Below are 221815 nucleotides of genomic sequence, written 5' to 3'. Positions count from 1 at the left end.
AGATAGGGCACCTGCCGCAGGAAGGCGAGCGGTTCCGGGGCCTCGCCGGCGAGCGCCGCCTCGAGGCCCGAGAGATCGCGGTGGATCAGCCGCACCTGGCGCAGGCGCCGCGCCGAAAGTCGCAGGCGCACGCTGGCAAGATGCACCAGATCGACCAGCACCACCGTGTCAAAGCTTTTGGCAAGGGCCGCGACGGGAACGTCGCGCAGCAGGCCGGAGCCGAGCACGACCGCCGTGCGCCGCTGCCGCATGGCCTTCACCGTGTCCAGCACATGCGCCTGGCTCATCTCTTCATGCGGCGCCCAGGCCTTTTCGCAGCGCCTCGCGCGGGCAAGCAGGCTGACCGAGGCGGCGATATGTCGGCGGAAGGGGCTGGGCGTCAGCGGCAGGCTTGCGGCGTAATCGAGGGCTTCGAGGATCAACGGTAAATCTCGCGGCGATGGCCGATCTCGACAACGAGCACGATCAGTTTCCTGTCCTTGATTTCGCAGATGATACGGTCGTCGCCCACCTTGTCGCGCCAAAGATGTTCAAACTGCTGTCCCTGCATGGATAAAGCATAGCACTATGGATGATGCCTTGCCACCCTTGCCCCCCGCTTCAAGGCTTGCCGCCTGTGGCTTCATCCTCTAAGAAACCGCTCAAAATTCCGGCCTTTTCCGGTGCCGGCGGCAAGGAAGATCATCATGAGCGACAAGAAGCAGAAACAGCAGAAACTGAAGGCCCGCCTGCCGCGCGGCTTTGTCGATCGCACCGCCGCCGATATCCATGCCACCAACGAAATGGTCGCAAAGATCCGCGAGGTCTACGAGCGCTACGGTTTCGACCCGATCGAGACGCCGCTGTTCGAATATACCGATGCGCTCGGAAAATTCCTGCCCGACAGCGACCGCCCCAACGAGGGCGTCTTCTCGCTGCAGGATGACGACGAGCAGTGGATGAGCCTGCGCTACGATCTCACCGCGCCGCTGGCCCGCCACGTGGCCGAAAATTTCAACGAGATCCAGCTGCCCTACCGCACCTATCGCGCCGGCTATGTGTTCCGCAACGAAAAGCCGGGCCCGGGCCGTTTCCGCCAGTTCATGCAGTTCGATGCGGATTCTGTCGGCGCGCCGGGCGTTCAGGCCGATGCGGAAATGTGCATGATGATGGCCGATACGCTGGAAGCGCTCGGTATCAAGCGCGGCGACTATGTGATCCGGGTGAACAACCGCAAGGTTCTCGATGGCGTGATGGAAGCCATCGGATTGGGCGGCGAGGAGAATGCGGCGCGACGTCTTAATGTTTTGCGGGCGATTGATAAGCTCGACAAGTTTGGGCCGGAAGGCGTGCGTCTGTTGCTGGGAGAGGGCCGTAAGGATGAGAGTGGTGACTTCACCAAGGGTGCGGGGCTAGAGCCAGTCCAAATTGACCGTTTCATGTTGCTTGCCAACCTCGATCTTGGCGATACGACCCGAAACATTGCGATGTTGCTGGGAGCGGTCGTTGGATCAGATCGCGGACATCAAGGAGTGACTGAGCTAGAGGAAATCTACAATCTGGTTAGCGCTGCGGGTTATGATGAAACACGTATCCGTATTGATCCCTCGTGCGTCCGCGGCCTCGAATATTACACCGGCCCCGTCTTTGAAGCCGAGCTCACCTTCGATGTCACCAACGAAAAGGGAGAAAAGGTCGTGTTCGGCTCGGTCGGCGGCGGCGGACGCTATGATGGGCTCGTGTCCCGCTTCATGGGCCAGCCGGTGCCGGCCACCGGTTTCTCCATCGGCGTCTCGCGCCTGATGACGGCGCTCAAAAACCTCGGCAAGCTCGGGCAGGACGAGATCCTCGCGCCGGTTCTCGTCACCGTCATGGATGGCGATGTGGAGGCCATGGGGCGTTACCAGCGTTTTGCGCAGGCGCTGCGCAATGCCGGCATCCGCGCCGAAATGTATCAGGGCAACTGGAAGAAATTCGGCAACCAGCTGAAATATGCCGATCGTCGCGGCTCTCCCATCGCCATCATCCAGGGTGGTGACGAGCGGGCGCAGGGCGTTGTGCAGATCAAGGACCTGATCGAGGGCAAACGCCTTTCCGGCGAGATATCAGACAATGCCGAATGGCGCGAGGCCCGCGTGGCGCAGATCGTGGTGCCGGAGGCGGAACTGGTGGAAAAGGTCAGGGAGATCCTGGCCGCGCAGGCGGAAGATCGCCGCCGGGCGAAGGGTGTTTGATGTTGGCGTCTGTGGTTTTCCCCTTCCCCAACCCTCCCCACACGGGGGAGGGAGCCGGTCGGCGCGTGCCGTTTTCCCACCTGTTCAGTTTGCGCGTTCAGACTGTTCGTTCTGACCGGTGCGCTAGATTGGTAACGAGCGCTTGCTTCAGGTCTTCTCCCCCCTTGCGGTGGGGTCCGAAGAACGGGGCGAGACGAGTGGCTCGACCCCAAAGGCCGGCAGGCCAGAGAGGGTATTTCACCCGAGGCCTTACCCCATGCCGCTGATCGACATGCCCGATTTCGCTCCGGCGATCCTCGAGGAATTCGCGGGCCGCAACACCAGCCGCGTCGATACCCCGGTGATCCAGCCGGCCGAACCCTTTCTCGACATGGCGGGTGAGGATCTGCGCCGGCGGATCTTTCTGACCGAGAACGAGCGGGGCGAAAGCCTGTGCCTCAGGCCGGAATTCACCATTCCCGTCTGCCTGCGCCACATCGAAACCGTCACCGGCACGCCGAAACGCTATGCCTATCTCGGCGAAGTGTTCCGCCAGCGCCGCGAGGGCGCCAATGAATTCTATCAGGCGGGGCTGGAAGATCTCGGCGATACGGATGCCGCAACAGCCGATGCCCGTATCGTCGCCGATGCGCTGGCCTGCCTGCACAGGGTTCTGCCGGGCAGGGCCTTTGCCGTCACCATCGGCGATCAGGCGGTGTTCGAGGCGGTGGTGGCAGCGCTTGGCCTGCCCTCCGGCTGGCAGCGGCGCCTCGTGCGCGCGTTTGGCCAGACGGATGTGCTGGAAGCGATCATCGCCCGTCTGGCGAAGCCGGAACCGGTTGCCGGCCTTTCGCCGGAGGTGGAGGGCCTGCTGGAGGTGGGCGACGATGCAGCACTTGCCCGCCATCTGCATGACGAGATGGAGCGCACCGGCTATCTCACCAATGCCAGCCGCGCCCCGGAAGAGATCGTCCGGCGTCTGAAGGAAAAGCGGCTGCTGGCCGGCGCGTCGCTCGATGCCGCCAAGCTCGATGCGCTGAAGGAGTTTCTCTCGATCAATGTCTCGCTGCGCTATGCGCCGGGTGTGCTGGCCGATTTCGCCCGCTCCGCCGGCCTGCCGCTCGATGCGGCAATCGCCGGTTTTGACGCGCGCGTGGCGGCGCTCAGTGCAGCCGGCGCCTCGCTCGCCGATATCACCTGGCGCGCCGCCTTCGGCCGTCCGCTCGATTACTATACCGGCCTCGTCTTCGAGGTCACCGTGCGCGGCGAGCATGACGTGCTGGTCGGCGGCGGTCGCTATGACCGCATGCTGACGCTGCTCGGCGCCAAGGAGCATATCCCGGCCGTCGGCTTTTCCATGTGGCTCGACCGCATTCAGAAGGCGAAGGAGGGCGCGGCGATCAGAAAAGCGGAAGCCGGTTTTCGGACGGAATCGCCGCGCAAAAGCGGAGAACTGCGATGACCATTACCATCGGGCTTCCCTCCAAGGGCCGCATGAAGGAGGATGCCTCCGCCATCTTCGAGCGGGCCGGTATGAAGATCGTCGCCGTCGGCAATGACCGCTCCTATCGCGGCCGCGTCGAAGGGTTTGACGACGTGGAGATCGCCTTCCTCTCGGCCTCGGAAATCTCGCGCGAGATCGGCAACGGCACCGTGGATTTCGGCGTGACCGGCGAGGATCTGATCCGCGAAGGTCTGTCGGAGGCCGACCGGCGGGTGGAGATTGCCGCCCGTCTCGGCTTCGGCCATGCCGATGTGGTGGTGGCCGTGCCCGATATCTGGCTCGACGTGGAAACCATGGCCGATCTCGGCGATGTCGCTGCCGAATTCCGCGCCCGCCACGGACGGCGGCTGGCGATCGCGACAAAGTACTGGCGGCTCACCCAGCAGCATTTTTCCGGCAGCCACGGCATCCAGCTCTATCGCATCGTGGAAAGTCTCGGCGCCACCGAGGGTGCCCCGGCCGCCGGTCAGGCGGATATCATCGTCGATATCACCTCCACGGGCTCCACGCTGAAGGCCAATCATCTGAAGGTCCTCTCGGACGGGGTGATCCTGCGCTCCGAAGCCTGCCTCGTCAGGGCGCGCAAGCCGGAGCATGAGGGCAATGCGACGGTGGCGAAGATTGTGGAGGCGGTGCGCGGGGTGGTGTGACGGGCCGTTGTGCCTTTTGCACGCGAGCCCCCCTCATCCGCCCTTCGGGCACCTTCTCCCCAAGGGGAGAAGGGAGGGTTGCGAGCGCCTTGCGCCAGCTTACAACTCGGACATCTGCGGATAGAATGAACCGTAAAACGTCGCGGTTGGCTTATGCGTTAACGAAGGGCGTCGACGGTGCAGCTTATCCCTTCTCCCCTCGGGGAGAAGGTGCCCGAAGGGCGGATGAGGGGGCCACGGTGCCACGCCACAAAGATCCAGTCTCGACAACACAAAACCCGCCGGATCGCTCCGGCGGGTTTTGTGCATATGCCCGAGGATGGGCGTGATTTCAGGCCAGAGCCGGGGCAGCGCCGCGGCGGGCGTCCAGCGAGTAGGCGCCGGCGCCGACGGTGGCGAGCAGGATATAGGCGCCGGCCAGCGTGAAGTTCTTCATCATCATGATGCCGTTCAGCGTGTTGATCCAGCCAAGCGCTGCATCCGGCCAGCCCGGAACGGCAACCGTGCCGGAATGGAAGACGGCGCCGGTGAACACGCAGAAGGCGGCCAGGGCCCAGCCGACGATGCGCACCTGGAAGCCGACGAGAACGGCAAGGCCGGTGACGAGTTCGAACAGGCCGGCGAGATAGGCAAGCGCGGTTGCGGCCGGCAGGCCGGCGCCGGTGATCATGCCGGCGGTGGCGGCAGGGTCCGTCAGCTTGCCGAAGCCGGACAGGATGAAGATGAAGGAGAGAAGAACGCGGGCGATCAGCAGGATCGCATTGTTGGTGGTCGACATGGTGTGGTCTCCAGAGGATGTGCCGTGGCGGCGGTGTCTGTCTGGCAAAATATATGCGCCAGATTGTCGCGCCGCGAAAGATGAACGGATGAAGACGAATTGTTCGGTATTTGTGAACGAACGGCAAGCGCGAATTCAAGACTTGACCTCAAGAGCGCTTGAGGTCGGAGCATGGTGGAAACATCGAGGATACGAGAATGGTGAAGGTCGTCACCGACAGGGATCTGCAGGATCTTTCGCTGACCACAATCGCGATCGAGGCTGTGGAACGGGCGTTTCGCGAGAAAGCCGCCGGCATGCTGGTGTCGCCGCCGCGGCATTGCGTTGCGATGGGCGATGCAGGCGATCTGGTCTTCACGGTGGGCGGCGTCACAGGCGGGGCCCAGCCGGTCGCCGGCTTCCGGGCCTATACGACGTTCAACGGCGAACGGGACGAGCAGGTCGTCGTCCTCTGGAATCCCTCCACTGGAGCGCTCATCGGCCTTGTCACCGGCGCGCGACTGGGAGCGCTACGAACCGGCGCGATCGGCGGCGTTGCGATCCGCCACATGGCACGAGACGATGCTCGCATCGTCGGCGTCATCGGCAGCGGTGAGCAGGCGAAAACACAGCTGGAAGCGGCGGCCGCCGTCCGGCCGATTCGGCACGCCCTTATCTACAGCCGTAACGAAGCAAACAGGATCCGGTTTGCCGATGAGATGGGGCGGCGTCTCGGCATATCCGTCCGTCCGGTCGAGACCGCCCGGCAGGCGGTGACGGAGAGTGACATCGTGATCTGCGCCACATCCAGCACCCTGCCTGTTCTGGAGGCGTCGTGGCTGAAGCCGGGCACGCATGTGAACACGGTCGGCCCGAAATTCGTCGGTGCCCATGAAATCGCGGTTGGGGTTGCCGCTGCTGCCCGGACGATTGCGACCGATTCACCGGAGCAGATGCTGGCCTATGCCAGGCCCTTCTTCCTGACCGATACGCCGGACATGCGGCGGATCAGGGATCTCTCCCTCCTGGTTGCGGAAAACAGGCCGGTCAGGCGGCAAGAGGATATCACGCTGTTCTGCTCCACAGGTCTGGCAGGCACGGAGGTTCTGGTGGCGGAAGCGATCCTCCAACGGTGCGCATCCGGCATTGAAATTGAGCGGTGAATATTTCTATCCTGCCCGGCGGTGGCCAGAATGGGAAGAACGACGTGACGGCTGGAACGATAGGCTTTGCAGCAGGGCTGCTGCTGGATGAGGCGCGATCGAACTGGAGCGGCGACGGCCCGCGTCCCGTTCGCTGGTCCGCCTGGTATCCCGCTGCGGCCGGCAGCCTCGCCCGGGAAATCGTGATCCCGCCCCGCCGTCCCCTCTATTCTCTTGGTCTACTGGCGCCCGAGGCGCCTGTTGCTGCGTCTGCGGAGCGCTATCCGGTGGTGCTGATCTCGCATGGCACCGGCGGTTCGGCCTCCGGTCTCGGCTGGCTGGCCGCCGCGCTTGCCGAACAGGGCTTTGTGGTGATCGGGGCCGATCATCATGGCAATACGGGCGTGGAAGCCTATCGTGCCGAAGGCTTTCTGTGTTGGTGGGAACGGGCACGGGACCTCACGGTGCTTCTGGACCGGCTGAGCGAGGAGGGGGCATTGGCCGGCCGGCTGGATCTTGAAAACGTTTCGGCCGCAGGCTTTTCACTCGGCGGCTATACCGCGCTGGCCCTGGCCGGCGCCATCACCGAGGTTGAGCGGATGATGGCGTTCGTGGCGGCGCATCCCGAAACCGGCGGGCCGCAGGAAATGCCGGATCTGGCCGCGCAGATCGAACCGCTCCTCTCTTCCAGCGCCGTCTTTCGGGCCTCCTGGGAAAGACAGTCTCACGACTACCGCGACGAACGGATACGGGCCGTCGTCACCATGGCAGCGGCGCCGCCGGTGCGCGGCTTCACGGAGACAAGCCTGCGCGCCCTTCACCTGCCGGTCACGCTCCTTTGCGGCGAGGCGGATCGCGAAGCGCCCTACGATCTCTGCTCGGCCTGGCTGAACGAGCGCCTGCCCAGCAGCCGGCTCATCAGCCTTGGCAAGGACGTCGGCCATTACACGCTTTTGCCGGTGGGGACCGAGACGGCCGCGCGTTCCGGCAGCCCTTACTGGTCGGATATGCCGGGCGTCGTGAGGGCAGAGGTTCATGCAAACGCCGTGGACCTGACGCTGGCGGCCATTCGGGCACCATCAGCCTGATCGCCGATCGGGCAACAAAAAAGGGCGACCCGAGGGCCGCCCTTCGTAACGCGATGCCGGAAGGCTGGACTTAGAAGTCCATGCCACCCATGCCGCCCATGCCGCCAGCCGGCATGGCCGGAGCGTCCTTCTTCGGCAGTTCGGCGATCATGGCTTCCGTCGTGATCAGCAGCGAAGCAACCGAAGCAGCGTTCTGCAGAGCGGTGCGAACAACCTTGACCGGGTCAACGATACCCATGGCGATCATGTCGCCATACTCGGAGGTCTGAGCGTTGTAGCCGAAGTTGTCGTCGTTCTTTTCGAGGATCTTGCCAACAACGATCGAAGCTTCGTCACCGGCGTTGTCTGCGATCTGGCGAACCAGCGACTGCAGGGCGCGGCGAACGATGTTGATGCCGGCTTCCTGGTCGTCGTTTGCGCCCTTGACCGAGATCTTCGTGGAGGAACGCAGCAGAGCGGTACCACCGCCCGGTACGATGCCTTCCTGAACGGCCGCGCGGGTTGCGTTCAGAGCGTCGTCGATGCGGTCCTTGCGCTCCTTCACTTCGACTTCCGTTGCACCGCCGACGCGGATCACGGCAACGCCGCCAGCGAGCTTGGCAAGACGTTCCTGCAGCTTTTCGCGGTCGTAGTCGGAGGTGGTTTCTTCGATCTGGGCCTTGATCTGGGCAACGCGGCCTTCGATGTCAGCCTTCTGGCCGTTGCCATCGACGATCGTGGTGTTTTCCTTGGAGATCGAAACCTTCTTGGCGCGGCCGAGCATGTCGAGCGTGACGTTCTCGAGCTTGATGCCGAGATCTTCGGAGATCACGGTACCGCCGGTCAGGATGGCGATGTCTTCCAGCATGGCCTTGCGGCGATCGCCGAAGCCCGGAGCCTTGACGGCAGCAATCTTCAGGCCGCCACGCAGCTTGTTGACGACGAGCGTTGCAAGAGCTTCGCCTTCGACGTCTTCAGCGATGATGACGAGCGGCTTGCCGGTCTGGACGACGGCTTCGAGAACCGGCAGCATGGCCTGAAGGTTCGACAGCTTCTTCTCGTGCAGGAGAATGAAGGCGTCTTCCAGGTCAGCAACCATCTTTTCCGGGTTGGTGACGAAGTAGGGCGACAGGTAACCGCGGTCGAACTGCATGCCTTCGACGACTTCGAGTTCGGTCTCGGCGGTCTTGGCTTCTTCAACCGTGATGACGCCTTCGTTGCCGACCTTCTGCATGGCTTCCGCGATGTCGCGGCCAACCTGCGTGTCGCCGTTTGCGGAGATCGTGCCGACCTGGGCAACTTCTTCCGAGGTGTTGATCTTCTTGGCCTTGGCCTGGAGATCCTTCACGACTTCGGCAACGGCGAGATCGATGCCGCGCTTCAGGTCCATCGGGTTCATGCCGGCAGCAACGGCCTTCTGGCCTTCGCGAACGATGGCCTGGGCCAGAACGGTTGCGGTGGTGGTGCCGTCGCCTGCGATGTCGTTGGTCTTCGAAGCAACTTCGCGGACCATCTGGGCGCCCATGTTCTCGAACTTGTCTTCCAGTTCGATTTCCTTGGCAACCGATACGCCGTCCTTGGTGATGCGCGGAGCGCCGAAGGACTTGTCGATGACGACGTTACGACCCTTCGGGCCGAGCGTTACCTTGACGGCATCAGCGAGAATGTCGACGCCACGCAGCATCTTTTCGCGCGCGGTGCGGCCGAATTTGACTTCTTTAGCAGCCATGTGAAAACTCCCTTGGGCTTATCAAGCCCGCTGTCGTTCAATCTTGAGGTGGAGAGGCCTTCGGCCGAAAATCAGCCGATGATGCCCATGATGTCGGCTTCCTTCATGATGAGAAGGTCAACGCCGTCGAGCTTGACTTCCGTGCCGGACCACTTGCCGAACAGAACGCGGTCGCCGACCTTCACGTCGAGCGCAACCAGCTCGCCGTTTTCCTTGCGGGCGCCCGGACCAACAGCGATGACTTCGCCTTCTGCCGGCTTTTCCTTGGCGGTGTCGGGAATGATGATGCCGCCCTTGGTCTTTTCTTCAGACTCGACGCGACGAACGACAACGCGGTCGTGCAGCGGGCGGAAATTGGTGCTTGCCATTGTCTAATCCCTCGATCAAATGACATAGGCGGGTTCAAAGTTTCCCGCGATGATGTTGTTAGCACTCCCATCTGGTGAGTGCCAGCGCCGTTGAGATAAGATTGGAGCCTGTATGAGTCAAGAACGGGGCCCAGAAATTTTATCCTGCGGCGGAACCTTTTCCCTTGTGGTTCTTTCCCCGTGCGGCTGCCTGAGCGCATGAATGAACCTGCTCCGTCGTTCGGCGCGCTGACGCTGGCCTTTGCGCGTATCGGTTGCCTCTCGTTTGGCGGGCCGGCGGCGCAGATCGCCATGATGCATCGCGTCTGCGTCGAGGAAAAAGGCTGGATCCGCGAGGACCGCTATCTGCATGCGCTGAACTACTGCATGCTGCTGCCCGGCCCGGAGGCGCAGCAGCTCGCCACCTATATCGGCTGGCTGACGCATGGGGTGCGCGGCGGGATCGTTGCCGGCCTCCTGTTCGTGCTGCCGGGGCTTGCCGTCATCATCGGCCTTTCCACCGCCTATGCGCTCTATCAGGACGCCGGCTGGCTGTCCGGCCTGTTCTTCGGCCTGAAGGCCGCGGTGCTGACCATCGTGCTGGAGGCGGTGCTCAGGCTTTCCCGCCGCACGCTGAAGACCCGGTTCCTCCGGCTCCTGTCGGTTCTCGCCTTCCTGGCGCTCTTCGTGCTGGCCCTGCCGTTTCCGCTGGTGGTGGTGGTGGCCGGGCTTGCGGGCTATCTGCGCGCACGGAGGCTGCCGGCAGAACCTGCCGCTGCCGACCCGGTGGAGACCCGGCGCCCCCGGCCGCCGCTGGGCACGGCCCTGCTGCAGCTCGGTTTCTGGGTCCTCGTCTGGCAGTTGCCCTTCCTCGTCCTGTCGCCGGTGGCGGGCGCGGAAAGCCTGGCCGCCCTGTTTGCCTTCTTCTCGAAGATGGCGCTCGTCACCTTCGGCGGCGCCTATGCGGTGCTCGCCTATGTGGCGCAGGTGGCGGTCGAGAATTATGGCTGGCTGCGCCCCGGCGAGATGCTGGACGGACTGGCGCTGGCGGAAACCACGCCGGGGCCGCTGGTGCTGGTGCTTTCCTATGTCGGCTATCTCGTCGGTTTTCGCACGGTGCCGGGGCTCGAGCCGGTGATCGGCGGCATTCTCGGCGCGCTTCTGGTGGCCTGGGCCACCTTCGTGCCGAGCTTCATCTGGATCTTCGCCGGTGCGCCCTACATCGAGCGGCTGCGCGGCAAACCGCAGATTTCCGCAGCGCTGTCTGCCATCACCGCTGCCGTCGTCGGGGTCATTGCCAATCTGGCGCTGTGGTTCGGCCTGCATGTGCTGTTTGCCGATGTGCACCGTCTGCCGCTGTTTCCCGGATGGACGGGCGAGGGGGCGCCCGGCCTCTGGTGGCCGCGGCTGGCCTCGCTCGATCCGGCGGCGCTCATCCTCTTCCTCGTCTCGGCCATCCTGCTTCTGCGGCTGAAGATCGGCATGGTCAAGGTGCTCGGCCTCTGCGCGGCGGCCGGTCTCTTGTGGCGGCTGGCGGGGTTCTGACGGCGAGGCCGTGCCACGTGGCTGCAGCCGCAGTGTTCACAAGGAAACTCCTTGCCATCGGCCCCCAGCTTTGCCATGTCAGCGCATATCTTTTTCAAGGCACCGGATGACCATGGCAGACCGCATTCAGAATCTCAGCGCGATCACGGCGGGCTATCAGCTCGTGCTTTCGGATGTGTGGGGCGTGCTGCACAATGGCGTCGACGCCTTCCCGGCTGCCTGCGTGGCGCTGGCCGATGCGCGCAAGGCCGGCGTTACCGTGGTGCTGATCACCAATTCGCCGCGCCCCGCGCCGGGCGTCATCGACCAGCTGCGTGTGCTCGGCGTGCCGGATGAGGCCTATGACCGCATCGTCACCTCCGGCGACGTGACCCGCCGGCTGATCGCCGAGGGCCCGAACAGGGTGTTCCTGCTTGGCCCCGAACGCGACATGCCGCTGCTCGAGGGGCTGGACGTCACCGTCACCGGCGAGGAGTCGGCAGAGGCGATCGTCTGCACGGGCTTCTTCGATGACGAAAAGGAAGTGCCGGAAGATTATCACGACATGCTGAGCCGCTTTGTCGCCAGGGGCGCGCCGCTGATCTGCGCCAATCCGGATCTGGTGGTCGAGCGCGGCCATCGCATCATCCCCTGCGCCGGCGCCGTTGCCGCCTATTACGAACAGCTCGGCGGCTCAACCCGCATCGCCGGCAAGCCGCACCGGCCGATCTACGAGGCGGCGCTGGCCGCCGCGCGCGAGGTTCGCGGCGAGATCGACATGGCCAGGGTGATTGCCGTTGGCGACGGCATGCCGACCGATGTGAAGGGGGCGCTGAGCTACGGCCTCGACCTTCTCTACATTTCCGGTGGCATCCACGCGGCCGAATATACGGTGAACGGCAAGACCGACGAGGCGATCCTCAATGCCTATCTCAAGCGCGAGGGGGCGACGCCGAAGTGGTGGATGCCAAGGCTCGCCTGACGGAAGACCGCGCCATGACCGTATTTCACCGCAACGAGAAGAAAGAGCCGCTGCCGGCCGAATTGCACGGCGGTGTGGTGGCGATCGGCAATTTCGACGGCGTGCATCGCGGCCACAGCAGCGTGCTGGAACGGGCGCTGGCGCTCGCCGAACAGCGCGGCGTTCCGGCCCTGGTGCTGACCTTCGAGCCGCATCCGCGCACCGTCTTCCGGCCGGACCAGCCGGTGTTCCGCCTCACGCCTGCGCCGTTGAAGGCCCGCCTGCTGGCAGCCATGGGCTTCCGCTCGGTGATCGAATACCCCTTCGACCGCGATTTCTCGCAGCGCACCGCCGAGGATTTCGTGCAGACCGTGCTGGCCGGCTGGCTGAAGGCCAGCGCCGTCGTCACGGGCTTCGATTTCCATTTCGGCCGTGGCCGCGAGGGTGGTCCGGCCTTCCTGATGGAGGCCGGTCGCCGCTACGGCTTCGACGTGTCGCTCGTCGATGCCTTCCGCGACGAGGGCGCCGAGGTGATTTCCTCCAGCCGCATCCGCACCCTTCTCGGCGAAGGCAATGTGGTGGAGGCGGCCGGCCTGCTCGGCTATCGCTACACGGTGGAGGCCGAGGTGATCGACGGCGAGAAGCTGGGGCGCACGCTCGGCTATCCCACCGCCAACATGCGCCTTGCTGCGGAAACGGAACTGAGATCCGGCATCTATGCCGTGCGCTTCCGCCGGCCCGACGGTTCGCTGCATGACGGCGTGGCAAGCTATGGCCGCCGCCCGACGGTGACGGACAATGGCGCGCCGCTGCTCGAAACCTTCCTGTTCGATTTTTCCGGCAGCCTTTATGGCGAGGTCTCGTCGGTGTCCTTCTTCGGCTATCTGCGCCCGGAACTGAAGTTCAACGGGCTGGACCCGCTGGTGGCGCAGATGAAGCAGGACGAGGCGGAGGCAAGGGCGCTGCTGCAGGGCGTCCAGCCGCTCGGGGCTCTGGACGCCCGGATCGCCTTCTGAGAAGAGGCCTCGTCAGGCCCGCGCCCGCATCGCGTGACGGGGCTGCTGCCGTGCCAGCGCTGCCGGCGGCAGGGCATCGGCGGTAAAGGCGCCGAGTTCGATCACGCGGCCGGTCTCGGCCATGCAGATCTCGGTGATCGGGTGTTCGCATTCGCCGGCGGCAAAGTGCAGTGCTGCCTCGCGGGTGCGGAAAAGCCCGCCGACACGATCCTGACGGTCGTGCACCACCCACCAGCCGTGATGATCGCGGCCGATGGTGAAGCGGGGCAGGGATGCGATGCGGGATCGTTGGTGATCCTCGGCTTTCTGGGCGGAACCCATCATAGTCTCCTTGTTCGACAGGGTCAGAGCCGGCAGCGCAGGCCGCCTTGCGTGGCAAGGGCGGCTGCCTGCAGGAAGGGAAGGTCGGTCGAAAGGCCGACGAGCGAGAGAGCGGTGCGCAGCGCCGCCAGATTCTGCGCTTCCACCGGCACCAGCGGCAGGCGCACTTCCGGCGAGGTGCCGAACACATAGGCAAGCGCCTGCTTCAACGTCGAGACCGGATGATCGCGGTCCATGGCATCGAGCAGCGGCTGCAGGCGCGTCTGCAATGCATGCGCGGCCTTGAGATTGCCGCCTGCGGCCGCATGATGCAGCGAGGCAGCCAAACGCGGTGCGACATTGGCGACCCAGGAGATGCAGCCGGCCGAGCCGAGAAAGCCCGTGACATCGCCTTGTCCGTCGCCGCAGTAGAGGCGGGTGCGCAGGCGCGTGTCATCGGAGAGGCCGAAGAGGGCAGCGTGATCGCGCGAGCCGTCGATGATGCCGGACACGTTCGGCAGGCCGGCCAGGCGCCCAACAAGTTCCGGTGTCAGCGCAAGCATGGTGGTGGCGGGGCGGCTCAGCAGAAGCACCGGCAGGCCGGCACCGGCGGTGATCTGCATCAAATGCCGCACCACGCCCTCTGCGCAGGGCTTGTTGTAATAGGGCAGGACCAGAACGGCTCCATCGACGCCGGCCTGGCGGGCCTCATCGATCAGCGTTATCGCCCTGTCGGTGGAGTTGGTGACGATGCCGGCAAGCACAGGCACGCGACCATGCGCCACCTCGATGGCCGTGGCCATGACGGTGGCCCGCTCGGCAGGCGTCAGGCAATGGGATTCGCTCGCCTCGCCGCAGACGACGAGGCCCTCGATCCCGGCCTGGATCTGCCATTCGATCAGCAGCGACAGGCCGGTATGGTCCAGCGCGCCGTCCCGGAACGGGGTGACGAGATCGACGAAGGTTCCCTGAAACGGGGAAAGAGGCATGATGGCGGCTCCCGTCACACCTGCGGCTCGGCCATCAGCCGGCTGAGCAGGCGCCCGAAACGCTGGCGCCCAAAACGTTGGCGCCAGGGGAGCGTTGCGGCAGCAGGCGCGTTCGCTGCGGGGGGTGTCGCCTGCGGGGCCGAGGTCTCGCGGCTTGCCGCGCGGATGATGGAAAAGAGTTCGTGCGCCTGGATATCCTGCGCGCAGAAGAGGCTGAGCCTGTACATGGGTAGATCCCTCATGCTGTTGCAGGCTCAAAGCTAGGCCTGCCGGCATCAGGTTTCGATTTGGAAATCATCCGGCCCGCATCAAGATTTCCTCAAGATGGCGCGGCCGCCGCTGGCTGGCGCCGGAGGCTCCGTTGACGCTTCCTTCGGCCTGCCGGACGCGTGTGCCGTGCGAATAGCTGTGGAAGGCCGGACGTTTACCCTTTGTTGACCATTTCGCCCCTTGCGGCGGGACAACAGGAGTGGCGTCATTGCAGAAACCGCCGAATCCGGCGGATCTATTTGAAAAAGCGTATCGCGCCGATGCTGGATCTGCTGACGGTCGTCACCTACAATGCGGTGGTCAATTTTGCCGTGGTGGTGGTCGCCACCATTGCGTGGATACGGTCCCCTCGCCAGAAGGACATGATCTACTGGGTGCTTGCCGCCTGGTTCATGGTGCTGGGCGCGATCTGCACCAGCATGACCGAAGCGCTGCCCCACAACATCCTCGCCTATCTCGGCGGCTCGATCTATGTCGCGCTGACCGGCTTCATGCGGCTGGGCTTCAAGGAATTCTACGGACAACCCTACCGGATCGGCGAGGCCTTCGTTGTCTCCGTGTTCGTCTGTATCGGCTTTGGCCTGGCGGAACTGACGGCTGATCCCACCTCCATGCGCATCATGCTGATCTATGTGGGGTCGGCGGCCAATCTGGCGCTCGGCGCCGCGGTGCTGTGGCGGGGGAAACCCGGCGAGTGGCTGCCCTCCGGCCGGCTGGCCTCCGCCATCTATGCGGTCTATGCGCTTGCCAACCTGATGACGGCGCCGCTTGCCATTCTCTATCCGGTGCAGTTCATCGACCGGCTGCCGGTGTCGGACTGGATGGCCTATACCAGCATGCTGCTTCTGATCTTCAACCTGCTGTCCTTCATGATGGCCATGGTGCTGAAGCTGGAACGCAGCGGCGAGATGCAGCGCAGGCTGGCCGAGCGCGACACGCTGACGGGGCTTCTCAACCGTCGGGTCTTTCTGGAGCAGGCGGCGCAGCTTGCCAGCCGGGGTGCAACCGCCATCGCGGTGCTCGATCTCGACCACTTCAAGCGTATCAACGACACCTATGGCCACCGCGCCGGCGATGATGCGCTGGTGCAGTTTTCCGAATGCCTGCGCAAGATCCTGCCTGCCCAGGCGATCTTCGGGCGGCTGGGGGGCGAGGAGTTCGGCATCTGCCTGCCCGGCCACGACCATGCGTCGGCGCTTGGCGTCATCCAGGCGCTGCTTTCCTTCCTCTCGACGGAGGAGATCCGCTCCGGCGACAACCGGTTCCGGCTGACCTTCTCCTGCGGGGTCACCGTGATGGATGATCCGGCCCGCAGCCTGGATGCGTGGATGGCCGATGCCGACAGCGGCCTTTATGCGGCAAAGGAGGAGGGGCGCAACCGTGTGGTGGCGCATCGCGGCAGGCCCCTGCCGCCGGAGCCCGGCCGTGGCGCGCCGCTTGCCTTTGCCTGAGCGGTCGTGCCGCGCATTTCCGCCTGATCTTGCCCCTTCCTTTTGCCGGCAAAAACCCTTAAACAACCCGGCACTATGACGATCGTTTCCGTGGCCCGCATTCATCGAATTATCGGCCCGGCCTTCCACGCAGCGTAATCGCGCGGGAAGGTCCGGGTTTTCGGTGCTTGGGCGTCGTTTCGTCCGGGCACGTTTCTTCCGCCACGTCGAATTTCATCCGCGCGACCCATTTTGCCGTCGCCTCCCTGAATGGCTGATCCATGACCGATACCAAGACCGATTATTCCTCGACCCTCTACCTGCCGCAGACCGAGTTTCCGATGCGCGCCGGCCTTCCCCAGAAGGAGCCGGACATGGCAAGCAAGTGGAAGGAGATGGGGCTCTACAAGAAGCTGCGCGCGTCTGCCGCCGGCCGCGAAAAATTCGTGCTGCATGACGGCCCCCCTTACGCCAACGGCAACATCCATATCGGCCATGCGCTGAACAAGGTGCTGAAGGATGTCATCACCCGCTCGTTCCAGATGCGCGGGTTTGACTCGAACTATGTTCCGGGCTGGGATTGCCACGGTCTTCCGATCGAATGGAAGATCGAGGAAGCCTACCGCGCCAAGGGCAAGGACAAGAACGAGGTTCCGATCAACGAATTCCGAAAGGAATGCCGCGAATTCGCGCAAGGCTGGATCAACATCCAGTCGGAGGAATTCCGCCGTCTCGGCATCGAGGGCGATTTCGACCATCCCTACACCACCATGGCCTTCCATTCGGAAGCCCGCATCGCCGGCGAACTCTTGAAGCTTGCGATGAGCGGCCAGCTCTATCGCGGCTCCAAGCCGATCATGTGGTCGGTGGTGGAGCGCACCGCGCTGGCGGAAGCCGAGGTGGAGTATCACGAGGTCGAGAGTGACACGATCTGGGTGAAGTTTCCGGTAAAGTTCATGGTGCGTGATGGCCAGCAAGCGAGCGATCTGCTCGATGCCGCCGTCGTCATCTGGACGACCACGCCTTGGACCATCCCCGGCAACCGCGCCATCTCCTACTCGTCGAAGATTGAATACGGTCTGTACGAGGTAACCGCTGCTACCAACGATTTCGGTCCGCGACCGGGCGAGAAGCTGATCTTTGCCAAGCGTCTTGCGGAGGAATGCGCGACAAAGGCAAAGGTGACGCTGCAGTTGGTGCGAGAAGTCAGCGGTGCTGAACTTGAGGGCGTCAATTGTAGACATCCATTGAATGGATTTGCCGGCGGTTATGGCTTTACGGTTCCGATGCTCGACGGCGATCATGTTTCTGAAGACGCCGGCACGGGCTTTGTGCACACGGCCCCCGGTCATGGTCGCGAAGACTTTGACATCTGGATGGAAAAAGCGCGCTTCAAAGGCGTGGATACCAAGATTCCCTTCACGGTCGATGACGCCGGCTTCTACACGGAAGATGCTCCCGGTTTCGGCCCATCCGCCGAGGGCGGCGCTGCCCGCGTGCTGGATGACAACGGCAAGAAGGGCGATGCCAACAAGCGGGTGATCGAGGCGCTGATCGCGGCGAACAACCTGTTTGCCCGTGGCCGCATCAAGCACGAGTACCCGCATTCCTGGCGCTCCAAGAAGCCGGTGATCTTCCGCAACACGCCGCAATGGTTCGTCTACATGGACAAGGACCTTGCCGATGGCACCACGCTGCGCAGCCGCGCGCTTGCCGCCATCGACCAGACCCGCTTTGTCCCCGCCGGCGGCCAGAATCGTCTGCGCGCCATGATCGAGCAGCGTCCGGACTGGGTTCTTTCTCGTCAAAGAGCATGGGGCGTGCCGATCTGCGTCTTCGCCGATGCCGAAGGCAATGTCCTGAAGGACGAAAAGGTCAATGCCCGCATCCTCGAAGCCTTCGAGGCGGAAGGGGCGGATGCCTGGTTTGCCGAAGGTGCCAAGGAGCGCTTCCTCGGCAATGAGCATGACGGCGACAAGTGGCAGATGGTCACCGACATCCTCGACGTCTGGTTCGACTCAGGCAGCACGCACACGTTTACGCTGGAAGACCGCCCGGACCTGAAGTGGCCGGCGGATGTCTATCTGGAAGGGTCCGACCAGCATCGCGGCTGGTTCCATTCCTCGCTTCTGGAAAGCTGCGCCACGCGCGGCCGCGCGCCCTATAACGCCGTCGTCACCCATGGTTTCACCATGGCCGAAGACGGCCGCAAGATGTCGAAATCGCTCGGCAACCAGGTTTTCCCGCAGGACGTCATGAAGGAATCGGGCGCCGATATCCTGCGCCTGTGGGTCATGTCGACCGACTATGCGGAAGACCAGCGCCTCGGCAAGACGATCATCCAGACCAATATCGATGCCTATCGCAAGATCCGCAACACGATCCGCTGGATGCTCGGCACGCTCGCCCATGACCACGGCGACGAGATTGCCTATGCCGATCTGCCGGAACTCGAAAAGCTGATGCTGCATCGCCTCTCCGAACTCGATCAGCTCGTGCGCAAGGGCTATGACGAGTTCGATTTCAAGCGCATCGTCCGGGCACTTTCCGACTTCGCCAATGTGGAACTGTCGGCCTTCTACTTCGACATCCGCAAGGACACGCTCTATTGCGAAGCGCCCTCCAGCCTGAAGCGTCGCGCGGCACTCCACGTCATCCGCAAGCTCTTCGATTGCCTGGTGCTGTGGTTCGCCCCGATGATGCCCTTCACCACGGAAGAGGCCTGGCTGTCGCGCGATCCCTCGGCGGAATCGGTGCATCTCGAACAGTTCCCGGTGATCCCGGCCGACTGGGCGAACGAGGCCGTGGCCGAAAAGTGGAAGAGCGTGCGCGCTGTCCGTCGTGTCGTCACCGGCGCGCTGGAAGTGGAGCGCAAGGAAAAGCGCATCGGCGCCTCGCTGGAAGCCGCCCCCGTCGTGCACGTCGCTGATCCCGCGCTGCTCGCCGCGCTGGACGGGCTGGACTTTGCCGAAATCTGCATCACCTCGGATATTGCCGTGGTGGCGGGCGAGGGGCCGGCAGACGCCTTCCGTCTCGAGGATGGCACCAAGGTGGCGGTCGAGCCGAAGCTTGCGGAGGGCACGCGCTGCGCCCGTTCCTGGCGCATCACGAAGGATGTCGGTTCCGATCCCGACTATCCGGATGTCTCGGCGCGTGATGCAAAGGCCCTGCGCGAACTTGCCGCGCTCAAGTAACAAACCGTGCCGGATGATTGCGCTTTGACGCGTCATCCGGTAAGTCTGCCTGAAATTGGCCGGAATTCTCGGTCATTGCGATCCGATGTAATCTCGCAGGCGTCGAGGACGGGCGCGGCTGGAAGGGTTTGAATGAAAACGATGCAGGTCATTTGCGCGCGTGCAGGCATTCTCGCCGTTGCCGTGACGAGCCTGGGGCTGTCGGGCTGCGTGTCCAGCCCCACCTACGGCACGAGCAAGACGGCCGCCGAACAGCTGGCCGACGACCTCGGTGAGTCGGTTTCGCTCGGCCTTGACAAGGAAGAGAAGAAGACCGCCTACAATCCGCGCCCGCCGCTCGTGGTCAACAAGAAGATCGAGCAGGGGCTGCCCGCGCCGCAGGCCTCGCTTGCCAGCCGTGACAACAATCCGCAGTGGCTGGAATCGCCGGAAGAAACGCGTGCCCGCCTTCGCGAAGAGGCAGAAGCCAACAAGAACAATCCCAACTATCGCTCGCCGCTTCTGGCCGGCAACGGCACCGCAGGCACGCTGACGGAAAGCCAGAAGTGGGAAGCCTTCCGCAAGGCCAAGGCCAATGCCAACGATCCCGGCATTTCCGGCCAGCGTCGCACGCTGACCGACCCGCCGCCGGAATATCGCATGGCCGACAATGCCAACCTGACCGATCTCGGCGAGCCCGAGGCCCAGAAGGAACGCGAGCGCAAGAAGGCCGCCGAGGCTGCCAGCAAGACTTCGTCCTGGTGGAAGGTGTTCGAATAAGCCGGACGCCGCGTCGAGCGGTCGCCGTGCTTGATTTCAGCGCGGCTCCTCCCGCTTCCCCTTGAAGAAATCGACCAGCAGTTCGGCTGCCGTCGTTTCGCTGAGGCCGGAATAGACATCCGGCGCATGGTGGCAGGTCGGCTGGTCGTAGAAGCGCACGCCGCTCTCCACCGCGCCACCCTTGGGATCGCGCGCGCCATAGTAGAGCCTTCGGATGCGGGCAAAGGAAATGGCCGCCGCGCACATGGTGCAGGGCTCCAGCGTCACGTAGAGATCGGCGCCCGGCAGGCGCTCCTGGCCCAGCGCCTCGCAGGCCATGCGGATCGCGGCCATTTCGGCATGGGCGGTCACGTCGCAGGTTGCGCGGGTGATGTTGCCGGCCCGTCCGATGATGTGCCCGTCGAGAACGACAACGGCACCGATCGGCACTTCGTCGCGTTCCGCTGCCTTGCGGGCCTCCGCCAGTGCCTCGTCCATGAAGCGATTTGTCCCGCTCATACGGCGATTTCCTCTTAACCAGGGCAACACGAACTGGTAGGAACGGTCCCAACCCTTGCGTCGTGCCAGCCGTTTTCCGCGGTGCGACCAGACGAAAATTCAGTCAACACGCACATGGTCGGGACATATCCGTCCGACACTCTGCTTCAGGCAAACAACAAATGAGCTTCAAAGACAAGCCGAAGCGCGAGGGAGGCAAGCCCTTCGATCGCGACAGGAAAGATACCGCCAAGCCGAAAAAGACCTTCGATCTCGGTCCAAGGCCGGCCCGCAAGGCCGCAGCGCCGGCCGCCGAGGCGACCGATGCCACCGCCGGCAAGCCGGAGCGCATCTCCAAGATTCTCGCCCGTGCCGGTGTCGCCTCGCGCCGCGACGTGGAGCGGATGATCATGGACGGCCGCGTGCGTCTCAATGGCCAGGTTCTCGATACGCCCGTGGTCAATGCCACGCTTTCCGATCGCATCGAGGTGGATGGCGAGCCGATCCGCGGCATCGAGCGGACGCGCCTCTGGCTCTACCACAAGCCGGCCGGCCTGGTGACGACCAATTCCGATCCGGAAGGCCGCCCGACCGTGTTCGACAACCTGCCGGAGGATCTGCCGCGCGTGATGTCGATCGGCCGCCTCGATATCAATACCGAGGGCCTGCTGCTGCTGACCAATGACGGCGGCCTGTCGCGTGTGCTCGAACTGCCGACCACCGGCTGGCTGCGCCGTTACCGCGTGCGCGCCCATGGCGAGGTGACGCAGGACGCGCTCGACAAGCTCAAGGAAGGCATTGCCGTCGATGGCGTGCTCTACGGTGCGATCGACGCGACGCTCGACCGTCAGCAGGGCCACAATGTCTGGATTACCATGGGCCTGCGCGAAGGCAAGAACCGCGAGATCAAGAACGTGCTCGGCGCGCTCGGCCTCGATGTCAACCGCCTGATCCGTGTCTCCTACGGTCCGTTCCAGCTCGGCGACCTGCCGGAAGGCCATGTGGTGGAGGTGCGCGGCCGCATGCTGCGCGACCAGCTCGGCCCGCGCCTGATCGAGGAATCCAAGGCGAATTTCGAGGCGCCGGTCTACAGCAACCCGGTGGCCGACGACGAGAAGCCGCAGCCGAAGGGCCCTTCTGCCGGTCGCGACGACAAGCCCTGGGGCGCCGAGGAGCGCCGTGAGGGACGTGGTGATCGCGATGGTGACCGTTTTGGCGGCAAGCCGTCGCCAAAGGGCAAGGGTCCCGCCAAGGGCAAGGATTTTGACAAGCGCGGCGGCAAGTTCGGTGGCGACGGTTTCGGCGAGGACAAGCCGAAGAAGCGCCTGCCGCTCGGCACTGCCCGTACCGCCAATGTCTGGATGGCGCCCGGTGCGCGTCCGACGGCCGATGGCGGCGCCAAGAAATCGGCGCGAGCCGAGGCCGAGCGCCTGTTCAGCAAGGGCGGTGAGGCCCCACGCCGTGCCTCCAGCGTCAATGTGAACCGCGTCGAAGGCGACAGCGACTGGATCCGCGCCGAGGCGCCCGCGCGCCGTCCGCGCGACGAGGATGAAGGCGGCTTCGGTCGTCGTGATCGTGGCGACCGTGCTGACCGTGGCGATCGGCCGGAGCGGGGCGAGCGTCGTGATCGCGGGGATCGTCCGGATCGTGGCCCACGCCCGGATCGGGCGGAGCGCAGCGACCGTTTCGAGCGCGGGGAGCGCAGCAGTGATCGCAGCGAGCGCAGCTTTTCGGACCGCCCGCGGGGCGACCGCAAGCCGCGCGAGGACGGCGATCGTCCGCGCTCCAAGCCCTATGGTTCCGGGTCCGGTCCCGGTCGCTCGGCACGTGAAAACGCAGAACGTGCTTTCAGCCGGCCGGAAGGCGGGCGTCCCGAGGGGCGTCGCGCCGAGGTGGAACGCGGTGGCTTCGGCAGCAAGCCGGCCGGTGGCAAGCCGTTCGGCGGCAAACCCTCCGGCGGCAAGCCGGGCGCAAAGCCCTTCGGTTCCAAGCCGTCGTTTGGTGGCAAGCCCGGAGGCGGCAAGCCGTCCTTCGGAGGTAAGCCGGGCGGTGGCAAGCCGGGTGGCGGCAAGCCGGCGGGGCGTCCGGCGGGCGGTCGCGGGCCGGGGTCCGGTCCCAAGGGCGGTTCGCGTTCGAGAACACCGAGAGGGTAAGCGCCGTGCGGATCGTCGGTGGTGAGTTTCGGGGCCGGTCTCTGGCCACGCCCAAATCCAGCGCGATCCGGCCGACCATCGACCGGACGCGCGAAAGCCTGTTCAACATCATCGGCCATGTCTATCCCGAAGCGATCGAGGGCACCCGCGTCGTCGATCTCTTCGCCGGCACCGGCGCGGTGGGGCTGGAAGCCCTGTCGCGCGGCTGTCGCAGCGCGCTGTTCGTGGAAAACAGCGTCGAGGGCCGCGGCCTGTTGTGGGAAAACATCGAAAGCCTGGGCCTGCACGGCCGCGCGCGCATCCTGCGCCGGGATGCGACCCGGCTTGGGCCGGCCGGTACGATGGAACCCTGCCATTTTCTCTTTGCCGATCCGCCCTATGGTCAGGGGCTTGGAGAAGCAGCGCTGCTTTGTGCGCATCAGGGAGGCTGGCTGATGCCCGAGGCGCTGGTGGTGCTGGAAGAGCGGGCGGATGTGACGCTGGCCGTCGATCCCGTCTTCCAGCCGCTGGAGCAACGCATGTTTGGCGATACCCGGATCGACTTCTTCCGCTACCGGCCCGCCTGAGGACCAGGACCATGAGCACCCGGCTGTCGCTGCCCGTCGAGATGAAGCGCCCGCTCGGAACCAAGCCAAGGGTCGGGCTGGCGCTCGGCGGCGGCGGTGCCCGCGGCATCGCCCATATCGCCGTCATCGAGGCGCTGGACGAGATGGGCGTGAAGCCCGTGGCCATTGCCGGCTCCTCCATCGGCGCCATCTTCGGCGCCGGCATGGCCGCCGGCATGAGCGGCGCCGAGATCCGCGACTACACGCTGGAAACGCTCGGCAATCGCGGCACGGTGCTGGGTCGCCTGTGGTCGCTCGGGCCTGACAGCATGCGCGACATGGTGGGCGGCTTTCGCCTGGGCCATTTCAACCTGGAACGCATCCTCGCCGGCTTCCTGCCGCCGCAGGTACCCGACACATTCGAGGCGCTGCCGATCCCGCTGAAGATCGCGGTCACCGATTATTACGGCCAGGCGGAGGTGATCGTGGAGGAGGGTGATCTGCGCACCGCCATCGCCGCCTCGGCCGCCATTCCCGGCCTCTTCATGGCCGTGCGCATCAATGGCCGCATCATGGTGGATGGCGGCATCTTCAACCCGGTCCCTTATGAGCACGTGGCCGATGCCGCCGACATCGTGATCGGCGTTGATGTGGTCGGCGGGCCGGAGGGCGATGGCACGCATCCGCCGAACCGGCTGGACAGCATGTTCGGCGCCAGCCAGCTGATGATGCAGGCCTGCATCGCGCTGAAGCTCAGGCTGCATCCGCCGCACCTCTTCCTGCGTCCGCCGGTCAACCGGTTCGGCGTCATGGATTTCCTCAAGGTGCGCGAAATCCTCGATGAAAGCGAAGGCATCAAGGACGAAGTCAAGCGCGGGCTGGAAAGCCTGTTCGAAGCGGCTGCAACGCCGCTCTGACGCCGTTCCGGTCGCGCCCTGCGACCGGTGATCGAGACTGCGCGATGACGCTCCCTCGGTCACCCGCGCCCCACATCAGATGGTGTCGGCCTCTTCCTCGGCCTCCGTGGCGTCCCGCACCGGCGTGCGCTTCGGCTTTGTCAGAGGCTCCGGGCGAACCGGGCGGGTGTGCAGCATGTGCAGCCCCGCCGTGATGCCCTTGGCGGCCTGGATCTGCAGGCGCTCCTCGTCGCGGCGGCGGATATCGTCGCCGATCTCGGCTGCCTCGGCTTCGGACTTGTCGAGCCCCTCCAGCATCTTGCGGCCGAACAGAAGACCGGATTCCAGCGTTTCGCGCAGTTCGTATTCCACCTCGCGGGCCCTCAGCGACAGCGAATGGATGCGGTCATAGGAGCGGACGAACAGGCGTGTTTCGGGGAACTCGGCGCGGATCAGGTCCACCACCTTGTCGGTGATCTCCTGCCTGTGGGTGCAGACGGCGACGATCTTGGCGCGTTCGATGCCGGCAGCGACCAGCACCTCTCGGCGCGTGCCATCCCCGAAATAGATGCGGAAGCCGAAGGTGGCGGCCTGTCGGATGCGATCCGGCGAATCGTCGATCACGGTCACGTCGCTGCCGCCGGCGAGCAGGATCTGCGCGGCGATCTGGCCGAAGCGGGAAAAGCCGACCATCAGCACGTCCGCGCCCGCTCCCTCGAAATCCTCGGCGATCTCCTCGCGCGTCTCGCGTACCATCAGACGCCGCGACAGCGCCGTGCCGAGTGGCGTCAGCGCCATCGACAGCGTGACGCTGGCAATCAGCAGCGAGGCGGTGGCCGGCGTCAGCAGGCTGGCGGATACGGCGGTGGTGAACAGCACGAAACCGAATTCGCCGCCCTGCGGCAGGAGGGCTGCGATGCTGACGGCATCGTCGTGGTTCGATCCCCATAGCCGCGACAGGGCGTAGAGGATGACTGCCTTGACGACCATGAAGAGCGGCACGCCGACGAGGATCAGAACGAGGTTGTCGAGAATGGCGTCGAGCTGCAGCGACAGGCCGACGGCGATGAAGAACATGGCGAGCAGCAGGCCACGGAACGGCTCGATATCCGCTTCCAGCTCGTGGCGGTAGGAGGATTCCGCCAGCATCACGCCGGCGAGAAAGGCGCCCATGGCCATGGAGAGACCGGCAAGCTGCATCAGGATTGCCGCGCCCAGCACCACGAGCAGGGCGGCTGCCAGCATCACCTCACGCGCGCCGGTGCGGGCGATCACCTGGAACATCGGCGTCAGCAGATAGCGGCCGGCGAGAATCAGCAGGCAGATGGCAACCGCCGCCTTGGCGAAATCGATGAAGAAGGTGTTGGCATGTGGTTCCGATCCGGCGCCGAGCAGTGTCACCAGTGCAAGAAGCGGCACGATGGCGAGATCCTGGAACAGCAGGATGGAGAAGGCGCGCCGGCCATAGAGCGTGTTGGATTCGCCATTATCGGCCAGGATCTGCAGCGCAAAGGCGGTGGACGAGAGCGCCAGGCCGAAACCGGCAATCACGCTGCCTTGCCAGCTGGCGATGCCGGTCAGCCATGCCAGCCCGGTCAGCGCCAGGCCTGACAGCACCACCTGGGCGGTGCCGAGCACGAAGATGTCGCCGCGCATCTGCCACAGGCGCGACGGTTTCAGCTCCAGACCGATGATGAAGAGCAGGAAGACGACCCCCAGCTCCGAGACATGCAGCACTTCCTGCGGATCATTGATCATCCGCAGCACCGGACCGAGCACGATGCCGGCCGCGAGATAGCCCAGCACTGTGCCGAGACCGAGTTTCTTGAACAAAGGTGCAGCCAGGACGGTGCCGGCCAGCAGCAGAAGCGTTTCGTTCAACATCGGGTCGGTGGTTGCCATGCGGCCTCTCGGATTCTGCATCGCGGCAAGAATCACCTTGCCGCTCTTGATGCTTTCTTTCGTCCACAATACATGGTCTGGCAACGAAAGGCTCATCCCATGTCGTCTGAAATGCCCTCCGCAATTGATTCCAGTGCCCTGCTGTCCCGCGCGGCCGAACTTATCGATCTGGCCAGGAAGGCAGGCGCCGATCAGGCGGATGCCGTCGTGGTGCGCTCCCGCTCCCGCTCCGTCAGCGTCCGCCTCGGCAAGGTGGAAAATACGGAGGCCTCCGAAAGCGATGATTTCTCTTTGCGCGTCTTCGTCGGGCGGCGTGTGGCGAGCGTTTCGGCCAATCCGGGCTTCGACCTGAAACAGCTTGCCGAGCGGGCGGTCGCCATGGCCAAGGTCTCGCCGGAAGATCCCTATGCCTGCCTCGCGGACGAGGCCAGGCTCGCCGCCTCCTATCCGGATCTCGATCTCTACGATCCGACCGAGGTGTCGACGGAGGCGCTGACAGAGGCGGCGCTGGCCGCCGAACAGGCAGCGCTGTCGGTGGCGGGCGTCACCAATTCCTCCGGCGCCGGCGCCTCCGCCGGTTCGGGCGGCCTCGTTCTCGTCACCTCGCACGGCTTTTCCGGCAGCTATATCGCCAGCCGCTTCGGCCGCTCCGTCAGCGTGATTGCCGGCGAGGGCACGAAGATGGAGCGCGATTACGATTATGACAGCCGCCTCTATGTCGCCGATCTCGATCCGGCAGAGCTGATCGGCCGCCGTGCCGGCGAACGTACCGTCCGGCGCATCAATCCCCGTCAGGTGGACACCGGCAGCAATGTCACCGTCGTCTTCGATCCGCGCATTGCGCGCGGCTTCGTCGGGCATATTGCCGGCGCGATCAACGGCGCATCGGTCGCCCGCAAGACGAGCTTCCTGCGCGACCGGATGGGCCAGCAGGTGCTGAAGGCCGGCCTCAACATCACCGACGATCCGCTGATCGTGCGCGGCTCTTCCTCGCGCCCCTTCGATGGCGAGGGCGTGACCGGCGAGCGGATGGTGATGATCGAGGACGGTGTGCTGAAGCACTGGTTCCTGTCCACCTCCACCGGCCGCGAACTCGGCCTTGAGACCAACGGGCGCGGCGTGCGGGGCGGCACCTCCGTGTCGCCCGCCTCCACCAATCTGGCGCTCGAGCCCGGCGATATTGCGCCGGAGGACCTGATCCGCGGCATCGGCAACGGCTTCTACGTCACCGAACTGATCGGCCAGGGCGTCAACATGATCACCGGCGAATACAGCCGCGGTGCGACCGGCTTCTGGATCGAGAACGGCGAGCTGACCTTCCCCGTTTCGGAAGTCACGATTGCCTCCAATCTCAAGGACATGTTCATGCGCATGACGCCGGCAAACGACATCGACCGCAAGTACGGCGTTGCCGCACCGACGATTGCCATCGAGGGCATGACGCTGGCAGGGCGCTGAGGTGACGGACACGACCGCGAGCGACTGGACCGAGGACCTCGACCTGATCCGCCGCGCCGCGCGCGAGGCGGGCGACGTGGCGCTCGGTTATTTCGGCCGCTCGCCCGAAGTCTGGTGGAAGAACGAGGGCCGCTCGCCGGTCAGCGCCGCCGATTTCGCCGCCAACGACCGGCTGGAAACGCTGCTGAGGACCGCACGCCCCGCCTATGGCTGGCTGTCGGAGGAAACCGACGATGATCCCGCGCGGCTTGCCTGCGAGACGCTGTTCGTCATCGATCCGATCGACGGCACGCGCGCCTTCATCAATGGTGAGGCAACCTGGTGCGTCAGCGTCGCAGTCGTGCATCTGGGGCGTCCGGTGGCTGGCGTTCTCTATGCGCCGGCCCTTGGCGAGGAATTCGTCGCGGTGGCGGACGGAGCGGCGCTGAAGAACGGCGTGGCGATCCGCACCTCGGAGCCGCGTGCGCAGGAGCCGCGCCGCATCGCCGCGCCCGAGGAGATGCTGCGCCGGTTCGAGCCGGGCTTGCGCAGCACGCTGCAGCGCATCCGCCACGTCCCCTCGCTGGCCTACCGGCTGGCCATGGTGGCGGATGGTCGCATTGACGGCACGGTGGTCATGCGCAACAGCCACGACTGGGATCTCGCCGCCGCCGATCTGATCCTCGAACGGGCCGGCGGACGCCTGGTCGGGCTCGACCGGCTGCCGCTTGCCTACAACCGGGATGCAGTGACCCACGGCGTGCTCTGTGCCGGTGCCGAACATCTGCTGGAAAGCCTTGTCCACGGCCTTGCATCGGGTTGACCTTTGGTGCGGAATGCCGCAGGAGAAGGGGGCGGGGGAGTTGATAAAAAGAGGCATAGAATGACCGTGCAGGGCGACAAGAAACAGCTTCTTCATCTCGTTTTCGGCGGTGAGCTGGAAAGTCTTCAGGGCCTGGATTTCAAGGATCTGAACGCGCTCGATATCGTCGGCATCTTCCCCGATTACGCCAGTGCTCTGGAAGCGTGGAAGAGCAAGGCGCAGATGACGGTCGACAACGCACACATGCGTTATTTCATCGTCCACATGCACCGGCTGCTCGACCCCGACAGCAAGGCCTGAGCGCCGCACGGGCGTCGGCCCTGACGCGGACGTGGCGCGTTTTTGACGCAATTGCGACGCATACACCAATGCAATTTCGGGCTGTGAACGGGACGATGCGGATGAGGGGTGATCGAGGGCGATGGCAGTGAGCAACGGCTTGGCGCGCATGGCCCTGTTCGGATACCGCATGGCCGGTATCTGTGCCTATCCGCTGGCGTCCCCCTACCTTGCCTATCGCACGCTGAAGGGCAAGGAAGAGCGGCAGCGGCGGCTGGAACGCTTCGGCTATCCCAGCGTGCCGCGCCCGCATGGGCCGCTCATCTGGGTGCATGCGGCAAGTGTTGGCGAAACGCTGGCGGTCATTCCGCTGATCCGCGAGCTGCGTCGCCGCGAAATCCATGTTCTGCTCACCACCGGCACCGTAACGTCCGCCGCCCTCAGCCGCACCCGGCTGGGCGACGAAGTGATCCACCAGTATGTGCCGCTCGACGTAAAGTTTCCGATCAAGCGCTTCATCGCCTACTGGCGTCCGGATGCGGCGATCACCGCAGAATCCGAGATCTGGCCCACCACCATGGCCGAACTCTCCCGCCGAAACATCCCGCAGATCCGCGTCAATGCCCGCATTTCCGACCGCTCCTACGAGCGCTGGAGCAATCGCAGCAAGATCGCCGAACTGCTGTTCGGGCGCCTTGCGCTGGTCGTGGCGCGCTCCGATCTCGATGCCGAGCGCTTCCGTGATCTGGGCGCCTGGCCGGTGGTGATCTCCGGCAATCTGAAGGGCGATACCGATCCGCCGCCAGTGGATGAGGCGGTCCTTGCCGGCTACCAGTCGCAGGTCGGAGACCGGAAGACCTGGGCGGCGATCTGCACGTTCGAGGGCGAGGAAGAGGCGGCCGCCTTCGTGCATCGCGCCATCAAGCCGCGCAACCAGCAGCTCACCATCATCGTGCCACGCCATCCCGAACGGGGCGATGCGATCGAGGCCATGCTGCGCGAGAAGGGGCTGACGGTCGCCCGGCGCTCCCGCAACGATGTCATCACCCCCGAAACCGATATCTTCCTCGGCGACAGCATCGGCGAAATGGGGCTTTACCTGCGCCTCACCGAGATTTCCTTCGTCGGCCGCTCGCTGACGGCGGAAGGCGGGCAGAACCCGCTCGAATCGGCCATGCTCGGCTGCGCGGTGCTTTCCGGCCCCAACGTTCAGAATTTCCGCGAAACCTATCAGCAGGTCATCCGCAAGGGGGGTGCCCGCATGGTGCGCGACACCGAAATGCTCGCCAAGGCCGTGCATTACCTGATGACCAACGAGGTGGCCCGCCGCAAGATGATCGATTGCGGCCACGAGGCCGTGCAGGACATGCGCGGCGCTCTTTCCACCACGATCAAGGCGCTGGAACCCTATCTCAACCCGTTGACGGTGGCCGCCCGCTTGCGTCCGGCCGGCGGAGGCGCATGACCACAGACATTTCCGAGATCGCCGGCATCCTGTTCGACAAGGACGGCACGCTTCTGAGTTATGACGAGAGCTGGGGCCCGGTGAACCGCGAGGCGGCCCGCATCGCGGCGGCCGGCGGTGGCATCGCGCTGGAGGAGCGTCTGCTGCGCGCCGCCGGCATGGATCCGGTGAGCGGACGCACGGCGGCTGACAGCCTGTTTGCCGCCGGCACGGCGGCGCAGATCGCGGCCGGCTTCGTGGCGGCCGGTTCGCCACTTGCCGTCGGCCCGCTGACGCAGGCGCTGGACGATCTTTTCGTGCGGGGTGCGCAGCATTCCGTACCGGTGACGGATCTGGCCGCCTTGTTCGCCCGGCTGAAGGCGCGCGGCTTTCGGCTCGGCGTCGCTTCCAGCGACAACGAACGCTCGATCCGCGAAACGGCGGAGCGGCTGGGCTTTCTCGATCATCTCGATTTCATCGCCGGCTATGACAGCGGCCATGGCTGCAAGCCGGAGCCCGGCATGGTGCTCGGCTTCTGTCGCGCTGTCGGCCTTCTGCCCTCGCAGGTCGCCATGGTCGGCGACAACAATCACGATCTGCACATGGCAGCGGCTGCCGGCTGCGGCCTGAAGGTGGCCGTGCTCACCGGAACGGGATCGGTTGCAACGCTTCAGGCGGCGGCCGATTGCGTGCTGGACGACATCACCGGGCTGGAAACGCTGCTGCCCGCCGGTCTCCCGCCGGCCTGATCCACGCCCGTCTGACGCCCGGGCTGCGGGTTGTCTTGTGGATTGCATGTATCATCGGTCGCCGAAAGAGAAGGAGGACGAGCCATGGTTTCGAAAGCGCCCTCCTTCTGGTGGCAAAGATCCGGCTGGCAGGCCTTCGGGCTCTGGCCGCTGTCGCGTCTCTACGGCCACATTGCGGGGCGCCGCATGGCGCGCAAGGTGCGGCCTTCGGTGTCCGTGCCGGTCTTCTGCGTCGGCAATTTCACCGTGGGCGGGGCGGGCAAGACCCCGACGGCGATTGCCATTGCCCGCGCGGCCAGGGCACGCGGCCTGACGCCCGGTTTCCTCAGCCGCGGTTATGGCGGACATCTTCGCCAGACGGTGCTGGTCGATCCGGCCCGGCATGGCGCCGATGCCGTGGGTGACGAACCGCTGCTGCTCGCTCGCGAGGCGATGACGGTGGTTTCCCGTCGCCGGCTGGATGGGGCGAAGCGGCTGGTGGCGGAAGGCTGCGATCTCATCATCATGGATGACGGCTTCCAGAGCGCCCAGCTGGTGCTCGATTTCGCCCTTGTGGTGATCGATGCCCGCCGCGGCATCGGCAACGGCCATCTGGTGCCGGCCGGACCCGTCCGCGCGCCGCTGTCCGAACAACTGCGGCAGATGTCCGCGCTGCTGAAGGTCGGCGAGGGGGAGGGGGCCGATCCGGTCGTGCGCCTTGCCGCACGCGCGGCCAAGCCGTTGCGCGTCGCAAGCCTTGTGCCACGCCCGGATGCGGCGATTGCCGGACAGCGCGTTCTGGCCTTTGCCGGCATTGCCGATCCCGCAAAATTCTACCGCACGGTGGCCGCGATCGGCGGCACGGTGGCCGCCCAACGCTCCTTCCCGGATCACCATCCCTTCACGGAGGCGGAGCTTCTCGACCTGATCGGCGTGGCGGAGCGCGACAGCCTCGTTCCCGTGACCACCACCAAGGATGCCGCACGGCTTGCCGGCCGCAAGGGAGCGGCCGAACGCCTGCTGGCGCTTGCCCGCGTGGTGGAGGTGGACATGGTGTTCGACGATCCGCACGCCCCCGGGCTTATGATCGAGGAGGCGATCGCCCATTGCCGCCGACGGTTGCTGGAAAACGGCAAGGGGTAGCCTTGGGCCGCGATGCGACGGCGTATGTCAGCCGCGCGACTGGTTGGGGAGAATGCCGGCGCGCTTGTCGGCTTCCAGCGAGGCCGCGCAATCCACATAGGCTTCCTGCCGCGCCACGCTCCAGTAGCGCAGTTCGTCGACGGGGATCGCCACGCCGGTGATGGCGCAGGGGACATGGGAGCCGGCCGTCAGGATCTGGTAGTCGCCATCGAGGTAACGGATCTTGGCCTCGCGGTTTCCACCCCCTTCGAATCGGTTCATCATACGTCTCCTGCGAAAAATCATGGTCCTCATCTACAGCATCGGGCCTGAAACCGCATCCTGCAAATCGCACCGGATCGCTCGGGCTGGCGATGCGGGGCGAGGCTTGCCGCAGGGGTCAGCTGCGACCGAACAGTCGCTCGATATCGCTCAGCTTCAGCTCGATATAGGTCGGCCGGCCGTGGTTGCACTGGCCGGAACCGGGGGTCGCTTCCATCTCGCGCAGCAGCGCGTTCATCTCCTCGGGACGCAGCCGGCGGCCGGAGCGCACGGAACCGTGGCAGGCCATGGTGGCGGCCACATGCTCCAGCCGGCTCTTGAGCCCGCTTGCGGTGTTCCACTCGCCGATCTCGTCGGCAAGATCGCGGATCATCGCGGTCGCATCCACCTCGCCGAGCAGGGCCGGCGTTTCGCGCACGGCAACGGCACCCGGGCCAAATCGTTCGATCACCAGACCCAGCCGCTCCAGATCGGCCGCATGCATGGTCAGACGGTCGCAATCCTCTTCCGGCAGGTCGATGATTTCGGGGATCAGCAGCACCTGCGAGGGCAGCCGCTCCGCTTCCAGCGCCTTGCGCATGGCCTCGAACACCAGCCGCTCATGGGCGGCATGCTGATCGACGATGACGAGCCCGTCCTCGGTCTGGGCGACGATATAATTGGCATGAAGCTGCGCGCGGGCAGCCCCCAGGCGGTGGCGAAGCGCGGGCTCCGGTATGGCCGTGTCGACCGTGGCCTGTGCCGGAACCGGCATCGCGTCGGCTCGTGCGCTCGGCGTCATCAGCGCATCGAAGGCGGACTGGCGCTGTTCGGCAAAGCCGTTCGCCTGCGGCATGGCCATGGGCCGGTAGGGCGAGGTCTCCGCCGTCCAGCCGACATTGGCCGGGCGCGGCGGCATGGACCCGCTGCCGAAGCTGCGGATCGGACCGGAGCCGGCATCCGATCCTGACGGGACGCCGCCGCCAGGGCCGAAGCCGGGGCGAAAGGCGCGCATCAGGCCGCTGGCGCCGGTGGTGGCAGCCCGGTCGCCTTCCCGCGCGAGTGCCTCGCGCAGTGCGCCGACGATCAGCCCGCGCACCAGGCCGGGATCGCGGAAACGCACATCCGCCTTGGCCGGATGCACGTTGACATCGACCAGCGCCGGATCGAGCGTGATCGACAGCACCGCGACCGGATAGCGCCCGGCCGGAATGGTTTCCGCATAGGCGCCGCGAATGGCCGAGAGGATCAGCTTGTCCTGCACCGGCCGACCGTTGACGAAGGCATATTGATGGGTGGAATTGCCGCGGTTGAAGGTCGGCACGCCGGCAAAGCCGGACAGCGTGACGTCCTCGCGCTCGGCGCGGATCTCGATGGCGTTGTCGCGGAACTCCGCGCCGAGCACCTGCGCCATGCGCGCCAGGGGATCGCCGGGGGCGGCGGGAAATTCGAGCGTCGACCGGTCGCTGCCCGACAGCACGAAGCGCACCTGCGGAAAGGCAATTGCCATGCGCTTGACCACCTCGGTGATCGCGCCGGCCTCGGCCCGCTCGCTTTTCAGAAATTTCAGCCGGGCCGGTGTCGCAAAGAAAATATCGCGCACCTCCACCACCGTGCCCTGATTGGCCGCTGCCGGCCGTGCCGGGGTCAGGCGTCCGCCGGTGAGCGAGATCTCCACGCCCGTCTCGGAGCCTGCCGTCCGGCTGGTGATCGACAGCTTGGCGACCGAACCGATCGAGGGCAGGGCCTCGCCGCGAAAGCCGAGCGTGCGGATATCGTCCAGCGTCTCTGAAATCTTCGAGGTGCAGTGGCGGCGCACGGCGAGATCCAGATCGACGGCATCCATGCCGCAGCCATTGTCGGTGATGCGGATCAGGCTCTTGCCGCCGCCGGCGGTGGCGATCTCGATGCGGGTCGCGCCGGCATCGATGGCGTTTTCGATCAGTTCCTTGGCGGCACTGGCGGGGCGTTCGATCACCTCGCCGGCGGCAATCTGGTTGATCAGCGTTTCGGGCAACTGTTTGACGGGCATGCCCCATTGTCGGGGATTCGACGCGACAAGAAAAGGCCCCGTGTCGAATTGTGGAAAAGGTTGCGCCGCCCTCTGCGTCGCAACCCGATCATTGAGCGTTAAGAGCAACTTAACGTGAAGCCGATATTGCTTCACAACGAGATGGCAAACGGCAGATTCGCACGCTTCGGCGACGGACAGGCCGGCCGAACAGGTGGTGCGCCCTGCGGTGGCCGCAAACAGGAAGCAAGAGGATGCAAGTGGTACGGATCGACAGTCGGCCCCCGGCAGCGGGTGCCTCCCGCGAGACAGGAAGCGCCTTGCGATGACGCAGACGGGCGCGCATCCGGACGGGCTGGCGCAGGCGGCCCTGCTTGACCTTCTGACGGAGGCGATGTCCGGTGCCGTGCTCATCTACGACCGGAACGACACGATCGTCTTTGCCAGTACGCAGCTGCGCGCCTTTCTGCCTGCCCTGCCGCTGATGCCGTCTCCCGGCACGCGACTCAAGGATTTCCTGTCTCTCGTCTACGATCATGGCGGCTACTTCCCCGATGTCACCGGGCGTCTGCGTCATCCGCCGATGGGACGCGAGGAGTGGATCACCACCGAGATTGCCAGTCTCTGGCGCGAGCGTTCCGAAACCGTGGAACGCCAGGCGCTTGATCGGTGGATGAGCCTCAGCAAGCGACGCATGCCCTCCGGCTACGGCCTCTGTCTGTTCCGCGATGTCTCCGAGCACAAGAAACGCGAGGACCAGTGGCGGTCCGATCTCGAGCGGGTACAGATCACAGAGGACATTCTCGACAACCTGCCCTTCCCGATCCTGGTGATGGATCGCAATTTCACCTATGTCGCAGTCAACAAGGCGACCTGCTCATTCTACAATCTCGCCGCGGACGAGATTCTCGGGCGCAAGAATGATGACATCCATCCGCCGGAGCTGGCAGCCCGCATCGATCGGGCCAGCCGGCAGGTCCTGGAGACCGGCATCCCTTTCTCGATCAGCGAGCAGGTGATCCGCCCCGACGGCAGCCGCACCGCCGTGCTGACCCGCAAGCTGCGGGCGGGCAAGCCCGGCCGCTATTTCGTGGTCACCGCCATGGAAGATATTTCAGAGGTTCTCTCGACCGGAGAGCAACCCGAATGGGTGTTCAACGGGTTGGAGGGCGTCGACTTCGTGCATTCCGACATGCGCCTCAAACGTTCCGAGCAGCCGGCGGCGGTGCCGGCGGAACGAACGGGGCGCCGCCGCGTGCTGCTCGTGACCGATGACGGCAAGGTGGAGGCGGACGGCGTGTCGCTTCTGCTGCGCGCCGGCTTCGATGCGACCGCGGCCCGCGACCTCAGGGAACTGCGCGGCATCCTCGACATCGCCCGCGAGCGGCAGGTGGACATCGATCTCGTGGTGGTTGATTCGGCCATGGATATCGAATGCCTGGAAGAGGCGGAGGCCTCCGGCATCGATGTCCTGGTTCTGGAAGCCTTCCAGGTGGAGCGCGAGCTTCTGGTGGCTGTGCAGCGGCGTCTGGCGCGTCCGCGTCCCGCGCCTGCGGCCCGCAAGGCCGCCGAGGACGACTGGCAGATCTCATCGGTTGCCGCAATCGACGTCCTGGTGGCGGAGGACAATCAGGTCAACCAGATCGTCTTCTCGCAGATCCTCGAAGGCTTCGGCTATCGCTATGCCATTGCCTGCGATGGCGAGGAGGCGGTGCGCCTGTGGCGGGATCTCAAGCCGCGAATCGTGCTGATGGATATCACCCTGCCGATGCTGAACGGCTTCGAGGCTGCATCGCGGATCCGCGAGCTTGAAAGCGGAGGCGAGCGCACACCGATCATCGGCGTGCTGACGCCGGCCGTCGAGGGAGACCGCGACGCCTGCTGGGCTGCCGGCATGGATGACGTGGTGCTGAAGCCGCTGAGTCCCGATGCGCTGGACGAGAAGTTCCGTCGCTTCATGGGCGCCGGCGACCGCGAGACACGCCGGCGTGGCGAAGGGCGCTGAGACTGCACGCGTTTGTGATCAGCGCTATGCATTTGTTAATCTTTTGGCAGCATTCTGCGCGAAAACCCGACATGCGTGGAGCGCGTAATGAAATCGGCCGGCCGTTCGTTGCCGCAGGTCAGCCAGAACGAATTGCAGGCCATGGCCTATCGCGATCCGCTGACTGGTCTTGGCAACCGCTACCGGCTGCGCGACAAGGTGCGGCTGATCGCTGCCGAACGCGCCGATGATCCCGCCCCCTTTACCGTCGGCATCGTCAACCTCGATGGCTTCAAGCCGATCAATGACCTGTTCGGTTCGCAGGCCGGCGATGACATTCTCTGCCAGGTGGCGCATCGCCTGAAGGCCTGCATTCCCGATGGCGCCACCGTGACACGCCACGACGGCGACGAGTTCGCCTTCCTGCTGCCGCTCGTCTTCGAAAAGACCAGCGCAGAACGTCTCGGCCAGATGATCAAGGAGGTGCTGTCTGCGCCTTACGATCTGGGAGACCGCAATGTGCGGCTGTCGGCTTCCTTCGGCTTTGCCGTCTATCCCTTTGCCGGGGAGGAGTTCGAGGAACTGATGAAGAGCGCCGAAACCGCGCTCTATCGCTCCAAGCGTCGCGGACGCGGCCAGATCACTGTCTATTCCCGCGAGATTGCCCAGGAAATGAAACGCTCCACCCAGCTGGAGCAGGCGCTGCGCAATGCCATCATTGCCGATTCGGTCGAGGTGCATTTTCAGCCGATCGTGCGCATCCGCGATGCTTCGGTGGTCGGTTTCGAGGCGCTGGCACGCTGGAATGATCCCGATCTCGGCTTCGTGTCGCCGGCCGTCTTCGTGCCGCTTGCCGAGGAACGCGGCTTCATCGATGCCCTGTCGGATACGCTGCTGCGCAAGGCGGCGGAGGCAGCACTCTCCTGGCCGCGCGAACTCTTTCTGTCCTTCAATCTTTCTTCGGCGCAACTGATGGACCCGGGCACCGCCGGAACGATTCTGGCAACGCTTGGCCGCGTCGGGCTTGATCCCGCCCGGCTCGAGCTGGAGATCACCGAAACCGCCGTCATGACCTCGGCCGATACCGCCGAGCGCATCATTGCGGAGCTGCGCCAGTCGGGTGTGCGTATTTCGCTCGATGATTTCGGCACCGGCCAGTCAAGCCTCGGGCGGCTTCGCGATTTTACCTTCGACAAGGTAAAGATCGACCGTGCCTTCATTTCCCGCATCACCACCGATCGCGCCTCCGAACATATCGTCAAGGCGATCATCGCCATGTGCGATGGCCTCGATCTGCAGGTGGTCGCCGAAGGCATCGAGGAATGGGCGGATGCGGAAAAGCTGAAGACGCTCGGCTGCGCCATGGGGCAGGGATATTACTATGGCCGCCCGGTGGATGCCGCCGCGACGCTGCGCTACCTCCAGACCCATCACCGCGATTTCCTGCCGACCCAGGAAACCGCCTGACACCTTTCACGATTCACCAAACGACGAAGGGCGGCGCCGCAGCGCCGCCCTTGTCCGTATGTGCCCTGGTCAGGCGGAGCGTGGCACGCTCCAGACCACCGATGCGGATTAGGGCTTCGGGGTCGTCGACGGGGTTGTGGCGCCGCCGGCCGGGGCCGTGGTGGTGGCTGCACCACCGGTCGAAGACGTGGTGGTGTTGTCGGTCTGCTGCTGGTCCAGCGTCTTGAATTCCGGCGCGGCCTTCAGCGATTCAGCCGTTTCCATGGTCGTCAGGCGGACCTTGTTGTTGTTGTCTGCGTCGCGGCTGATGTTGATCTTGCTCATCGGCACGGCGACGTTCTTTTCGCCGATGCCAAGGAAGCCGCCGACGCCGACCACGGCTGCGACGATGCCGCCGTTTTCTTCCAGGATCAGGTCGTTGACGTTCCCGATGCTCTTGTCTTCACCGTTGTAGATGCTCTGGCCGATATAGTCGTTGGCGCTCACCTGCGTTTCCGTCTGCTGGGTCAGGTAATCCTGCGCGGCGGCGCTGGTGGATGCAGCGCCCATCGTGCCTGCTGCGGACGAACCGGTTGCCGGAGCCACAGCGCCATTGCCGGTCGCCGGCATGGTGGTATCGGTCTGGGCGTTCGGAGCGGCAGGCGTTGCCGAGGGAGCCGTCGTCTGGGCCAAGGCCGGTGCAACGGCGGTGGAAGCCATCAGGATGGCTGCTGCTGCCATGGTACCAAGGGTCTTTTTCATAACGAACCTACCTTTGTTCAATCCGGGTTGCTCCGACGCGCAGGGTGGAGGATCGCGTCGGTTCGACAGGGAAATGCCTGTCCGCGAGGATGGTTCCGAGGTGGGCTGCCAAAAAAATAGGCGAAAACGCCGGAACGTTTTCGCCTGTCGAAGGTTAGGGGCAACCCGCCGCATGCGCGGATTTCCCCCGTAAAAACAATGTCAGAGACGATAGGCGGGTTCGAAGCGCCCGTTCACCATGATGCCGAGATCGAAGAGGAAGCCGGCCTTGGTGTCGGAGGCCCGTTCGTCTGCGCTGGCACCCTCATACGCTGTTGTCACCGCCATGCGGTCTGCGGATTTGCCGAAGAAGGCCGGGCAGGAGGCGCGCGATGTCGGGACGCTGTAGCGGGCCACATGACGTCCGTCCGGTGCATACCGGTCCACAGCCCCGGCACCCCAGCGGGCGTTCCAGAGATAACCGTCCGCATCGCAGACGGATCCATCCGGACCGCCATCGGCGCCGGCAGGCACGAAGACGGTTGCCTCGCCGACCGGCAGCCCGGTTTCGGCATCGAGCGGCAGCCGCATGATGTTGCCGATGCGGGTGTCGGTGTAATAGCCCGTCGCACCGTCTGGGGAGAAGCAGATCGAATTCGGAATGCTGATGCCGGTGACGATGCGGGTCACCGCGCCCTTTGCCACGTGATAGATCGAGCCCGCGCCATTCTGGGCCTTCAGCCCCATGGTGCCGATCCACAGCGCACCGGAGGCATGCACGCGCCCGTCATTGGAGCGGTTGCCCATATGCGCCGGCTCGAGTTCCACATAGGGAGTAAAGCCACCGCTGGCGATGTCGCGGATCATCAGGCCCTGTTCTGTCGCGATCAACTGGCGATCCGCATCAATGCGGGCCAGCACACTGGCCTTGAAGGGCAGGGGATGAACGCGCCTTGCACTGCTTGCAAGGTTCAGTTCGTGCAGTTCCTTGCCGAGAATGTTGAACCACCACAGCGTATCGGTCGCCGCATCATAGGTCGGGCCTTCGCCGAGTTCGCAGGCATGGTCGGAGAGGATGGTTCCGGCGAAGTCGTGGATCTCGCTCATCGCACCGCCTCCAGCGCCCGGTCATAGGCCTCGATCGTCACCCTGGCGCGACGGATCACCTCGTTGGCGCTCATGCCCGCCTTGTAGAGGCTGGAGCCGAGACCGAAGGCGGTGATGCCACCCTTCACATAGTCTTCAAAGTTCGTGTCGGACACGCCACCGACCGCGGCAATCACCAGTTCCTTCGGCAGCACGGCGCGGATCGCGTTGATGCCGGAAGGGCCAAGCACGCTGGCGGGGAAGAATTTCAGGCCCGTTGCGCCGGCGCGTGCGGCAGACAGCGCTTCCGTCGCCGTAAAGCAGCCCGGCAGCGTCACCATGCCGCGCGCCGCAGCGGCCTCGATGACGGCTGGCTCCACATTGGGGCTCACCATCAGCCTGCCGCCGGCGGCATCGAGTGCGTCGACATCCTCGACGGTCAGCACGGTGCCGGCGCCGATCAGGCAGTCCGCCGGCGCCAGCCGCACGGCGGTTTCGATCGACCGGAACGGATCGGGCGAGTTCAGCGGAATCTCGATGGCGGTGAAGCCGGTTTCGATCAGGCCGCCGACGATGGCTTCAGTCTCTTCCGGCTTGATGCCGCGGAGAATGGCGACCAGCGGCCGCTGCATGGGGGGAAAGGGAATGCGGGTCATGCGGGCATCCTTGCATGGCTGAGGAAAAGCGATTGGGCGGCGGCGGCAAGGCCCTGCCGCACGGCAAGATCGGCGTCGATCGTCTCGAAGGCAAGGCCAAGGGCTGCAAGGGCGCCTTCGTAGAGGCCCTGCAGCCGGCCGGAGGCAACGAGCCGCACCAGATCCGGGCGCCGGCCGGCCGCATGGATGCCGCCGGCGATTTCCGCCCCGATCAGCGTGCCGGAGAGGCGGGCGGCAGCGCCGGTGGCATCAAGCCCGTGCAGCAGCTGGCCGGAGCGGGCGGTGAAGATCAGGCTGGTCAGCAGCGCCGGCTCGGCCGCGGCCTTGACGACGGCGGCCTGGAAGGCCGGGTGGCTGGCGTCGAAGGCTTCCGCACCCGCCACCGCATGCTTCAGGATTGAATGCTTGGTGATTACGTCGAAGACTTCGCCGGTCATGAAGGAGGCGAAGCTGGTCACGCGGCTGTCTTCCACATTCACCCATTTCGAATGGGTGCCGGGCATGCAGACCAGCGCCTTGCCGGTGGAGGAGGGGCCGAGCGCGCCGAGCAGCTGGGTTTCCTCGCCGCGCATCACATCCGGTGCGGTTTCGGCGCGCTGGGCAATGCCGGGCAGAATGCGGATGTCGCGCGTTTCGCCGGGCACGCGGACGGCGCCGTCGAGAACGGCGGCAAGCGGTGCCGGGGCATCGACATAGCCGGCCTCCACCCAGCCCTGGCGGGCGCCGGCCATGCCGCAGATGATGACCGGCAGATCGGCACCGGCGGACACGGCGGCAAGATGGGCCTCAAGGACCTGGGAAAAGCCCGTTTCGGCGGCGGTGGTCATGCCTTCGCCGCTGCGCCGTTCGGCCAGCACGCGATGTTCGCCATCCATGAGCCAGAGCCGGAAGCTGGTCGTGCCCCAGTCGACGGCGATATAGGCGGCCTCAGCCATCAGAGTGTTCCTCCATCTACGGTGATCCATTGGGCGCTCATGCCGGCCGATGCCGACGAGGCCAGAAACAGGCAGGGTCCGACCATGTCGGCGGCGGTCAGGCTGCGCTTGACGCACTGGCGGTCGATCATCGCGGCAATCCCTTCATCCGTCAGCCAGAGCGCCTTCTGCCGCTCGGTGACGATCATGCCCGGCAACAGCGCGTTGACGCGGATGCCGTCCGGGCCGAGCCGTCCGGCAAGGCTCTTCGTCAATCCCAGAATGCCGGCCTTGGCGGTGGTATAGCTCGGCAGACCACCCATGTTCAGCAGGAAGGAGATCGAGGACAGGTTGACGATCGCGCCGCGCCCGTCCGCCATCAGATGCGGGGCGGCCGCCTGGGCACAGAAGAACATCTGCTTCAAATTGATCGCCTGGTTGCGGTCCCAGTACTCCTCCGTGACCTCCAGAAATTCATGACGGTCGTCGAGGGCGGCATTGTTGACGAGAACGCCGATGCCGCCGAGCCGCTCGGCCGCCGCCGCGACTGCGGACCGGATCTGCGAGACATCGGAAAGATCGGCCTCGATGAACTCCACCGGATGGCGCGTCTGTCCGGAGAGGGTGGCAACCAGCGCAAGGCTCGGCTCGCGCGCGATGTCGAGAAAGGCGACGCGTGCGCCCTGGCGGGCGAAGGCTTCCGTGAAGGCGGCGCCAATACCCGATCCCCCGCCGGTGACCAGCACCGGGCGATCCTCCAGGTCGGCAAAGCGGAAGGCCGGCTGCGATGCTGCGACAGTGTCCATGATGATCCTCGATGTTCCATTATGTGGAACTGAGTTTGACTATATGGAATAAAGATTATAATCAGGAGGGACTGTCAAGCACCCATGCCGTGATGGCGAGGCTGCAGGAGGGAATGTTTGGTGACCCAGCATCAGGACACGGAGACTGGATCGGAACCGGACGGGCCGGACACGGGCACGCTCGGCAAGGCGATCGCCGTGCTTGACCTGATTGCCCGCGCAGAGGTGGCGCCGCGCTTCACCGATCTTCTGACGCTGAGCGGCCAGCCGCGCGGCAGCCTGCACCGCCAGCTCAGGCATCTTGCCATGGAAGGTCTGGTCGAACTCGGGCCGGATGGCGGCTATACGCCGGGCCTTCGCCTGCTGCAATTTGCCTCGCGCGCCTGGTCGCGCCACTCCTTCCGCCAGGTGGCCGAGCCGCACCTGAAACATCTGCATGAGCGGACCGGCGAGACCGTACATCTCGGCCTGCTGCGCGAGGACGAGATCATCTATCTCGACAAGATCGAAAGCCGGCAGGCGGTGCGCATGCATTCGCAGGTCGGCAATGCCGCGCCGGTCTATTGCACGGGCGTCGGCAAGGTGGCGCTCTCCTGCCTGCCGGACGAGCGTCTCGCGCAGATCGCGTCGCGGCTTCGCTTCCAGACCTTCACACCGGCCACGCTGGCGGATGCCGGCGCGCTGCTGTCGCAGGTCGAGGCGATCCGTGCCCGCGGCTATGCCTTCGATCTCGAGGAGCACCAGCCGGGCATCCGGTGCGTGGCCGCCGCCATTGCCGTTCCCGAGGCAAATATCCTCGGCGGCATCTCGGTGACGGCTCCTGCCTTCCGTGCCGACATGGATCAGCTGGAGGCCTGGGCGGACGATGTCTGTGCCGCGGCGCGCGCTATTGTTCAGGATGCTTTGCAGCGACTTGGGCCTCGTCGCTGAGCGCTGTTTTAGCATGCACTTTTCTTTGCCCGATACGGAATTGAGTGTTTGTCAAATCTCTCGGATCGTGGCATGATTCTGTCGTGATGATTGCGGCCATGATGGCACCACGCAAGACCGGTCTGATTGCTGCCGGTGCGCTGTCACTCGGAGGTTTGGCCTTGAGCCGGCTTTCGAGGCCTTCTAACCAAGATTGTCATGAACAATGGATAAGACCGAGAGCTTTGACGCCACCTATTCCGTGGCCGCCCTTGTGGCAGAACTGAAATCCCTCAAGACGCAGTTCGACATCTTCCGCTTCATGCGCCGGGTCACCGAGAGCAATGGCTGCCGCGCCTTCATGGTCTGCGAGCTGCCATCGATGACAACGCTGGAGCTGTCCGGCAATACGATCATCACCAACTGGCCTTCGGAACTGCTCGCGCATTTCGATCAGGCCGGGCTTCTGCAGTCGAGCCCCATCCTGCAGCGCCTGCGTGCGTCGACGCTGCCCTTTACCTATTCGATGGCCGATATCGCCCGTCAACGCGGCGACACCGTGTCCTTCGATCTCTTCCAGCGCTTCGGGCTGACGAGCGGCGTCTATTTTCCGGTGCATGATTCGTCCGGAAAGCGTGGCTGCGTCTCCTTCTGCGGCGATGGGGTGATGTTCACCGTGCAGCAGATGGTGGAACTCATGTATCTCTCGGTGCATGTCTACCAGGGGCTGGCGGAAATCCGCGACATCGACGTGCGCGTCAGCGACCAACTCAGCGAGCGGGAGATCGACTGCCTCAACTGGACCGCCGCCGGCAAGACGAGCGCGGAGATTGCCGACATCCTCGAACTCTCCGAGCATACGGTCAATCACTACCTGAACCGCGCCACCAAGAAGCTCGATGCGGTCAATCGCAGCCAGGCGGTTGCCAAGGCCCTGCGGGCCGGCCTGATCAAGTGACGGGCAGTTTTTCCGCCTTGATTTCGGGCGGCGCTCAAGAATTCATCAGAAGCGTGGCGGAAGGCCGGTGTTGAACCGGCAATTGTGCCAGTTTATCGGAATTTCGGGATCTGGCACGCATCCTGCATCTTCCGTCGCAGGTCCAGAGGGGACTTGAAAAGCGTCCCAAGAGACGCACCCAAGAAAAAGCCGTCGTCCGGGCATTGCGCGTCGTCAGATCGCCGCATGTCCCGGACGACGGCTTAATACTTGTTGCTCCACCCCGGACGCACCACCTATAAGTCCGAGCCGGCACGACCGCGGGGCCGCCCTTGCGGGCCGGCGCGCGACACGAGAGGCCCGTGCCAACGACAGGGCCTCGGCAACAATTCTGGGAGTTCCCGATGGCTGATGTGACGAAGGACATGGTGATCCAGGCGCTGCGCCGGGTGCGCGGGCCGGATCTGGAGGGCGATATCGTTTCGCTCAACATGGTGTCCGATGTCTTCATCGCGGATGGGAAGGTCTATTTCTCCATCACCGTGCCTGCCGAACGGGCGCGCGAGCTGGAGCCGCTGCGGATTGCAGCCGAAAAGACGGTGACGTCTATCGAGGGCGTGCGCAGCGTGCTGGTGACGCTGACGGCCGATCGCAAGGCCGGTGCGGCCCCCGCCCGTCCTCAGCCGCAGGCTGGCGCTCATGATCATGGCGCCCATGCGGGCCATTCGCATGCGCCGCAGGCACGGGCGCCCGGTCAGCCCTCAGCGCCGGCGCGTCCGCAAAAGGCCGGCGTTCCCGGCGTTGGCGCCATCATCGCGGTGGCCTCGGGCAAGGGCGGCGTGGGAAAATCCACCACCGCGGTCAATCTGGCACTGGCCATGATGGCGAACGGCCTGAAGGTCGGCCTGCTGGATGCCGATATCTATGGCCCCTCGGTGCCGCGTCTTCTGAAGATTTCCGGACGTCCGCAGCAGATCGAAAACCGCATCATCGTCCCCATGGAGAATTATGGCCTGAAGGCCATGTCCATGGGCTTCCTGGTGGAAGAGGAGGCCGCGATGATCTGGCGCGGCCCGATGGTACAGTCGGCCATCCTGCAGATGCTGCGCGAAGTGGCCTGGGGCGATCTCGACGTTCTCGTGGTCGACATGCCGCCCGGCACCGGCGATGCGCAGCTGACCATGGCCCAGCAGGTGCCGCTCGCCGGCGCGGTGATCGTGTCCACGCCGCAGGACCTGGCTCTCATCGATGCACGCAAGGGCATTGCCATGTTCCGCAAGGTGGAGGTTCCGCTGCTCGGCATCGTCGAGAACATGAGCTATTTCCTGGCGCCCGATACCGGCAAGCGCTACGACATCTTCGGCCATGGCGGCGCAAAAGCGGAGGCCGCGCGCATTGACGTTCCGTTCCTCGGCGAGGTGCCGCTCACCATGGATATCCGCGAGCGATCCGATGCCGGAACGCCGGTGGTGGTCTCGGATCCCGATGGCGCATCTGCCGCGATCTACAGGGATATCGCCAGCCGCGTGTGGCAGCAGCTTACAGGCCGCACGCCGCGCACGGCGCCTGCAATCGTCTTCGAATGACCGTCATCGGGACTTCGTGTCTCTTGCATTAATCTTTCGGTGGTCTTATACGCGCGTCTCGCTTGGGACGAGGGAACTGCAGATTGGCCCCTTACGTTCAATTGTGCCGGTAAATCCGGGCGCCGGCACGGAGACGTCGCATTGATCAATGCCTATGGTTCCAATGGCTCCCCATCGGTGCTGACCGCTGTCCAGCCCGTTGGCTCACTGTCTGAGGACATCGTCTGGATCGATCTCTTTGAGCCCACGCGCGAGGAAGACAGCTATGTGGAGCAGTTGCTCGACATCTCGGTTCCCACACGCGACGAGTTGAAGGACATCGAACCGTCCAGTCGTCTCTACACGGAAAAGAACGGCCTTTTCATGACCGGCTCCGTGGTCTGGAAAGCCGACAGCGAAGAACCGGAACTGACGGATGTCGCCTTCATCCTGGCCGGTGGCCGCCTGCTGACGGTCCGGTATGCCGAACCGCGTTCCTTCCGGCTGTTCACCGCAGCCCTTGGCCGCACTGCGCAAGCGCATCATACGGGCGCTTCCCTGCTGGCGCATCTGATCGAAACGATCGTCGATCGCACGGCCGAGATCCTGGAAGGTGCCGTCACCCGTGTCGATCGCCTGTCGATCGATATCTTTCGCGACCGCGAGAAGCGGCGGCCGCCGAAGTTTCTCGAGGGAAAGCTTGCCGACATCGCCGGCTGTCACCGGCTGGTCGGCAAGGTGCGCGACAGCCTCGGCTCGCTGTCACGCGTGCTGTCCTTCCTGATGAACGCACCGGCCATTGCGGCCGAAAGCGAACTGCACAGCCTCTGCGGCACGGTGGCCCGCGACGTGGCGACCCTGTCCGAACATGCCGCCTTCGTCGCCGGCAACATTGCCTTCCTGCTCGATGCTTCGCTCGGTCTCATCAATGTCGAGCAGAACGCCATCATCAAGATCTTCTCCATTGCCTCGGTCGTGTTCCTGCCGCCGACGCTGGTGGCGTCGGTCTACGGCATGAATTTTCGCATGATGCCGGAACTTGACTGGACCTTTGGCTATCCCTGGGCTCTTCTTGCCATGCTGGTCTCGGCCCTGGTCCCGTTCTACTTCTTCCGCTGGAAAGGCTGGCTCTAGGCCAGAAAACCGGATGTCACACGCAGCTGACGAACATTTGACTGAGGACAAGAGCCTGAAGAAGTTCCTGGCGGTCGCGCTGGGATCCGTCGGCGTTGTCTATGGCGATATCGGCACCAGTCCGCTCTACGCCTTCCGCGAAGCGCTGCGGCCCGTTTCCTATGACGGTGTCACGCAGGCCGAAGTGATCGGCATCATCTCGCTGATGATCTGGACGCTGACGATCATCGTCACCCTGAAATACGTGCTCTTCCTGCTGAGGGCCGACAACCACGGCGAGGGCGGGACGCTGTCGCTGCTGGCCATGCTGATGAAGACGGCCGGCAGCAACAGGGCCGTGCTGATGATGCTCGGCCTGATCGGCGCCGCTCTCTTCATGGGGGATGCGATGATCACGCCGGCGCTCTCCGTCCTGTCGGCCGTCGAAGGCGTGAAGCTCATCACGCCCGCGCTCGACGAGGCGGTGGTGCCGATTTCGATCGTCATCCTGATTGCCCTCTTTGCCATCCAGTCGCATGGAACGGGGCTTGTCGCGCGCTTCTTCGGTCCGATCACCGCCATCTGGTTCCTGGTGATGGGCGCAGGTGGCATTGCCCATATCACCGATGATCTCAGCATCCTGTGGGCGCTCAACCCGCTGCATGCCGTCACCTTCCTCATCCAGGAACGTTTCGTCGGCTTCGTGGTGCTCGGCGCCGTCTTCCTGACGGTCACCGGCGCGGAAGCGCTCTATGCGGATCTCGGCCATTTCGGGCGTCGTCCGATCCAGTGGGCCTGGTTCGCGCTTGTCTTCCCGGCGTTGACGCTGAACTATCTCGGCCAGGGCGCGCTGATCCTGAAGCAGCCGGAAGCGATGTCCAATCCCTTCTACCTGATGTTTCCGAGCTGGGCGCTGATCCCGGTCGTGCTTCTGGCAACGGCGGCCACCATCATCGCCAGCCAGGCCGTCATTACCGGCGCCTTCTCGCTGGTGCGTCAGGCGATCCATCTCGGCTATCTGCCGCGCATGGAAATCCTCTTCACCTCGGAAACCAATACCGGGCAGATCTTCCTGCCGGGCGTCAACATGGTGCTGTTGATCGGCGTGCTGGCGCTGGTGCTGGGCTTCGAAAGCTCGGATGCGCTGGCCACCGCCTACGGTATCTCGGTCACCGGCGCCATGGTGGTCACCACCCTGATGGCCTTCGAATTCGTGCGTGCCCGCTGGCACTGGCCGCGCTGGGTGGCGGCACTTGCGCTGGCACCGCTTCTGCTGCTCGAGATGGTTTTCCTCGGCGCCAATCTGCTGAAGATCCACGACGGCGGCTATGTGCCGGTGCTGATGGCTTCTGCCTTTACCGTGATCATGTGGACCTGGCGTCGGGGTACCGACATCCTGGCCGACAAGATGAAGCGCACCGACGTGCCGCTGGCGATCTTTGCCGAATCCATCGAGCGCTCGATCGAGAAGAAGAGCCAGAACGCCCCGGTCAGCGTGCCGGGCACGGCGATCTTCCTCACCAGCGATCCGGAATCGGCGCCGGCAGCGCTGATGCACAATCTCAAGCACAACCATGTGCTGCACGAGAAGAACGTCATCCTGACGATCCGCACGGTCAACAAGCCGCGCGTCTCGCAGGAGCATTGCTTCCATGTGGAGAAGATGTCGGATCGCTTCGTGCTGGTCGAGCTGCGCTTCGGCTTCATGCAGTCGCAAAACGTGTCGCAGGCGCTCGCCTACTTGCGCAAATGCGGCTTCAAGTTCGACATCATGGCCACCTCCTTCTATCTGGGACGGCGCAAGCTGGTGCCGGATGCGGAATCGGGCATGCCCATGTGGCAGGACCGGCTGTTCATCGCGCTCGCCAATGCCGCCTCCGATCCGTCCGACTATTTCCATCTGCCGGCCAACCGTGTGGTGGAACTCGGCTCGCACGTCATCATCTGACGCATTTCGGGGCAGGTTCATCCCTCCTCGGGGCCGTAGCGCCGGCCCCGACCCCGGGAAAACCAGGGCGTTAACCCTCCATTTAGGTTAATATTAGATCCTTCGCGCATTCGAAAGATTGTGCGTTGGAGTTGCGGTGTGCGTCAGAAGCGTTCGAGAAGGAGGGGGGCCTCCCTGATGGACCGGTGGGCCTCGCCCATCGTCTTCGGCCTTGCCGCCTGGCTGATCGTACCCTCCATTCCGGCGCAGGCGGATCTGTCCGGCCTCTTGTCCGGCGATGTCCATCCCGGCAGCCAGTGGCGCATGGTGCTGACGGATTCGCCCGCCGGCTCGCTGCATGTCGCGGAGCTTGCCTTTCCCAAAAGCGAGGCGCGGATGGTCGAAGGGGCCGGCATGCTAATGCCGGACGGTCGCCGCATCGCCTTCACCGCGCCCGGCGAAAAATCCGGCCTCGTGCCGGATGAGGAGCGCGTCACCCGTGGCGCCAAGCGCGGCCGGGTGATTGCGGTGGAGCGCATGCAGCCGCCGAAGGATTTTACTGCCGGTTCCATTCTCCAGCGCAGCAGTTCGCTGCTCGCTCCGCCGGCCCAGGCGGCCGAGCGCGTCGCTTTCGCGCCCGCCGATCCGGTGCCGGCCATGGTCGAGATGGCCTCCTTCGAATTCTACCGGCCGAAACCCCGGCAGCTCGATCTCGGTCTCTCGCCGATGGTGGCCAGTCTCGTCACCAATCCGGGAGGCGACATCCTGGCGAGCGCCTATGCGCCTTCGATCGCCCGAAAGCCCGGCCGTTCCCCCTTCGATGCGCTGCTGGGCAAGCCGGCCGACGAAGGGCGCTTCGTGCCGGAGATCGGCCCGCATGACCATGCCTGGGCCGCAACTGCCCTGCCGGCCACTGTCTTTGCGCCGGAAGAGCAGCAGTGCCTGGCGTCGGGCATCTATTTCGAGGCACGCGGGGAATCGGTGAAGGGGCAGGCGGCGGTGGCGCAGGTCATCCTCAACCGCGTGCGCAATCCCGCCTATCCCCACACGATCTGCGGCGTCGTCTACCAGAACAAGGACTGGCGCAACCGCTGTCAGTTCTCCTTTGCCTGCGACGACATCCGTGACCGCGTCCGCTCCCGCGAGCACTGGGCAACCGCGCGCGAGGTGGCGATCGCCGTGACGGCCGGCAAGATCTGGCTGCCGGAAGTCGGCTCCGCCACTCACTATCACGCCGTCTATGTGCGGCCCTCCTGGGCCAGAAGCATGGAAAAGGTCGGCCGCATCGGGCTTCACGTTTTCTACCGCACCCATGGCGGCGGCTGGAGCTGAAATGTGTGATTCCGTCAACAACGGATCGCGACTTGATCCGGTTGTGACTTAAACGATTGAAAATTCGCGGTTAATTTGTTCTGGATGAGCGTCTTTTGACGCCTTGACTATGGGTGCGCGCAAAACTATGGTGCGCGCGACTTCGAAACGGGCCGGAAGGCGCTATTTCCCGGGCTTCGAGAGAGGCTTTGATCTTTCGGTCAGGGCAGGCAAGGCCAGGGGGATGCATGACCGGGGACCGCGACGACAGTCTGGAGCAGCGCCGCAAGGATCTTTCCGCCAAACTGGCAGAGAGGGCAAAAGGCGAGGCAGTGGGGAAGGCCAGGGAAAGCCGGTCCGAGGAAAGCCGTAAAGGCATGGCGCTCGGGCTGAAGATTTCATCGGAATTCATCGCTGCCATCGCCGTTGGGGCCGTGCTCGGCTATGTGGTCGACCGTTTTGCCGGGACGACGCCGTGGGGGATGATCATTCTTCTTCTTCTCGGTTTCTGTGCCGGAGTGCTGAACGTCATGCGGAGCCTGGGCGTGGTTGCCCAGCCGGGGCCTCTTCGGCCGGGTGACCGCAAGGACGATCGGTAAAACGACGTGATGAGTTAATCTGCCGATTGTGGCGGGTGCAAGGAAGAAAGAAGGTAGAGCGGTGTCTAACGATCCGACCCATCAGTTCCAGATCTCGAAGATCGTGCCGATTGAGATCGGTGGCATGGACTTCTCGTTCACCAATGCCTCGCTGTTCATGGTGGCCACGGTGGCCTGCGCCGCCGGCTTCCTGTATTTCTCGACGTCCAGCCGTGGCCTCGTTCCGTCGCGCGCCCAGTCGGTTGCGGAAATGTCCTACGAGTTCATTGCCTCCATGCTGCGTGAAGGGGCGGGCAGCCACGGGATGAAATTCTTCCCGATGGTGTTCTCGCTGTTCATGTTCGTGCTGACGGCAAACCTGCTCGGCATGTTCCCTTACTTCTTCACCGTGACCAGCCAGATCATCGTCACCTTCGCGCTGGCGCTGTTCGTCATCGGCACGGTTCTCGTCTATGGCTTCTACAAGCATGGCCTGCATTTCCTGAACGTGTTCGTTCCGAGCGGCGTTCCGGGCGTGCTTCTGCCGCTCGTGGTGGCCATTGAAATCATCAGTTTCCTGTCCCGTCCGATTTCGCTGTCGGTTCGTCTTTTCGCCAACATGCTGGCGGGACACATCACGCTCAAGGTGTTCTCCGGCTTCGTCGTGTCGCTCGGAGCCCTTGGCGCAATCGGAATCGGTGGCGCGATCCTGCCCCTGATCATGACGGTCGCTCTGACCGGTCTCGAATTCCTCGTAGCCTTCCTGCAGGCCTACGTCTTTGCGGTGCTGACATGCATGTACCTCAACGACGCGGTCCATCCGGGCGGCCACTGAGGAGCGACATTGGCGTATTGAAGCGTCAGTCATCCGCCGCAACAACCCATTCGAAGGAGCATTCACATGGAAGCGGAAGCAGCAAAGTTCATCGGTGCAGGTCTGGCTTGCTTTGGCATGGCCGGCACGGCTCTCGGCCTCGGCAACATCTTCGGCAACTACCTCTCCGGCGCTCTGCGCAACCCGTCTGCCGCTGACAGCCAGTTCGGCCGTCTGGTATTCGGCTTCGCCGTTACGGAAGCTCTGGGCATCTTCTCGCTGCTCGTAGCTCTCCTCCTGCTGTTCGCCGTCTGATAGCCGGCAAACCGTATGGGATCACGGCCGCGCGGTTCAACGGCGCGCCGTGATCTTCTCTATTGAATACCCCTGGAGGTGATGATGTTCGTGACACCGGCATTCGCGCAGGACGGCGCGCCGGCCAATGGCGAAACCCATGGAGCAGCTGGCAACGTGCACACGGAAACCGGCGTGGCCCATGGCGAACATGGTACCGGCGTATTTCCGCCGTTTGACCAGTCGACCTACCCGTCGCAGCTTCTGTGGCTGGTCATCACCTTCGGGTTCTTCTATCTGGTCATGCAGAAGGTGATCGTGCCCCGCGTCGGCGGCATTCTCGAACACCGCCATGACCGGATTGCCCAGGATCTCGATGAGGCCTCGCGCCTGAAGGCGGAAGCAGATGCCGCCGTCGAGACCTATGAAAAGGAACTCGCGGCTGCCCGCGCCAAGGCCGGCAGCATTGCCGATCAGGCCCGTGACGCCGCCAAGGCGAAGGCTGCTGCCGATCGTGCATCGATCGAAGCCGAGCTGTCCGCCAAGCTGTCGGCTGCGGAAGCCCGCATCGCCGACATCAAGGCCCGTGCCTTTGCAGAGGTCGGCTCGATTGCCGAGGAGACTGCAGCGGCCATCGTCGATCAGCTGATCGGCGCCAAGGCAACCCCGGAAGACGTCAAGGCTGCAGTTGCTGCCGCCAAGGTGGAGGCGTGATCGACCATGGCATTTGATGCAACATTTTTCGCCTTTGTCGGCCTCGTTCTCTTCCTCGTCCTGATCGCCTATCTCAAGGTGCCGGGCATGATCGGCCAGGCCCTCGACAAGCGCGCCGACAACATTCGTGACGAGCTGGAGCAGGCGAAGCGTCTGCGCGAGGAAGCCCAGGCGCTGCTCGCCGAATATCAGCGCAAGCGCAAGGAAGCGGAAGCGGAAGCCGCCCACATTCTGGCTGTCGCCGAGCGTGAAGCCGCAGCGCTGACCGAGGAAGCACGGCAGAAGACGGAAGAGTTCGTCGCCCGCCGCAATGCACTCTCCGAACAGAAGATCCGCCAGGCCGAGGCAGACGCCATCGGCGCCGTGCGCTCCGCCGCAGTCGATCTGGCCGTGGCTGCCGCCCAGAAGGTGATTGCCGCCAAGGCCGATGCCTCGGTTCAGCAGTCGCTGTTTGCGCAGTCGGTTGGTCAGGTGAAGTCGCGCCTGAACTGAGATCGGTCCGGGCGCCATCCCGATGTGATTTGAAAAGCCGGGCCTGGGGTCCGGCTTTTTCGTTTGCAGCATTTTCGGGGAACCGCACCATCCTCCTCGACCTGCTGCCGGTTCCCTTGGCTTTGGTCCTGTCGTCGCCGTCCGCAGCTTTCATGTATGTTTTGCTGCAGATGATCGCATGTCGCCGGTTCCGGTCTGTGGGGCTTGCAAGCATTCTGACGGCAACATGGATCAGTGGACGGCAGTCTTGATCGCGGCACGAGGCGCGCGATCAAGACTGCCGCGGCTGGCTGCGACACAAATGGACCAGGACGCGCGGGCAGTCAGCGTCAGGCACACGTTGTCCCGTGGATGGTCAAAGGTTTGAGCAGGGGCGAGCGCGCTCAATCCCGGCGCAGCGGGCGAAAACTCATGCGGTGCAGCGGGCAGGGGCCGTCGCTCAGGATGGCGGCGCGGTGCCGGGCTGTTCCATAGCCGGCATGGCCGGCAAAGCCATAGGCGGGGTAGACGGCATGCGCGCGCTCCATCATGCGGTCCCGCATCACCTTCGCAATGATGGAAGCCGCCGCAATCGACAGCGAGCGGGAATCGCCCTTGATCACCGCGCGGCCCGGACAACAGATGCCCGGCGGCACATCGCGGCCATCGGCCAGAACCATCGCCGGCGCCACCGGAAGCGACAGGATAGCGCGGCGCATGGCGTCGAGGCTCGCCCGCAAGATGTTTTTTTCGTCGATATGCCGCGGGCCGGACGAGGCGATCGCCACATGGGCGGTTGCCATGATCTCGTCATACAGCCGTTCCCGCACTTTCAGCGACAATTGCTTGGAATCGTTGAGACCTAAGGGAATGTGATCGGGGTCGAGAATGACGGCGGCCGCCACGACAGGACCGGCAAGCGGCCCCCGACCTGCCTCGTCCGTGCCGGCAACCGGCCAGTGACCGGCTCGCCGGGCGGCAAGCTCCAGGCTGAAATCGGGAGCGAGAGGGACCTCGTCGAAAAGGCGGGGAGAGTCGGGTGGCGTGCTCAGTGACATGCGGCGGAAACTGGCACGCGCACCCGACCCCCTGCAAGCCCCGGCCAAGCGTATCATGCGGCAACGCTTACGACCGCCCTAGGGGAAGGCGGGCCGGGGTGTTCCGGCACGGATGAGGCGGTGGACCGTGCCGAAGACCTTTGGTCTCATTCATTCCAGAGCCGTTCGGTGACAGCGGGATGACACGAAAGGCTCCATTCTCTGTTGTCGCGCAGTCCGAACCCAAACCGCTGACGCACCTTTATCTGTGTGTTCCAGGCCTGGCCGCCGTCTCGGTCACTTCAGAGCATGGGCAGCCGGGATGAGAACGCCACGTTGTCTGGGATTTCCCCCTCCGAGGCTGGGGGGAGACGGCATGATCCGCCACCACCTTATGTCCCTCCGGCGCGATGCCCTGCTTGCCCGCTGCCTGCGCCCAACACGAGGCGCGAATGCCTCCATCAGAGCAGCGACAGCTGCACGCCGCCGCCCGCCGGCGGCACGAACAGGTCGTCGCGCAGTGGCATGCCGCGGCGGCCGAGGCCGAGGCGCTTGGTGGCCAGTTCAAAGCGCCGCGAGATCTGCCAGGCATAGGGACCGGCACCCTTCATGCGCTTGCCGAACTCGGCGTCGTAATCCTTGCCGCCGCGCATGGAGCGCACCAGCGACATCACATGGCGATAGCGGTCCGGATAATGGCGCAACAGCCAGTCGCGGAAGAGGGGGCTTACCTCCAGCGGCAGGCGCAGCAGCACGTAGCTTGCTTCCGTCGCGCCCGCAGCCCTGGCGGCGTCAAGGATGCGTTCGATCTCGTGGTCGTTCAGCGCCGGGATGACGGGGGCCACCAGAACGCTGGTCGGGATACCGGCCTCGGTCAGCTGCCGGATCGCTTCCAGCCGCCGTGTCGGCGTTGCCGCGCGCGGCTCCATGCTGCGGGCCAGCTTGCGGTCCAGAGTCGTCACCGAAATACCTACCTTGGCGAGCCCCTTGGCCGCCATCGCCGAGAGAATATCGATGTCGCGCGTCACCAGCGCCGATTTCGTCACGATCATCACCGGATGGCCGGCCTTGGCGAGAACCTCCAGCATCTGCCGCATCACTCGCCATTCGCGCTCGATCGGCTGGTAGGGGTCGGTATTGGTGCCGATGGCGATCGTCCGGACCTTGTAGTCCTGCCGGCTGAGTTCCCGCTCCAGCAGTCTCGGCGCATCCGGCTTGGCAAACAGTTTTGCCTCGAAGTCCAGGCCCGCCGAAAGGCCCATATAGCTGTGAGTGGGGCGTGCAAAGCAATAGATGCAGCCATGCTCGCAGCCGCGATAGGGGGTCACCGAGCGGTCGAAGGGAATGTCGGGAGATTCGTTGCGCGTGATGATTGTCCGCGGCTTTTCCACCTGCACCTCGGTGCGGAAGGGCTCCAGCTCCTCCAGCGTCTGCCAGCCGTCGTCAAAGACCTCGCGCCGTTCGCTCTCGAAACGACCGCTGGGGTTCAGCCCCGCGCCGCGCCCGCGCCGCCGGTCGATGTCGATCCTGAGCCCCGAGGATTGCACCAGGGCATCGGCAATATCCGCCGTGTGGGCAGGCGCAAGGGCGTCCTGCCGCAAATGGGACAGCTCGTTCATGGGAAACTCCTGCGGCCGATCCAGCGATCACCGTGGCTCTATTGGTAGGGCAGAAAAGAGAACATTGCAAGAACAAATTCGGCATGACGGCTTTGTGGCAATTCCTGCTGCGATGCGATAAAGCAGGAGACATGCTGAGTGTGCTGATGGAATGCAAAGATCAGGAAACCGAGCTGGCGCAGACCCTGTCCGTGCTGGTCGCGGGTGCCGTGGAAGGTCTCGTCAGCGATGTCAGCGTGCTCGATCGCGGCTCGCAGGATGCCTCGTCAAGGGTCGCGGATGCCGCCGGCTGCCGTTTCCATGTGGACTGGCGGCTTGACGACGTGTTGCGTGCTACCCGCGGCGAATGGCTGCTGCTGATCGAGCCCGGCGCCCGCCCGCAGATCGGCTGGATCGACGAGGTGGCCGAACACATGGCGATGAACCGTCAGGCGGCCCGCTTTTCGCCGTCCCGCAATCACCGCCGTTCGCTGGTGGCGCGGCTTGTCACGCGGCCGGCGCCGCTGGAGCACGGCCTTGTCGTGCAGAAGGCGGAAGCCCTGGCGCGAACGCGCGCCGGCATGGGGCTTGCCGATCTTGCGAGAAGTCAGACGCGCGCCTTTCGGCTGGTGAGCGAAATGGTGCCGGCCTGGGCGGCCCGCAGTTGAGGCTGTTCAGCCCTTGCCACCGCGCCGCAGGTGTTCGTCCAGCCGCGGCATGATCTCCACGAAATTGCAGGGCATGTGCCGGTAGTCGAGCTGGGCTTTCAGAATGCCGTCCCAGGCATCCTTGCAGGCGCCGGGCGATCCCGGCAGCACGAAGATGAAGGTGGCGTTGGCAACACCGCCCGTCGCGCGCGACTGGATCGTCGAGGTGCCGATCTTGTCGTAGGAGATGCGGTGGAACACCTCGGAAAAGCCGTCCATCCGCTTCTCGAACAGCGGCTCCAGTGCTTCGGGCGTCACGTCGCGGCCGGTAAAGCCGGTTCCGCCTGTCGTGATCACCACGTCGATCCCGTCCGCCAGCGTCCAGTTGCGCACGGTCTCGAAAATGGCCTCGCGATCATCCGGCACGATGGCGCGCGTCACCAGCCGGTGGCCGGCCTCGGCAATGCGCGCCACCAGCGTATCGCCGGAGCGGTCGTCGGCGAGGGTCCGTGTGTCCGACACCGTCAGCACGGCAATGCCGACCGGAATGAAGGGGCGGCTTTCATCGAGACGGTTCATCACTCACTCTCCGCAAACGGTGCTCGTTGGCTGAACATACCAGAGCGGATGCTGTTCCGTCAGCCTGCGGGCGGCACGCTCCGCCTCGGCGGGTGCCGCATAGAGGCCGAAGCAGGTGGCGCCGGAGCCGGACATCCGCACCAGTGACGCTCCGCTGGCCGCAAGCGCGCCGGACACCGTGACGATTTCATCGACCAAGGCGCGGGCCGGCGGCTCGAGATCGTTGCGCTGGCTGGCGAGGAAAGCCGTCCAGTCGGCCTGCCGATCGACGGGCAGCGGCGGCATCGGATCGTTGTCGCGCCGCTCCAGACGGCGAAAGATCTCCGGCGTCGAGACCGAGACCAGCGGATTGACCAGCACCAGCGCGAGACTCGGGAGAGCCGGAACGGGGGTCAGCTCCTCGCCGATGCCGCGCGCCAGAGCGGGCCGGCTGGCAAGACACATCGGCACATCGGCCCCCAGCGACAGCGCCAGTGCCTTCATGGCGTCGTCCGGCAGGCGGATATTCCAGAGGCGGCAAAGACCGCGCAGGGTTGCCGCCGCATCCGCCGATCCGCCGCCGATGCCGGAGGCGATGGGCAGCGCCTTGTCGAGCGTGATCTCCACCGGCGGCGTCGCGTGGCCGGTGGACCGAACGGCTGTGCGCAAAAGGTCGCGCGCGCGAATAACGAGATTGTCCTCTCCCGCGCCGAGCAGCGCGCCGAACCGGCCCGTCACGCGAAAGCTGTCCTCAGAAGCCGGGCTCAGATGCAGTCCGTCGCCGTCGGTGGCAAAGGTCACCAGGCTGTCGAGCAGATGATAGCCATCCGCCCGGCGGCCGGTGACGTGCAGCGCCAGATTGATCTTGGCCGGCGCCGTTTCGCGGATGCTGCCTGTCATTGCCTCAGGATGTCACTCTGGTCGAAGGGTCTCAGTTGGCAGGGCCCGGCAGTTCCAGCACCTGGCCCGGGAACAGCCGGTCCGGGTTGCGACGAAGCGCCGGATTGGCCCGGATCAACTCGCGGAACCGGTCGCCGTCGCCGAGCTGCTCCACCGCAATCTTCCACAGCGTGTCGCCGTCATTGACCGTGTAGTTGGAGGGCTTTGCGTCGCTTGTCGCATCCTGCTGCGCGGCAACGGCAGGTGCGGTCGCCGCAGGCGAGGCCATGGCGGTCTTCACCGGCGGCGGGCCGGCATCGGCAAGACCCTCGCGGATCTTCTGCTCGATCTTCGGAATTTCCGTCAGCTCCGGCTTCATGGTCAGCGCGCGCTGCCACTGGTATTTTGCCTCGAGCTTGCGGCCCACGCGCCAGTAGGCATCGCCCAGATGGTCGTTGATCGCGGCATCGCCGGCGCGCAGTTCCACGGCTCGCTCCAGCTCTTCCACCGCCTCGTCGTAGCGGCCGAGACGATAATAGGCCCAGCCGAGCGAATCGACGATGTAGCCGTCATCGGGACGCAGCTCGACGGCCTTGCGGATCATCTCCAGGCCCTCGTCGAGATTGCGGTTCATGTCGACCCAGGAATAGCCGAGATAGTTGAGAACCGAGGGCTGGTCCGGATTGAGCTCCAGCGCCTTGCGGAAATTCGGTTCCGCCTTGTCCCATTCCTTCAACCGTTCATAGGCAATGCCGCGCTGGAAGAAGATCGACCAGTCGGACTGGCGCGGCACGGGGCCGACCACGTCGACGGCGCGGTCGTAGTTGCGCGCCATTTCCGCATAGTCCTTGGCATCGGAGAGAACGCTGCCATAGGCGATGTAGCTGCGAAGGTCGGTCGGGTCGGAGGCGATCAGGGACTGCAGGTGCTGGCGCGCCCCGGCCACATCGCCGGACTGGGCCAGCGTCAGGCCAAGCTGCAGCTCGGAAATGCGGCGCATGGGAGAGCCTTCCGGCACCCGGCCGTACAGCTCGATTGCCTGCTTCGGCTGCTCCAGCTTCTCGGCAATGCCGCCAAGCAGGATCAGCGTGTCGGCGCTCTTCGGATCGAGTGCATGCGACATTTGTAGATAGAGCGAGACCATTTCCTCCGCGCCCTGGCGGTTCAGCGCGCTGCCGACGGAAAACAGCACGCTGGCAGCGCCTTCCACGGCATTGGTCACCTGCTGCTCGGGCTTCTCGCCCTTTTCGATGCTCTGGCGCAGCGCCTTCAGCGGCGCGTAGTTGGTCACCAGCCGCTCGGCCACGGAAATGGCATCGAGCGCCTGCTGCTTGCGGCCATCGGCGGCTTCCATCCGGGCGAGCGCCATCACGGCGCGCATGAAGGTATCCGGCGTGGTGGCCACACCTTCCTCGCTGGTGATCGCCGCCTTCAGATAGGTCCGGGCGGTGGCATCGTCGCCGGACATCAGCGCCATGCTGCCGATCTGGTAATCGGTGAACACCTTGAACCAGTCCGGCCCCTTGAGACCCTTGACGAGGCTGATGGCGTCCTTGCCCTTGCCGGCGCCAACCTTGGCCCAGGCGGATATCAGCGCCTGCGTCAGCCGGTCGAGATCGTTCAGGCCCTTGTAGGCCAGCACCTTCTCGGCTTCCGGATAATCGCCCTTGCGGATGGCATCGAGGCCGCGCACGATCTTGGTGATGCGCTCCACCGAGGTGTCTTCCTTCAGCGCATCCACCTGCTTCAGGCTCTCGTCGAATTCGCCGTTCATCAGGAGCGAGATCATCAGCCGTTCGCGGATGTCGAGATTGGCCGGGTCGAAATCGAGCGCCTTGCGGTAAAGCGCGATGGCTGTTGCGTAGTCATGGTCGACATCGGCCGTGCGGGCAGCCAGGAAGGCGCCTGAAAAACTGTTCACGCGGCTGGCGTCGAAGGCGGGCTCTTCGGTTACCGGATCATTGGCGGGTGCGGCGACGGGCTGGGTGACGGCAGGTTGCTGCGTCTGGTCCTGTGCTCCGGCCAGATGAGGCGTTGCCGTCGCCAGCAGAAGCACGGCGCCGAAGGCCGCGCTGGAAAGCAGACGATGGGCGAGTTTCTGCCGCATGAAGGTGCCTCTCATGAAAAGCTGTCGGCAGCACTGTGGCTGCCATGGGAATCCTCGGCCGATGATTCACCACAGAATGGCTTTTTTAGAGCAGCTCCGCAAGAATCTCGCCGTTGCCGCGGGGGATCAAAAGCCCCCCGCAATGCTCAGTTTACGCGCTCGATGCAGAAGTCGATCACTTCCATCAGCGCGGCCTTGTGGGCCGATTCCGGCAACGGCGACAGCGCATCGCGCGCGATCGTGCCGTAATGCTTGGCCCGCGCAATGGTGTCGCCGAGGCCATTGTACTTGCCGATCAGGGTCAGGGCGCGCGCCAGGTTCTCGTCGGTGCTCTCGCCCTGTTCGATCGCCGTTTTCCAGAAGGCGCGTTCGTCGGCCGTGCCGCGACGATAGGAGAGGATGACCGGCAGCGTGATCTTGCCTTCGCGGAAATCGTCGCCGACATTCTTGCCGAGATCGGCAGCCTTGCCACCGTAATCCAGCACGTCATCGACCAGCTGGAAGGCGAGGCCGAGGTTCATGCCATAGGATTTCAGCGCGCCGCGGGTGGCCTTGTCGGTGGCCGCGATGATCGGCCCCACTTCCGCTGCGGCGGCAAACAGGGCTGCCGTCTTGGCGCGGATGACGGCCAGATAGTCATCCTCCGTCGTTTCCATGTTCTTGGCGACCGAGAGCTGCAGCACCTCGCCTTCGGCAATCACGGCGGCTGCGGAGGCAAGCACGTCAAGCGCGTCCAGCGACCCGACATCGACCATCATCTTGAAGGCCTGGCCGAGCAGGAAGTCGCCCACCAGAACGCTGGCCTGGTTGCCCCAGATCATGCGGGCGGTGGACTTGCCGCGGCGCATGTCGCTTTCGTCCACCACATCGTCATGCAGCAGCGTTGCGGTGTGCATGAATTCCACGCTGGTCGCCAGCCGGATATGGCCCTCGCCCTCGTAGCCGAACATCTGGGCTGCCGCCAGCGTCAGCATCGGGCGAAGCCTTTTGCCCCCCGACGAGATCAGGTGATTGGCGACCTCCGGGATCATCTGCACATCAGATCCGGCCTTCGACAGGATCAGCTGGTTGACCCGATCCATGTCCGCCTTCGTCAGATCGACCAGCGGCTTGACGGATGCCTGCTTGTTTTTGCCCTCTTCGAGCGGAATAACGACGCCCAATGAAATGGCCTCCTGTTCAAAATTTGTGCCGGACAATAGAAAGGGGCGCATGGCCCGGCAAGGGGCAAACGGAATTATGACCTAGATTTGAGGGGGTTTGCCCCATGAAAGAACTGATCCGCGCCAATGACGCGGTCCTGCTCTCCTACGCGGCGAGCCTGCTGAAGGATGCCGGCATTCCCTGCCTGGTGGCCGATCAGTCCATGAGCATACTCGAAGGTTCGCTCGGCCTCCTGCCGCGCCGCCTTCTGGTGGAGACGGAGAGGGAGCCGGCGGCACGTCGGCTGCTCTTCGATGCCGGGCTCGGCGCCGAGCTGAGGGATGGCGATGACTGACACGCTGGACGCCTTCCATCGTGGCCGCTTCCACCTGCTGCAGCCGAAGAATGGCGGCCACCGGGCCGGCATGGATGCCATGATGCTCGCAGCACTGGTGGCGGACGAGCGGCCGGTGCGGGTGGCCGACCTCGGCGCCGGCGCGGGTGCGGCCGGTCTTGGCGTGGCCGCGCGGCTGCCCCGTGCCGAGGTGACGCTGGTGGAGCGCTCGCCGCTGATGGCCGACTATGCGCGCCGCACCCTGCAGCTTGCCGAAAACGCGTTCCTCGCGGACCGCGTGCAGGTGGTGGAGGCGGATGTGACGCTGAAGGGCAGGGTGCGCGTCGCGGCCGGCCTGCCCGACGATCATTTCCACCACGTCATCATGAACCCGCCCTTCAATGACGGGCGCGACCGGCGCACGCCGGATGCGCTGAAGGCGGAAGCGCATGCGATGACGGAAGACCTGTTCGAGGGCTGGGTGCGCACCGCTGGTGCGATCATGGTGCCGGGCGGGCAATTGTCGCTGATCGCGCGGCCGGAATCGGTCGGCGAGATCCTTGCCGCCTGCGGCCGGCGTTTTGGCGGGCTGGAACTGACGGCGATCCATCCGCGCCCTGGCGAGGATGCGATCCGCCTGCTCGTCACCGCGATCAAGGGCTCGCGCGCCCGGCTGAAATGGCGTGCGCCGCTCGTCATGCATGCGCAGGAAGGCCACGCCTTCACGGACTTCGTGGATGACCTGAACAACGGCCGAACGGCCTATCCGCGCCGCTGACCGGTCGATTTCCGGGCTTTCAGCCGCCGGCGCCCGAAAGCACATCGGCCACCAGCTTCACGTTCAGCCCGGTGATCAGCACGGCAATCGAAAGTGCTGCGAGCGTGACCCAGCGGGGGGCGGCAAGCGCGCCCATCTTGTCGCGGCTGGCGGTGAAGAAGACCAGCGGAAAGATCGCGAAGGGCAATTGCAGGCTCAGCACCACCTGGCTGAGGATCAGCAGCTCGGCGGTGCCCTTCTCGCCATACCAGAGCGCCACGAGAGCGGCGGGCACGATGGCAAGCGCCCGCGTCGCCAGTCGCCTGACCCAGGGTCTGACCTTCAGCCTGACGAAGCCTTCCATGACGATCTGGCCGGCCAGCGTCGCGGTGGTGGTGGAATTCAGGCCGCTGCACAACAGCGCCACGCCGAACAGCACCGGCGCCAGCGCGCTGCCGAGAAGGGGGGCGAGCAATGTGTGCGCATCGCCGAGTTCGGCCACATCGGTTTTGCCATGTGCATGGAAGGCGGCAGCGGCGAGGATCAGGATTGCCGCATTGACCAGCAGCGCGAAGGAGAGCGCCACGGTCGAATCCAGCGTGCTGTAGCGCAGCGCCTCGCGCTTGCCGGCCGTATCCTCAGGCAGCTGACGCGTCTGCAGGATGCCGGAATGCAGATAGAGATTGTGGGGCATCACGGTGGCGCCGATGATGCCGATGGCGATGTAGAGCATCTCCGGATTCTGCACGATGCCGCCGGAGGGCAGGAAACCCAGTCCTACGCCGGCCCAGTCCGGTTGCGCCAGAAACAGCTGGATGCCGAAACAGGTGCCGATGATTGCCGTCAGCGCGATCACGAAGGCTTCGATCCAGCGGAAGCCGAGCTTCTGCAGCATCAGGACCAGGAAAACGTCGAGCGCGGTGATCAGCACGCCGGCTTCCAGCGGAATGCCGAACACGAGCTGGATGCCGATGGCCGTGCCGATCACCTCGGCAATGTCGGTCGCGACGATGGCGATCTCCGCCAGCAGCCAGAGCGCGATGGTGACGGGGCGCGGATAGCTGTCGCGGCAGGCGCGGGCAAGGTCGCGGCCGGTGGCGATTGCCAGCCGTGCGGCCAGCGCCTGCAGCAGCATGGCCATCAGGCTGGAGGTGAGCACCACGAAGAGCAGCGTATAGCCGAATTGCGAGCCGCCGGCGAGCGAGGTCGCCCAGTTGCCGGGGTCCATGTAGCCGACCGCCACCAGATAGCCGGGGCCGATGAAGGAGAGCGCCTTGCGCCAGCCCGGCCCGTGCCGCCGCACCCGGATCGAGCCATGCACATCCGACAGCGCCGGTTCGCCCGCGTCTTCGCGCCAGCCTCTGCCGCCTGCCGCCTGATCCATGTCCGCCTCCGAATTCTGTCTCATGGTCAGACAATCATTAATGCAACTCATTCGCAATAGCATTTTCTCGCAATTCGTTCGGCAAGCGTGAGCTTCTTCGTACCAAGGTTGCTCCGGGCGGTTCGGGTTGCCGCTGACGCGGAATTTATGACGGCGGCCATTGCGCCCGCCGTTCCATTGCATACATCTCCGCAAACAGGTTGATGCAGGAGACGACATGGCAGGGTTCTGGACGCGGTGGATACCGAAGCGGCTGCGCAAGGAAGGTGTCACCATTCCCGTGGTTCGACTGCATGGCACGATCATGGCCGGCGGTAGCCAGTTTCGTCCGGCACTCAACCTTGCCAATGTGGCGGGGTCCCTCGAACGGGCCTTCTCGCGCAAGGATGCGCCGGTCGTGGCGATCTCCATCAATTCTCCGGGCGGTTCGCCCGTCCAGTCGCGGCTGATCTACCAGCGCATCCGGGCGCTGGCGGAGGAGAAGAACAAGCGCGTGCTGGTGTTTGTCGAGGATGTCGCGGCCTCCGGCGGCTACATGATCGCGCTCGCCGGCGACGAGATCCTGGTCGATCCGACTTCCATCGTCGGTTCGATCGGCGTGGTGTCCGGTGGCTTCGGCTTTCCCGAACTCTTGAAGAAGATCGGCGTGGAGCGCCGCGTCTATACCGCCGGCGAGAACAAGGTGATCCTCGACCCCTTCCAGCCTGAGAAGGAAGGCGACATCGAATACCTGAAGACGCTTCAGTTCGAGATCCACAAGATCTTCATCGACATGGTGAAGATGCGCCGCGGCGAGCGGCTGGCCGATGATGCGACGATCTTTTCCGGCCTGTTCTGGACGGGTCTGCGCGGCGTCGATCTCGGGCTCGTCGATGGTATCGGCGAAATGCGCGAGGTTCTGAAGCGCCGCTACGGGCCGAAGACCCGGCTGGAACTGGTGGGCGCCAGCCGCGGCCTGTTCGGCCGCCGCGTGCCGGGCGTCCTCTTCGGCGGTGCTGATCGCGGTGGCGAGATTGCCGCATCGGCCGCCGCAGGGCTTGCCGCGACCCTCGAAGACCGGGCATTGTGGAGCCGTTACGGGCTCTGATCGCGGGGAGGTCTCATGCCGCAGCTTCTGTTTATCGCCATCGTGGCCGGCGGCGGATGGCTTCTCTATCGCAAGTTCGTGGCCGACGCCGAAAAACTGGCGCGTCGGCGGCGCGAGCAGGAACGCGAGCGCCAGACCGGCGCCATCGGCACGCTGGTGAAGGATCCGGCGACCGGCGAATATCGCGTGCAGCGGGAAGAGGAATAGCGGTTCTTTGGTTCAGATCGATCGTGGCCGAAGGCGTCGTGTTCCAGCCAGGATCGTGAGGCGGCTTTTCTGCGGGATGGCGAGAGAAGCAATGCGCTGGAGCACGGCCGGGACGTGCGGGTGTCATAAACCTCATCAGCTACGGTCTTTGACGCGCCTCATCCAGTCACTGCTGGCGAAGCCGACGCAGAGGATCGTGACGGTCGCCGTCTCATCGTCTACGACGAAGCAGATCACGGCCTCGCGCACAGCAACGGCGCGTAGTCCGGGCCGGATGTCATGGCGCAGACTGCCAATCTTTGGAAAATCGCCGAGCCTGGTGATGAAGCCGGTAATGTCGTCGGTTGCCTTTCTGGCGCTTGCAAGCCCTGCAAAGGAGACGATGTAATCCACGATGTCGAAGATATCCTGCTCCACCTGAGGATGGCTAACGACATGGTAACTCATTCTGGGGAGCCGTACTTCTCGTCCAGCCGTGCTTTGATGCGTGCGGCCACAGAAGAGCCATCCCAGGTCACCCACTGATCCGCCGGCAAGGCGGCGCGGCGGCGAATCTCCTCGGCCATGTCGGTCAGCGGATCTTCGGCGTCCTGTTCGCCGAGCATCCGTTCCATGCTGTCGGTCAGCACGCTGTCGATCGAGGGATAGCGGCCTTCCGCCACCAGCCGTTCGGCATGGCGCAGCAGATGTTCGGGCAGTTCGATGGTGGTTTTCACGTTCATGTCGGGCCCTCGCCGGAAGACGGCCAGTCTAGGCGAAAATCGCTTCGCTGTCGCCCCTGTGATCTGAACCGACCCGGGGGAGGGCTGCTGCCCTGCGGCTCTTTGCGAGCGGTTTTCTGGCACGGTACGACACAGAGACGCTGGAAGGTCCGAGATACGGTCTTGCCAGACCGTGAGGATGTGCCGGGCGCAGCGAGAATGCGTGACCCTGCTTGACCCTTCCGGCCCGCCGTGGCACCAGACGGCGCACGTTTCATAAAACAGGCCGGACATTGCCATGACCACGTCTCTTGCCCCGCACATGGACCCCAAGCGCTCCTTCCAGGCGCTGATCCTGACGCTGCACAATTACTGGGCCGACAAGGGCTGCGCGGTGCTGCAGCCCTATGACATGGAAGTGGGCGCCGGCACCTTTCATCCGGCCACCACGCTGCGCGCGCTTGGGCCGAAGCCGTGGAAGGCTGCCTATGTGCAGCCCTCGCGCCGTCCGTCCGATGGTCGCTACGGCGAAAATCCGAACCGGTTGCAGCACTACTACCAGTATCAGGTGATCCTGAAGCCGAACCCGTCCAACCTGCAGGAGCTTTATCTCGGCTCGCTCGCCGCCATCGGTCTCGATCCGCTGCTGCACGACATCCGGTTTGTCGAGGACGACTGGGAAAGCCCGACGCTCGGCGCCTGGGGCCTTGGCTGGGAATGCTGGTGCGACGGCATGGAAGTCTCGCAGTTCACCTACTTCCAGCAGGTCTGCGGCATCGAATGCTCGCCGGTCGCGGGCGAGTTGACCTATGGTCTGGAGCGTCTGGCCATGTATGTGCAGGGCGTCGACAATGTCTACGACCTCAACTTCAACGGCCGCGAGGGCGAGGAAAAGATTTCCTATGGCGACGTCTTCCTGCAGGCCGAGCAGGAATATTCCCGCCACAACTTCGAATTCGCCAATACCGAGATGCTGCTGCGCCATTTCGAGGATGCCGAGCGCGAATGTGCCGCACTTCTGGCGGCCGGCGCGCCGGGCGACAATGCCAACCAGCGCCTGCACAAATGCGTCTTCCCGGCCTATGACCAGTGCATCAAGGCCTCCCACGTCTTCAACCTTCTCGATGCGCGCGGCGTGATCTCGGTCACGGAACGCCAGAGCTACATTCTCAAGGTTCGCACGCTCGCCAAGGCCTGTGGCGAGGCCTTCCTGCTGACCGATGCCGGCGGCATCAACATCGACAAAAGCGCGGCCTGACGCTCGTGAGCCCCGGCGGGGTCCTGCCGGGGTTTTCCGTTCAGTCTGCGGTGACGAGGCCGAGCGAGGCGAGCAGCGCCTCGTGCTGGTCGCGCGTCACGATCGTGGCGCGGAAGGATGCAAGCGAGGTCAGGTCGAAATCGTCGAAGCTCGCATGCGAAAGATCCGCATGGTCGAGCGTTGCTCCGGCAAGATCGATGTTGTGGAGGCTCGAGCCGCGAAAGCTGGCATGCCGCAGATTGCTGCCCGAAAGCGAGCAGTCGCGCAGATCGGAGCTTTCGAACACGCTTTCCTGAAAATCCGCAGCGGCGAAAACGGCATATTGCAGCTTGCATTTCATAAACTGCACGCCGCCGGCGATCACCTGCGTGCGGATCTTGCGCTGCGTGTCGAGATCGAGTTTCGCGCCTGAAAGCGCGCAGTCGGCAAAGGCAGTCAGATAGGCTGTGCTGCCGATCATGGTGTTGAGGCTGAGATTGCTGCGGCGGATCTCTGCCTTGGAGAGATCGCAATAGCGCCACTGCGTGCCGGTCTCGCCCTCCGAGAAAATGCAGTCCTCGATCACGCTGTTGCGAAAGCTGCAATGCTCGAAGATGCAGCCGACGAATTTCACACGGCGAAGTATCGCCTCGTCGAAACGACAGTTGGAAAACCGGCAGGCGCGAAATTCCGCCTCGCAGAGGTCGGCCTCCTGCAGTTCCTCCCCGTCAAAGCGCATGCCGCTGACAGGCTCCCTGTTTCGGATGGCATCGAGCAGTGCCTGCATCCCCGTCTCCTCCGTTCCCTGCCTTCATAGCGGAACGGGAGGCGGCATGTCACGGACTGGCTCTTCAGAACTCCAGCCCGGCCGCCACGCGATTTTCGATGCGCACCACCAGCCCGTGGATCTTGGCCATCAGCACGTCGAAATCGATCGGCTTGGTGAGATAGCTTTCGGCGCCGGCGCCAAGGCCCTCGATCATCTTCTCGCGGTCGGCCAGCGCGGTCAGGAAAATGAAGGGCATGTTGGAGAATTGCGGATAGTTGATCTGCAACTCGCCCAGCATGGCAATGCCGTCCATTTCCGGCATGGTGATGTCGGAGATCACGATGTCCGGGCGCTGCTCCAGGATTGTCTCCAGGCCTTCCTTGCCGTTTTCCGCCTGCAGCACATGCATGCCGGCCTCTTCCAGTTCCTCCACGATCAGTTCGCGGACGTCTTTTTCGTCTTCAACGCACAGAACGGTGATCATCTGCTTTTCCTTTGCGTGTGGTTGGCTTCAGTCTGTCACGTCTTGAGTCTGGCGGTTGCTGTTCAGAGTGCCTTTTCCTCCAGTTGCAGGCTGGTGCCCACCGTGACCGGACCGCGGATCGGCAGCCGGATGGTGAAGGTGGAGCCATGCCCGCGCCGGCTTTGCAGGACAATATCGCCGCCATGCAGCGTCACCACCTGCTTGACCAGCGAGAGCCCGATGCCGGTGCCGGCAATGCCGGTGGAGGTGCGGGCGCGGAAATAGGGCTGGAACAGCTTCGGAATGTCGTCCGCATCGATACCGACGCCCTGATCCTGCACCGAAATCATTGCGAATTCCCCCTCGCGCCAGCCGCGGATCGTCACGTCGGGCGCGCGTGGCGCATATTTCACGGCATTGCCGAGCAGGTTGGTCACCACCTGCGAGATCGCCAGCGCATCGCAGCGGATTACATCCGGCAGATCCTCCAGAAAGCCCTGGAAGCGATGGTTCTGGGAAAACATCCGCTGGCGGTGGATGGCCTGCTCGATCAGTTTCTTCAGCGAACAGTCGACCAGCGTCAGTTCCATGCGGCCGGTATCGATGCGGCCGGCCGAAAGAATGCTCTCCATCAGGTCCACCATGCGCATCACGGCGGCGCGGATCTGGTGCGTCTTGTCGACCAGGAAGTCCGGTTCGATGCCGCCCTTCTTGCGCATCAGCCGCTGGGCCGCACCGTCGATGATGGCAAGCGGCGTGCGGAATTCGTGGCTGGTCATCGCCACGAACTGGCGCTGCATGGCATTGATGGTCTTTTCCTGTTTCAGCGCCTCTTCCAGTGCAGCTGCCTGCGCGGCGATCTCGGCCGTGCGCTGGCGCACGGTCGCCTCCAGCTCGTCGCGGTCCCGGATCAGTTCCTTTTCTGCGCGCTTGCGCAGCGTGATGTCGGTGTAGCTCAGCACATAGCCGCCGCCGCTCAAGGGTTCGGAGCGCACCGCCAGCACCTTGCCGCTCGCCCGTTCGCGCTCGAAACTGTAGGGAAGGCCGAGTTCGGCCTGCTCCACCCGCTCGCGCACCATGGCCTCCACGTTGCCATCGCCATATTCGCCACGCGTCGCGTTGTAGCGCAGGATGTCCTCGAAGCGGGAACCGGGCGGGAACTGCTCCGGCGGAATGTTCATGAGGTCGTAGAGCCGACGGTTCGCCATCAAAAGGCGCGAGCGCTTGTCGAACACGCCGATGCCGCCGGGAATGGCGTCGAACACCTGTTCCAGCAGGCCGAAGGCCTTGCGCTGGTCGGCGGTCGTCACCGCCACCTCGGCATAGAAGTCGCCTTCGTCGCTGCGGATGCGCCAGGCCTGCACCTTGACGGGATAGACGGTGCCGTTGCGCCGCCGGTGGCGGGCGTCGAAGCAGATGCTGGTGCAACGGCCGCTCAGCAGCGGTTCGATCTGGGCCCGGTAGGCGGCCTCGCTCATCTCCACCTTCAGCGCCGCCGGTGTCATCCGCGACAGGGTTTCCAGGCTGTGGCCGGTGCGGATGCTGGCCGTGTGGTTGGCCCGCACGATGGCAAGGCTCAGCGGATCGAAGATGTAGATCTCGTCGGTAGAGAGTTCGACGAGATCGATCAGGGTGCCGCTCGGGCCGCCGCGATTGATGATGATGCGGGCGATCTCCTGCGCCAGCGCCATCAGGATGGTCTGCTTCTGTGCGCTCATGCGCTTGGCGGTGCGGCCGAAGAACAGCGCGCTGCCGATGCTGCGTTCGCCCTCGCCGATGACCAGCGGCACCGGGTAGAAGCTGGCGCGGCCAAAGCCCTGCGGAAAACTGTCGCTGATGTTTTCGGGATCGATGACGAGCGGAAAGATCAGATCATCGCTGTGGCGATGGTAGAGCAGCCGATGGCCTTCCTGGCCGCATTCGCCGATGTAAAGGGCCGCGCTCGGTGCCAGATCGAGGTCGGAAAGCCCGGTGATGATGTCGGTGATCTCGTTGAGGATGTCCACCAGGCGGCGATTGGCGGTCGCGGCCCTCAGAATGTCACGGCAGGCCAGGAGGGCCCAGGGTGGCAGCTTGGTCCAGGTCTTTTGCGGCATGCCAGTCTCCGCGATGATTGTCCCGAAATCTGATGCTACTGCCTCGGACTTAACTTGACGCGCACGCAAAAGGTTACATTTGAAGGAGGGGGGTTACGAAAGGTTAAGGTCTTGGAGGCGTCGGGGCTGCCGAACGGGCATGACACGCCCTATCGAAAGCAGTAGGGTTCAGCCGCCCAAGAATGAGGGGGAAATGTCATGTATATTGCACTCGCCGTCCTGGCGGTTGCCGTGCTCTACGTCATCTTTACTTACAATGGTCTCGTGTCGTCGCGTCAGATGGTGGAGGAGGCGTGGTCGGGCATCGACGTGCAGCTGAAGCGCCGCGCCGATCTGATCCCGAACCTGATCGAGACGGTGAAGGGATATGCCAATCACGAGAAAACCACGCTGCAGGCCGTGGTGGACCTGCGCAACAGGGCCCAGGCCGTGCCCACCGGCGATGTGGCTGGCCGCATCCAGGCCGAAAGCCTGCTGGGGCAGGCGCTCGGCCGGCTGCTGGCCGTGTCTGAATCCTACCCGGACTTGAAGGCGAACGAGAATTTCGCCGAACTGCAGCGTGCGCTGGAGCGGGTGGAGGGCGAGATCCAGATGTCCCGCCGCTATTACAACGGTGCCGCCCGCGCGCTGAACGTGAAGGTGGAAAGTTTTCCCTCCAATCTGATTGCCGGCCAGTTCGGTTTCGGCAAGAAGCCCTATTTCGAGATTGCCAACGAGGCGGACCGTGCGGTACCGACCGTCAGGTTCTGATGTTTTTCGCGCCGCCCGGCGCCAGCCGAGATCGACATGACCACCACTGACAAACTGACCATGCACCCGGTGACCGCGCCCCTGAAGGGCCGTGTCAGCCCGCCGGGTTCCAAGTCCATCACCAACCGCGCCCTGCTGCTGGCCGGTCTTGCCCGCGGCACCAGCCGCCTGACGGGCGCGCTGAAGAGCGATGACACCCGCTACATGGCGGAGGCGCTGCGCGCCATGGGCGTGACGGTGGAAGAACCGGATGCGACCACCTTCGTGGTGACGGGCACCGGCGAACTGAAGGCGCCCGCCGCGCCGCTCTTCCTCGGCAATGCCGGCACCGCGACCCGTTTCCTCACGGCGGCCGTCGCCAGCGTTGACGGCACCGTGGTGGTCGATGGCGACGAGCACATGCGCAAGCGGCCGATCGGCCCGCTGGTCGTTGCCCTGCGCTCGCTCGGCATTGCGGCGGATGCGCCGACCGGCTGCCCGCCGGTGACGGTCAAGGGCAATGGCCATTTCGGCACCGGCCGCGTCGAGATCGATGCGAACCTCTCCAGCCAGTATGTGTCGGCCCTGCTGATGGCCGCGCCGCTCGCACCGAAGGGCGCGAACCGGCCCGTCACGATTGCGCTCAGCGGCGCCGAGATCGGTGCGCGCGGTTACGTCGACCTGACTCTGGATGCCATGCGGGCCTTCGGCGCCAGGGTGGAGCAACTGGATGCGGCCAACTGGAAGGTCGAGCCGACCGGCTATACCGCGACCGATTTCCACATCGAGCCGGATGCCTCCGCCGCCACCTATCTGTGGGGCGCCGAAGTGCTGACGGGGGGCGCGATCGATATCGGCACGCCGGCCGCCGCGTTTACCCAGCCCGATGCCCGCGCCCATGCGGTGATTTCCGCCTTCCCGCACATGCCGGCCGTGATCGACGGCAGCCAGATGCAGGATGCGATCCCGACGATTGCGGTGCTGGCCGCCTTCAACGAGACGCCCGTGCGTTTCGTCGGGATATCCAATCTGCGCGTCAAGGAATGCGACCGCATCCGGGCGCTCTCCACCGGCCTGAATAACATTCGCGCGGGGCTGGCAACGGAAGAGGGGGATGATCTCGTGGTCGCCTCCGATCCGGGGCTTGCCGGCCAGCATCTGCCGGCCGAGATCGACACCTTCGCCGATCACCGCATCGCCATGAGCTTTGCGCTGGCCGGCCTCAAGATCGACGGCATCACCATTCTCGATCCGGCCTGTGTCGGCAAGACCTATCCCCAGTACTGGGATGCGCTTGCCTCGCTCGGCGTCGGCTTCGACCGGTCCTGACGCCATGCGGGCGGGGCTCTCGCAGGCAGGCTTGCTGCTCGCCCTGCTGCTGACCCTGCTTTTCGGCGCGGCGGCCGGAAAGGCCGTCGCTGCCGAGATGATCGAAAGCTACCGCTCGGACATCGATCTCTCCCGTGACGGCACCGTGACCGTCACGGAGGTCATCACGGTCAATGCGGAGGGTCGCGAGATCAGGCGCGGCATTTTTCGCGATTTTCCGCTCTTCCTGCAGGATGCCAATGGTCGCCTGCAGCGTGTCGGATTCGAGGTTCTGTCCGTTGCGCGCGACGGGGCGCCGGAAGAGTGGCATACGGAAACCATCGAGGGCGGCCTGCGCATCTTCATGGGCTCTTCCGAGCGGCTGCTCTCTCCCGGTCGCCACACCTATGAGCTGACCTATCGCACCGACCGGCAGGTGCGCTATTTCCCCGACCACGAGGAATTCTACTGGAACGTGACCGGCACCGGCTGGATCTTTCCGATCAACCGGGCCTCTGCCGTCGTCAGCCTGCCGCCGGGTGTCTCCGCCACGGACACGACGGTCTATACCGGGCGGCAGGGATCGCGCGAGAAGAATGCCCGCATCGGCGGCAGCGCGACCGCGCCGCGCTTCGAGACCACCCGTCCGCTCAGACAGCAGGAAGGGCTCACCATCGTCATCGCCGTTCCCAAGGGCTCGATCGCTGCGCCTTCCAGGGCGCAGCAGCGCGACTGGTTCCTGCGCGACAACCTCAACCTGATCATCGGTTTCGGCGGGCTTGCGATCGTCACCCTCTATTACGTCTGGTGCTGGCGTCGCGTCGGGCGCGATCCGCCAAAGGGCGTGGTGGTGCCGCGCTGGGATGCGCCGGACGGTCTTTCACCGGCGCTTGTGAACTACGTGCACAACAGGGGCTTCTCCGGCGCCGGATGGGAGGCGCTCTCTGCCAGCTTCATCGAACTGGCCGTCAAGGGCCATGTCACGCTGGAGGATCTCGACAGCCGCATCGTCGTGCGCCGTACCGACAGACCGCTGACGGAAACCTTGCCGGCGGGGCAGGCCGTGCTGATGCGCGATCTCGGCGGCCCCGGCAGCACCTTCGTGATCGACAGGGATAATGGCGAGCGCGTGCAGACCGTGGCGCGCAATTTCCGCTCGGCCATCGAGAAGGAGCATCGCGGCCGCTACTACCGTCGCAATCTCGGTCCCATGATCGGCGGGGCGTTGGTCAGCCTTCTTGTGCTCGGTGTCCTGCTCGTTTTCGGCAATGTGCACCCGGACAGCGTCGTGGCGCTCGCCGTTCCTGCTGTTGGCGGGATGATATGGGGCCGGGCCGCGGTCAGCGCGGCCAGGGCCTTCATGCGCCGCCGCACCCTCTTCCTGCGGCTGATGGCGGCGATCGGCTTTGCCATCGTCGGCTTTATCGCGCTGAGCGCGGCCGGCTTCTTCGCCGTCAGTATTCTCGACAGCATCGACAATGGCGAATGGCCGGTCTTCGTCTCGGTCGGTGGTCTTTTCCTCGTCAACGGGCTGTTCTTCGTGCTGATGGGGGCGCCGACGCCGCTGGGCGCCCGGCTGATGGCTGGCATCGCGGGGCTGGAACTCTATCTGACGCTGGCGGAAAGGGATCGTCTCAACATGGCCGGCGCGCCAAAGATGTCGCCGCAGCATTTCGAAACCCTGCTGCCTTATGCGGTGGCGCTCGGGGTGGAAAGGCCATGGAGCGACACCTTCAATCGCTGGCTGGCGACGGCGGCTGCCGGGGCTGCCGCCTATCAGCCGGTCTGGTATCATGGCGGATCGATCGGCGATTTCGGGTCCGGCATCGGCGCGTTCTCGTCCTCCATGGCCTCCAGCATTGCGTCCACCATCCCGCAAACTTCCTCGTCCTCATCCTCCGGCTTTTCGGGCGGCTCGTCCGGCGGCGGGGGTGGCGGGGGTGGGGGAGGCGGCTGGTAAGTCGTCATTGTCCCATCAGCGCACTCGGCTTTTCGAGTGACAAGCGCCGTCTGGCTTGCTAAGTCCGCCGCAGCCTGAACAACCAGCAAAAAGCCAATTTCCATGCCTGATCTTCTGCTCGAACTTCGCTCCGAAGAGATTCCTGCCCGCATGCAGCGCAAGGCTGCCGGCGACCTGAAGAAGCTCGTCACCGATGCGCTGGTGGAAGCGGGCCTGACCTATGAGGGCGCGCGCGAATACTGGACACCGCGCCGCTTGACCCTGGATATCCGTGGTCTCACCGCCCGCTCCGCCGATCAGCGTGAGGAGATCAAGGGCCCTTCCACCAAGGCGCCGGAACAGGCCGTGCAGGGCTTTCTGCGTAAGGCGGGGCTTGCTGCGGTGTCGGAGGCGCAGGTCGTTTCCGATCCGAAGAAGGGCGATTTCTATGTGGCCGTCGTCACCAAGCCCGGCCGGCCGGCGGAAGAAATCATCGGCGAGGTGATGCCCGGCATCATCCGCGCCTTCCCATGGCCCAAAAGCATGCGCTCCGGTGCCGCCTCGATGCCGAAGGGCATGCGCTTCGGCGGCATCGACGGCAAGGGCTCCGAAAGCCTGCGCTGGGTGCGCCCGCTGCAATCCATCGTCTGCCTGTTCGGGCCTGAGCATGACGAGACGCAGGTGATCCCCTTCGAGGTGGATGGCATCGTCGCATCGAACATCACCTATGGCCACCGCTTCCATGCGCCCGACGCCATCACCGTGCGTCGCTTCGACGACTACGTGACGAGCCTTGAAAAAGCGAAGGTGATGCTGGATGCCGAGCGCCGCAAGGACGTGATCCTGCATGATGCGCGCGATCTCGCCTTCGCAAGCGGCCTCGATCTCGTGGAAGACGAAGGCCTGCTGGAGGAAGTCTGCGGCCTCGTCGAATGGCCGCATGTGCTGATGGGCACTTTTGAGGAAGAGTACCTCGCGATCCCGGCCGAAATCATCCGCCTGACGATCAAGACGAACCAGAAATGTTTCGTCACGCGCCGCCAAGGCGGCGAGGGCCTGTCGAACCGCTTCATCCTCATCTCCAACATCGAGGCGAAGGATGGCGGCCAGGAAATCATTCACGGTAACGGCAAGGTCGTGCGCGCCCGCCTGTCGGATGCCAAGCATTTCTGGACGCGCGACCAGGGCAACCTGCCGGATCTCGACACGCTGAAGGCCGCTGCCGAAAAATTCGGCCTGGACCTGAAGAAGCCGCTCGACCAGCGCATGGCCAAGCTCGACGCGCTGAACGTCACCTTCCACGCCAAGCTCGGCACGCAAGGGCAGCGCGTGGCCCGTATCCGGGCGCTCGCCGCCAAGCTCGCGCCGCTGGTCGGTGCCGATCCGGCGCTTGTCGATCGTGCCGTGGTGCTGGCCAAGGCCGACCTGCGCACCGAAGCCGTCGGCGAATTTCCGGAACTGCAGGGCCTGATGGGCCGCAAATATGCGGTTCTGCAGGGCGAGCCGGACGAGGTGGCGGCCGCCATCGAAGATCATTACAAGCCGCAAGGCCCCTCCGACCGCCTGCCGGAAGGCAAGGTGGGCCTCACCGTGGCGCTCGCCGACAAGCTGGATACGCTCGTTGGCTTCTGGTCGATCGACGAAAAGCCGACCGGTTCCAAGGACCCTTATGCGCTGCGCCGCGCCGCGCTTGGCGTCGTTCGCATCCTGATGGAGCGCAAGGTGCGGTTGCGGCTGCTCTCGATCATCGGCGATGCCGACCTGCTCTCCTTCTTCCACGACCGCCTGAAAGTCTATCTGCGCGATATGGGCGCCCGTCATGACCTGATCGATGCCGTGCTGACGCCGGCGGCCGACGACCTGCTGCTGGTGGCGCGTCGCGTCGAGGCGCTGACGGCCTTCATCACCTCGGAGGACGGCAAGAACCTGCTGGCCGGCACCAAGCGCGCCACCCAGCTTCTCGCCGCCGAGGAGAAGAAGGGCGCCGTGGTTGCCGATGGCGTGTCCGACGAACTGCTGATGCTTGAGGCCGAAAAGGCGCTCTACACCGCCGTGCGCGCCGCCTCCGCCAAGGCCTCCGATGCCATCGTGCAGGAGGATTTCCGCTCGGCCATGGAAGCGCTCTCCACGCTGCGCGGCCCGGTGGACCGCTTCTTCGAAGAGGTTCTGGTCAACGACGAAAACCCGGCCATCCGCGCCAACCGTCTCGCCCTTCTTTATGCCGTGCGCGAAGCGACCGGCACTGTGGCGGATTTTTCGAAGATCGCCGGCTGAGTGTTGCAGGACCCCGCTTCGGCGGGGTCTTTTGCTTCCACCTTCCTGTTTGTCGCCGTCGTATGTTACATTTGGCCCGTCAGGTTCAACGCTGGACGCTTCCGATGAACAAGCCCTTTCACATCATCCTGGATGAACCGCTTGATCGCTTCGTCGATGAGCAGGTGGAAAGCGGGCGTTTTTCCTCCCCGCAGCAGGTCGTCGAAGCAGGCCTGCGGCTGCTGGAGGAAGAGCAGGCAAAGCTGGAAGGCTTGCGCAAGGCCTTGATCGAGGGTGAGAACAGCGGTCCTTCCGTCGTTTTCGACCCCGAAGAACTGATGGCCGCTGCGCGGGCGAGATGGAAGAGCCATGGCTGAGGTCCGCCTCAGTCCTGCCGCGCGGCAGGATTTCCTCGATATCGGCGACCAGACGCGGGATCGATGGTCCGAAGCCCAGGCCGAGCGTTATCTGAACCAGATCCTGGAAACGATCGCGGAGATTGGCCGCCATCCCCTTGCAGGCGCAGTGGTCAGCTGGGTTCGTGCCGGTTACCGTCGGCGACGGACGGGCTCCCATCTGATCTTCTATGTCATCCGCGGGGACGACTTCATCGACGTGGTTCGTATCCTGCACGAACGCTCCGACGTGCCGCGCCAACTGGATGTGTGACCATCATGCGCGCCAACATCCTCATCAGCGCCTGCCTGCTCGGCCAGCCTGTCCGCTATGACGGGCGCGGTAAGCTTCTGTCGCATCCGGCGCTTGGCCGCTGGCAGGGGGAGGGGCGGCTGGTGTCCTTCTGTCCGGAACTGGCCGGCGGCATGGCCGTGCCGCGTCCGCCGGCGGAAATCGAGGCGGGCGGCGCGGGCGAGGATGTGCTGGCCGGGCGTGCCCGCGTGCTGGAGGTGACCGGCGGCGACGTGACCGGGGCCTTCCTGGCGGGCGCCGAGAAGGCCCTTTCCTTTGCCCGCGAAAAAGAATGCGCCTATGCGCTGCTGATCGACGGCAGCCCGTCCTGCGGTTCGCTGGCGATCTATGATGGCAGCTTCTCCGGCGTGAAGCATGCGGGTCAGGGCGTTACCGCCGCTCTGTTGATGAGAGCCGGCATCGCCGTGTTTTCCGATCGGGAGATCGAGGCGCTGGCCGCCCTGACCTGACGATGTCGCAACAAAAAACGCCGGATTGCTCCGGCGTTTCTGATCCAAACGGAGAGGGCTTGTTCAGCCGGCCATCCGCATGCGCTGGCCCTGATGACCGCTCTGCTGGCTGGTGCGAAAACCGCGGATCAGCTCCAGCAGGTCGCCGGTGTCGTTGGCCAGCACTTCCGCCGAGGCGGTGGTTTCCTCCGCCATGGCGGCATTCTGCTGCGTCGCCTGATCCAGCTGGTTGAGGGAGGAGGAGATGGACCGCAGCGTCGTATCCTGCTCCTGGGCGCTGTGGGCGATGCGCGAGACCACCGTGTTGGCGCCCTCGATCTGGCTGGAGATCCGCTTCAGCGCCTCGCCGGCCTGGGCCACCAGCTGCACGCCCTGTTCCACCTGGCCGGAGGAGCGGGAGATCTGGTCCTTGATCTCCTTGGCGGCGGCGGCGGAGCGCTGGGCCAGTTCGCGCACTTCCTGCGCCACCACTGCAAAGCCCTTGCCGCTTTCGCCGGCACGTGCGGCCTCGACGCCGGCATTCAGGGCCAGCAGGTTGGTCTGGAAGGCAATCTCGTCGATCACCCCGATGATCTTCGTGATCTCGGACGAAGACTGCTCGATGCCGCTCATGGCGCTGATGGCCTGCTCAACGATCGAGTCGCTCTGTCGGGCTTCCGAACTGATCGTCTGCACGCGCTGCGCTGCCTCTTTGGCCCCGTCGGCGGTCTGTCGCACTGCCACCGTCAATTCGTCCAGCGCCGCGGAGGTTTCCTCGAGATTGGCCGCCTGGCGCTCGGTGCGCTGGGCAAGCTCGCTCGAGGCACGGCGGATCTCTTCCTTGGAAACGCCGATGTCATTGCCCTTCAGGTTGACGCGGGCCATGGCCTGCTCGAGGCGCGACAGCGCGTCGTCGAAATTGTGGCGCAGGCCTTCATACTTGGCTCCCAGGTCCCCGCAGCGCACCGTCAGGTCGCCCTGTGCCAGACGCTCGAGCGCCGAACCGATGGTGGCCACCACATGCGCCTGGGCGCGGGCTTCCTCGCGCTGCATGTCTATGCTGCGCTCGCGCTCGCTCTGCAACTCCTGCTCCTGCTGCTTCTGGCGTTCGGCCAGCGCATGGCGCTCGCGGATCTTCTCCTGAAGAGACTGCGTGGCCTTGGCCATCATGCCCACTTCATTGCTCATATCGGTGTGGGGAATGGCGACCGAAACATTTTCGTCCGCAACCGCATTCAGCGCGTTGTGAATGGAGTTCAGCGGGCGGGTGATGCCGCGAATGATGTAATAGGCGCCTGCCAGTGCCATCAGGAACAGAACTGCGGATACGCCGACGATCCGGATGATCGTATCCCTGATATCGGCACGCAGGTCATCGGTATAAAGCCCGGTGATCAGCACGATCTGCCAGGGCTGGAATACCTTGGCATAGACGGCCTTCGGATAGCTGTAGTCATTGGGGTCCTTGCCGGGCTTCGGGCCGATGAACTCCACATAGCCGCCGCCAGCGCGACCCAGCTTGACGATTTCGTCACGATACATGAACCCGTTGGCATCCGGCTTTCCCTTGGCCGAGGTTCCGACGATCTTGGGGTTCGGGTGGAAAACGATGGTCACGTCGAAGTCATAGGCGGTGAAATAGCCATCCGGTTCGAAGCGCAGCGAGACCAGCTGTTCGTAGGCCCGCTTCTTTGCCTCTTCCAGCGTGAACTCGCCCTTGGTGGCCCGCTCGTTGTACCCCTGAAGGATGGAGAGCCCCGTCTCCACCTGGGTTCGCAGCATCTCGTAACGCTCGTGATAGATGGCGTTGGTGGAGGAGCGGATCTGGACGAAGGTGATGACCGCGAAGGTCGCCAGCATGGCTCCGACCAGGATGAAGAGCTGATGCGAGATTCTGAGGTTTTTCATGAGTGTACCGTCGTTGATGCCACCCCGAAACAGTCACGGGTTCTGACGTCGTTGCAGGAAAGGGAAACGCGCGGCGCGTCCTGCGCCCGACGGATACTGCACCGTACCCCGCAGTATTATGGCCCGGAATGCTAAACGTTTTTATAATGGGCTAACCCGTTGTTTGTGATAGACTGACAGAACGGCTGGCGTACGCACTTGGTATAAGTTCGTCTGCCTGTCGACAGAATGCCCAAGGCAGGTCATGGTGTTGGTCAGTCCTTTTCCACGCAAAGGGTTATCGAACGACGGTGGCAGTGCCTGCGCGGTGCAACAGGTCTTCGTTCACCGGCCGGGTCGCAGCCTGTAGGTGGAAAAATCCGGTGCGAGTTCTGTCGTCGTCGCTTTTGCGGGGTGAGCGCCCGCACCCCCGTCGCTGAGGGCGGCCGTGGTTCCGGCATCGACACCATCGCCGTTTGCGGGGAGGGCTGGCGCCTTGCGCAGCGCCATCAGCCGTTCCTCCTCATGGATGAACAGCGGGTTGAGGCTGACGAAGGTGACGGGCGAGCCGCCCATCCAAGCCTCGGTCCGCTCCAGCGCCTTTTGCCCCTGTCGATCGGTGATGCGCAGGATCTGCCCGTTTCGCGGCAGGCCGAGGCGTTCGATCGAGGGGCTCGGCGGGTTGGTCTCGACGGGTCCGGTGCAGCCAAGCGCGACAAGGCTCGGCGGATTGCCGGGCGGTTTCGTGGCCAACCTCTCGATGGACGAGGCGAGCGCCGGTTCCGTGACGAGCACGGACAAAAACAGCAGGGCATTGCGAAGCATGGCAGCACCTCTCCTCGGATGAGGAGGGCAAGGCTAGCCGCCTTTCCTTTCCAGCCTGTCAGGAAAGGCGGTTAAGCGCGGGTTAACGCGCCGCCGCCTGAGCCCGCAGCGGCTTATGCCTCGCGCTCGATGGCACGCCAGCCGATGTCGCGACGGCAGAAGCCGTTCTCCCATGAGACCCGGTCCACCAGGCCATAAGCGCGCGCCTGCGCCTCTGCCACCGTCCGGCCCATGGCGGTCAGGTTCAGCACGCGGCCGCCGGTCGCGACCAGCTGGCCGTCCTTCAGCGCCGTGCCGGCATGGAACACCTTGGCGCCCTCTTCGGCCTCGGGCAGGGCAGTGATCGGTGTGCCCTTCTCGTAGGCGCCGGGATAGCCCTTCGAGGCCATCACCACCGTCAGTGCCGTCTCGTCGTGCCATTCGGCCGTCACCTGGTCCAGCGTGCCGGTGGCGGCGGCAAAGAGGATCGGCAGCAGATCGCTCTTCAGCCGCATCATCAGCACCTGGGTTTCCGGATCGCCGAAGCGCACATTGTATTCGATGAGTTCCGGCCCCTTGGCAGTGATCATCAGACCGGCGAAGAAGACGCCGGTGAACGGATGGCCGCTGTCGGCCATGCCGCGAATGGTCGGCTCGATGATCTCCGCCATCGTCCGCGCCACCATGGAAGACGTCATCACGGGGGCGGGGGAATAGGCGCCCATGCCGCCGGTGTTCGGGCCCGTATCACCATCGCCGACGCGCTTGTGGTCCTGCGCGGTGGCGAGCGCCAGCGCCGTTTTGCCGTCGGACAGGCAGAAGAAGCTCGCCTCCTCGCCGTCCAGATAGGCTTCGACAACCACCTCGGCACCGGCCGCACCAAAGGCGCCGGCAAAGCAGTCGTCGACGGCAAACAGCGCCTCGTCCAGCGTCATCGCCACCGTCACGCCCTTGCCGGCGGCAAGGCCGTCGGCCTTGACGACGATCGGTGCGCCCTGTTCTCGGATATAGGCCTTGGCGGGCTCGGCCTCGGTGAAGCGCTGGTAGGCGCCGGTCGGAATGCCGTAGCGGGCGCAGATGTCCTTGGTGAACCCCTTGGACCCTTCCAGCTGGGCGGCGGCCTTTGACGGACCGAACACCACGAAGCCTTCAGCCCGCAGATCGTCGGCAATGCCCGCCACCAGCGGCGCTTCCGGCCCGACGACCACGAAATCGATTGCCGTGTCGCGGCAGAAGGCGATGACGGCTGCATGATCCTCGACATTGAGGGCAACGCATTCTGCCACCTCTGCGATGCCGGGATTTCCGGGGGCGGCGTAGAACCTGGTCAGCTTGGGCGACTGCGCCAGCTTCCAGGCCAGAGCATGCTCGCGTCCCCCGGACCCAATCAGAAGAACCTTCACGTCTTTCCCCTTTTGCCATCGCCACCGGATGTCCTGCGCGGTTAAGGGGAGGAGGGCAAAAGGTCAAGCAGCCTTTCCGTCCGTATTGCGACGATGTGCCCTCCAGGCCGAAAGCGGGCCGATTCCGAAGCCCTTGTCGGGTGACTCGTCGAGCATGTGGATCAACTCCAGCGAATGCCCGTCCGGGTCCTTGAAGTAAACCGACAAAGAAGGTGCCCAGCCGATGACGACCGGCTCCTCGGCGGGATTGCCGTGGAAGTCGAGCGGTTCGATCCCGCTGCTTCGCAGTGTTTCGCATGCCGTCATCACGGCCTCTTGTTCCATGCGGAAGGCGAAGTGAAGTCGCATCTGTAAAGGACCGGTTCCAACCTGCCACAGCCCCAACATTCCCATCTCCCTTCGTCCGACCCAGAAGAAAGCAATCTGGCGTTCGGAGATCTCGGTTGCCAGCTCGAGGCCCAGCCGGTCGCGATAGAAGGCGATCGAGCGGCCGAGATCCCTCACCGGCAGATGGGTTTCATAGACGCCGGTGATGCTCGTGGCGATGGGTTCGGATTGCATGTCTGTCTCCCAGAATAATGTCTGCGAGCATCTTGATAGAACCTCAACCATGGTTGAGATCAACACCTTTTTTACATGTCCTCACGCTCCATCGACCCACCGCCGCAACGCGCAGATGTGGATGGCGGGTCGTGGCCATTGCCTTGACATCATCGATGAGTACAGTCGCGTACCCTTCAAGGACCAGGAATGAAAATGGCCGCCGACATCAAATCCATCGCCGCAACCATTGCCGCCGAGATCAATGCCCGCCCGGACCAGGCGGTCGCTGCCATCGGCCTTCTGGACGAGGGGGCCACGGTGCCCTTCATCGCCCGCTACCGCAAGGAAGTGACGGGCGGGCTGGACGATACGCAGCTGCGCAATCTTGCCGAGCGGCTCGTCTATCTGCGCGAACTGGAGGCGCGCCGGACCTCGATCGTCGAGAGCATCAACAGCCAGGGCAAGATGACCGACGAACTGGCGGTGAAGCTTCAGCGCGCCGCCACCAAGGCGGAGCTGGAAGACCTCTACCTGCCCTACAAGCCGAAGCGCCGGACCAAGGCGGAGATTGCCCGCGAGCGGGGGCTCGGGCCGCTCGCCGATGCGATCTGGGCTGACCGCGCCGCCGATCCGCAGGCGCTTGCCTCTGCCTATCTCTCGGCGGAGGTTGCCGATGTGAAGGCGGCGCTCGAGGGCGCACGTGACATCGTGGCCGAAACCATCACCGAGAATGCCGATCTTCTGGGCCGCCTGCGCCAGTACATGCGCGACACTTCCACACTTCGGGCCAAGGTGGTGGATGGCAAGCAGGACGCAGGCGCCAAGTTTGCCGACTATTTCGATCATTCCGAACGCTGGGCAACGACGCCCGGCCACCGCGCGCTTGCCATGCTGCGCGGCTGGAACGAGGAAGTGCTGACGCTGACCATCGAGGTGGATCAGGACGATCCGTCGCCGATCAAGCCGACCCAGCGCATGATCGCCGGCGCTTTCCAGATCGGCGACAAGGGACCTGCCGACCGCTGGCTGATGGAGGTCGCCGGCTGGACCTGGCGCGTCAAGCTCTCCATGTCGCTGTCGCTCGATCTGATGCGCGAATTGCGCGAACGCTCGGAGGAGGAGGCGATCCGGGTTTTCGCCCGCAATCTCAAGGATCTGCTGCTGGCGGCACCTGCCGGCTCGCGCGCCACCATGGGGCTCGATCCCGGCATCCGCACCGGCGTCAAGGTGGCGGTGGTCGATGGCACCGGCAAGCTGGTGGAGACGACGACCGTCTATCCCTTCCCGCCGAAGAACGACGTGCGCGGCACGCAGGCGGAACTTGCCAGCCTCATCCGCAAGCACAAGGTGGACCTGATCGCCATCGGCAACGGCACCGGCAGCCGCGAGACGGAAAAACTGGTGGCGGACATGCTGGCACAGCTGCCCGCAGGACCGAAGCCCACCAAGGTCATCGTGTCGGAAGCGGGCGCGTCCGTCTATTCCGCCTCCGAACTGGCGGCGGCGGAATTCCCCAATCTCGATGTCTCGCTGCGCGGCGCCGTCTCCATCGCGCGCCGCCTGCAGGACCCGCTGGCGGAACTCGTCAAGATCGAGCCGAAATCCATCGGCGTTGGCCAGTACCAGCACGATGTCGATCAGGGCAAACTGTCCCGCTCGCTGGATGCGGTGGTGGAAGATGCGGTGAACGCGGTCGGCGTCGATCTCAACACCGCCTCCTCGCCGCTTCTCGCCCGCGTTGCCGGCCTCAGCCGCTCGATTGCCGATGCCATCGTCATTCACCGCGACCAGAACGGCCCGTTCGAGAGCCGGAAAGAACTGCTCAAGGTGTCCCGCCTTGGCGCCCGCACCTTCGAACAGTGCGCCGGCTTCCTGCGTATTCCGAACGGCAAGGAGCCGCTCGATGCCTCGGCCGTCCACCCGGAAGCCTATGGCGTGGCGAAGAAGATCGTGGCTGCCTGCGGCCGCGACCTGCGTTCCCTGATGGGCGACAGCGCCGCGCTGAAGAAACTCGATCCGCGCCAGTTCGTCGATGAGCAGTTCGGCCTGCCGACGGTGAAGGATATTCTTTCGGAACTCGAAAAGCCGGGCCGCGACCCGCGCCCCAGCTTCAAGACGGCCACCTTTGCGGAGGGCGTCAACGAGATCGAGGATCTGAAGCCCGGCATGCTTTTGGAAGGCACAGTGACAAACGTCGCAGCCTTCGGCGCCTTCGTGGATATCGGCGTGCATCAGGATGGTCTTGTCCACGTCTCCCAGCTTGCCGACCGCTTCGTCAAGGACCCGCATGAGGTGGTCAAGGCCGGCGATGTGGTGAAGGTGCGCGTGGTCGAGGTGGATGTGAAGCGCAAGCGCATCGGGCTCACCATGCGCAAGGATGGCGGCGAGGCAGCGCCCGCGTCGATGCGCGAAAACCGGGCCCCGGGCGGCGGCAATCCCATGCGCCATGCGCAGGCAAAGCCGCAAAAGAGCGAGGGCAGCCAGCTCGGCGGGCTCGGCGCGGCCCTGGCAGAGGCCATGAAGAAGCGCTGATCAATCCGGCCTCGTCACGGGAGAGGGAGGTTGCCGGCTCCGGTTCGGCAGCCTTTTTCAACACGGCCATTCCGTGGCAAAATTGTGCTTGTCTCCTGCGCGCAAGGGACTAGTTTCTTCCGGAATAGTAAGGGTGCCTTAGTATCTCGGAGGTAATGATGGCCTCATCCTTGCGTCTTCTGGTGGCAAAAATCATCAAGATCGGAACGCTCACCGTCCGGGGACCGGCGGGCGAGCAACGGTTCGGAGGCGGAGGAGGGCGCAGCGTCACGCTGCGCTTCACCGATGATGCGGCCGAGGCGGAACTGGCCGCCGATCCGGCCCTGAAGCTCGGCGAGCTTTACATGGATGGCCGCCTGATCGTCGAAGAGGGCGACATCTACGATTTCCTGGCGCTTGTGAAGGAAAACACGCTGAGCGAAGGGCTGACCTTCGGCATGCTGTGGCGGGGGCTTGCCCGCATCGCCGTCTCGCTGTTCCGCAACCGGGTTCCCATCAACCACAATCGCCGCAACGTCGCCCATCACTATGATCTGGACGAGCACCTGTTCGCGCTCTTTCTCGATCCGGACTGGCAGTATTCCTGCGCCTATTTCCATCCGCCGGGCATCTCGCTCGAAGAGGCGCAGCTTGCCAAGAAGCGCCATATTGCCGCGAAACTGCTGCTTCGGCCCGGCCATCGCGTACTGGAAATCGGCTCCGGCTGGGGCGGCATGGCGATGTATCTGTCCGAGGCCGCCGGCGTCGATGTCACCGGTATCACGCTCAGTCAGGAGCAGCTGAAGATCTCGAGAGAGCGGGCGCAACAGCGCAATCTCGCCGAAAAGGTGCGCTTCCAGCTGCAGGATTATCGCACCTACCGGCCGGCGGAGCGTTTCGACCGCATCGTCTCGGTCGGCATGTTCGAGCATGTCGGGCGCACCAATTATCGCAACTTCTTCCGCAAGGTGAACCAGTTTCTGGCCGATGACGGGGTGATGGTGCTGCACTCGATCGGCCAGCCGAGCGTCAGCTACGTCACCAATCCCTTCATCGAGAAATATATCTTCCCCGGCGGCTACATTCCGGCCCTGTCGGAAGTGTTGCCGCACATCGAGCGCGCCGGCCTCCTGATCTCCGACATCGAGATCCTGCCGATGCATTATGCGCATACGCTGCACCACTGGCGGCAGCGGTTTCTGGCGCGCAAGGCGGATGCCGTAGCGCTCTATGATGAACGCTTCTTCCGCATGTGGGATTTCTATCTGGCGGGCTCCGAAATGGCCTTTACGCACGAGAATTTCTTTATTTTCCAGATCCAGCTGAAGAAATCGCGTGATGCCGTCCCCCATCAGCGTGATTATATTGCAATGCGAGAGGAAGAGCTGAAGAAGTTTGAGGCGAAAAGGCGCGCGCTGGAGCCTGTAGAGCTTATGTAGGGCTTAACAGTGTAGTTAACATTTCGGTAACGCGATCGAGTCTACTGTCCGGAATTGACTCATCCCGGTCAGTGTCTTGCGTTTCCGGAGTTTTTTCATGTTCTTTTCCCGCGCGGCTTTCGTCGCTGTTTTTGCTTCTGTTTCCATGGCGGTGCCGGCGCGGGCCCAGGAGGGCCACTGGTGGAAGGACTGGTATCTGACGCTGGGCGGCATGGGGTTCCAGGCGCCAAAATATCAGGGCGACGACCGGAGGGGCCTCAGTTTCTCACCCGTGGTGGCGCTCGGGCGCGGCGAACGCCCGGCCTTCGTGTCGCGCAATGACAGTCCCTCGATGATGCTGCTCGGCGCCGGCGGTTTCCATGCGGGCGTTGTCGGGCGCTTCGTGCCCTCGCGGCGTGAAAGCCGCAGCGAGGATCTGCAGGGTCTCGGCTCGGTCAAATGGGGGCTGGAAGCCGGTGGTTTTGCCGAGCTTTATCCGGTGGAAGGCATCCGCGTGCGCGGCGAGGTGCGCCAGGGTATCCGCGCCCATGACGGCGTGGTGGCGGATCTGGCGCTCGACGGCTATTCGGATCTGGTGCCCGGCCTGCAGGTTTCCGGCGGTCCGCGGATCACCTTGGCGAGCAAGGGTTACCAGAAGACCTATTTCGGCGTCAGCGATGCCCAGTCGCTGGCCTCGGGCCTTGCGCCCGATGATCCGCAGGGCGGTCTGCATGCCATGGGGGTTGGTGCGGCCATCTCGTGGAAAAGCACCGACCGGCTGACCATCGGTTCCTTTGCCGAATACCGGCGCCTGATGGGCGACGCGGCCGACAGCAGTCTGGTGCAGGAGCGTGGCTCGCGCAACCAGATCATGGTCGGCGTCTCCGCCACCTACACCTTCGGCTATGTGCCGGGGGCGGCCCCGTAAGGACCCGCCTGTCGGTTGCGGACCATCCAGGACGTGGCGCTGATAAATGAAAGGAACGAAACCGCTCCCTGTTTTCTCGCCATAGAGCGGACGACAGCCTTTGCCCGCTTTCGCTGGACGTGCTCTGGCAGCACGACATAATCCGATCATCGACATCTGTCATGGCTCATCGGAACGGGGGGGAGGGGCATGACCTGCCATCACCTTCCGAAGGGCCGTGTGGCAAGGCCCAGCGCGGGCTGCCACTGGCGCCTGCTTGGTGCTTGCGACCGATTGCTTTTGACATCAAACCGCTTAGAACTTCGCCCATGAGCACATCGCACGATTTTCCGGGCCGCGTGGCCGACGCCCCTTCCGACAACTTCGTCTACCGCGCCTTGCCGCGCGCGCTGTGGCCCTATGCACAGCTGGCGCGCTGGGACCGGCCGATCGGCTGGCAATTGCTGATGTGGCCGTGCTTCTGGTCCTCGGCGCTGGCGGCCAATGCCGATATGGGGCCGGACGGGGTCTTTTCGCTCAAGGTGAAGCTGTTTCACCTGTTCCTGTTTTTCCTCGGCGCGGTCGCCATGCGTGGCGCCGGCTGCACCTATAATGATATCGTCGATCACCGCATCGACATGGAAGTGGCGCGCACCCGCTCGAGGCCGCTGCCCTCCGGCCGGGTCACGCGGCTGCAGGCCAAAATCTTCATGGTGCTGCAGGCGCTGGTCGGGCTCTTTGTGCTGCTGCAGTTCAACGGCTTCACCATCGGGCTTGGTCTTGCCTCGCTTCTCGTGGTCGCCGTCTATCCCTTTGCAAAGCGCTTTACCGACTGGCCGCAGTTCTTCCTTGGTCTTGCTTTCTCCTGGGGGGCGCTGATGGGCTGGGCGGGCGTGTTCGGCAGCCTTTCCTTCGCACCGGTCTGGCTCTATGCCGCTGCGATCGCCTGGACCATCGGCTATGACACGATCTATGCGATGCAGGACCGCGAAGATGATGCGCTCGTCGGCGTGCGCTCTACCGCGCTTTTGTTCGGAGAGCATGCCAAGGCCTGGCTATCCGGCCTCTACGCGCTGACAGTGCTGTTCCTGCTGTTTGCCTTCATTGCCGGCCATGTTGCCTTCCTTGGCTATGTCGGCCTTCTCATCGTGGCGCTGATGCTCGCCTGGCAGGTACTGATCCTCGATATCGACAATCCGGACCAGTGTCTGAAGCTCTTCAAGTTCAATCACTCGGTTGGCGCGATGATCTTCCTTGTCCTCGTCGTGTCGCTCGTCACCCACAGCCGCTGACGGCCCCCCGTCTGAAACGCAAGAAGCCCGGGCAGGGAGGCCGGGCTTCTTGGAATGGAGGTCGGTTCCCTTGGGGAGCCTCTCGGATGCGTGGCCAGTCGGCGGCCGGAGGATCAGCGACGCGCGATGATCTCCTTGCCTTCGATGCGCATCGCAACCCCCAGGCTGCCGGTGGATCGGCGAACCAGGAAGCGCGGGCGGCGGGCTGCGAAATAGGAGTGGCGGCGGCGCGGCTTGGTGTCCTGCATGCGCACATCGCCGAGATGGTTTTCCAGCGGACGGGCAACGCCATCGGCTTCCACCATCAGCATGGGAATGTTGAAGGCATCGGACCAGCTGCGCCAGTCGGCGGCGATGTCGCACAGGTCGTGCGCCACCAGCAGCGGGATGCACAGGTCCGGATCGTCATGGTGCAGTTCGAGCGTCACGGTGACGTCGCCATTGCCATGGTCGATGGCGCGCGCCGCGACGCCCTTGAAGGCGCGGGCCGGAAGGGCAAAGGACAGCGGCAGGCCGCTGCCGGGGAGGATCTTGCGCAGGACTGCGCCCCGTTCGTCGATGGTGATGGTGACATCGCCGGCGGCGTCATGCAGCCCGTACGTGATCTGCTGGGGGAAACGCGTCGGGTCCAGTCGAAGCGTTGCACCTGCCCAAGAGGGTTTCAGAACCGTATTTGTCATCTCGAATGCTACCCTTGTTTTACCTGAGAGCCGTTTTCGATCTCTCGCGGGACTTTTGTCCTCTGATGGGCTGGAGCATAGGCGACCCCTTTCCAGAACCGCTTAAAAATTGCGGTTAAGAAATTCCTGCCTCCCCTGATGGTTAGCAAAGGTGAATCCGTCAGGGTTTCCTGAAGATGAACAAGGCTCGTTCTGGCCGGTCTCAGAACAGGTTTTCACCCCGCGACAGGCCCGCGCAAGCCCCGCGTGCCAAGCCCGGACAGCAATTCTTTAAGTTTCGTTGACGTATGCTGCGCACGGGTAAACACACGCGGCAGGAGAACGAGAGGCTTCGCGACATGGTATCCACCTATCTCAGCTATGACCTCGTCAGTCGGGATCTGCAGGCCAGCCTCAAGCGCGTTTCCAAGCAGACCGACGTCAGCCGGGAGGCCGATTATTACAAGGCCAACATCGCGAAGGTTACCAGCGTCGATGATTTCCTGAACAACACCCGTCTCTATAACTACGCGATGAAGGCCTATGGCCTCAGCGACATGGCCTATGCAAAGGCCTTCATGCGCAAGGTGCTGGAAAGCGATCTCTCCGACACCAACAGCTTCGCCAACAAGCTGACCGACAGCCGCTACCGCGATTTCGCCCGCGCCTTCAACTTTTCCAGCGACGAGAAGACCGCGCAGTCCTCGACCCAGATCGACGCCATGCTCGGTCTCTACAATTCCACGATGGTGAGCGAGGGGGATGCCGTCACCACCGAGACGAACTATTTCAACGCCATGATGGGCGAGATCGGCAATGTCGATGATCTCCTCAACAATGACCGTCTGCGCAGCTATCTCTTCACGTCCTACGGCATTTCGGAGAACTACTATTCCCGCACGCTGCTGCGCGGCGTGCTGTCCAGCGATACCAGCGATCCCGCAAGCTACATCAACCAGACACTCGGGCCGCAGCGCACCACCCTCAACACGCAGCTGACCGATGCCCAGACGCGGCTCGACGCGACGACCGATGCGACCGCGCGCGCCAAGATCGAGACGGAAATCACCGGCTACGAGGCGAAGCTCGCGACCCTGCAGAACTATTTCGACATGGCCGACGCCTTCCAGTTCAAGGCGGATGGCACCGTGCCCGCCGGCGGAGCGCAGACGAGCGCGCAGAAGGCGACCATCAACGACCTCTATCTCAGCAAGCAGGAGCGTGTTTCCACCGCCACCGCGCTGAACGATGCCAATTACTTCAAGCAGAAGATGGCAACGGTCGACAATGTGACGGATATCATCGGCGATACCCGCCTCTACAAGTTCATCAAGACGGCCTATGGCCTGACCGGCATCACGGTGGTCACCTCCACCATCGAGCAGATCCTGACCAGCGATCTCACGGATCCGAACAGCTATGCCAACCGGTTCGGCAAGAGCAATCCGGCCTATCTGCAACTGGCGAAGGACTTCAACTTCAAGACGGACGGCACGGTAACCGCCGGATCTGCGCAGACCACGACGCAGCAGGATTCCACCGTCAATCGCTACTACAGCACCTATAACGATGCCCAGGATGCTGCGGACGAGAAGGCGGCGACCGCCTATCAGAAGGCGATCGGCAACATCAAGACCGTGTCGGATTTCATGAACAACAAGGATGTCTACACCTTCGCCCTGAAGGCCGTCGGCATCGATCCCTCGGAAGTCTCGGTCAACACCATGAAGCGGGCGCTGACCAGTGATCTCAACGATTCCAAGAGCTACATCTACACCCTGAAGGATGACCGCTTCGTCCAGCTTGCCAAGTCGTTCAACTTCGACACCAAGGGCAATGTCAAGGCGCCGCTGACGGCCCAGTCACAGGGCACGATCACGTCGATCGGCTCCGAATACACGATCAAGATGACCCGCTTCCTGACCGATACGGCCAAGGACAAGGCGAAGACCGATGCCGCCGCCGAGGTGAAGTATTACTCCACCAAGATGATGACCATGCAGTCGCCCTCGGAATTCATCAATGACAGCCGGCTGGTGAAGGTGCTGCTGACGGCCTATGACATCGATCCGTCGAGCGTCAGCAAGGATTTCCTCAAGCAGGTCTTCTCGTCCGACCTCAACGATCCCAAGAGCTTCGTCAACACGCAGAAGAACACGGCCTGGGCGGAAATCCTCGGCACCTTCAACTTCGACACCAAGGGCAAGCTGGCGGAGCGCCCCGCAACCGGTATCCAGAGCCAGGGCAAGGTGCTGGAAACGGAGCACAAATATACCCGCCAGACGCTCGAGGAGGAGCAGGGCGAAAGCAACAACGGCGTGCGCCTGGCGCTCTATTTCGAACGCATGTCGCATTCGATCACAAGCGCCTACGACATCCTCGGCGATACCGCGCTGCTGGAGTTCTTCCGCGTGACCTACCAGCTGCCGGAAAATTTCAGCAATCTCGACGTCGACAAGCAGGCTGCCCTCGTCAAGAAATACATGAAGCTTGAAGACCTGAAGGACCCTTCCAAGGTGGCCAAGATGGTGAACAAGTTCACCGTCATGTATGACGTCCAGAATTCCGACGCCAGCTCGTCGGCGCTTTCCATTCTCACCGGCAACGGCAACACCGTCGGCATCAGTGCCGACCTGCTCTACTCGCTCTCGCAGAACCGCTGATCGAAGCCCTCAACTGCTGATCACCTTGCCGGGGTTCATGATCCCGGCCGGGTCGAAGGCATGCTTGATGCGCCGCATCAGGTCGATCTCGATCTCCGGCCTGATCGCCGCCAGCTCGTCACGCTTCAGCTGGCCGATGCCGTGCTCGGCGGAAATCGACCCGCCGGCTTCCAGCACGATGGCGTGCACGATGGCATTCATCTCCCGCCAGCGGGCGAGGAAGGCCGTCTTGTCGGCACCGACAGGCTGGGAGATGTTGTAGTGGATGTTGCCGTCGCCGAGATGGCCGAAGGCGCAGATGCGCGCGCCGGGCATCGCCGCCAGTACGCCTTCTTCCGCCGCGGCCATGAAGGCCGGGATCTTCGAGACCGGTACCGAGACATCGTGCTTGATCGAGCCGCCTTCCGGCTTCTGCGCATCCGACATGCTTTCGCGCATGTGCCACAGGGCTTTCGCCTGGGCGACCGAGGCGGCGATCACCGCGTTTTCGACAAGGCCCGCCTCCAGCCCCTGTTCCAGAAGCGCATGCACCAGCCGTTCCGCCGTCTCGGCCGAATCGCTGGTTGAGATGTCGACCAGCACGTACCAGTCATGCACCGTCGGCAGCGGATCGCGCACGCCGGCAATGTGGCGGGTGGTGAACTCGAGGCCGATGCGCGGCATCAGCTCGAAGCCGGTCAGCGCCGTGCCGCAGAGATTGGACGCCTTTTCGAACAGGGCAAGCGCGTGCTGCGGCGAAGCGAGCCCGACAAAGGCCACCTGATGGCCGACCGGCTGCGGGAAGAGCTTTAGCACGGCCGCCGTGATGACGCCGAGCGTGCCTTCCGCGCCGATGAAGAGATCACGCAGGTCATAGCCGGTATTGTCCTTCTTCAGGCGTCGCAGGCCGTTCCAGATTTCGCCGGTCGGCAGGACCACTTCCAGGCCAAGGCAGAGCTGGCGCATGTTGCCATAGGCGAGGACCGCCGTGCCGCCGGCATTGGTGGAAAGGTTTCCGCCGATGCGGCAGGAGCCTTCCGAGCCGAGCGACAGCGGAAACAGCCGGCCGACCGATTCCGCCGCCTTCTGCACATCGGCCAGAATGCAGCCGCCTTCGGCGACCAGCAGGTTGGCAAGCGGATCGATGTCGCGGATGCGGTTCATCCGCTCTAGCGAGAGGATCAGCTGCGTGCCGTCGGCGCTCGGCGTCTGGCCGCCGACAAGGCCGGTATTGCCGGTCTGCGGTACGATTGCCGTGCCGGTCTCGCTTGCAAGTCTGAGGATGGCGGAGACCTCTTGCGTCGAACCGGGCTTCAGCACCAGCGGCGACGCACCCTTGTAGAGCCCGCGATTTTCGACGAGGCGCGGGGCGATCTCCTGGGGGTCGCTGACCACGTTTGCCGGGCCGACAAGGGCCGTGAAGCGGGAGATGATGTCGGAAGAGGGCAGGCGGGCATCCATGGCATGTCTCCTCGGTCTTGTCTCGGCGCCGCCGGGCGTCCGCCTTGGCGGGACGTCCCGTCCGGGCGTCAGGTATCGCGCGGGGCGGCCGCACGGGCCAGCCGGTCGTTGATCGCCTCGCCGAGCCCTTCATCCGGAATGGCTGCCACGGCGATGCGGGCAGCCCCCGTCGCATCGGCCTGCTTCAGATAGTCGAACAGGTGCGCGGCCGCCTCGGCAAGGTCGCCGGCAGGGCTGAGATCGAACACGGCCTTCGCCGCCTCGCTGCCCGCCACCGGCTGACCGGCAAAACGGATGAGGACCTCCCCCGGTTCAGCGGCTGCGGCAAAAAGCCGGACGGCAGCGCCCGGCGCATAATGCGAGGCGAGCATGCCGGGCGCCTCGATGGCGCCGGAAAGGCCTTCCTGCCGCTCGACCTTGCGGCCCGTCAGCCGCTCGATGGCTTCCGCCGAAATACCGCCGGGACGCAACAGCCGCACCCGGTCGCCCTCGACCTTGACGATGGTGGATTCCACACCGACCGGTGCGCGACCGCCATCGATGATGAGGCTGAGCTTCTCACCCAGATCTTCCGCCACGTGGCGGGCGCTGGTGGGGCTGACCTTGCCGGAGGTGTTGGCGCTGGGCGCTGCAAGTGGCCGGCCGAAGGCGGCGATGAGGTCGCTGGTAAAGCCGCGCGGCACCCGTACGCCGACGGTATCGAGGCCGGCGGTCGCGAGATCGTGGATGCCGCTTTCGGCGCGGCGCGGCAGCACCAGCGTCAGCGGCCCCGGCCAGAAGGCTTCGGCAAGGAGGCGCGATACCGGATCGAAGATCGCGTGACGCTCGGCCATCGCCAGATCCGCCATGTGGCAGATCAGCGGGTTGAAGCGCGGCCGTCCCTTGGTCTCGTAGATGCGGGTGACGGCGGCCGGATTGGTGGCATCGGCCGCCAGCCCGTAGACGGTTTCGGTCGGGATGGCGATCGGCAAGCCTTCGCCAAGACGTGCCGAGGCCTCGGTCAGTGCAAGGGCGCGATCTGTCGCGATATCGATGATGCGTGCTGCCATGACGGCTGCAATAGCGCCAAACGCCCGTTCTCTGCAAACGCTTTCAGAGCTTGCGCAGAATGGCGCGCAACGCCTCGTCCGGTGCGCCGAGGATCAGTACGTTCTTCAGCGCCTCCTGCGGATCGCTGGTGCGGAACAGGATGCCGTTGTCGCGCACCGTGCGGTTGATGCGCGCCTCGCCGGTCGGCTGCAGATCGAGGGCGACGGCGAAATACATGCGGTCGTAATCGGTGCGGATGCGTTCGAAGAACTGCTCGGCCTCGCCGATCTCGGCGAGAAAATTGCAGATGTAGAAGGACCAGTGGATCGGCGGGGTGCGTTCGAAGACGGTGCGGGCCGCGGTGACGTGGCAGTAGCCGAGATGCGGGCTTTCGGAAAGCGCCCGGCTGAAGACGATCTTCGGGAAGCGGATGGCGCGGTGCACCGCATTGATCCGCTCATGCGTCTTCTCGCCGGCCGCGGACAGCCGTCTTTCGGTACGCTCGGCCACCTCCTCATAGGTGAGATAGCGACGCTCTTCCGGCAGCCAGTCGCGCCGGTTGCGCGAAATGCGGCCGGTGCGCAGGAATTCCGAATGGGTGGCGGCCTTCGGCGGCTCGCCTGCGCCAGGCGTCGGGCGGATGTCGAAATATCTACGCTTTGCCTTGGCATCCACGGTTCTTCACTCCCTCGAGACGGGGAGAAGGATAAAGGCTGATGCTTGACGCAGGCTTGCGGTTGAGCAAGCGGGCGGCTGTTCCATTTGCGCCGCAAACGGGTCGCTTCCGCCGCCGGTTTCCCTCGCCAATCACCTGCTTTTGCAGGGAGAATGCCCGTGTGACCGGCTTGCGACATGTCGCGTTTTTGTCGTCAATGCGGAAAAGCATGTCGCATTGCACCCTGTAGGTCGGCGAAGGCCTCCGCTATAGATGAAACACTCGAGGCTTCGCCCCTTCCCACGGCGGAGACCTGGGAGGTCGCACAGGCAAAATGCCGGCACCTTCCGCCTCAGACCAGCCCGAGTGACAGTGTGACCCATCGCGGTGGGTGACAGTAGCGGACCGCAGGGCTCGGTGGCCGGCGGCCTGTCCGCGTGCCGTCGCATCGCCGCCATCGACAGGAACCGAAGATGGACATTCGCAATACGGTGCTGCGGCAACTGAAGAACCAGCGTCCCGGCTACAGCCTGGAGCAGCCCTTCTACATCGACGCCGATTATTTCAAGCTGGACCTCGAAATGATCTGGTATCGCGACTGGCTGTTCATCGGTCATGATTGCGAAATCCCGCGCGCCGGCAATTACGTCACGGTACAGATCGGCGACTACCCTGTTGTCATCGTGCGCGGCCGCGACAAGCTGATCCGCGCCTTCCACAACACCTGCCGGCATCGCGGCCACCGCGTCTGCACGCAGGAGAAGGGCGCGTCTGCCAAGCTCGTCTGTCCCTACCACCAGTGGACCTATGACCTCGACGGCTCGCTGGTCTTTGCCCGCCAGATGGGCGAGGACTTCGACAAGTCCGAATTCGGCATGAAACCCGTCCATTGCGAAACCGTCGGCGGCTATATCTTCATCTGCCTTGCCAACGAGGCGCCGGACTTTGCGCCGGTGCGGGCCACGATCGAGCCCTACATGGCGCCGCATCGCCTGTGGGAGGCCAAGGTCGCCCATAAAAACACCATCATCGAGAAGGGCAACTGGAAGCTCGTCTGGGAAAACAACCGCGAATGCTACCACTGCGCCGGCAACCATCCGGAACTCTGCCGCACCTATCCGGAAGCGCCGACGGCGACCGGCGTGCAGGGGGCTGCCGATGATCCGTTCATTTCCGAGCACTGGGAGCGCTGCGAGGGCGCCGGCCTGCCGAGCAGTTTCAACATGCACCAGAGCGGCCAGTTCCGTGTCGCGCGCATGCCGCTGATCCAGGATGCCGAAAGCTACACCATGTCCGGCCAGCGCGCCGTCAAGCGGCCGCTTTCGGACGACGTGAAGATCAGCCATATCGGCACCATGCTGTTATTCCACTATCCCACCACGTGGAACCACATGCTGGGCGATCATGCGATCTCCTTCCGCGTGCTGCCGATCTCGGCGGAGGAAACCGCTGTCACCACCACCTGGCTGGTGCACAAGGATGCGGTCGAGGGCGTCGATTACGACCTCGAGGAACTGACGCATGTGTGGAACATGACCAACGACCAGGACCGCTCGATCGTCGAGGAAAATGCCTTCGGCATCCGCTCGCCTGCCTATGAACCCGGCCCCTATTCGCCCGATCACGAAGGCGGTGTCATGCAGTTCGTGGAGTGGTACACCAACTTCATGCTGAACCGCCTGCAGGGCGATCAGGCGCGGCTTCACGCCGTCGCCTGATCCGGGTGAGAGGGCAAGAGGGGAATTGAGCGGGGAATTGAGAGCGCAATGAGCATGGCCGTGACCTACCAGCATGTCGACCAGTTGCAGCCGTGGAGCGACCGGCTGCACCGGCTCGAATGCACCTCCGTGACGCTGGAGGCACCCGACGTGATGACCTTCACGTTCAAGGCGGAGAAGCCGGCCTGGTTCCGCTATCTGCCCGGCCAGTTCGTCACGCTGGAAATCCCGGTCGGCCTGGAGCCAGTGATGCGCACCTATACGCTCTCCTCCAGCCCCTCGCGCCCTTACGCGCTCGCGGTCACGGTGAAGGCGCAGAAGGACAGCATCGGCACCCGCTGGCTGTTCGAGAACTTCAAGCCCGGCATGTCGATCCGCGCCTATGGCCCGCTCGGCGACTTCTCCTATGTGAAACATCCGGGCGAGAAGTACCTGTTCATTTCGGCCGGATCCGGCATCACGCCGATGATGTCGATGACGCGTGACATGGCCGATCGCGCGCCCCTCTCCGACATCGTCTTCATCAACTGCGCCCGCTCGCCCTCGGAGATCATCTTCCGCCACGAGCTGGAAAACCTGTCGCGGCTGATGCCGAAACTGAACCTCGGCTTTGTCGTTGAACATTGCGGCCGCGCCGAGCCCTGGCATGGCCTGCGCGGGTTTGTCGACCGGGCGAAGATCTCGCTGCTCGCGCCGGATTTCCTCGACCGCACCATCTTCTGCTGCGGGCCGGAGCCGTTCATGGCGGCGGTGCGCTCGGCGCTGGAGGGCGCCGGTTTCGACATGAGGCGCTATCACCAGGAAAGCTTCCAGCCGGCGGTGCAGACCGTGGAGCCGGAGGCGGCCGCCCTTGCCGAGGGCGAGGCGCCGGCGATCATCTCCTTTGCGCTGGCCGGCAAGCAGGCGGCCTGCAAACCGGGCGAGACGGTGCTGATGACGGCGCGTGCCAACGGCATCCGCATTGGCGCCGCGTGCGAATCCGGCCTCTGCGGCACCTGCCGCGTGATGATGCTGTCCGGTGCCGTGGATATGAACCACAATGGCGGCATTCTCGACGAGGAGATCGAGGAGGGCTATATTCTGGCCTGCTGCTCGCGGCCGAAGGGCGATATCGAGATCGAGGTCTGACGGCATCAGGCGTGAGATTGCCTTACATGTGTTTCGCTCTTGTACCACACGGGGTTGTGACGGAACCACGGGCCGCTGTCCTGCGTTTCCCGGTTCACAAACGACAAGAGGAAACACATCCGAGATGAGGAAGAAATTCGCCATCCTGGCAACGGCCTTCACCGTTGCCGTTGCAGCCCTCTCGCCGGCGGGCGCGATGCCGCTTCCGCCCGTGGCTGCACCGGCTCATGCCGAACTGCCGGTGGTGCAGGCCCAGGTCCTGTTCCGTGACCGGGAGGATCCGCGCTATCGGCTGCATCGCTGGGGCAATGACCGTCCGAACCTTCGCCAGTTGCCGCCCCGCGTGTATCGTGCGGAACGCCCCGGCTATATGAACGGCTATCGCGGCTATCGCGAACGTCGCCCGGGCTATCGCTATCAGGATGGCTTCTGGTTCCCGCTCGCCGCCTTTGCGGCCGGGGCCATTACCGGGGGTGCCCTCCAGCAGATGCGGCCGATCACGCCGGATCGCGTGCGGCCGGGTCGCTATTCGCAGAGTCATTATGCCTGGTGCGAGCAGCGCTACAAGACATACCGCGCGTTCGACAACACCTATGTCGCCAACAGCTATGGTGAACGTCGCCTCTGCAATTCGCCCTATTGATGTGTTTGCCGGAGGCCTGCCTGCGGGCCTCCGGTACCTGTTGCCGGATGAACGGGTCGTTAATGACCGGTTCAGGTGACTAATCCTAGATTGCCTTCATCGTCTGCGCTGCACGAGCCGGTTTCATTCCGGCCGAGGCTCAGACCCCCAACTGTCGGGAATGGAGATTGATCATGAACAGTCTGATGAAAAAGCTGACCATTGCCGGCCTCTCCGTATCGATGATGGCCGTGTCCGTCTTGCCGTCGCAGGCCATGCCGCTGGTGCCGGCGCCTGCCGCCTCCACCGGAACGGTGGAAGGCCAGCCGGTCCAGGTGCAGTACCGCGACGACTATCGCTACTGGCGCCACGACGATCGTCGCTGGGACCGCCGCTGGGATCGCCGCGATTATCGGGATGACCGCTATGGCCGCTACGAGCGCCGCCATCACCGCTCCAGCAATGCCTGGGTGCCGTTGGCAGCCTTTGCCGCCGGTGCACTGATTGCCGGCGCCGCCGCCTCGCAGCCGCGCCATGTGGCGCCTGCAGCCCCCGGCATTCCGTCCGGCGTCAATCCGCGCCATTTCGAATGGTGCTCGGCGCGCTACCGCTCCTATGACGCCTATTCGAACACGTTCCAGCCCTATGAAGGGCCGCGCCAGGCCTGCTACTCACCTTACTACTGAGCAGCTGGCCGGCAATAGATCGACAGGAAGGGCCGTCCGGAACCTCCGGGCGGCCTTTTCCTTCAAGGTAATGTCAGAGAATGCCGGCGCGTCGCAGCAGCCACCAGGCGCCGCCGACCGACAGCGTCATCAGGCCGAAGGCGTAGAAGGTGCCGTGCTCGGCATGCGCGAAGGGCAGGGCTTCCGTGTTCATGCCGAAGAAGCCGGTCACCAGCGAAGGCGGCAGCAGGAAGGCTGTCATCAGCGAGAGAATGTAGAGGTGGCGGTTCGTCTCCGAGGAGAGCTTGGAGTCGATTTCTTCATGCAGCAGGCGGGCCCGGTCCTGCAGGGCATAGACATCGTGGTCGACGGCCTCGAGCCGGCTGGTCAGGCGGCCGGAGACATCGTGAAAGCCCTCCGGCATCTCGTCCTCGTCGGCGGCGGCGGCACGGCGGAACAGGGTCAGCACCGTGCGCAGATGGCGATGCAGGCGCACCACCGTGCGGCGCATCGGTGCCAGCCGCCGCCGCTCGTCCTGCGTGGTGGCGCCATAGACCACATCCTCGATCTGGTTCAGCTCGTCGGTCAGCTCGATGACGAGCGAGATCAGCGTGCGCTGGAATTCGGCGACGATCAGTTCGAAGATGTCGATCGGCTGGCGATAGCGGGACGGGTTCTTTTCCACCGCCGCACGCACCCGGTCGATGGAGCGCAGCGGCTGCAGCCGGGTGGTGACCAGGATATTGTCGCAGACGGCGAAATGCAGCCAGCCGATGTCGCGCGTTTCCTCATCGAACTCGCGCTGGAAATCCACCAGCGTGCCGTAGATCATGCCGTCTTCCAGCGTGATCGAGGCATGCGTTTCATGCGTCGTCAGCGCGGTGATGACCTGCGGCGGCAGCTGCGAGAATTCCTCGAGAAAGGCGCCGACCCGCTGGTCGGCAAGGTTGAGGTGCAGCCAGCGGAAGCCCGTCTGCAAGTCGCCCAGATCCTCGCGCGTCGCATCCGGGGGAAGGCGCCGGCAGGACCGGTTGTCACTGTCGAAATCATAGGCCCAGACGAGGCCCGGAATGGACTGGACGATGGATAGCATGTCAGGCTCCTTCGCGGCTGCGGCGTCTCTTTCCGATGCCGGGCGCTCAAGGCCTCCCGTACGCGCCGGGCCGTTGCCGCGCCGGCGCGGACAGGCAAGCGGTAGCGATCTTTGCCGTTCCGACGCATCAGAATTCGTTTCTACCGGCACTCTGCCACACCAACATGATGGCGCACGTTGCAAGGCTGCGACAGGAGGGCGCGCGCATGCAAAACATTTGACGTTTACGTAAAAATCAATTAGCCGAAAAGGGAAGCATCAGGGCAGGAGCGGCGCCACGAGGAGGTGGTGTTTCTGTCCGTCACGACCTTTTGGAGGAGATCGGATGTACAAGGCGCCCGTCGAGGAAATCGCGTTTACCCTGAGACATGTCGCGGGCCTGTCGGCCGCGCTGGCGAATGGCCGTCTTGGCGATCTGAGCGAGGATCTGGTCGATGCGATTCTCTCCGAAGCCGGGCGGTTTGCCGGCGAGGAAGTGGCGCCGCTGAGCCCCATCGGCGATACGCAGGGCGCGCGTCTGGTGGAGGGCAAGGTGATCTCGCCGGATGGCTGGGTCGATCTCTACAAGGCCTGGTGCGCCGGCGGCTGGAACGGGCTGACGGGTCCGGAGGAATTCGGCGGGCAGGGCCTGCCGCACATGCTGAACGTCGCGACGCTGGAAATGTGGAATTCCGCCTCGATCGGCTTCACGCTCGGGCCGACGCTGACGATCGGCGCCATCGAGGCGCTGATGGCGCATGGCAGCCGCAGCCTGCAGGAACGCTACGTCGAAAAGCTCGTCTCCGGAGAATGGACGGGCACCATGAACCTGACCGAGCCGCAGGCCGGCTCCGATGTCGGTGCGCTGAAGACGCGCGCCGAGCGCCGGGCTGACGGCACCTATCGCATCTTCGGCCAGAAGATCTACATCACCTGGGGCGATCACGATGCGGCCGACAACATCATCCATCTGGTGCTGGCCCGCCTGCCGGACGCGCCGGCCGGCACGCGCGGCATCTCGCTGTTCCTCGTTCCGAAATTCCTCGTCAACGAGGATGGCTCGCTTGGACCCCGCAACGATCTGTTCTGCCATTCGCTGGAGCACAAGCTCGGCATCCACGGCTCGCCCACCTGCACGATGATCTATGGCGACGGCCGTTTCGGCGAGGAGCCGGGCGCCATCGGCTGGCTGGTCGGGGAGGAGAACAAGGGCCTCGCCTGCATGTTCACCATGATGAACAATGCGCGCCTTGCCGTCGGCATGCAGGGGGTTGCGACCGCAGAGGCCGCCACGCAGAAGGCGATCGCATATGCGCGCGAGCGCACGCAGGGGCGTGCCCCGGCCTGGGGCGGCGCGGCCTCCTCTGCTCAGGCGGCGTCCGGCATGAGCCCGATCATCGAGCATCCGGATGTCGCGCGCATGCTGGTGACGATGAAGGCGCTGACGCAGGGCGCGCGCGCCATCTGCTATGCCTGCGCGCATGCCATCGATCTCTCCCACCGGGCGGACGGCGAGGAGGCGCGCCATTTCCAGGAGCGCGCGGCTTTGCTGACCCCGATCGCCAAGGCCTTCGCCACCGATGTCGGTGTCGACGTCGCCTCGCTCGGCATCCAGGTGCATGGCGGCATGGGCTTCATCGAGGAAACGGGTGCCGCCCGCCTGCTGCGCGATGCCCGCATCGCTCCGATTTACGAGGGCACCAACGGCATCCAGGCGATCGATCTCGTCGTGCGCAAGCTGCCGCTCTCCACTGGCGCGCAGGTGCGCGGCTTCATCGCCGAACTGCGGCAGGTGGCTGAGGCCGTCGCGGCCTCGAACCGCGACGGCTTTGGCGAGACGGCGTCCCGTCTGACCGCCAGCCTCGATGATCTCGAAGCTGCGACCGACTGGCTGCTCACCCGTCAGGCGGAGGGCGCGCTGGCCGAGGCGCTGTCGGGTGCCACGCCTTACCTGCGCCTGTTCGGCCTTGCGCTCACCGGCGCCTATCTCGCCAAGGGCGCGCTGGCGGACGCCGCGCATGGGGCGGAACAGCGCATCGCGCTCTGCCGCTTTGCCGCGGAAAACCTGATCGCCGAAACGGCCGCGCTGAAGGACCGCGTCATCCATGGCGCGGCAAGCCTTGCCGCCGCGCGCGTGTTGCTGGCCTAAACCCCTCCCCATAAGGGGGAGGGCTTCTGCTGCCTCGCTCCGACCTCCGTCGTGAGGCGAGGCCGCGCCTCTCGTGATCTCCCCCCTTGTGGGGGAGATGGCCGGCAGGCCAGAGGGGGATTATTCTCGTTCGTCCGCATGCTGGGATTTGAACACCGCGTGCGCCAACTGTTCGCCCCAGGAGACCCAGCCGTGACCGACCACATCCTGATCGAATGCCTCGACGTTCATCCCGGCGTGCTGGTGATCCGCCTCAACCGGCCGGAGAAGAAGAACGCCATCACCGCAGAAATGTATCGCAAGATGGTCGGCGGCTTGACGCAGGCGGCAGCGGACGAGGCGATCCGCGCTGTCGCCTTTCTCGGGACGGAAGGCTGCTTCTCCGCCGGCAACGACATGGGCGATTTCCTGAGCTATGCCCTGTCCGGCAGCAGCGAGCCGCCAGCCGCGGTGGATTTCCTGAAGGCGCTCGCCATGTTCGAAAAGCCGCTGGTCTCGGGCGTGGACGGGCTGGCGATCGGCATCGGCACCACGCTGCACCTGCATTGCGACCTGACCGTCGCCTCCGCCCGCAGCCTGTTCCGTACGCCCTTCGTGGATCTGGCGCTGGTGCCGGAAGCCGCCTCCAGCCTGCTGGCGCCGGCGGTGATGGGCCAGCAGCGGGCCTTTGCGCTGCTCGCCGCCGGCGAGGGCTTTTCGGGCGAGGAGGCGCGTGCCGCCGGCCTCGTCTGGAAGGTTGTCAGCCCGCAGGAGGTCGAGGCCGAGACGCTCGCCATCGCCGCGAAGCTCGCGGCAAAGCCGGCGGGCGCGCTGAAGATCGCCCGCGATCTCGTGCGCCCGAACCCCGCCGCGGTGCTGGCCCGCATCGATGCCGAGATGGTGCATTTTTCCGCGCAGCTGAAGAGCGCCGAGGCGCGCGCGGCTTTCGAGGCCTTTCTCAAGCGCTGAGGTTTCGCCGTTGACGCGGCGTTAAGGCGAAGGGCCGAAGCTTGGGCTGTTCACTCTCCCGTGGAGGCTTCTCATGACCAGGCTGCTGGCCGGTTCCCTTCTTCTTCTGCTGGCGGCGCCGGATGTCTGGGCCGCCGGCAGCGGACCCAATACCCGCGTCTACAACGACAAGGATTTCCAGCCACGGCAGCGCTATTACTGCGTGATTGATCCGCCGAAGAGCGCCGGCACGAAGCGCCCCTCGGTCTGTCGGGCGGAGCCCGGCCGGGTGGGCGGGCGCTGCCGCTGCGACACTGTCACCGGCAGTGGAACGCTGCAGATTGGCGGCTAGATTTTCCGGTGAAAACCGGATCCCCTGACATGCTCTGTCTCTTTGTTTTTATGCAGTCCGGACGCAAAACCGCTGACGCACTTTTGGCTCGGACGTCCTCCAGGGTTTGCAGCCTGCGCGGCTCAACCCGAACGGGGCCCTCTTTATTTCTCCAGCAGTGCCACCGCTTCCACATGCGTCGACCACAGGAACTGGTTGATCGGCGCAACATGTGCGATCCGGTAGCCGGCAGCGGTCAGGAGGGCGAGGTCGCGGGCGAGCGTCAGCGGATTGCAGCTGACGGCGGCGATCTTTTTAACGCCGGAGCGTGCCAGTTCCTTCACCTGCTCCTCGGCGCCGGCGCGCGGCGGATCGAACACCACCGCGTCATAGACCTTCAGCTCCTGCGCCGTCAGCGGGCGGCGGAACAGGTCGCGCCGCTCCACCGTCACCGGCTTCAGCCCCTGCGCGCGGCGCGCCGCCTGATCCAGCGCCTCGATTGCCTTCGGATCGCTTTCCACCGCATGCACCTTGGCCTGCCGGGCGATCCTGAGCGCAAAGGTGCCGGCGCCGGCAAACAGGTCCGCCACGCGCTTTGCCTTGCCGAGATGGGCAAGAACCAGCGCCGCCATCGCCTCTTCCGCCTCGCGCGTTGCCTGGGTGAAGCCACCGGGCGGCAGGACCACCTGCACGCCGCCGAAATCGAGCAGCGGCTTTTGCGGTTCCACCAGAATGTCACCGGCAATCGAGACGCGCGCGATGCCCTTCAGCTGCAGCACGCAATCCACCACCGCCCGCCGTTCGGCGTCGGACAGGGCTTTCAGACCCTCGGCGGCGAGATCGAGACCGGTCAGCGTCTCCGTCACCGTCAGCCGCCAGGGCTGCGCGGTGACGCTGAGGGCCGCTGCCAGCCGGCGGATCGTCTGTAGCCGGCTGACGATGCCATCGGACGCGATGGGACATTCGGCAATCGAGATGATGGTGTGGCTCTCGCCCCGGTTGAAGCCGAGCAGCAGCTCCTTTTCCGTGCGCCGCACGGAAAAGGTCACGCGGCGGCGCTGGTGGGGTTTCGCCTGCAGGAGATCACCGATCTCGGGCTCAAGCCCCCTGGATTTCAGCGCATCCACCACCAGCTGCCGCTTGAAGGCGTGATAGGGCGCATCCGCAAGATGCTGCAGCGAACAGCCGCCGCAGGCATCGCTGTCCGGCCCGAAATGGCGACAGAGCGGCGCGATGCGGTCGGGCGAGGTGGTGGTGGTCGACATGACGGTACCGTGGTTGCCGTTGCGGGCAATCGCCACGGTTTCGCCGGGCAGCGCGAAGGGCACGTAGATCGGGCCGTCCGTGCCGTGGACGATGCCGTGGCCCTGAGCGCCGAGGCGCTGGATGGTGACGGTCTCGGTGCTCATGGTTTGCGTCCTGCCAGAAGATATTCCTGATTGCCGTCGCCGCCGGCGATCGGGGACGGGATCAGGCCGAGGCTCGTCCAGCCCATCTCCTCCACCAGCCAGCGCTCCAGCTCCGCCGCCACATCCGGTGCGGTTTCCGGCGCCTTCAGCAGGCCGCCCTTGCCGATCGCCTCGCGGCCCGCCTCGAACTGTGGTTTCACGAGCAGGGCACACAGCGCCTGCGGCTCGGCAAGCTTCAGCGCCGGCGGCAGCGCGAGCTTCAGCGAAATGAAGGAGACATCCGAGACGACGAGCGAGAAGGAGAGATCCCCCACATCCGCGCGGGTGAGGGCGCGGGCGTTCAGCCCTTCCAGATTGGTGACGCGCGGATCTTCTGCGATGCGCGGATGCATCTGCCCATGGCCGACATCGACGGCCACCACATGCGCTGCGCCCCGCTCCAGCAGTACCTCGGTAAAGCCGCCGGTGGAGGCGCCGATATCGAGGCAGGACCGGCCTTTCGGATCAAGCCCGAAATGGTCCAGCGCCGCGACGAGCTTCAGCGCCGCGCGCGACACGTAGTCGCGGGCGGGATCGTCGATCGACAGCCGCACATCGGCTGCCAGCACCTGGCCGGGTTTCAGCACGGTTTCGCCGTTCACCTTGACGGTGCCGCGCAGAATAGCGTCGCGGGCGCGCGAACGGCTGGAAAACAGGCCGCGGGCCACGAGAAGCTGGTCCAGTCTCAAATCGTCGGAAGAGGTCATGGCCAGTCCAATGACGGTGATGCGCCGGCAAGGCAAGCGCTTTGTGGCGAAAGGCCTCCGCCAAACCTTAAGCAGATGTGAGGATAGCGCGACATTCTGCATAGTTTCTCAATCCCATATTAAGTGAATCGCGCTCTTTATGCGGGTCATCATCGGTGCGCTCGCGCCGGACGAAGTGAAGAAGTCGCAGAAAGCCAATGTCCTTGAAGAACCTCTCCCTGAACAAGAAGCTGATCAGCACCTTTCTGGCCCTCATGTCCGTCTGCCTGCTGGCTTCGGCCATGGTCTACTGGCAGGGGCTCAAGTCGAGCCAGGCCAGCCGCGATCAGGCCCAGGCGCAGGCGATTGCCGCAGCCGTCAGCCTGGCGCTGGAAGGCCAGCTCGAAGAAGGCATGTCGCAGCGCGGTTACCTGATGTCCGGCAGCGATGACATGCTGCGCAGCGTGCGCACCGCCCGCGACAGCGTGGTGACAGCCCTGACCGAAGCCCGCAAGCAGGCCAGCGATTTCCCGGCGCTGGTCTCGACCATCGATGACATGCGCCGTGCGTCCGATGCCTTCCACCAGGAGGTGGTCGAGCCGCAGATCAAGGCGCGCCAGGACAAGGGGGGGGATGCCGTTGCAGCCCTCACCAGCGCTGCCGGCAACAGCGCCAGCCAGATGGCTGCCTTCCGCGCCGCTGCCACCCGTCTCAAGGCGCAGGTGGCCGAGTTGATGCAGCAGACGCTTGCTCGCCAGGAGGCCGCCCATACCAGCCTGCTTCTGACGCTGCTCGTCGGCGGCGCGGTCGCCGGCGTGATTTCCGTCGGCCTGATTGCGCTTCTGTCCCGCGCCATCGTCAGCCCGATCGTCGGCATGACGGAGGCCATGTCGGAGCTTGCCGCCGGCAAGCATGACATCACGGTGCCGGCCCTCGACCGCGGCGACGAAGTGGGCAAGATGGCCAAGGCGGTGGCCGTGTTCAAGGATGCCGCGATCGAGAAGCTGCGCCTCTCGCGCGAGACCGACGAGATGCGCCAGACCAGCGATCGCGAGCGCCAGACGAATGATGCGCGCAAGGCGCATGAGGCGGCCGAAATCGAGTTTGCGATGAACGGGCTGGCAGGCGGCCTGTCGAACCTCGCCGAAGGCAATGTGGCCTATCGCATCGACAAGCCCTTCGCCCCGCATCTCGACCGCCTGCGGGTGGATTTCAACCAGGCGCTCGAAAAGCTGCAGGACGCCATGCAGGGCGTGGGCCGCAATGCCTCGGCCATCAATGCCGGTGCGGCCGAAATCCGCGCCGCGACCGATGACCTGGCCAAGCGCACCGAGCGGCAGGCGGCCTCCGTCGAGCAGACGGCGGCGGCGGTGGAACAGGTCACCACCACCGTGCGCGATTCCGCCAAGCGGGCCGAGGATGTCGGCCAGCGGGTGGAGCGCGCGCGCCAGAGCGCCGAACGCTCCGGTGATGTGGTGCGCCGGGCGGTCGCGGCCATGGAAGGCATTTCCAAGTCCTCGCACGAAATCATCAACATCATCAGCGTGATCGATGACATCGCCTTCCAGACCAACCTTCTCGCGCTGAATGCCGGCGTGGAAGCGGCGCGTGCCGGGGAAGCCGGCAAGGGCTTTGCGGTCGTCGCGCAGGAAGTCCGCGAACTCGCCCAGCGCTCTGCCAATGCGGCCAAGGAGATCAAGGGTCTCATCACCAATTCCAGCCAGCAGGTGGATGCCGGCGTGGCGCTGGTCGGCGAAACCGGCGAGGCGCTGCAGGCGATCGTCACCGAGGTTCTGGAAATCAACGAGAACATCCAGGCAATCGTGGTGTCCTCGCGCGAACAGTCCACCGGCCTGCAGGAGATCAACACGGCGATCAGCGCCATGGACCAGAACACCCAGCAGAATGCCGCCATGGTGGAAGAACAGACGGCGGCAAGCCATGCGCTGGCCCGCGAGGCCGGTGAACTCGATACGCTGCTGCGCCAGTTCCGCCTTGGCAGCGGGGCAGGGGCGCCCCTCGAACGCCCGGCCTTCTCCAGCCCCAGGACAACCCCGGCGGCCGGCCTTGCCGCGCGCGGCACAGCACCGCAGACGGCGGCGCGGCCCGTCTCACCGCCAGCCGCCCGGCCGGTGACGGCCCGCGGGCCGGTCGCGGCGCCTGCCTCTGCCCGCCCGGTCGCCTCGCCGGCAGGCGCGCTGCGCAACAAGCTGTCCCAAGCCTTTGGCACCAGCGCGCCTGCCAGCCGCCCGGCGGAAAACTGGGAAGAGTTCTGAGCGCGGTCCATGACCGTTGACCGATGATCGGGGCCGGCATCGTCCGGCCCCTTTTCATGCGCAGCATGGGTGGCACGGAGCGGCGGAAAGGCAGGCGGGCGTTATATCCCTGCAAAGATCGGGGTCTAGGGAGAGGGCGCGAGGCGACCTGCCGTGACGCCCGCCGCTTGCGCCCCCACGGCCTTTTTCAAGGACGCGACATCATGATCAGGTCATTGTTCGCCGGTACTGCCCTTACCCTTCTCTCCTGCGGCTTCGCGCTTGCCACCGAGATCGGCACCACGGTTTCGACGCCGTGCCCGTTTGGCGATTGCGCCGCCGCCATCAGCCTTGCCTATGCGGGCGAATTCGACATCGCGACCGGCACCATGGTCGACGGCGTGGAACTCGGCGGCCTCTCCGGCCTCGATTTCGACCCCGCGAGCGGCCATTACATCGCGATCTCCGACGACCGGTCCGAAAAGGCGCCGGCCCGCTTCTATGAACTTGCCATCGACGCGTCCGCCGCCGGCATCAGGGATGTGAAGGTTCTGCGCACCGTGACCCTGAAGACGGAAAAGGGCGAGGCCTTTGCCGCAAAGGCCGTCGATCCGGAAGCCATCCGCCTCGGCCAGGACGGGATCTACTGGACGAGCGAGGGCGATGCCAAGCAGCTGCTGCCGCCCTTCGTGCGCGTGGCCCGACCGGACGGATCGTTCCTGCGCGAGCTCAGCCTGCCGCGAGGCTTTGCCCCGACCGCCGACAATGCGAGCGGCATCCGCAACAACCTCGCCTTCGAGGGCCTTGCCTTCCTGCCGAACGGCGACCTGATGGTTCAGACCGAATCCGCCCTCAATCAGGATGGCCCGATCTCCAACCTCACCACCGGCGCACTTGCCCGCATGATCCGCTATGATGCGGCAAGCGGGGAGCCTAAGGCGGAGTATGTCTATCCCGTCGAGCCGATCAGCCAGGCGCCGAAGAAGGAAAAGGGCTGGAACGACAACGGCGTTCCGGAAATCCTGGCGCTCGACGATCACCGCCTGCTCGTCATCGAACGCGGTTTTGCGGAAGGCTTTGGCACCTCGATCAAGCTCTTCATGATCGACACCGACGGCGCGACCGACGTTTCCGCCATCGCCTCTCTGGTGAAGACCGACCAGCCCATCGTGCCGGTGCGCAAGAGCCAGGTCCTCGACATGCGCGCCATCGGCCTTGAGCCCGACAACATCGAGGGCATGACCTTCGCCAAGGGCTCGGACGGCAGCGACCTTCTCGTCTTCGTTGCCGACAACAATTTTCGGCCCAGCAGAAGACGCAGTTCTATGCGTTCAAGGTGCTGAAGCGGCCCTGAGGGCGTTCGGCGGCGCGCTCGCGGGGCCGCGCCGGGTTTCGTGAGCAGGAGAGGGCGGTGCGTGCGGCACTCCCCTCTGTCCTGCCGGACATCGCCCAAGAGGAGTACGCGCTCCATCGACCGCGTCCGCGCTATCCTCCTTGCCGGCAGAGGGGCCTTTTTCCGGCAACGCCCACCCCGCCGTCATCCTCGGGCTTGACCCGAGGATCCATGCCATCCGCACCCGGCCACAGCCTGTTACAGCCCCGGCCCTTAGGTCACCCCGCCGCCCCCACCTGAACCCCACGCCCCAGCGCACTGAACACCGTCTTCACGATACCCGCGCGGTCCAGCCCCGCTTTGGCATACATCACTTCCGGCTTGGCCTGGTCCATCCAGAGGTCGGGCAGCACCAGCGAGCGGATCTTGAGGCCGGTGTCGAGCAGGCCCTCGTTGGCCAGGAAGTGCATGACCTGTGAACCGAAACCGCCTACGGCGCCTTCCTCCACGGTTACCACGATCTCGTGGTGGCGGGCGAGCTGGCGGATGAGGTCGTGGTCGAGCGGTTTTGCGAAGCGGGAATCGGCAACAGTGGTGGAAAGGCCTGCGGCATCGAGATCTTCGGCGGCGAGCAGACAGTCGGCGAGCCGCGTGCCGAAGGAGAGGAGCGCCACCTTGGCGCCCTGCTTCATCACCCGGCCCTTGCCGATCGCAAGGATTTCGCCGCGTTCCGGCAGTTCGACGCCCACGCCTTCACCGCGCGGATAACGGAAGGAGATCGGGCCGTCGTCGTAAGCGGCGGCGGTGCGCACCATGTGCTTCAGCTCCGCCTCGTCGGCGGCGGCCATCACCACGAAGCCGGGCAGCGAGGCGAGGAAGCCGGTGTCGAAGGAGCCGGCATGCGTCGGGCCGTCGGCGCCGACGAAGCCGGCGCGGTCGATGGGGAAGCGCACGGGCAGGCCCTGGATCGCCACGTCATGCACCACCTGGTCGTAACCGCGCTGCAGGAAGGTGGAATAGAGCGCGCAGAAAGGCCTGTAGCCTTCGGCGGCAAGACCGGCGGCAAAGGTCACCGCATGCTGTTCGGCAATGCCCACATCGAAGGTGCGGGCGGGATAGAGGTTTTGCAGCTTGTCGAGCCCGGTGCCGGAGGGCATGGCGGCGGTGATGCCGACGATCTTCTCGTCAAGCGCCGCTTCCTGCACCAGCGCATCGGCAAACACGGATGTATAGCTCGGCGCATTCGGCTTGGCCTTCGCCTGCGCGCCGGTGATCACATCGAACTTGTTGACGCCGTGATACTTGTCGGCGGCCGCTTCCGCGGGGGCATAGCCCTTGCCCTTCTGCGTCACCACATGGATCAGCACCGGGCCCTTGGCATTGTCGCGGACATTGCGCAGCACCGGCAGAAGATGCTCGAAGGAATGCCCGTCGATCGGGCCGATGTGGTAAAAGCCCATCTCCTCGAACATGGTGCCGCCGGTCACATAGCCGCGCGCATGTTCCACGGCCCGCGTGATGGCGCGGTCGACATTCTTGCCGAGATAGGCGGTGAGTTTCTTGCCGAACTCGCGGAAACCCATGTAGCTGCGGCCCGAGGCAAGGCGCGCCAGATAGGCGCTCATGGCCCCCGTCGGCGGGGCAATCGACATGTCGTTGTCGTTCAGGATGACGATCAGCCGTGCATCCAGCGCGCCGGCATTGTTCAGCGCCTCATAGGCCATGCCGGCCGACATCGCGCCGTCGCCGATCACGGCAATCACGTTGCGCGGCTTGCCGGAAAGATCCGCCGCCACCGCCATGCCGAGGCCGGCGGAAATCGAGGTGGAGGAGTGGGCCGCGCCGAACGGATCGTATTCGCTCTCGGCGCGCTTGGTGAAGCCGGAGAGCCCGTTTTCCTGGCGCAGCGTGCGGATGCGCTCGCGCCGGCCGGTCAGGATCTTGTGCGGATAGCACTGGTGGCCCACATCGAAGATCAGCCGGTCGTCCGGCGTGTTGAACACCTTGTGAATGGCAATCGTCAGTTCCACCACGCCAAGGCCCGCACCCAGATGTCCGCCGGTCTTGGAGACCGCATCGATCATCTCGTCGCGCAGCTCGCGCGCCAGTTGCGGCAGGTCGCGGTCTTCGAGGTTGCGCAGGTCGGCGGGCCAGCTTACCTGGTCCAGAAGCGGCGTCTGGGGCATGGAGGTCACGAGTTTGATGCCTTTTCTGCTCTCGTCGGAGCCTTTGTCTCCCTCAAGATGAGCAGAAACGCGGCCATTTCAAGTGTCACGAAGCCGCGCTTCTATAGCAATTCAACCTTCAAGGCAAAGGCACGAACTCGTCTTCATCGCCCGGCACGATGTCGAAACGGGCGGTGCGCCACTCTTCCTTGGCCTGCTCGATGCGCTCCTTCGAGGAGGAGACGAAATTCCACCAGATGTAGCGCTTCGAATTCAGTGCCGCGCCCCCGAAAAGCATCAGTTGGCAGCCCTCCGGCCCGCCTTCCAGCGTGATCTCGTCGCCCGGCCGGAATGCCAGCAGCTGGTCGGCCGCAAAGCGGTCGCCGGCTACGATCAGCGAGCCGGAGAGAATGTAGATCGCGCGTTCCTCATGCAGGGCGGAAAAGGGAAACCGCCGGCCGGCGGCAAGCGCGAGATCGGCATAGAGCGTGTCGGTGAAGGTTGCCACCGGCGAGGTGACGCCATCGAGCGAGCCCATCACCACGCGCCCGGAAATGCCGGCGAGATCGATGACCGGCATGGCCTCCCTGGCCGTGTGGGCAAAGGCCGGATCGATTTCCTCCTTGTCATCAGGCAGCGCCAGCCAGGTCTGCAGGCCGGACATGGAGAGCGGGTGGCCGCGCAGGTTTTCCGGCGTGCGTTCCGAATGCACGATGCCGCGCCCGGCCGTCATCAGGTTCACGTCGCCGGGGCGGATGACGAGTTCGGTGCCCAGGCTGTCGCGGTGCTTGATCTCGCCATCGAACAGGTAGGTCACGGTGGAGAGCCCGATATGCGGATGCGGCTTCACATCCAGCGCCTCGCCGGCTTTCAGGATGGCCGGTCCCATGCGGTCGAAGAAGATGAAGGGGCCGACCAGGCGCCGCTGCCGGGTCGGCAGTGCGCGGCGCACGGCAAAGCCGCCGATATCGCTGGAACGCGGAATGATCAGGTTCTCGATGGCGTCACAGGCAAAGGCATCACCCGCCTCCGGATCGTTGCCGGGAAAGAAGGACATTGAGCGTTTCTCCTGTTGGTCGGGCCACACTGTCTCTTGTGTGGAGATGTGTGCAGGCAGCATTCCAAGGTCAACCCGCCCTGTCTTGTCCATTTACCCTGTGCCGCACCGGCTGAGCCGCACAAGGCTTCCGCTTTGACATTTGCGCCGCAAATCGCTACAGCACGCACCATATCCGCCGCGTTCCGCCGCGGCCCCCCGCGCGAAAATGCGCCATACTCCGAAAGACCTTATGTATGTCCGAACTGAATAACGCCGTTCCGGCGATTGCCAAGGCGTTGTCGAAACGCGGCTATGAGACCCTGACGCCGGTGCAGCAGGCAATGCTCGACCCGAAGCTTGCCGATGCAGATGCGCTGGTTTCTGCCAAGACCGGCTCCGGCAAGACCGTTGCCTTCGGGATGACGATGGCCTCCACGCTGCTGCCGGATGGCGCCGAGCGCTTTGGCCGCGCCGAGGCGCCGCTGGCGCTGGTGATCGCGCCGACCCGCGAGCTTGCCCTTCAGGTGAAGCGCGAATTCGAATGGCTTTACGAGATGACGGGCGCGGTGATTGCCAGCTGCGTCGGCGGCATGGATATCCGCACCGAACGACGCATGCTGGAGCGCGGGGCCCATATCGTCGTAGGCACGCCCGGCCGCATCTGCGACCATATCCGCCGCAACGCGCTCGACATGTCGCAAGTGCGCGTCGCCGTGCTGGACGAGGCCGACGAGATGCTTGATCTCGGCTTCCGCGAGGATCTCGAGTACATCCTCGAGCAGGCGCCGGATGATCGTCGCACGCTGATGTTCTCCGCCACCGTTCCCGCCGGCATTGCCAAGCTTGCCAGGCAGTATCAGCGCGATGCCGTGCGCATCGAGGTGGCATCGGAAGAAAAGCAGCATGCCGATATCGAATATCGCGCCCTTCTGGTGGCGCCGTCGGATCGCGAGAACGCCATCGTCAACGTGCTGCGCTACTACGAGGCGAAGAATGCCATCGTGTTCTGCTCCACGCGCGCCAATGTGAACCACCTGACGGCGCGCCTCAGCAACCGCAATTTCTCCGTGGTGGCGCTGTCCGGCGAACTGACGCAGAACGAGCGCACCCATGCGCTGCAGGCCATGCGCGATGGCCGCGCCCGCGTCTGCATCGCCACCGACGTCGCCGCCCGCGGCATCGATCTTCCGGGCCTCGAACTCGTCATCCATGCCGATCTGCCGACCAATCCTGAAACCCTGCTGCACCGTTCGGGTCGCACCGGCCGCGCCGGCAATAAGGGCATCAGCGCCTTCATCGTGCCGGTCAACCAGCGCCGCAAGGCCGAACGCCTGCTCGGCGGCGCCAATGTGACGCCCGCCTGGGTGCGTCCGCCGTCGGCCGAAGAGGTGATCGCCCGCGATCAGGAGCGCTTTCTCTCCGATCCCGTCTTTGCCGAGGAGGTGCGCGAGGAGGAGCAGGATCTGGTCGCGCGTCTGGTGGAAAGCTACGGTGCCGAAAAGCTGGCCGCCGCCTTCGTCAACCTGCACCGCAACAACAATGCCGCGCCGGAAGATCTGCTCGAGGTGTTCGTCGATCAGCCCCGCAAGCCGCGCGAGCGGGCCAATGACCGTGCCGATTTCCGCAGCGAGGCCGGCGAAAGCTTCCCCTCCACCCCGCGCACGCCGCGCGGCGATTTCGGCCCGGCCATCTGGCTGTCGCTGTCCGTCGGCCGCAAGCAGAATGCCGAGCCGCGCTGGCTGATTCCCATGCTTTGCCGCAATGGCAGCATCACCAAGGCCGGCATCGGCGCGATCAAGATGCAGCAGACGGAAACCTATGTGGAACTGTCCGCCGACGTGGCCGATACCTTCCTTGGCGCGATCGGCCCCAACCGCATGCTGGAACGCGGCGTGCGGGTGACGGTGCTGGATGGCGTGCCGGATCTGACCCGTCAGGCCGAGCCCCGCAGCTTTGAAAAGCGCAGCTTCGAGGACCGTCCGCCGCGCCGCGAGTTCAACGATGCCCCGCGCGAAGGTGGCCGCGAGGACCGTGCCCGTGACGACTGGGGCAAGGGCAAGCCGAAGGCGAAGGCCGCCTATGCGGGCGATGATGCCCGCCCGGCAAAAAGCTTCGACAAGCCCTTCCGCGACAAGCCGGCCCGCAGCGATCGGCCCCAGGGCGAGAAAAGCTACGGCGAGAAGTCCTACGGCGACAGGCCGTATGGCGAAAAGGCTTACGGCGACAAGCCGGCCGGCGAGCGACCGTTCCGCGACAAGCCCTTCAAGAAGGATGGCAAGCCGTCCTTCAAGGATGGCGCCAAGCCCGCGAAATCCCCTGCCGGCAAGGGCAAGCCGAAAAAGGCCAATGGCAAGGACCGCTGGAACTGATCATTGACCGACAGGGCGCGAGGGCGCGTCCACGAGTTTGCAAGGGCCGGCAGCGGATATGCGCTGCCGGCCCTTGCCGTTTCAGGCCATCGAACGACAATCGGCAAACCGGTCCGTAACCGGCATCTGCCCCAAAAACCTGTTCCGCTTGCCGCGCCGATGCGCTATCGCCACCGGAGCGACCGGAGGAAAGGACGTTGTGCATGGGCGATCTTGTCATTCTCGATGGCGGCATGAGCCGTGAACTGGTGCGGCTGGGGGCCGAGCTGAAGCAGCCGGAATGGTCGGCGCTGGCGCTGATCAACGCGCCGGAGATCGTGCGCCAGGTGCATGCGGAATTTATCGCGGCCGGTGCCGATGTCATCACCACCAATTCCTATGCGCTGGTGCCCTTCCATATCGGCGAGGAACGGTTTGCGACAGACGGCGCCTCCCTCATCGCGCTCTCCGGCCGGCTGGCGCGCGAGGCGGCCGATGCTGCCGGGCGGCCGGTGACGGTGGCGGGCGGCCTGCCGCCGATCTTCGGATCCTACGAGCCGGAAAATTTCGATCCCGCCCGCGTGCAGGATTATCTTTCGGTGCTGGTCGACAATCTTGGTCCCTTCGTCGATGTATGGCTTGGCGAAACGCTGTCGCTGATCGCCGAGGGCGAGGCCGTGCGCATTGCCGTGGCGAAAACCGGAAAACCCTTCTGGATCTCCTTCACGCTGGCCGACGATGCGGCGCAGGTGGCGGGGGCCACGCCGAAACTGCGCTCCGGCGAACAGGTGGCGGATGCCGCTGCCTGGGCGGCGACCTCCGGCGCGTCGGCGCTGATGTTCAACTGCGCCCGTCCGGAAGTGATGGAGGCAGCGGTGCGCGTGGCCTCCGCTGTCTTCCGCGACACGGGCGTGTCGCTGCCGATCGGCGTCTATGCGAATGCCTTCGAGAGCGATACGGACGAGAGTGCCGCCAATGAAGGGCTGCACGATACCCGCAAGGACCTGACCAGCGATGTCTATTCCCGCTTCGCCTGCACCTGGGCAGAGGCCGGCGCCTCGATGATCGGCGGCTGCTGCGGCATCGGTGCCGAGCATATCCACCGTCTGGCCGGCACGCTCCGGGCGCGGTAACAAGGCTCACGAAAGAACCGGAACGGCAGCACGTGCACATCCTCTTCGATCAGGCGGAACTCAGCTACGGGCCGGTGGTGGCGCTGAAGCCGCTGTCGCTGTCGCTCCACGAGCCCCGCATCGGCGTGATCGGCCTCAACGGGTCGGGCAAGACAAGCTTTGCCCGCCTCGTCAACGGACTTGCCAAACCGACACGCGGGCGCGTGACGCTGGACGGGCTCGATACCGTGGCCGACGAGAAGGCGGTGATGGCTGCGACCGGTTTCATCTTCCAGAATCCCGGCCATCAGATCATCCTGCCGATCATCCGCGATGATATCGCGCTCGGTCCGCTGAGCCGCGGTCTGAAGGGCAGGGACCTGGAAGAGAGGGTGGAGGCGGCGCTGGCCCGCTTCGGCCTTACGGATCTGGCGTCGCGTCGCCCGCATGAACTGTCCGGCGGACAGTTGCAACTGGCCGCGCTCGCCGCCGTCGTGGTGAACCGCCCGAAACTCATCCTCTTCGACGAGCCGACCAACCAGCTCGATCTCCGGAACCGCGTGCGGGTCAAGGCGGCGATCGAGGCTCTGGAGGAGCAGGCGATCGTCATCAGTCACGATCTCGATCTGGTCCGCGATTTTTCCCGGGTGCTGGTGTTTCACGAGGGTGCGCTTGCCTTCGATGGCGTGGGTGTCGATGCCATAGCCCGCTATCGAGAGATTGCCGCATGCTGAACAGCCTGCATGTGGCGGGAAACACGTTGATGCACCGCCTGCCGGCAGGCCTGAAGCTTGCGGCGCTGGCGCTGGCAAGTTTGGCGCTGTTCTTCGTGCAAAGCGCCCTGCCGCTGGCCCTGGCGGCCATCCTCACGGGCACGCTCTATCTTCGGCTCGGGCTTTCGGCTGGTGAAGCGCTGCGGCGGGTGCGGCCGGTGCTGATCACCATCGGCCTGTTCGGTCTTTTGAATGTCGTGCTGGTTTCGCCGGAGGAGGCGCTTTCCTCGACGCTGCGGCTGCTCGCCATCCTGTTTCTGGCGGCGAGCGTGACGGCCAGCACGGCGCTGGCGGATGTGATGGCCGTTCTGACCCGCCTGTGCCTGCCGCTGGAACGTTTCGGTCTTCTGAAAGCCAGCGATGTCGGGCTGGCGGTCGGCCTCGTGCTGCGCTTCGTGCCGGAGATCGCCGCCCGCCATGCGGCCCTGAAGGAGGCGCATCGCGCCCGCGGGCTTCCGGTGAAACTGCACCGCATGCTCGCGCCGCTGATCATTTCCACCTTGCGTGATGCCGACAGCATTGCCGAGGCGATTGACGCGCGCGGCATTCGCGGCCAGTAAGGCAGGATGCAAACGCAAAGCGCGGCTTGCAGGCATGAGGGGGCACCGGCATGCGTCGTCTGCGAGCGGCAGGATCGCGACGGATCGAGGGGTCTCACAGGCTGTCTCTTTTGGGGAGAAATTCCATGACCACCAGGGATCTGGTTCTTGCGGCGCTGTTTACCGCCATCATCATCGTGCTCGGCCTCATTCCGCCGGTCACGCTCGGCTTCATTCCGGTGCCGATCACCGCGCAGTCCATGGGCGTCATGCTGGCCGGCTGCATCATCGGCGCGCGCCGCGGCGCGGTTGCCTATGCGCTGCTGGTGGTTCTGGTGGCGATCGGCCTGCCGGTTCTGTCTGGCGGGCGCGGCGGCCTCGGCGTGCTGATGGGCCCGACCGCAGGCTATATTGTCGGCTGGGTGCTGGGTGCCTTCGTCACCGGCCTGCTTGCCGAGCGTTTCGTGCGCGAGGGCCAGTCCGGCCTCATGCAGATGGCCGGCTTCTTCCTCGCCAGCGTCATCGGTGGCATCGCGGTGGTCTATGCGATCGGCATGCCGGTCGTCTCACTGGTGGCCGGCACGCCCTTTGCCAAGGTCGCCGCCGGCTCGCTCGCTTTCCTGCCTGCCGATCTTCTGAAGGCCGCCATCGCCACGCTTGCCGCCCGCGCCGTGATGGTCGGCTATCCGCTTCTGCCGCAGCGAGCGTGAGCGGACGGGATTGCTGCTCAAAGCTCTCTTGAAATGCCACCTTTAAGGTGGCATTTTACTGTCGTGGAGAAGAAAAAGCCGACTTACGCGCTGTCACGCATCAAGGCTGCCATCGGCTCGGTCGAGACGTTGGCAATGACCGGTTCCGCGCTGCGGGATGCGCTCGCGCTGGGGTTCGATCGTCACGCCATCGCCGAGACGATCAACGGCATCGAGGCTTCGATGTTCTACAAATCGATGACCACCTACCGGGATCATCGGCAGTGGCAGGATGTCTACCATGTGCCAGCGCGCGACCTCGTCCTCTATGTGAAGTTTCAGGATGACGTGGTCACCGAATTCAAGGTGATGTCCTTCAAGGAGACATGACATGACTGCATCGGACACGCACAGACGCGACGTCATGATCGCCCCGGACACGGGCGAGACACTGCGGCGAGACGTGCGTCCTTTCACCGTTCGTTACAAGGGCGAGAGCCTGACCGTCGATCTGCCGGGCTATTATCCAGAAGGAAACGGCGAGGGCGTTCATGTCGGAGACGACATGAAGGTGACGGACGATGCCCTGCGGCTGCTGAAGGAGCGGGTGGACGGCATTCCTGCGCCCGCAACCATTCGCAATTTTCGGCTGAAGCTGAAGCTCTCCCAGCGGGAGGCCGGCCTGCTGCTGAAGGTGGGCGAGAGCGCCTTCGACAAGTACGAACGCGGTATAGCGGAACCGAGCGGGCCGACCGTGCAACTCATGAAGCTTCTGGACCGGCATCCAGAGCTTGTGCTGGACCTTCAGTCGGCCTGATGCCTCGTCACTCGAGATACTTGTAGAGCCAGTCGCGCAGGTCTTCGGGAAGCGGGATGGGCTCGCCGGTGTCCGGGTTGCAGGCGGCCCAGACGATTTCGGCTTCGGCGACCAGTTCGGTGCCGCGTTCCATCAGGATCGAGAAGCCGGCGGTCTTGCCGCCGATCTTGCTGACGCGCACGGCGGTCGTCACCGTCTCGCCCACCTGCAGCGCCCTGTGCAGCTGGCAGCCGACCCGGGAAACGCCGAAGGCGGGCAGGGGCATGTCCGGCGCATGCGCGGCCCAGAAATCGGCGAGCGCCTCCTCCGCATAGGAGATATAGGCAAAACTGTGCATTTCGCCGCGCATGCCCACGTCGCGGAAGCCCACGCGGAACCTGTGGATCGTCTCGTCGCTCACATCGTCTCCCATGCCTGTTGCGCTCGCCTCGCATTTAAGACGAGCGGGGCGTCCCGAACAAGCCGCGCCCTGGTGAAGTGCCTTGAAAAGTGCCGGTTTTTGCGCCATTTCCGCAGGGCAGTGTGCGTGTGACCGTGGCAGGAGCCCTGAGGAATGACCACCCGTCTTTACGAGCATAAGATCTTCCTCGAACACAACACGCCGGAGGGCCATCCGGAACGCGCCGACCGGCTGCGTTCGCTGGCGCTCGCACTGGAGCATCCGAATTTCGACCGGCTGGACCGCAGGGATGCCCCGCAGGCCAACGAGGATGCGGTGACGCTTGCCCATCCCGAAAGCCATCTGTTCTCCGTGATGCGCGAAATCCCCGAGGAGGAGGATCTGATCCGCCAGATCGAGGCCGATACGCATGTGAGCCAGAAGAGCCTGCAGGCGGCGCTGACGGCCGTCGGCGGCGCGATGGCCGCCGTGGACGACGTGTTTGCCGGCGCGGCCGACAATGTGTTCGTCGCCTCGCGGCCGCCCGGCCATCATGCGGAAAAGGCCAAGGCCATGGGCTTCTGCCTGTTCAACAATGTGGCGATTGCCGCCCGCCACGCCCAGAAGACCTATGGCGTGGAGCGCATCGCCATCGTCGACTGGGACGTCCACCACGGCAACGGCACCCAGGATATCTTCTGGGACGATCCCTCGGTGCTGTTTTGCTCCACGCACCAGATGCCGCTCTATCCCGGCACCGGCGCTCTGTCGGAAACCGGGGCGCATGACAATGTGATCAACGCGCCACTTTCGCCGCATGCGGCCGGCGATCATTTCCGCGAGGCCTTTTCCAGCCGCGTGCTGCCGGCGCTCAACAATTTCCGGCCCGACCTGCTTTTGATTTCCGCCGGCTTCGATGCCCATCACCGCGATCCGCTGGCGCAGATCAACCTCGTCGGCGATGATTTCGACTGGGCCACCGGCCGACTGATGGAAATCGCCGGGAAATACGCCGGCAACCGGGTCGTCAGCCTGCTGGAAGGCGGCTATGATCTCGAAGGCCTCGCCGAATCGGCGGGCCTGCATATCCTCAGACTGATGAAAGGCTAAGCATGTCGGAGAGCGCTACCGCCCACGACGTCAGCGGCTACACTTTTGAAAAGGCCGTGGCGGAACTGGAAAGCATCGTGGCCCGCCTGGAACGCGGCGACGTTGCACTCGACGAATCGATTGCCATCTACGAACGCGGCGAGGCGCTGAAGAAGCACTGCGAAAAGCTGCTGGCCGCCGCCGAAAACCGCATCGAAAAGATCCGCCTCGACCGGGCAGGCCAGCCGCAGGGCGTCGAGCCACTGGACGGTGCGTAAACGTCAACCGGCGGAACCAAGGGCGGCCGGCGAACGTTCTGCCGCCATGACACAGGATACCGGACCCAAGGCCCGCGGCGGCATGATCACCTTCGTTCTCACCATCTTCGCCATCGCCATCGTGGTGGCGGGGATCTACATGCTGGGGTTCACCCCCGGCGAACCCTCGTGAGGAACGATCTTCTGGCATGAGACGAGGAAGGAGCGGCAGCGATGCCGCTCCTTTTACGTTCTGGCGTCAGGCCGTCTGCATGGCGCCGGGGCCGGGCACGGCGCCCGGCGGCACCTTGCCGAGAATGATCATGCCGAGCACTTCATCCTTGGTCACATCCTCGGTGCGGGCATGGCCCACCACGCGGCCGTTCTTCATCACGAAGACGCGGTCGGCGAGATCGAAGACGTCGTGGATGTCGTGGCTGATCAGGAAGATGCCGATGCCCTCCCGCTTCAGCTGGGTGATCAGTTCGCCCACCTGCGCTGTTTCCTGCGGCCCGAGTGCCGCCGTCGGCTCGTCCATGATCAGGATGCGGGCATCGAACAGGATCGCGCGAGCGATCGCCACAGATTGCCGCTGACCGCCGGAAAGCGCCTTCACCGGCTCCTTGAAGCGCTGGAAGTTGGGGTTGAGCCGCCCCATCACCTCGCGTGCCTTGGCTTCCATCGCCACGTCGTCCAGCGTGCCCCAGGGGGTGCGCAGCTCGCGGCCGAGATAGAGGTTGGCGGCGGCATCGACGTTATCCGCGACGGCCAATGTCTGGTAGATCGTCTCGATGCCGTATTTCTTGGCGTCGCGCGGATTGTTGATCTCGGCCTGTTCGCCATTGATCAGAATGTCGCCGGAATCCCGCCGATAGGCGCCGGAGAGGATCTTGATCAGCGTCGACTTGCCCGCACCGTTATGGCCGAGCAGGGCGACCACTTCGCCGGCGAACAGATCGACCGAGGCACCGTCGACGGCATGAATCCCGCCGAAGGAGATGGAAACGTCACGCATTTCCACCAGAGGAGTCTTGTTGTTGGTCATCTTTCCTACTCCTTCTAGCGAGCGCGGGCGCGATAGATGGTGTCGAGCCAGACTGCCAGCACCAGCACCATGCCGATCACGATGCTCTGCAGCGGCGCATCCATGCCGAGCAGCACCATGCCGGAATTGAGGGATTGCATGACGAGCGCGCCGAGAACCGCGCCCGCGATGGTGCCGACACCGCCGGCGAGCGACGTGCCGCCGATGACGGCTGCCGCAATCGTATAGAGTTCGTCGAGCGTGCCCTGGGCATTGGTCGCCGCATTGAGGCGCGCGGTGGAGATGGCTGCTGCGATCGCGCAGAGCGCGCCCATCAGCGCAAACAGCCGCACCGTGACCCAGCGGGTCTTGATGCCGGCAAGTTCAGCCGCTTCCGGATTGCCGCCGATCGCAAAGACATAGCGGCCAAAGCGCGTGCGGTTGGTGAGGAAGGTCATCACGATTGCGATGCCAAGCGCGATCAGTACCGGAATGGCGATGCCGAGCGGAATGTCGAGCCCGTTTTCCGGCCAGGCGATGCCGTGGTCCTCGGCATATTTGCGCGCCAGATTGACCGGCATGTAATAGCTGTTCAGCACGTTGACGGCGCCCAAGACGACACCGCAGCTGACGATGCCGACGACAAATTCGGCCCAGACCGGCTTCAGCGGGAAGCCGAAACGCTTGCGCTGCTTGCGCGAATGCAGGATCGACAGGACGATGAAGAGGCAGGCGATCACGCCGACGATCCAGCTGGCCGTCGCGCCGATCGAGCCGTCGGCGCCGCCGCCCATCAGGCGGAAGGTGGTGTCCATCGGCGCAACCGTCGCGCCGCTCGTCACCATCCAGGCCGCACCGCGCCAGACGAGCAGGCCGCCGAGCGTGACGATGAAGGAGGGAACGTTCAGGAAGGCGATGATCATGCCCTGGAAGGCGCCGATCGCCGAGCCCAGCACGATGCCGACGGCAAGCGCCAGGAACCAGTTGGCCGGATGGTCATAGCCGAGCCAGGCCGGCAGGAACTTCGTCTGGGTCACCGCCATGATCATGCCGACGAAGCCGAGGATCGAGCCGACGGACAGGTCGATATTGCGCGTCACGATGACCAGAACCATGCCGGTGGCCATGACGGAGACGGAGGCGGCCTGCACGGACAGGTTCCACAAGTTGCGCGACGTCAGGAACAGGCCGCCGGACATGATGTGGAAGCCGATCCAGATCGCCAGCATTGCCACCACCATGCCGAGCAGGCGGGTATCGATTTCGGTGGCTTGAAAAAAGCGCTTCAGCGGATTGCCCGGCGCCGCGCGCGCACCGGTCGTGGTGCGGGTCGCGGGGACCGCGATGGTATGATCCGTCATGAGCCTTGAACTCCCCTCGTTACTCGGCAGCGGCCGTCAGAGAAGAACGCCGCAGCAAGGCTGCGACGTCCGGAACTGTCGGTCAGTTTGCCGTTTATGGTCTTTTCCAATCAGGCGAGAGAACCCCTGCCGCGCCCTTCTGCGGGAGGGATCCGTCCGGAGGGTCCTCCCGAGGGGGAGCGACGTCCGGACGTGTGCTCGCCTGGAATTGCGTCAGCCGCAGACCTTGACGGAACCGGCCTTCACGCCCTGGCAAAGCTCCTTCTTGGAGATCCAGCCGGCGTCGAGAACCACGTTCAGATTGTCCTTGGTGATGGCGATCGGCGTCAGGAAGACGGAGTTCATCTCGATGCCCTTGGCACCGCCCTTGAACTTGACCGTGCCCGGCAGGGCTTCCATCTTGGTGCCCTTGGCAAGCGCCACGGCCACTTCACCGGCCTTCTTGCCAAGCTCGCGGCTGTCCTTCCAGACGGAGACCGTCTGCGTGCCAAGCGCGATGCGGTTCAGAGCGGCCTTGTCGCCGTCCTGACCCGAGACCGGAACGGAGCCGGCCATGCCCTGGGCTTCGAGAGCAGCCACAACGCCGCCGGCCATGCCGTCGTTCGAGGAAACGACCGCATCGACCTTGTTGTTGTTCTTGGTCAGGAACTGCTCCATGTTCTTCTGGGCAATTTCCGGCTTCCAGCCATCCGTGTAGGATTCGCCCACATTCTTCACCTTGCCGGAAGCGATCGCTTCCTTCAGCACTTCCTGCTGGCCGGAGAAGACGAAATCGGCGTTCGGGTCGGTGGAGCCACCCTTGATGAACACGTAGTTGCCGGACGGCTTGACCTTGAAGACTTCCTTGGCCTGCAGGCGACCGACTTCCTTGTTGTCGAAGGTGATGTAGTAGGTCTTCGGATTTTCGATCAGGCGGTCATAACCGATGACCGGAATGCCTTCGGCAGTGGCCTTTTCGATGGCCGGGCCGATGGCGCCGGAATCCTGGGCGAGAACGATGAGCGCATTGGCGCCCTGCGAGATCAGGCTTTCGATGTCGGTCAGCTGCTTGGCGGCAGAGGTCTGTGCGTCAGCGGAAATGTACTTGGCGCCGGCGGCTTCGAGAGCCTTCTTGATCGCGGCTTCGTCGGTCTTCCAGCGCTCTTCCTGGAAGTTCGACCAGGATACGCCGACCACCAGATCCTTGGCGAAAGCCGGAGCGTGAACGGATGCGATGACAGCCGCGCAGGCCATCAGCTTCAGAACTGATTTCATAATTACCTCCCGAGTGAATGCGGGTCGCTGCAGACCTCCTTGTCCGCCCGGCCCCCCGCCGATTACCGTCGAAACCCCCGTCATCCCAACTGAGAATTGTTTTTCTCGACAGTCGAGAAAATAACTGGCAGATGATTTACACCCTGTCAACACTCTGTTCAGCACGAAGCGCCAACTGTTCGAGACCATGCCTGCCGCGTCCTATTCCTCTCTGCCGGCCAGTCCTGCCGCCGCCCAGCGCGCGGGCACCGAACAGCTGCGCCGGCACAGCCTTGCGCTGGTGCTTTCGGCGCTGAGGGAGGAAGCTGTACTGTCACATACGGCGCTGTCGGAGCGTACAGGCCTTGCGTCGGCCACGGTGACGGCGGTGACCGGCGATCTGGAGCGGCTGGGTGCCATCGAGCGGCAGGACCAGCCGGCCTCCGGCGGGCGCGGGCGCCCCCGCGTGCTGTTTGCCCGCAGGCGTCGCTTTTCCCATGCAGTGGCGGTGCAGATTTCGTCCGATGCCCTGCATTACGGCCTTGCCGATTATGGTGGCACCATGATCGACCGCTTCAGCCGCCCGCGCGACATTGCTGCAGGCACGCCGGACAGCCTGCTGTCCGACATGGGCGAGGCGATCGCGCGTCTGATCCAGCGCTCGCGGCTGGAGCCGGCGGAAGTGGGGGCGATCTCGCTGTCGTCCAAGGGCATCGTCGATGCAGACGGGGGGCGGCTCGTCTGGTCACCGGTGTTTGGCGAGCGCAGCGTCGAGTTTTCCGCACTGCTGGAACACTGGCCGGCCGCCACCCTGTTCGTCAGCAACGAGACGCTGCTGGTGGCGCACGCCGCCGCCCGCAAGCGGATGGCCGAATCGCCGGCGGAGGGCGGGGCAGGACTGATCGCGCTCTCCCTCGGTCACAGCATCGGCCTTGGCATCGCGCGGATCGAGGAGGGCCAGTTCAGCGTCAGCGCGCCGAACTTCGGTCACATGCTGAATGCGGTGGACGACCGCCTGTGCCGTTGCGGCCTCAGGGGGTGCATCGAGGCGACCGCCGGCTTCTATGGGATCCTGCGGATTGCCTTCCAGGTGCCGCCCAACACCATTCCGGCGCGCTTCGTGCCATTGACCGAAATCGAGAAGATCGCGCTCTCGGCGCGCCAGGGCACCCGCATGGCCCAGCACGCCTTCCGCCAGGCGGGGCTCGCGCTGGGGCAGGGCCTGTCGCGGGTGCTGAGCCTGCACGAGAACCTGCCGGTCATTGTCACCGGTCCCGGCACGCGCTTCTACGACCTGATGCAGCCCGGCATCGAGGAGGGCTTGCGCCAGTCGCTGCATGTGCGCCTCAACGGGCTGCCGAAAATGACGGTGGTGGCCGACGAATCCTCCCTCGTCTTTGCCGGGCATGTGGACCGGGCGCTGACGGCCGTGGACCAGCGGGTGGTCGGCCTGCGGTGAGGCGCGGGAAAGCGTGAGGAGGCGCGAATGTCGGTTGAACAAAAGATGAACATGACCTACCCTCGGATCATGGCGATTCTGATCGAAAACCGGCAGGCCCGGCACATGTTTCTGGAGCGGCAGGGGCTTTCCCGGCCGCCAAACCGGCAGCTTGGTCGTGACGGCCTGCTGGACCTGATCCATGATCTCGGCTTCATACAGGTCGACAGTATCCAGATCGTGGAACGCGCCCATCACCAGATCCTGTTTTCGCGCAACCAGACCTATCGCCGGGAGCATCTGACGGCGCTTCTGGAACAGGATCGCAGCCTGTTCGAACACTGGACACATGATGCCTCCGTCATCCCCTCGGCCTTCTTTCCTTACTGGAAGCATCGTTTCGTGCGGCGCGAGGCAAAGATCCGCGAGAACTGGGCGAAGTGGCAGGGCAGGGATTTCGATTCGGCCTTTGCCGAGACCTATGATCGTATCCGCCATCAGGGCCCGGTGATGGCCCGCGATGTGAAGGCGGACGATCACAAGTCCGGCGGCTGGTGGAACTGGCACCCGTCCAAGACGGCGCTGGAATTTCTCTGGCACACCGGCAAGCTGGCGATTGCCCGGCGGGAAAATTTCCAGAAGGTCTACGATCTTTCCGAACGGGTCATCCCGCCCGATCATTTCGCGGCAGAGGTCAGCCACGAGGATTTCGTCGACTGGGCCTGCCGGCAGGCGCTGCAGCGGCTCGGCTTTGCAACCTCGGGAGAAATTTCCGCCTTCTTCGATCTGGTCACGCCGCCGGAAGCGAAGGCCTGGGTCAGCCGGCACCGCGCAGAACTGGAAGAGGTGGAGGTGGTGACGGTGGATGGCCGTCGCCGACCGTCGTTTGCCTTTGTCGAGGGGCTTGCCGACCTGCTCTCGCCACCCGAACCGCCGGCGAGGCTTCGGGTGTTGAGCCCCTTCGATCCGCTGCTGCGCGACCGCGACCGCGCCGAGCGCCTGTTCGGCTTCAACTACCGGATCGAGGTCTTCGTGCCGGAGGCGAAGCGGCAATACGGCTATTACGTCTTCCCGCTCATCGAGGGCGAGCGTCTGGTCGGCCGCATCGACATGAAGGCGGATCGAAGGGCCGGGACGCTTGCGGTGAGGCGCCTCTGGTGGGAGCCCGGCCTTCGCGCTTCCGCCAGCCGGCTGGAGCGTCTGGAGGCGGAGCTTGTGCGCCTGGCCCGTTTCACCGGAGTGGAGCGGGTCGAATACCTGCCGGGCTGGGAGGGTTGAGCCTGTTCCACGGCCGGCAAACCAGCGTTTTCGACAAGACAGGGGCGGGGTATGTCGTGGCAAAGGCCGGACGATTGCCCTTTTCCCAGAAACCAACGACAGAAGGAAACACCATGTCCAGCAGCGAATACCGCGTCGAAGCCCGCATTCCCGCCGTGGAGACCTATCTCGGCCTGCGCAAGGCCGCCCGCCTCTCGCCCTTTTCCGAGGCGGCGGCCGAGCGCGGGCTGAAGGGCAGCGTCTTCGGCGTCAGCGTGATGCTGGGTGAGGAAACGGTCGGCATGGGGCGCATCATCGGCGATGGCGGCTGCTTCTTCCAGATCACCGATATCGCCGTCAAGCCCGCTCACCAGGGGCGCGGACTCGGCAAGCGCATCGTGGCAGCGCTGGTGGATCACCTGCGCGAAGTGGCGCCGGCTAGCGCCTATGTCAGCCTGATCGCCGACGTGCCGGCCAACCGGCTCTATGCCCAGTTCGGTTTTCGCGAAACCGCGCCGCGCTCCGTCGGCATGTCGATGGTGATCGGGAAGTAGAGGCGCGTCTTGGTCGGGCGAGGGGCCGCGAGGTCGTTTGATCGTGTCGCGCCGGGGCCTGGCAGGACCGGGGACGGCCCCGAAATACGCGCTGTCTTGAGCATCGCTGTCCACTAACGGGAGGAAAGCCATGGACGACCTGAATGCCTTCATCGTCGAGGCCAAGGCGGCGGCCTATGTGGGCGGCCGGGCGGCGGGGCCGTCGTGCCGGCCGGGATCGCATGATGTCGGCCATGCGCGGGACGAGTGGTCCTATCTCGACAGCTATTTCGGCGGCACGGATTTTCTCGGGCAGGAGGTTGTCTGGAGGAAGGGCGAGCCGGTCTGGGCGATGAACTATTACGGCCGCATCCTCGATCCCCTGGAGATCGACGGCGAAAGGGCCGGAATGGTCATCCGCGCCAGCCTGCCGCAGATGTATGCGCAAGGGCGCTTTCTGGGCGGCTTCGTGCATGAGGTGGCAGGTTACCGCTATGCCGACGAGAGCACCGGCGATCCGGCAAGCTTCATCGGCATCGAACGCATCTTTCGCGGCGACCGGGAGGTCTATCGCCTCGATTACCACGGTGGCATGATCGTTCCCTGACGGACGGCCCCGTCAGGGTTTTGACGGGAGCCTTCCCGGACAGGCGTCAGCGGGCCTTGCCGGTCTGCCCGCGATCGCGCAGGAAGTGGTCGGCCAGCGCGCAGGCCACCATGGCTTCGCCGATCGGCGCGGCGCGGATGCCGACGCAGGGGTCGTGGCGGCCCTTGGTGCGCACATCCACATTGTTGCCGTCCGCATCGATCGACTGGCGCTCGGTCAGGATCGAGGAGGTGGGCTTCACGGCAAAGCGGGCGGTGATCGGCTGGCCGGTGGAAATGCCGCCCAGAATGCCGCCGGCATGGTTGGAGAGAAACAGTGGCTGGCCGTCATTGCCCATGCGCATTTCGTCGGCATTCTCCTCGCCGGACAGTTCGGCCGCGGCGAAGCCTTCGCCGATCTCCACGCCTTTCACGGCATTGATCGACATCAGCAGCGAGGCGATGTCCTGGTCGAGCTTGGCATAGATCGGCGCGCCGAGGCCAGCCGGTACGTTTTCCGCCACCACCTCGATCACGGCACCGATGGAGGAGCCGGCCTTGCGGATGCCGTCGAGATAGTCTTCCCATACGGGCACCATCGCGGCATCCGGGCAGAAGAACGGGTTCTGCTCCACCTGCGCCCAATCCCAATTGCCGCGGTTGATCTTGTGCTTGCCGATCTGCACCAGCGCGGCGCGGATGGTGACGCCGGGGATGACCTTGCGGGCAAGCGCGCCGGCGGCCACACGCGCCGCCGTTTCGCGCGCCGAGGAACGGCCGCCGCCGCGATAGTCGCGGATCCCGTATTTCAGGTCATAGGCATAATCCGCATGGCCCGGCCGGTAGCGGCGGGCGATTTCGCCGTAATCCTTGGAGCGCTGGTCGGTGTTTTCGATCAGCATGGAAATCGGCGTGCCGGTGGTGGTCATCACCGTTTCGTCTTCCGACAGCATGACGCCGGACAGAACCTTGACGATATCGTCCTCGCGGCGCTGCGTCACGAAACGCGACTGGCCGGGCTTGCGCTTGTCCATATAGGCCTGGATCTCGTCCAGCGTGAAGCGGATGCCGGGGGGGCAGCCATCCACGACGCAGCCGAGCGCCGGGCCATGGCTTTCGCCCCAGGTGGTAACGCGGAAAAGGTGACCGAAGGTGTTATGCGACATGAGACCTGACCGATGGGCGACGCCTGGCCGCCGGGACGTTGAGCGGCCTTGTCATAGTGGAAAAGGCGGGGGAGGGGAAAGCCCTTTTTGTCCGGATGCCGGCCTCAGGCGATCCGGCTGAAGCCGTTGCGGGCCGCTTCGGTGAAGTCCGCATAGGGCAGCGCCTTGGCGAAAGCAAAGCCCTGCAGAAGGTCGCAGCCCATTTCGCGCAGCAAGGTGGCATGCTCCAGCGTTTCCACACCCTCGGCCAACGTATCGACGCCGAGCGAGCGGGCGATCTCGATGATCGAGCGCACCAGCGCACGCTCCTGCGGCGCCGTCAGGATCGGCATCACCAGCTGGCGGTCGATCTTCAGCCGCCGGGGTTTGAGCTTCAGCAGGCTGACGATGGAGGTATGGCCCGTTCCGAAATCGTCGATCTCGATGTCGACGCCGAGCGCCTTGATGCGCTCCAGGTTCTCCGTCACCAGATCCTCGCGGTCATCGAGGAAGATCGATTCCACCAGTTCGAAGGCGATCTGTCCGGGCGAGATCGGCAGGGTCTGCAGTGTGTCGATCAGCGTCCGGTCGCTCAGCCGCCGCGAGGAGACATTGACGGAGACACGCGGGATGCGGATGCCGGCGGCGGCCCAGCGCATCTGGTCCTTCAGCACGTTTTCCAGCACGATCTGGTCGAGCGTGGCCGCCACGTTCAGGTCTTCGGCGATGGCCAGGAAGGCATCCGGCGGCAGCACGCCGCGCTGCGGGTGGTTCCAGCGGATCAGCGCCTCCACGCCGGCCAGTTGGCGCGTGATGGCGCAGAATTGCGGCTGGTACCAGGCGGTGAACTGGTGATCCTCGATACCGGCAAGGATCTCGTCGGCCGTCTGCTTGTGGCGGATGATTTCGGCCTGCAGGTTCTGGGTGAAGAATTCGAAGCGGTTGCGGCCCTGTCCCTTGGCGCGGTAGAGCGCGATATCGGCATTGATCAGCATCTTGCGTGCATCGATCCGGACGCCGCGCTCCTGGGCGATGCCGATCGAGACGCCGCAGCGGCAGGAAAAGCCCTCGAAATCGATGGGCTGGCGCAGCTCGGTGACGATGCGTCCGGCCAGCGTCGCCATGTCCTTGGGATCGGCATTGTCGTTCACGAGAATGACGAATTCGTCACCGCCGATGCGGGCGACCAGATCGCGAGGGCCGACATTGCGCGTGAGGATCTGCGCGGCATGCACCAGCATCGCATCGCCCGCCGCATGGCCCAGCGTGTCGTTGATCTGCTTGAAGCGGTCGAGATCGAGATGCAGCAGCGAAACCTGCCGGCGCTTCTGGCGGCTTTCGAGCGACAGTGCATCGAGTTCCAGATCCAGCTTGCGGCGGTTGGCGAGCCCGGTCAGCGGGTCGTGCAGGGCATTGTGCTCGATGCGGCGACGCGCCAGTTCCAGCTCGACGTTCTTGGCGTCCGCCTCCAGCTTGGCGGTTTTCAGCCGCTCCTGCATCAGCATGTCTTCGGTCACGTCGAAGGCGATGCCGACGAGCTTCTGGCTGCCATCGCGCTGGGTATAGGGCTTGCCGATGGACCGCACGAAGCGGATGCTGCCATCCGGCTGCGGCACACGCACCACCAGCGGCTGGCCGGAGGGCTTTGCCGGGAAATGGGAGGACATCCGCCGGGCCAGCTTGCGGTCGTCGGGATGAATGAGGTTCATCCACTGTTCGGCTGTGATGTGCCCATCGGTATAGGGCAGCCCGTAAAGCTGGCACATGCGGCGGTCCCAGATCTCGGTCCGCGTGTGCGGATTGGATTCCCAGATGCCGCAATTGTAGGAGCCGAGTGCCAGATCCAGCCGGGTCGACAGTTCTTCCAGCTGGTGTTCGCGATTGGACAGCTCGTCCAGCGCCAGTTCCAGCTCGGCATTCTTGATGTCGCTGTTTTCCTTGGCGCTCACCAGCGTCTGGTTCATCAGGATGTCGGACGTGACATCCCAGACGATGCCGGTTGTGCGCGTGCTGCCATCGGCGTGGCGATAGCTGGCGCCGGCCGAGCGCAGATGGCGCAGCGAGCCGTCGGCCAGCCGGATGCGGTAGACCTGCGTGCAGGGCGTGGTGGAGCAGATGCAGGTGAAGAAATGGGCTTCGGCCGCATCGACATCATCCGGGTGGATGGTGCGCAGCCATTCCTCCAGCCGGCTGCGATCCTGGGCGTCCGGCCGTTCGTGGAGCGCGGCGGCGCGCTGGTCCCAGGTCAGATGGTTGTCGCCGGTCACCTCCCAGATGCCGATGCTGGAGGTTTCCATGGCCAGGTTGAAACGCTGCGACAGTTCCACCAGATTGGCCTCGCGGCTTTTCAGGATGGCGATGTGGCGGTTGCGCTCGCCGATCAGCAGGCTGGCGAAGAAGACCGGCAGGATCATGCCGAGGCCGGCCGCGGCGAGCAGCCAGCGGAAGGAGACCTGGTCGGCCGGGCTTGCGTCCCAGCCCTGTCGCGGTGCCGCCATCACCTCCCAGCGCCCGCCGTTGACGGGAAGGGCTGACGCAACGGGCTCCAGGCCGGCAATGTCAGGCTGTCCGGTCAGCAGGGTTTCGCCGCCGGGATCCACATGGCGCACGGCCACATGCAACCAGTCATCGGCGAGCATGTCCCGGAAGGACACCGACGAGGTTTCGGCATCGATGCCGGCCTCGGCGAAGAACTGCCGCTGGTCGATGATGAGCGCCAGCGCGCCCCAGGGCTGACCGTTGCGCTCGACCGGGACGACCAGTGTCAGGGTCTGGTCGCCGGCGCCTGACACGGCGAGCATCTGCCCGCCAGCACCGGGATCCTTCAGCCGCGCGGCAAGTGTGGACAGGTCAAGGCGTGTAAAGCTGCCGGCGGGATCGGTGCGTGCGCCCTCGCGCAGGATCACGCGACCGAGCTTGCGGTCCGGGGCCAGAGCGACCGCCAGCGTGTGCGGGTTGTCTGCCAGGACGCGGCGGACATCCTCATCGAGCTGGCCGGGGGTCACGTTTGGCGCGTGCGCGAGAAGATTGGCCAGGTGATCGGCGATCAGCCGGTCGCCCTGCAGCCGGCTCTTCATCCGCTGGATCAGGATGTTGACGGTGCGCTCCGTCGCCACCCGCAGGTCCGCCTGGTAGACGTCACTGCGGTAGCGATCAAAGACGACGCCTGCCGTGGTCAGAACAAGCGTGATGGCCGCCGCAATGAGGGCGGGCCTGCGCCAGCGCATCGGCGTCTCGTCCGTTTGCCAGTTCGACAGGAGCCAGGAAAACAAGCGGACGGGCCTTTTCTGGAAGCTTTCAGACATCAACCCCATCCTTACGGCCGGCAAGTTAATTTCCGATTGCGCTGATGGACATGAACTTGCCGACGATTTTCTGTGGGGATAACAGCCTGACGTTGCTTGCGCCTGGGTGCTGTGCGCACGCCTCTTGCGGTTGGTTGCAATTCGTAAAAATTGTCTTCATCAATAAGACGCCGGATGCCACGCGGGCGGGCAAATTTCGCCATAATCGGAAGGCAAAACATGTTTCGAAACAAAACATTCGCTGATGTGCCCAGGGCTTACACCATGCGCCTCCTGATCGCTGCACTGCTTGCTACCGCAAGCATCCTGTCCCCGCTCTCGACGGTTGCCCAGAGCATGGATGTCGAAGCCACCATCAAGTCGGTCGACAAGAAGAAGCTGAGCTTCACGCTTGACGACGGCAAGACCTACAAGGTGCCCGAGGAATTCAACTTCGACGGGTTGACGTCCGGCGTGAAGGTGGTGGTGTTCTACACCATCGTTGACGGTAGCCGCGTGGTGGACGACCTGCAGATCGTCCAGTAAGTCCATCCCATTCCAAAGGAATTTCGTTCGGCCGTGTCAGAGCCACTCGACGCGGCCATGATCGCGTTCGATGATCAGCACGCGGTCCTGATGGATGTCGCAGCGCGCCGCGTCCAGCTCGTTCCAGCCGCCGACCAGTTTCAGCACGGAGCGGATGACGCCGCCATGGCTGACGCAGACGGTCGGCTGTTCCACCGCCTGCAGAAAGGCCGCGACCCGCCAGGAGAGGATTTCATAGCTTTCCGCATCGACTCCGGGCGGAATGAAGTTCCATTTCTGCCGGGAACGCTCCTTCAGCCGTTCCGGTGCGAGCGCCCGGATTTCGTCCAGCGTATGGCCTTCCCAATCACCGAAGGACAGTTCGACGAGCCGTTCGTCGGTGCGATAGGCCAGCGGATCGAGACCGATGGCCGTTCGCGCGATCTGCATGGTCTCGCGCGTGCGGGAGAGAGGGGAGGCCACGAAATCGAAGGCCTCCACCTGATCGGCAAGCAGCGTGCGCAGCGTCTCGCCGTTGTGGCGCGCCTGGGCGCGCCCCGTGTCATTGAGGCCGATATCCTTCTGGCCCTGCAACCTGCCTTCGGCATTCCAGTCGGTCTGTCCGTGACGGATCATATAGATGAGCACGGCGGCCGCTCCGGCGGTTGGCGTCAATCCTTGGCGACGGAAATATCCGGCGCATCGACCGCCTTCATCCCGACGACGTGATAGCCGCTGTCGGCATGGTGGACCTCGCCGGTCACCGAGCGCGACAGATCGGACAGCATGTAGAGGCCGACATCGCCGACTTCCTCGATGGTGACGGTGCGGCGCAGCGGCGCATTATACTCGTTCCACTTCAGAATATAGCGGAAATCGCCGATGCCGGAAGCCGCCAGCGTCTTGATGGGGCCGGCCGAGATCGCGTTGACGCGGATGTTCTTCGGGCCGAGATCGACGGCGAGATATTTCACGCTCGCCTCGAGCGCGGCCTTGGCAACGCCCATGACATTATAGTTCGGCATCACCTTCTCGGCGCCGTAATAGGTCAGCGTCAGCATGGAGCCGCCGTCCGTCATCAGCTTTTCGGCGCGACGGGCGACCGAGGTGAAGGAAAACACCGAGATCTGCATGGTCTTGGAAAAGTTTTCCGGGGTCGTGTCGATGTAGCGGCCGGTCAGTTCGTCCTTGTCGGAAAAACCGATGGCGTGCACGAGGAAGTCGATCTTGCCCCAGCGCTGCTCGATCTCGGAAAAGACGGCATCGATGCTCGCCTCGTCGCTGACATCGCAGTGGCCGGCAAGCGTTGCGCCGAGTTCCGCTGCCAGAGGCTCGACACGCTTCTTGATCGCATCGCCCTGGTAGGTGAACGCCACTTCGCCGCCCTGTGCATGAATGGCCTTGGCAATTCCCCAGGCGATCGAACGATTGTTCGCCACACCCATAATGATGCCGCGTTTGCCTGCCATGAGGCCGGTTGCCTGAGCCATACTCTATCCTCTGAGACTTTAGACGAATTTTGCCTATGGCATAGCCCGCCCCCGCGTTCAAGCTTGACGCAGATCATCTCCTGTAAGGCTTCGTAACAATGGGTGCGCGACCTTGGATAACGTCGCAAAAGCGTCACACGAAGAGGCCGTAGCGCATGTGGCGCATCAGGTCGATCACCTTCGGGTCCGGCTTTTCCCAGAGAATGACGCGCACCTCCACCACGAGGTCGCCCCGTTCGCCGGCGCTCGCATGCAGGCCGAGCCGTTCGATGCGCACGCTCTGGTCCGAACCCGTCCAGGCGGGAATGGACACAGGCACCCGTCCGCCCGGTGTTTCCACCTCGGCTTCCGTGCCGAGCACCGCGTCCTCCAGCGAGATCGGCAGTACCGTGTGCAGGTCAAAGCCCTCGACGCGGAAGCGCTCGTCGCGCGCCACCTTCAGCGTCACCAGCAGATCGCCGCGCGGGGCGCCCGGAATGCGCAGGCCCTGACCCGAAAGGCGGATCACATGACCATCGGTCATGCCGGCTTCCAGGGCAAAGCGCACATCGCGTCCGTCCGATAGCGACACGGTGACCGGCGCCAGCTGCAGCAGGTCGTTCAGCGACACGGTGGCCGTCGCCAGCAGGTCCGGCGCCTTTTCCGGCGGCGTCGGGTTGCCGCGGATGCGGCGCATCAGGCCGGTCAGAAGTTCTATCGCCTGTAGGGGAAGCGGCGGCTGCGGCTTCTGCGGTGCAGTCTGGCCCGTCTCAGGCTTAGCCTCCGCGCCGCCCGGGGCGCTGGCCGTTGTCTCGGCGGTTGTCTCCGGGGGGGGCGGCGCCTGCCGCGCCTTGCCCTGGGAGGCGCCCGGTGTCTGGGAGTGTGTCTGGGACTGTGCCTGGGACCGCGCCTGTGACTGTGATCCGCCGGCCTGCGCGGAGGCTGGTCCGGCGCCCTGGCCCGCTCCGAAGATGCGGTTGATCATGTCCTCGGGGCTTTCCTGATCGCGGCCCATGGTGCTTGCACCGCTGCTGCCCTGATCATGGGCCTGGTTCTGGGCCTGGGCGCGCTGCGCATTGGCGCGCGCCAGTTCCTCCATCACCCGTTCGGCATTGGCGCGGGCGGCGCGGGCGCGTTCCTCTGCCTGTCGGGCCGCCTCGCGCTGCTGCATGATGGTCTGCTGCGTTTCGAGCGCGCGGTCGTAGCGCCGGCGACGTTCCGGATCCTTCAATACCTCATAGGCTTGCCCTACCTCGGCGAAGCGGCGGCTCGCCAGCGGGTCGTCCCGGTTGTGATCCGGATGCAGGGTCTTGGCCTTGGAGCGCCAGGCAGCCTTGATCTCGTCGGGTCCTGCGTCTTTCTGAACGCCAAGGAGGGAATAGGGGTCGCGCATCAATATCCACCAACTCGGTTTCCTGGCACGCGCGCCGCATGACGGGCCGCATGACAAGGTCAAACAACTCGTGCCGGCCCGGACCGTTCCCGTGGAAACGTGGCAGGACATCGGCTTATGCGAGGAGAATAGAGGCGTGAGTCTCTAAAGAGGATTTACGTCGCGATGACAGTAGAATTAAGCTTAAGAGAACGTAACACGTCGGCCTGCATTGCGCCGATCAGGCGCATGACAAAGTGGCCGCCAAAGAAGCGGCGCGCTGCGCCGTCCCTGCGACAGGGGCACCGTTACTGGCGTTCGAAGGAGGTCAGCAGCCAGTCACCGCTGTCGGCCATGCAGGCCTGCCCGGTGAACTTGGCAATGCCTTCGTAGGAATGGCGGGTGGTCACGAAACCGCGGCACAGCTGGCCGGCCACCCGTGCCTCGCGGATCTTCGAGACGACGCCGGCGCTGCCGGTGGCGGTGTTGGCCCAGGGAAGCGGATTGGCTCCCATCTTCGACAGGTCGGCAGAGGTTACGGCATTGCGCACGGTCACCTCGTCGGATACCGCTTCTTCCGAGCGCTTCGGGATGGTCGATGTGGAAAGGCTGCGGTCCACCTTGGGCGAGGTGTCGAACAGGTCGAAGGCACCGCTCGTGCATCCGGAAACGGAGCCGGCGAGGAGGACGACAAGGGCTGTTTGAAGCATAAGCGACAGCGGTGTCCGGGTGCGGTTGTTTGTCTTTGCTGTCACTTCCACCTTGCGTCCAGTTCGGAAACGGTTCACGAGTCGATTTGACCAGATCGGGAGCATTTTAGTCAATATGTCTGAAGATGGGTTAACAAGCGGTGACTTTACCGAGGAAAGCGAGCCCTTCGCCCTGTTCGCACAATGGCTGAAGGACGCGGAAGGTTCCGAAATCAATGATCCGAATGCGGTGGCACTGGCGAGCGTCGATGAGCAGGGCCTGCCCAATGTGCGCATGGTGCTCCTGAAGGGTTTTGATGCGCGGGGCTTTGTTTTCTATACGAATTTCGAAAGCCAGAAGGGTCGCGAGATCCTTGGCCAGCAGAAGGCGGCCATGTGCTTCCACTGGAAATCGCTGCGCCGGCAGGTGCGTCTGCGCGGACCGGTGAGCGTCGTTTCCGACGAGGAAGCGGATGCCTATTATGCATCGCGCCCGCGCGGCAGCCGCATCGGGGCATGGGCGTCGAAGCAGTCGCGACCTCTGGAAAGCCGCTTTGCGCTGGAAAAGGCGGTGGCTGAATACACCGCACGCCATGCGATCGGCGAGATCCCGCGGCCCGCGCACTGGTCCGGTTTCCGCATCGAGCCGACCTCCATCGAGTTCTGGCACGACCGGCCCTTTCGCCTGCACGACCGCGTCGAATTCCGCCGGCCGGCGCCGGATGGCGACTGGTCGAAGGTGCGCATGTATCCCTGAGCGATCACGGCAGCGGGCATCCTCAGGATGCCCGCTGCCCCGTCAGCCGGAAGGGAATGCCCGCAGCAAGCGCCGTCACGTAGCGCGGCCTCTGATAATAGCCGTTCAGTGAAATTCGGGGCAGGGCGGTCAGCTGCGCCGCATGTGCGCGCGTCACCACGCCGGGTTGTGTGGTGACTGCAGCCGTGAAGCCGGCCGTCCGGGCAAGATCCGCTTCGCGTGCCGAGAGGGTGGCGGCAGAACCATAGGGATAGGCAAGCGTTGCCGGACGCCGGCCGGTCAGCGCCGCCAGCCAGTCTGCCGACCCCTGCATTTCCGCCCGCGACTCGTCCTCGGCCAGACGTCCGAGTGCGCGATGGCTGAGGGTGTGGGCGCCGAGCGTGACCAGAGGATGGCGCGCCAGCTCAGCGAGCTCGCCGCCATCGAGCGTCAGGCGCCGGGTGATCTCCAGCGGATCGATCCCGTGCCGGCTTGCCAGCCCATCCAGCCATGCCACCGTCTCGGTTTCGTCGCCCTGCCGCAGCCGGCGGGCAAACCGGTCGAAGGCATCCAGCCTCGCCTTGGCGGTGGAAAGGTTGATGTCTTCTTCGCCGCGGCCGAGATCTGCGCGCAGCCTGGTCCTTGCGTTCAGCAGGTCCGCCAGCGTTTCCCACCAGATACTGTGGGTGCGTTCCGCAAAACCGCGCGTGACGAACAGCGTGAAGGGCACGCCATGCCGTTCGAACACCGGCAGCGCATGGTCGCGGTTGTCGCGGTAGCCATCGTCCAGCGTGAAGCAGGCAAACGGACGGGACTGCGGCGTGGTGAGCCGCTGCGGCACGTCCTCCAGCCGGATGACGTCATATCCCTCTTGCGCCAGCCGGCAGATTACCGCCTCCAGGAAATCAGGCGTGATCTCGAGATGCCGGTTGGGTGCGCTTGGTCGCTGCTCAACGGGGCGGACGTGATGGAGGGCGAAGATGGCGCCCGCTTCGCCGAAGCGCTTTCCGATGCCGGCACGCGCCAGCAGGGCAGATGCTTCCAGCCCGCAGACGATCAGTCCGCGGCGGAGGCGGCGGCGCCAGAGCGCATCAATGCTGTTCCTCATGCCTGCGCCGCTTTCCGCACTGATCCTGCCTGCCTTCGTGTCGGGAGAGCCCGCCGGGCATGGCTCCTGCCGGACCTTATCGCGTGCAGACTTAAGTCTTCCTGAAAAATGAAGGGGCAGAAGCCGGGCCTGCCGGGCCGTCAGTGCAGCAGCCCGTCCAGGGCCGGCAGGCTGACGATGCCCGCACTGGCGATCAGCGTGTAGCAGATGCGGCGGAAGGTGGTTTCGCTCGCCAGTCCGAACAGGCGCGCGCCGATGGCGATGCCGAGCCCGTAGCCGGGGCCGACCACGGCGGCAAGCATGAGCGTATCCAGCCGCAACAGGCCGGCCGCGACATAGGAGGTGCCCGATATCACCGAGGAGAGCGCGAAATAGACCACCAGATTGGCCCGGACTGTCAGGCGGTCGATGGCGCCGCCGAGCCAGTAGGCGACCACCGGCGGGCCGGAGAGTTGCGCAACGCCCCCGAACAGGCCGGCCGTGACACCCGTCGCGATGCTGAGCGCCGGTTTCGGTTGCCCTCGATAGCGCCAGCCGGAGATGAGGAAGGCAAGAAGCGCGAACACGATCAGCGAAATGCCCCAGCGCAGGCCAAGCTGCGGCGCAAACGCCAGAAGCGCCGTTCCGGCGGGTACGCCGGCAAGCGCCCCGATCAGCATGGTGCCCACCTCGCGCCGGTTGGCGCGCCGCCAGGCATCCGGCAACAGGCCGAGCGTCATGATGAAATCGATCACCAGCAGCAGCGGCGAGGCCACCTGCGGGCCAGCCACAGCCCCTGCCAGCGGCACGAAGATCAGCGCGCCGCCGAAGCCGGAAAAGCCGCGCGCCAGCCCTCCGATGAGCGCGGCTGCGACCAGCACGAGGATCTGGGCGGGCGGATGCAGCGCCAGAAAGGTCTGCGCCTGGGCGGCAAGGAGATCGGTAAGGGACATTAAGATGGAACCGGCTGATAAAGCGCTTGTCTGGAGGGCTCCCCACTGCCTGTCAAGCCGGCTCACGCCACGATGTCGCGTCTCCATGCTGTTCCGGCAGGTGTGGACCTTTCTGCCGAATCGGGTTCATCTGACGAAAACAAATGGAGAACGAAATGCTGGATGACCTGATGAAGGCTTTTGACGCGGCCTCCCGCCGCTATGCCGAGGCCCATGGCCTGACGCGCGATCCCGACTGGTTCGTGCTGAAGCTGCATGAGGAGGTGGGGGAACTGACCCAGGCCTGGAACCGGCTCAGCGGGCGCGGCCGGCCCAAGGGCCGCAGTGTCGAGGACATGCAGCGGGACCTTGCCGACGAGGCCGCCGATGTGCTCGGCCACATCCTGCTGCTTGCCCATGCTAACGGTCTCGATCTTGCCGCGGCGGTGGAGCGCAAATGGCTGTTCAGGCCGGCGTGACGACGGCCGGATGACGATCGAAGAAGGCGCGGCAATGGTCAAGACTGTCGGCCACGACCGCGCAGAGCGCCCGGATTTCCGCTGTCGGCTGCAGCATGTCGGGCACCATCACCGCCATGGTGCCGGCGGCGGCGGCGCTGCGGATGCCGTTGTAGGAATCCTCCAGCGCCAGACAAAGCGCCGGCGCGACGCCGAGCCGTGCCGCGGCCGTCAGATAGGGATCGGGCGCCGGCTTGCCGCGGGCATAATCGCCATGCGCCACCACATGGTCGAAGCGCCCGAGAATGCCGAGTTCGCCGAGGTGATGCTTGACCTGGAAATGGGCCGAGGAGGTGCAGACGGCGCGCGGAATGGAGAGGGTATCGAGCAGATCCAGCATCTGCGTCACCCCCGGCTTCAGCCGCAGGTCGGTGTCCAGCAGCCGGTCGAAATGCGCAAGCCACAGCGCCCGGAAGCCATCGGCATCGAACGCTTCGCCGTAATGCTCCCGCAAAAGATCGGCGATGCTGACCCAGGGCCTGCCCAGCATGCCCTCATAGATCGACGGACCGATCGGCAGGCCTTTCTCCGTGGCGGCGGAAATGATCGAGCGGCGATAGAGGATTTCGGTATCGAGCAACAGGCCATCCATATCGAAGATGACGGCCTGCGGCAGGCGGGGAAGTATCGGCATATCGGTCCTGTATCGAAGGCGTCTGCGGCAAAGGGGTTTGCCCGAAACGCCCGGTTTCACTGTTCACGTTCTGCTCCGGCCACCATGCCGGTGCCCGTTCTCGCGCGGATGCGCTTATCGGCACAGCACTGCAAGCGGGTCAGGAGGCAAGGCGTGCCAGGCGGCCCTGTGCCTCTAGCACTTCGACAGCCTTCTGATCAAACGACACGAAGGTCTCACCGCCGAGCCACTGTCCCTCATGGGCGATGACGCCGTCTGCGAAATCGCCGCCCGCTTCCAGAACCGCCAGTCCGGCCTCCACGGCCGGGCGATCCATCGCGACATTGCCGGCCTCCAGCAGGTCGCGAAGGGAGCGCGCAACCTCCTGCCGGGAAAGTCTCGCACCGCGCAACAGCACCCAGACAAATTCGCAGAGACAGGATGACGAGATCGCAATCAGCGAGGCCTCCTGCAACAGACGAGCCGCAGCAGCACCCTGTGCAGCATCGTCCTGCAGCACGGCGCGCACTAGAATGTTCGTGTCTACGGCAATCTTCATTCCTCGCCAGCCCAGCCGGCGGCGGCAATCCGGTTCATCTCCTCGATCGACAGGGGTTTTGCCGCCTTGCCGGCATGGCGCCCGATAAAGCCCCCGATGCTGCCGGTCGGCCGCACGGCCTTCAGACGCAGTTCACCGCCCGGAAGCCTGTCCAGTTCGATCTGTTCCCCCGGCCGGACACCCAGATGGTTCAGAAGCTCCCGCCTGAGGGTGATCTGCCCCTTGGCGGTCACGGTCAAAGAGGCCATGGCACATCTCCTTTTGGCTTTAAGGTAATGGAACTTTTCCTTACCGCAAGCCGTCCGGTGCGTCTCCGGTGCGAAGGCGACGGCCAAGATCCTCGAAGGGCCGCAGGAGGTAGCCGTCGGGATCGGCGACGAGGCACTGGCGGTTGCCGACCTCGTGGTCGTCGCGGCGATACCATGTGTCCTCGACCGGCAGGACAAGCGGATGGCCGGCGCGTTCCAGACGTTTGACGAGGGCCGACAGATCCGGCACGCGCAGTTGCAGGTTGAGGCCACGGCCGAGCGGGGGCGTGAGCGGTGTCGCGTCATCGAAGGTGCGGCCGGTGCCGATCTGGTCGATCATCAGCTGGGCGTTTCCGAGCGTCAGAAAGGAAAAGCCCTCGTCCGGGCGCTCGTAGAGAACCTGAAAACCGATGAGATCCACGTAGAAGGCGCGGCTGCGCCGAAAGTCCGTCACCGCGAGTTCCGGAACCAGCGCGTTTTCGGAGGCGGTTGCCCCGACTATGGCGTCGCGGATGAAGTCGCCCTTGGCGGCGGTGTAGCGGTCGCCGTCCTCAGCATAAAGGCCGGCCAGCTCCTGCTTCAGGACGCGATAGGCAAAGGCGAGATGCGGATTGGCCCGCAGGGCATCGCGGAAGGTGACGCGCTCGCGATGGGTCTGGCTGTCGGGCGGACAGAGATAGACCCGCCGACCGGGGTCGCCCGGCATCAGGAAGGCGAAGACACCGTCGCCGTGGCGCGATCCGCGCGGCTGGTATCCGGCGTTTTCCAGGCGTGTCGCAAGTTCCGGAATGGTGCCCGGATCCGCCACCGTCACATCGATGTCGATCAGCGGCTTGGCGGCAAGGCCGGGCACGGCCGTGCTGCCGACATGCTCGATTGCCGAGGCCGGCAGGGACAGTAGCCGCTGCAGTTCCGCGCCTGCCCGTTCGAATGCCAGCGGCCAGGCGGGGTCGTAATCGATGATCCTAACCCGCGTCGCCATGGCGCTCCGTCAGGCCTTGGTGCCGCCGACGGTGATCTGGTCCATCCGCAGATGCGGCTGGCCGACGCCGACCGGCACCCATTGGCCGGCCTTGCCGCAATTGCCGATGCCGGTATCGAGCTTGGAATCGTTGCCGACCATCGAGACGCGCTTCATCGCATCCGGGCCGTTGCCGATCAGCATGGCGCCCTTGATGGGCGCGCCGATCCGGCCGTTTTCGATCAGATAGGCTTCCGTGCAGCCGAACACGAACTTGCCGGAGGTGATGTCCACCTGCCCGCCGCCGAAGGAGACGGCATAGATGCCCTTCTTCACGGAGGCGATGATTTCCTCCGGCGTCTTGTCGCCCGAGAGCATGTAGGTATTGGTCATGCGCGGCATCGGCTGGTGGGCATAGCCCTGGCGGCGGCCGTTGCCGGTCGGCGTCATGCCCATCAGGCGGGCGTTCTGCCGGTCCTGCATGTAGCCCACAAGCTTTCCGTTCTCGATCAGCACATTGTAGGCGGACGGCGTGCCCTCGTCATCGATGGTGATCGAGCCGCGGCGGTTGTCGATCGTGCCGTCATCGACCACGGTGACGCCGGGGGCTGCCACCATTTCGCCGAGCAGACCGGCAAAGGCGGATGTCCTCTTCCGGTTGAAATCGCCTTCCAGCCCGTGGCCGACGGCCTCGTGCAGCATCACGCCCGGCCAGCCGTTGCCGAGCACCACATCCATGGTGCCGGCCGGCGCCTCGATGGCCTCCAGATTGACCAGCGCCTGCCGCAGCGCCTCGTCGGCGCCCGCCTGCCAGTTTCCGCCGGTGACGAAATCGCCGAAACCGATGCGGCCGCCGGTGCCGAAGGAGCCGCTTTCCTGCCGGTCGCCGTCGCCAGCCACCACGGAAATGCTGATGCGCGTCATCGGCCGCACGTCCTGCACGCGGTGACCATCGGCGCGCAGGATATCCACCACCTGCCAGCTGGCGGCAACGGTTGCCGTCACCTGCCGCACCTTCGGATCCTTGGCGCGCAGATAGGCGTCGATCTCGGTCAAAAGCGCCACCTTCTGTTCGAAGGAGGGCTGGCCGATCGGGTTCTCGTCGCCATAGAGCTTCTTGTTGGTGCGCTGGGGCGCTGCGGCATAGGAGCCGGAATAGCCGCGGGTGACGGCGCCGACCGCATCGGCCGCGCGCGACAGGGCGGCGGCGGACAGTTCGCCCGCATGCGCATAACCCACCGCTTCGCCGGCCACGGCGCGCAGGCCAAAACCCTGGTCGGTGTTGAAGGAGCCGCCCTTCAGGCGGCCATTGTCGAAGGAGAGCGATTCGGCCTGCGCATGTTCGATGAACAGCTCTCCGTCATCCGCGCCGGCAAGCGCGTCGGTAAGGATCCGGCGCAGGCGCGTCTCGTCGCAATCGAAGAGGGAGATCAGGTCGGTGGTCATCGGCAGCTCCTTGGTGCCGGATGCTTCGCCCGGCCGTGTCGTCCGATGTAGGACTGCCGGCGGCGGGACGCAACCCCGCCGGACAGGCGCCGGCCGCGCGCCGGATCAGGGAAGCGCGTCGTAGCCTTCGCCGAAGCCGCTGAGTTCGATCGGGATGCCGATGCGGTCCTGGTCGGCCGATTCGCGCAGCGCGAAGACGGCGCCCTTGCCGGCACGCAGGATGCGCATCAGCTCGTCATCGATGCCGACTTCCACATAGCAGCCCTCGGAAAAGCAGCGGGTGAAGCCGGCGCGGCCAATGTTCTTGCCATCGACGTAAAGCTCCATGCCGTCCGTCAAAAGCACGCCAAGCGGGGCGAGGATGCGCAGGATGCGCGCCTTGCGGTCGGCGGTCTTGAGAATGACGACGGAGAGGCCCACTTCCGGCCGGTCGTCGGCCACCACGTTCTGCATCAGGGCGCACTGCTCCACCGAGGAGCCGGCGGGCTTGTCGCAGAGGATGGACCACGCGCCATGATTGCCGCGCACATTGCCCTGCTGCTGCGGAGAGAGCGGCTGCGGCTGGGCGGTCTGCGCACGAGGCTGCTTGTCTCCCGCGGGCGGCGTTTGTGCCAGGGCCACGTGGGCAAGCAGGAGCCCCGGAACAAGGGCTGCCAGCGTGGCGGCACGCAGGAAGGGAGAACGCATGAATACCTCTGTCTTTCGAATCAGTCGTGCTATTCTTGTCGCCGGTCCGGATAATGAAAAGCCCTGACGTCTTTTCAGCCGAGTGCGGCGAAAATACGGAGCCCGCGGCAAGCTTGCGGCAACCGCCATGAACCATCCTTCCCGTGCATTCCGGCGGCCTGAATTGACAACGCGCAAAAATGCCGCACGGACCAACGGGGATGAACCCTCTGGCGCATATTGCGGCAGTTGGCAAACTGTGATTGAACCAATAGGCTATAGCTTGGGAATATGCGTGGCGATCTGATCCAGATCAAACGCTTGGGGAGAGAAATCGTGATGAACAGAGCCTTAGCAGCCTTTGCTGCGACGATCTGTCTGCTCTTCGCTTCGGGGGCGGGAGCGGACCAGCCTGTACCGTGGCAGCTGGACCTGCAGCAGCCGGTAACGCCGATCATGCATGAGATCAAGTGGTTCTCGCATTATACACTCTGGTTCATCGTGCCCATCACGCTGCTGGTGCTGGCGCTTCTGGTCTGGGTCGTCGTGCGCTATCGCGCCAGCGCCAACCCGGTGCCCTCGCGCACCAGCCACAACACCACGATCGAGGTGGTGTGGACGCTCGGCCCGGTGCTCGTGCTGCTGTTCCTCGCCATTCCCTCCTTCAACCTGCTGAACGCCCAGCTCACCATGCCGGAAAAGCCCGACGTGACGGTGAAGGCCACCGCTACCCAGTGGTTGTGGAGCTATGAGTATCAGGGCATGGAAAATCCGGTCGGCTTCGACAGCTACCTGCTGCCGGACAAGGATCGCGAAAAGGCCGGCAAGGTCGACAAGGCGCGCTATCCGCGCCTGCTCGCGGTGGACAACGAGCTGGTGCTGCCGGTCAACAAGACCGTGCGCATGCTGGTGACGGCCGCTCCCACCGACGTGATCCACGCCTTCGCCATGCCCGCCTTCGGCATCAAGATCGATGCCGTGCCTGGCCGCCTGAACGAGACCTGGTTCCGCGCCGAGAAGGAAGGCCTCTATTATGGCCAGTGCTCCGAACTCTGCGGCAAGGACCATGCCTTCATGCCGATCGCCATCCGCATCGTCTCCGACGATCAGTACCAGGCCTGGCTTGCCTCGGCCGGTTCCGATCTGCCCGGCGCCTATCGCAAGCTGATGGCGGCAACCGATGCGCCAGCACGTAACGTCGCCGTCGCGTCCAAGTAAGGGGAGTGAGGACAATGGCTGGACATTCGACCGATCACGGTCATCACGCCCGCGTCGCGGACGGGGCGCACGCACATGACGATCATCACGATCACAAGCTGAGCTTCTTCGAGCGCTGGTTCAAGTCGACCAACCACAAGGACATCGGCACGCTCTACCTGATCTTCGCGATCTTCGCGGGCATCATCGGCGGCCTCTTGTCGGTGGCCATGCGCATGGAACTGCAGGAACCCGGCATCCAGATCTTCCACGGCCTTGCCGCCATGGTCTACGGTTTCGAAGGCGATGCGGCGATCGACGGCGGCAAGCACATGTACAATGTGTTCACCACAGCGCATGCGCTCATCATGATCTTCTTCATGGTGATGCCGGCGATGATCGGCGGCTTCGCCAACTGGATGATCCCGATCATGATCGGGGCGCCGGACATGGCCTTCCCGCGTTTGAACAACATTTCCTTCTGGCTGATCGTGCCGGCCTTCATCCTGCTGCTGCTCTCCATGTTCGTGGAAGGTCCGGCAGGCGCCTATGGCGTGGGCGGCGGCTGGACGATGTATCCTCCGCTTGCCACCTCCGGCCATCCGGGCCCTGCGGTCGATCTTGCGATCTTCGCCCTGCACATCGCCGGTGTGTCCTCGATCCTCGGCGCGATCAACTTCATCACGACGATCCTCAACATGCGCGCCCCTGGCATGACGCTGCACAAGATGCCGCTGTTTGCCTGGGCCGTGCTGGTCACCGCCTTCCTGCTTCTGCTGTCGCTTCCGGTTCTCGCCGGCGGCATCACCATGCTGCTGACGGACCGCAATTTCGGCACCACCTTCTTCGCACCGGAAGGCGGCGGTGACCCGATCCTCTACCAGCACCTGTTCTGGTTCTTCGGTCATCCGGAAGTCTACATCCTGATCCTGCCGGGTTTCGGCATCATCAGCCACATCATCTCGACCTTCTCGAAGAAGCCGGTCTTCGGCTATCTCGGCATGGCCTATGCGATGGTGGCAATCGGTGCCGTCGGCTTCATCGTCTGGGCGCATCACATGTACACGGTCGGCCTGTCGCTTGATGCGCAGCGCTACTTCGTGTTCGCCACCATGGTGATCGCCGTTCCGACGGGCGTGAAGATCTTTTCCTGGATCGCGACGATGTGGGGCGGCTCGCTCTCCTTCCGCACGCCGATGATCTGGGCGATCGGCTTCATCTTCCTGTTCACCGTCGGCGGCGTCACCGGCGTCCAGCTCGCCAATGCCGGCCTCGACCGCTCGCTGCACGACACCTATTACGTTGTGGCCCATTTCCACTACGTTCTGTCGCTCGGCGCCGTTTTTGCCATCTTCGCGGCCTGGTACTACTGGTTCCCGAAGATGACCGGCTACATGTATTCCGAAAAGCTCGGCAACCTGCATTTCTGGGTGATGTTCGTGGGCGTGAACCTGGTGTTCTTCCCGCAGCACTTCCTCGGTCTTGCCGGCATGCCGCGCCGCTACATCGACTATCCGGATGCCTTCGTCGGCTGGAACTACGTCTCCTCGATCGGTTCCTACATCTCCTTCGTCGGTGTGCTGATCTTCCTCTTCTCCGTCTGGGAAGCCTTCGCCAAGAAGCGCGTCGCCGGCGACAATCCGTGGGGCGAAGGTGCGACCACGCTGGAATGGCAGCTGTCCTCGCCGCCGCCCTTCCACCAGTGGGAGCAGCTTCCCCGCATCAAGTAAACGAAGTCCGGCGCGGGTGTTGCAGCCCGCGCCGCTGAACGACGACAAACAGCAGGAATGACCATGGTCACCATCGACAATCACGCAGATCTCCGGGCAGAGGAGCAGGTTCGTCTCTCCGAAGCCGGGGCGCGCGATTTCTTCGAGCTTCTGAAGCCGCGCGTGATGTCGCTGGTGGTGTTCACCGCCTTTGCCGGGCTGCTTCTGGCGCCCGGCAGCATCAATCCGGTGATCGGGGCCATTGCCATTCTCTGCATCGCGGTGGGGGCAGGGGCCTCCGGCGCGCTCAACATGTGGTACGATGCCGATATCGATGCGGTGATGACGCGCACGGCCCGTCGTCCCATTCCTGCCGGCCGCATCCGGCCGGAAGAGGCGCTGGCCTTCGGCCTGACGCTCTCGACCTTTTCCGTGGCGATCCTCGGCCTGGTGGTCAACTGGTTCGCGGCCGGGCTGCTCGCCTTCACCATCTTCTTCTATGCCGTCGTCTATACGATGTGGCTGAAGCGTTCGACGCCGCAGAACATCGTGATCGGCGGGGCATCCGGCGCATTTCCGCCGATGATCGGCTGGGCCTGCGTGACGGGCGGCGTGTCTCTCGACAGCGTCGTGCTGTTTCTCATCATCTTCCTGTGGACGCCTGCGCATTTCTGGGCGCTTGCCCTCTTCAAGATGCGCGATTACGGCTCCGTCGGCATTCCGATGATGCCGAATGTCGCCGGCGAGCGCGCCACCAAGCACCAGATCGTCGCCTATGCCGTGCTGACCGCTGCCATCGCCGTCGTACCCGCCATGACCGGGCTTGTCGGCTGGGGCTATGGCCTGTTTGCCGCAGCCCTTGGCGCCGTCTTCATCGTCTGTTCCATCGCCGTCTGGCGCATGCCGGATGGCGACCAGAAGATGATCGCCGCCAAGCGCATGTTCGCCTATTCGGTGCTCTATCTCTTCGCCATCTTCTCCGCGCTGATTGCCAGCCATTACGCCGAATTGCTCGTCGGCCGCTTCGGAGGGATGCTGTGATCGAGACGATCAAGCCGACGGAGGCGCAGAAAAAATCGCGGCGCGGGCGCAATGTGGCGCTCGGCGTTGTACTCGCAGCACTGGTGGCCCTCTTCTACGTGGTCACCATCATCAAGCTGGGCGGAATGGGCTGAACGGGACGGGGAGGAGAACGGGATGGCCAATCAGCAGCAGGACACGGCAAACGGGGCGGCCAAGGTGCCGGCCAAGGGGAAGGTCAGCAATGGCGTGATCCTGGCAAGCTGCGTCGTCTTCGTCTGCGGCATGGTGGGGGCTGCCTTCGCATCCGTGCCGCTCTACCGGCTGTTCTGTCAGGTCACCGGCTATAACGGCACCACGCAGCGCGTCGAACAGTATTCGGAGACGGTGCTGGACCGCACGATCCGCGTGAGCTTCGATGCCAACACCTCCAGCGGCCTGAACTGGGACTTCAAGCCGGTGGACAGGATGGTGGAGCCGAAGATCGGCGAAACGATCCAGATCAGCTACAAGGCGACCAACCGTTCCGCGACGCCCACCACGGGCACGGCCGTGTTCAATGTCACGCCGATGGAAGCCGCCGTCTATTTCAACAAGGTGCAGTGCTTCTGCTTCACCGAAACCACGCTGCAGCCGGGCCAGACGCTCGACATGCCCGTCGTGTTCTTCGTCGATCCCGAGATCGTCAAGAGCGAGGAAACCAGGAACATCAAGAATATCACGCTGTCCTACACCTTCTATCCCAGCCAGGGGGCAAAGCCGGTTGCCGGCTTGAAGGGCGAGAAGGCCGACAGCGCGAAGAAGTTGTGAGAGAGGGTCCTGCCGCGCGAGCGGGAGGGCTTGAGGAGAAACATCGGGGACTGATCACATGGCGCAAGCGCACCAGAAACAACACGATTACCACATCATAGACCCGAGCATCTGGCCGCTGATGGCCTCGATCGGCGCCTTTGTCGTCACGTTTGGCGGTGTCGGCTACATGCGCTACCTGCATGGCGGCACGTTCCACATCTTCGGCCTGAACCTTGCCAATCCGTGGCTGTTCTTCATCGGCCTCGCGATCCTCGTCTATACAATGGTCGGCTGGTGGGCGGACACGATCAAGGAGGGGCGCGAAGGGCACCATACCAAGGTGGTCTCCCTGCATCTGCGCTACGGCATGATCATGTTCATCGCCTCGGAGGTGATGTTCTTCGTGGCCTGGTTCTGGGCCTTCTTCGATGCGAGCCTCTTTCCGCACGAGGCGATCCAGGCAAGCCGCGTTACCGCCACCGGTGGCCAGTGGCCGCCGAAGGGCATCGAGGTGCTCGATCCCTGGCACCTGCCGCTCTACAACACCGTGATCCTGCTGCTCTCCGGCACCTGTGTCACCTGGGCGCACCATGCGCTGTTGCACAATGACCGCAAGGGCCTCATCAACGGTCTGGCGCTGACGGTGGCGCTCGGCGCGCTGTTCTCCTTCGTGCAGGGCTATGAATACGTTCATGCCCCGTTCGACTTCAAGAACTCGATCTATGGCGCCACCTTCTTCATGTCGACGGGCTTCCACGGCTTCCACGTGCTGGTCGGCACCATTTTCCTGCTGGTCTGCCTGATCCGCGCCATCAATGGCGGCTTCACGCCCACCAAGCATTTCGGCTTCGAGGCCGCCGCCTGGTACTGGCACTTCGTTGACGTGGTCTGGCTGTTCCTGTTCTTCGCGATCTACATCTGGGGTGGCTGGGGCGCGCCGCTCGCCCATTGAGCGGCAGCCGCGTCCGTTGAACGATACGAAAGGGGCGGCACGACCGCCCCTTTTCCATCCGGGCGCCGCCCGGGTTCAGGGAAGGAACAAGGCATGCCACACGATCACGCGCAGTATCCGCCGCAGGATGCCGTCTCCACCGGCCTGCGTGGGGCCTGCCCCCGCTGCGGCCAGGGCCGGCTGTTCGAGGGTCTCCTGAAGGTTCGCCCCGCCTGCACGGCCTGCGGTCTGGATTACGGCTTTGCCGATGCGGGGGATGGGCCGGCCGTCTTCGTGATGCTGATCCTCGGTTTTCTGGTGGTGGGCTTTGCTCTGTGGTTCGAATTCACGTTTCACCCGTCGATCTGGCTGCATTTCGTGGTCACGCTGCCCTTTGCCGTCATCGTCTGCCTCGGCAGTCTCCGGCTGCTGAAGGGGCTGCTGATTGCGCTGCAATACAAGCACAATGCCAGCGAGGGCCGGATCGATCGTGACTGATATCGTGCGCGACACCGAGGCAGATAAGCCCCCGATGAGCCGCGGAAAGCGGATTGCGACCGGTGCGGTCGTCCTCCTCGCGCTGGGCATCCTTGTGTCGCTCGGCACCTGGCAGGTGCAGCGGCTGCACGAGAAGGAAGCACTGCTGGCGCAGATCGAAAGCCGCCGCCACGGCGTCCCTGTCGATCTCACGCTGGCTGAGCAGACCATGGCGCGCGGCGAGGATGGCGAATATCTGCATGTGCGGGTCACCGGTCGTTTCGATCACAGCCGCGAGCGGCATTTCTTCGCGACCTTCGAGGGCGAGAGCGGCTTTTATGTCTATACGCCGCTGACGCTTGCCGACGGTCGCATCCTGCTCGTCAACCGCGGCTTCGTGCCCTATGACCTCAAGGATCCCGCCCGGCGGGCTGCCGGTCAGGTATCGGGAACGGTGACGCTGGCCGGCTACGTGCGCAACCGGCTGGCGAAAAAACCCTCCTCCATCCTGCCGGACAACGATCCCGCCAAAAACATCTTCTACTGGAAGGACTGGCAGGCGATGGTGGCCAGCAGCGGCCTCGACGCCGCCCGCGTGCTGCCCTTCTTCGTGGATGCCGATGCGACGGTTGCCAATCCCGGCGGCTTGCCGAAGGGCGGCGTCACACAGTTCGATCTGCCGAACAACCATCTGCAATATGCCCTGACCTGGTATGGGCTCGCCGTCGCGCTGGTGGCGGTCACCGGCCTCATGCTGTTTCGGCGCAAGACATAAAGGCGGTTCGGGGAGGGCCGGCCGCCGGGCTTTATCGGATCGGGGGACATCATGACGGTCGTGGCGGCCTTTCTCGTGGCGCTGGTGGCGCTCGAGCATTTTTATATCCTCGTGCTGGAGATGTTTCTCTGGACGAAGCCGGCCGGGCGGCGCGCCTTCGGTCTTTCGCCGGAACGGGCGGTGGCGACGAGGGCGATGGCCGCCAATCAGGGCCTCTATAACGGTTTTCTCGCCACAGGCCTCGTCTGGGCACTGCTGCATCCGGATGCGGGCTTTGCCTTCCAGCTCAAATTGTTTTTTGTTGGCTGCGTGCTGGTGGCTGGCCTATATGGGGGAGCGACCGTCGCGCGGAAGATTTGGCTCATCCAGGCCCTTCCGGCGGCGCTTGCCCTGATTGCCGTCCTCATCGCAGGCTGACCGAATGAACATGCAGGAAATCCGACCGCCCCTGACCATCCGCCTGTGCGGGCCGCGCGGCTTTTGCGCGGGCGTGGACCGGGCGATCCAGATCGTGGTGCTGGCGCTGAAGGCCTATGGCGCGCCGGTCTATGTGCGCCACGAGATCGTCCACAACCGCTATGTGGTGGAAGGGCTGGAGGCGAAGGGCGCGATCTTCGTGGAGGAGTTGAACGAAATCCCGGAGGAGCATCGTCGGCAGCCTGTGGTGTTTTCCGCCCACGGCGTGCCGAAATCGGTGCCGGAAGATGCGCAGTCGCGCAATCTCTTCTATCTGGATGCCACCTGTCCGCTGGTATCGAAGGTGCACAAACAGGCCATGCGCCACCAGCGCCTTGGCCGCCATGTGATCCTGATCGGCCATGCCGGCCACCCGGAAGTGATCGGCACCATGGGCCAGTTGCCGGAGGGCACGGTTTCGCTGATCGAGACGGTCGAGGACGTGGATGCCTACGAGCCCGCCGACCCGGACAATCTCGGCTATGTGACGCAGACGACGCTTTCGGTGGACGATACCGCCGGCGTGATCGCCCGCCTGCAGGAGCGTTTTCCCAATCTCACGGCGCCTGCGGCCGACAGCATCTGCTATGCCACGACGAACCGGCAGGAAGCTGTGAAGCAGGCCGCGCCCGGCTGCGATCTCTTCATCGTCGTCGGCGCGCCCAATTCGTCCAATTCGAAACGGCTGGTGGAAGTGGCATTGCGCGCCGGTGCCACCCGCTCGCTCCTGGTGCAGCGCGCCGCCGAGATCGACTGGGATCAGGTGGGAAAAATCCGCACGCTCGGCATCTCCGCCGGCGCCTCCGCCCCGGAAGTGATCGTCGACGAAATCATCGAAGCCTTCCGCGCCCGCTTCGACGCCACGGTGGAGCTCGCGATCACGGCGGAAGAAAACGAGCATTTTCTCGTCAACCGCGAACTGCGCAGCATCGAACTCACCCGCGAAGACATGGCCTGGGTGAATGGGTGAGGCGCGGCCGGGCGCTCTCGCGCCCGGAGAAATCGATCCAGCGAATCGATTTCAGCGCCGAACGCCCTGAGCTCAAGCGAAGGGCCGGGGCGTCAGCCAGGAACGGTCAGGCGAAGCCTGAGAAATCGATCCCGTGAATCGATGTCAGTGACGAACGCGCCGAGCCTAAAGCGAGGCGCCGGGGCTTCGGCCAGCGCGACGGCGGCGCTGACCTCTGATACCCTCCTGCTTTGCCGAACGACGCCATGCCCCACCCGCAAATCCTGTGCCCATCCCGCTCCCGGGGCTAGCCATGGTCCCGTCCCCCTGTGTATGCCTTGTGGCAGACGGGCTGGGCGATCAGCCGCGAAGCTGCAGGGACAAGAGAATTGGCCGTTTACACCGATATCAGCGAGACCGATCTGCGGGCCTTCCTTGCCCAGTATGATGTGGGCGAGCTCACCTCCTACAAGGGCATTGCCGAGGGGGTGGAGAATTCCAATTTCCTCCTGCACACCACCAGGGACCCGCTGATCCTGACGCTTTACGAGAAGCGGGTGGATGCCGGCGACCTGCCGTTTTTCCTTGGCCTGATGCAGCATCTGGCGGAGAAGGGCCTGTCCTGCCCGCTGCCGCTGCCGCGCCATGACGGCAGGCTGACGGGCGAACTCTCCGGGCGGCCGGCGGCGCTCATCTCCTTCCTCGAAGGCATGTGGCTCAGAAAGCCGGAGGCCGCCCATTGCGGGCAGGTGGGCCGCGCGCTGGCCGAACTGCATCTCGCCGCCCAGGATTTTTCGATCCGCCGGCCGAACGCGCTGTCGCTCGATGGCTGGCTCGATCTCTGGGCGAAGGCCGGCCCGCGCGCCGACGAGGTGCAGGAGGGGCTTCAGGCGGAGATCTCTGACGAGCTGGATCACCTCTCCGGCCACTGGCCGAAAGATCTGCCGACCGGCGTGATCCATGCCGATCTCTTCCAGGACAATGTCTTCTTCCTCGGCGACCGGCTCTCCGGCCTCATCGATTTCTACTTCGCCTGCAACGACATGCTCGCCTATGACGTGGCGATCTGCCTGAATGCCTGGTGTTTTCAGCCGGATGGCTCCTACAATTTCGCCAAGGGCGCGGCCATGCTGGCGGGCTATCAGGCAGTCCGCCCGCTTTCAGGCGAGGAGCAGGCGGCGCTTCCCATTCTCGCGCGCGGTTCGGCGCTGCGCTTCTTCCTCACCCGCCTCTATGACTGGCAGACGACGCCGGAGGACGCGCTGGTGGTGAAGAAGGACCCGCTCGAATATCTGCGCAAATTGCGCTTCCACCGCGCCATCGTCTCGCCCTCCGAATACGGACTGGAGATTACGTCGTGAAGCAGGTGGAAATCTTTACCGACGGCGCCTGCTCCGGCAATCCGGGCCCCGGCGGCTGGGGCGCCATCCTGCGCTATGGCGAGGTGCAGAAGGAGCTTTATGGCGGCGAGGCCGATACCACCAACAACCGCATGGAGTTGCTTGCAGCGATCACGGCGCTGAACGCGCTGAAAAGCCCCTGCGAGGTCGATCTTCACACCGACAGCAAATATGTGATGGACGGGATCTCCAAGTGGATCTTTGGCTGGAAGAAGAACGGCTGGAAAACCGCAGACAAGAAGCCGGTGAAGAATGGAGAACTGTGGCAGCAGCTCGATGCCGCCAACCAGCGCCACAAGGTCAAATGGCACTGGGTCAAGGGCCATGCCGGCCACCCGGAAAATGAACGTGCCGATGAACTGGCGCGTCTCGGCATGGAGCCGTTCAAGAAGCGGTGACGACAAGAACAGGGCGGTTTTGCCCGTTGAAGGAGGAAGCCATGATCCTGCACTGCGTGTTCCTGCGCCTGAAGGCCGCGCTGCCGGCTGCCGACAAGCAATCGATCTACGAGGATCTGGCAAAGCTTCAGGCCGTCATCCCCGGCATCGTCAGCATCAGGACCGGCCCGAATGTCTCGCCGGAGGGCTTGAGCGGCGGCTTTCGCGACGGTTTTGTCGTGAGCTTCGAGAATGCGGCGGCACGTGATGCCTATCTCGATCATCCCGAGCACAAGGCGGTGGGTGAGCGCATCGTTGCCGCCTGCGATGGCGGCCTTTCCGGACTTCTGGTGTTCGATCTGGAGGTGTGAGAGACGTCGGAGAACCCCTTTCCAACCCTTCCCCACGAGGGAGAGGGGCTAGCCCGGCCGCTCCGCCTGGTGTCCCATCACCGACAGCGGAACGATTTATTTGGGCAACTCGGTGCCCTCGCGGTCTCCCCCCTTGTGGGGGAGATGGCGGCAGCCAGAGGGGGAGCTTGCACCCACAGTCGGACAAAACGCCATAGAAGGCAGATGAGGGGATGCGGTTTCATATCAGCCTGGCCCAGCATGAAGATGTCGCCTCCTGGCTTCGCCTGGCAGAAGAGGTGGTGCCGCTTTTCGGACCCATGCCGGATTTCGAGACTGTCTTGACCCGCAAGATCGCACAACGCCAGGCCTTCTGCGCAAAAGCGGAGTCTATGAACCTGAATGTTCTGGGAGGCGTACTCTTCGGCGGCAGCGGCACGGACTACGCCATCCGCTGGCTCGCCGTTTCATCGCAACATCAGCGGCTCGGCATTGGCAAGGCCCTCATCAATGCGGCCCTTTCAACCATGCCTCCGGAGTGCATCGTTCAGGTTGATACCTTTGTCGGAGGCAGTCCGGGAGCAGGGCCTGCCAGAGGACTGTACGAGAGCTGTGGTTTTGTGCCGGGAGACGTTTCGTGCGAAGGGGAGACCGTTCGCCAGCGGTATGTTCTGCGGCCGCGCATGATCGAGCATGATCTCTGAGCGTGTATCAGCGCGTGTCCCCTCTCCCCGCAATGCGGGGAGAGGGTTAGGGTGAGGGGCGCCCCCCTGAAAGCTCTTAGCTGCCCTTGGTCATGGCGGCGGCGAGCTGGTCCACGTTGTAGCGGAACATCTTTTCATAAGTGGGCGCCGGGCCCTTGGCCTTGGAGAGCGATTCCACGTAAAGCTCGCCGCCCGGCTCGGCACCGGTGGCCTTGGCCACCTGCTTGACGAGACGCGGATCGTTGGAGTTTTCGAAGAAGTAGGTCTTCACGTGCTCGGCCTTGATCTGGTCGATCAGCTTGGCAACGTCGGTGGCGGCAGCCTCGCTTTCGGTGGAGATGCCGAGTGGCGCCAGGAAGGTCACCTTGTATTCGCGGCCGAAATAGCCGAAGGCGTCATGGCTGGTCAGCACCTTGCGGCGGTCCTCCGGCACCTTGCCGATCTTGTCGCGCGCATAGGCGTCCATGGCGTCGAGCTTCTTGGCATAGGCTTCGGCATTGGCCTTGAAGGTGGCGGCATCGGCCGGATCGGCGGCGGAAAGCGCCTTTTCGATATTGGCGACCCAGACCTTCACGTTGACCGGGCTGTTCCACACATGCGGATCGGTGACGGTCTTGCCGTCCTCTTCCATGGTGCGGGTGTTGACGCCTTCCGAGGCGGTGACCGGCTTGCCCTTGAAGCCGGACGCCGTGATCAGCCGATCCATCCAGCCTTCCAGGCCTTCGCCGCTGACGAAGACGACATCGGCTTCCTTCAGCTTCTTGGCGTCGCTTGGCGACGGCTCGAATTCGTGGGGGTCGCCATCGGGGCCGACCAGGCTTGCGACATGCACCTTGTCGCCGCCGACCTGATGGACGACATCGGCCAGCACGGTGAAGGAGGCCACCGCCTTCAGCTCCGCCGCAGAAACGGGCGCGGAGAGGGCAAGCAGGGCAGGACCGGCCGCAGTGGCCAGCAGCAGGGAACGGAGGGACATCGGAAGATTCTCCTTCGGGTTAGCCCGTCAGATGCGGGCGGGGGAAATAGCGCCGGGCAAGGCCGGAGGGCGCAATGAGGATCGAGAGGCCATAGAACAGCGCGGCGGTGACGATGATCGTCGGGCCGGAGGCAAGCTCCAGGTGATAGGAGGCGATGAGGCCGAGATAGCCGGAGAGAAGGGCGGTGACGGAAGCAATCGCCAGCATCACCGGCAGGGTGCGCGACCACAGCTGCGCGATCGCCGCCGGCAGCATCATCAGGCCAACCGCCATCAGCGTGCCGAGCGCCTGGAAGCTCGCAACGAGGTTCAGCACCACCAGCACCAGGAAGGCGACGTGATAAAGCGGCCCGCGACCGCCAACGGCGCGGAGAAAACCGGGGTCGAAGCATTCGGCAACGAGCGGCCGGTAGATCAGCGCCAGCGCCACCAGCGTGACGGATGTGATGGTGCCGATCTCGATCAAGGCATCGGAATCGATCGCCAGAATGGTGCCGAACAGCACGTGCAGCAGGTCGATGTTGGAGCCGCGCAGCGAGACGATCAGCACGCCGAGCGCGAGCGAGGTGAGGTAGAAGCTGGCAAAGCTCGCATCCTCGGCAAGGCTTGTGGCGCGGCTGACGACGCCGGCCAGCAGCGCAACGGAGAGGCCGGCGATCAGCCCGCCGATCCCCATCGCCGTCAGCGAGAGCGAGCCCGCGACGAGATAGCCGATGGCCGCGCCCGGCAGCACCGCATGGCTCAGCGCATCGCCCATCAGGCTCATGCGCCGCATCATCAGGAAGACGCCGATCGGCCCGCAGCCGAGCGACAGGCAGAGGCAGGCAACCAGCGCCCGGCGCATGAAGCCGTAATCGGCAAGGGGCGCGAGAAAGAGATCGTAGAGGCTCATGCGGCGGGCTCGCAGACGGGGGCGGTCTCGTCCCAGCGCTCGGCCATGGCGCGCGCCTTCAGAAGATTGGCAGGCGCCATCACCTCGGTCGTCGGGCCCCAGCCGATCAGTTCGCGGGCAATCAGCAGGGTTTCCGGAAAATGGCTGCGCACCTGCTCGAAATCATGCAGCACCGCCACCACCGTGCGGCCTTCGCCATGCCAGCGGCTGACCAGCGCCAGCAGGTCGTGCGTGGTGCGGGCATCGATCGCGGTAAAGGGCTCGTCCAGCAGGATCAGCCGCGCCTCCTGCATCAGCAGCCGGGCAAACAGCACGCGCTGGAACTGGCCGGCCGACAGCGAGCCGATCGGCCGGCGCTCGAAGCCGTCGAGGCCGACGGTGGACAGCGCCTCCTGCGCCCGCTCCCGCGCCGCCCTCGCCACACGTCCGAAGGCGCCGCTCTGGTGCCAGTCGCCGAGAAGCACGGTATCCAGAACATTGATCGGAAAGCGCCGGTTGATCTCGGCGGCCTGCGGCAGGTAACCGATGTCGCGGGCTGCAAGTCCATGCTCGATGCGGCCTTCCGCCGGGCGAAGCTCGCCGACGATGGCCTTCAGCAGCGTGGATTTGCCAGCACCGTTCGGCCCGGCAATCGCCGTCAGGCTGCCGGCCTTCAGCGTTCCGGACACATGATGCACGGCCGGATGGCGATCATAGGTCACCGTCAGGTTTTGCAGGGTCAGCGCCGCGCCGCGCTCCGTCGCGGCTTTCGTCGTCGCGCCGCTCATGGCAGGGCCACCGCCCAGGAGATGGCAAGCCACAGGCCGCCGATCAGCACGAGGGCGACAGCTGCGCGGGAAAGCGCTGCCTGCTGCAACAGGCTGAAGGGGGAGGGGGATCGGGACATGCAGTGCCTTCGTCATGTAACTTTGTAACATTGGTTATGTTATAACGATTGCGGCGGAAACATGGCTGGCTCTGTGTCTTCCTCTTGCATTTGTCAAACTGCGGGTATATGCACGTATCTATGTCCAATGCCTCCTGCCACTGCATCGCGCTACGCAAGGCGACCCGCAAGCTGTCTTCGCTTTACGATGCGGCGCTTGCACCGCTCGGCATCAATGTCGGCCAGTTCAGCCTGTTGAGGCGTGTCCGGCGGTTCGGGCCGGTCTCGCTGACGGATCTGGCCGAGTATCTGGATCTCGACCGCTCCACGGTGGGACGCAATACGAAGGTGCTGGAGCGCATGGGCCTTCTCACCGTCGCGACCGGACGGGACCAGCGCGAGGCCCTGCTGTCGCTGACGGACGCCGGCCGGCAGGTGGTGGAGGACGGCGCGCCGCTCTGGGATGCGGTGCAAGGCAATATCGAGACGCGGCTGGGGGCGGAAAGGCTCGCCCAGCTGCATGACATTCTGAACGATCTCCAGACCGACTGCTGAACCATCGCCCGCACCTAAAAGCGGGCATATGCCCGTAAAATCCGCAACACACCCGCCCTGCCACGGCCCCGCTGCAAAGGCCCCTCTGCCTCGGCCCCTCTGGCGAACACGCAAAGGACGAACATCATGATTTCCAACCGTGTCGCCCGCTGGATGGCGCACCGAAACCTGCATTACGGCTGGGTGGTCGCGGCGACCACCTTTCTCACCATGCTCGCCACGGCCGGCGCCATGGGCTCGGCCGGCGTGATGATCCAGCCGCTGCATCAGGAATTCGGCTGGGACATTGCCGAGATCTCCACCGCCATGGCGGTGCGTCTCGTGCTGTTCGGCCTGCTCGGCCCGTTTGCCGCCGCCTTCATGAACCATTTTGGCGTGCGCCAGGTGGTGGCGACGGCACTGTCCCTGATCTTTGCCGGTATCGTCGCCTCGATGTTCATGACGAAGGTCTGGCAATTGCTGCTGCTGTGGGGCGTCGTGGTCGGCGTCGGCACCGGCATGACGGCGCTCGTGCTGGGCGCCACCGTCGCAACCCGCTGGTTTTCCAAGCGGCGCGGCCTCGTGGTCGGCCTGATGACGGCGAGCAATGCCACCGGCCAGCTGGTCTTCCTGCCGATCCTCGCCGCGCTGACGGAAGCCTATGGCTGGCGCGCGGCGCTGACGCTGTCTGTCACCGTCATCGCGGCTGCCATGCTGCTGGTGCTTGCCCTGATGCGTGATCATCCGGCCGATCTCGGCCTTGCCCCCTATGGCGAAACGCAGGTGACAAAGCCCGTCAGGCAGGATCACAAGCTTCTGGCCACGCTCGCCTCGCCGCTGATCACGCTGAAAAGCGTCTCGAACAATCCGGTGTTCTGGGCGCTGTTCGGCACCTTCTTCGTCTGCGGCCTCTCCACCAACGGCCTCATCCAGACGCACTGGATCTCGATCTGCGGCGATTTCGGCATGGCGGCGGTGACCGCGGCCGGAACGCTTGCCGTCATCGGCATGTTCGATTTCGTCGGCACGATCTTCGCCGGCTGGCTGTCGGACCGGTTTGACAACCGCGTGCTGCTGTTCTGGTTCTATGGCCTGCGCGGCCTCTCGCTGATCTACCTGTCCTTTTCCGGCTTCAGCGTGATCGAGCTGTCGGTCTTTGCGGTTTTCTACGGGCTGGATTGGGTGGCGACCGTGCCGCCGACGGTCAAGCTCGCGGCGGAAAACTTCGGCCGTGAAAAGGCGGGTCTCGTGTTCGGCTGGGTGTTTACCGGCCATCAGATCGGTGCGGCCACCGCCGCCTTCGGCGCCGGCTATTTCCGCAGCGATTTCGATACCTATATGCCCGCGCTGCAGATTGCCGGCGTCATGTGCATCCTGGCGGCACTTGTCGTCATGTTGCTGAAGAAGCCGGCACGGCCGCAGCCGCTCCCGCAGGCGGCCTGAGGAGGGCACAATGCGAAAGGGGGAGAGGCATCGCCTCTCCCCCTTCCTTGTTTGCGTCAGCGTCGGGCGAGCGCTCAGAACTCTTCCCAGCTTTCGGCGGCGGCACCGCCGCCGCCAGTGATCGCGCCGGCGACCTTGGCCATCATGCGGCGGGCCGGGGAGGGGGCGGCCGCCGGGGCATGGCCGGCCCGCACCGCTTCCGGCCGGCGGGGAAGGCCTGCATCGCTGGCGCCAAGGCGGAAGTCGGCGATGATGTCGCGCAAACGGCGCACTTCGCCAGCAAGCGAGGAACTGGCGGCGGTGGATTCTTCCACCATCGCGGCGTTCTGCTGCGTGGTCTGGTCCATCTGGTTGACGGCGGTGTTGACCTCGGCGAGACCGACCGACTGTTCCTTGGCAGAGGTGGCAATTGCATCGAGCTGGGTGTTGATCGCGATGACCTGGTCCTCGATCACCTTCAGCACGTCACCGGTTTCCTGAACCAGCCGCACGCCGGTGGAGACTTCGTCGACCGAGTTGCGGATGAGATCCTTGATCTCCTTGGCAGCCTGGGCGGAGCGCTGGGCAAGCTCGCGGACTTCCTGGGCAACGACGGCAAACCCCTTGCCGGCTTCACCGGCGCGCGCCGCTTCCACGCCGGCATTCAGCGCCAGGAGGTTGGTCTGGAAGGCGATCTCGTCGATCACGCCGATGATCGAGGAAATCTGGTTGGAGGACTGCTCGATACGCTGCATGGCGGAGACGGCATTGGAGACCACCTCGCCGGAGCGGCGGGCCGACTTGTTGGCTTCCATCGCGACGTGACGGGCTTCCTCGGTGCGCTTGGAGGCATTCGCCACATTGGTGGTGATCTGATCCAGGGCGGCGGCGGTTTCTTCCAGCGACGCGGCCTGCTGCTCGGTGCGTTTGGAGAGATCCTCGGCGCTCTGGCTGATCTCGCGGGCGCCGCTGTCGATCGAGCCGGTGGCATCGGCGACGGTGCGCAGGCTGTCTGCGAGCTGCTTCACGGCGGCGTTGAAGTCGGCGCGCAGCGATTCGAAGTCGGAGGCGAAGGGCTCGTTGAGGCGGAAGGTCAGGTCACCGCTGGAGAGATGCTTGAGACCCTCGGCGAGACCGGAGGTGGCCTGCGCCATCTCCTTGGCGCGCTGGCGCTCTGCTTCGGCGGCGCGGGCGCGTTCGGCCTCGCTGGCGCTGCGGTTGCTCTCTGCGTCGCGTTCCATGTCGCGGGCCCTCAGGCCATTGTCCTTGAAGACCTGCACGGCCTTGGCCATGCCGCCGATCTCGTCGCCGCGATCGGTCTCGTTCACGACCACCGTCAGATCACCCTTGGCAAGCGTCTTCATCGTCTCCGACAGCGTGCCGATCGGACGCGTGACCCAGGCGCGGATGGCGAAATAGCCAAGCGCCAGAACGATCACCAGCGCACCGACGACCACCGCCATGGTGAAGACGGCGGAACGGGCCACCATGTCGGACAGGCGGTCGCTTTCTGCCGCGGACGAATCCACCACCGCCGTCGTGACCGCCGTGAACTTGGGCGAGATCACGCCGAAGGACGGCTGGCACTTTTCCAGGAACAGTTGCTGGGAAGCGATGATTTCGGGTTCCGTCGTCGAGGCGCGGCCTGCGGCAATGGCGGGCGCGCAGATCTCGTTGATGATGCGCAGACCCTCCGCCTTCAGCTGCGGGATTTCCGTCTTGGAAGGCAGGGCAGCGGCGGCGATGTCCATATACTTGATGAACTGGTCCTGCACATCCTTCAGCGATGCGTCTGCCTTGTTGTTCAGCTCTTCGCTGCGCGACATCAGGATGTCGCCGATGTTGCCGCGCACGGCCTGCAGCGCGCGATTGGAGCGCGCGAGATAGATGCCGGCCTTGGCTTCGCCGTCCAGGAGTTGGCTATAGCTCGTATCCACCATGAACAATTGCCGGTTCTGGTAGAAGGAAATGCCAAGGGTCATCACGCCGAAGCCGGCGATGATGAGCAGAAACTTTCCGATGATCGATAGGTTGCGCACGTTGACCTCTGAATCTGGCGGGCATGGGCAGCCGTCGAGATGTCATTCCCGGTCTGGCGGCTGGATGGTGCGCTGCCCTGTCTCAGTGCCGGTGCCACAAGGCCCCGCACATGCCGGAACGCACGCCAAATCGCATTGCCTGATGCAATATCGTATTTTAGCGATACCTATATTAGGTAGACAAGCTTAGGAAATGCTTAATGTCGCCCGAGGCGTCATGCGCGCGCAGGGGGCGTGTCGCAACAAAAAAAGCGGCCCTTGCGGACCGCTTTCTGTCGGAAAACCCGGCCTTCGGGCTCAGAGCTGTTCCAGCATGGCCGCGGCGCCGGAAACAGTCGCCTGACCGGCATTTTCCTCGATGTTGAGCGACTTCACCACGCCGTCCTCGACCAGCATGGAATAGCGCTTGGAGCGCGTGCCGAGACCGGCTGCCGACAGATCCATGTCGAGGCCGAGCGCCTTGGTGAAGGAGGCGTCCCAGTCGGACAGGAAGTGGATCTTGCCCGCGCCGCCGCTCTTTTCCGCCCAGGCGCCCATCACGAACCAGTCGTTGACGGCGAGAACCGCGATGTCGTCCACGCCGCGCTCCAGCAGCGCATCGCGGTTTTCCAGATAGCCCGGGAGGTGGTTCATGGAGCAGGTGGGGGTGAAGGCGCCCGGCACGGCAAACAGCACCACCTTCTTGCCCTTGAACAGGTCCGAGGTCGTGACCTCGACCGGGCCATCGCTGGTCTTTTCCTTGAAGGTGGCGGCAGGCAGGGTATCGCCGACGGTAATCGTCATGATGGTCTCCTTGATGGCAAAATGGCAGGCAGGCAATGTCGACCGCGACTATAGAGCGGGCTCAATCGAAGGCAAGCTTGGTTTCCATGGCACGGTTGCCGGCAATCACCAGAATGTCCCAGTGCTTGTCGGTGGTGGCGCTTTCGCCGGGCGGATGCTTGCCGAATGGCATGTCCACGACATACAATCCCTCGATGCGCCGCGGGCTTGCCTGGTCAAAGAGAACCCGTCCGCCGGGCGTCGCCACGAAGATCTGCGGCTTCTCCACGCCTTCCGGCAACCTCAGGGCCAGGCTCAGTTTCTCGCGTCCATTCGCAACCATGTAGTGGGTCACGCTGAAATCGTCGGAGGGCTTTTCCGGCAGCTTGCGCCGGGCCTCGTCGAGGATCAGGTTTTCCTCCAGCGGCAGGCCGTTCGCCCGGGTCAGATCCACCTCGAAATCCGCCTGGAAGGGAATGCAGATGTTGCGGCAAAGCCCGATGAAGGCGCTGGCGCGGATCTTCAGCGGCGCTGAGGGGGCGGCCACCTTCAGGGTGAAGGGCAGGGTGACCGCATGGTCATAGCCGAGATCCTTGATCCCGCCGGCATCGAACAGGCTGGGCACCGGGAAATCCATCTTTTCCAGCGTGATTCCGTTGCCGGGCGACACCACGACCTGCGGGGGGATGCCGGCCTGGCCGGGTTCCTTCCAGTAGGTGATCCAGCCGCGCGTCGGCTCGATCTGCAGGGCGCCCTGCACGGTTCCGTCAGCGGTTGCCGGCAGCGCGATGATTCGCATGCGCCCGCCATCATTCTGCGCCCAGTTGCTGGTGGCCGCCTGCGTGCCATGTGCCGGAAGCAGGGCTGTCGCCGCCAGCAGGGCAGCACTCGCATGACGACGGAAAGAAAGGCGCAGTTTGATGCTCATGTCCCGAGATTTAGCCGAGCGATACGGCCGCTTCCAGTCACAAGCGTGAAAGCGGCATCATTTTCGGTTGATTGCAGATAAGGCCTGCCCCATGTTGGTTGGGTGTGGATTGTTCGGCACGCGCTGGATGCGGGTTTTGCGATCCGCCGCATCCGGTGCCCGCCCCCGGATCCTGGTGTCCGGGATCCACATTTGTTGAAGCCGCCCCGCCCGAGGGCCGGGCCTACCGCTCAAGGAGGCACGATGGCATTGTCGATACTCACGGACAGGCAGGAGCGGGGATTTCTGGATGGCCAGTTCCTGATCGCCATGCCGGGCATGCAGGACGGAAACTTCGAACGTACGGTGGTTTATGTCTGTGCCCATTCCACGGCCGGTGCCATGGGCTTCATCATCAACCGCCCGCAGCCGATCTCCTTCACCGAAATCCTCTTGCACCTCAAGCTGGTGGACCAGCCGGAAGCCATCATGCTGCCAAGCCAGACCCGGGATTTTCCGATCCTTGGCGGCGGCCCGGTGGAAACCGGGCGCGGCTTCGTGCTGCACTCGGACGATTATTCGAGCGACAGCAGCATTCCCGTCAGCGACGACATTTCGCTGACGGCCACGCTCGACATCGTGCGCGCGATCTATAACGGCCGTGGTCCGAGCCGCGCCACCATGCTGCTCGGCTATGCCGGCTGGGGGCCGGGCCAGCTGGAGGCGGAAATCGCCGCCAACGGCTGGCTGAACTGCCCGGCGAGCGAGGATCTGATCTTCGATACCGCCCTCGAGGGCAAATATGACCGGGCGCTGGCGCTGATGGGGGTGCGACCGGAGCTTCTGTCGCGCGAGGCCGGCCACGCCTGACCCCGGCCCGCCGGCGGTTGGTTGCATCCTGGGCGGAACCAACCATCGGTCGGATGCGTTTTTCTCCCGAACGCCATCATGATGATGGCACAACGAGGAGAAGACCCATGAGCAGCATGAGCGACAAGGTAAGCGGCAAGGCCAACGAAATTGCCGGCAAGGCCCGTCAGGCGGCCGGCGACATGACGGATGACCGCTCGATGAAGGCCAAGGGCGCTGTCCAGGAAGCCAAGGGCAAGGCCCAGCATGCCAAGGGTGAAGCCAAGGATGCCGTGAAGGGCCTCGTCGATCGCGCCTGATGGACGCTTCATCCCTGATGCCAAGCCTGCTCCGCGCTGCCGCGCGGGGCAGGCTTTCTTCTGACCCGCTGCTTGGGATCTCACCACATGCGTCTCTATCAATGCGATCACTGCGGCCAGTCGATCCATTTCGACAACCGCGACTGCGTCAATTGCGGCCATCGCCTTGCCTTCGTGCCGCAGCGGCTGGCCATGCATGCACTCAGCGAATGCCCTGACGGCACCTGGCGGCTGGTGTCCGATCGCTGGCAGGCCGTGCGGCCCTGCGCCAATGCGGTCAACGACATCTGCAACTGGACGGTGCCGGCGGAAGGGGAGGAGACCTTCTGTCTTGCCTGCCGCCACAATCGTCTGCTGCCCGATCAGTCGATGGAAGAGGGAATCTTGCAGCTGCGCCGCATCAGCCAGGCGCAGCGGCATCTGTTCTATTCGCTGCTGAGATGGAACCTGCCGCTGACGACGCGCACGGAAGATCCCGAACACGGACTGGTCTTCGACTATCTCGTCGATGAGGTGCTGCCGGACGGCAGCGTCAAGCCCGCCATGACCGGCCATGAAAGCGGCGTCATCGCCATCCGCGCCGCGGAAGCCGACGACGTGACGCGCGAAAAGGTGCGTGTCTCGATGAACGAGCCCTACCGCACGCTGCTCGGCCATTTCCGCCATGAGACGGGGCACTACATCTGGGAAAAACTGGTGCGGGACCGCGACCGTCTTGCCCCGTTCCGCGATGCCTTCGGCGACGAACGGCAGGACTATGCCGAAGCCCTGCGCCGCAACTACGAGGCGGGGCCGCCGGCCGACTGGCAGGAGCATTTCATCAGCACCTATGCCAGCAGCCATCCGTGGGAGGATTTTGCCGAGTGCTTCGCCCACTATCTGCATATCGTCGATACGCTGGAAACCGCGCGTGCCTTCGGACTGGTGGTGGAACCGCACGGCCATGAGGATCTTGCCACGGAAGTGGCCTTCGATCCCTATCGCGCCCGCAGCGCCGCGCAGCTGGTCGATGCCTGGGTGCCCTTCAGCGTGGCGCTGAACAGCATCCATCGCTCGCTCGGCGTCCCCGATCTCTACCCCTTCATCCTGACGCCGACGGTGGTGGCCAAGCTGGAATTCATCCACGGGCTGGTGCAAGGGCGGACGTGAGGCGACGGCCCGGCTGGCATGCCGGCAGGGCGACTGGCGGTGCCGGTTGCCTTTCTCCTTGCCCGGATGAACATGCCGCGCTGCGGCATCTGCGGCATCCGGACGGCGCCGGCCCGCGCTGCTGCGCGCGCCGGCGGTGACGCGAGGTGCCGCGAACGGCTACGCGCGCTTGGTCAGCGGAAACCGTTCCTTCAGCAGGCGCTGCACGGCGTCGGGCGCCATGGGCGCACCGAACAGGAAGCTCTGGCCGAACTGGCATCCCATCTTGGCCAGTTCCACCGCTGCCTCGTCGGAGGCGATGCCCTCGGCCACGATCGACATGTCCATGGCGCGCGCCATGGCGATCACCGAGCGCAACACCACCAGCCCCTTGTCGCTGTCGTTGGTGACAAGCGACTTGTCGAGCTTGATGGTGTCGAAGGGGAACTGGGTCAGCTGGCCAAGCGAGGAATAGCCGGTGCCGAAATCGTCGATCGCAAGGCTGATGCCGAGATCCTGCAGCTTGGCAAGCACCAGTCGCGCCTGTTCCGGATTTTCCAGCATCATGGATTCCGTCAGCTCCAGCTTGAGCCGGGCAGGATTGACATCGGTGCGGGCAAGAAGCGCGCGGATTTCCGTGTAGAGATCCGCATTCAGCAGCTGCGCGCTGGAGAGGTTCACCGACAGGAAGATCGGCAGTTCGCCCGCCTGCTTTTCCCAGCTCGTCAGATCGGCCGTTGCACATTCCAGTGCGAAAAGCCCGAGCGGCCCGATCAGCTCGCACATCTCGGCGATCGGGATGAATTCGGCTGGCGGAATGCTGCCGCGCTTGGGGTGCTCCCAGCGCATCAGCGCCTCGAAGCCCGCCAGTTCGCCATCCTTCAGCCGGATGATCGGCTGATAGGCGAGCGACAGTTCCTTGCGTTCGATGGCGCGGCGCAGATCCGTCTCGATCTGCAGGCGGTCTGGCGTCGCATTGGTGCGGAAGGCGGGGCGGAAGGGCTCCACCCGGTTGCCGCCGGCGCGTTTGGCCCGGTACATCGCCAGTTCCGCATCGCTGAGAAGGCTGGCCGCACTTTCCTGCTGGTCCACCCAGGAGCAGAGCCCGATCGAGGCGGTCAGGATCACTTCGCGATTGGCGAAATTGATCGGCACCATGATCGCCTGACTGACGGCCTCGGCGAAATCGGCCACCTTGCCGGGATCGCGCTCGGAGACGAGGATGAGGCCGAACTGGTCGCCGGAAATGCGCGCCAGCGTATCCTGCGGCTTCAGAAGACGGCGCAGGCGCCGCGTCAGCGCGATCAGAATATTATCGCCGGCGGCAATCCCGAGCGCATCGTTGACCTGCTTGTAGCGGTCGATGTCGATCGCCAGCACCGTCGGGCGCACGCCATCGCTGGTGGCGGCAATGGCCAGCACCGATTGCAGGCGGTCGAGGAAGACTTGGCGGTTCGGCAGGCCGGTCAGGTTGTCGTGCATCGCATCGACCAGCAGCCGTTCCACCGAATTCTTCGGCTCGGTCACGTCGACGATGGTGCCGACGCAGCGGATGATTTCGCCATTGGACCCCAGCACCGGCCGGGCGCGGATCTGCAGCCAGTGGAAATGCCCGTCCTCGGCGCGGATGCGGAACTCGTGGTTCAGCTTTCCCTTGCGATGTTCCAGCAGCACGTCCAGCGTCGCCTTGAAGCGGTCGCGGTCGTCGGGGTGAAGACGCGGCAGCCAGTTGCGCGCCGGTCCGTGCATCGAACCCGGGGAGAGGCCGAGCTTCAGGGAGATATCGGGTGTCGTCACCAGCCGGTCACGCGCCACGTCCCAGTCCCACACCGTGTCGCCGCTGCCCATCAACGCCAGCGACTGGCGCTCCAGATCGGAAAACAGACCCTGCTGGTAGGCGCCGCCGGCAAAGGCATGCTGCATCACGGTAAAGCCGATCAGCAGAACGATGAGGACGAGGCCGCCGCCGAGCGCCGGCTGGATGATGTCGTTGTCAAGCTTGCCGGTCACCGTCAGCCAGCCGCCGAACAGCCAGACGAGAATCAATGCCCAGGTCGGCACCAGGAGGATGGCGCGGTCGAAGCGGTTGAGACCGAGATAGATGATGAGACCGATGCCGACGGTGGCCGTCAGCGCCAGAGAAATGCGGGCAATGCCGGAGGCGATCGAGGGGTCGTAGATCGCCACGCCGAACAGCAGGCCAAGCCCGACGATCCAGGCAAAGGTGGCATAGCCCAGATGCACGTGCCAGCGATTGAGGTTGAGATAGGCAAACAGGAAGATCACCAGCGAGGAGGCGAGCGCCACCTCCGCACCCGCCCGCCATATTCGCTCGTCGCTGGAGCTGATGGCGATCAGTTTCTCGAGGAAGCCGAAGTCCACGCAGATATAGGCAAGCACCGCCCAGGCAAGCGCTGCCGCCGCCGGCAGCATGGAGGTACCCTTCACCACGAAGAGAATGGTGAGGAAGACCGCCAGCAGGCCGGCAATGCCGAGCACGATGCCGCGGTAGAGCGTGAAGGAGTTCACCGTATCCTTGTAGGCGTCCGGCTCCCACAGATAGATCTGCGGCAGGTTCGGCGAGGTGAGTTCCGCCACGAAGGTGATGACCGAACCGGGGTTCAGGGTGATGCGGAAGACATCCGCATCCGGGCTCGGCACGCGATCGAGCGCAAAGCCCTCGGAGGGGGTGATGGCATTGATGCGCTGCGAGCCGAGATCCGGCCAGATCATGCGCGAGCCGACGAGACGGAAATGCGGGGCGACGATGACGCGCTCCAGCTGTTCCTCGGAGACATTGGCCAGCGCAAACACCGCCCAGTCGCCCTGATGGCCGGGGGTTGCCGAGCGCACCTCGATGCGCCGTCGAATGCCGTCGGTGCCGGCGGCCGTCGAGACCTGGAAGGCCTCGCCCTGGTTGGCATAGATATCAGTGGTGGCCGTCAGGTCCAGCGCCCGGTCGTCGCGGGAGATCTTCACCGGTTCGAAGGCGAAGGCAAAGGCCGGCGCGAGGATGAACAGGAGGCCGGCGGCCAGCATGGCCAGCGCCCGGGTGAACAGCGGGGAAATGGGGGAGGCCATGCTCATTGTGCGGCCTGCATCCCGGTATCCGCCTGATCGCCCGCCAGCAGCGAGTATAGGGTGTGATCCCGCCACTCTCCGTTGATTTTCAGATATTTGCGCAAGAGACCTTCCCGTTCGAAACCGGCCTTTTCCAAAAGCCGCACGCTCTTCCAGTTCTCCGGGATACAGGCTGCCTCGATGCGGTGCAACTGAAGCCCGGAGAAGATGTAGGGTACTACAAGGCGGAGTGCGGCAAACATATGACCTTGCCCGGCATGTTTTTCGCCCATCCAGTAGCCGATCATGCAGCTTTGCGCCGCGCCGCGCCGGATATAGCCAATGGTCAGGCCGCCCAGCAGGGCCTTGTCCTCGCGCCGGAACAGAAGAAGCGGCACGGCAAGGCCGGAGGCGAATTCCTGTGAATTGCGGGTGACGCGCGCCCGGAAGGAGGCCTCCGTCAGCTCGTCATGTCGCCAGCTCGGCTCCCAGGGCTGCAGGAAGGGACGGCTTTCCGAACGCAGCGCATACCACTCGCGATAATCGGTGTAGCGCGGCAGGCGCAGCAGGTGCCGGTCGCCATAAAGCTCCGGCGTCTCCGGCTGACGTGACAAAAACCGAAACACCGACCGCGTCATCCTATGTCCCGTTCCACCCCGTCCAGCGCGATCGCTGAACGGAATGGCAAAGCCCGCGTGATCAGCCGGTCGCTTTCTGCGTCCTGATATGCGGCGAGGAAAGTGCCGCCGTGATATCCGAAAGCGGTGCCAGCTTTTCGACCGGCCCGATGGCGGACAATGTCGGAACTGTATCGAAAAACAGCCGCCCGGCAAGATCGGTCAATCGTGACGTCGTGATGCCCGCGAGCCGTTCCATCATTTCCACGTTGGGAATGATGCGGCCGTAGAGAATCATCTGCCTTGCGATCTGGCCGGCGCGGGCGGCCGGGCTTTCCTGGCCCATCAGAAGCTGGGCGCGGATCTGGGCGCGGGCGCGGTCGATTTCCTGCTGCTCGATCACGTCGGACGACTTGCGCAGCTCGTCGAGGATGACAGGCACCAGTTCCGGCAGGTCTTCGCCGCCGGTCGCGGCATGAATGCCGAACACGCCGGTATCGGAAAAACCCCAGTGGAAGGCGTAGACCGAGTAGCAGAGGCCGCGATGCTCGCGCACCTCCTGGAACAGGCGGGACGACATGCCGCCACCCAGGATGTTGGCCAGAATCTGCGAACAGTAGAAGTCCCGCATGTGATAGGCCTTGCCCTCGAAGCCGAGCAGCAATTGCGTATCCATGAGGTCGCGCGTCTCGCGCACCTCGCCGCCGAGATAGCGGGCGGCCTCGAAGACCGGCGGCGCGGAGGGTTTCGTCGGCAAAAGCGCGAAGCGTTCTTCGACCTGCCTGACCAGCGTGTCGTGATCGACGGCGCCAGCGGCCACGACGAACATGCGGTCGGTGGTATAATTGCGGGACAGATAGCCGCGGATCTGGTCGGGTGTGAAGGACTGAACCGTTTCCGGCGTGCCGAGGATCGGCCGGCCGATGGTCTGGCCACGATAGGCGGTTTCCGAGAAGCGGTCGAAGACCAGATCGTCGGGCGTATCGTTGGCCGCGCCGATCTCCTGCAGGATCACATGCTTCTCGCGCTGCAGTTCCTCTTCATCGAAGGCCGATTCGGTGAGGATGTCGGCGAGGATGTCGATCGCCAGTGGAACGTGGTCCTTCAGCACCCGGGCATAATAGGAGGTGGTTTCGGTGGAGGTGGCGGCGTTCAGTTCGCCGCCGACATTCTCGATTTCTTCGGCGATGTCGCGCGCCGAGCGGCGCGCGGTGCCCTTGAAGGCCATGTGTTCGAGAAGATGGGCGATCCCGTGCTCGTCGACGGTTTCATTGCGCGATCCCGACTTGATCCAGACACCCAGCGCCACGCTTTCGAGGTGCGGCATGTTCTGCGTCACGACGGTCAACCCGGAGGCAAGCCGGGTGATTTCAACATTCATTGTCGGTCTTTCCGGCACTGCGGCCCTTACGCTTTTGCCCGCGCATGCTGGTGGATGAAGGTTTCCACCGCCTTAAGCTCGGGTTCCAGCAGGTCGTAGCGCTCCTCCCTGTTCATCAGATCAGCAAGCCATGATGGGAGGGACGGATGAATTCCGCAAGCGGATTCTACCGAGGCGGGGAACTTGGCCGGGTGCGCGGTGGCGAGCGTCACCATCGGGCTTGCGGTCCTGGCATTCTTCGCCGCGACGAACACACCGGTCGCCGTGTGCGGGTCGAGAAGGTAGCCGGTCTCGGCAAGCGTTGCGCGGATCGTCTGCGCCACCTGCTTCTGCGTGGCGCGTCCGGCGCGGAATTCGCGGCGGATTGCCTTGAGCGCTTCCGGCTGGATCTCGAAGGCGCCGGACTGGCGAAGCCCCGACATGGCGGAGCGTACGGCAGCGGGCTCGCGGCCATAGGCCTCGAACAGCAGACGCTCGAAATTGGACGAGATCTGGATGTCCATGGACGGCGAGGTGGTGGCGATCACCGGCTTCATCTCGTAGCGGCCGGTCTTCAGGGTGCGGGCGAGAATGTCGTTGTCATTGGTGGCGATCACCAGCCGGTCGATCGGCAGGCCCATGCGCTTGGCCACATAGCCGGCGAAGATATCGCCGAAATTGCCGGTCGGCACCGTGAACGAGATCTTGCGGTCCGGGCTGCCGAGCGAGACGGCTGCGGTGAAGTAATAGACCACCTGCGCCATGATGCGGCCCCAGTTGATCGAATTGACGCCGGACAGCTTCACGCTTTCGCGGAAGGCGACGTCGTTGAACATGGCCTTCACCAGATCCTGGCAATCGTCGAAATTGCCCTTCACAGCCAGCGCATGCACGTTCTTGTGTGTCGAGGTGGTCATCTGCCGCTGCTGCACGGGCGAGACCTTGCCATGCGGGAAGAGGATGAAGATGTCGGTCCGCTCGCGTCCGGCAAAGGCATCGATCGCCGCCCCGCCCGTATCGCCGGAGGTCGCGCCGACGATGGTGGCGCGCTCGCCGCGTTCGGCCAGCACATAATCCATCAGCCGGGCCAGCATCTGCATGGCCACGTCCTTGAAGGCGAGCGTGGTGCCGTGGAACAGTTCCAGCACGAAATCATTGGGGCCGACCTGCACCAGCGGCACCACGGCCGGATGCCGGAAGGTGGCGTAGGCCTCATCGATCATCGCCTTCAGGGCGGCATCGGGGATCTCGCCATCCACGAAGCGGGTCATCACCGCAAAGGCGACCTCCTGGTAGGACTTGCCCCGCAGGCCGCGGATGTCCTTCTTCGTGAAGACCGGCCATTCCCGCGGCAGGTAGAGACCGCCATCACGGGCGAGACCCGCCAGAAGAGCATCACGAAAACCGAGAGCGGGCGCATCGCCCCGTGTAGAAATATAGTCCAAGACAGCTATCCCTGGATGCGTGTTCGATGGTCCGAAGCGGACGATGGCGGTGGATCACGATCAGGCCCGAGGCCGGCCCCCTTTTGGGGGCGATTGCGTCGGCCGGGAGGCACATTCGCGCCAGGGCTTCCGGTCCAGACAAAATTCGGCTGCAATCCCAATCGATTTTTCCGTGCGCCGCTGGTATAGACCATCAAAATTTACCGTGAAAGCCCGGAATGTCCGTTCGGTGGCGGTTGGGAAGAAAAGGGTCGCATTACGTGTTTCGCAAGTCTTCGCTCAGGTTCAGGTCTTCGCTCGGGTTTCTGTCGCTCTCCCTTCTTGCCGCTCTTGCCGGGTGCAATTCTTCCTCACCGCTGGGCGGTCTGACCCAGAGCGAGCCGGCAGCCCAGCCTGTGGCGCCCGTGGTCCAGGCCTTCTGCCCGCCGGTCGTGCTGAGGGATGACACCGCCATCCGCAGTGCCTATGCCGGCAATGCGAAGGACGATCCGGACAAGCTGATCTACCGCGCCTCGCTGGCCGAGGCGACCCGCGCCTGCACCGCCAACGACACCACGCTGACGATCAACGTGATGGCACAGGGGCGCCTTGTGCTCGGTCCGGCCGGCAAGGCCGGCGCCGTCAACCTGCCGGTGGTGGTCGAGGTGCTGGACGGTGACAAGGTGATCTACTCGAAGTCGGTGAGCTATCCCGTCACCGTGCCGCCGGAAGGTTCCACGCAGTTCCTGTTCAACAAGCCGGATGTCGCAATTCCGAACACCGTTGGTGGGGCGTCGCGCTTCACCCGCGTCCGTCTCGGCTTCGAAGAGGTGGCCGTCGGCAAGAGCGCACGCCGCAAGGGCTGAGGCGCATCCCGGCTCTCAATACCTCGCTGCCGTTTCACTGGCATTGACCATGGTGAGGCAAGGCATGTCCGGCGAACGCAGTGTCGCCAGGGATGCCTTGCCTCTCTGTTTTACGTATCGCCCAGAAGCTGGACGATACACACGCCGATGCCGGATATTTGGCCAGCATATCTTGCGGTTCATTGGCTATATCTCTCGGGAAAGACTGGATTTTTCTTGAGATGAGACAGGTTTGTCCATTCCTTGTGCATCATTAACCCGTCGTTAACCCACTGCTTCTACCCTGATGCAGCATGAAGGAGCGATGCAGCTCCTGTTTGCTCCGATGACAGGGAGAATGACATGGCGGTGGGCAGACTGGGTCCCGGCGGGGCCCGGCTTTGGCTTTCGACGGCGCTGGCCTCTGGCCTCACCGTTCTTGCGGCGCCACCGGCTGTTGCTCAAAGCATTTCCTCCGTCTGGACCGGCGCGTCCGATAGCAGTTTCACGAATGGCGCCAACTGGTCCACCACGCCCAGAGCACCGGGAGCAGCCGATGCCGCCGAGATCGGCACCGGCGTTGCCATCGTGTCATCCGGTGCTGCCGTTTCCACGCTTGCGGTCGATGGCGGTACGCTGCGTGTTCTCTCAACTCTCACTGTCGGCAACGGCACCAGCCTGTCGTCAGGCCTGATCGAGGTGCTTGTGGGCGGCAGGCTTGCCTCCGATGTCACCGTCACCGGCGGGGTTCTCTCGAATTCTGGCACGCTGGATGGCGACCTCAGCCTTTCCGGCGGCAGCGCCGTGAATGACGGAACGATCAGCGGCGATACGCGCATTGCGGCCACCTTCACCAACAACGGCACGCTCGGGGCGCTCATCGTCACGTCGGGCGGCATCGCCACCAACAATGCGACGGGCCATGTGCTGGGCGCCACGGATCTTGCCGGCGGCACGCTGACCAACAATGGCACGCTGTCGTCCGTTTCGGTGGCAAGCGGCGCGATCTTCGTCAACAACAGTGGTGCCACCGCCGGCACGCTCACCAATGCGGGCACCGCCTCCAACGGCGGAAATCTGGCGGCCCTGGTGAATACGGCCGGCAGTTTCACCAACAACACCGGCGGTACCGTTTCGGGCGCGAGCAGCGTGACCGGTGGCACGCTGACCAACAACGCCACGCTTGCCGCCGTGACCGTCGGTCCGGATGGCCTCTTCACCAACAATGCCGGTGCAACGGCGGGCGCCATCAGCAATGCCGGCAACATCACCAATTCCGGCGCCCTTGCCAGCCTTGCCAATACCAGCGGCCGCTTCACCAACAATACCGGCGGCAGCGTGACCGGCACCACAAGCATTACCGGCGGCACCGTCACCAACAATGCGAGCCTTGCTTCGGTGAGCGTCGGTGCCGGCGGCAGCCTCGTCAACAACAGCGCGGGTACCACGGGCGCTGTGGTAAATGCCGGCGGCGTGACGAATGGCGGCACGGTCGCATCGCTCACAAACACCGGCGGCGACTTCGACAACACCGGCAGCATCACCGGCGTGGCGAGCGTCAGCGGTGGTACGCTGACCAATGACGGAACCGTGCTCGGTGCGGTCACGGTGTCGGGCAGCGGCATTCTCTCGGGCACGGGCAGCGTCGCTTCGCTTTCCGTCGGTTCGGGGGGCACGCTGTCTCCCGGGCCGGGACTTGCCACGCTGTCCGTCACAGGCAACCTCACGCTTGGCGCCGGCTCCACCTATCAGGCGGACATTGCCTCGACCGGCGTGTCGGACCGCATCACCGTCGGCGGAACCGCAACGCTCGGTGGCACGCTGGCCCTTGAGGCCGCAAGCCAGGTCTACGATCCCTCCGTCAGCTACACCCTGCTGACCGCGACCGGCGGCGTGTCGGGTACCTTTGCCAGTGTCACCTCCGACTTCGCCTTCCTGTCGCCGCTGGTCACCTATGGCGCTGGCAGCCTGACGCTCGATCTCGACCGCAACGCGGTCGCCTTCTCCTCCTATGCCTCGACCGCCAATGCCAGGGCAGCGGCGAATGCCGCGGATGCGCTGCCGGCCAATGACGGGCTTCACCTTGCGGTCCAGTCGATGTCGCGTGCGGATGCCGCTGCCGTCTTCGAGCGGCTGGATGGCGATCTGCATGCCTCCCTGAAGAGCCAGCTTCTGGAAGACGGCCAGTTCCAGCGCGAGGCCCTGCGCGAGCGCATGCAGGTGCGCCACGAAGGCAAGGACGGTTTCTGGGCCGCCGTGTTCGGTGGCAACGGCCATATCGATGGCGATGGCAATGCCGAGGAGGTCAAAAGCAGGCTGAAGGGCGCTCTGCTTGGCGCCGATGCCCTGCTGTTCGACAACAGCCGGTTCGAGGGTGGCCGTGTCGGCGTCGTGGTCGGCGCCAGCCGCAGCCATGTCTCCGAACCGCAGGGTGGCGATCACGCCGATGTGGATGCCTATCACGCCGGCCTCTACGGCAGCACCTGGTTCGGCCCGGTCACCCTGAGCGGCGGCGCCCTCTGGTCCGGCAACAGCATCAGCACCCGGCGCAGCATCGATGTCGGCAGCCTGTCGCAGGTGCTGACCAGTGACTATCACGGCGATACGGCGCAGGTCTTTGCCGAACTCTCCTCCGATATTCGCGCCGGCGATGCGACGCTCACTCCCTTCGCCAATATTGCGCATGTGCGGCTCTGGACGGACGGATTTGCGGAGCAGGGGGGCTCGGCGGCGCTGTCCGGATCGAACAGTATTGACGAGGTTACCGTCTCCACGCTCGGCCTGCGCGTGGCAACCGATCTGCCGGTTGCCGAGTTGCCGATGGCGCTGACCGCCGAACTTGGCTGGCGGCACGTGTTCGGCGACCTGTCGCCAGACACGACGCTCGCCTATGGCGGCGGGCAGCGCTTCACCGTGGGCGGCGTGTCGCTGCCGCGCGACGCGGCGGTGCTGAAGGCCGGCATCGAGGCGAGGCTTTCATCTGCCATGCGGCTGACCTTCAACTGGAACGGCATCTTTTCCGCCGACGAGATCAGCAATACCGCAAGGCTTGCGCTCTCGGTATCCTTCTGACGTCGCGCCGGATCAGACGGCGCCCACCCATTCGCCCAGCGCTGTGATCGTCGCGGGCAGGTCGCTCATGCGAGAAATCACGGTTTCGGCGCCGGCATCGGTCAACCGGTCGGCATGGCTCGGATAGGTGTGCGAGGCGCCGGTAAAGCCGATCACCCGGCAGCCGGCGGCCACCGCGCCGTGAATGCCGTGTACCGAATCCTCGATCACCACGGTGCGGGACGCATTCACCTTGAAGGTGTCGATCGCGTGCAGGAAAATGTCCGGACGCGGCTTCACCCGGTCCGGCCCGAGATCCTTGGCCGAGAAGATGTTCGGTGCGAAATAGGGCTTCAGCCCCACCTTCGTCAGCATCATGTCGAGGCGCTGGCTTGAGGAATTGGAGCAGATGCAGGCCTGTGTGGTGATCTTAGACAGGGCGAACTTCACGCCGTCGATCACCTTCACGTCGCGCTCCAGCCGCGCGTCGAGCAGCTTTTCCGACTTGTCGATCAACGAGGCGGAGAGGGGGATGTCCACCTCCTGCTCGATGGCAAGTAGGATGTTCTTCCAGGTCATGCCGGCGAAGCGCTCGCCCATTTCCTCGACGCTGATGGGGTAGCCGGCTTCCGTCAGCAGGCGGGATTCCACCTGGGCCGCGATGATTTCCGAATCGACCAGAACGCCGTCGCAGTCGAAGATGATGAGGTCGAATCCGCTCATGTCAGAAGTGCTCTTTGCTGGGATCTTCACGTGGATGTTGAAGGGGGCGCCGTATCGTCAGGCCCCGGTAGGTGCGGGATGATGCCTGACTACACGAGGATGGCGACAAGAACAATCAGGCCGCGTCGGCGTCCTGGACCGGGAAGAGGGCGAGAAAACGGCGCTCGCCTTCACGGGTGAAGCGGATGGCGCGGCTCTCGGGCTCCCGCTTTGCCAGACCTTCGGCCAGGATGTGCTGGAAGATCGCCTTGCCGAGCGCGCCGCCGAGATGCGAGCGGCGCTCGCTCCAGTCGAGGCAGGCGCGGCAGAGCGGCCGGCGCGGCGTCTTCAGCGCGTCCACATCCACGCCGATTTCGCAGAAGAAGCGGTGGCCGCTCTCCGTCAGTTGCAAGGCCTCGCCGTCTGCCATGATCGCGCCGCGTCCGATCAGGCTGTCGAGCATGCGCACGCCGAAATCGCCGGCCAGATGATCATAGCAGATGCGTGCACGCCGCAGCGCCGGGTCGCGGGGCCCGGGGCGATGGCGCAGATGCCCGCGCGTCGCGGCAAGGCCGGCCAGGTTTTCCAGCAGGCCGGCAACGGCGCTGTCGGCCAGCGCGAAATAGCGGTGGCGCCCCTGGCGGCGCTGGGACAGCAGCCCGCCATCCTCCAGCTTGGAGAGGTGTGCACTGGCGGTTGCCAGCGTCACGCCGGCGGCCCCGGCCAGTTCGGTCGCGGTCAGCGCCTGGCCGCCCATCAAAGCCATCAGCATGTTGGCGCGGGCCGGGTCGCCGATCAGCGTTGCGATGCGGGCAATGTCGGGTCCTTCTTTCATGGTTTGATCGTAACCGAAGCATCATTGGCGTGCAATGGGGCAGTGTGCGCGCATCGCAACCAGAGAGGAAGACGATGATCACCTGTTTCATCCGCTACGAGATCGACCCGTTCAAGCGCGATCGCTTCGCCGACTATGCGCGCGCCTGGGGCCAGGCCATCCCGCGCTGCGGTGCCGATCTGATCGGCTATTTCGCCCCGCACGAGGGATCGGCGACCACCGCCTACGGCGTCTACTCCATCGAAAGCCTCGCGGCCTACGAGGCCTATCGCGCGCGCCTCGCCGAGGACCCGCTCGGCCGGGAAAACTATGCCTTCGCCAGCCGCGAGCGCTTCATCCTGAAGGAGGAACGCCTGTTCCTGCGCAATGTCTCGCTGCCGCATGGCCCGAGGATGCCCGCATGATCGCCGTCATTTTCGAAGTGGTGCCCTATATGGGCGAGCGCCATCGCTATCTCGACCTTGCCGGCGAACTGCGCCAGGACCTGGAAAGTATCGACGGCTTCATCTCCATCGAACGCTTCGAAAGCCTGTCGATGCGCGGCAAGCTTCTGTCGCTGTCCTTCTGGCGTGACGAGGCGGCGGTAAAGGTGTGGCGCACCCGGGAAGCACATCGCGCCGCGCAACGGGCCGGGCGCCGCGAGATCTTTGCCGACTATCGCCTGCGCATCGGCCATGTGCTGCGCGATTACGGCATGTTCGAACGGGCGGAGGCGCCGGTGGATAGCCGGGAGGTCGAATCGGCTTCAAGGCCTTGATCGGAGGCGCAACAGTGCGGCCTCGAGCGGCGGGAGGTCATGCGTGACGACGTCCCATATCACATCTGCGGCAATGCGGTGGTATTCATGGCGCAGGACATTACCCATGCCGCGCACACGCTTCCAGGGAATTTGCGGTTCGCCCGCCAGCAGGTCATCGGGCAGATGGCGGCATGCTTCGGACAGGACTTCGATTGCCCTTTCTGTCGCCATGCGAAAGAACCAATCAGAAGCCAGGTGCTCAAGCGTTCTGCCCTCGGTTGCGGCTTGCAGCCGTGCGATCGTCTCCAGCATTTCATCAAGTACGACGGTCACGTCCCGCGGCATCAGAAAATCCGTTCGGCCGATGCGATGATGCGATCCCTGAGGACGGGATGCAGGCTGTTGCGTGTGGTCACGTCCACGTCCAGCCGCAGTTCCTCCTCAAGGAAGAGCTTGAGGCCGACCAGATCCAGCAGAGAAAATTTCTTCGCGGCATCATAATCGATGAACAGGTCGAGATCGCTCGTTTCCCTGGCCTCGTCGCGCACAACCGAGCCGAACAGGTAGAGCGCGGTTGCGCCGAGTGCCCGGATGGCATCGGCCCGCGCGGTCAGCTGTCGGATGGCCTCGTCCTTCTTCATGGGCGAAAGGATAGCGCAGATCGGGCTTTGACACCATCCGTGCCACAATTTTCGCGTCAGGCGGTGCCGCCTTCAGTCTTTGGTAACCAAACTGGGTAACCATAACAATCTGTAAACGTATTCCGAGTCAGCGTTCAGCGAGTATCAGATGGCATCCGTTCTTCCGCTTGCGGCCTTGAGGGCCGAACCGCGTCCCGATTCCTGGCTCAACAGCATCATCAAGGGCGATTGCGTCGCCGCATTGGAAGCACTGCCCGACCAGTCGGTCGATGTCATTTTTGCCGATCCTCCCTACAATCTGCAGCTTGGCGGCATGCTGCACCGGCCGGACCAGTCGCTTGTCGATGCCGTCGATGACGAATGGGACCAGTTCGAGAGCTTTCAGGCCTATGATGCCTTTACCCGCGCCTGGCTGCTGGCCTGCCGGCGCGTGCTGAAGCCGAATGGCACGATCTGGGTCATCGGCTCCTATCACAACATCTTCCGCGTCGGTTCCATGCTGCAGGATCTGCGCTTCTGGCTGCTGAACGACATCGTCTGGCGCAAGACGAACCCGATGCCGAACTTCAAGGGCCGTCGCTTCCAGAACGCGCATGAGACGCTGATCTGGGCAAGCCGCGATCCCAAGGCGAAATCCTACACCTTCAACTATGATGCGCTGAAGGCCTCCAACGATGACGTGCAGATGCGCTCCGACTGGCTGTTTCCGATCTGCAGCGGCCACGAGCGGCTGAAGGACGACGACGGCAAGAAGATCCATCCGACGCAGAAGCCGGAAGCGCTGCTGGCCCGCATCATCATGGCCTCCACCAGGCCCGGCGACGTGATCCTCGATCCCTTCTTCGGCTCGGGCACCACCGGTGCCGTCGCCAAGCGTCTCGGCCGCAACTTCGTGGGCATCGAGCGCGAGCAGGATTACATCGATGCGGCCTCCGCCCGCATCGCGGCGGTGGAACCGCTCGGCAAGGTGGAACTCACCGTTCTCTCCGGCAAGAAGGCTGAACCGCGGGTCGCCTTCAACACGCTGGTGGAAAGCGGCATGGTGAAGCCCGGCCAGGTGCTGACGGATGCCAAGCGCCGGGTCAGCGCCATCGTGCGCGCCGATGGTACGCTGGTTTCCGGCGGCGAGGCCGGCTCCATCCACCGCGTCGGCGCAAAGGTGCAAGGTTTTGACACCTGCAATGGCTGGACCTTCTGGTATTACGAGGAAGAAGGTGTCTTGAAGCCTATCGATGCGCTGCGCGCCATCGTGCGGCGGGACATGGCTGCGCTCGACTGAAGACCGGACTGAGTGCTTGACTACACAAGGCCGTGATGGGCGCCGACCATGCTTTTGCCTGATTCGACGCTCTCTCTGGACGAAATACTCGTTGCACGGAGATAGTCGATCCACCGCCCCCGTCAATGAGGCCTCTCGTCGGTTCCAGTCCCGTCAGAGGCAACGACGCCCGGATCCGCAAGGACCCGGGCGTTGTTTTTTGAAGACCTGTTTGGGTCTTGGTGCCGAGCTCCGCACCGCGAGTGGGTGCGCGCATCACTCTTTGCAACCCTTGGTTATTTCCGTTCCGCCTGCTACCGTTCCGCTGTCGGGAGCGAAGCGGCAGGCGCCGTGCCAGCCGGCGTCGACCGGTGAGGATGAGCCGCACCGGCCGAGGCAGAGGCTCTGCTCCCGAGCAGGAGTGATGATGATGGGGATGCCTGTCTTAATCACGCTTGAGATAAGAAAAACCCGGACAGGCTGGTCAGTGCGCGTCCGGGTTCAATTCTTAAGCTAAGCGAAACGAGGTCAGGAGTTCCAGCTCCTGATCTCACTCCTGAAGCATACCACATCCGCGCAGGCTTTCAACGCGGCGGGGTGTCTCCCTCGACCCGGATCGTATAATCACGCGGAATGCCGGCGGTCACCTGAAACCAGTCGGAGGATTTGGTGCGGGCCTGATGGGTGTCGAAGGCGGCCTGGTCGGTGAAGATCTCCGAAACCAGGAGGCGGCCTTCCACGGTGCCGCAAGCCGTCACCTCGAATTTCAGGCAGCCGGGTTCGGCCCGCGTCAGCGCGATGTGCACGGGAAGGGCGGCGTCCACGGCCGCCCGCCGGTCGGCGGGTACGTCGATATGGCCGTCGAGATAGACTTGTCCGTCGCTCATGCGGGTGGCCTTTCCCGGTCAGACGGTGATGCCGAAGGCGGCGAGATCGGCGCGCAGCCGCTCGGCATCGATGAACTGCACCGCCTGCCAGCCGGCGGCCTTGGCGCCCTCCACATTGGCGGCGGAATCGTCGATGAAGATCGTCCGGGCCGGATCGAGGCCGAAATTCTTCGCGTGCAGGCGGTAGATCTCCACATCCGGCTTGATCAGAAAGATTTCGCCGGACACGGTGACGCCGCGCGGCCGGTTGAGGAAGGGGAAAAGCTCGCGCGCATGGCGGAAGGTGTCGGCGGCGAAATTGGTCAGCATGGTCACGTCACGGCCGGCGTCGATCAGGCCTTCCAGAATGGCGACGCTGCCCTCATAGGCATGTGGCACCATTTCGTGCCAGTGCTTGCGGAAGGCGCGGATCTGCGCCTCGCGCTCGGGATACTGTGCAATCAGCTCTGCCTCGGCCACCGGCCATTCGCGCCCGCGATCCTGTTCCACGTTCCAGTCATGCGTGCAGACATTTTCGAAGAACCAGCGCCGCTCCTCGGCATCCGGAATGATCCGGCTGAAGGGAATGTTCGGATCGTAATGGATCAGCACCTTGCCGATGTCGAAGACGATATGGTCGATGGTCATGAAAACTCCTCCTGGGATTTGCGAAAAGGATCTGCGGCATGCTCAGCTGTCTGGCGCCGTCGATGCCGGTGAAAAGGCGCGTGGAATGGCCAGAGTGATTGCCTTTTTCATCACGGTGGGCAAGGCCTGTGCTTCCAGTTGTTCCACCGGCTCCCACCAGCAGCCCTGCATCAGCGGTCGGGTGGAGATCAGGGCGCGAAATACCGTCAGCCTGAGTTCGAAATGGGTGAAGACATGGGTCACCACGCCGGCAGGCTGCCAGTCGGCGGGGAAGGGGGCGTGATCGGGCGTCGTGCCGCCATCCTGCCGCGATGTCCAACTGGTGGTCGGCACCTCCGTCATGCCGCCGAGCAGGCCCGATGCGGGGCGACGGCTGAGCAGCACCGCGCCGTCGGCGGAGACGGCGACGAAGGCGGCGCCCTGCCGGATCGGCTTTTCCTTCTTCGCCGCCTTCACCGGAAAGCGCTCGGGATCGTCGCGGCCAAGCGCCAGACAGTCGTCGCGGAAGGGACAGAGCACGCAGCTTGGCCGCTTCGGCGTGCAGATGGTCGCGCCGAGATCCATCATGCCCTGTGCAAAATCGCCCGGCCGCTCAACGGGCGTCATCGCCCTGACGCGGGCTTTCATCACCGGTTTCGAACCGGGCAGCGGCGCGTCGATGGCGTAGAGGCGCGAAATGACGCGCTCCACATTGCCATCCATCACGGCGGCCGGCCGGTTGAACGCGATGGCGGCGACGGCGGCAGCCGTATAGTCGCCGATGCCGGGCAGGGCGCGCAGGCCATCCTCCGTATCGGGAAAGACGCCACCATGCAGGCTCGCCACCGCCTCGGCGCATTTCTTGAGGTTTCGGGCTCGCGCATAGTAGCCAAGTCCCGCCCAGGCGGCCATCACATCCTCGACCGGTGCACTGGCCAGATCCGAGACATCAGGCCATCTCTCCAGAAACTTTCGGAAATAAGGCTTGACCGCCTGCACGGTTGTCTGCTGGAGCATCACTTCCGACAGCCAGACGTGATAGGGGTTGGCTCGCAGTCCCTGACGGTGCGCGGTCGGTGTCACCCGCCAGGGCAGGTCGCGGTGATGGCGATCGTACCAGTCGAGCAGATGGCGGGTGAGGCGAGTTTCGAACGGGTCCGGCATGGAATGCATGGGGCCTTGTCTTGATGAGCGGTCGAGCAGTCGGCCGGAGTGATAGAATGCGGTGACGTGGAAGCCAATGGCGCAACAGATGGAATTGCCGGTCTTTCTGATCAATATCGAACGGGCGGCTGCGCGTCGCCGGCTGATCGAACAGCAGGCCGCTGAGCTTGGCATCACCCTGGAACGGGTCGCGGGCGTCGATGGCAGCCTCGTGCCGCAGGCCGACTGGGTCGATGCGGATGTCGATCTGTTCCGCCGGCGCAATGGCCGCCCGATGATGGCCGGCGAATATGGCTGCTACCAGAGCCACCTGAATGCCTTCCGCCAACTGGCCGACAGCGGCCGCCCGGCGGCCCTCGTCATCGAGGACGACGTGGCCCTCAGTGCCGACCTGATGCAGCGGGCGCTCTCCATTCTGGAGGTCGTGCCTGACGATTGCGTCGTCAAGCTCGTCAACCACCGCACCGTAGCCTTCCGGCCGCTCTTCACCAGCGCGCGCGGCGATCGGGTCGGGTTTTCGCGCTTCGGGCCGCAGGGCTCGTCTGCCTGCTATCTGCTGATGGCCAAGGCGGCGGAAAGACTTGCCACGGGCATGCGACCGCAATCCCTGCCGCTCGACAGCGCGCTGGAACGATCATGGCAGCATGGCGTGCCGATCTATACCAGCGAGAAAAACCTCATCGATTTTGGCGCGCTGCGCAACGAGACACTGATCGCCAGCCAGGCCGATTATCGCGGGCTGAAGTTGCGGGGCTGGAAGAAAATGCCAACTCACCTGTTTCGCGTCGGCGAAGCGCTGCGGCGCGCCGCCTACACGTTTTTCTAGAGGCTAGCAGAGGATGCCCGCGGAGAGCCTTTCGGTGGGGAGCCGGTGGGGAGCGGGTTCCTTCAAAACGACACAGTCGGCGAACACATCGGGTCCCGTCGGGAAGAGACCACGCGGAGAACTCCGTATCCTGATCGGTGGGCTGTCCGGAGCAATGAAAGGCGCATGATGACGGTAAAGCGATTGCTGCTGCTTCGCAGACGGATCGACCCGCTCCTTGTCGGCCTTTCGGCCGTGCTCTTTCCACTCTACATGCCGGCACCCGTGGCGGTCGCCGTCATCTTCGGTGCCTGTGGCCTTTATGTCGCCTTCTCCAGCCGCCGCAGGCTGCGTCGCCAGATGACGTCGCCGGCCGGCATGGTGATGGTCTATACGTTGTTTTCCGCAGCGCTGATGCTGGTGCGCGGCGAGTTCAATCTGGATAACCGGCAGCTTGGCTTCATGGGCCTCCTGCTCGGGGTTTCCTTCATTTCTCCCGGCCTGTGTCTGGTGCGCCGGCCGCTGCGCCACTTCGTTATTGGCGCGCGCCTTGGCTCGGTCGCCACGTTCCTGCTGGCGCTCACGGTGGCCATGATCCTCGCCCACGCCCCGGATCGCTATGGCGGTGGCGGCAATGCGGCGATCATGGCCTTTCTGGTGCTGATCGGGGCGCTGGTGGCGAGCATCGATCTTGAAAAGCCGCCGCGCTTCCTGCCGAACGGCATGCAGTATCTGGCGCTCTCCAGCTTTCCGGTGTTCCTGACGGAAACGCGGGCCGTTCTGGTGCTGGTGCCGACGATCTTCCTCGTCGAGTTCTTCTGCCGCACGGAACAGTGGCGCCCGCATCTGCGCAAGACCCGTTTTGTCATGCTGCTGGCCGGGCTCGTCGCCCTGCTGCTGCTGCCGCAGGTGAGGGAGATGCTCATCGAGCGCTTTTTCAGCGTCTATGACTATTACATCGACGGGGGCGAGCATGCCGACATGGTGTCCGGCGACATTCGCCTGACCATGTGGCAGGCGGCGCTGGTGGTGATCGGCGACCACCTGGTGTCCGGTGTCGGCCTGATGCGCATGTTCGGTCTGATGACCGAGGCGGCCGGCGACCACGCCTCGCTGATCGAGGGCTACAAGCACGTGCACAATTTCGTGCTGCAGGAACTTCTCGCCAACGGCGTGATCGGCCTTCTGCTGCTGGCCTCGATCCCTGTGGTGTTTCTCGCCACGGTCTGGCGCAAGACCCCGGATGCGGTGCTCAGGCGGTCCGCCGTCTATGTCCTTGGCAGTCTCGGCGCCTTTGGTCTTCTGCATGATCCGTTCTATCATGAGCTTTGCCTGTCGACGATCATGCTGTTCGTCGGCGTCTGCCTCGCGCAGTTCCATCGCTGGGACATGCTGACGCCGGCGGCGGCGAAACGACTCTGACCTGAAACGAGCCCGATGATGAGCAAGCGTCCAGTCCCCCTGCAGATTGCCGAGATCGCCAATGGCATCATGGATCCGGTGCTGGCGCGCCGCGCCGGAATCTCGACGGCGCTGCTCGGCTCCTGGGATGAGATCGCCGGCGAGGAGTTTGCCGATTGCACGCGCCCGGAAAAGATTGCCTGGCCGCGCCGTGACGGCGGGGACGAGGCGGGCTACCAGCCGGGCGTGCTGACGATTGCCTGCGAGGGCGCGCGTGCCCTGTTCCTGTCGCATGCGCAGGGCGAACTGATCGAGCGCATCAACGGCTTCTTCGGCTTTCCGGCCATCCGCCAGGTGCGCATCGTGCAGAAGCCGGTGTCCGTCCAGCTGCGTCACCGTCCTGCGCCGCAGCCGCTGCGCGGCGAGGCCGCCCGCCGTCTCGACGCGATGATGGAGGGGATCGAAAGCGATGCGTTGAAACGCGCCGTCCAGCGCCTCGGCACGGCCGTGCTGCAGCCGAAGCGCGGCCGGCGCTGAATGTCGCCATCCATCGGTTTTGCTCTTGATTCATCGCAACTCTCTCACAATTGTTTGAGAGATGTGCGCTTCCTGGTGCTTGTCGCCCGGCGCGGGGCGGGCTACGGACAAACCCAGGGACTTTCGCGCTCCACTGAACAATAGGTGTTGATACATGCCGATCCGCTCTTTCGCCCTCTCCAGACGCCATCTGCTCGGCGGCGTCGCAGCTTCCGCCGTCGGCCTGTCGGTTGCCGGCCTTGCCACACAGGCTTTCGCGGACGACAAGCCCGAATCCTCCGGCAAGGTGGACATGGCGAAGGTGCTGCAGCCCGGCACGCTGCCGGAAATGGCCATCGGCGATGAGAAGGCCAAGGTCACCATCGTCGAATACATGTCGATGACCTGCCCGCACTGCGCGCATTTCCACGCCACCACCTTCGATCCGATCAAGGAAAAATACGTCGATACCGGCAAGGTGCGCTTCATCCTGCGCGAATTCCCGTTCGATCCGGTCGCAACCGCCGCCTTCATGCTGGCCCGCTGCAACCCGGTGAAGCCGCAGGAACTCTCCGGTCCGAAGGAATACTTCGCGATGGTCTCGATGCTGTTCAAGCAGCAGCGCGCCTGGGCGGCCCCGGCAGACGGCAATGTGCGCGCCGCCCTGCTGCAGAACGCCAAACTGGCCGGTTTTACACAGGAGAGCTTCACCGCCTGCTTGACGAACCAGAAGCTTCTCGATGATGTGAATGCCACGATGAAGCGCGGCGCGGACGAATTCGGCGTGAATTCGACCCCCACCTTCATCATCAACGGCAACCGCTATTCCGGAGACATGTCGGTTGAAGCCATGTCTGCACTCATCGACAGCTTCCTCTGAGCCGGCCGTTTTCTCTGATGCGGGCGCCGGTGGTTCACCTGCGCCCGTTTTCCGTTTCATTGCCTGCCTCGCCCCGCCGTCGTTCATGACGGGGAGGGGGGCGCCATGAAGTTCAACAAGCTGCGCCTGGTCGGCTTCAAGTCCTTTGTGGAACCGACAGAATTCATCATTGAGCCAGGTCTGACGGGCGTGGTCGGACCGAACGGCTGCGGCAAGTCGAACCTCGTCGAGGCCCTGCGCTGGGTGATGGGGGAAAACTCCTACAAGAACATGCGCGCGTCCGGCATGGACGACGTGATCTTTTCCGGTTCCGGCAACCGGCCAGCCCGCAATTCGGCGGAAGTGGCGCTGTTTCTCGACAATGGCGACCGCACGGCGCCGGCCGCCTTCAACGATGCGGACGAGATACAGGTGTCGCGCCGCATCGAGCGCGAGCAGGGCTCCGTCTACCGCATCAACGGCAAGGAGGCGCGCGCCAAGGATGTGCAGCTTTTGTTTGCCGATGCCTCCACCGGCGCCCGTTCGCCCTCGATGGTGGGGCAGGGGCGCATCGGCGAGCTGATCCAGGCAAAGCCCCAGGCCCGCCGCCAGCTTCTGGAAGAGGCGGCCGGCATTTCCGGCCTGCATTCCAGACGCCACGAGGCCGAACTGCGCCTGCGCGCCGCCGAAACCAATCTGGAGCGGCTGGAAGACATTACCGCGCAGCTGGAGAGCCAGATCGAAAGCCTGAAGCGCCAGGCGCGCCAGGCCAACCGCTTCAAGATGCTGTCGGCCGATATCCGCCAGCGCGAGGCCCTGCTGCTGCATATTCGCTGGGTGCAGGCGCGTGATGCGGAAAATGAGGCCGGTACGGCCCTCAACGCCATCACCTCGCTGGTGGCGGAAAAGGCGCAGGCGCAGATGGAGGCCGCCAAGGCGCAGGCGATCGCCAGCCTTACACTGCCGGAGCTGCGCGAGGCGGAAGCCCGCGCCGCCGCCGCCCTGCAACGGCTGCAGATCGCCCGTGGCCAGCTGGAGGAGGAGGCCGGACGCCTGCTGCGCCGTCGCGACGATCTGACCCGCCGTCTCGCCCAGCTGGCCGAGGACATCCGCCGCGAGGAGCAGCTGATGGCCGACAATGCCGGCGTCATCGAGCGTCTCGATGCGGAGGAGGAGGAGCTGCAGGCACTTCTCGACCAGTCGGGCGAGGAGGCGGAGGAGATCCGGCTTCTGTTCGAGGAGGCGGCCGCGCGGCTTGCCGAAAGCGAGCGCCTGTTTGCCGCCGTCACCGCCGAGCGCGCCGAGGCCTTTGCCGGGCGTGCCCAGCTGGAACGCAGCATCCGCGATATTGCCGATCGTCGCCAGCGGCTGGACCGCCAGCTGTCCGAAAGCCGTGGCGAAGCAGACGCGCTGGATGAGAAGCTGGCCGGCCTGCCCGACCCGGAAGAGCGCCGCGAGGCCGTCGAGGCTGCGGAAACCGTGCTTGAGGAGGCAAGCCTTGCCATCGAGACGGTGGAACAGGCTCTGGCCCGTGCCCGACAGTCGGAGATCGAAGCCCGTCGCCCCGTGGAGGCGGCGCGCGCCACTCTCAATGCCTTGCAGGCGGAAGCGCGCACGATCGGCAAGATGCTGGCGGCAGGTGCTGCCAGCGGCAGCTATTCGCCGGTTGCCGAGCTGGTGCGCGTCGATCGCGGCTACGAGACGGCATTGGGTGCTGCCCTCGGTGATGATCTCGACAGCCCGCTCGAGGCTGACGCACCGGCCCACTGGGCCGGCAATGGGGATGGTGCCGCCGACCCGGCATTGCCGGAGGGCGCGGTGCCGCTGATCACCCGCGTTACGGCCCCGCCGCAGCTTGCCCGCCGCCTGAAACAGGTTGGCGTGATCGATCCTGCCGATGCTGCCCGCCTGATGGCGGCGCTGAAGCCCGGCCAGCGGCTCGTCACGCGCGATGGTGCGGTCTATCGCTGGGACGGTCACGTGACCGGCTCCGAGGCGCCGAGTGCGGCCGCCTTGCGTCTTGCCCAGAAGAACCGGTTGTCGGAGCTGGAGGCGGAGGTCGAGGAGGCGGAGATCGTGCTCTCCGAAGCGGAGACGCTTCTGCAGCGCGCGAGCGAGGCCATCCGCACGGAGGAAGTCCGTCTTGGGGATGCGCGCGAGCGCAGCCGGCTTGCCACCCGCAGCCTTTCGGAAGCGCGCGAGGCGCTGGCTCAGGCCGAACGGGCAGCCGGTGACCTGATGCGTCGCCGGGACGTCCTGGCCAATGCCGCCGAACAGCTGCGGAGCCAGCTGGAGGAACTTTCCGCGCAGGAGGAAGGGGTGCGGGCCGAGCTGGACGAGGCGCCGGATCTGGCCGGCCTCGACCGGCGGCTTGGCGAACAGCAGCTTTCCGTCGCTCAGGATCGCGCGGCGGCGGCGGAAGCGCGCGCCCGCTTCGAAGGGCTTTCGCGCGAAACCGAATCCCGCCGGCGCCGGCTGTCGGCCATCGCGCAGGAGCGGCAGGGCTGGCAGAGCCGGGCCGCCAGCGCCGCCCACCAGATCGGGACGCTGCGCGAACGCGAGGACGAGGCGCGCGAGGAGGTGGCGGAGCTGGATCTCGCGCCGGAGGAATTCGACGACAAGCGCCGGGCGCTCATGAACGAGTTGCAGAAGGCGGAAGAGGCACGGCGCGCCTCCGGCGATCTGCTGGCCGAGGCGGAAACCCGCCAGCGCGAGGCCGACCGTCTCGCCGCCACCGCGCTTGCCGAACTGGCCGATGTGCGCGAAAAGCGCGGCCGTGCCGAGGAGCGGCTCGTTTCTGCCGCCGAGCGTCGCCATGATGCCGAAAACGCCATCCGTCAGGCGCTGTCTGTGGAGCCGCACGAAGCCTTCCGGCTGGCGGGTGTCACGCCGGATGCCAAACTTCCCGATACGGCCGGTGTCGAACGCGAGGTGGACCGGCTGAAGATGGAGCGCGAACGGCTTGGCGCCGTCAACCTGCGCGCCGACGAGGAGCAGAAGGAACTGTCCGAAAAGCTCGCCGCCCTCATCAAGGAACGTGACGACATCATTGATGCGATCAAGAAGCTGCGGGCCGCGATCCAGAGCCTCAACCGCGAAGGCCGCGAGCGGCTCATTGCTGCCTTCGATGTCGTGAACGGCCAGTTCCAGCGACTGTTCACCCATCTGTTCAACGGCGGCACCGCCGAACTGCAGCTGATCGAAAGCGACGATCCGCTGGAGGCGGGGCTCGAAATCCTCGCCCGCCCGCCCGGCAAGAAGCCGCAGACCATGACGCTTCTCTCCGGCGGCGAGCAGGCGCTGACGGCGATGGCGCTGATCTTTGCCGTCTTCCTCACCAATCCCGCGCCGATCTGCGTGCTGGACGAAGTGGATGCGCCGCTCGATGACCACAATGTGGAGCGCTACTGCAACCTGATGGACGAGATGGCGGCCTCCACCGAGACACGCTTCGTCATCATCACCCACAATCCCATCACCATGGCCCGCATGAGCCGCCTGTTCGGCGTCACCATGGCGGAGCAGGGCGTCAGCCAGCTGGTCTCCGTCGATCTGCAGACGGCCGAACTCCTGCGCGAGGCGAGCTGAACGGAGGCGTGATGCAGCATTTCCGTCTGCTCCTGGCGGCTTTCGGCCTTTTCCTGCTGCCGGCTTTCGCTGCGTTGTGCGAGGAGGCGAAATCCGGCCGCTATCTGCAGGAAATCCTGAAGATCTCCCTCGCCCACGACAAAAGCCTGCGTGACCTTCTGCGCGTAGCCCGGACCCTGCCACCATGGGTGCGCAACATGGCAACCGATCCACGCTATGTCTCGGGCGCATCTGAGGCCGTGCAGGTGGAGGGCGTGCCGCGCGAGCTGTTTGGCGCGTGCCTTGCCGGCCGTTGCCCGGAAAGCCGCCTGCGGGTTCTGTTTTCCACCGATGGCAAGGTGGCCTGGGTCTTCATCGCCGATCGCACGCTCGGGGAACTGGTGCTCGGCAACCCGCCCGAGGCGGCAATGGAGCTGCTGCGCAAGCCGGGACTCTGACGAGCCTCTGCCCTTTTTCGACATCGCCCTGGGACGGGATGACGGCTTCAATATACGATTTGCCGGCCAGCCGCGATTGAAGTGATCCGATTGTCTATTATAGTCGTCCGGCGGAGGGATGCGTACTGCGGGGTGACGGGTTCATCACGCGGGGTGGCTGCGAAGGGTCTATCCGCATTCGGCGTCGTGACGCTGATGTGACGCGCATCAAGTAGGGTCAAGTTTTGTTGCTCCGTCTGCAAGCTTCCGTTGCGTTGCCACAATGATACAGCGATGCATCTTGGATGTGTGCGGTGCAAAAATACAAGAAATCGTCCATGCAATCTGGTTGCAATTCCGAGATTTTATCTTATGCTAGCACTCAACGAAGCATACAGATGCGATTGAAAGACAGCTTTTCAGCACCCCCCGGCGGGGTTCCTGTACCTGCCGGAAGACTTTGCGGGGCCGGAGCAGGCGGCCCCGCAAAGTCTGCTAATTCAGTGACTTAAGACATAGTTGAAGTCTTTTCAATCGGCCGGGTTGTCGCTTAGGTGACGCCCGGCCTTTTCATTTCTGCTTGGGAACGCTCCCGCAATCTCCTTCCCTTGTCATGAAATCTTCGTTGCAATTGCCGATGACGCGCTGTCCTTCTTCCGGGATGGCTGATGCACAGCTGTGCGCCGCACAATCAACTGTCGCGTGCTTGAGGGATCGTGCATGTCCCGCAGCGCCACGTTCCTGCCCGGTTCCGTGCGGCCCGCCCGACCGATCCGCAATCGCCGGCGTCGTTTTGTCTTCCTCCGCAAAGCTTGCCGATTTGGTCGCATTTTTGTTGCAATGCAGCATCATCCTTTCGGAGGTGGTTTCCAAGCGCGCAGCCATCCTGTAAATGCTTGGTAAAACAAGAAGCAGTGCATGCTCGTCTGGAGGAGAACGATGACAAAGTGGGTCTACCGCTTCGGAGGCGGCAAGGCGGAAGGCGGGGCTGCCGATGTGGCACTGCTCGGCGGCAAGGGTGCAAACCTTGCCGAGATGGCAGCACTTGGCCTGCCGGTGCCGCCAGGCATGACGATCGTCACCGAAGCCTGCCTGCATTATTTCGGCAATGCACGGAGCCTGCCGGACGGCCTTCGCGCCGAGGTGCTCGCGGGCCTTGCCGACATGGAGCGGCTGACCGGCCGTCGGTTCGGCGGGGCCGAGCGGCCGCTGCTGCTCTCGGTGCGCTCTGGCGCGCGCGCCTCCATGCCGGGCATGATGGATACGGTGCTCAATCTCGGCCTCAATGACGAGACGGTGCAGGCGCTTGGTCATGATTCCGGCGATGCCCGCTTTGCCTGGGACAGCTACCGCCGCTTCATCCAGATGTATGGCGATGTGGTGATGGGGCTCGATCACGAGGTGTTCGAGGAGATCCTCGAGGACGAGAAGGCCCGCCTCGGCCATGATTACGACACCGAGTTGTCTGCCGTCGAATGGCAGCATGTGGTCTCGCTCTACAAGCAGGTGATCGAGGAGGAACTGGGCGAAGCCTTCCCGCAGGATCCCGAACTGCAGCTGTGGCGGGCGATCGCGGCCGTCTTTTCCAGCTGGAACAACGCCCGCGCGGTCACCTACCGCACCCTGCATCAGATCCCGCATGCCTGGGGCACGGCCGTCAACGTGCAGGCCATGGTGTTCGGCAATCTCGGTTCCTCGTCTGCCACGGGCGTTGCCTTCACCCGCAATCCCTCGACCGGCGAAAGGAGTCTTTACGGCGAATTTCTCATCAACGCGCAAGGCGAGGATGTGGTGGCGGGCATCCGCACGCCGCAATCGCTGACGGAGGAAGGCCGTCTTGCCTCCGGCTCCGAGAAGCCCTCCATGGAAAAGCTGATGCCGGAGACTTTTGCCGAGTTCCGCGCCATCTGCGACCGGCTCGAAGCGCATTACGGCGACATGCAGGATGTGGAGTTCACCGTCGAGCGCGGCAGGCTGTGGATGCTGCAGACGCGCGCCGGCAAGCGCACCACGCGCGCCGCGATGAAGATCGCCGTCGATCTCGTCGATGAAGGTGTGATCAGCGAGGAGGAGGCGATCTGCCGCATCGAGCCCCCCTCGCTCGACCAGCTTCTGCACCCGACCATCGATCCGCGCGTGGCGCGCACCGTGCTCGGCTCCGGTCTGCCGGCCTCGCCGGGCGCTGCCTCCGGCGAGATCGTCTTTACCGCCGAGGATGCGGTGGCGGCGGAAGCCGAGGGGCGCAAGGTGGTGCTGGTGCGCAGCGAAACCAGCCCGGAAGACATTCACGGCATGCATGTGGCTGAAGCGATCCTGACCACGCGCGGCGGCATGACCAGCCATGCGGCGGTGGTGGCGCGCGGCATGGGCATCCCGTGCGTCGTCGGCGCCGGCGGGCTTCGCGTCGACATGCGCAACGAGCAGCTGGTCGGCCCCGGTTTCACCCTGAAGCGCGGCGAGGTGGTGACGGTCGACGGTTCCTCCGGCCATCTGCTGAAGGGGGAGGTGCCGATGATCCAGCCGGAACTGTCGGGCGATTTCGGCCGCCTGATGGACTGGGCGGACAAGGCGCGCCGCATGGCCGTGCGCACCAATGCCGATACGCCGGCCGATGCCCGCGCCGCCCGGGCCTTCGGGGCGGAAGGCATCGGGCTCTGCCGCACCGAGCACATGTTCTTCGAAGGTGGCCGCATCCATGTGATGCGCGAGATGATCCTGGCGGAGGACGAGGCGGGGCGGCGTGCGGCGCTCGACAAGCTTCTGCCCATGCAGCGCTCGGATTTCACCGAATTGTTTACCATCATGTCCGGCCTGCCGGTCACGATCCGTCTTCTCGATCCGCCGCTGCATGAATTCCTGCCGAAGAGCCAGGAGGAAATCCTGGAGGTGGCGGCCGCCATGGAGATGGAGCCGGCGCAGCTGGCGCGGCGCGTCGAGGCGCTGCACGAATTCAATCCCATGCTCGGCCATCGCGGCTGCCGGCTGGCGATCTCCTATCCGGAAATTGCCGAAATGCAGGCCCGCGCCATCTTCGAGGCGGCGGCTGCGGCCGCAAAGGCGACCGGTGCAGCCGTCGAGCTGGAAATCATGGTGCCGCTGGTCGGCCTGCGCGCCGAACTCGATTACGTCAAGGCCTGCATCGACACGGTCGCCGCTGATGTCTCGCGCGAGACCGGCCTGCCGATCGGCTATCTGGCCGGCACGATGATCGAGCTGCCGCGCGCGGCCATCCGCGCGCATGTGATTGCCGAAACCGCCGATTTCTTCTCCTTCGGCACCAATGACCTGACGCAGACCACCTTCGGCATCTCGCGCGACGATGCGGCAAGCTTCATCCCCACCTACCAGCGCAAGGGCATCATCGTGCAGGATCCCTTCATCTCGCTGGATTTCGACGGCGTCGGCGAACTGATCCGCATCGCCGCCGAGCGCGGCCGCAAGACCAAGGCCAACCTCAAGCTCGGCATCTGCGGCGAGCATGGTGGCGACCCCACCTCCATCCGCTTCTGCGAGGAGGTCGGCCTCGATTACGTCTCCTGCTCGCCCTTCCGCGTGCCCATCGCAAGGCTGGCCGCTGCCCAGGCGGCGATCGAGGAGCGCCGCCGCGGATAGTCGGTTTCATCGGCGGTCGATGAACTGGGGCCCGCTGGGGCCTACCAGGCTGCGTCGCGCCGGTTTGGCGCGCTCGTGTCCGCAGGTCATGTTGAAAGTATATGTTTTCAGTATATACTTTCCCCGGCTGGCGGCGAGTGGAGGAGCTGCTCTTCTGCGGCTCCCTCTGGCGGAATCGGTGGAGGGAGAGTCCGGGGAGTGGAGTTCCAGCGGGACGAAGAGAAGCGACAATTGCTGATCAGGCAGCGTGGCGTTGATATTCTCTATGCAGCGCTGATCTTTGAGGGGCACGTTCTCAGCAGGCTCGATAATCGCCGCGATTACGGCGAGGAAAGATGGATATCTCTGGGCATGGTCGATGATGAATGTTTCGTCGTCGTCCACACACAACGAGGCGGTTTCACGCGCCTGATCACGGCATGGAAAGGAGGCCGCGATGAAAGATCCTACTATCAAGAGCGCATCGCTCGCCGAGATCCGGAAGATGAAGGCCAAGGGTGAGCTGTTTCACGATCCGCAAGCGTCGGCAGGCGAAAGTTTGGGTCGGGAGTTCTGGGACAAGGCGATGATCGAAGACCCAAAGAGCGTTCAGCCGGTGCTGCTGAAACTGGAACCCGAGGTGCTGGAATTCTTCAAGAAGGATGGCAAGGGTCATCTGACCCGCATGCAGAATGTTCTGCGGGCCTATGTGCGGGCGCATCGCTAAGGCGCCTGCGAGACACCTTGGCGATCAACGGGAGTGCGCTGACCCATGCGTGGCGCTCTGTATCCACTCCCCCAGTCCCGCAAAGGTCTCCTCCCAGGTCGGCAGCGTCTGACCGAAGATCCAGGCGGTATCGGAAAGGGTCTGCAGCCGCGGGCGGTTGGCAAGCAGCGGGCGGATGAGGGCTGCCATGGCGGCCGCGTCGTCGGCGGGTGCCTGCAGCACGCCGCCGGTTGCCCAGGTGGCGACGGCGCCAGAGGCGGTGGTGACGACGGGAACGCCGTGGCGCAAGGCTTCCGCGACGGCCATGCCATAGCCTTCATAATAGGAGGTCGCGACATAGAGGTCCGCCGCCTGCCACGCGGCCTCCAGGTTTTCGTCGGAAACGTCGCCGAGAAAGGTCAGCCGATCCGCCAATCCGAGTTCTTTGGCGCGCGCGGTGAGGGCGGCAACATGGGCGGGATCGCGATCGGGATCGCCGGCAATCTGCCAGCGCCAGTCGAGATCGGCGAGATGGGCGGCCACCTCCAGCATGTAGTCGTAGCGCTTGCGGGCAATGATGGCGCCGACCGAGAGAATGCTGGCCGGCCCGGAGCGGCGGCCTACGGCCGACCGGGGGACGTGCAGATTGCCGGGAACCGATACCCGCAGCTTGTGCGGATCAGCGCCATAGTGGCTTTTGAGATAGTGCGCGGTTTCCGCCGATGACACCAGCACGCGGGCCGAGCGTGCGATCGCTGCCGCCTCTGCCTGCCTGAGCGCCTGCGCCCTGTCGCCGGCGGATGCCCCCTGTTCCTCCACCAGCGAGTGGTGGAAGACCGAGACCACCGGCAAGGCTGTTTCGGCAAAAACCTCCGCGAGATCGCAGAGATAGATATGATCGGTCAGGACGACGCTGCCGGATGGAAGCGCCTTCAACGTTGCGAGAAGTCCCGCACGGTCCCTCTGCGGCACGGTGGGAAAGCCGGTCGGCAGCGTCAGGGGCTGCACCTCGGCCCCCTGCTGCTCCAGTGCCGCAAGGAGCCTCGTATTGTAGACGTAGCCGCCGGTGCGACGGGCATAATCGGCGCTGGAAAGGAAGAAGATCCCTGGGGGCAAGGGGGCGATCCTGCTGTGACGATGCCGGATGGCACGGCGGTTGGCGGGTATTTACTGCCGCTCTACGATCACCCGCCGCTCCAGGATCACCGGCCGGTCGAACATCAGGGATGAACGGGTCTGGAAGGCGCGCATGTCGGCGCGGCGGTCCAGTTCCAGATCCAGCAGGCAGCGGGCCATGGCGTCCGTCTGCGGTCTGAAACCATAGCCGGCGCAGGTGCGCTCGTCCGTCGCGCGCTGCTGTTCCGGCGTCAGGCTCTGGCAGGCGGACAGCAGGCCGGCGGCTGTAATCAGCAGCAGCGCGGCGAGGGGGCGGGTAACAGTCATGGCCTGGTTCCTCCGGGCAATCAGCAAGGGTGACGCAATGCGCAGCATGTCATAGAAGATAGGAGCGATGGCAAGGCAGGGAAGGCCGCGATCCTGCCCAACCAGTCCAAAGAGGCATTCAACGCCGGAAAGACGAGATGACCGTACGCTTCGTGAGGCCGGTATCCAGGGCTGCCCATGCCGGCAAGCGGCTGGCCGAGGGCGGCCTTGTGCTGTTCGTGCTGGCCATTCTGGCGCATCGATTCGGGCCGCTGTCGACGCCGCATCTTGTTGCGCTGCTGCTGGCGGCGGGGGCGCTTGCGGCCCTCGGCGTGCCACTGGCCCTGCGCGGGCTGGTGCAGCTGTGGCAGGTGGGCGCCCTGGGCGGAATTGCCTCGCTAAAGGCGCTGATCTGTGCGCTGCCGCCGCTCGCCCTCGTGGCCTATGGCCTGTTTCTTTACCAGAGCCTGCCGCGTCTTTATGACGTGACGACCGATCCGGATGATCCGCCGGCCTGGAAGATGCCGGTGGAGGCCGCGCAGATCTGGTTACCGCGCTCCTCCGTCGTCTCTTCCGCCGATCGCGACCGGCAGCGGCTTGCCTATCCCGCGCTCACCGGTCGACGGTATGAGGGCGCGCTCGACCGCGTCTACGAGGCGGTGATCAAGGTCGGCAAGGAAAACCGGATCCACTTCCAGAATACCCGCCGCATGGCCGCCGGGGGCGCGGCCCCACCGGCGGTGGAAAAGGCGCTGCCCGCCACCGGCGCCGCCAACCGGCCTGTGCCCGATGTCATTCCCGTTCCGCTGCCGCGCCCCTCGCTGATCGAGCCCTCGCCAGTGCCGGTGGCTGATAATGGCGATCTCCTGCTGCAGGGCGAAACGCGCACGCTGATTCTCGGCCTTCCCTTCGATCTTGTGGTGCGCCTGCGCGAGGAGGAAGAAACCACGCTGGTGGACATGCGCGTGGCAAGCCGCTTCGGTCCGCATGATCTTGGCCAGGGCGCCGAGATCGCCGAGGGTTTTTTGCGCGCGCTGGATGCGGAGCTGCTGGGGATCGCGGCGGAATGAGAGCGGCGGGATCGGCAAGGGCATGAGCCGGCCCGCGGACCGGCCCCTTTTTGCGATCATTTCACCGCGGCATTGCCGCCATCGGCAAACAGTGCGGAACCGGTCACGAAGCTGGCACCCGGCCCTGCCAGAAACAGGGCGGCCGCGGCGATCTCTTCCGGCCGGGCAATCCGCTTCATGGCATGCAGGCTGGCCGCCCAGTCCTTCTGCGCCTGCGTCCCGGCCATGCCGGTATCGGTGCCGCCCGGCAAAAGCGCGTTGGCACGGATTTGCTGCGCACCATAATCGGCCGTGATGCCCTTCACGAGACCCATCAGCCCCGCCTTCGCGGCTGCATAGGCCGCCATGCCGGGCAGGCCAACACTGGTTCCGACGAAGCTGGAGGTGAAGACGATCGATCCGCCGCCGCGCCGCAGCATGGCCGGGATCTGCGCACGGCTGGCCAGAAAGGCTGCCGTCAGGTTGGCGGTCAGGGTGTGCCGCCATTCGTCCGGCGTGAGTTCGGCAAGCGGGCGCGCCGCACCGACGGTGCCGGCATTGTTGAAGGCGATGTCGAGGCCGCCGAAATCCGCTTCCGCTGCGGCCACCAGCGCGTCCTGCGTCTCTGCCATGCTCGCATCGCCGGCCAGAATACGCGCCTTGCCGCCCGCCTGACGGATATCGTCTGCGACACGCTCCAGCCCGCCGATGCCGCGCGCGTTCAGTACGACGGCCGCACCTTCGCGTGCAAACAGAAGCGCGGCGGCCCGCCCGATGCCCGAGGAGGCGCCGCTGATGATGGCCACCTTGTCTTGCAGAAGTCCCATATTTGCTCTCCGTGTTTGTGGAGGCCGAGGCTTAGCGGACACGCATCCGTCTCCGACACCCGATTCCTGCGCGTGAGAGCAGGTCGCTGCTGCGTCTGTGCCGGTCTTCCCCGCCACAAGCGTCTAAACGTTGCGCCTTGCTGCGAGGCGGAGGGCCGGATGCCGGGCGGCGCAGATCGTCAAGGAGCGCTCGGGGTTCGAGTGGGTCCGCAGAGGGTGGGCGCCGCCGCCTCGACCGGCAGCGGAGATGTGAGGGGAGGAAAGGCCTCTGGTTTGGACCGCGCTCAACCTGTGTGATAATGCCCCGTCAGTGCCGGCGGTCCCTCGGTCTTGACCTCGCCGCGCTCCACCAGATCTTCCAGATGCGCCAGCACCGAAAGGGCAGCAGCGCCGTGCAGGCGCGGGTCGGTGCGGGCATAGATCGCCTTCACCATGGTCGCGATGTCACTGTCCCCCGCTCTCACGCGCTCCAGAATGGCGCGTTCGCGCATGCGCCGGTGGGTGCGCAGTGCCCTGAGGAACGCCGGCGGATCGGCGACGGGGCCGCCATGGCCGGGCAGGAGAATCCGGTCCTCGTCACGCGACAGCAGTTTGTCGAGGGAGGCCATGAAATCGGCCATGGAGCCATCGGGCGGTGCCACGATCGTGGTGGCCCAGGCCATCACATGATCGGCCGAAAACAGGATGCCGGTGCCATCCAGTGCGAAGGCGCAATGATTGGCCGTGTGGCCCGGCGTGTGCACGGCCGACAGCCGCCATCCATCGCCCTCCACCGCCTCGCCATCACCCAGCGCAATATCCGGCCGAAAATCATGATCGGAGCTTTCCGCGAAGGGATTGACCTCGCCGGCATAAAGGGGCCGGGCCGGGCGGTGTGGCCCTTCGGCGACCGTCTTCGCACCGGTTTCCGCTTGGAGGCGGCCGGCCAGCGGCGAGTGGTCGCGATGGGTATGGCTGATCAGGATATGGCTGACGCTGCGACCGGCGAGCGCCCGCATCAGCGCTTCGAAATGCGCCTCGTCTTCCGGGCCGGGATCGATGACGGCCACCTGCCGCCCGCGCCCGACAATGTAGGAATTGGTGCCATGGAAGGTGAAGGGGGAGGGGTTGTTGCAGGTGATGCGCCACACCCCTTGCGCAATGGCCACAGCTTCGCCATGGGCCGGCGTGAAGGAGAGGTCGAAATCCGGGCTTTCCATGCTCTAAAGGGCCTGCTTGTACTCGATCTCGATGAAGGACATCGGCTCGGACCCGGCATTGACGACGTTGTGCGTGGCGCCCGCCTCGCGCCGGTAGGCAGCGCCCTGTGCCACGAAGGCTTCCCGGGCCGAGTCACCTTCCTCGATCAGGAAATGGCAGTCCGTCATCGGCACCACCACGTAGCCGAGGCCATGGGTGTGCACGCCGGTATCGGCCCCCGGCTCGAAATCCCAGCGGATGATGCGGGTGACGGCATCATCGACCAGCGTGGTGGGAATGGCGGGCGGGCGGGCGCGAAAGGCACTCATGAACAGGCTCCCGGAAAGGCGATGCAGGCAGGTCAAAGACCTAGCACGGCAGGGGGCCTGCGCGCATAAAAATCTGTCATGCGGCACCAGTTAGACATTGTGAGCCGCCGGCACCTTTGCTAATGAGGCGCCTGCCTGCGGCCTGTGTCGAACGTCCTTTTTTCGGACTCGACCGAGCGGCCGTTGACGTTGGGGCGTCGCCAAGCGGTAAGGCACCGGTTTTTGGTACCGGCATTCCCAGGTTCGAATCCTGGCGCCCCAGCCACATTTTCGCTCGTCCCAAATCGACGTCTTGGTCATCTGGTTCTGCCTTCCTCACCTGCGCGCTGGTCGTGGCGGGAAGGGCAGGTCGGTTCGTGGGGCGGGCAGCAGCGTGGCGGCAAGGCCGAAGCGGTGCAGCAGGTCGGGCGTGAGCTGGCGCAGGTCGCCCGGGCGTGCTTGCGTGGCAAAGGCGATCAGCGCCGGGGGAAGGTCGAGGCGGGAGAGATAGGTTCTCGCCCGGGCGTTGCCCCTCGGGCTTTCTTCCAGGCCGCCGTCCGTGCGGTATCGGAATGCACCGTGGACGATCAGCAGCGATGAGGCGGAGAACACCCGTGTGCGACCGGCAAGCCAGGCGAGCGCACAGCCTGAGGCGCAGAGGCTGCCGGGCGGCACGCTGGTGGAAAAGCCGCGGGCGCGGATCGTGTCGCCGATCGCAAGTGCGGGCTCCAGTTCGCCGCCGGGGCTTTCCAACACGATTGTTGCGGCCGGATAGCGGTCCGCCAGAGCTGCGAAACGGGGTGTGTCCTCCGCGCGGAACTGGCCACGGATCGCGATCAGGCCATAGGCCGGTGTGGGAGAGAGGTCTATGATCTCTGCCGCCTGTGCCGGGACGGCAAGGCCAAGACAGGTTGCAAGGCGGACAATGGACCTGATCATCATCACGGATTCCCGCAAGGCCACAACCTGCCGACGACGGTGGCAAAAGTCGATTTTTCGTATGTAGGCGACATCCGGGCGAGAACCAGAGGCCCGGGCGGCGGAGGCCTGGCGGCCGGCCGCCGCGCAAACGGGCAGACGCCGCCCGCCAGACGCTCTTTATGTCCGGCCCCTGCCGCGCCCCGGTGCCGGCGCGGCAGACGCCAGAGGCCGCCTCATTCGGCGGTCAGCAGCTCCGTGCAGTAGCTCGGGCCCTTGGTGCCCGGACGGTCCGACACCACGTGGATGGACTTGATGCGATAGTTCGAATCGGTGGTCAGGTTGGCGCTGCAGCTTGCGCTGATCCGCTGGCCATCCACAGTCTTGATGCGCTGGAAGCCGCCACGCCAGTTGTAGACCGTGTCGTCGCCGACGCGTGCATCAGCATATGGCGGTGCAAAACGGGCGAAGAAGGCGCCGGCCGATTTCCCCTGCCAGCGCGTCTCGATGGGGCTTGGCGGGGTCGGCATGGTCGTGCATCCGCACAGCGTGCAGGCCAGCAGCACCAGCGCGGTCAAGCGAGTGTTCATCTGTCGTAAACCTTTGTTTTCCGGAAGGAACGGAGCAGGGCCGCCCTTCGAAGCAGCACTCGGCGCCCGGAAGCTTGCCGGTTCCGTCGCCTTGGCTCCGCACTAGCAGATTTGAGCCTGATTGCGCGAGGGGCTGTCTTTCGCGGCGCAAAATAAATTTGCCATGTACCGCTTTTCTCTATGGGTTCGCGCCATTTTGAAACGGCTAATATGAGAATGTGTCAATATGGATCAATCAGCGGTGCGCCCCATTGCGAAATGGAACCATTGCCGGTATATTTCGTTTTCATGACGGGGCACGGGAGGGGTGCGCCGTCATATCAGGAGGAGAACAGATGCTGACGAAATTGTACCATTCGCCCTATGTCCTGTCGCTGAACATCTCGCTTCTGATGTGGGCAGCCATCATCTGGACCGTTTACAACATGGTTCGCTGATCCCCGGCGATACGTCTTGACGGGATCTGAGTCGCTATTGGCGAGTGGATCCCTGCGATAGACTGCGATGTAATGTAATGGCACGGTTACATATAGTATCGCATCTGTAAGTCTGCGGCCGTCTTTGGCTCGATCATTTTTTCCTTCAACGCAATGTTGATTCTGGATGACTTCGCGCGATACTGTCGCGAGGATATCCTGAGTTGTGTATATTTTCGAGAGACAGGGGCGAGTGGTGATGAGCAAGGGGGTTAAGCCGGGCTCGGAGCCTGCGCGCGAAAAGACCGGGACCGTGGTATGAGGGCGCGACGCGGGCGTGGCGAACGCACGACGCTGATCGATGTCGCGACGCGGGCCGGCGTCAGCGCCATCACCGTTTCGCGGGTCCTGCGCGAACCCGAAAAGGTATCCCCCAACCTGCGCAATCGCATTCTCGATCTGATCGAGGACATGGGTTACGTGCCCGATCAGGCGGCGCGCGCGCTGGCCAGCCGTCACAATTCCACCTTCGGTGTGCTGGTGCCGACGCTGACCAACCGGGCTTTCCTGAGCTTCATGCAGGGGGTGGAGGAGCGGGTGCGCGACACCACGTTCCGCATTCAATACGCCAATACGCATAACTGTGCCGATGAGGAAAAGCGGCAGGTGAGGCTGCTTCTCTCCCAGAATACCGCCGGCATCCTTCTGGCGGGCCTGGAAGGGGCTGACGGCATTCATGATCTTGTCCGGCATGCCAACTGCATGGTCGTGCAGGTGGTGGATGTCGGCATAAAGATCGCGGGGTCCGTGGTGGCCGTCGATCACGGCGCCGCAGCCGAAGCCGCCACGCGTCACCTGCTGGGTTGCGGCTACCGCACCATCGCGCTGCTTGGCGGCATGGCGGATGCGCGTGGACGCCGGCGCACGGAAGGCTATAGCCGCGTCATGCAGCAGGCCGGTCTTTACGATCCCGATCTCATCCATCACGAAAACGCCGCCACCACCACCCAGATGGGCTGCCGGCTGCTGCGCCGCGCGCTGAAGGCGCGGCCGGATATCGATGCCGTGTTCTGCCAGAACGACGATCTGGCGCTCGGCGTGCTGTTCGAGGCGCAGCGCATGGGTCTCAGTGTGCCCGACCAGTTTGGCATCTGCGGCTATAACGATCTTGATTTCGCCGCCGTGATGCAGCCGCCGCTCACCACCGTGCGCACGCCGCTGTTTGAAATGGGCTACCGCGCTGCCGACCTGATGATCCGTGGCGCCGATGGCGACCGCCTCGTGCACCACTCCGTCAATCTGGGCTTCGAACTGATCGAGCGCCGCACGACGCGCCGCAGGACACTCTAGGTGGTTGAAGGAGACCGCACGCAAAAAAAGCCCGGCAGTGGGCTGCCGGGCCTACTATTTTTTGTTGTGTCAGGACGGGGTTAGTCCAGATCACCGAGCACTTCGGCGGCGCGGGCGGCGCTGAGGCGGCGCACATCCACCTCGTCGCGGCGATTTGCGAAGGTTTCCGTCGCCATCAGTTCCTCGGCCAGATCGGCCGGCAGCGACAGCAGGACGCGCTGGCCCTCGCGATGGATGCCGCCGAGATCAGTGCGCTTGGCGGTGATCATGCCGCCGGCCACCGTGTTCAGCGTGTCCGGATCGATCAGGATGAAGGCGCCGGTATTGCGGTTCTGGTCGTAGGCGTCAAAGATCGCCGCCTCGTCGAAGGAGAGCCGCACCTTGCCGATGGCGTTCATCGGCAGCGCCTCCGCATGGCTCTTCCACTTTCCGGTGGACAGTTCCAGCTGCGAGAGGGGCGAGACGACGACGCGCTGGCGCCGCGTGCCGGCCTTCAGCCAGTAGCGCTTGCCAGGCTCGATGCCGCCGGGCTGCAGGGCCACCAGCTGCGCATCGAAATGCAGGCCGGTCATCGGCTGGGCGTCGAGCGAGACGATCATGTCGCCGCGCGCCACGTCCACCTGCCGGTCGAGCACCAGCGTGACGGCGTCGCCGGAGACGGCAGCATTGCGCACGAGATCGAAGGTGACGATCTGCTTGACATTGGCAACCATGCCGGAGGGCAGGATGGCCACGGAATCGCCCGGCTTGATCGAACCGCCGGCGACCGTGCCCTGATAGCCGCGGAAGCTTTCGCCGGGACGCGACACGCGCTGCACCGGCAGGCGAAAGCCGCCGGCGGCACCCGTGCGGGTGGTCGCAAGCTCCAGCGTTTCCACCAGCGTCGGGCCGTCGTACCAGGGCATGGTGGCGCGGCCGTCATAGACGACATTTTCGCCCTTCAGCGCCGACATCGGGATGGCTGTCACCTGCCGTACGCCGAGCGACAGGGCCAGTTCCTTGAAATCATGGGAGATCTTCTCGAACACCGCCTTGTCATAGGCGACGAGGTCGAACTTGTTGACGGCGAGCACGAACTGCTTGATCCCCATCAGCGAAGCGATCGTCGCATGGCGACGCGTCTGCTCCAGGAGGCCGGTGCGGGCATCGACCAGAAGCACGGCGAGATCGGCGGTCGAGGCGCCGGTTGCCATGTTGCGGGTATACTGCTCGTGGCCGGGCGTATCGGCGACAATGAAGGAGCGGCGGTCGGTCGCAAAATAGCGATAGGCGACGTCGATGGTGATGCCCTGTTCGCGCTCGGCCTGCAGGCCGTCCAGCAGCAGCGCGAAATCGGGAAGGCCAAGATCGTTCTGCTTGCCGCTGTCACGCGACAGCGCGGCCGCCTGGTCTTCCTTCACCGCCTTGGTATCCCACAGCAGGCGGCCGATCAGCGTCGACTTGCCGTCATCGACGGAGCCGCAGGTGATCAGGCGCAGAGGCCGGGTGTCGCGGGTGCTCTTCACTGCATCGGTAATCGGCACGACATTGCTCGCGGAAGCGGCGGTGGCAGACGGTGCGGTCATCAGAAATATCCTTCGCGCTTCTTCTTTTCCATCGATCCCGCCTGGTCGCGGTCGATGGCGCGGCCCTGGCGTTCGGAGACGGTGGCGATTTCGAGTTCGGCGATCACCGCGTCTAGGGTCGTCGCCTGCGAGCGGATACCGCCGGTCAGCGGCCAGCAGCCGAGCGTACGGAAGCGCAGCATGCCTTCCTGCACCTGTTCGCCGGGCAGCGGCTGGAAGCGCGGGTCCTCCGCCCACATCAGCATGCCGTCGCGTTCCACGAACTTGCGCGGCCGTGCGAAATAGAGCGGCGGCAGCGGAATGTTCTCCGCCTGGATGTAGCGCCAGATGTCCACTTCGGTCCAGTTGGACAGCGGGAAGGCGCGCACGCTTTCGCCGCGGCGGATCATGCCGTTGTAGAGGTTCCACAGTTCCGGGCGCTGGTTGCGCGGGTCCCATTTGTGGTCGGGCGTGCGGAAGGAATAGATGCGCTCCTTGGCGCGGCTGGCTTCCTCGTCGCGGCGCGCCCCGCCGAAGGCTGCGTCATATTTTCCAGCATCCAGCGCCTGGCGCAGCGCCTCTGTCTTCATCACGTCCGTGTGGTAGGCCGAACCGTGGGTGAAGGGCGAGATGCCCTCGGCCGCGCCGCGCGGATTGGTATGCACCACCAGATCGAGATCGAACTTTTCCGCCATCTCGTCGCGGAAGGCGATCATTTCCGGGAACTTCCAGCCGGTATCGATGTGCAGCAGGGGGAAGGGCACGCGGCCGGGATAGAAGGCCTTGCGCGCCAGATGCAGCAGCACGGAGGAATCCTTGCCGATGGAATAGAGCATCACCGGATTTTCGAATTCGGCCGCCACCTCGCGAAAGATGTGGATCGCCTCGTTTTCCAGCGCCTTCAGGTGCGGATCAAGCGGCGGCTTCGGGGCCTGATCCTTCAGATGCGGATCGAACTCGGAACTGTGTCTGTGCATTCTTGCGGGTATCCTCGTGGCCGGCTCATGCGGCGCGTCTTGTCCTAGATAGTCCTGTTGTCCTGCCATCGCCATCTTTTCCGACCGCTCGAGCCGAGAAAGGGCCTGTGCCGCTCCCGTATCACGGGAAGGCGGCAGGATAAGGGACCGGGCTGCCAGTCAGTGCGGTGCGGCCGTGATGGCCGAGGCGACCGGTTCGGGAACATGCAGGCCGCATTCGCGCTTCTCGTCCTGCTCCCACCACCAGCGCCCGGCCCGTTCCGGCTCGCCCGGCTTGATCGCCCTGGTACAGGGCTCGCAGCCGATCGAGGGATAGCCACGCTGATGCAGCGGGTTGACCGGGATTTCCTCCGCCGCCACATGGGCGTGGATCGTCCCGATCTCCCAATCCGCCAGCGGATTGATCTTCAGCAGGTTGCGTTCGGTGTCATACTCGGCAAAGGGCGTGCTGGCCCGATTGCCTGATTGACCGCGCCGAAGGCCGGTGATCCAGATCTCGGCGCCCGAAAGAGCCCGCGCCAGCGGCTTCAGCTTGCGCACATGGCAGCAGGCATGGCGGGCTTCCACGCTGTCATAGAAACCGTTCAGGCCATATTGCGCCGCATAGGCCTCCACATCCCGTTCATCGGGGCGGAAGCGGCGGATCGACAATCCATAGCGTTCTTCCGTCTGGCCGATCAGCACCACCGTTTCCATGAACAGCCTGCCGGTTTCCAGCGTCGCCACCTCGATCGGCAGGCGATGTGTGCCGATGGCTGCGGTGATCACCTGGTCCTCGATGCCGAGCGACGTGGTAAAGACGGCACGGCCGAGCCCGGCGGCGAGCCTGAGGCGGCCGGCAAGGTCAAGGGCTGCCAGCTGCGCGTCGAGCGTCGCAACGGCCTGTGGCGTCTGATGCGGGATCACCTGCGTATGGGTCATGACGGGCCTGTGCTGCATTCCGATTGCGGCCCTTATCCCATATTGCGCAAAGCCCGCACAGAAACAGGGATTTGAAGCTGGCGCAGCCGGGAGCAAATCTCTCTCCAAAACCCCGGCAGAGTGAAAAACCGGCGCTTTCCCGGTCTGGCGGGCACCCATTTCTCTTTCGCACGCACCAGCGCCGCCCCCAACCTTCGGAAAATGGAGTGCTGCAGTGCGAAGTCAAGGCTTTTCACGTCATTTCATCACTTCTCAACCCTGTGACTTATCGCTTCCTTCACAGAGACGTGATAGATGCTTGTGCCCGGATGCGCAGGGACGCGCGCTTTCCGTAAAAAAATGTTGACGGACACCCCATGGAACCGCTTTCCGCTGACCGTGACCTGATCATGCCGACCCTGCCGGGCGCGCCGACAATGGCCCGGATTTCCGCGCTTTGGCAGGAGTGTCGATCCGGTCTGCGGGACCTTTGCGGCCTTGTCAGCCGCGCCAGTCTTCTGGCTCTCGTCGCCGCCGTGGTCGTCTGCGTCTACATGGAAGAAATCCTGCTGGCGCTGCGCCTCGTCGGTGCCCCCGCCATCGGTCACCATACCGGCACAACGCTGTCGCTGACGCTGATTGCGGGGGCGTGGGCCGGGCGCCGGATGATGCAGCCCGAACGGCGCCGCAGCCGCCGGCCGAGCGCGAGCGATCTTGCCACGGCCTGCGAGATCCTGGCCCGCCAGCCGAATGCCAGTGCCGGGCTGGTGCGGCTTGGCGACAAGCAGCTTCTGTTTTCGGCCGCGCGCGACGCCTTCATCATGTATGCCGTGCAGGGCAAGTCGCAGGTGGCGCTGTTCGATCCCGTCGGGCCGCAGGAGGCCTGGCCGGAACTCGTGCGCGCCTTCGCGGACGATGCCCGCCGCCATGGCCGCCGGGCCGTGTTCTACCAGGTTTCGCCTGCCTTCCTGCCGATGGCGGTGGATTGCGATCTCAGACCCTACAAGCTCGGCGAACAGGCGGTGGTGGATCTCACCCGTTTCAGCATGAAGGGAGGCGAATGGCTGAAGCTGCGCCGTTCCATCAACCGTGCGGAACGTGACGGGCTGGAATTCTCGCTGCTCACGCCGCAGGAGGTCCTGCCGCTTCTCGGCGAACTCCGGCAGATTTCCGATGCCTGGCTTGCTGCGCACAACGCCGCGGAAAAAGGCTTCTCGCTCGGCACGTTCCAGAACGGTTATCTGGCGGAAAGCCCGGTGGCGCTGGTGCGTTTTCAGGGTCGCATCGTGGCCTTCGCCAATCTTCTGACCGCCTCCAGCACGGGCGACGCCTTCATCGACCTGATGCGCCATATTCCCGGCACCCATCGTGGCCTGATGGATTTTCTGTTCGTGCGCCTGATGGAGACGTTGAAGGACCAGGGCTTTCGCACGCTGAACCTTGGCATGGCGCCGCTGGCCGGCCTGCCCACCCACCAGGGCGCGCCGCTCTGGAACCATGTCTGCCGCCAGGTTTTTGAGAACGGCGAGCGGTTCTACAATTTCCAGGGCGTGCTGGCCTTCAAGTCGAAGTTCGATCCGGCCTGGGAGCCGCGCTATCTGGCGGTTGGCGGCCTCGGCCTGCCGGTGGCATCCATGCTGGATGTCACCCTTTTGATTGCCGGCGGCCTGAAGGGTGTGCTGCATCGATGATCCGCATCTGTTTCCTCTGGCTCTGCCTGCTGGCGGGCCCGGCTTTCTCCGCCAGCTATGTCACGAAGACGCTGCCCACCAGCCATCTGCTGCTGCCCAAGCAGACCCCGGAGTCGGTGGTCGTGCTGGTATCGGATGCCGATGGCTGGAGCGCGGACGAAGCCGCGGTCGCCGAACGTCTCGTGGCGCGCAAGGCCGCCGTGATCGGCGTCGACCTGCCGCAATGGTACGCGGCGCTGTCGGCCTCGCCGGCGGACTGCCTCTATCTGGTCTCCGACATCGAAACGCTGACCCAGCAGATCCACCGCGAGGCGAAGATTGCGACCTATCGTGCGCCGATCGTCGCTGGGGCGCGGGAAGGGGGCGCGCTGGCGCTCGCCATCACCGCCCAGTCGCCGCCCGCCACCATCGGCGAGATGCTTGCCGTCGATCCGACCGCCGCCATTCCGCTGAAGACGGTGCTGTGCACGCCGGCCAGCAAGCAGGCCTCCGCGGAGGGCACGGTCTATGGCCTCACCCCCGGCGCGCTGCCGCATCCGGTGTCGATCGAACTCGGGCGTGCGGCCGGTCTTGACGGGCGTGCCCATGCCGCGGCGCTGAAGGCTGCCCACCCCGCCATCGAGCTTGCGGAGCGCGAGGGGAGCGACCCGGCCTGGGCCCGGCTCGGCGCCCGGCTCGAGGGCGCGCTTGACCGACTGGCCACGGCCCATTCGCCGCTCGACCTGCCGATCATTCCGATCGAGGCACGAGCGCGCTTCGACACCATGGCCATCATCTATTCCGGCGATGGCGGCTGGCGCGACATCGACAAGAAGCTTGCCGTGTTCCTTCAGGCGGATGGGGTGCCGGTGGTCGGTGTCGATGCGCTGCGCTATTTCTGGCGCGAGCGCAGCCCGGACGAAACGGCCGCCGACCTTGCGCGCATCATCGACAGCTATCGGACCCGCTGGCGGGTCAAGAATGTGGTGCTGATCGGCTATTCGTTCGGCGCCAACATTCTGCCGGCCACGCTGACGCGGCTGCCGGAGGCGCAGGCCCGGCATGTCTCGCTCGTCTCGCTGCTGGCGCTCGGCCGCCACGCGGATTTCCAGATCTCCGTGATGGGCTGGCTCGGCGTCTCCGGTCCCGGCAAGCATGGCGATCCGATCGCGGACCTGAAGACGCTGCGGACCGACCTCGTGCAGTGCGTCTACGGCCTCGAGGAGAAGGATACCGGCTGCCCGGACGTGCAGTCCCTGCCGGGCGCGGAAGTGATCGCGCGCCCCGGCGGTCACCATTTCGACGGTAACTACAAGATCATCGCCGATGCGATCATGAAGCGCATCCGGGCGGAGGCCGCGGCCCGGTAAATCCGGCCGGCGGTGTCGCGCGTCTCTGCCTCCCGGGTGTGCTGCCCGGCGCCCCGTCGGTGAGCCGCTCTCTTCTCCAACTCCCCTTGAAAACAGATCGCGCGCCCCGGTGGCCGGGACGCGCGAGGATCAGGTGCCTGTCTGCGGGTGGCTCAGACGATCAGGAAGGTCGAGATGATCGGGAAGGCCGTCAGCAGCACGATGCGGAACAGGTCGGCGGAAACGAAGGGAACGATGCCGCGATAGGTATCGCGGATCGGCACCTCGCGCGACATGGCCGAAATGATGAACAGGTTCAGCCCGACCGGCGGCGTGATCATGCCGATCTCCGCCACCATCAGGACGAGAATGCCGAACCAGATGGCAAAGTGTTCCGGGCTCATGCCGAAATCCATGGCGGTGACGATCGGGAAGAAGATCGGGATCGTCAGCACGATCATGGAGAGCGAATCCATGATGCAGCCGAAGATGATGTAGAGCACCAGGATGATGATCAGCACCGTCATTGGCGCAAAGCCCTGCGCGGTCACCCATTCCGCGCCCACCTGCGGCAGTCGGGAGAAGGCGAGGAAGGAGTTGAACACGGTGGCGCCCAGCACGATGAAGAAGATCATGCCGGTCGAGACCGCCGTCTCCTTGAAGCAGGCGAGCAGTGCGGCACGGTCGAGACCGCCATTCTTCCAGGCCACGAGACCGGCGCCGACCGCCCCGACGGCCGCGGCCTGGGTCGGTGTGAACCAGCCGAGATAGATGCCGCCAACCACCAGGAAGAAGATGACCGCCACCGGCCACACCGCAATCACGGCCGGCAGCCGCTCGGACCACGGCACGCGGGGCGCCTGACCGGCGCTTTCCGGCTTCAGCCGCACATAGATCGCGATGACCGTGAGATAGGAGATCGCGGCGATGATGCCGGGCACGAAGGCGGCGAGGAACAGCTTGGCGATGTTCTGTTCCGCAAGAATTGCGTAGATCACCAGCACGACGGAGGGCGGGATCAGGATGCCGAGCGTGCCGCCGGCCGCAAGCGTGGCCGTTGCCAGCCCGCCGGCATAGCCGTGGCGACGCAGTTCCGGCAGTGCCACCTGCGCCATGGTGGCGGCGGTGGCAAGCGAGGAGCCGCAGATCGAGCCGAAGCCCGCGCAGGCGCCGACGGCCGCCATGGCGACCCCGCCCTTGCGATGGCCGAGGAAGGCGGCTGCCGCATTGAACAGCGACTGGCTCATGCCGCCGCGTGCCGCGAACTGGCCCATCAGCAGGAAGAGCGGAATGATCGACAGCGAATAGTTGACGTTGGTGGCCCAGATCACCGATTTCAGCTGGGAGAGGATGGGCGTCCAGCGGCCAGTCACCAGGAAGGTTCCGACAATGCCGCAGCCGAGCATGGCCGCGCCGATCGGAATGCGCAGGAAGATCAGCAGGATCAGGACAGGGAAGGACCAGAGGCCGATTTCGATGCCGGACATCAGTGTGCTCCCATGGCCGAGACGATGACCGCCTTGCGACGGATGTCGCGGATATCGGCCAGGATGATGAACAGGCAGATGAAGACGTTCACGACGAGCAGGATCATGGCCAGCGCATAACCCCACCAGATCGGCAGCAGCAGCAGCGGCGTCGTCTCGCCATTGTCCAGCTTGTCCATCAGGCCGATGCCGTGGCGCCAGGCAATCAGCGCGAAGAGGACGGCGATCACGATGTCGCCGATCAGCTGCGTTGCATTCATCGCCTTCGGCCCGAAGGAGGCAATCAGCAGATCAACGCCCACATGGCCACGCTTCAGCTGGCAGAAGGGCAGGAAGCCGAACACGGCAAGGCCGCACAGCGCCTCCACCAGTTCGATTTCGCCCGGCACGGGACGCAGCGTCAGCGAGCCGATGATCGATACGCCCGTCAGCACGCAGGCGGCCAGCAGGCAAAGGCCGCTGAAGCCGACCAGAGCGCCGGCCAGGCGGTGAACGAAACGATCCAGCGCATCAAAGGCGCTGGCGGAACCGCGGGTCATGGTGAACTCCGAAAGACGGCGAGGAAAAATGGATCAAATGAGAATGGTCGGATCAATGGATCCGGACGCAAGCGAAGGCCGGCGCGTCCGGCGTGACCGGCAGTCCCGGATCTGTCGCCCGCCTCCGCCGATCGTCTGGCGGAAGCGGGCGGCAGGCGCCCGGTCTTACTTGCTGTACTGCTTGATGAGGTCGGTTGCGTCCTTGTAGAGCGCCGTGCCGTTCAGGCCCTTCTTGTCCATTTCGGCGATCCAGTTCTTGGTCACCTTGTCGCCCTGTTCCTTCCACTTGGCGGTTTCGGCCTCGTCGAGGACATAGGTCGTGTTACCGGCCTTGTCGGCGAGCGCCTTGCCCTTCACGTCGCCGGCATCCATGGCGGCACCGAATTTGGCGGCGAGATCCTTGCCGGAATTGGCGTCGATCACCTTCTTGAGGTCGGCGGGCAGCGCGTCATAGCTGTCCTTGTTCATGGCAAACAGGAAGGCTGCCGTGTAAAGGCCTGTTTTGCCTGAGAAGCTGGTGTGGTTCGGGGCAAGCTCCGCGATCTTGATCGAGGGGGTCACTTCCCACGGCACCACGGTGCCGTCGATGACGCTCTTCGACAGCGATTCCGGAACCGTCGTCACCGGCATGCCGACGGCAGCGGCGCCCATCGCTTCCAGCATCTGGTTGACCACCTTGGAGGTGCCGCGCAGCTTCAGGCCCTTCATGTCGGCGAGCGACTTGATCGGCTTCGACTGGATGGTGTGCAGCAGCCCCGGTCCATGGGTGTGGACGGCCAGCACATGGTAATCCTTCAGCTCGTCCTTCAGGTGCTTCTGGTAGTATTCGTAGAAGGCCACCGAGGTTGCCTCGCCCGTCGTCACCATGAAGGGCAGTTCGAAGGCTTCCGATTTCGGGAAGCGGCCGGGAGTATAGCCGATCAGCGTCCAGCCGATATCGACGACACCGTCCTTGACCTGATCCACCACGTCGCCGGGCTTGCCGCCAAGCTGCATGGCCGGATAGATCTCCACCTGGATCCGCCCGCCGGAATCCGCCTTGATCTTGTCGGCCCAGGGCTGCAGCACCGTGGACGGAATGGTGGCCTGCGGCGGCAGGAAGTGATGAAGTTTCAGGACCACATCGGCCGCGAAGGCCGAAACACCGGAAACCGTGAGCGCCGCACCGGAAAGTGCGGCCAAAAGCAATCTGCGCAACATGTTCTCCTCCCATCGCGCCCGTGACACGTCGAGGGGAAAGGTGCGTGCGGCGGCACCTCCTTCGGTGCCTTGTACAGGTCAGGCGACCTGCTGCTGCTCCTTACGAGACGACGATCTCTCCCCGATCGCAGCCTCTCCCCCAGTGACGGTTATGGTTGCAGATGCATCAAGGGGGCGCAAATAAAAATAATCAAGAAATGCATAGTCCCTGGGTTATGTATCATGCACCCTTTCGTTGCTATCGGACCGGGCGGTCGACGCAGGGTGGGGCCTTGGTTGCAGGGCTCAGTCTGCGGCCCGTTCGCGCTCCTCCCGCAATGCCTTGGCGAGGAAGGCGCGCGAGAGGCCGTGATAGAGCGGTTCCGGCGACAAAAGGCGCGAGGTGAGATAGCCCAGCATGGCCGCAGCCATGATCGGGATCACCGCCTGATGATTGCCCGTCATCTCGATGATGATCACGAAGGCGGTCATCGGCGCCTGCACCACGCCGGCGAAGTAACCGGCCATGCCGAGGATGGCGCCGAGCGCGATCTTGCCGCCGACCAGCATGGCAAGCGACCCGCCGAGGCTGACGCCGACGGTGAGCGACGGGGCGAAGATGCCGCCCGGAATGCCTGACGCCATGGACAGGAAGGTGGACGCGAATTTTTCGAGGAAGAACAGGGGCCCCGGCGCCTGGCCCTCGAGAATGGCGCGCGACTGTTCATAGCCGGTGCCGAAGGTTTCGCCGCCGGATGCGACGCCGATGATGGCGACGGCGAGACCGCAGGCGGCAGCCAGAAGCACCGTGCGCCGCACCGGCGCCGGTTCGACAAGCCGTCGGATCCGCCGCGCAACCGACAGCGCCCCCGCGCTGAAGCCAGCACCCAGCGCGCCGCCGGACAGCCCGCAGACCAGCACCAGCAGCCAGTCGAGCCCTGTGGTGGCGCTGACCGCCGTATCGCCGAAATAGGTGTAGCTGCCGACAAGGCCAAGCGCTGCAAGCCCCGACAGGATGACGGCCATCAGCACCAGCCCGTTGGCGCGTGCCTCGAAACTGCGGCTCATCTCCTCGATCGCGAAGACGACACCGGCAAGCGGCGTGTTGAAGGCCGCGGCGATGCCGGCGGCGGAACCGGCGAGGATCAGGCCGCGCGCCTGCGCCATGCCGCCGATCCGGCCGCTTGCCAGCATGATTGCGGCGCCTACCTGGACGGTTGGTCCCTCGCGGCCGATCGAGGCGCCGCAGAACAGGCCGATGAGTGTCAGCAGGATCTTGCCCGCCGCGATCTTCAGCGACAGCAGCCGGTGCCGCGGTTCTGCGTCATGCAGGTGACGGGCGGCGATTGCCTGAGGAATGCCGCTCCCTTGCGCATTGGGAAACCAGGTGAGCGCCATCCAGGCGCACAGCGCAAAGCCCAGCGGCGTCAGGAGAAGCGGGATAAAGACGGCATCCGGGTCAAGGGCGAGCATGGTCTTGAACAGATGCTGCACCCGGTCTGCCGCCAGCGCGAAGAAGACGCTGACGAGGCCGATGGCCACCGCGCCGATCCAGAACACGATGCGCGGCTTCCACACCGGCCAGGAGCCGCGCATGACGCGCGAACGGCGAAACATCCGGGAGCGGCGAGGGGAGACAGGCATGGCAGGCACTTTCAACGGGGCAGGTCACTTGTCTTTAACGCCCTCGGTGCCCGTCATGGCAAGGCCTGAATCGGCCGCATGCTTCACCTTTGAGAGCAGTGCCGGTCGCGGGGGCCTGCGACCGGCACTGCGCTGCCGTCCGGGCGGGGGTACGAGGGGTTGCCCGGACGATCAGACCGTTGAGAGCGTCTCCTGCGATAGAGAATCGCCCGGAACGCTTCATTTCCTTGTTTGCACACACATCCTGGAGGGCCTCACGACCCCACCTTCGCCGGAACTGCAACCGGACCGGTCTGGCTCCCCTTGAACCAGACGGGCCCGGTATTCTTCGGTCCCGGACAGAACTCTAGACGATCAGCCCCTTCATTGGGGCCACCTTGCCCGAGCCCGGAAATACCGCTTCCGCCAAATGGCCGGCATCGGCGCCGAGCAGGTCCACCGCCACCCCCTTGATCACGGCACTCAGATCCGTGGTGGGGGCGAGGTCGCGGCCTTCGAACAGTTGGGCATCCTTCAGACCCGGCCAGTCGGTGATCACCCGGCCGCCGGCAATGGCGCCGCCGGCAAGGAAGGCGGTGGTCGCTGTGCCGTGGTCGGTGCCTTCCGTGCCGTTGATGCGGGCGGTGCGGCCGAATTCGGTGGCGATCACGATGGCGGTGTCCTTCCAGGCCGGGCCGAGTTCCTGATGGAAGGCGGCGAGCGAGCGGTCGAGCCCGGTCAGGAGCTTGGCAAGCCGCTCCGTTTCCTGCGCATGGGTGTCCCAGCCTTCGAAGGCAAGGGCGGCCACGCGCGGGCCGCCGTCGCCGGCGATCAGCCGTGCGGCGCCGCGCGCCATCTGCTCCATGCCGTCCGGATCGCCGGCGCCGCCCTTGGCCTTCATGTCGAGGCCGGAGGCGATCTTGCCGGTCTCGATGCCTTCCTTCAGCAGGCCGGCCAGCAGCGGGTCGGTCTTGCCGTAGAGATCCATCAGGCGCGGCGCCAGATCGCCATCGGCTGCCTTCAGAACCGGCGGCGCCCAGCCCAGCACCGGGGCCTTGCCGCGAATGACGAGCGGGGCGTTGGCTCCGACGGAAAGCCCCCGCACCCGCTCCGCCGGACCGGGGGAGATCAATTCACCGGCCGGCAAACCTTCCAGCAGGCGGTTCAGCCAGCCGGTCTCGACATGTCCGGGCGTGGGATACCCGGATTCCAGAACATCCTGCCCGTCGAAATGCGAGCGTTCGCGATAGGCGGTGGCGCTCGCATGCACCACGGCGGCCTGCCTGGCCTGGAACAGCTTCTGGAAATAGGGCATCGACGGATGCAGGCCGAAGAAGCCGTCGAGCGGCAGGGCGGCATTCTCGCCATCCTTCGTCAGCGCAATGTCCTGCCGCAGGGAGGCATAGCCGGGATCGCCGAGCGGCGGCACGGCGGTGAGGCCATCAAGGGCGCCGCGCAGGATGATGGTGACGAAGCGCGGATCGCGTCCGCCGGCCGCATGGGCGAATTTCGGCATGAAGGCCCAGGCAAACAGCGCACCGGAGGCGCCAAGCACGGCGCGGCGGGTGGGGTTCAGGGTTTCGCACAGCATGGTCAGGCCCTCTGGAATTCGGGGGAGAGGAAGGCGATAGACAGGCCCTGCGGCTTGGTTTCCGCGCGGGATATGGCCTGCAGCGTGTCGTCGGTCAGCAGCGGCCCGAACCGGTCGCCGGCAAAGGCGCGCGGATCCACGGGGCCGCCGATCTGGTGGGCGAAGAGATTGGCCGCGTCGATGCGGGTCGCAAGCCCCTCCGAGGAGGCCCAGGCATCGGTGGTATCCGAAAAACCATTGGGGCCGGAGGGGTTCCACAGCGGCTGGCCGAGCGCCTTCAGCACGGCAAGGATCTGGTTGGGTTTCGGCTTGAGGCCGGTGGCGCGCAACAGACCCGTGACATAGACGAGCGGCGGGCGCACCTTGGTCAGCTGCGGCGTCCAGGCCTCGTCGGCATTGATCATCGCCATGTAGACGGCCGAAAGATCGCCGTCGGTCTTGGTATAGGCGGCCGCCATCCTGTCGATCAGCGCCTTCGGCGGCTGGTCGGAGACGAAGTGGCGGGCAAGCTTGGTGGCGAGATGTCGGGCGGTGGCCGGATGCCGGGCGAGATCGCGCAGCACCGCCTTGCCCTGGTCGAGCCCGTCATCGGCATAGGTCACGCCCATCACCGTCTGGTCGCCGGGCTCATGCGCCCAGTCGCTGAAGGTGAAGCTGCCGAGCGGGCCGGGGCGCTTGCGGTCGCGATAGACCGTCCAGCCGGTGATCACCCGGGCAAAGGCGGTGACATCCGCCTGGCTGTAGCCGCCATCGACGCCGAGCGTGTGCAGTTCCATGATCTCGCGGGCGAGATTTTCGTTGAGGCCGCGCTTGCCGTTGCGGTTCGCCTGGGAATTGGGGCCAACCGACTGCTGGTTGTCGAGGAAGACCAGCATGGCCGGGTGGGTTTCCACCGCCACCAGCATGTCCTCGAAGCGGCCGAACAGGTTCGGGCGGATCGCCTCGCGCTCCATGCAGCCGGCCAGGATATGCACATCGCCGCCTTTCGAGATCGCGACGGCGAAGTGGTTGGCCCAGAACATCGCCAGCCGTTCGCCAAAGCCGATCAGCGGCTGGTGGATGGTGCCGTTGAAGCGCGCATCCGTTTCCGCCAGCAGGATTTCCTGGGGCAAATAGGGTTTTTCACGCTGCGGCTTCTGCTGGGCCGTCTGGGCGGGGGGCGCATTGCCCGGCATGGTGCCCTGTGCCGGCGGCGCACCCGCCTGCATGCCCATGTCGCCGGCGGGCTTCTGGGCACCGGTAGCCGGGCCCTTGTCGATGCCCGCCTTGTTCATGCCGGCCATCTCGTTCGGGGCGCTGCCTGCGGCGGGCTTGTCCGCACCCGCCGCACCGGCCATGGCCTTGGCGGCGTCGGCGGCTGCTGCCGCCACCGGCATCACGGCGGGGCGTTCGCGCTCGGCGCGCACCGCCTCCTGGTAGTCGTAAAGCGCCACCAGCAGGTCGGCATGCGAGGCAAGCTGGGCGTTGACGGGGGTGGGCACCGCTTTCTCGACGATTTCCTGCCTCAGCAGATCGCGGGCATCCGCCTTGATGGCGGAGATGCTGCCTTCCTGGGCGCCGAGACCGAAGCGCCAGAGCGCAAGCGCGGCATCAAGATCCTTGGAATTGGCCATGACCGATACGAACTCCGTTGCGTCATCGGCCCTTCAACGCGGCGGATCGGCAAAATCCGTCGCTCACCAATTAAGGTCATTTCGTGGCAGGCTTCGGCGCCTCACGGCCGATCAGCCCGTCCGCCAGCCGGCGGCGCTCGTCGAGGGAAAGCGTTGCAACGAAATCCACCGCCCGCTTCTCCAGGGCGGCCCGGACGGCGGTTTCTGCATCGCGCGCCTGTTCCAGCGCATCGGCCAGGGCTTCCGCATCGAGATCCGGCTTGCCGAGCAGGGCCGCCGCCTCGACGCGGGCCTGCCGGGCCTGAAGCGCCGTTGTGCGCACATCGCGGCGGGCATCGGCGAGCGCCTTCTGGAAATCGCCGCGCGTCTTCGACGGCAGCTGTTCGCCGGCAAGCGGCAGACGGCCGGGCGGCGGCGCATCCGTGTGGTAGAGGTAGAAGATGCCGCCCCCCAGCAGGGCCGAAAGCAGAAAGGTGTTGGCCAGCAGAAGGCCGATCGCCAGCCGGCGGAAGCCCGTATCCGTCATGGTGTTTCCCGTATCAAATCGCTGTCGATGGCGCCGAAGGCGGTTTCGCCGCTGGCGATCTCGCGGCCCGGCAGGCCGTGGCCCGGCAGCACCACGGCAACCGTTGCCGCCCCGGTCAGCCCGCCGGCAAGGCCGAGGCCGACGAGGCCGGCGCCGACAAGGAAGCGTCGCAGCCGGATGGCGAAGGTGACGCGCTGTTCGGCCCCGGCGAGAATGCGTCCCGCGAGCGCTGCCGCCGGCATCGGCGGGTGAGCGAGGTCGAGGGCGGCATCGAGGCGCGCCGCCCGCCGCAGGCTTTCCGCCCCGTCCGGCGTTTCGGCAAAGGCGAGGGCCGCCGCCCGGCGTTTCTCCGGCCAGCGCTTCGGATCGGCGCCATAGGTTTCCACCAGCGCGGCAAAGGCCGCCTGATCCATCTCCGGTGTGCGTGCGTCTGTCCTCATGCTTCACCTTCCTCGTCCTGGACGAGCATCTGCTGCAGGGCGCGCCGCCCGCGGGCAAGCAGGCTTTCCAGCGCATCCACGCTCACCTGCATGACCGCGGCCGCCTCGATATTCGACATCTCCTGATAATAGACCAGGATGATCGCTTCGCGTTGCCGCGGCGCAATCGCCTGCAGGGCGCGCTCGACCCGCAGCCGTCCGGCCTCTTCCGCGCCAAGTCCCGCATCCGGCAGCGGCGCTGTGTCGGTGAGATCCGGCGGCTCGGCCATGCTCACCTCGCGTTTGCGGCGCAACCGGTCGTGACAGAGATTGAGCGCCACCCGGTGCGTCCAGGTATCGAACTTCGCCCGTCCCTGCCGCCAGGTGCCGGCATGCTTCCAGATGCGCAGGAAGGTTTCCTGCGCCACATCCTCCGCCTCTGCCCGGTCGCCGAGCATGCGGGTGGCAAGCGCCAGCAGCCTTGGCAGCTTGGTTGCCACCATGGCGCGCATCGCCGCCGGTTCCCCGGCCGCCACGCGCCGCACGAGATCTGCATCGGGATCCTGTGTCATGCGGGCGCACGAAAAGCCCGGCCGGGGCGCTGTGCACCCGGCCGACCGGTTTTCCCGCCCCCCTCCGGAGAGAAGCGGGGCGGGGGCTGTGTCAAATGGCTGCGGGCCGGCATGCGCGCGTTTCGTCCATCCTTTGCCTCGGATCATGCCCTTTCAACGCAAGACTGGCAAATTTCCGTCGGTGGTCCTGAGGATTGTTGCCCCTGCTTCTGACGATTGCGTGAGGTCAGAGCGATATGATATATATCTATATGATATATGGCGGAGATCCCATGCGCACTCTCATCGATCTGGAAGACAAGGCGGTTGCCGCGCTGGATCGGCTGGCGCGGGAAGAGAACGTATCGCGCAGCGCGCTCATTCGTGAAGCGGTCGCAGACCTTCTGCAGCGGCGTGAAAAGCCGCGCATGGAAACCGCCTTCGGTCTCTGGGCCGGCTCGGATCGTGAGGTGGATGGCGTGGCCTACCAACGGTCGCTGCGGGAGGAATGGTGAAGGCGCTGTTCGACACGAATATTCTGATCGACTACCTGAACGGTGTTGCGGCGGCCGCCGCCGAGATCGATCTCTACCGGCACCGGTCGATCAGCATGATCTCGTGGATGGAGGTCATGGTCGGCGCGGTCGAACAGCATCGCGAGGCCACCCGCGACTTCCTGTCCGGTTTCCATCTGATCGGGATCGATCACCAGGTTGCCGAGCAGGCTGTCGACCTTCGGCGGTCATACCGCCTCAAGCTGCCGGATGCCATCGTCTGGGCAAGCGCCCGGGTGCACGACCACCTGCTCGTCACACGCGACGTGAAGGACCTGCCGGAGACGGATCCCGGCATTCGCGTTCCCTATCGGCGTTGAGGGCGTTCTACCGGTCGCTGACCTGCCAGTTCGGATTGATCCACGGCTCCTGATTGCTGCGGGGCAGGGGCTGGCGGCCGAGAATGTGGTCGGCGGCCTTTTCTCCGGTCATGATCGAGGGGCCGTTGAGGTTGCCGTAGGTCACATGCGGGAAAATCGAGGAGTCTGCGACGCGCAGGCCCTCCACGCCGATCACCCGGGTCGTCGGATCGACCACGGCCATCGGGTCGCTCTCGCGACCCATCCTGCATGTCCCGCAGGGATGATAGGCGCCCTCCAGATGCTCGCGCAGGAAGGCATCGATCTCCTCGTCCGACTGTACCTTCGGCCCCGGCGCGATCTCGCCGCCCATATAGGGGGCGAAGGCGGGTTGGGCGAAGATTTCGCGGGTGACGCGCACCGCATGGCGGAATTTCACCCAGTCTTCCGGATCGCTCATGTAGTTGAAGCGCAGCACCGGCGCATCCTTCACATCCGGCGAACGCAGCGTGACGGCGCCGCGCGATTTCGACATGTTGTAGCCGACATGCGCCTGGAAGCCGTGACCGTCGGCCGCCGACTTGCCGTCATAGGAGACGGCGATCGGCAGGAAGTGATACTGGATATCAGGCCATTTCACGCCGGCGCTGGAGCGGATGAAGGCGGCCGCCTCGAACTGGTTGGAGGTGCCAAGCCCCGTCTTGAAGAACAGCCACTCGGCCCCCACAACGCCCTTCCAGAACCAGTTGTTGCGGGAATGCAGGGTAATCGGCTGTGAGGCGCGGAACTGGTGGTAATATTCCAGGTGGTCCTGCAGGTTCTGGCCGACGCCCGGCCGGTCCGCCACAACCGGGATGCCCATCTCGTTCAGATGCGCCGCCTGGCCGATGCCGGACAGCATCAGGATTTTGGGCGAGTTGAAGGCGGAAGCCGCGACGATCACCTCGCGGTTCGCGCGGATCACCTCGATCCTGCCACCGATCTCGACTTCCACGCCGATGGCTTTCAGCCCCTCGAACACCACGCGGCGCGCATAGCAGCGGATCAGCCGGCAATTGTCGCGCTTCAGCGCCGGCTTCAGATAGGCATTGGCGGCGGACCAGCGACGGCCCTGCCAGCTCGTCTGCTCCATCAGGCCAAAACCTTCCTGCTGGCGTCCGTTGTAATCCTCCGTGACCGGGAAACCGGCCTGCCGGCCCGCCTCGATGAAGGCCTTGTAGAGCGGGTTCTTCACCGCGCCGCGCCGCACATGCAGGGGGCCGTCCGTGCCGCGCCAGCCCTCTTCGCCGCCATGCGCATGCTCCATGCGCTTGAAATAGGGCAGCACGTCCGCATAGGCCCAGCCGGTGGCGCCGAGTTCCTCCCATCGGTTGAAATCCTCCGCATGGCCGCGCACATAAACCATGCCGTTGATCGAGGAGGAGCCGCCGATCACCTTGCCGCGCGGCGCAATCATCCGGCGATGGTTGAGATGCGGTTCGGGTTCCGAAAGGTAACCCCAGTTGTAGCGCTCCATGTTCATGGGATAGGCAAGGGCCGCCGGCATCTGCACGAAGGGTCCGATATCCGAGCCGCCGAACTCCAGCACGATGACGCTGTGCCGGCCATCCTCCGACAGGCGCCAGGCCATGGCCGAGCCGGCCGAGCCGGAACCGATGATGACGAAATCTGCCTGATGGGTCATTGGAAAAGTCCAGTGTTCAGTGAAGGAGGTGCGCAGGACTGCAGTGACAAAAGCATCGCTCTAAGCTATAGATTGATGTGGGAATATCGCTCAGAGCTGCGGTGGCCAAATGAAGGAAGTCGTGGTGTCTCAGCGTGCCGACAAGGCATTGCAAAGCATGCAACCCACACGGCGGCTGGCGATCATTGCCAAGGTGAAGGCTTATGCCGGGGGTGAGCGTGTCGATATCAAAAAGCTGAAGGGCTTGGAGCTCTGGCGCATCAGAGTGGGCGACGACCGGGTGATTATCGATGATCAGGGGCGGATCGTCCTGGTCGTAGCCGCTGGCCCGCGTGGCAGCATCTACAAGGAGTGAGAAGCGATGGGGCGCATTCAGAAAATCGAAATCGACGGCAAGGCCTATGTTTTGCTGAGCGAAGAAGACTACGAGGATCTGGTCGATGGTCTCGAAGCCAGCGCCGTTCTCGCCGAGATCGCCGCCGGGCAGGAGGTCTGGCCGCTGGACATTGTTGAAGCGCGCGCCAATGGGGAAAACCCGGTTCGTGTTTTTCGCACCTACCGCAAGATGACCGTATCCGATCTTGCCGCCGCCGCCGGCATCTCCCAGCCATACCTGTCGGAAATCGAAAGCGGCAAGAAGACCGGTTCCGTCGATGTGCTCAAGCGCATCGCAACCGCACTGAAGGTCGATCTCGACGATATCGTGCTCTGAGCAAGGGTCGATCCAGCCGCGGCACGACGGTTCTCTGCCAGAAAGCAAGGCAGAGCCGGGAGCGGTGATGTCGGAATCTGCCGGGTTCATGATCGCTTTTCCATGGGATGTCGCACCTGAGGCTATCCGCTCTGCCCTGCCGGTTGAGGTGACCATTGCCGCCATGGCTTCGTCTCTAACAGGAGGACGAAGCGGTGAGGCCTCAATACGGCGCCTCGCACTTGCCCATGCCGACATAGACTGTCTTCAGCTCGGAATAATGCGAGAGTGCTTCCGCCGAATTTTCACGCCCGAAGCCGGATTGCTTAGAGCCGCCGAAGGGGATTTCCACGGGGCAGAGATTGTAGGTGTTGATCCACAGCGTGCCGGCCTCCAGCTGGTCCACCACCCGGTGGGCGCGGGTAAGGTCGGCGGTGAAGACGCCGCCGGCGAGGCCAAATTCGGTGGCATTGGCGCGGGCGATCACCTCGCTCTCGTCCTCGAAGTCCAGCACGCACATCACCGGGCCGAAAATCTCTTCCCGCGCGATGGTCATGTCATCGGTCACGTCGGCAAAGATGGTTGGCTGCACGAAATAGCCTTCGCCGGAGGCGGTGTTGGGAATGCCGCCGCCGGTCACCAGACGTGCGCCTTCGGCCTTGCCCTTTTCCGTGTAGGCCA

At 64.6% G+C, this 221815-nt stretch carries 216 protein-coding genes, 1 tRNA gene and 3 pseudogenes (2 of these 220 running past the window's edge); 119 read left to right on the top strand and 101 right to left on the bottom strand.

The features are described 5' to 3' along the window. On the bottom strand, nt 1-422 hold the 5' portion of the coding sequence (locus F3H95_RS03405; protein WP_149744927.1) for a hypothetical protein. The gene continues 334 nt to the left of window position 1, outside the view; 422 of the gene's 756 nt are visible here — the first part of the coding sequence; it begins with the start codon at nt 420-422; the stop codon falls past the left edge of the window. Further along, nucleotides 419-553, bottom strand: a pseudogene (locus F3H95_RS03400) (type II toxin-antitoxin system RelE/ParE family toxin); the annotation flags it as partial. The gene F3H95_RS03405 and the pseudogene F3H95_RS03400, both read right to left, overlap by 4 nt. A gap of 133 nt (nt 554-686) precedes the next feature. On the opposite strand from F3H95_RS03400, the gene hisS reads away from it, so the two are divergent. The 3 genes from hisS (at nt 687) to hisG (ending at nt 4346) form a co-directional block, all read left to right on the top strand. Beyond that, on the top strand, nt 687-2213 hold the full coding sequence (gene hisS / locus F3H95_RS03395) for a histidine--tRNA ligase (protein ID WP_149744925.1): 1527 nt from the start codon (nt 687-689) through the stop codon (nt 2211-2213). 256 nt (nt 2214-2469) lie between these two features. Beyond that, a complete protein-coding gene (locus tag F3H95_RS03390; RefSeq protein WP_149744924.1) occupies nt 2470-3654 on the top strand; it encodes an ATP phosphoribosyltransferase regulatory subunit in 1185 nt (394 codons plus the stop codon). Beyond that, complete coding sequence (gene hisG, locus F3H95_RS03385; protein ID WP_149744923.1) at nt 3651-4346, top strand: ATP phosphoribosyltransferase; 696 nt, start codon at nt 3651-3653, stop codon at nt 4344-4346. The genes F3H95_RS03390 and hisG overlap by 4 nt, the downstream gene beginning before the upstream one ends. 331 nt (nt 4347-4677) lie before the next feature. Here hisG and F3H95_RS03380 read toward each other — a convergent pair whose 3' ends face one another. After that, nucleotides 4678-5124: a DoxX family protein gene (locus F3H95_RS03380; protein ID WP_149744922.1), complete on the bottom strand. Its 447-nt coding sequence runs from the start codon at nt 5122-5124 to the stop codon at nt 4678-4680. A 197-nt stretch (nt 5125-5321) separates the two neighbouring features. Between F3H95_RS03380 and F3H95_RS03375 the strand changes: the two genes are divergently transcribed. Both F3H95_RS03375 and F3H95_RS03370 read left to right on the top strand, forming a co-directional pair. Beyond that, on the top strand, nt 5322-6266 hold the full coding sequence (locus F3H95_RS03375; RefSeq protein ID WP_149744921.1) for an ornithine cyclodeaminase family protein: 945 nt from the start codon (nt 5322-5324) through the stop codon (nt 6264-6266). Continuing rightward, nucleotides 6263-7333 (top strand): alpha/beta hydrolase, encoded by a 1071-nt coding sequence (locus F3H95_RS03370; protein WP_149744920.1) that lies wholly within the window; start codon nt 6263-6265, stop codon nt 7331-7333. The genes F3H95_RS03375 and F3H95_RS03370 overlap by 4 nt, the downstream gene beginning before the upstream one ends. Before the next feature lie 70 nt (nt 7334-7403). On the opposite strand, the gene groL is transcribed toward F3H95_RS03370, so the two are convergent. Both groL and groES read right to left on the bottom strand, forming a co-directional pair. Further along, nucleotides 7404-9041, bottom strand: a complete 1638-nt coding sequence (gene groL / locus F3H95_RS03365) for a chaperonin GroEL (protein ID WP_143125079.1) — start codon at nt 9039-9041, stop codon at nt 7404-7406. A gap of 71 nt (nt 9042-9112) precedes the next feature. Beyond that, a complete protein-coding gene (gene groES, locus F3H95_RS03360) occupies nt 9113-9409 on the bottom strand; it encodes a co-chaperone GroES (RefSeq protein WP_143125078.1) in 297 nt (98 codons plus the stop codon). A 198-nt stretch (nt 9410-9607) separates the two neighbouring features. On the opposite strand from groES, the gene chrA reads away from it, so the two are divergent. From chrA to F3H95_RS03345, 3 genes are all read left to right on the top strand, one after another. Then, on the top strand, nt 9608-10933 hold the full coding sequence (gene chrA / locus F3H95_RS03355; RefSeq protein WP_149744919.1) for a chromate efflux transporter: 1326 nt from the start codon (nt 9608-9610) through the stop codon (nt 10931-10933). 112 nt (nt 10934-11045) lie between these two features. After that, complete coding sequence (locus F3H95_RS03350) at nt 11046-11894, top strand: TIGR01459 family HAD-type hydrolase (protein WP_149744918.1); 849 nt, start codon at nt 11046-11048, stop codon at nt 11892-11894. A 14-nt stretch (nt 11895-11908) separates the two neighbouring features. After that, the gene (locus tag F3H95_RS03345; RefSeq protein WP_149744917.1) at nt 11909-12889 is read left to right on the top strand and encodes a bifunctional riboflavin kinase/FAD synthetase; all 981 of its coding nucleotides are present in this window, start codon (nt 11909-11911) and stop codon (nt 12887-12889) included. Nucleotides 12890-12901: 12 nt separating this feature from the next. Here the strand turns inward: F3H95_RS03345 and F3H95_RS03340 are convergent, their stop codons facing one another. The 3 genes from F3H95_RS03340 to F3H95_RS27055 are packed head-to-tail and all read right to left on the bottom strand — an operon-like array spanning nt 12902 to nt 14405. Continuing rightward, on the bottom strand, nt 12902-13210 hold the full coding sequence (locus tag F3H95_RS03340) for a hypothetical protein (RefSeq protein ID WP_149744916.1): 309 nt from the start codon (nt 13208-13210) through the stop codon (nt 12902-12904). Between the two features lie 23 nt (nt 13211-13233). Beyond that, on the bottom strand, nt 13234-14178 hold the full coding sequence (locus tag F3H95_RS03335) for a dihydrodipicolinate synthase family protein (RefSeq protein WP_188134281.1): 945 nt from the start codon (nt 14176-14178) through the stop codon (nt 13234-13236). A 14-nt stretch (nt 14179-14192) separates the two neighbouring features. Then, the gene (locus F3H95_RS27055; protein ID WP_188134280.1) at nt 14193-14405 is read right to left on the bottom strand and encodes a hypothetical protein; all 213 of its coding nucleotides are present in this window, start codon (nt 14403-14405) and stop codon (nt 14193-14195) included. Between the two features lie 282 nt (nt 14406-14687). On the opposite strand from F3H95_RS27055, the gene F3H95_RS03330 reads away from it, so the two are divergent. The 3 genes from F3H95_RS03330 (at nt 14688) to F3H95_RS03320 (ending at nt 19831) form a co-directional block, all read left to right on the top strand. Further along, nucleotides 14688-15899: a GGDEF domain-containing protein gene (locus tag F3H95_RS03330; RefSeq protein ID WP_149744914.1), complete on the top strand. Its 1212-nt coding sequence runs from the start codon at nt 14688-14690 to the stop codon at nt 15897-15899. Nucleotides 15900-16159: 260 nt separating this feature from the next. Continuing rightward, entirely contained in the window at nt 16160-19072 is a 2913-nt protein-coding gene (ileS, locus tag F3H95_RS03325) for an isoleucine--tRNA ligase (RefSeq protein WP_149744913.1), read from the top strand. Nucleotides 19073-19204: 132 nt separating this feature from the next. Continuing rightward, nucleotides 19205-19831, top strand: a complete 627-nt coding sequence (locus F3H95_RS03320) for a hypothetical protein (RefSeq protein ID WP_143125070.1) — start codon at nt 19205-19207, stop codon at nt 19829-19831. Nucleotides 19832-19867: 36 nt separating this feature from the next. On the opposite strand, the gene F3H95_RS03315 is transcribed toward F3H95_RS03320, so the two are convergent. Then, nucleotides 19868-20329 carry a nucleoside deaminase gene (locus F3H95_RS03315; RefSeq protein WP_143125069.1) on the bottom strand — a complete coding sequence of 154 codons (462 nt, stop codon included), beginning with the start codon at nt 20327-20329 and terminating at the stop codon, nt 19868-19870. Between the two features lie 161 nt (nt 20330-20490). Between F3H95_RS03315 and F3H95_RS03310 the strand changes: the two genes are divergently transcribed. From F3H95_RS03310 to F3H95_RS03300, 3 genes are read left to right on the top strand one after another with little or no spacing between them, the layout of a single operon-like run. Beyond that, nucleotides 20491-22461: a pseudouridine synthase gene (locus F3H95_RS03310; RefSeq protein WP_149744912.1), complete on the top strand. Its 1971-nt coding sequence runs from the start codon at nt 20491-20493 to the stop codon at nt 22459-22461. Between the two features lie 5 nt (nt 22462-22466). After that, nucleotides 22467-23027 (top strand): 16S rRNA (guanine(966)-N(2))-methyltransferase RsmD, encoded by a 561-nt coding sequence (gene rsmD / locus F3H95_RS03305; RefSeq protein ID WP_143124850.1) that lies wholly within the window; start codon nt 22467-22469, stop codon nt 23025-23027. Nucleotides 23028-23068: 41 nt separating this feature from the next. Further along, on the top strand, nt 23069-23923 hold the full coding sequence (locus tag F3H95_RS03300) for a patatin-like phospholipase family protein (protein ID WP_244617877.1): 855 nt from the start codon (nt 23069-23071) through the stop codon (nt 23921-23923). Between the two features lie 75 nt (nt 23924-23998). Here the strand turns inward: F3H95_RS03300 and F3H95_RS03295 are convergent, their stop codons facing one another. Beyond that, nucleotides 23999-25804 carry a monovalent cation:proton antiporter-2 (CPA2) family protein gene (locus F3H95_RS03295; RefSeq protein ID WP_143124852.1) on the bottom strand — a complete coding sequence of 602 codons (1806 nt, stop codon included), beginning with the start codon at nt 25802-25804 and terminating at the stop codon, nt 23999-24001. Nucleotides 25805-25915: 111 nt separating this feature from the next. Here F3H95_RS03295 and F3H95_RS03290 point away from each other — a divergent pair, with 111 nt between their 5' ends. From F3H95_RS03290 to lpxK, 6 genes are all read left to right on the top strand, one after another. Then, nucleotides 25916-27262, top strand: coding sequence for a TldD/PmbA family protein (locus F3H95_RS03290; RefSeq protein ID WP_149745098.1), 1347 nt, complete (start codon nt 25916-25918; stop codon nt 27260-27262). 1 nt (nt 27263) lies between these two features. Further along, complete coding sequence (locus F3H95_RS03285; protein ID WP_149744910.1) at nt 27264-28064, top strand: 3'(2'),5'-bisphosphate nucleotidase CysQ; 801 nt, start codon at nt 27264-27266, stop codon at nt 28062-28064. A gap of 60 nt (nt 28065-28124) precedes the next feature. Next, the gene (locus tag F3H95_RS03280) at nt 28125-28364 is read left to right on the top strand and encodes a DUF4170 domain-containing protein (protein ID WP_143124854.1); all 240 of its coding nucleotides are present in this window, start codon (nt 28125-28127) and stop codon (nt 28362-28364) included. A gap of 127 nt (nt 28365-28491) precedes the next feature. Further along, a complete protein-coding gene (gene waaA / locus F3H95_RS03275) occupies nt 28492-29808 on the top strand; it encodes a lipid IV(A) 3-deoxy-D-manno-octulosonic acid transferase (protein WP_149745097.1) in 1317 nt (438 codons plus the stop codon). Beyond that, on the top strand, nt 29805-30536 hold the full coding sequence (locus tag F3H95_RS03270; RefSeq protein WP_149744909.1) for an HAD family hydrolase: 732 nt from the start codon (nt 29805-29807) through the stop codon (nt 30534-30536). Before waaA ends, F3H95_RS03270 begins: the two co-directional genes overlap by 4 nt. Before the next feature lie 84 nt (nt 30537-30620). After that, the gene (lpxK, locus tag F3H95_RS03265; RefSeq protein WP_149744908.1) at nt 30621-31658 is read left to right on the top strand and encodes a tetraacyldisaccharide 4'-kinase; all 1038 of its coding nucleotides are present in this window, start codon (nt 30621-30623) and stop codon (nt 31656-31658) included. Nucleotides 31659-31685: 27 nt separating this feature from the next. On the opposite strand, the gene F3H95_RS03260 is transcribed toward lpxK, so the two are convergent. Both F3H95_RS03260 and mutL read right to left on the bottom strand, forming a co-directional pair. Beyond that, a complete protein-coding gene (locus F3H95_RS03260) occupies nt 31686-31922 on the bottom strand; it encodes a DUF2093 domain-containing protein (protein ID WP_143124857.1) in 237 nt (78 codons plus the stop codon). Nucleotides 31923-32037: 115 nt separating this feature from the next. Beyond that, nucleotides 32038-33930: a DNA mismatch repair endonuclease MutL gene (gene mutL, locus F3H95_RS03255; RefSeq protein ID WP_149744907.1), complete on the bottom strand. Its 1893-nt coding sequence runs from the start codon at nt 33928-33930 to the stop codon at nt 32038-32040. A 304-nt stretch (nt 33931-34234) separates the two neighbouring features. Between mutL and F3H95_RS03250 the strand changes: the two genes are divergently transcribed. Both F3H95_RS03250 and F3H95_RS03245 read left to right on the top strand, forming a co-directional pair. Further along, nucleotides 34235-35914 (top strand): response regulator, encoded by a 1680-nt coding sequence (locus F3H95_RS03250; protein ID WP_149744906.1) that lies wholly within the window; start codon nt 34235-34237, stop codon nt 35912-35914. Between the two features lie 87 nt (nt 35915-36001). Beyond that, complete coding sequence (locus F3H95_RS03245) at nt 36002-37360, top strand: EAL domain-containing protein (RefSeq protein ID WP_149744905.1); 1359 nt, start codon at nt 36002-36004, stop codon at nt 37358-37360. Nucleotides 37361-37468: 108 nt separating this feature from the next. On the opposite strand, the gene F3H95_RS03240 is transcribed toward F3H95_RS03245, so the two are convergent. From F3H95_RS03240 to F3H95_RS03220, 5 genes are all read right to left on the bottom strand, one after another. Beyond that, a complete protein-coding gene (locus tag F3H95_RS03240; RefSeq protein WP_149744904.1) occupies nt 37469-38101 on the bottom strand; it encodes a PRC-barrel domain-containing protein in 633 nt (210 codons plus the stop codon). Between the two features lie 201 nt (nt 38102-38302). Then, the gene (locus F3H95_RS03235; protein ID WP_149744903.1) at nt 38303-39187 is read right to left on the bottom strand and encodes an SMP-30/gluconolactonase/LRE family protein; all 885 of its coding nucleotides are present in this window, start codon (nt 39185-39187) and stop codon (nt 38303-38305) included. Beyond that, nucleotides 39184-39822 (bottom strand): 2-dehydro-3-deoxy-6-phosphogalactonate aldolase, encoded by a 639-nt coding sequence (locus F3H95_RS03230; protein ID WP_149744902.1) that lies wholly within the window; start codon nt 39820-39822, stop codon nt 39184-39186. The genes F3H95_RS03235 and F3H95_RS03230 overlap by 4 nt, the downstream gene beginning before the upstream one ends. Then, nucleotides 39819-40757 (bottom strand): 2-dehydro-3-deoxygalactonokinase, encoded by a 939-nt coding sequence (locus tag F3H95_RS03225; RefSeq protein WP_149744901.1) that lies wholly within the window; start codon nt 40755-40757, stop codon nt 39819-39821. The genes F3H95_RS03230 and F3H95_RS03225 overlap by 4 nt, the downstream gene beginning before the upstream one ends. Beyond that, nucleotides 40757-41542, bottom strand: coding sequence for an SDR family oxidoreductase (locus tag F3H95_RS03220; protein ID WP_149744900.1), 786 nt, complete (start codon nt 41540-41542; stop codon nt 40757-40759). The genes F3H95_RS03225 and F3H95_RS03220 overlap by 1 nt, the downstream gene beginning before the upstream one ends. 120 nt (nt 41543-41662) lie before the next feature. Here F3H95_RS03220 and F3H95_RS03215 point away from each other — a divergent pair, with 120 nt between their 5' ends. The 11 genes from F3H95_RS03215 (at nt 41663) to F3H95_RS03165 (ending at nt 52196) form a co-directional block, all read left to right on the top strand. Further along, a complete protein-coding gene (locus F3H95_RS03215; RefSeq protein ID WP_143124866.1) occupies nt 41663-42472 on the top strand; it encodes an IclR family transcriptional regulator in 810 nt (269 codons plus the stop codon). A gap of 205 nt (nt 42473-42677) precedes the next feature. Continuing rightward, nucleotides 42678-43409 (top strand): autoinducer binding domain-containing protein, encoded by a 732-nt coding sequence (locus F3H95_RS03210; RefSeq protein WP_143124867.1) that lies wholly within the window; start codon nt 42678-42680, stop codon nt 43407-43409. A 383-nt stretch (nt 43410-43792) separates the two neighbouring features. Further along, nucleotides 43793-44974, top strand: coding sequence for a P-loop NTPase (locus F3H95_RS03205; protein WP_143124868.1), 1182 nt, complete (start codon nt 43793-43795; stop codon nt 44972-44974). A gap of 177 nt (nt 44975-45151) precedes the next feature. After that, complete coding sequence (locus tag F3H95_RS03200; protein ID WP_244617876.1) at nt 45152-46087, top strand: magnesium transporter CorA family protein; 936 nt, start codon at nt 45152-45154, stop codon at nt 46085-46087. Between the two features lie 13 nt (nt 46088-46100). Further along, nucleotides 46101-48014: a potassium transporter Kup gene (locus tag F3H95_RS03195; protein WP_143124870.1), complete on the top strand. Its 1914-nt coding sequence runs from the start codon at nt 46101-46103 to the stop codon at nt 48012-48014. Between the two features lie 177 nt (nt 48015-48191). After that, a complete protein-coding gene (locus tag F3H95_RS03190) occupies nt 48192-49325 on the top strand; it encodes a cell wall hydrolase (protein WP_143124871.1) in 1134 nt (377 codons plus the stop codon). A gap of 227 nt (nt 49326-49552) precedes the next feature. Further along, the gene (locus tag F3H95_RS03185) at nt 49553-49903 is read left to right on the top strand and encodes an AtpZ/AtpI family protein (protein WP_143124872.1); all 351 of its coding nucleotides are present in this window, start codon (nt 49553-49555) and stop codon (nt 49901-49903) included. Between the two features lie 61 nt (nt 49904-49964). Further along, nucleotides 49965-50717 (top strand): F0F1 ATP synthase subunit A, encoded by a 753-nt coding sequence (locus F3H95_RS03180; RefSeq protein WP_143124873.1) that lies wholly within the window; start codon nt 49965-49967, stop codon nt 50715-50717. A 66-nt stretch (nt 50718-50783) separates the two neighbouring features. Then, on the top strand, nt 50784-51011 hold the full coding sequence (locus F3H95_RS03175) for a F0F1 ATP synthase subunit C (RefSeq protein ID WP_010026583.1): 228 nt from the start codon (nt 50784-50786) through the stop codon (nt 51009-51011). An 84-nt stretch (nt 51012-51095) separates the two neighbouring features. Next, nucleotides 51096-51704 carry a F0F1 ATP synthase subunit B gene (locus tag F3H95_RS03170; protein ID WP_149744899.1) on the top strand — a complete coding sequence of 203 codons (609 nt, stop codon included), beginning with the start codon at nt 51096-51098 and terminating at the stop codon, nt 51702-51704. Nucleotides 51705-51710: 6 nt separating this feature from the next. Then, a complete protein-coding gene (locus F3H95_RS03165; RefSeq protein ID WP_149744898.1) occupies nt 51711-52196 on the top strand; it encodes a F0F1 ATP synthase subunit B in 486 nt (161 codons plus the stop codon). 383 nt (nt 52197-52579) lie between these two features. On the opposite strand, the gene F3H95_RS03160 is transcribed toward F3H95_RS03165, so the two are convergent. Together F3H95_RS03160 and F3H95_RS03155 are read right to left on the bottom strand one after the other, a co-directional pair. Next, nucleotides 52580-53233 (bottom strand): ribonuclease HII, encoded by a 654-nt coding sequence (locus tag F3H95_RS03160; RefSeq protein ID WP_149744897.1) that lies wholly within the window; start codon nt 53231-53233, stop codon nt 52580-52582. Between the two features lie 440 nt (nt 53234-53673). Next, a complete protein-coding gene (locus tag F3H95_RS03155) occupies nt 53674-54831 on the bottom strand; it encodes a PA0069 family radical SAM protein (protein ID WP_149744896.1) in 1158 nt (385 codons plus the stop codon). Nucleotides 54832-54962: 131 nt separating this feature from the next. Between F3H95_RS03155 and F3H95_RS03150 the strand changes: the two genes are divergently transcribed. Further along, nucleotides 54963-55478: a glycosyl transferase gene (locus F3H95_RS03150; protein ID WP_149744895.1), complete on the top strand. Its 516-nt coding sequence runs from the start codon at nt 54963-54965 to the stop codon at nt 55476-55478. Nucleotides 55479-55484: 6 nt separating this feature from the next. Here F3H95_RS03150 and moaB read toward each other — a convergent pair whose 3' ends face one another. From moaB to F3H95_RS03130, 4 genes are all read right to left on the bottom strand, one after another. Further along, complete coding sequence (moaB, locus tag F3H95_RS03145; protein ID WP_149744894.1) at nt 55485-56036, bottom strand: molybdenum cofactor biosynthesis protein B; 552 nt, start codon at nt 56034-56036, stop codon at nt 55485-55487. Between the two features lie 3 nt (nt 56037-56039). Continuing rightward, the gene (locus F3H95_RS03140) at nt 56040-56915 is read right to left on the bottom strand and encodes a 4-(cytidine 5'-diphospho)-2-C-methyl-D-erythritol kinase (RefSeq protein ID WP_149744893.1); all 876 of its coding nucleotides are present in this window, start codon (nt 56913-56915) and stop codon (nt 56040-56042) included. 31 nt (nt 56916-56946) lie between these two features. Beyond that, nucleotides 56947-59001: a tetratricopeptide repeat protein gene (locus tag F3H95_RS03135; RefSeq protein WP_188134279.1), complete on the bottom strand. Its 2055-nt coding sequence runs from the start codon at nt 58999-59001 to the stop codon at nt 56947-56949. Nucleotides 59002-59147: 146 nt separating this feature from the next. Next, the gene (locus F3H95_RS03130) at nt 59148-60164 is read right to left on the bottom strand and encodes a polyprenyl synthetase family protein (protein ID WP_143124882.1); all 1017 of its coding nucleotides are present in this window, start codon (nt 60162-60164) and stop codon (nt 59148-59150) included. A gap of 104 nt (nt 60165-60268) precedes the next feature. On the opposite strand from F3H95_RS03130, the gene F3H95_RS03125 reads away from it, so the two are divergent. Further along, nucleotides 60269-60499, top strand: coding sequence for a DUF2007 domain-containing protein (locus tag F3H95_RS03125; RefSeq protein WP_143124883.1), 231 nt, complete (start codon nt 60269-60271; stop codon nt 60497-60499). Further along, complete coding sequence (locus tag F3H95_RS03120) at nt 60492-61256, top strand: methyltransferase (protein WP_149744892.1); 765 nt, start codon at nt 60492-60494, stop codon at nt 61254-61256. Before F3H95_RS03125 ends, F3H95_RS03120 begins: the two co-directional genes overlap by 8 nt. Nucleotides 61257-61275: 19 nt before the next feature. Here the strand turns inward: F3H95_RS03120 and F3H95_RS03115 are convergent, their stop codons facing one another. Then, complete coding sequence (locus F3H95_RS03115; RefSeq protein ID WP_149745096.1) at nt 61276-62619, bottom strand: Nramp family divalent metal transporter; 1344 nt, start codon at nt 62617-62619, stop codon at nt 61276-61278. A gap of 217 nt (nt 62620-62836) precedes the next feature. Between F3H95_RS03115 and F3H95_RS03110 the strand changes: the two genes are divergently transcribed. Further along, the gene (locus tag F3H95_RS03110) at nt 62837-63706 is read left to right on the top strand and encodes a S49 family peptidase (RefSeq protein WP_149744891.1); all 870 of its coding nucleotides are present in this window, start codon (nt 62837-62839) and stop codon (nt 63704-63706) included. A gap of 15 nt (nt 63707-63721) precedes the next feature. Further along, nucleotides 63722-63913 carry a hypothetical protein gene (locus F3H95_RS03105; RefSeq protein ID WP_149744890.1) on the top strand — a complete coding sequence of 64 codons (192 nt, stop codon included), beginning with the start codon at nt 63722-63724 and terminating at the stop codon, nt 63911-63913. Between the two features lie 135 nt (nt 63914-64048). On the opposite strand, the gene F3H95_RS03100 is transcribed toward F3H95_RS03105, so the two are convergent. Further along, nucleotides 64049-64360: a type II toxin-antitoxin system RelE/ParE family toxin gene (locus F3H95_RS03100; protein ID WP_149744889.1), complete on the bottom strand. Its 312-nt coding sequence runs from the start codon at nt 64358-64360 to the stop codon at nt 64049-64051. Beyond that, nucleotides 64357-64635: a hypothetical protein gene (locus F3H95_RS03095; protein ID WP_143124889.1), complete on the bottom strand. Its 279-nt coding sequence runs from the start codon at nt 64633-64635 to the stop codon at nt 64357-64359. Before F3H95_RS03095 ends, F3H95_RS03100 begins: the two co-directional genes overlap by 4 nt. A gap of 277 nt (nt 64636-64912) precedes the next feature. Between F3H95_RS03095 and F3H95_RS03090 the strand changes: the two genes are divergently transcribed. After that, complete coding sequence (locus F3H95_RS03090; RefSeq protein ID WP_149744888.1) at nt 64913-65872, top strand: glycine--tRNA ligase subunit alpha; 960 nt, start codon at nt 64913-64915, stop codon at nt 65870-65872. A 40-nt stretch (nt 65873-65912) separates the two neighbouring features. Here the strand turns inward: F3H95_RS03090 and F3H95_RS03085 are convergent, their stop codons facing one another. From F3H95_RS03085 to F3H95_RS03075, 3 genes are all read right to left on the bottom strand, one after another. Continuing rightward, nucleotides 65913-66638 (bottom strand): pentapeptide repeat-containing protein, encoded by a 726-nt coding sequence (locus F3H95_RS03085; RefSeq protein ID WP_149744887.1) that lies wholly within the window; start codon nt 66636-66638, stop codon nt 65913-65915. 64 nt (nt 66639-66702) lie between these two features. Continuing rightward, nucleotides 66703-67104 carry a response regulator gene (locus F3H95_RS03080; protein WP_143124892.1) on the bottom strand — a complete coding sequence of 134 codons (402 nt, stop codon included), beginning with the start codon at nt 67102-67104 and terminating at the stop codon, nt 66703-66705. A gap of 62 nt (nt 67105-67166) precedes the next feature. Next, on the bottom strand, nt 67167-69179 hold the full coding sequence (locus F3H95_RS03075) for a PAS-domain containing protein (RefSeq protein ID WP_149744886.1): 2013 nt from the start codon (nt 69177-69179) through the stop codon (nt 67167-67169). Between the two features lie 198 nt (nt 69180-69377). Between F3H95_RS03075 and F3H95_RS03070 the strand changes: the two genes are divergently transcribed. From F3H95_RS03070 to F3H95_RS03040, 7 genes are all read left to right on the top strand, one after another. Further along, the gene (locus tag F3H95_RS03070) at nt 69378-69929 is read left to right on the top strand and encodes a LemA family protein (protein ID WP_149744885.1); all 552 of its coding nucleotides are present in this window, start codon (nt 69378-69380) and stop codon (nt 69927-69929) included. A 36-nt stretch (nt 69930-69965) separates the two neighbouring features. Then, complete coding sequence (aroA, locus tag F3H95_RS03065) at nt 69966-71237, top strand: 3-phosphoshikimate 1-carboxyvinyltransferase (RefSeq protein WP_149744884.1); 1272 nt, start codon at nt 69966-69968, stop codon at nt 71235-71237. Between the two features lie 97 nt (nt 71238-71334). Beyond that, entirely contained in the window at nt 71335-73176 is a 1842-nt protein-coding gene (locus F3H95_RS03060; RefSeq protein ID WP_244617875.1) for a DUF2207 domain-containing protein, read from the top strand. Nucleotides 73177-73278: 102 nt separating this feature from the next. After that, nucleotides 73279-75429, top strand: coding sequence for a glycine--tRNA ligase subunit beta (gene glyS, locus F3H95_RS03055; RefSeq protein WP_149744883.1), 2151 nt, complete (start codon nt 73279-73281; stop codon nt 75427-75429). Nucleotides 75430-75533: 104 nt separating this feature from the next. Beyond that, nucleotides 75534-75785 carry a type II toxin-antitoxin system ParD family antitoxin gene (locus F3H95_RS03050; protein WP_149744882.1) on the top strand — a complete coding sequence of 84 codons (252 nt, stop codon included), beginning with the start codon at nt 75534-75536 and terminating at the stop codon, nt 75783-75785. Continuing rightward, entirely contained in the window at nt 75778-76077 is a 300-nt protein-coding gene (locus F3H95_RS03045; protein ID WP_149744881.1) for a type II toxin-antitoxin system RelE/ParE family toxin, read from the top strand. The genes F3H95_RS03050 and F3H95_RS03045 overlap by 8 nt, the downstream gene beginning before the upstream one ends. 5 nt (nt 76078-76082) lie before the next feature. Further along, a complete protein-coding gene (locus F3H95_RS03040) occupies nt 76083-76565 on the top strand; it encodes a DUF523 domain-containing protein (protein WP_149744880.1) in 483 nt (160 codons plus the stop codon). A gap of 63 nt (nt 76566-76628) precedes the next feature. Here the strand turns inward: F3H95_RS03040 and F3H95_RS03035 are convergent, their stop codons facing one another. The 4 genes from F3H95_RS03035 to F3H95_RS03020 form a co-directional block, all read right to left on the bottom strand. Continuing rightward, nucleotides 76629-78452, bottom strand: a complete 1824-nt coding sequence (locus tag F3H95_RS03035) for a methyl-accepting chemotaxis protein (protein ID WP_149744879.1) — start codon at nt 78450-78452, stop codon at nt 76629-76631. A gap of 324 nt (nt 78453-78776) precedes the next feature. Continuing rightward, nucleotides 78777-79256 (bottom strand): plant virulence effector HPE1-like domain-containing protein, encoded by a 480-nt coding sequence (locus tag F3H95_RS03030; protein ID WP_149744878.1) that lies wholly within the window; start codon nt 79254-79256, stop codon nt 78777-78779. Between the two features lie 113 nt (nt 79257-79369). Continuing rightward, complete coding sequence (gene purD / locus F3H95_RS03025) at nt 79370-80638, bottom strand: phosphoribosylamine--glycine ligase (protein WP_143124902.1); 1269 nt, start codon at nt 80636-80638, stop codon at nt 79370-79372. Between the two features lie 63 nt (nt 80639-80701). Continuing rightward, entirely contained in the window at nt 80702-81199 is a 498-nt protein-coding gene (locus tag F3H95_RS03020; RefSeq protein ID WP_143124903.1) for a VOC family protein, read from the bottom strand. Between the two features lie 195 nt (nt 81200-81394). Here F3H95_RS03020 and F3H95_RS03015 point away from each other — a divergent pair, with 195 nt between their 5' ends. From F3H95_RS03015 to ubiA, 4 genes are all read left to right on the top strand, one after another. Beyond that, on the top strand, nt 81395-83713 hold the full coding sequence (locus F3H95_RS03015; protein WP_149744877.1) for a Tex family protein: 2319 nt from the start codon (nt 81395-81397) through the stop codon (nt 83711-83713). 158 nt (nt 83714-83871) lie between these two features. Next, complete coding sequence (locus F3H95_RS03010) at nt 83872-85131, top strand: cyclopropane-fatty-acyl-phospholipid synthase family protein (protein ID WP_149744876.1); 1260 nt, start codon at nt 83872-83874, stop codon at nt 85129-85131. Nucleotides 85132-85228: 97 nt separating this feature from the next. Continuing rightward, entirely contained in the window at nt 85229-86038 is an 810-nt protein-coding gene (locus tag F3H95_RS03005) for a MipA/OmpV family protein (protein ID WP_149744875.1), read from the top strand. 308 nt (nt 86039-86346) lie between these two features. After that, nucleotides 86347-87309: a 4-hydroxybenzoate octaprenyltransferase gene (gene ubiA / locus F3H95_RS03000; protein ID WP_149744874.1), complete on the top strand. Its 963-nt coding sequence runs from the start codon at nt 86347-86349 to the stop codon at nt 87307-87309. Between the two features lie 113 nt (nt 87310-87422). Here the strand turns inward: ubiA and F3H95_RS02995 are convergent, their stop codons facing one another. After that, nucleotides 87423-87989, bottom strand: a complete 567-nt coding sequence (locus tag F3H95_RS02995) for a DUF6101 family protein (RefSeq protein WP_143124908.1) — start codon at nt 87987-87989, stop codon at nt 87423-87425. 338 nt (nt 87990-88327) lie between these two features. Between F3H95_RS02995 and F3H95_RS02990 the strand changes: the two genes are divergently transcribed. Further along, on the top strand, nt 88328-90631 hold the full coding sequence (locus F3H95_RS02990) for a DUF1217 domain-containing protein (protein ID WP_149744873.1): 2304 nt from the start codon (nt 88328-88330) through the stop codon (nt 90629-90631). Between the two features lie 9 nt (nt 90632-90640). Here F3H95_RS02990 and F3H95_RS02985 read toward each other — a convergent pair whose 3' ends face one another. The 3 genes from F3H95_RS02985 to F3H95_RS02975 form a co-directional block, all read right to left on the bottom strand. Continuing rightward, nucleotides 90641-92071, bottom strand: coding sequence for an FAD-binding oxidoreductase (locus F3H95_RS02985; RefSeq protein ID WP_149744872.1), 1431 nt, complete (start codon nt 92069-92071; stop codon nt 90641-90643). A gap of 68 nt (nt 92072-92139) precedes the next feature. Then, nucleotides 92140-93120: an L-threonylcarbamoyladenylate synthase gene (locus F3H95_RS02980; protein ID WP_149744871.1), complete on the bottom strand. Its 981-nt coding sequence runs from the start codon at nt 93118-93120 to the stop codon at nt 92140-92142. 43 nt (nt 93121-93163) lie between these two features. Next, a complete protein-coding gene (locus F3H95_RS02975) occupies nt 93164-93775 on the bottom strand; it encodes a DUF6656 family protein (RefSeq protein ID WP_244617858.1) in 612 nt (203 codons plus the stop codon). A 453-nt stretch (nt 93776-94228) separates the two neighbouring features. Here F3H95_RS02975 and F3H95_RS02970 point away from each other — a divergent pair, with 453 nt between their 5' ends. From F3H95_RS02970 to F3H95_RS02955, 4 genes are all read left to right on the top strand, one after another. Beyond that, nucleotides 94229-95473 carry an aromatic ring-hydroxylating dioxygenase subunit alpha gene (locus F3H95_RS02970; protein WP_143124912.1) on the top strand — a complete coding sequence of 415 codons (1245 nt, stop codon included), beginning with the start codon at nt 94229-94231 and terminating at the stop codon, nt 95471-95473. A gap of 48 nt (nt 95474-95521) precedes the next feature. After that, nucleotides 95522-96601 carry a hybrid-cluster NAD(P)-dependent oxidoreductase gene (locus F3H95_RS02965; protein WP_188134278.1) on the top strand — a complete coding sequence of 360 codons (1080 nt, stop codon included), beginning with the start codon at nt 95522-95524 and terminating at the stop codon, nt 96599-96601. 124 nt (nt 96602-96725) lie between these two features. Then, on the top strand, nt 96726-97244 hold the full coding sequence (locus F3H95_RS02960) for a BA14K family protein (RefSeq protein ID WP_244617857.1): 519 nt from the start codon (nt 96726-96728) through the stop codon (nt 97242-97244). Between the two features lie 173 nt (nt 97245-97417). Next, the gene (locus F3H95_RS02955; protein WP_149744870.1) at nt 97418-97909 is read left to right on the top strand and encodes a BA14K family protein; all 492 of its coding nucleotides are present in this window, start codon (nt 97418-97420) and stop codon (nt 97907-97909) included. A 73-nt stretch (nt 97910-97982) separates the two neighbouring features. Here F3H95_RS02955 and F3H95_RS02950 read toward each other — a convergent pair whose 3' ends face one another. Next, nucleotides 97983-98981: a transporter gene (locus F3H95_RS02950; protein WP_143124914.1), complete on the bottom strand. Its 999-nt coding sequence runs from the start codon at nt 98979-98981 to the stop codon at nt 97983-97985. A gap of 325 nt (nt 98982-99306) precedes the next feature. On the opposite strand from F3H95_RS02950, the gene F3H95_RS02945 reads away from it, so the two are divergent. From F3H95_RS02945 to F3H95_RS02935, 3 genes are all read left to right on the top strand, one after another. After that, complete coding sequence (locus tag F3H95_RS02945; protein ID WP_149744869.1) at nt 99307-101109, top strand: acyl-CoA dehydrogenase; 1803 nt, start codon at nt 99307-99309, stop codon at nt 101107-101109. Between the two features lie 138 nt (nt 101110-101247). Continuing rightward, nucleotides 101248-102057, top strand: coding sequence for a crotonase/enoyl-CoA hydratase family protein (locus tag F3H95_RS02940; protein ID WP_188134277.1), 810 nt, complete (start codon nt 101248-101250; stop codon nt 102055-102057). Nucleotides 102058-102130: 73 nt separating this feature from the next. Continuing rightward, complete coding sequence (locus F3H95_RS02935; RefSeq protein WP_149744867.1) at nt 102131-102388, top strand: hypothetical protein; 258 nt, start codon at nt 102131-102133, stop codon at nt 102386-102388. Between the two features lie 143 nt (nt 102389-102531). Here F3H95_RS02935 and F3H95_RS02930 read toward each other — a convergent pair whose 3' ends face one another. Both F3H95_RS02930 and F3H95_RS02925 read right to left on the bottom strand, forming a co-directional pair. After that, on the bottom strand, nt 102532-103776 hold the full coding sequence (locus tag F3H95_RS02930) for a class I SAM-dependent RNA methyltransferase (RefSeq protein WP_149744866.1): 1245 nt from the start codon (nt 103774-103776) through the stop codon (nt 102532-102534). Beyond that, nucleotides 103773-104522: a TlyA family RNA methyltransferase gene (locus F3H95_RS02925; protein ID WP_149744865.1), complete on the bottom strand. Its 750-nt coding sequence runs from the start codon at nt 104520-104522 to the stop codon at nt 103773-103775. Before F3H95_RS02925 ends, F3H95_RS02930 begins: the two co-directional genes overlap by 4 nt. 197 nt (nt 104523-104719) lie before the next feature. Between F3H95_RS02925 and F3H95_RS02920 the strand changes: the two genes are divergently transcribed. Both F3H95_RS02920 and F3H95_RS02915 read left to right on the top strand, forming a co-directional pair. Then, on the top strand, nt 104720-106777 hold the full coding sequence (locus tag F3H95_RS02920) for a methyl-accepting chemotaxis protein (protein WP_149744864.1): 2058 nt from the start codon (nt 104720-104722) through the stop codon (nt 106775-106777). 203 nt (nt 106778-106980) lie between these two features. Beyond that, nucleotides 106981-108110, top strand: a pseudogene (locus F3H95_RS02915) (esterase-like activity of phytase family protein). A gap of 257 nt (nt 108111-108367) precedes the next feature. Here the strand turns inward: F3H95_RS02915 and dxs are convergent. Both dxs and F3H95_RS02905 read right to left on the bottom strand, forming a co-directional pair. After that, nucleotides 108368-110284, bottom strand: coding sequence for a 1-deoxy-D-xylulose-5-phosphate synthase (dxs, locus tag F3H95_RS02910; protein WP_149744863.1), 1917 nt, complete (start codon nt 110282-110284; stop codon nt 108368-108370). 109 nt (nt 110285-110393) lie between these two features. Next, nucleotides 110394-111311 carry a pirin family protein gene (locus F3H95_RS02905; protein ID WP_149744862.1) on the bottom strand — a complete coding sequence of 306 codons (918 nt, stop codon included), beginning with the start codon at nt 111309-111311 and terminating at the stop codon, nt 110394-110396. A 236-nt stretch (nt 111312-111547) separates the two neighbouring features. Between F3H95_RS02905 and F3H95_RS02900 the strand changes: the two genes are divergently transcribed. From F3H95_RS02900 to F3H95_RS02870, 7 genes are all read left to right on the top strand, one after another. Then, nucleotides 111548-113662, top strand: coding sequence for a DEAD/DEAH box helicase (locus F3H95_RS02900; protein WP_149744861.1), 2115 nt, complete (start codon nt 111548-111550; stop codon nt 113660-113662). Between the two features lie 203 nt (nt 113663-113865). Next, the gene (locus F3H95_RS02895) at nt 113866-114774 is read left to right on the top strand and encodes a homocysteine S-methyltransferase family protein (RefSeq protein WP_149744860.1); all 909 of its coding nucleotides are present in this window, start codon (nt 113866-113868) and stop codon (nt 114772-114774) included. 32 nt (nt 114775-114806) lie between these two features. Further along, nucleotides 114807-115487 carry an ABC transporter ATP-binding protein gene (locus tag F3H95_RS02890; RefSeq protein ID WP_149744859.1) on the top strand — a complete coding sequence of 227 codons (681 nt, stop codon included), beginning with the start codon at nt 114807-114809 and terminating at the stop codon, nt 115485-115487. Then, nucleotides 115481-116086, top strand: coding sequence for an energy-coupling factor transporter transmembrane protein EcfT (locus F3H95_RS02885; RefSeq protein WP_149744858.1), 606 nt, complete (start codon nt 115481-115483; stop codon nt 116084-116086). Before F3H95_RS02890 ends, F3H95_RS02885 begins: the two co-directional genes overlap by 7 nt. A 125-nt stretch (nt 116087-116211) precedes the next feature. Further along, the gene (locus F3H95_RS02880) at nt 116212-116775 is read left to right on the top strand and encodes a biotin transporter BioY (protein ID WP_149744857.1); all 564 of its coding nucleotides are present in this window, start codon (nt 116212-116214) and stop codon (nt 116773-116775) included. A gap of 63 nt (nt 116776-116838) precedes the next feature. Beyond that, on the top strand, nt 116839-117144 hold the full coding sequence (locus F3H95_RS02875; protein ID WP_149744856.1) for a type II toxin-antitoxin system MqsR family toxin: 306 nt from the start codon (nt 116839-116841) through the stop codon (nt 117142-117144). Nucleotide 117145: 1 nt separating this feature from the next. Next, nucleotides 117146-117571 carry a type II toxin-antitoxin system MqsA family antitoxin gene (locus F3H95_RS02870; RefSeq protein ID WP_244617856.1) on the top strand — a complete coding sequence of 142 codons (426 nt, stop codon included), beginning with the start codon at nt 117146-117148 and terminating at the stop codon, nt 117569-117571. A gap of 7 nt (nt 117572-117578) precedes the next feature. Here F3H95_RS02870 and F3H95_RS02865 read toward each other — a convergent pair whose 3' ends face one another. Continuing rightward, nucleotides 117579-117971: a hotdog domain-containing protein gene (locus F3H95_RS02865; RefSeq protein WP_244617855.1), complete on the bottom strand. Its 393-nt coding sequence runs from the start codon at nt 117969-117971 to the stop codon at nt 117579-117581. Between the two features lie 153 nt (nt 117972-118124). On the opposite strand from F3H95_RS02865, the gene F3H95_RS02860 reads away from it, so the two are divergent. Genes F3H95_RS02860 through F3H95_RS27610 form a run of 3 tightly spaced genes read left to right on the top strand, consistent with a single transcriptional unit; the run spans nt 118125 to nt 119489 of the window. Further along, nucleotides 118125-119060, top strand: coding sequence for a histone deacetylase family protein (locus tag F3H95_RS02860; RefSeq protein ID WP_149744855.1), 936 nt, complete (start codon nt 118125-118127; stop codon nt 119058-119060). A gap of 2 nt (nt 119061-119062) precedes the next feature. Beyond that, entirely contained in the window at nt 119063-119317 is a 255-nt protein-coding gene (locus F3H95_RS02855) for an exodeoxyribonuclease VII small subunit (RefSeq protein WP_149744854.1), read from the top strand. 46 nt (nt 119318-119363) lie between these two features. Continuing rightward, nucleotides 119364-119489 carry a hypothetical protein gene (locus F3H95_RS27610; protein ID WP_280177821.1) on the top strand — a complete coding sequence of 42 codons (126 nt, stop codon included), beginning with the start codon at nt 119364-119366 and terminating at the stop codon, nt 119487-119489. 66 nt (nt 119490-119555) lie between these two features. On the opposite strand, the gene F3H95_RS02850 is transcribed toward F3H95_RS27610, so the two are convergent. From F3H95_RS02850 to xylF, 3 genes are all read right to left on the bottom strand, one after another. Next, nucleotides 119556-120341, bottom strand: a complete 786-nt coding sequence (locus F3H95_RS02850; protein ID WP_143124932.1) for an ATP-binding cassette domain-containing protein — start codon at nt 120339-120341, stop codon at nt 119556-119558. Between the two features lie 14 nt (nt 120342-120355). Continuing rightward, nucleotides 120356-121681 (bottom strand): sugar ABC transporter permease, encoded by a 1326-nt coding sequence (locus tag F3H95_RS02845; protein ID WP_143124933.1) that lies wholly within the window; start codon nt 121679-121681, stop codon nt 120356-120358. A gap of 213 nt (nt 121682-121894) precedes the next feature. Then, nucleotides 121895-122935 carry a D-xylose ABC transporter substrate-binding protein gene (gene xylF / locus F3H95_RS02840; protein WP_143124934.1) on the bottom strand — a complete coding sequence of 347 codons (1041 nt, stop codon included), beginning with the start codon at nt 122933-122935 and terminating at the stop codon, nt 121895-121897. Nucleotides 122936-123122: 187 nt separating this feature from the next. Here xylF and F3H95_RS02835 point away from each other — a divergent pair, with 187 nt between their 5' ends. The 4 genes from F3H95_RS02835 to F3H95_RS02820 all read left to right on the top strand — a co-directional run bounded on the left by F3H95_RS02835 (nt 123123) and on the right by F3H95_RS02820 (nt 126749). After that, complete coding sequence (locus tag F3H95_RS02835) at nt 123123-124373, top strand: ROK family transcriptional regulator (protein WP_149744853.1); 1251 nt, start codon at nt 123123-123125, stop codon at nt 124371-124373. 69 nt (nt 124374-124442) lie between these two features. After that, nucleotides 124443-125630 carry a winged helix-turn-helix domain-containing protein gene (locus F3H95_RS02830; RefSeq protein ID WP_149745092.1) on the top strand — a complete coding sequence of 396 codons (1188 nt, stop codon included), beginning with the start codon at nt 124443-124445 and terminating at the stop codon, nt 125628-125630. A gap of 113 nt (nt 125631-125743) precedes the next feature. After that, nucleotides 125744-126163: a GNAT family N-acetyltransferase gene (locus tag F3H95_RS02825; protein WP_149744852.1), complete on the top strand. Its 420-nt coding sequence runs from the start codon at nt 125744-125746 to the stop codon at nt 126161-126163. Nucleotides 126164-126293: 130 nt separating this feature from the next. Continuing rightward, complete coding sequence (locus tag F3H95_RS02820; RefSeq protein ID WP_143124938.1) at nt 126294-126749, top strand: DUF5680 domain-containing protein; 456 nt, start codon at nt 126294-126296, stop codon at nt 126747-126749. Between the two features lie 46 nt (nt 126750-126795). Here the strand turns inward: F3H95_RS02820 and aroC are convergent, their stop codons facing one another. After that, a complete protein-coding gene (aroC, locus tag F3H95_RS02815; RefSeq protein WP_149744851.1) occupies nt 126796-127893 on the bottom strand; it encodes a chorismate synthase in 1098 nt (365 codons plus the stop codon). Between the two features lie 104 nt (nt 127894-127997). Beyond that, the gene (locus F3H95_RS02810; protein WP_188134276.1) at nt 127998-131177 is read right to left on the bottom strand and encodes an EAL domain-containing protein; all 3180 of its coding nucleotides are present in this window, start codon (nt 131175-131177) and stop codon (nt 127998-128000) included. 264 nt (nt 131178-131441) lie between these two features. On the opposite strand from F3H95_RS02810, the gene F3H95_RS02805 reads away from it, so the two are divergent. Next, nucleotides 131442-131702 carry a DUF1344 domain-containing protein gene (locus F3H95_RS02805; RefSeq protein ID WP_149744849.1) on the top strand — a complete coding sequence of 87 codons (261 nt, stop codon included), beginning with the start codon at nt 131442-131444 and terminating at the stop codon, nt 131700-131702. A 36-nt stretch (nt 131703-131738) separates the two neighbouring features. Here the strand turns inward: F3H95_RS02805 and F3H95_RS02800 are convergent, their stop codons facing one another. The 4 genes from F3H95_RS02800 to F3H95_RS02785 all read right to left on the bottom strand — a co-directional run bounded on the left by F3H95_RS02800 (nt 131739) and on the right by F3H95_RS02785 (nt 135232). Continuing rightward, nucleotides 131739-132329 carry a histidine phosphatase family protein gene (locus F3H95_RS02800; RefSeq protein ID WP_143124941.1) on the bottom strand — a complete coding sequence of 197 codons (591 nt, stop codon included), beginning with the start codon at nt 132327-132329 and terminating at the stop codon, nt 131739-131741. Between the two features lie 23 nt (nt 132330-132352). Beyond that, nucleotides 132353-133171 (bottom strand): enoyl-ACP reductase FabI, encoded by an 819-nt coding sequence (gene fabI, locus F3H95_RS02795; RefSeq protein WP_143124942.1) that lies wholly within the window; start codon nt 133169-133171, stop codon nt 132353-132355. Nucleotides 133172-133304: 133 nt separating this feature from the next. Beyond that, nucleotides 133305-134543, bottom strand: a complete 1239-nt coding sequence (locus F3H95_RS02790) for a DnaJ C-terminal domain-containing protein (RefSeq protein ID WP_149744848.1) — start codon at nt 134541-134543, stop codon at nt 133305-133307. A gap of 287 nt (nt 134544-134830) precedes the next feature. Then, nucleotides 134831-135232 carry an RT0821/Lpp0805 family surface protein gene (locus F3H95_RS02785; protein WP_143124944.1) on the bottom strand — a complete coding sequence of 134 codons (402 nt, stop codon included), beginning with the start codon at nt 135230-135232 and terminating at the stop codon, nt 134831-134833. Between the two features lie 115 nt (nt 135233-135347). Here F3H95_RS02785 and pdxH point away from each other — a divergent pair, with 115 nt between their 5' ends. Continuing rightward, nucleotides 135348-135968, top strand: a complete 621-nt coding sequence (gene pdxH, locus F3H95_RS02780; protein ID WP_143124945.1) for a pyridoxamine 5'-phosphate oxidase — start codon at nt 135348-135350, stop codon at nt 135966-135968. A 22-nt stretch (nt 135969-135990) separates the two neighbouring features. Here pdxH and F3H95_RS02775 read toward each other — a convergent pair whose 3' ends face one another. Both F3H95_RS02775 and F3H95_RS02770 read right to left on the bottom strand, forming a co-directional pair. Continuing rightward, nucleotides 135991-137055: a polysaccharide deacetylase family protein gene (locus F3H95_RS02775; protein ID WP_149744847.1), complete on the bottom strand. Its 1065-nt coding sequence runs from the start codon at nt 137053-137055 to the stop codon at nt 135991-135993. A 140-nt stretch (nt 137056-137195) separates the two neighbouring features. Further along, nucleotides 137196-137987, bottom strand: a complete 792-nt coding sequence (locus tag F3H95_RS02770; protein ID WP_149744846.1) for a sulfite exporter TauE/SafE family protein — start codon at nt 137985-137987, stop codon at nt 137196-137198. Between the two features lie 155 nt (nt 137988-138142). Here F3H95_RS02770 and F3H95_RS02765 point away from each other — a divergent pair, with 155 nt between their 5' ends. Further along, the gene (locus F3H95_RS02765; protein WP_143124948.1) at nt 138143-138445 is read left to right on the top strand and encodes a MazG nucleotide pyrophosphohydrolase domain-containing protein; all 303 of its coding nucleotides are present in this window, start codon (nt 138143-138145) and stop codon (nt 138443-138445) included. Here F3H95_RS02765 and F3H95_RS02760 read toward each other — a convergent pair. The 7 genes and pseudogenes from F3H95_RS02760 to F3H95_RS02735 form a co-directional block, all read right to left on the bottom strand. Then, the gene (locus F3H95_RS02760) at nt 138432-139118 is read right to left on the bottom strand and encodes an HAD family phosphatase (RefSeq protein WP_188134275.1); all 687 of its coding nucleotides are present in this window, start codon (nt 139116-139118) and stop codon (nt 138432-138434) included. The genes F3H95_RS02765 and F3H95_RS02760 overlap by 14 nt on opposite strands. Nucleotides 139119-139257: 139 nt before the next feature. Continuing rightward, complete coding sequence (locus F3H95_RS02755; RefSeq protein WP_149744845.1) at nt 139258-139656, bottom strand: type II toxin-antitoxin system VapC family toxin; 399 nt, start codon at nt 139654-139656, stop codon at nt 139258-139260. Continuing rightward, a complete protein-coding gene (locus F3H95_RS02750; RefSeq protein ID WP_149744844.1) occupies nt 139653-139904 on the bottom strand; it encodes an AbrB/MazE/SpoVT family DNA-binding domain-containing protein in 252 nt (83 codons plus the stop codon). Before F3H95_RS02750 ends, F3H95_RS02755 begins: the two co-directional genes overlap by 4 nt. A 40-nt stretch (nt 139905-139944) precedes the next feature. Further along, nucleotides 139945-140406, bottom strand: a complete 462-nt coding sequence (locus F3H95_RS27050; protein ID WP_188134293.1) for a VOC family protein — start codon at nt 140404-140406, stop codon at nt 139945-139947. Nucleotides 140407-140418: 12 nt separating this feature from the next. Continuing rightward, nucleotides 140419-140886 (bottom strand): annotated as a pseudogene (locus tag F3H95_RS02745) (GrpB family protein); the annotation flags it as partial. A 9-nt stretch (nt 140887-140895) separates the two neighbouring features. Continuing rightward, nucleotides 140896-142311, bottom strand: a complete 1416-nt coding sequence (gene tldD / locus F3H95_RS02740; RefSeq protein WP_149744843.1) for a metalloprotease TldD — start codon at nt 142309-142311, stop codon at nt 140896-140898. A gap of 105 nt (nt 142312-142416) precedes the next feature. Next, nucleotides 142417-142998 carry an invasion associated locus B family protein gene (locus F3H95_RS02735; RefSeq protein ID WP_143124952.1) on the bottom strand — a complete coding sequence of 194 codons (582 nt, stop codon included), beginning with the start codon at nt 142996-142998 and terminating at the stop codon, nt 142417-142419. Between the two features lie 318 nt (nt 142999-143316). Here F3H95_RS02735 and coxB point away from each other — a divergent pair, with 318 nt between their 5' ends. The 14 genes from coxB (at nt 143317) to F3H95_RS02665 (ending at nt 154114) form a co-directional block, all read left to right on the top strand. Next, nucleotides 143317-144195 (top strand): cytochrome c oxidase subunit II, encoded by an 879-nt coding sequence (coxB, locus tag F3H95_RS02730; protein WP_149744842.1) that lies wholly within the window; start codon nt 143317-143319, stop codon nt 144193-144195. A 14-nt stretch (nt 144196-144209) separates the two neighbouring features. After that, nucleotides 144210-145904: a cytochrome c oxidase subunit I gene (gene ctaD, locus F3H95_RS02725; protein WP_143124954.1), complete on the top strand. Its 1695-nt coding sequence runs from the start codon at nt 144210-144212 to the stop codon at nt 145902-145904. Nucleotides 145905-145967: 63 nt separating this feature from the next. After that, nucleotides 145968-146924 carry a heme o synthase gene (locus F3H95_RS02720; protein WP_149744841.1) on the top strand — a complete coding sequence of 319 codons (957 nt, stop codon included), beginning with the start codon at nt 145968-145970 and terminating at the stop codon, nt 146922-146924. Next, nucleotides 146921-147058: a hypothetical protein gene (locus tag F3H95_RS02715; RefSeq protein ID WP_185969792.1), complete on the top strand. Its 138-nt coding sequence runs from the start codon at nt 146921-146923 to the stop codon at nt 147056-147058. Before F3H95_RS02720 ends, F3H95_RS02715 begins: the two co-directional genes overlap by 4 nt. A gap of 22 nt (nt 147059-147080) precedes the next feature. After that, nucleotides 147081-147713, top strand: a complete 633-nt coding sequence (locus F3H95_RS02710; RefSeq protein WP_149744840.1) for a cytochrome c oxidase assembly protein — start codon at nt 147081-147083, stop codon at nt 147711-147713. Nucleotides 147714-147771: 58 nt separating this feature from the next. After that, nucleotides 147772-148647: a cytochrome c oxidase subunit 3 gene (locus tag F3H95_RS02705; RefSeq protein WP_143124957.1), complete on the top strand. Its 876-nt coding sequence runs from the start codon at nt 147772-147774 to the stop codon at nt 148645-148647. 93 nt (nt 148648-148740) lie between these two features. After that, complete coding sequence (locus tag F3H95_RS02700; RefSeq protein ID WP_143124958.1) at nt 148741-149124, top strand: DUF983 domain-containing protein; 384 nt, start codon at nt 148741-148743, stop codon at nt 149122-149124. A gap of 34 nt (nt 149125-149158) precedes the next feature. After that, nucleotides 149159-149878 carry an SURF1 family protein gene (locus F3H95_RS02695; protein ID WP_244617874.1) on the top strand — a complete coding sequence of 240 codons (720 nt, stop codon included), beginning with the start codon at nt 149159-149161 and terminating at the stop codon, nt 149876-149878. A gap of 51 nt (nt 149879-149929) precedes the next feature. Next, nucleotides 149930-150295, top strand: coding sequence for a DUF1304 domain-containing protein (locus F3H95_RS02690; protein ID WP_149744838.1), 366 nt, complete (start codon nt 149930-149932; stop codon nt 150293-150295). Between the two features lie 4 nt (nt 150296-150299). After that, complete coding sequence (gene ispH, locus F3H95_RS02685) at nt 150300-151304, top strand: 4-hydroxy-3-methylbut-2-enyl diphosphate reductase (protein ID WP_149744837.1); 1005 nt, start codon at nt 150300-150302, stop codon at nt 151302-151304. A gap of 368 nt (nt 151305-151672) precedes the next feature. Then, nucleotides 151673-152644 (top strand): homoserine kinase, encoded by a 972-nt coding sequence (locus tag F3H95_RS02680; protein ID WP_149744836.1) that lies wholly within the window; start codon nt 151673-151675, stop codon nt 152642-152644. Beyond that, a complete protein-coding gene (gene rnhA / locus F3H95_RS02675) occupies nt 152641-153081 on the top strand; it encodes a ribonuclease HI (protein ID WP_143124963.1) in 441 nt (146 codons plus the stop codon). The genes F3H95_RS02680 and rnhA overlap by 4 nt, the downstream gene beginning before the upstream one ends. Before the next feature lie 41 nt (nt 153082-153122). Continuing rightward, nucleotides 153123-153431 (top strand): Dabb family protein, encoded by a 309-nt coding sequence (locus F3H95_RS02670; RefSeq protein WP_149744835.1) that lies wholly within the window; start codon nt 153123-153125, stop codon nt 153429-153431. A gap of 212 nt (nt 153432-153643) precedes the next feature. After that, complete coding sequence (locus F3H95_RS02665) at nt 153644-154114, top strand: GNAT family N-acetyltransferase (protein ID WP_149744834.1); 471 nt, start codon at nt 153644-153646, stop codon at nt 154112-154114. A gap of 76 nt (nt 154115-154190) precedes the next feature. Here the strand turns inward: F3H95_RS02665 and F3H95_RS02660 are convergent, their stop codons facing one another. Genes F3H95_RS02660 through F3H95_RS27605 form a run of 4 tightly spaced genes read right to left on the bottom strand, consistent with a single transcriptional unit; the run spans nt 154191 to nt 156868 of the window. Continuing rightward, on the bottom strand, nt 154191-155090 hold the full coding sequence (locus F3H95_RS02660; RefSeq protein ID WP_149744833.1) for a metal ABC transporter substrate-binding protein: 900 nt from the start codon (nt 155088-155090) through the stop codon (nt 154191-154193). Nucleotides 155091-155109: 19 nt separating this feature from the next. Further along, on the bottom strand, nt 155110-155982 hold the full coding sequence (locus F3H95_RS02655) for a metal ABC transporter permease (RefSeq protein ID WP_143124967.1): 873 nt from the start codon (nt 155980-155982) through the stop codon (nt 155110-155112). Beyond that, nucleotides 155979-156749: an ABC transporter ATP-binding protein gene (locus F3H95_RS02650; RefSeq protein WP_149744832.1), complete on the bottom strand. Its 771-nt coding sequence runs from the start codon at nt 156747-156749 to the stop codon at nt 155979-155981. The genes F3H95_RS02655 and F3H95_RS02650 overlap by 4 nt, the downstream gene beginning before the upstream one ends. Next, complete coding sequence (locus F3H95_RS27605) at nt 156746-156868, bottom strand: hypothetical protein (protein WP_280177820.1); 123 nt, start codon at nt 156866-156868, stop codon at nt 156746-156748. Before F3H95_RS27605 ends, F3H95_RS02650 begins: the two co-directional genes overlap by 4 nt. 120 nt (nt 156869-156988) lie before the next feature. Between F3H95_RS27605 and F3H95_RS02645 the strand changes: the two genes are divergently transcribed. Continuing rightward, complete coding sequence (locus F3H95_RS02645; protein ID WP_149744831.1) at nt 156989-157402, top strand: MarR family transcriptional regulator; 414 nt, start codon at nt 156989-156991, stop codon at nt 157400-157402. A 126-nt stretch (nt 157403-157528) separates the two neighbouring features. Then, entirely contained in the window at nt 157529-158824 is a 1296-nt protein-coding gene (locus F3H95_RS02640) for an MFS transporter (protein ID WP_149744830.1), read from the top strand. Nucleotides 158825-158898: 74 nt separating this feature from the next. On the opposite strand, the gene F3H95_RS02635 is transcribed toward F3H95_RS02640, so the two are convergent. The 3 genes from F3H95_RS02635 to F3H95_RS02625 form a co-directional block, all read right to left on the bottom strand. After that, nucleotides 158899-160842 (bottom strand): methyl-accepting chemotaxis protein, encoded by a 1944-nt coding sequence (locus tag F3H95_RS02635; protein WP_149744829.1) that lies wholly within the window; start codon nt 160840-160842, stop codon nt 158899-158901. A gap of 297 nt (nt 160843-161139) precedes the next feature. After that, nucleotides 161140-161625: a peroxiredoxin gene (locus tag F3H95_RS02630; protein ID WP_143124972.1), complete on the bottom strand. Its 486-nt coding sequence runs from the start codon at nt 161623-161625 to the stop codon at nt 161140-161142. A 61-nt stretch (nt 161626-161686) separates the two neighbouring features. Next, nucleotides 161687-162532, bottom strand: coding sequence for a protein-disulfide reductase DsbD domain-containing protein (locus tag F3H95_RS02625; RefSeq protein ID WP_149744828.1), 846 nt, complete (start codon nt 162530-162532; stop codon nt 161687-161689). A gap of 243 nt (nt 162533-162775) precedes the next feature. Here F3H95_RS02625 and F3H95_RS02620 point away from each other — a divergent pair, with 243 nt between their 5' ends. From F3H95_RS02620 to F3H95_RS02610, 3 genes are all read left to right on the top strand, one after another. Beyond that, the gene (locus tag F3H95_RS02620) at nt 162776-163381 is read left to right on the top strand and encodes a YqgE/AlgH family protein (RefSeq protein WP_143124974.1); all 606 of its coding nucleotides are present in this window, start codon (nt 162776-162778) and stop codon (nt 163379-163381) included. Between the two features lie 107 nt (nt 163382-163488). Next, on the top strand, nt 163489-163680 hold the full coding sequence (locus F3H95_RS02615; RefSeq protein WP_143124975.1) for a CsbD family protein: 192 nt from the start codon (nt 163489-163491) through the stop codon (nt 163678-163680). A gap of 87 nt (nt 163681-163767) precedes the next feature. Continuing rightward, on the top strand, nt 163768-164829 hold the full coding sequence (locus tag F3H95_RS02610) for a putative zinc-binding metallopeptidase (protein ID WP_149744827.1): 1062 nt from the start codon (nt 163768-163770) through the stop codon (nt 164827-164829). A 159-nt stretch (nt 164830-164988) separates the two neighbouring features. Here the strand turns inward: F3H95_RS02610 and F3H95_RS02605 are convergent, their stop codons facing one another. The 4 genes from F3H95_RS02605 to thrC form a co-directional block, all read right to left on the bottom strand. Further along, on the bottom strand, nt 164989-167889 hold the full coding sequence (locus tag F3H95_RS02605; RefSeq protein ID WP_188134292.1) for an EAL domain-containing protein: 2901 nt from the start codon (nt 167887-167889) through the stop codon (nt 164989-164991). 2 nt (nt 167890-167891) lie between these two features. Next, a complete protein-coding gene (locus F3H95_RS02600) occupies nt 167892-168506 on the bottom strand; it encodes a GNAT family protein (RefSeq protein WP_143124978.1) in 615 nt (204 codons plus the stop codon). 61 nt (nt 168507-168567) lie between these two features. Then, nucleotides 168568-169866, bottom strand: coding sequence for a pitrilysin family protein (locus F3H95_RS02595; protein ID WP_143124979.1), 1299 nt, complete (start codon nt 169864-169866; stop codon nt 168568-168570). A gap of 26 nt (nt 169867-169892) precedes the next feature. Further along, a complete protein-coding gene (thrC, locus tag F3H95_RS02590; RefSeq protein WP_185969791.1) occupies nt 169893-171299 on the bottom strand; it encodes a threonine synthase in 1407 nt (468 codons plus the stop codon). A gap of 251 nt (nt 171300-171550) precedes the next feature. On the opposite strand from thrC, the gene F3H95_RS02585 reads away from it, so the two are divergent. Both F3H95_RS02585 and F3H95_RS02580 read left to right on the top strand, forming a co-directional pair. Continuing rightward, entirely contained in the window at nt 171551-172135 is a 585-nt protein-coding gene (locus tag F3H95_RS02585; protein WP_244617854.1) for a PilZ domain-containing protein, read from the top strand. A gap of 342 nt (nt 172136-172477) precedes the next feature. After that, nucleotides 172478-175186: an autotransporter domain-containing protein gene (locus tag F3H95_RS02580; protein WP_149744825.1), complete on the top strand. Its 2709-nt coding sequence runs from the start codon at nt 172478-172480 to the stop codon at nt 175184-175186. 12 nt (nt 175187-175198) lie between these two features. Here F3H95_RS02580 and F3H95_RS02575 read toward each other — a convergent pair whose 3' ends face one another. After that, a complete protein-coding gene (locus F3H95_RS02575) occupies nt 175199-175888 on the bottom strand; it encodes an HAD family hydrolase (RefSeq protein WP_143124982.1) in 690 nt (229 codons plus the stop codon). A gap of 115 nt (nt 175889-176003) precedes the next feature. Further along, a complete protein-coding gene (locus F3H95_RS02570) occupies nt 176004-176702 on the bottom strand; it encodes a winged helix-turn-helix domain-containing protein (protein ID WP_143124983.1) in 699 nt (232 codons plus the stop codon). A 74-nt stretch (nt 176703-176776) separates the two neighbouring features. Here F3H95_RS02570 and F3H95_RS02565 point away from each other — a divergent pair, with 74 nt between their 5' ends. Further along, on the top strand, nt 176777-177106 hold the full coding sequence (locus F3H95_RS02565) for an NIPSNAP family protein (protein WP_149744824.1): 330 nt from the start codon (nt 176777-176779) through the stop codon (nt 177104-177106). Further along, a complete protein-coding gene (locus tag F3H95_RS02560; protein ID WP_149744823.1) occupies nt 177103-177459 on the top strand; it encodes an antibiotic biosynthesis monooxygenase in 357 nt (118 codons plus the stop codon). The genes F3H95_RS02565 and F3H95_RS02560 overlap by 4 nt, the downstream gene beginning before the upstream one ends. Here the strand turns inward: F3H95_RS02560 and F3H95_RS02555 are convergent. Continuing rightward, complete coding sequence (locus tag F3H95_RS02555; RefSeq protein WP_149744822.1) at nt 177448-177786, bottom strand: HepT-like ribonuclease domain-containing protein; 339 nt, start codon at nt 177784-177786, stop codon at nt 177448-177450. The two genes, F3H95_RS02560 and F3H95_RS02555, sit on opposite strands and share 12 nt — an antisense overlap. After that, complete coding sequence (locus F3H95_RS02550; RefSeq protein WP_149744821.1) at nt 177786-178082, bottom strand: nucleotidyltransferase domain-containing protein; 297 nt, start codon at nt 178080-178082, stop codon at nt 177786-177788. The genes F3H95_RS02555 and F3H95_RS02550 overlap by 1 nt, the downstream gene beginning before the upstream one ends. 148 nt (nt 178083-178230) lie before the next feature. On the opposite strand from F3H95_RS02550, the gene F3H95_RS02545 reads away from it, so the two are divergent. Then, nucleotides 178231-179361, top strand: a complete 1131-nt coding sequence (locus F3H95_RS02545) for a site-specific DNA-methyltransferase (RefSeq protein ID WP_149744820.1) — start codon at nt 178231-178233, stop codon at nt 179359-179361. A 563-nt stretch (nt 179362-179924) separates the two neighbouring features. On the opposite strand, the gene F3H95_RS02540 is transcribed toward F3H95_RS02545, so the two are convergent. Genes F3H95_RS02540 through mutY form a run of 3 tightly spaced genes read right to left on the bottom strand, consistent with a single transcriptional unit; the run spans nt 179925 to nt 181997 of the window. Continuing rightward, entirely contained in the window at nt 179925-180227 is a 303-nt protein-coding gene (locus F3H95_RS02540; RefSeq protein ID WP_149744819.1) for an antibiotic biosynthesis monooxygenase, read from the bottom strand. Nucleotides 180228-180245: 18 nt separating this feature from the next. Next, entirely contained in the window at nt 180246-180854 is a 609-nt protein-coding gene (locus F3H95_RS02535; RefSeq protein WP_149744818.1) for an HAD family phosphatase, read from the bottom strand. A gap of 42 nt (nt 180855-180896) precedes the next feature. Beyond that, nucleotides 180897-181997, bottom strand: a complete 1101-nt coding sequence (gene mutY, locus F3H95_RS02530) for an A/G-specific adenine glycosylase (RefSeq protein ID WP_149745090.1) — start codon at nt 181995-181997, stop codon at nt 180897-180899. A 76-nt stretch (nt 181998-182073) separates the two neighbouring features. On the opposite strand from mutY, the gene F3H95_RS02525 reads away from it, so the two are divergent. The 6 genes from F3H95_RS02525 to F3H95_RS02500 all read left to right on the top strand — a co-directional run bounded on the left by F3H95_RS02525 (nt 182074) and on the right by F3H95_RS02500 (nt 189603). Beyond that, entirely contained in the window at nt 182074-182823 is a 750-nt protein-coding gene (locus F3H95_RS02525; protein WP_149744817.1) for a glycosyltransferase family 25 protein, read from the top strand. 165 nt (nt 182824-182988) lie between these two features. Then, nucleotides 182989-184224, top strand: coding sequence for an O-antigen ligase family protein (locus tag F3H95_RS02520; RefSeq protein ID WP_149744816.1), 1236 nt, complete (start codon nt 182989-182991; stop codon nt 184222-184224). Between the two features lie 18 nt (nt 184225-184242). After that, complete coding sequence (locus F3H95_RS02515; RefSeq protein ID WP_244617853.1) at nt 184243-184740, top strand: DUF721 domain-containing protein; 498 nt, start codon at nt 184243-184245, stop codon at nt 184738-184740. Between the two features lie 154 nt (nt 184741-184894). Next, the gene (locus F3H95_RS02510) at nt 184895-185599 is read left to right on the top strand and encodes a DsbA family protein (protein ID WP_143124994.1); all 705 of its coding nucleotides are present in this window, start codon (nt 184895-184897) and stop codon (nt 185597-185599) included. 105 nt (nt 185600-185704) lie between these two features. Next, the gene (locus F3H95_RS02505; RefSeq protein ID WP_149744814.1) at nt 185705-189166 is read left to right on the top strand and encodes a chromosome segregation SMC family protein; all 3462 of its coding nucleotides are present in this window, start codon (nt 185705-185707) and stop codon (nt 189164-189166) included. An 11-nt stretch (nt 189167-189177) separates the two neighbouring features. Beyond that, nucleotides 189178-189603 (top strand): Ivy family c-type lysozyme inhibitor, encoded by a 426-nt coding sequence (locus tag F3H95_RS02500; RefSeq protein ID WP_149744813.1) that lies wholly within the window; start codon nt 189178-189180, stop codon nt 189601-189603. 549 nt (nt 189604-190152) lie between these two features. On the opposite strand, the gene F3H95_RS02495 is transcribed toward F3H95_RS02500, so the two are convergent. Then, a complete protein-coding gene (locus F3H95_RS02495) occupies nt 190153-190455 on the bottom strand; it encodes a hypothetical protein (protein ID WP_149744812.1) in 303 nt (100 codons plus the stop codon). Between the two features lie 66 nt (nt 190456-190521). Between F3H95_RS02495 and ppdK the strand changes: the two genes are divergently transcribed. The 3 genes from ppdK (at nt 190522) to F3H95_RS27410 (ending at nt 193900) form a co-directional block, all read left to right on the top strand. Beyond that, the gene (ppdK, locus tag F3H95_RS02490) at nt 190522-193194 is read left to right on the top strand and encodes a pyruvate, phosphate dikinase (RefSeq protein WP_149744811.1); all 2673 of its coding nucleotides are present in this window, start codon (nt 190522-190524) and stop codon (nt 193192-193194) included. Between the two features lie 75 nt (nt 193195-193269). Continuing rightward, nucleotides 193270-193695: a BrnT family toxin gene (locus tag F3H95_RS02485; protein WP_348530038.1), complete on the top strand. Its 426-nt coding sequence runs from the start codon at nt 193270-193272 to the stop codon at nt 193693-193695. After that, on the top strand, nt 193631-193900 hold the full coding sequence (locus F3H95_RS27410; RefSeq protein WP_149744809.1) for a BrnA antitoxin family protein: 270 nt from the start codon (nt 193631-193633) through the stop codon (nt 193898-193900). Before F3H95_RS02485 ends, F3H95_RS27410 begins: the two co-directional genes overlap by 65 nt. 24 nt (nt 193901-193924) lie before the next feature. On the opposite strand, the gene F3H95_RS02475 is transcribed toward F3H95_RS27410, so the two are convergent. Both F3H95_RS02475 and F3H95_RS02470 read right to left on the bottom strand, forming a co-directional pair. Further along, nucleotides 193925-194995 (bottom strand): glycosyltransferase family 4 protein, encoded by a 1071-nt coding sequence (locus F3H95_RS02475; protein WP_188134273.1) that lies wholly within the window; start codon nt 194993-194995, stop codon nt 193925-193927. 51 nt (nt 194996-195046) lie between these two features. Continuing rightward, nucleotides 195047-195322 (bottom strand): hypothetical protein, encoded by a 276-nt coding sequence (locus F3H95_RS02470; RefSeq protein ID WP_149744807.1) that lies wholly within the window; start codon nt 195320-195322, stop codon nt 195047-195049. A 137-nt stretch (nt 195323-195459) separates the two neighbouring features. Here F3H95_RS02470 and F3H95_RS02465 point away from each other — a divergent pair, with 137 nt between their 5' ends. Then, nucleotides 195460-196371, top strand: a complete 912-nt coding sequence (locus tag F3H95_RS02465) for a DUF1499 domain-containing protein (RefSeq protein WP_149744806.1) — start codon at nt 195460-195462, stop codon at nt 196369-196371. A gap of 56 nt (nt 196372-196427) precedes the next feature. On the opposite strand, the gene F3H95_RS02460 is transcribed toward F3H95_RS02465, so the two are convergent. From F3H95_RS02460 to F3H95_RS02450, 3 genes are all read right to left on the bottom strand, one after another. Continuing rightward, nucleotides 196428-197177 (bottom strand): SDR family oxidoreductase, encoded by a 750-nt coding sequence (locus F3H95_RS02460; RefSeq protein ID WP_149744805.1) that lies wholly within the window; start codon nt 197175-197177, stop codon nt 196428-196430. 284 nt (nt 197178-197461) lie between these two features. Beyond that, nucleotides 197462-198376 carry an MBL fold metallo-hydrolase gene (locus F3H95_RS02455; protein ID WP_149744804.1) on the bottom strand — a complete coding sequence of 305 codons (915 nt, stop codon included), beginning with the start codon at nt 198374-198376 and terminating at the stop codon, nt 197462-197464. A 3-nt stretch (nt 198377-198379) separates the two neighbouring features. After that, complete coding sequence (locus tag F3H95_RS02450; RefSeq protein WP_143125006.1) at nt 198380-198685, bottom strand: cupin domain-containing protein; 306 nt, start codon at nt 198683-198685, stop codon at nt 198380-198382. A 190-nt stretch (nt 198686-198875) separates the two neighbouring features. Between F3H95_RS02450 and F3H95_RS02445 the strand changes: the two genes are divergently transcribed. Next, nucleotides 198876-198950 (top strand) — tRNA-Gln (locus F3H95_RS02445). Between the two features lie 50 nt (nt 198951-199000). Here the strand turns inward: F3H95_RS02445 and F3H95_RS02440 are convergent. Both F3H95_RS02440 and F3H95_RS02435 read right to left on the bottom strand, forming a co-directional pair. After that, entirely contained in the window at nt 199001-199606 is a 606-nt protein-coding gene (locus F3H95_RS02440; protein WP_149744803.1) for a hypothetical protein, read from the bottom strand. A gap of 212 nt (nt 199607-199818) precedes the next feature. Further along, nucleotides 199819-200172 carry a hypothetical protein gene (locus F3H95_RS02435; RefSeq protein WP_143125008.1) on the bottom strand — a complete coding sequence of 118 codons (354 nt, stop codon included), beginning with the start codon at nt 200170-200172 and terminating at the stop codon, nt 199819-199821. Nucleotides 200173-200906: 734 nt separating this feature from the next. Here F3H95_RS02435 and F3H95_RS02430 point away from each other — a divergent pair. Beyond that, a complete protein-coding gene (locus F3H95_RS02430) occupies nt 200907-201938 on the top strand; it encodes a LacI family DNA-binding transcriptional regulator (protein ID WP_149744802.1) in 1032 nt (343 codons plus the stop codon). A gap of 80 nt (nt 201939-202018) precedes the next feature. On the opposite strand, the gene cysN is transcribed toward F3H95_RS02430, so the two are convergent. The 3 genes from cysN to F3H95_RS02415 form a co-directional block, all read right to left on the bottom strand. Then, nucleotides 202019-203503, bottom strand: coding sequence for a sulfate adenylyltransferase subunit CysN (gene cysN / locus F3H95_RS02425; protein WP_149744801.1), 1485 nt, complete (start codon nt 203501-203503; stop codon nt 202019-202021). Further along, nucleotides 203503-204459, bottom strand: a complete 957-nt coding sequence (cysD, locus tag F3H95_RS02420) for a sulfate adenylyltransferase subunit CysD (RefSeq protein WP_143125011.1) — start codon at nt 204457-204459, stop codon at nt 203503-203505. The genes cysN and cysD overlap by 1 nt, the downstream gene beginning before the upstream one ends. Before the next feature lie 159 nt (nt 204460-204618). Continuing rightward, nucleotides 204619-205380: a phosphoadenylyl-sulfate reductase gene (locus F3H95_RS02415; protein ID WP_149744800.1), complete on the bottom strand. Its 762-nt coding sequence runs from the start codon at nt 205378-205380 to the stop codon at nt 204619-204621. Between the two features lie 356 nt (nt 205381-205736). On the opposite strand from F3H95_RS02415, the gene F3H95_RS02410 reads away from it, so the two are divergent. Next, the gene (locus F3H95_RS02410; protein ID WP_143125013.1) at nt 205737-207050 is read left to right on the top strand and encodes a phosphatidylglycerol lysyltransferase domain-containing protein; all 1314 of its coding nucleotides are present in this window, start codon (nt 205737-205739) and stop codon (nt 207048-207050) included. Further along, nucleotides 207047-208399: an AcvB/VirJ family lysyl-phosphatidylglycerol hydrolase gene (locus F3H95_RS02405; RefSeq protein WP_149744799.1), complete on the top strand. Its 1353-nt coding sequence runs from the start codon at nt 207047-207049 to the stop codon at nt 208397-208399. The genes F3H95_RS02410 and F3H95_RS02405 overlap by 4 nt, the downstream gene beginning before the upstream one ends. Before the next feature lie 152 nt (nt 208400-208551). On the opposite strand, the gene F3H95_RS02400 is transcribed toward F3H95_RS02405, so the two are convergent. The 9 genes from F3H95_RS02400 to F3H95_RS02360 form a co-directional block, all read right to left on the bottom strand. Then, nucleotides 208552-209865: a TRAP transporter large permease gene (locus tag F3H95_RS02400; protein ID WP_143125015.1), complete on the bottom strand. Its 1314-nt coding sequence runs from the start codon at nt 209863-209865 to the stop codon at nt 208552-208554. Beyond that, nucleotides 209865-210404 (bottom strand): TRAP transporter small permease, encoded by a 540-nt coding sequence (locus F3H95_RS02395; RefSeq protein ID WP_143125016.1) that lies wholly within the window; start codon nt 210402-210404, stop codon nt 209865-209867. Before F3H95_RS02395 ends, F3H95_RS02400 begins: the two co-directional genes overlap by 1 nt. Nucleotides 210405-210569: 165 nt before the next feature. Continuing rightward, a complete protein-coding gene (locus tag F3H95_RS02390) occupies nt 210570-211604 on the bottom strand; it encodes a TRAP transporter substrate-binding protein (protein ID WP_149744798.1) in 1035 nt (344 codons plus the stop codon). A 285-nt stretch (nt 211605-211889) separates the two neighbouring features. Next, nucleotides 211890-213227, bottom strand: a complete 1338-nt coding sequence (locus F3H95_RS02385) for a chloride channel protein (protein WP_143125018.1) — start codon at nt 213225-213227, stop codon at nt 211890-211892. 346 nt (nt 213228-213573) lie between these two features. After that, nucleotides 213574-214797 carry a DUF1501 domain-containing protein gene (locus tag F3H95_RS02380; protein WP_143125019.1) on the bottom strand — a complete coding sequence of 408 codons (1224 nt, stop codon included), beginning with the start codon at nt 214795-214797 and terminating at the stop codon, nt 213574-213576. Nucleotides 214798-214799: 2 nt separating this feature from the next. Continuing rightward, nucleotides 214800-216410: a DUF1800 family protein gene (locus F3H95_RS02375; RefSeq protein ID WP_149744797.1), complete on the bottom strand. Its 1611-nt coding sequence runs from the start codon at nt 216408-216410 to the stop codon at nt 214800-214802. A gap of 76 nt (nt 216411-216486) precedes the next feature. Next, a complete protein-coding gene (locus tag F3H95_RS02370) occupies nt 216487-216936 on the bottom strand; it encodes a periplasmic heavy metal sensor (RefSeq protein WP_149744796.1) in 450 nt (149 codons plus the stop codon). After that, nucleotides 216933-217376, bottom strand: a complete 444-nt coding sequence (locus tag F3H95_RS27040) for a hypothetical protein (RefSeq protein WP_188134272.1) — start codon at nt 217374-217376, stop codon at nt 216933-216935. The genes F3H95_RS02370 and F3H95_RS27040 overlap by 4 nt, the downstream gene beginning before the upstream one ends. Continuing rightward, on the bottom strand, nt 217373-218074 hold the full coding sequence (locus F3H95_RS02360; protein WP_149744794.1) for an RNA polymerase sigma factor: 702 nt from the start codon (nt 218072-218074) through the stop codon (nt 217373-217375). The genes F3H95_RS27040 and F3H95_RS02360 overlap by 4 nt, the downstream gene beginning before the upstream one ends. Nucleotides 218075-218199: 125 nt before the next feature. On the opposite strand from F3H95_RS02360, the gene F3H95_RS02355 reads away from it, so the two are divergent. Both F3H95_RS02355 and F3H95_RS02350 read left to right on the top strand, forming a co-directional pair. Further along, the gene (locus F3H95_RS02355; RefSeq protein ID WP_143127875.1) at nt 218200-218421 is read left to right on the top strand and encodes a CopG family transcriptional regulator; all 222 of its coding nucleotides are present in this window, start codon (nt 218200-218202) and stop codon (nt 218419-218421) included. Then, nucleotides 218415-218780: a type II toxin-antitoxin system VapC family toxin gene (locus F3H95_RS02350; RefSeq protein WP_149744793.1), complete on the top strand. Its 366-nt coding sequence runs from the start codon at nt 218415-218417 to the stop codon at nt 218778-218780. The genes F3H95_RS02355 and F3H95_RS02350 overlap by 7 nt, the downstream gene beginning before the upstream one ends. A gap of 7 nt (nt 218781-218787) precedes the next feature. Here F3H95_RS02350 and betA read toward each other — a convergent pair whose 3' ends face one another. Beyond that, entirely contained in the window at nt 218788-220443 is a 1656-nt protein-coding gene (betA, locus tag F3H95_RS02345; protein ID WP_149744792.1) for a choline dehydrogenase, read from the bottom strand. 109 nt (nt 220444-220552) lie between these two features. Here betA and F3H95_RS02340 point away from each other — a divergent pair, with 109 nt between their 5' ends. Then, nucleotides 220553-220798, top strand: coding sequence for a cytotoxic translational repressor of toxin-antitoxin stability system (locus F3H95_RS02340; RefSeq protein WP_149744791.1), 246 nt, complete (start codon nt 220553-220555; stop codon nt 220796-220798). Nucleotides 220799-220804: 6 nt separating this feature from the next. Beyond that, nucleotides 220805-221155: a helix-turn-helix transcriptional regulator gene (locus F3H95_RS02335; RefSeq protein ID WP_149744790.1), complete on the top strand. Its 351-nt coding sequence runs from the start codon at nt 220805-220807 to the stop codon at nt 221153-221155. A gap of 202 nt (nt 221156-221357) precedes the next feature. Here F3H95_RS02335 and betB read toward each other — a convergent pair whose 3' ends face one another. Next, on the bottom strand, nt 221358-221815 hold the final stretch of the coding sequence (gene betB, locus F3H95_RS02330; RefSeq protein WP_149744789.1) for a betaine-aldehyde dehydrogenase. It continues 1006 nt past the right edge of the window; only the last 458 of its 1464 coding nucleotides appear in the window; its start codon lies off the right edge, out of view; the stop codon is at nt 221358-221360.

This window comes from Rhizobium sp. RU35A (assembly GCF_900156005.1).
GTDB classification, from domain to species: domain Bacteria; phylum Pseudomonadota; class Alphaproteobacteria; order Rhizobiales; family Rhizobiaceae; genus Neorhizobium; species Neorhizobium straminoryzae.
Note: the sequence above shows the minus strand (reverse complement) of the source record. Positions and strands in the feature narration are given on the sequence as shown.

Excerpts from the sequence above, each read along its gene's own strand:
- hisS (WP_149744925.1), top strand. The coding sequence starts at position 687 with ATGAGCGACAAGAAGCAGAAACAGCAGAAACTGAAGGCCCGCCTGCCG.
- F3H95_RS03390 (WP_149744924.1), top strand. The coding sequence starts at position 2,470 with ATGCCGCTGATCGACATGCCCGATTTCGCTCCGGCGATCCTCGAGGAA.
- hisG (WP_149744923.1), top strand. The coding sequence starts at position 3,651 with ATGACCATTACCATCGGGCTTCCCTCCAAGGGCCGCATGAAGGAGGAT.
- F3H95_RS03380 (WP_149744922.1), bottom strand. The coding sequence starts at position 5,124 with ATGTCGACCACCAACAATGCGATCCTGCTGATCGCCCGCGTTCTTCTC.
- F3H95_RS03375 (WP_149744921.1), top strand. The coding sequence starts at position 5,322 with ATGGTGAAGGTCGTCACCGACAGGGATCTGCAGGATCTTTCGCTGACC.
- groL (WP_143125079.1), bottom strand. The coding sequence starts at position 9,041 with ATGGCTGCTAAAGAAGTCAAATTCGGCCGCACCGCGCGCGAAAAGATG.
- groES (WP_143125078.1), bottom strand. The coding sequence starts at position 9,409 with ATGGCAAGCACCAATTTCCGCCCGCTGCACGACCGCGTTGTCGTTCGT.
- chrA (WP_149744919.1), top strand. The coding sequence starts at position 9,608 with ATGAATGAACCTGCTCCGTCGTTCGGCGCGCTGACGCTGGCCTTTGCG.
- F3H95_RS03350 (WP_149744918.1), top strand. The coding sequence starts at position 11,046 with ATGGCAGACCGCATTCAGAATCTCAGCGCGATCACGGCGGGCTATCAG.
- F3H95_RS03345 (WP_149744917.1), top strand. The coding sequence starts at position 11,909 with ATGACCGTATTTCACCGCAACGAGAAGAAAGAGCCGCTGCCGGCCGAA.
- F3H95_RS03340 (WP_149744916.1), bottom strand. The coding sequence starts at position 13,210 with ATGGGTTCCGCCCAGAAAGCCGAGGATCACCAACGATCCCGCATCGCA.
- F3H95_RS03335 (WP_188134281.1), bottom strand. The coding sequence starts at position 14,178 with ATGCCTCTTTCCCCGTTTCAGGGAACCTTCGTCGATCTCGTCACCCCG.
- F3H95_RS27055 (WP_188134280.1), bottom strand. The coding sequence starts at position 14,405 with ATGTACAGGCTCAGCCTCTTCTGCGCGCAGGATATCCAGGCGCACGAA.
- ileS (WP_149744913.1), top strand. The coding sequence starts at position 16,160 with ATGACCGATACCAAGACCGATTATTCCTCGACCCTCTACCTGCCGCAG.
- F3H95_RS03320 (WP_143125070.1), top strand. The coding sequence starts at position 19,205 with ATGAAAACGATGCAGGTCATTTGCGCGCGTGCAGGCATTCTCGCCGTT.
- F3H95_RS03315 (WP_143125069.1), bottom strand. The coding sequence starts at position 20,329 with ATGAGCGGGACAAATCGCTTCATGGACGAGGCACTGGCGGAGGCCCGC.
- F3H95_RS03310 (WP_149744912.1), top strand. The coding sequence starts at position 20,491 with ATGAGCTTCAAAGACAAGCCGAAGCGCGAGGGAGGCAAGCCCTTCGAT.
- F3H95_RS03300 (WP_244617877.1), top strand. The coding sequence starts at position 23,069 with ATGAAGCGCCCGCTCGGAACCAAGCCAAGGGTCGGGCTGGCGCTCGGC.
- F3H95_RS03295 (WP_143124852.1), bottom strand. The coding sequence starts at position 25,804 with ATGGCAACCACCGACCCGATGTTGAACGAAACGCTTCTGCTGCTGGCC.
- F3H95_RS03290 (WP_149745098.1), top strand. The coding sequence starts at position 25,916 with ATGCCCTCCGCAATTGATTCCAGTGCCCTGCTGTCCCGCGCGGCCGAA.
- F3H95_RS03280 (WP_143124854.1), top strand. The coding sequence starts at position 28,125 with ATGACCGTGCAGGGCGACAAGAAACAGCTTCTTCATCTCGTTTTCGGC.
- F3H95_RS03270 (WP_149744909.1), top strand. The coding sequence starts at position 29,805 with ATGACCACAGACATTTCCGAGATCGCCGGCATCCTGTTCGACAAGGAC.
- lpxK (WP_149744908.1), top strand. The coding sequence starts at position 30,621 with ATGGTTTCGAAAGCGCCCTCCTTCTGGTGGCAAAGATCCGGCTGGCAG.
- F3H95_RS03260 (WP_143124857.1), bottom strand. The coding sequence starts at position 31,922 with ATGATGAACCGATTCGAAGGGGGTGGAAACCGCGAGGCCAAGATCCGT.
- mutL (WP_149744907.1), bottom strand. The coding sequence starts at position 33,930 with ATGCCCGTCAAACAGTTGCCCGAAACGCTGATCAACCAGATTGCCGCC.
- F3H95_RS03250 (WP_149744906.1), top strand. The coding sequence starts at position 34,235 with ATGACGCAGACGGGCGCGCATCCGGACGGGCTGGCGCAGGCGGCCCTG.
- F3H95_RS03245 (WP_149744905.1), top strand. The coding sequence starts at position 36,002 with ATGAAATCGGCCGGCCGTTCGTTGCCGCAGGTCAGCCAGAACGAATTG.
- F3H95_RS03240 (WP_149744904.1), bottom strand. The coding sequence starts at position 38,101 with ATGAAAAAGACCCTTGGTACCATGGCAGCAGCAGCCATCCTGATGGCT.
- F3H95_RS03235 (WP_149744903.1), bottom strand. The coding sequence starts at position 39,187 with ATGAGCGAGATCCACGACTTCGCCGGAACCATCCTCTCCGACCATGCC.
- F3H95_RS03230 (WP_149744902.1), bottom strand. The coding sequence starts at position 39,822 with ATGACCCGCATTCCCTTTCCCCCCATGCAGCGGCCGCTGGTCGCCATT.
- F3H95_RS03225 (WP_149744901.1), bottom strand. The coding sequence starts at position 40,757 with ATGGCTGAGGCCGCCTATATCGCCGTCGACTGGGGCACGACCAGCTTC.
- F3H95_RS03220 (WP_149744900.1), bottom strand. The coding sequence starts at position 41,542 with ATGGACACTGTCGCAGCATCGCAGCCGGCCTTCCGCTTTGCCGACCTG.
- F3H95_RS03210 (WP_143124867.1), top strand. The coding sequence starts at position 42,678 with ATGGATAAGACCGAGAGCTTTGACGCCACCTATTCCGTGGCCGCCCTT.
- F3H95_RS03205 (WP_143124868.1), top strand. The coding sequence starts at position 43,793 with ATGGCTGATGTGACGAAGGACATGGTGATCCAGGCGCTGCGCCGGGTG.
- F3H95_RS03195 (WP_143124870.1), top strand. The coding sequence starts at position 46,101 with ATGTCACACGCAGCTGACGAACATTTGACTGAGGACAAGAGCCTGAAG.
- F3H95_RS03190 (WP_143124871.1), top strand. The coding sequence starts at position 48,192 with ATGGACCGGTGGGCCTCGCCCATCGTCTTCGGCCTTGCCGCCTGGCTG.
- F3H95_RS03185 (WP_143124872.1), top strand. The coding sequence starts at position 49,553 with ATGACCGGGGACCGCGACGACAGTCTGGAGCAGCGCCGCAAGGATCTT.
- F3H95_RS03175 (WP_010026583.1), top strand. The coding sequence starts at position 50,784 with ATGGAAGCGGAAGCAGCAAAGTTCATCGGTGCAGGTCTGGCTTGCTTT.
- F3H95_RS03170 (WP_149744899.1), top strand. The coding sequence starts at position 51,096 with ATGTTCGTGACACCGGCATTCGCGCAGGACGGCGCGCCGGCCAATGGC.
- F3H95_RS03165 (WP_149744898.1), top strand. The coding sequence starts at position 51,711 with ATGGCATTTGATGCAACATTTTTCGCCTTTGTCGGCCTCGTTCTCTTC.
- F3H95_RS03160 (WP_149744897.1), bottom strand. The coding sequence starts at position 53,233 with ATGTCACTGAGCACGCCACCCGACTCTCCCCGCCTTTTCGACGAGGTC.
- F3H95_RS03155 (WP_149744896.1), bottom strand. The coding sequence starts at position 54,831 with ATGAACGAGCTGTCCCATTTGCGGCAGGACGCCCTTGCGCCTGCCCAC.
- F3H95_RS03150 (WP_149744895.1), top strand. The coding sequence starts at position 54,963 with ATGCTGAGTGTGCTGATGGAATGCAAAGATCAGGAAACCGAGCTGGCG.
- moaB (WP_149744894.1), bottom strand. The coding sequence starts at position 56,036 with ATGAACCGTCTCGATGAAAGCCGCCCCTTCATTCCGGTCGGCATTGCC.
- F3H95_RS03140 (WP_149744893.1), bottom strand. The coding sequence starts at position 56,915 with ATGACAGGCAGCATCCGCGAAACGGCGCCGGCCAAGATCAATCTGGCG.
- F3H95_RS03135 (WP_188134279.1), bottom strand. The coding sequence starts at position 59,001 with ATGCGGCAGAAACTCGCCCATCGTCTGCTTTCCAGCGCGGCCTTCGGC.
- F3H95_RS03125 (WP_143124883.1), top strand. The coding sequence starts at position 60,269 with ATGAAAGAACTGATCCGCGCCAATGACGCGGTCCTGCTCTCCTACGCG.
- F3H95_RS03120 (WP_149744892.1), top strand. The coding sequence starts at position 60,492 with ATGACTGACACGCTGGACGCCTTCCATCGTGGCCGCTTCCACCTGCTG.
- F3H95_RS03115 (WP_149745096.1), bottom strand. The coding sequence starts at position 62,619 with ATGGATCAGGCGGCAGGCGGCAGAGGCTGGCGCGAAGACGCGGGCGAA.
- F3H95_RS03110 (WP_149744891.1), top strand. The coding sequence starts at position 62,837 with ATGGCAGGGTTCTGGACGCGGTGGATACCGAAGCGGCTGCGCAAGGAA.
- F3H95_RS03105 (WP_149744890.1), top strand. The coding sequence starts at position 63,722 with ATGCCGCAGCTTCTGTTTATCGCCATCGTGGCCGGCGGCGGATGGCTT.
- F3H95_RS03100 (WP_149744889.1), bottom strand. The coding sequence starts at position 64,360 with ATGAGTTACCATGTCGTTAGCCATCCTCAGGTGGAGCAGGATATCTTC.
- F3H95_RS03095 (WP_143124889.1), bottom strand. The coding sequence starts at position 64,635 with ATGAACGTGAAAACCACCATCGAACTGCCCGAACATCTGCTGCGCCAT.
- F3H95_RS03090 (WP_149744888.1), top strand. The coding sequence starts at position 64,913 with ATGACCACGTCTCTTGCCCCGCACATGGACCCCAAGCGCTCCTTCCAG.
- F3H95_RS03085 (WP_149744887.1), bottom strand. The coding sequence starts at position 66,638 with ATGCAGGCACTGCTCGATGCCATCCGAAACAGGGAGCCTGTCAGCGGC.
- F3H95_RS03080 (WP_143124892.1), bottom strand. The coding sequence starts at position 67,104 with ATGATCACCGTTCTGTGCGTTGAAGACGAAAAAGACGTCCGCGAACTG.
- F3H95_RS03075 (WP_149744886.1), bottom strand. The coding sequence starts at position 69,179 with ATGCCGCAAAAGACCTGGACCAAGCTGCCACCCTGGGCCCTCCTGGCC.
- F3H95_RS03070 (WP_149744885.1), top strand. The coding sequence starts at position 69,378 with ATGTATATTGCACTCGCCGTCCTGGCGGTTGCCGTGCTCTACGTCATC.
- aroA (WP_149744884.1), top strand. The coding sequence starts at position 69,966 with ATGACCACCACTGACAAACTGACCATGCACCCGGTGACCGCGCCCCTG.
- F3H95_RS03060 (WP_244617875.1), top strand. The coding sequence starts at position 71,335 with ATGATCGAAAGCTACCGCTCGGACATCGATCTCTCCCGTGACGGCACC.
- glyS (WP_149744883.1), top strand. The coding sequence starts at position 73,279 with ATGCCTGATCTTCTGCTCGAACTTCGCTCCGAAGAGATTCCTGCCCGC.
- F3H95_RS03050 (WP_149744882.1), top strand. The coding sequence starts at position 75,534 with ATGAACAAGCCCTTTCACATCATCCTGGATGAACCGCTTGATCGCTTC.
- F3H95_RS03045 (WP_149744881.1), top strand. The coding sequence starts at position 75,778 with ATGGCTGAGGTCCGCCTCAGTCCTGCCGCGCGGCAGGATTTCCTCGAT.
- F3H95_RS03040 (WP_149744880.1), top strand. The coding sequence starts at position 76,083 with ATGCGCGCCAACATCCTCATCAGCGCCTGCCTGCTCGGCCAGCCTGTC.
- F3H95_RS03035 (WP_149744879.1), bottom strand. The coding sequence starts at position 78,452 with ATGAAAAACCTCAGAATCTCGCATCAGCTCTTCATCCTGGTCGGAGCC.
- F3H95_RS03030 (WP_149744878.1), bottom strand. The coding sequence starts at position 79,256 with ATGCTTCGCAATGCCCTGCTGTTTTTGTCCGTGCTCGTCACGGAACCG.
- F3H95_RS03020 (WP_143124903.1), bottom strand. The coding sequence starts at position 81,199 with ATGCAATCCGAACCCATCGCCACGAGCATCACCGGCGTCTATGAAACC.
- F3H95_RS03015 (WP_149744877.1), top strand. The coding sequence starts at position 81,395 with ATGGCCGCCGACATCAAATCCATCGCCGCAACCATTGCCGCCGAGATC.
- F3H95_RS03010 (WP_149744876.1), top strand. The coding sequence starts at position 83,872 with ATGGCCTCATCCTTGCGTCTTCTGGTGGCAAAAATCATCAAGATCGGA.
- F3H95_RS03005 (WP_149744875.1), top strand. The coding sequence starts at position 85,229 with ATGTTCTTTTCCCGCGCGGCTTTCGTCGCTGTTTTTGCTTCTGTTTCC.
- ubiA (WP_149744874.1), top strand. The coding sequence starts at position 86,347 with ATGAGCACATCGCACGATTTTCCGGGCCGCGTGGCCGACGCCCCTTCC.
- F3H95_RS02995 (WP_143124908.1), bottom strand. The coding sequence starts at position 87,989 with ATGACAAATACGGTTCTGAAACCCTCTTGGGCAGGTGCAACGCTTCGA.
- F3H95_RS02990 (WP_149744873.1), top strand. The coding sequence starts at position 88,328 with ATGGTATCCACCTATCTCAGCTATGACCTCGTCAGTCGGGATCTGCAG.
- F3H95_RS02985 (WP_149744872.1), bottom strand. The coding sequence starts at position 92,071 with ATGGATGCCCGCCTGCCCTCTTCCGACATCATCTCCCGCTTCACGGCC.
- F3H95_RS02980 (WP_149744871.1), bottom strand. The coding sequence starts at position 93,120 with ATGGCAGCACGCATCATCGATATCGCGACAGATCGCGCCCTTGCACTG.
- F3H95_RS02970 (WP_143124912.1), top strand. The coding sequence starts at position 94,229 with ATGGACATTCGCAATACGGTGCTGCGGCAACTGAAGAACCAGCGTCCC.
- F3H95_RS02965 (WP_188134278.1), top strand. The coding sequence starts at position 95,522 with ATGAGCATGGCCGTGACCTACCAGCATGTCGACCAGTTGCAGCCGTGG.
- F3H95_RS02960 (WP_244617857.1), top strand. The coding sequence starts at position 96,726 with ATGAGGAAGAAATTCGCCATCCTGGCAACGGCCTTCACCGTTGCCGTT.
- F3H95_RS02955 (WP_149744870.1), top strand. The coding sequence starts at position 97,418 with ATGAACAGTCTGATGAAAAAGCTGACCATTGCCGGCCTCTCCGTATCG.
- F3H95_RS02950 (WP_143124914.1), bottom strand. The coding sequence starts at position 98,981 with ATGCTATCCATCGTCCAGTCCATTCCGGGCCTCGTCTGGGCCTATGAT.
- F3H95_RS02945 (WP_149744869.1), top strand. The coding sequence starts at position 99,307 with ATGTACAAGGCGCCCGTCGAGGAAATCGCGTTTACCCTGAGACATGTC.
- F3H95_RS02940 (WP_188134277.1), top strand. The coding sequence starts at position 101,248 with ATGCTGGGATTTGAACACCGCGTGCGCCAACTGTTCGCCCCAGGAGAC.
- F3H95_RS02935 (WP_149744867.1), top strand. The coding sequence starts at position 102,131 with ATGACCAGGCTGCTGGCCGGTTCCCTTCTTCTTCTGCTGGCGGCGCCG.
- F3H95_RS02930 (WP_149744866.1), bottom strand. The coding sequence starts at position 103,776 with ATGAGCACCGAGACCGTCACCATCCAGCGCCTCGGCGCTCAGGGCCAC.
- F3H95_RS02925 (WP_149744865.1), bottom strand. The coding sequence starts at position 104,522 with ATGACCTCTTCCGACGATTTGAGACTGGACCAGCTTCTCGTGGCCCGC.
- F3H95_RS02920 (WP_149744864.1), top strand. The coding sequence starts at position 104,720 with ATGTCCTTGAAGAACCTCTCCCTGAACAAGAAGCTGATCAGCACCTTT.
- F3H95_RS02905 (WP_149744862.1), bottom strand. The coding sequence starts at position 111,311 with ATGTCCTTCTTTCCCGGCAACGATCCGGAGGCGGGTGATGCCTTTGCC.
- F3H95_RS02900 (WP_149744861.1), top strand. The coding sequence starts at position 111,548 with ATGTCCGAACTGAATAACGCCGTTCCGGCGATTGCCAAGGCGTTGTCG.
- F3H95_RS02895 (WP_149744860.1), top strand. The coding sequence starts at position 113,866 with ATGGGCGATCTTGTCATTCTCGATGGCGGCATGAGCCGTGAACTGGTG.
- F3H95_RS02885 (WP_149744858.1), top strand. The coding sequence starts at position 115,481 with ATGCTGAACAGCCTGCATGTGGCGGGAAACACGTTGATGCACCGCCTG.
- F3H95_RS02880 (WP_149744857.1), top strand. The coding sequence starts at position 116,212 with ATGACCACCAGGGATCTGGTTCTTGCGGCGCTGTTTACCGCCATCATC.
- F3H95_RS02870 (WP_244617856.1), top strand. The coding sequence starts at position 117,146 with ATGACTGCATCGGACACGCACAGACGCGACGTCATGATCGCCCCGGAC.
- F3H95_RS02860 (WP_149744855.1), top strand. The coding sequence starts at position 118,125 with ATGACCACCCGTCTTTACGAGCATAAGATCTTCCTCGAACACAACACG.
- F3H95_RS02855 (WP_149744854.1), top strand. The coding sequence starts at position 119,063 with ATGTCGGAGAGCGCTACCGCCCACGACGTCAGCGGCTACACTTTTGAA.
- F3H95_RS27610 (WP_280177821.1), top strand. The coding sequence starts at position 119,364 with ATGACACAGGATACCGGACCCAAGGCCCGCGGCGGCATGATCACCTTC.
- F3H95_RS02850 (WP_143124932.1), bottom strand. The coding sequence starts at position 120,341 with ATGACCAACAACAAGACTCCTCTGGTGGAAATGCGTGACGTTTCCATC.
- F3H95_RS02845 (WP_143124933.1), bottom strand. The coding sequence starts at position 121,681 with ATGACGGATCATACCATCGCGGTCCCCGCGACCCGCACCACGACCGGT.
- xylF (WP_143124934.1), bottom strand. The coding sequence starts at position 122,935 with ATGAAATCAGTTCTGAAGCTGATGGCCTGCGCGGCTGTCATCGCATCC.
- F3H95_RS02835 (WP_149744853.1), top strand. The coding sequence starts at position 123,123 with ATGCCTGCCGCGTCCTATTCCTCTCTGCCGGCCAGTCCTGCCGCCGCC.
- F3H95_RS02830 (WP_149745092.1), top strand. The coding sequence starts at position 124,443 with ATGGCGATTCTGATCGAAAACCGGCAGGCCCGGCACATGTTTCTGGAG.
- F3H95_RS02825 (WP_149744852.1), top strand. The coding sequence starts at position 125,744 with ATGTCCAGCAGCGAATACCGCGTCGAAGCCCGCATTCCCGCCGTGGAG.
- F3H95_RS02820 (WP_143124938.1), top strand. The coding sequence starts at position 126,294 with ATGGACGACCTGAATGCCTTCATCGTCGAGGCCAAGGCGGCGGCCTAT.
- aroC (WP_149744851.1), bottom strand. The coding sequence starts at position 127,893 with ATGTCGCATAACACCTTCGGTCACCTTTTCCGCGTTACCACCTGGGGC.
- F3H95_RS02810 (WP_188134276.1), bottom strand. The coding sequence starts at position 131,177 with ATGTCTGAAAGCTTCCAGAAAAGGCCCGTCCGCTTGTTTTCCTGGCTC.
- F3H95_RS02805 (WP_149744849.1), top strand. The coding sequence starts at position 131,442 with ATGCGCCTCCTGATCGCTGCACTGCTTGCTACCGCAAGCATCCTGTCC.
- fabI (WP_143124942.1), bottom strand. The coding sequence starts at position 133,171 with ATGGCTCAGGCAACCGGCCTCATGGCAGGCAAACGCGGCATCATTATG.
- F3H95_RS02790 (WP_149744848.1), bottom strand. The coding sequence starts at position 134,543 with ATGCGCGACCCCTATTCCCTCCTTGGCGTTCAGAAAGACGCAGGACCC.
- F3H95_RS02785 (WP_143124944.1), bottom strand. The coding sequence starts at position 135,232 with ATGCTTCAAACAGCCCTTGTCGTCCTCCTCGCCGGCTCCGTTTCCGGA.
- pdxH (WP_143124945.1), top strand. The coding sequence starts at position 135,348 with ATGTCTGAAGATGGGTTAACAAGCGGTGACTTTACCGAGGAAAGCGAG.
- F3H95_RS02775 (WP_149744847.1), bottom strand. The coding sequence starts at position 137,055 with ATGAGGAACAGCATTGATGCGCTCTGGCGCCGCCGCCTCCGCCGCGGA.
- F3H95_RS02770 (WP_149744846.1), bottom strand. The coding sequence starts at position 137,987 with ATGTCCCTTACCGATCTCCTTGCCGCCCAGGCGCAGACCTTTCTGGCG.
- F3H95_RS02765 (WP_143124948.1), top strand. The coding sequence starts at position 138,143 with ATGCTGGATGACCTGATGAAGGCTTTTGACGCGGCCTCCCGCCGCTAT.
- F3H95_RS02760 (WP_188134275.1), bottom strand. The coding sequence starts at position 139,118 with ATGCCGATACTTCCCCGCCTGCCGCAGGCCGTCATCTTCGATATGGAT.
- F3H95_RS02755 (WP_149744845.1), bottom strand. The coding sequence starts at position 139,656 with ATGAAGATTGCCGTAGACACGAACATTCTAGTGCGCGCCGTGCTGCAG.
- F3H95_RS02750 (WP_149744844.1), bottom strand. The coding sequence starts at position 139,904 with ATGGCCTCTTTGACCGTGACCGCCAAGGGGCAGATCACCCTCAGGCGG.
- tldD (WP_149744843.1), bottom strand. The coding sequence starts at position 142,311 with ATGACCACCGACCTGATCTCCCTCTTCGATTGCGACGAGACGCGCCTG.
- F3H95_RS02735 (WP_143124952.1), bottom strand. The coding sequence starts at position 142,998 with ATGCGTTCTCCCTTCCTGCGTGCCGCCACGCTGGCAGCCCTTGTTCCG.
- coxB (WP_149744842.1), top strand. The coding sequence starts at position 143,317 with ATGAACAGAGCCTTAGCAGCCTTTGCTGCGACGATCTGTCTGCTCTTC.
- ctaD (WP_143124954.1), top strand. The coding sequence starts at position 144,210 with ATGGCTGGACATTCGACCGATCACGGTCATCACGCCCGCGTCGCGGAC.
- F3H95_RS02720 (WP_149744841.1), top strand. The coding sequence starts at position 145,968 with ATGGTCACCATCGACAATCACGCAGATCTCCGGGCAGAGGAGCAGGTT.
- F3H95_RS02710 (WP_149744840.1), top strand. The coding sequence starts at position 147,081 with ATGGCCAATCAGCAGCAGGACACGGCAAACGGGGCGGCCAAGGTGCCG.
- F3H95_RS02705 (WP_143124957.1), top strand. The coding sequence starts at position 147,772 with ATGGCGCAAGCGCACCAGAAACAACACGATTACCACATCATAGACCCG.
- F3H95_RS02700 (WP_143124958.1), top strand. The coding sequence starts at position 148,741 with ATGCCACACGATCACGCGCAGTATCCGCCGCAGGATGCCGTCTCCACC.
- F3H95_RS02695 (WP_244617874.1), top strand. The coding sequence starts at position 149,159 with ATGAGCCGCGGAAAGCGGATTGCGACCGGTGCGGTCGTCCTCCTCGCG.
- F3H95_RS02690 (WP_149744838.1), top strand. The coding sequence starts at position 149,930 with ATGACGGTCGTGGCGGCCTTTCTCGTGGCGCTGGTGGCGCTCGAGCAT.
- ispH (WP_149744837.1), top strand. The coding sequence starts at position 150,300 with ATGAACATGCAGGAAATCCGACCGCCCCTGACCATCCGCCTGTGCGGG.
- F3H95_RS02670 (WP_149744835.1), top strand. The coding sequence starts at position 153,123 with ATGATCCTGCACTGCGTGTTCCTGCGCCTGAAGGCCGCGCTGCCGGCT.
- F3H95_RS02665 (WP_149744834.1), top strand. The coding sequence starts at position 153,644 with ATGCGGTTTCATATCAGCCTGGCCCAGCATGAAGATGTCGCCTCCTGG.
- F3H95_RS02660 (WP_149744833.1), bottom strand. The coding sequence starts at position 155,090 with ATGTCCCTCCGTTCCCTGCTGCTGGCCACTGCGGCCGGTCCTGCCCTG.
- F3H95_RS02655 (WP_143124967.1), bottom strand. The coding sequence starts at position 155,982 with ATGAGCCTCTACGATCTCTTTCTCGCGCCCCTTGCCGATTACGGCTTC.
- F3H95_RS02650 (WP_149744832.1), bottom strand. The coding sequence starts at position 156,749 with ATGAGCGGCGCGACGACGAAAGCCGCGACGGAGCGCGGCGCGGCGCTG.
- F3H95_RS27605 (WP_280177820.1), bottom strand. The coding sequence starts at position 156,868 with ATGTCCCGATCCCCCTCCCCCTTCAGCCTGTTGCAGCAGGCAGCGCTT.
- F3H95_RS02645 (WP_149744831.1), top strand. The coding sequence starts at position 156,989 with ATGTCCAATGCCTCCTGCCACTGCATCGCGCTACGCAAGGCGACCCGC.
- F3H95_RS02640 (WP_149744830.1), top strand. The coding sequence starts at position 157,529 with ATGATTTCCAACCGTGTCGCCCGCTGGATGGCGCACCGAAACCTGCAT.
- F3H95_RS02630 (WP_143124972.1), bottom strand. The coding sequence starts at position 161,625 with ATGACGATTACCGTCGGCGATACCCTGCCTGCCGCCACCTTCAAGGAA.
- F3H95_RS02625 (WP_149744828.1), bottom strand. The coding sequence starts at position 162,532 with ATGAGCATCAAACTGCGCCTTTCTTTCCGTCGTCATGCGAGTGCTGCC.
- F3H95_RS02620 (WP_143124974.1), top strand. The coding sequence starts at position 162,776 with ATGGCATTGTCGATACTCACGGACAGGCAGGAGCGGGGATTTCTGGAT.
- F3H95_RS02615 (WP_143124975.1), top strand. The coding sequence starts at position 163,489 with ATGAGCAGCATGAGCGACAAGGTAAGCGGCAAGGCCAACGAAATTGCC.
- F3H95_RS02610 (WP_149744827.1), top strand. The coding sequence starts at position 163,768 with ATGCGTCTCTATCAATGCGATCACTGCGGCCAGTCGATCCATTTCGAC.
- F3H95_RS02605 (WP_188134292.1), bottom strand. The coding sequence starts at position 167,889 with ATGGCCTCCCCCATTTCCCCGCTGTTCACCCGGGCGCTGGCCATGCTG.
- F3H95_RS02600 (WP_143124978.1), bottom strand. The coding sequence starts at position 168,506 with ATGACGCGGTCGGTGTTTCGGTTTTTGTCACGTCAGCCGGAGACGCCG.
- F3H95_RS02595 (WP_143124979.1), bottom strand. The coding sequence starts at position 169,866 with ATGAATGTTGAAATCACCCGGCTTGCCTCCGGGTTGACCGTCGTGACG.
- F3H95_RS02580 (WP_149744825.1), top strand. The coding sequence starts at position 172,478 with ATGGCGGTGGGCAGACTGGGTCCCGGCGGGGCCCGGCTTTGGCTTTCG.
- F3H95_RS02575 (WP_143124982.1), bottom strand. The coding sequence starts at position 175,888 with ATGAGCGGATTCGACCTCATCATCTTCGACTGCGACGGCGTTCTGGTC.
- F3H95_RS02570 (WP_143124983.1), bottom strand. The coding sequence starts at position 176,702 with ATGAAAGAAGGACCCGACATTGCCCGCATCGCAACGCTGATCGGCGAC.
- F3H95_RS02565 (WP_149744824.1), top strand. The coding sequence starts at position 176,777 with ATGATCACCTGTTTCATCCGCTACGAGATCGACCCGTTCAAGCGCGAT.
- F3H95_RS02560 (WP_149744823.1), top strand. The coding sequence starts at position 177,103 with ATGATCGCCGTCATTTTCGAAGTGGTGCCCTATATGGGCGAGCGCCAT.
- F3H95_RS02555 (WP_149744822.1), bottom strand. The coding sequence starts at position 177,786 with ATGCCGCGGGACGTGACCGTCGTACTTGATGAAATGCTGGAGACGATC.
- F3H95_RS02550 (WP_149744821.1), bottom strand. The coding sequence starts at position 178,082 with ATGAAGAAGGACGAGGCCATCCGACAGCTGACCGCGCGGGCCGATGCC.
- F3H95_RS02545 (WP_149744820.1), top strand. The coding sequence starts at position 178,231 with ATGGCATCCGTTCTTCCGCTTGCGGCCTTGAGGGCCGAACCGCGTCCC.
- F3H95_RS02540 (WP_149744819.1), bottom strand. The coding sequence starts at position 180,227 with ATGAGCGACGGACAAGTCTATCTCGACGGCCATATCGACGTACCCGCC.
- F3H95_RS02535 (WP_149744818.1), bottom strand. The coding sequence starts at position 180,854 with ATGACCATCGACCATATCGTCTTCGACATCGGCAAGGTGCTGATCCAT.
- mutY (WP_149745090.1), bottom strand. The coding sequence starts at position 181,997 with ATGCCGGACCCGTTCGAAACTCGCCTCACCCGCCATCTGCTCGACTGG.
- F3H95_RS02525 (WP_149744817.1), top strand. The coding sequence starts at position 182,074 with ATGGCGCAACAGATGGAATTGCCGGTCTTTCTGATCAATATCGAACGG.
- F3H95_RS02520 (WP_149744816.1), top strand. The coding sequence starts at position 182,989 with ATGATGACGGTAAAGCGATTGCTGCTGCTTCGCAGACGGATCGACCCG.
- F3H95_RS02515 (WP_244617853.1), top strand. The coding sequence starts at position 184,243 with ATGAGCAAGCGTCCAGTCCCCCTGCAGATTGCCGAGATCGCCAATGGC.
- F3H95_RS02510 (WP_143124994.1), top strand. The coding sequence starts at position 184,895 with ATGCCGATCCGCTCTTTCGCCCTCTCCAGACGCCATCTGCTCGGCGGC.
- F3H95_RS02505 (WP_149744814.1), top strand. The coding sequence starts at position 185,705 with ATGAAGTTCAACAAGCTGCGCCTGGTCGGCTTCAAGTCCTTTGTGGAA.
- F3H95_RS02500 (WP_149744813.1), top strand. The coding sequence starts at position 189,178 with ATGCAGCATTTCCGTCTGCTCCTGGCGGCTTTCGGCCTTTTCCTGCTG.
- ppdK (WP_149744811.1), top strand. The coding sequence starts at position 190,522 with ATGACAAAGTGGGTCTACCGCTTCGGAGGCGGCAAGGCGGAAGGCGGG.
- F3H95_RS27410 (WP_149744809.1), top strand. The coding sequence starts at position 193,631 with ATGAAAGATCCTACTATCAAGAGCGCATCGCTCGCCGAGATCCGGAAG.
- F3H95_RS02470 (WP_149744807.1), bottom strand. The coding sequence starts at position 195,322 with ATGACTGTTACCCGCCCCCTCGCCGCGCTGCTGCTGATTACAGCCGCC.
- F3H95_RS02465 (WP_149744806.1), top strand. The coding sequence starts at position 195,460 with ATGACCGTACGCTTCGTGAGGCCGGTATCCAGGGCTGCCCATGCCGGC.
- F3H95_RS02460 (WP_149744805.1), bottom strand. The coding sequence starts at position 197,177 with ATGGGACTTCTGCAAGACAAGGTGGCCATCATCAGCGGCGCCTCCTCG.
- F3H95_RS02455 (WP_149744804.1), bottom strand. The coding sequence starts at position 198,376 with ATGGAAAGCCCGGATTTCGACCTCTCCTTCACGCCGGCCCATGGCGAA.
- F3H95_RS02450 (WP_143125006.1), bottom strand. The coding sequence starts at position 198,685 with ATGAGTGCCTTTCGCGCCCGCCCGCCCGCCATTCCCACCACGCTGGTC.
- F3H95_RS02440 (WP_149744803.1), bottom strand. The coding sequence starts at position 199,606 with ATGATGATCAGGTCCATTGTCCGCCTTGCAACCTGTCTTGGCCTTGCC.
- F3H95_RS02435 (WP_143125008.1), bottom strand. The coding sequence starts at position 200,172 with ATGAACACTCGCTTGACCGCGCTGGTGCTGCTGGCCTGCACGCTGTGC.
- F3H95_RS02430 (WP_149744802.1), top strand. The coding sequence starts at position 200,907 with ATGAGGGCGCGACGCGGGCGTGGCGAACGCACGACGCTGATCGATGTC.
- cysN (WP_149744801.1), bottom strand. The coding sequence starts at position 203,503 with ATGACCGCACCGTCTGCCACCGCCGCTTCCGCGAGCAATGTCGTGCCG.
- cysD (WP_143125011.1), bottom strand. The coding sequence starts at position 204,459 with ATGCACAGACACAGTTCCGAGTTCGATCCGCATCTGAAGGATCAGGCC.
- F3H95_RS02415 (WP_149744800.1), bottom strand. The coding sequence starts at position 205,380 with ATGACCCATACGCAGGTGATCCCGCATCAGACGCCACAGGCCGTTGCG.
- F3H95_RS02410 (WP_143125013.1), top strand. The coding sequence starts at position 205,737 with ATGGAACCGCTTTCCGCTGACCGTGACCTGATCATGCCGACCCTGCCG.
- F3H95_RS02405 (WP_149744799.1), top strand. The coding sequence starts at position 207,047 with ATGATCCGCATCTGTTTCCTCTGGCTCTGCCTGCTGGCGGGCCCGGCT.
- F3H95_RS02400 (WP_143125015.1), bottom strand. The coding sequence starts at position 209,865 with ATGTCCGGCATCGAAATCGGCCTCTGGTCCTTCCCTGTCCTGATCCTG.
- F3H95_RS02395 (WP_143125016.1), bottom strand. The coding sequence starts at position 210,404 with ATGACCCGCGGTTCCGCCAGCGCCTTTGATGCGCTGGATCGTTTCGTT.
- F3H95_RS02390 (WP_149744798.1), bottom strand. The coding sequence starts at position 211,604 with ATGTTGCGCAGATTGCTTTTGGCCGCACTTTCCGGTGCGGCGCTCACG.
- F3H95_RS02385 (WP_143125018.1), bottom strand. The coding sequence starts at position 213,227 with ATGCCTGTCTCCCCTCGCCGCTCCCGGATGTTTCGCCGTTCGCGCGTC.
- F3H95_RS02380 (WP_143125019.1), bottom strand. The coding sequence starts at position 214,797 with ATGCTGTGCGAAACCCTGAACCCCACCCGCCGCGCCGTGCTTGGCGCC.
- F3H95_RS02375 (WP_149744797.1), bottom strand. The coding sequence starts at position 216,410 with ATGGCCAATTCCAAGGATCTTGATGCCGCGCTTGCGCTCTGGCGCTTC.
- F3H95_RS02370 (WP_149744796.1), bottom strand. The coding sequence starts at position 216,936 with ATGACGGATACGGGCTTCCGCCGGCTGGCGATCGGCCTTCTGCTGGCC.
- F3H95_RS27040 (WP_188134272.1), bottom strand. The coding sequence starts at position 217,376 with ATGAGGACAGACGCACGCACACCGGAGATGGATCAGGCGGCCTTTGCC.
- F3H95_RS02360 (WP_149744794.1), bottom strand. The coding sequence starts at position 218,074 with ATGATCCGAGGCAAAGGATGGACGAAACGCGCGCATGCCGGCCCGCAG.
- F3H95_RS02355 (WP_143127875.1), top strand. The coding sequence starts at position 218,200 with ATGCGCACTCTCATCGATCTGGAAGACAAGGCGGTTGCCGCGCTGGAT.
- F3H95_RS02350 (WP_149744793.1), top strand. The coding sequence starts at position 218,415 with ATGGTGAAGGCGCTGTTCGACACGAATATTCTGATCGACTACCTGAAC.
- betA (WP_149744792.1), bottom strand. The coding sequence starts at position 220,443 with ATGACCCATCAGGCAGATTTCGTCATCATCGGTTCCGGCTCGGCCGGC.
- F3H95_RS02340 (WP_149744791.1), top strand. The coding sequence starts at position 220,553 with ATGAAGGAAGTCGTGGTGTCTCAGCGTGCCGACAAGGCATTGCAAAGC.
- F3H95_RS02335 (WP_149744790.1), top strand. The coding sequence starts at position 220,805 with ATGGGGCGCATTCAGAAAATCGAAATCGACGGCAAGGCCTATGTTTTG.